General features: G+C 71.8%; 203 protein-coding genes, 1 other RNA gene, 2 pseudogenes and 1 riboswitch (1 of these 207 only partly in view). Of the genes and pseudogenes, 98 read left to right on the forward strand and 108 right to left on the reverse strand.

The features are described from left to right. Positions 1–121 precede the first annotated feature (121 nt). From ACGFRG_RS09195 to ACGFRG_RS09225, 7 genes are all read right to left on the reverse strand, one after another. The gene (locus tag ACGFRG_RS09195; protein ID WP_393262762.1) at positions 122–523 is read right to left on the reverse strand and encodes a transglycosylase SLT domain-containing protein; all 402 of its coding nucleotides are present in this window, start codon (positions 521–523) and stop codon (positions 122–124) included. Positions 524–857: 334 nt separating this feature from the next. Next, positions 858–1,718 (reverse strand): ECF transporter S component, encoded by an 861-nt coding sequence (locus tag ACGFRG_RS09200; protein WP_393262765.1) that lies wholly within the window; start codon positions 1,716–1,718, stop codon positions 858–860. 11 nt (positions 1,719–1,729) lie between these two features. Further along, positions 1,730–3,514, reverse strand: a complete 1,785-nt coding sequence (locus tag ACGFRG_RS09205) for an ABC transporter ATP-binding protein (protein WP_393262768.1) — start codon at positions 3,512–3,514, stop codon at positions 1,730–1,732. Further along, complete coding sequence (locus ACGFRG_RS09210; protein ID WP_393262771.1) at positions 3,511–4,920, reverse strand: energy-coupling factor transporter transmembrane protein EcfT; 1,410 nt, start codon at positions 4,918–4,920, stop codon at positions 3,511–3,513. The genes ACGFRG_RS09205 and ACGFRG_RS09210 overlap by 4 nt, the downstream gene beginning before the upstream one ends. A 14-nt stretch (positions 4,921–4,934) precedes the next feature. Then, entirely contained in the window at positions 4,935–5,603 is a 669-nt protein-coding gene (locus ACGFRG_RS09215) for an SCO2322 family protein (protein ID WP_393262774.1), read from the reverse strand. Further along, entirely contained in the window at positions 5,603–6,859 is a 1,257-nt protein-coding gene (locus ACGFRG_RS09220; RefSeq protein ID WP_393262777.1) for a prenyltransferase/squalene oxidase repeat-containing protein, read from the reverse strand. The genes ACGFRG_RS09215 and ACGFRG_RS09220 overlap by 1 nt, the downstream gene beginning before the upstream one ends. Positions 6,860–7,505: 646 nt before the next feature. Next, positions 7,506–8,546, reverse strand: a complete 1,041-nt coding sequence (locus tag ACGFRG_RS09225; protein WP_393262780.1) for an MBL fold metallo-hydrolase — start codon at positions 8,544–8,546, stop codon at positions 7,506–7,508. A gap of 219 nt (positions 8,547–8,765) precedes the next feature. Between ACGFRG_RS09225 and ACGFRG_RS09230 the strand changes: the two genes are divergently transcribed. The 6 genes and pseudogenes from ACGFRG_RS09230 to ACGFRG_RS09255 all read left to right on the forward strand — a co-directional run. After that, positions 8,766–10,229 (forward strand): aldehyde dehydrogenase, encoded by a 1,464-nt coding sequence (locus tag ACGFRG_RS09230; RefSeq protein WP_361425392.1) that lies wholly within the window; start codon positions 8,766–8,768, stop codon positions 10,227–10,229. Further along, positions 10,229–10,462 carry a ferredoxin gene (locus ACGFRG_RS09235; RefSeq protein WP_361425389.1) on the forward strand — a complete coding sequence of 78 codons (234 nt, stop codon included), beginning with the start codon at positions 10,229–10,231 and terminating at the stop codon, positions 10,460–10,462. Before ACGFRG_RS09230 ends, ACGFRG_RS09235 begins: the two co-directional genes overlap by 1 nt. Before the next feature lie 219 nt (positions 10,463–10,681). Further along, positions 10,682–13,306, forward strand: a complete 2,625-nt coding sequence (lanKC, locus tag ACGFRG_RS09240; RefSeq protein WP_393262783.1) for a class III lanthionine synthetase LanKC — start codon at positions 10,682–10,684, stop codon at positions 13,304–13,306. 42 nt (positions 13,307–13,348) lie between these two features. Next, positions 13,349–13,474: a SapB/AmfS family lanthipeptide gene (locus ACGFRG_RS09245; RefSeq protein WP_361425383.1), complete on the forward strand. Its 126-nt coding sequence runs from the start codon at positions 13,349–13,351 to the stop codon at positions 13,472–13,474. 165 nt (positions 13,475–13,639) lie between these two features. Beyond that, positions 13,640–15,418, forward strand: coding sequence for an ABC transporter ATP-binding protein (locus ACGFRG_RS09250; protein WP_393262786.1), 1,779 nt, complete (start codon positions 13,640–13,642; stop codon positions 15,416–15,418). Positions 15,419–16,097: 679 nt separating this feature from the next. Continuing rightward, positions 16,098–16,775: pseudogene (locus ACGFRG_RS09255) on the forward strand (ATP-binding cassette domain-containing protein); the annotation flags it as partial. A gap of 261 nt (positions 16,776–17,036) precedes the next feature. Here the strand turns inward: ACGFRG_RS09255 and ACGFRG_RS09260 are convergent. Both ACGFRG_RS09260 and ACGFRG_RS09265 read right to left on the reverse strand, forming a co-directional pair. Continuing rightward, the gene (locus ACGFRG_RS09260; protein ID WP_361425377.1) at positions 17,037–17,645 is read right to left on the reverse strand and encodes a response regulator transcription factor; all 609 of its coding nucleotides are present in this window, start codon (positions 17,643–17,645) and stop codon (positions 17,037–17,039) included. A 194-nt stretch (positions 17,646–17,839) separates the two neighbouring features. Beyond that, the gene (locus ACGFRG_RS09265) at positions 17,840–18,466 is read right to left on the reverse strand and encodes a TetR family transcriptional regulator (protein WP_361425374.1); all 627 of its coding nucleotides are present in this window, start codon (positions 18,464–18,466) and stop codon (positions 17,840–17,842) included. A gap of 293 nt (positions 18,467–18,759) precedes the next feature. Here ACGFRG_RS09265 and ACGFRG_RS09270 point away from each other — a divergent pair, with 293 nt between their 5' ends. From ACGFRG_RS09270 to ACGFRG_RS09280, 3 genes are all read left to right on the forward strand, one after another. Next, positions 18,760–20,085, forward strand: coding sequence for a glycosyltransferase family 4 protein (locus ACGFRG_RS09270; protein ID WP_393262789.1), 1,326 nt, complete (start codon positions 18,760–18,762; stop codon positions 20,083–20,085). A gap of 109 nt (positions 20,086–20,194) precedes the next feature. Beyond that, positions 20,195–20,938 (forward strand): class I SAM-dependent methyltransferase, encoded by a 744-nt coding sequence (locus ACGFRG_RS09275; protein WP_393262792.1) that lies wholly within the window; start codon positions 20,195–20,197, stop codon positions 20,936–20,938. Beyond that, positions 20,935–22,011: a prenyltransferase/squalene oxidase repeat-containing protein gene (locus ACGFRG_RS09280; protein WP_393262795.1), complete on the forward strand. Its 1,077-nt coding sequence runs from the start codon at positions 20,935–20,937 to the stop codon at positions 22,009–22,011. The genes ACGFRG_RS09275 and ACGFRG_RS09280 overlap by 4 nt, the downstream gene beginning before the upstream one ends. Positions 22,012–22,082: 71 nt before the next feature. Here the strand turns inward: ACGFRG_RS09280 and ACGFRG_RS09285 are convergent, their stop codons facing one another. Continuing rightward, on the reverse strand, positions 22,083–22,376 hold the full coding sequence (locus ACGFRG_RS09285) for a hypothetical protein (RefSeq protein ID WP_393263303.1): 294 nt from the start codon (positions 22,374–22,376) through the stop codon (positions 22,083–22,085). Positions 22,377–22,565: 189 nt separating this feature from the next. Here ACGFRG_RS09285 and ACGFRG_RS09290 point away from each other — a divergent pair, with 189 nt between their 5' ends. Beyond that, positions 22,566–23,102 carry a hypothetical protein gene (locus tag ACGFRG_RS09290; RefSeq protein WP_393262798.1) on the forward strand — a complete coding sequence of 179 codons (537 nt, stop codon included), beginning with the start codon at positions 22,566–22,568 and terminating at the stop codon, positions 23,100–23,102. A 189-nt stretch (positions 23,103–23,291) separates the two neighbouring features. Here the strand turns inward: ACGFRG_RS09290 and ACGFRG_RS09295 are convergent, their stop codons facing one another. The 4 genes from ACGFRG_RS09295 to ACGFRG_RS09310 form a co-directional block, all read right to left on the reverse strand. Beyond that, positions 23,292–24,302, reverse strand: coding sequence for an LLM class F420-dependent oxidoreductase (locus ACGFRG_RS09295; RefSeq protein WP_393262801.1), 1,011 nt, complete (start codon positions 24,300–24,302; stop codon positions 23,292–23,294). A gap of 97 nt (positions 24,303–24,399) precedes the next feature. Beyond that, the gene (locus ACGFRG_RS09300; RefSeq protein ID WP_361425467.1) at positions 24,400–25,242 is read right to left on the reverse strand and encodes a hypothetical protein; all 843 of its coding nucleotides are present in this window, start codon (positions 25,240–25,242) and stop codon (positions 24,400–24,402) included. A gap of 185 nt (positions 25,243–25,427) precedes the next feature. Continuing rightward, positions 25,428–26,411 (reverse strand): N-acetylmuramoyl-L-alanine amidase, encoded by a 984-nt coding sequence (locus tag ACGFRG_RS09305; protein ID WP_361425357.1) that lies wholly within the window; start codon positions 26,409–26,411, stop codon positions 25,428–25,430. Between the two features lie 101 nt (positions 26,412–26,512). Beyond that, on the reverse strand, positions 26,513–27,160 hold the full coding sequence (locus ACGFRG_RS09310) for a class I SAM-dependent methyltransferase (protein ID WP_393262805.1): 648 nt from the start codon (positions 27,158–27,160) through the stop codon (positions 26,513–26,515). Positions 27,161–27,371: 211 nt separating this feature from the next. Between ACGFRG_RS09310 and ACGFRG_RS09315 the strand changes: the two genes are divergently transcribed. From ACGFRG_RS09315 to ACGFRG_RS09325, 3 genes are all read left to right on the forward strand, one after another. After that, positions 27,372–29,594: an acyl-CoA dehydrogenase family protein gene (locus ACGFRG_RS09315; RefSeq protein ID WP_393262808.1), complete on the forward strand. Its 2,223-nt coding sequence runs from the start codon at positions 27,372–27,374 to the stop codon at positions 29,592–29,594. After that, on the forward strand, positions 29,591–30,775 hold the full coding sequence (locus tag ACGFRG_RS09320) for a beta-ketoacyl synthase N-terminal-like domain-containing protein (protein WP_393262810.1): 1,185 nt from the start codon (positions 29,591–29,593) through the stop codon (positions 30,773–30,775). Before ACGFRG_RS09315 ends, ACGFRG_RS09320 begins: the two co-directional genes overlap by 4 nt. Positions 30,776–30,944: 169 nt before the next feature. Then, positions 30,945–32,378 (forward strand): MFS transporter, encoded by a 1,434-nt coding sequence (locus ACGFRG_RS09325; RefSeq protein ID WP_361425345.1) that lies wholly within the window; start codon positions 30,945–30,947, stop codon positions 32,376–32,378. Positions 32,379–32,381: 3 nt separating this feature from the next. On the opposite strand, the gene ACGFRG_RS09330 is transcribed toward ACGFRG_RS09325, so the two are convergent. From ACGFRG_RS09330 to ACGFRG_RS09345, 4 genes are all read right to left on the reverse strand, one after another. Continuing rightward, positions 32,382–32,987: a response regulator gene (locus ACGFRG_RS09330; protein ID WP_393262813.1), complete on the reverse strand. Its 606-nt coding sequence runs from the start codon at positions 32,985–32,987 to the stop codon at positions 32,382–32,384. Positions 32,988–33,017: 30 nt separating this feature from the next. Then, complete coding sequence (locus ACGFRG_RS09335; protein ID WP_393262815.1) at positions 33,018–34,304, reverse strand: sensor histidine kinase; 1,287 nt, start codon at positions 34,302–34,304, stop codon at positions 33,018–33,020. Next, complete coding sequence (locus tag ACGFRG_RS09340) at positions 34,301–35,026, reverse strand: ABC transporter permease (RefSeq protein ID WP_361425330.1); 726 nt, start codon at positions 35,024–35,026, stop codon at positions 34,301–34,303. Before ACGFRG_RS09340 ends, ACGFRG_RS09335 begins: the two co-directional genes overlap by 4 nt. Before the next feature lie 74 nt (positions 35,027–35,100). After that, positions 35,101–36,039: an ABC transporter ATP-binding protein gene (locus ACGFRG_RS09345; RefSeq protein WP_393262818.1), complete on the reverse strand. Its 939-nt coding sequence runs from the start codon at positions 36,037–36,039 to the stop codon at positions 35,101–35,103. Positions 36,040–36,473: 434 nt separating this feature from the next. On the opposite strand from ACGFRG_RS09345, the gene ACGFRG_RS09350 reads away from it, so the two are divergent. Genes ACGFRG_RS09350 through ACGFRG_RS09360 form a run of 3 tightly spaced genes read left to right on the forward strand, consistent with a single transcriptional unit; the run spans position 36,474 to position 39,418 of the window. Next, positions 36,474–37,328, forward strand: a complete 855-nt coding sequence (locus ACGFRG_RS09350) for a MaoC/PaaZ C-terminal domain-containing protein (protein ID WP_361425325.1) — start codon at positions 36,474–36,476, stop codon at positions 37,326–37,328. 27 nt (positions 37,329–37,355) lie between these two features. Next, complete coding sequence (locus ACGFRG_RS09355; protein ID WP_361425322.1) at positions 37,356–38,432, forward strand: Zn-dependent alcohol dehydrogenase; 1,077 nt, start codon at positions 37,356–37,358, stop codon at positions 38,430–38,432. A gap of 23 nt (positions 38,433–38,455) precedes the next feature. After that, complete coding sequence (locus tag ACGFRG_RS09360; RefSeq protein WP_361425319.1) at positions 38,456–39,418, forward strand: 3-oxoacyl-ACP reductase; 963 nt, start codon at positions 38,456–38,458, stop codon at positions 39,416–39,418. 164 nt (positions 39,419–39,582) lie between these two features. On the opposite strand, the gene ACGFRG_RS09365 is transcribed toward ACGFRG_RS09360, so the two are convergent. Together ACGFRG_RS09365 and ACGFRG_RS09370 are read right to left on the reverse strand one after the other, a co-directional pair. Beyond that, positions 39,583–39,735, reverse strand: coding sequence for a hypothetical protein (locus ACGFRG_RS09365; RefSeq protein WP_361425316.1), 153 nt, complete (start codon positions 39,733–39,735; stop codon positions 39,583–39,585). Positions 39,736–39,816: 81 nt separating this feature from the next. After that, complete coding sequence (locus tag ACGFRG_RS09370; protein ID WP_393262822.1) at positions 39,817–40,926, reverse strand: hypothetical protein; 1,110 nt, start codon at positions 40,924–40,926, stop codon at positions 39,817–39,819. Between the two features lie 348 nt (positions 40,927–41,274). On the opposite strand from ACGFRG_RS09370, the gene ACGFRG_RS09375 reads away from it, so the two are divergent. Genes ACGFRG_RS09375 through ACGFRG_RS09385 form a run of 3 tightly spaced genes read left to right on the forward strand, consistent with a single transcriptional unit; the run spans position 41,275 to position 44,134 of the window. After that, positions 41,275–42,111, forward strand: a complete 837-nt coding sequence (locus ACGFRG_RS09375; RefSeq protein WP_361425310.1) for a Nif3-like dinuclear metal center hexameric protein — start codon at positions 41,275–41,277, stop codon at positions 42,109–42,111. Continuing rightward, a complete protein-coding gene (locus ACGFRG_RS09380) occupies positions 42,108–42,851 on the forward strand; it encodes a C4-type zinc ribbon domain-containing protein (RefSeq protein WP_361425458.1) in 744 nt (247 codons plus the stop codon). Before ACGFRG_RS09375 ends, ACGFRG_RS09380 begins: the two co-directional genes overlap by 4 nt. Further along, on the forward strand, positions 42,851–44,134 hold the full coding sequence (locus ACGFRG_RS09385) for a bifunctional RNase H/acid phosphatase (RefSeq protein WP_393262825.1): 1,284 nt from the start codon (positions 42,851–42,853) through the stop codon (positions 44,132–44,134). Before ACGFRG_RS09380 ends, ACGFRG_RS09385 begins: the two co-directional genes overlap by 1 nt. Before the next feature lie 48 nt (positions 44,135–44,182). On the opposite strand, the gene eda is transcribed toward ACGFRG_RS09385, so the two are convergent. Beyond that, positions 44,183–44,797, reverse strand: coding sequence for a bifunctional 4-hydroxy-2-oxoglutarate aldolase/2-dehydro-3-deoxy-phosphogluconate aldolase (eda, locus tag ACGFRG_RS09390; protein WP_393262827.1), 615 nt, complete (start codon positions 44,795–44,797; stop codon positions 44,183–44,185). Positions 44,798–44,870: 73 nt separating this feature from the next. Then, positions 44,871–45,671 carry a peroxide stress protein YaaA gene (gene yaaA, locus ACGFRG_RS09395; RefSeq protein WP_361425301.1) on the reverse strand — a complete coding sequence of 267 codons (801 nt, stop codon included), beginning with the start codon at positions 45,669–45,671 and terminating at the stop codon, positions 44,871–44,873. A gap of 375 nt (positions 45,672–46,046) precedes the next feature. On the opposite strand from yaaA, the gene ACGFRG_RS09400 reads away from it, so the two are divergent. The 3 genes from ACGFRG_RS09400 to ACGFRG_RS09410 all read left to right on the forward strand — a co-directional run bounded on the left by ACGFRG_RS09400 (position 46,047) and on the right by ACGFRG_RS09410 (position 48,472). Next, a complete protein-coding gene (locus ACGFRG_RS09400; protein ID WP_393262830.1) occupies positions 46,047–47,483 on the forward strand; it encodes an RNB domain-containing ribonuclease in 1,437 nt (478 codons plus the stop codon). A 91-nt stretch (positions 47,484–47,574) separates the two neighbouring features. Next, an RNA gene (rnpB, locus tag ACGFRG_RS09405) (RNase P RNA component class A) lies at positions 47,575–47,974 on the forward strand. 174 nt (positions 47,975–48,148) lie between these two features. Further along, positions 48,149–48,472 (forward strand): nuclear transport factor 2 family protein, encoded by a 324-nt coding sequence (locus tag ACGFRG_RS09410; RefSeq protein ID WP_361425295.1) that lies wholly within the window; start codon positions 48,149–48,151, stop codon positions 48,470–48,472. A gap of 7 nt (positions 48,473–48,479) precedes the next feature. Here ACGFRG_RS09410 and ACGFRG_RS09415 read toward each other — a convergent pair whose 3' ends face one another. Both ACGFRG_RS09415 and ACGFRG_RS09420 read right to left on the reverse strand, forming a co-directional pair. Continuing rightward, a complete protein-coding gene (locus ACGFRG_RS09415) occupies positions 48,480–49,337 on the reverse strand; it encodes a PhzF family phenazine biosynthesis protein (protein WP_393262833.1) in 858 nt (285 codons plus the stop codon). Positions 49,338–49,643: 306 nt separating this feature from the next. Next, complete coding sequence (locus tag ACGFRG_RS09420) at positions 49,644–50,408, reverse strand: SDR family oxidoreductase (RefSeq protein ID WP_361425289.1); 765 nt, start codon at positions 50,406–50,408, stop codon at positions 49,644–49,646. A gap of 179 nt (positions 50,409–50,587) precedes the next feature. Here ACGFRG_RS09420 and ACGFRG_RS09425 point away from each other — a divergent pair, with 179 nt between their 5' ends. Beyond that, on the forward strand, positions 50,588–51,880 hold the full coding sequence (locus tag ACGFRG_RS09425) for a multidrug effflux MFS transporter (protein WP_361425286.1): 1,293 nt from the start codon (positions 50,588–50,590) through the stop codon (positions 51,878–51,880). Between the two features lie 9 nt (positions 51,881–51,889). Continuing rightward, on the forward strand, positions 51,890–52,879 hold the full coding sequence (locus ACGFRG_RS09430) for a small ribosomal subunit Rsm22 family protein (protein ID WP_361425283.1): 990 nt from the start codon (positions 51,890–51,892) through the stop codon (positions 52,877–52,879). Positions 52,880–53,043: 164 nt separating this feature from the next. Here the strand turns inward: ACGFRG_RS09430 and ddaH are convergent, their stop codons facing one another. Further along, positions 53,044–53,886, reverse strand: a complete 843-nt coding sequence (gene ddaH, locus ACGFRG_RS09435; protein WP_361425280.1) for a dimethylargininase — start codon at positions 53,884–53,886, stop codon at positions 53,044–53,046. A gap of 214 nt (positions 53,887–54,100) precedes the next feature. On the opposite strand from ddaH, the gene ACGFRG_RS09440 reads away from it, so the two are divergent. Both ACGFRG_RS09440 and ACGFRG_RS09445 read left to right on the forward strand, forming a co-directional pair. Next, positions 54,101–54,811, forward strand: coding sequence for a TetR/AcrR family transcriptional regulator (locus ACGFRG_RS09440; protein WP_393262837.1), 711 nt, complete (start codon positions 54,101–54,103; stop codon positions 54,809–54,811). 93 nt (positions 54,812–54,904) lie between these two features. Beyond that, the gene (locus tag ACGFRG_RS09445) at positions 54,905–55,642 is read left to right on the forward strand and encodes a bifunctional DNA primase/polymerase (RefSeq protein ID WP_361425273.1); all 738 of its coding nucleotides are present in this window, start codon (positions 54,905–54,907) and stop codon (positions 55,640–55,642) included. A gap of 148 nt (positions 55,643–55,790) precedes the next feature. On the opposite strand, the gene ACGFRG_RS09450 is transcribed toward ACGFRG_RS09445, so the two are convergent. Genes ACGFRG_RS09450 through efeO form a run of 4 tightly spaced genes read right to left on the reverse strand, consistent with a single transcriptional unit; the run spans position 55,791 to position 60,128 of the window. Beyond that, the gene (locus ACGFRG_RS09450) at positions 55,791–56,762 is read right to left on the reverse strand and encodes a hypothetical protein (RefSeq protein WP_361425455.1); all 972 of its coding nucleotides are present in this window, start codon (positions 56,760–56,762) and stop codon (positions 55,791–55,793) included. After that, positions 56,650–57,639 carry an iron uptake transporter permease EfeU gene (gene efeU, locus ACGFRG_RS09455; RefSeq protein ID WP_361425270.1) on the reverse strand — a complete coding sequence of 330 codons (990 nt, stop codon included), beginning with the start codon at positions 57,637–57,639 and terminating at the stop codon, positions 56,650–56,652. Before efeU ends, ACGFRG_RS09450 begins: the two co-directional genes overlap by 113 nt. Before the next feature lie 25 nt (positions 57,640–57,664). Then, the gene (efeB, locus tag ACGFRG_RS09460) at positions 57,665–58,951 is read right to left on the reverse strand and encodes an iron uptake transporter deferrochelatase/peroxidase subunit (protein ID WP_393262841.1); all 1,287 of its coding nucleotides are present in this window, start codon (positions 58,949–58,951) and stop codon (positions 57,665–57,667) included. 34 nt (positions 58,952–58,985) lie between these two features. Further along, positions 58,986–60,128, reverse strand: a complete 1,143-nt coding sequence (gene efeO, locus ACGFRG_RS09465; RefSeq protein WP_393262843.1) for an iron uptake system protein EfeO — start codon at positions 60,126–60,128, stop codon at positions 58,986–58,988. A 218-nt stretch (positions 60,129–60,346) separates the two neighbouring features. Here efeO and ACGFRG_RS09470 point away from each other — a divergent pair, with 218 nt between their 5' ends. Further along, complete coding sequence (locus tag ACGFRG_RS09470; protein WP_361425261.1) at positions 60,347–61,015, forward strand: PhzF family phenazine biosynthesis protein; 669 nt, start codon at positions 60,347–60,349, stop codon at positions 61,013–61,015. 225 nt (positions 61,016–61,240) lie between these two features. Here ACGFRG_RS09470 and ACGFRG_RS09475 read toward each other — a convergent pair whose 3' ends face one another. Both ACGFRG_RS09475 and map read right to left on the reverse strand, forming a co-directional pair. Beyond that, entirely contained in the window at positions 61,241–61,891 is a 651-nt protein-coding gene (locus ACGFRG_RS09475) for a biliverdin-producing heme oxygenase (RefSeq protein ID WP_361425258.1), read from the reverse strand. A 161-nt stretch (positions 61,892–62,052) separates the two neighbouring features. Continuing rightward, entirely contained in the window at positions 62,053–62,910 is an 858-nt protein-coding gene (gene map, locus ACGFRG_RS09480; RefSeq protein ID WP_361425255.1) for a type I methionyl aminopeptidase, read from the reverse strand. A 65-nt stretch (positions 62,911–62,975) separates the two neighbouring features. Between map and ACGFRG_RS09485 the strand changes: the two genes are divergently transcribed. Next, the gene (locus tag ACGFRG_RS09485) at positions 62,976–63,203 is read left to right on the forward strand and encodes a hypothetical protein (RefSeq protein WP_393262847.1); all 228 of its coding nucleotides are present in this window, start codon (positions 62,976–62,978) and stop codon (positions 63,201–63,203) included. A 136-nt stretch (positions 63,204–63,339) separates the two neighbouring features. On the opposite strand, the gene ACGFRG_RS09490 is transcribed toward ACGFRG_RS09485, so the two are convergent. After that, the gene (locus tag ACGFRG_RS09490; protein ID WP_361425249.1) at positions 63,340–63,942 is read right to left on the reverse strand and encodes a hypothetical protein; all 603 of its coding nucleotides are present in this window, start codon (positions 63,940–63,942) and stop codon (positions 63,340–63,342) included. A gap of 95 nt (positions 63,943–64,037) precedes the next feature. Between ACGFRG_RS09490 and npdG the strand changes: the two genes are divergently transcribed. Further along, complete coding sequence (npdG, locus tag ACGFRG_RS09495) at positions 64,038–64,751, forward strand: NADPH-dependent F420 reductase (RefSeq protein WP_361425246.1); 714 nt, start codon at positions 64,038–64,040, stop codon at positions 64,749–64,751. A 122-nt stretch (positions 64,752–64,873) separates the two neighbouring features. After that, positions 64,874–65,056 (forward strand): hypothetical protein, encoded by a 183-nt coding sequence (locus ACGFRG_RS09500; protein WP_361425243.1) that lies wholly within the window; start codon positions 64,874–64,876, stop codon positions 65,054–65,056. Here ACGFRG_RS09500 and ACGFRG_RS09505 read toward each other — a convergent pair. Then, the gene (locus ACGFRG_RS09505; protein ID WP_361425240.1) at positions 65,046–65,849 is read right to left on the reverse strand and encodes a site-2 protease family protein; all 804 of its coding nucleotides are present in this window, start codon (positions 65,847–65,849) and stop codon (positions 65,046–65,048) included. The genes ACGFRG_RS09500 and ACGFRG_RS09505 overlap by 11 nt on opposite strands. Positions 65,850–66,062: 213 nt before the next feature. Between ACGFRG_RS09505 and ACGFRG_RS09510 the strand changes: the two genes are divergently transcribed. Continuing rightward, the gene (locus ACGFRG_RS09510; RefSeq protein WP_393262850.1) at positions 66,063–69,440 is read left to right on the forward strand and encodes a BTAD domain-containing putative transcriptional regulator; all 3,378 of its coding nucleotides are present in this window, start codon (positions 66,063–66,065) and stop codon (positions 69,438–69,440) included. Between the two features lie 55 nt (positions 69,441–69,495). Here the strand turns inward: ACGFRG_RS09510 and ACGFRG_RS09515 are convergent, their stop codons facing one another. The 3 genes from ACGFRG_RS09515 to panB all read right to left on the reverse strand — a co-directional run bounded on the left by ACGFRG_RS09515 (position 69,496) and on the right by panB (position 72,401). Beyond that, positions 69,496–70,356, reverse strand: a complete 861-nt coding sequence (locus tag ACGFRG_RS09515) for an ABC transporter permease (protein ID WP_361425234.1) — start codon at positions 70,354–70,356, stop codon at positions 69,496–69,498. Continuing rightward, positions 70,353–71,381, reverse strand: a complete 1,029-nt coding sequence (locus ACGFRG_RS09520) for an ATP-binding cassette domain-containing protein (RefSeq protein ID WP_361425231.1) — start codon at positions 71,379–71,381, stop codon at positions 70,353–70,355. The genes ACGFRG_RS09515 and ACGFRG_RS09520 overlap by 4 nt, the downstream gene beginning before the upstream one ends. 144 nt (positions 71,382–71,525) lie before the next feature. Then, entirely contained in the window at positions 71,526–72,401 is an 876-nt protein-coding gene (panB, locus tag ACGFRG_RS09525; protein WP_361425228.1) for a 3-methyl-2-oxobutanoate hydroxymethyltransferase, read from the reverse strand. 302 nt (positions 72,402–72,703) lie between these two features. Here panB and ACGFRG_RS09530 point away from each other — a divergent pair, with 302 nt between their 5' ends. Next, complete coding sequence (locus tag ACGFRG_RS09530) at positions 72,704–73,726, forward strand: endonuclease/exonuclease/phosphatase family protein (protein ID WP_361425452.1); 1,023 nt, start codon at positions 72,704–72,706, stop codon at positions 73,724–73,726. 72 nt (positions 73,727–73,798) lie between these two features. On the opposite strand, the gene ACGFRG_RS09535 is transcribed toward ACGFRG_RS09530, so the two are convergent. Beyond that, entirely contained in the window at positions 73,799–75,550 is a 1,752-nt protein-coding gene (locus tag ACGFRG_RS09535) for an NAD+ synthase (RefSeq protein ID WP_393262854.1), read from the reverse strand. Between the two features lie 103 nt (positions 75,551–75,653). Here ACGFRG_RS09535 and ACGFRG_RS09540 point away from each other — a divergent pair, with 103 nt between their 5' ends. Together ACGFRG_RS09540 and ACGFRG_RS09545 are read left to right on the forward strand one after the other, a co-directional pair. Continuing rightward, on the forward strand, positions 75,654–76,331 hold the full coding sequence (locus ACGFRG_RS09540) for a DUF998 domain-containing protein (RefSeq protein ID WP_393262857.1): 678 nt from the start codon (positions 75,654–75,656) through the stop codon (positions 76,329–76,331). Further along, positions 76,328–77,146 carry an alpha/beta fold hydrolase gene (locus tag ACGFRG_RS09545; protein WP_393262860.1) on the forward strand — a complete coding sequence of 273 codons (819 nt, stop codon included), beginning with the start codon at positions 76,328–76,330 and terminating at the stop codon, positions 77,144–77,146. The genes ACGFRG_RS09540 and ACGFRG_RS09545 overlap by 4 nt, the downstream gene beginning before the upstream one ends. A gap of 116 nt (positions 77,147–77,262) precedes the next feature. Here the strand turns inward: ACGFRG_RS09545 and ACGFRG_RS09550 are convergent, their stop codons facing one another. The 5 genes from ACGFRG_RS09550 to ACGFRG_RS09570 all read right to left on the reverse strand — a co-directional run bounded on the left by ACGFRG_RS09550 (position 77,263) and on the right by ACGFRG_RS09570 (position 83,229). Further along, positions 77,263–79,182, reverse strand: a complete 1,920-nt coding sequence (locus ACGFRG_RS09550; protein ID WP_361425216.1) for a S53 family peptidase — start codon at positions 79,180–79,182, stop codon at positions 77,263–77,265. 252 nt (positions 79,183–79,434) lie between these two features. Further along, a complete protein-coding gene (locus ACGFRG_RS09555; RefSeq protein ID WP_361425213.1) occupies positions 79,435–80,067 on the reverse strand; it encodes a DUF305 domain-containing protein in 633 nt (210 codons plus the stop codon). Beyond that, positions 80,064–80,723, reverse strand: a complete 660-nt coding sequence (locus ACGFRG_RS09560; protein WP_361425210.1) for a DUF3105 domain-containing protein — start codon at positions 80,721–80,723, stop codon at positions 80,064–80,066. The genes ACGFRG_RS09555 and ACGFRG_RS09560 overlap by 4 nt, the downstream gene beginning before the upstream one ends. Positions 80,724–80,787: 64 nt before the next feature. Then, a complete protein-coding gene (locus ACGFRG_RS09565) occupies positions 80,788–81,129 on the reverse strand; it encodes a hypothetical protein (RefSeq protein WP_361425208.1) in 342 nt (113 codons plus the stop codon). A gap of 111 nt (positions 81,130–81,240) precedes the next feature. Further along, positions 81,241–83,229 (reverse strand): amino acid transporter, encoded by a 1,989-nt coding sequence (locus ACGFRG_RS09570; protein ID WP_393262863.1) that lies wholly within the window; start codon positions 83,227–83,229, stop codon positions 81,241–81,243. Positions 83,230–83,468: 239 nt separating this feature from the next. Here ACGFRG_RS09570 and ACGFRG_RS09575 point away from each other — a divergent pair, with 239 nt between their 5' ends. Next, the gene (locus ACGFRG_RS09575) at positions 83,469–84,830 is read left to right on the forward strand and encodes a glutamine synthetase family protein (RefSeq protein WP_361425202.1); all 1,362 of its coding nucleotides are present in this window, start codon (positions 83,469–83,471) and stop codon (positions 84,828–84,830) included. A gap of 321 nt (positions 84,831–85,151) precedes the next feature. Here the strand turns inward: ACGFRG_RS09575 and ACGFRG_RS09580 are convergent, their stop codons facing one another. Continuing rightward, the gene (locus ACGFRG_RS09580) at positions 85,152–85,307 is read right to left on the reverse strand and encodes a hypothetical protein (protein ID WP_361425199.1); all 156 of its coding nucleotides are present in this window, start codon (positions 85,305–85,307) and stop codon (positions 85,152–85,154) included. 239 nt (positions 85,308–85,546) lie between these two features. On the opposite strand from ACGFRG_RS09580, the gene ACGFRG_RS09585 reads away from it, so the two are divergent. After that, a complete protein-coding gene (locus ACGFRG_RS09585) occupies positions 85,547–85,828 on the forward strand; it encodes a hypothetical protein (RefSeq protein WP_361425196.1) in 282 nt (93 codons plus the stop codon). 190 nt (positions 85,829–86,018) lie between these two features. Then, positions 86,019–86,174: pseudogene (locus tag ACGFRG_RS09590) on the forward strand (GntR family transcriptional regulator); the annotation flags it as partial. A gap of 171 nt (positions 86,175–86,345) precedes the next feature. Here ACGFRG_RS09590 and ACGFRG_RS09595 read toward each other — a convergent pair. Beyond that, positions 86,346–86,615, reverse strand: a complete 270-nt coding sequence (locus ACGFRG_RS09595) for a DUF3761 domain-containing protein (RefSeq protein WP_361425193.1) — start codon at positions 86,613–86,615, stop codon at positions 86,346–86,348. Between the two features lie 299 nt (positions 86,616–86,914). Here ACGFRG_RS09595 and ACGFRG_RS09600 point away from each other — a divergent pair, with 299 nt between their 5' ends. The 4 genes from ACGFRG_RS09600 (at position 86,915) to ACGFRG_RS09615 (ending at position 88,764) form a co-directional block, all read left to right on the forward strand. Continuing rightward, the gene (locus tag ACGFRG_RS09600; RefSeq protein ID WP_393262866.1) at positions 86,915–87,058 is read left to right on the forward strand and encodes a hypothetical protein; all 144 of its coding nucleotides are present in this window, start codon (positions 86,915–86,917) and stop codon (positions 87,056–87,058) included. Between the two features lie 152 nt (positions 87,059–87,210). After that, the gene (locus ACGFRG_RS09605; RefSeq protein WP_393262869.1) at positions 87,211–87,774 is read left to right on the forward strand and encodes a hypothetical protein; all 564 of its coding nucleotides are present in this window, start codon (positions 87,211–87,213) and stop codon (positions 87,772–87,774) included. 124 nt (positions 87,775–87,898) lie between these two features. Beyond that, positions 87,899–88,243, forward strand: a complete 345-nt coding sequence (locus ACGFRG_RS09610; RefSeq protein ID WP_188277832.1) for a VOC family protein — start codon at positions 87,899–87,901, stop codon at positions 88,241–88,243. Between the two features lie 161 nt (positions 88,244–88,404). After that, a complete protein-coding gene (locus ACGFRG_RS09615; protein ID WP_361425184.1) occupies positions 88,405–88,764 on the forward strand; it encodes an isomerase in 360 nt (119 codons plus the stop codon). Positions 88,765–88,773: 9 nt separating this feature from the next. On the opposite strand, the gene ACGFRG_RS09620 is transcribed toward ACGFRG_RS09615, so the two are convergent. From ACGFRG_RS09620 to ACGFRG_RS09650, 7 genes are all read right to left on the reverse strand, one after another. Then, positions 88,774–89,799 (reverse strand): TolB family protein, encoded by a 1,026-nt coding sequence (locus tag ACGFRG_RS09620; RefSeq protein ID WP_393262872.1) that lies wholly within the window; start codon positions 89,797–89,799, stop codon positions 88,774–88,776. Positions 89,800–89,854: 55 nt separating this feature from the next. Beyond that, a complete protein-coding gene (locus ACGFRG_RS09625; protein WP_393262874.1) occupies positions 89,855–91,123 on the reverse strand; it encodes an MFS transporter in 1,269 nt (422 codons plus the stop codon). A gap of 1 nt (position 91,124) precedes the next feature. Then, positions 91,125–92,015 (reverse strand): alkaline phosphatase family protein, encoded by an 891-nt coding sequence (locus ACGFRG_RS09630; protein ID WP_393262877.1) that lies wholly within the window; start codon positions 92,013–92,015, stop codon positions 91,125–91,127. Between the two features lie 239 nt (positions 92,016–92,254). Continuing rightward, a complete protein-coding gene (locus tag ACGFRG_RS09635; RefSeq protein WP_393263306.1) occupies positions 92,255–95,245 on the reverse strand; it encodes a bifunctional [glutamine synthetase] adenylyltransferase/[glutamine synthetase]-adenylyl-L-tyrosine phosphorylase in 2,991 nt (996 codons plus the stop codon). A gap of 98 nt (positions 95,246–95,343) precedes the next feature. Next, positions 95,344–96,243 (reverse strand): phosphatase PAP2 family protein, encoded by a 900-nt coding sequence (locus ACGFRG_RS09640; RefSeq protein ID WP_393263308.1) that lies wholly within the window; start codon positions 96,241–96,243, stop codon positions 95,344–95,346. Positions 96,244–96,415: 172 nt separating this feature from the next. Next, positions 96,416–97,438 (reverse strand): LacI family DNA-binding transcriptional regulator, encoded by a 1,023-nt coding sequence (locus tag ACGFRG_RS09645; RefSeq protein ID WP_361425169.1) that lies wholly within the window; start codon positions 97,436–97,438, stop codon positions 96,416–96,418. Between the two features lie 25 nt (positions 97,439–97,463). Then, the gene (locus ACGFRG_RS09650; RefSeq protein ID WP_393262880.1) at positions 97,464–99,095 is read right to left on the reverse strand and encodes a glycoside hydrolase family 13 protein; all 1,632 of its coding nucleotides are present in this window, start codon (positions 99,093–99,095) and stop codon (positions 97,464–97,466) included. Positions 99,096–99,409: 314 nt separating this feature from the next. On the opposite strand from ACGFRG_RS09650, the gene ACGFRG_RS09655 reads away from it, so the two are divergent. From ACGFRG_RS09655 to ACGFRG_RS09685, 7 genes are all read left to right on the forward strand, one after another. Then, positions 99,410–100,684 carry an extracellular solute-binding protein gene (locus ACGFRG_RS09655; protein ID WP_361425163.1) on the forward strand — a complete coding sequence of 425 codons (1,275 nt, stop codon included), beginning with the start codon at positions 99,410–99,412 and terminating at the stop codon, positions 100,682–100,684. Between the two features lie 59 nt (positions 100,685–100,743). Continuing rightward, positions 100,744–101,751 carry a sugar ABC transporter permease gene (locus ACGFRG_RS09660; RefSeq protein WP_361425160.1) on the forward strand — a complete coding sequence of 336 codons (1,008 nt, stop codon included), beginning with the start codon at positions 100,744–100,746 and terminating at the stop codon, positions 101,749–101,751. A 2-nt stretch (positions 101,752–101,753) separates the two neighbouring features. Continuing rightward, on the forward strand, positions 101,754–102,632 hold the full coding sequence (locus ACGFRG_RS09665) for a carbohydrate ABC transporter permease (protein ID WP_361425156.1): 879 nt from the start codon (positions 101,754–101,756) through the stop codon (positions 102,630–102,632). Positions 102,633–103,246: 614 nt separating this feature from the next. Continuing rightward, positions 103,247–104,896 (forward strand): glycoside hydrolase family 13 protein, encoded by a 1,650-nt coding sequence (locus tag ACGFRG_RS09670; RefSeq protein ID WP_393262884.1) that lies wholly within the window; start codon positions 103,247–103,249, stop codon positions 104,894–104,896. Beyond that, positions 104,884–105,918, forward strand: coding sequence for a LacI family DNA-binding transcriptional regulator (locus ACGFRG_RS09675; RefSeq protein WP_361425150.1), 1,035 nt, complete (start codon positions 104,884–104,886; stop codon positions 105,916–105,918). Before ACGFRG_RS09670 ends, ACGFRG_RS09675 begins: the two co-directional genes overlap by 13 nt. A 186-nt stretch (positions 105,919–106,104) precedes the next feature. Next, positions 106,105–108,099 (forward strand): NB-ARC domain-containing protein, encoded by a 1,995-nt coding sequence (locus ACGFRG_RS09680; protein WP_361425147.1) that lies wholly within the window; start codon positions 106,105–106,107, stop codon positions 108,097–108,099. Between the two features lie 131 nt (positions 108,100–108,230). Then, complete coding sequence (locus ACGFRG_RS09685; protein ID WP_393262887.1) at positions 108,231–109,820, forward strand: SpoIIE family protein phosphatase; 1,590 nt, start codon at positions 108,231–108,233, stop codon at positions 109,818–109,820. Between the two features lie 4 nt (positions 109,821–109,824). Here ACGFRG_RS09685 and ACGFRG_RS09690 read toward each other — a convergent pair whose 3' ends face one another. The 8 genes from ACGFRG_RS09690 to ACGFRG_RS09725 form a co-directional block, all read right to left on the reverse strand. Continuing rightward, positions 109,825–110,343: a GNAT family N-acetyltransferase gene (locus ACGFRG_RS09690; RefSeq protein ID WP_393262889.1), complete on the reverse strand. Its 519-nt coding sequence runs from the start codon at positions 110,341–110,343 to the stop codon at positions 109,825–109,827. Between the two features lie 31 nt (positions 110,344–110,374). After that, on the reverse strand, positions 110,375–111,085 hold the full coding sequence (locus ACGFRG_RS09695; RefSeq protein WP_361425139.1) for a TetR/AcrR family transcriptional regulator: 711 nt from the start codon (positions 111,083–111,085) through the stop codon (positions 110,375–110,377). 13 nt (positions 111,086–111,098) lie between these two features. Further along, positions 111,099–112,172, reverse strand: a complete 1,074-nt coding sequence (locus ACGFRG_RS09700; protein WP_361425136.1) for a PDR/VanB family oxidoreductase — start codon at positions 112,170–112,172, stop codon at positions 111,099–111,101. Between the two features lies 1 nt (position 112,173). Beyond that, positions 112,174–113,061 (reverse strand): metal-dependent hydrolase, encoded by an 888-nt coding sequence (locus ACGFRG_RS09705; protein WP_393262892.1) that lies wholly within the window; start codon positions 113,059–113,061, stop codon positions 112,174–112,176. Between the two features lie 97 nt (positions 113,062–113,158). Continuing rightward, complete coding sequence (locus ACGFRG_RS09710) at positions 113,159–115,066, reverse strand: hypothetical protein (RefSeq protein ID WP_393262895.1); 1,908 nt, start codon at positions 115,064–115,066, stop codon at positions 113,159–113,161. A gap of 59 nt (positions 115,067–115,125) precedes the next feature. Beyond that, on the reverse strand, positions 115,126–115,923 hold the full coding sequence (locus ACGFRG_RS09715; RefSeq protein ID WP_393262898.1) for a tyrosine-protein phosphatase: 798 nt from the start codon (positions 115,921–115,923) through the stop codon (positions 115,126–115,128). Between the two features lie 91 nt (positions 115,924–116,014). Next, positions 116,015–116,578, reverse strand: coding sequence for a rhomboid-like protein (locus ACGFRG_RS09720; RefSeq protein WP_361425125.1), 564 nt, complete (start codon positions 116,576–116,578; stop codon positions 116,015–116,017). Between the two features lie 14 nt (positions 116,579–116,592). Then, positions 116,593–119,721 (reverse strand): alpha-N-acetylglucosaminidase, encoded by a 3,129-nt coding sequence (locus tag ACGFRG_RS09725; protein WP_393262901.1) that lies wholly within the window; start codon positions 119,719–119,721, stop codon positions 116,593–116,595. Positions 119,722–119,873: 152 nt separating this feature from the next. On the opposite strand from ACGFRG_RS09725, the gene ACGFRG_RS09730 reads away from it, so the two are divergent. Then, positions 119,874–120,269, forward strand: coding sequence for a hypothetical protein (locus ACGFRG_RS09730; RefSeq protein ID WP_393262903.1), 396 nt, complete (start codon positions 119,874–119,876; stop codon positions 120,267–120,269). Between the two features lie 88 nt (positions 120,270–120,357). On the opposite strand, the gene ACGFRG_RS09735 is transcribed toward ACGFRG_RS09730, so the two are convergent. The 7 genes from ACGFRG_RS09735 to ACGFRG_RS09765 all read right to left on the reverse strand — a co-directional run bounded on the left by ACGFRG_RS09735 (position 120,358) and on the right by ACGFRG_RS09765 (position 128,194). After that, positions 120,358–121,899, reverse strand: coding sequence for a DUF1996 domain-containing protein (locus ACGFRG_RS09735; RefSeq protein WP_393262905.1), 1,542 nt, complete (start codon positions 121,897–121,899; stop codon positions 120,358–120,360). Between the two features lie 128 nt (positions 121,900–122,027). Next, on the reverse strand, positions 122,028–123,179 hold the full coding sequence (locus ACGFRG_RS09740; protein WP_393262907.1) for a methyltransferase: 1,152 nt from the start codon (positions 123,177–123,179) through the stop codon (positions 122,028–122,030). 223 nt (positions 123,180–123,402) lie between these two features. After that, the gene (locus ACGFRG_RS09745) at positions 123,403–124,050 is read right to left on the reverse strand and encodes a response regulator transcription factor (RefSeq protein WP_361425113.1); all 648 of its coding nucleotides are present in this window, start codon (positions 124,048–124,050) and stop codon (positions 123,403–123,405) included. After that, entirely contained in the window at positions 124,035–125,303 is a 1,269-nt protein-coding gene (locus ACGFRG_RS09750; protein WP_393262909.1) for a sensor histidine kinase, read from the reverse strand. Before ACGFRG_RS09750 ends, ACGFRG_RS09745 begins: the two co-directional genes overlap by 16 nt. A gap of 183 nt (positions 125,304–125,486) precedes the next feature. Further along, positions 125,487–126,065: a winged helix-turn-helix domain-containing protein gene (locus tag ACGFRG_RS09755; RefSeq protein WP_361425107.1), complete on the reverse strand. Its 579-nt coding sequence runs from the start codon at positions 126,063–126,065 to the stop codon at positions 125,487–125,489. Between the two features lie 432 nt (positions 126,066–126,497). Next, positions 126,498–127,526, reverse strand: a complete 1,029-nt coding sequence (glnII, locus tag ACGFRG_RS09760; RefSeq protein WP_361425104.1) for a glutamine synthetase — start codon at positions 127,524–127,526, stop codon at positions 126,498–126,500. A 194-nt stretch (positions 127,527–127,720) separates the two neighbouring features. Beyond that, on the reverse strand, positions 127,721–128,194 hold the full coding sequence (locus ACGFRG_RS09765) for a hypothetical protein (RefSeq protein WP_393262912.1): 474 nt from the start codon (positions 128,192–128,194) through the stop codon (positions 127,721–127,723). Positions 128,195–128,379: 185 nt separating this feature from the next. Between ACGFRG_RS09765 and ACGFRG_RS09770 the strand changes: the two genes are divergently transcribed. Beyond that, on the forward strand, positions 128,380–128,937 hold the full coding sequence (locus tag ACGFRG_RS09770; RefSeq protein ID WP_393262915.1) for a carboxymuconolactone decarboxylase family protein: 558 nt from the start codon (positions 128,380–128,382) through the stop codon (positions 128,935–128,937). 98 nt (positions 128,938–129,035) lie between these two features. On the opposite strand, the gene ACGFRG_RS09775 is transcribed toward ACGFRG_RS09770, so the two are convergent. Beyond that, a complete protein-coding gene (locus ACGFRG_RS09775) occupies positions 129,036–129,395 on the reverse strand; it encodes an arsenate reductase family protein (RefSeq protein WP_393262917.1) in 360 nt (119 codons plus the stop codon). 162 nt (positions 129,396–129,557) lie between these two features. On the opposite strand from ACGFRG_RS09775, the gene ACGFRG_RS09780 reads away from it, so the two are divergent. Further along, entirely contained in the window at positions 129,558–129,839 is a 282-nt protein-coding gene (locus ACGFRG_RS09780) for a hypothetical protein (protein ID WP_188277798.1), read from the forward strand. A 92-nt stretch (positions 129,840–129,931) separates the two neighbouring features. Here the strand turns inward: ACGFRG_RS09780 and ACGFRG_RS09785 are convergent, their stop codons facing one another. The 5 genes from ACGFRG_RS09785 to ACGFRG_RS09805 form a co-directional block, all read right to left on the reverse strand. Then, a complete protein-coding gene (locus ACGFRG_RS09785) occupies positions 129,932–130,243 on the reverse strand; it encodes a DUF6087 family protein (protein ID WP_361425091.1) in 312 nt (103 codons plus the stop codon). After that, entirely contained in the window at positions 130,203–131,459 is a 1,257-nt protein-coding gene (tgmC, locus tag ACGFRG_RS09790; protein ID WP_361425088.1) for an ATP-grasp peptide maturase system methyltransferase, read from the reverse strand. Before tgmC ends, ACGFRG_RS09785 begins: the two co-directional genes overlap by 41 nt. Beyond that, complete coding sequence (tgmB, locus tag ACGFRG_RS09795; RefSeq protein ID WP_361425085.1) at positions 131,449–132,408, reverse strand: ATP-grasp ribosomal peptide maturase; 960 nt, start codon at positions 132,406–132,408, stop codon at positions 131,449–131,451. The genes tgmC and tgmB overlap by 11 nt, the downstream gene beginning before the upstream one ends. Then, entirely contained in the window at positions 132,408–132,713 is a 306-nt protein-coding gene (tgmA, locus tag ACGFRG_RS09800) for a putative ATP-grasp-modified RiPP (RefSeq protein WP_393262921.1), read from the reverse strand. Before tgmA ends, tgmB begins: the two co-directional genes overlap by 1 nt. 126 nt (positions 132,714–132,839) lie before the next feature. Beyond that, on the reverse strand, positions 132,840–133,262 hold the full coding sequence (locus ACGFRG_RS09805) for an ATP-binding protein (RefSeq protein ID WP_361425079.1): 423 nt from the start codon (positions 133,260–133,262) through the stop codon (positions 132,840–132,842). Positions 133,263–133,507: 245 nt separating this feature from the next. On the opposite strand from ACGFRG_RS09805, the gene ACGFRG_RS09810 reads away from it, so the two are divergent. Further along, on the forward strand, positions 133,508–134,761 hold the full coding sequence (locus ACGFRG_RS09810; RefSeq protein WP_361425076.1) for a helix-turn-helix transcriptional regulator: 1,254 nt from the start codon (positions 133,508–133,510) through the stop codon (positions 134,759–134,761). Then, a complete protein-coding gene (locus tag ACGFRG_RS09815) occupies positions 134,746–135,318 on the forward strand; it encodes a GNAT family N-acetyltransferase (RefSeq protein ID WP_393262924.1) in 573 nt (190 codons plus the stop codon). The genes ACGFRG_RS09810 and ACGFRG_RS09815 overlap by 16 nt, the downstream gene beginning before the upstream one ends. Before the next feature lie 130 nt (positions 135,319–135,448). Here ACGFRG_RS09815 and ACGFRG_RS09820 read toward each other — a convergent pair whose 3' ends face one another. Together ACGFRG_RS09820 and glnA are read right to left on the reverse strand one after the other, a co-directional pair. Further along, positions 135,449–136,117, reverse strand: a complete 669-nt coding sequence (locus ACGFRG_RS09820) for a DUF4145 domain-containing protein (protein WP_393262926.1) — start codon at positions 136,115–136,117, stop codon at positions 135,449–135,451. Between the two features lie 149 nt (positions 136,118–136,266). Beyond that, the gene (gene glnA / locus ACGFRG_RS09825) at positions 136,267–137,676 is read right to left on the reverse strand and encodes a type I glutamate--ammonia ligase (RefSeq protein ID WP_361425070.1); all 1,410 of its coding nucleotides are present in this window, start codon (positions 137,674–137,676) and stop codon (positions 136,267–136,269) included. A 244-nt stretch (positions 137,677–137,920) separates the two neighbouring features. Between glnA and ACGFRG_RS09830 the strand changes: the two genes are divergently transcribed. After that, entirely contained in the window at positions 137,921–138,388 is a 468-nt protein-coding gene (locus ACGFRG_RS09830; RefSeq protein WP_361425067.1) for an RDD family protein, read from the forward strand. Positions 138,389–138,633: 245 nt separating this feature from the next. Here ACGFRG_RS09830 and ACGFRG_RS09835 read toward each other — a convergent pair whose 3' ends face one another. The 4 genes from ACGFRG_RS09835 to lipB form a co-directional block, all read right to left on the reverse strand. Beyond that, entirely contained in the window at positions 138,634–139,332 is a 699-nt protein-coding gene (locus ACGFRG_RS09835) for a DUF4191 domain-containing protein (protein ID WP_361425064.1), read from the reverse strand. Positions 139,333–139,351: 19 nt separating this feature from the next. Beyond that, on the reverse strand, positions 139,352–139,555 hold the full coding sequence (locus tag ACGFRG_RS09840; protein ID WP_188277794.1) for a hypothetical protein: 204 nt from the start codon (positions 139,553–139,555) through the stop codon (positions 139,352–139,354). Positions 139,556–139,869: 314 nt separating this feature from the next. After that, complete coding sequence (lipA, locus tag ACGFRG_RS09845; protein ID WP_361425060.1) at positions 139,870–140,835, reverse strand: lipoyl synthase; 966 nt, start codon at positions 140,833–140,835, stop codon at positions 139,870–139,872. 126 nt (positions 140,836–140,961) lie between these two features. Beyond that, positions 140,962–141,759, reverse strand: coding sequence for a lipoyl(octanoyl) transferase LipB (gene lipB, locus ACGFRG_RS09850; protein ID WP_361425057.1), 798 nt, complete (start codon positions 141,757–141,759; stop codon positions 140,962–140,964). 209 nt (positions 141,760–141,968) lie between these two features. Between lipB and ACGFRG_RS09855 the strand changes: the two genes are divergently transcribed. Further along, a complete protein-coding gene (locus ACGFRG_RS09855) occupies positions 141,969–143,438 on the forward strand; it encodes a regulator (RefSeq protein WP_361425054.1) in 1,470 nt (489 codons plus the stop codon). A 112-nt stretch (positions 143,439–143,550) separates the two neighbouring features. On the opposite strand, the gene ACGFRG_RS09860 is transcribed toward ACGFRG_RS09855, so the two are convergent. Then, positions 143,551–144,924 (reverse strand): NAD(P)/FAD-dependent oxidoreductase, encoded by a 1,374-nt coding sequence (locus ACGFRG_RS09860; protein ID WP_393262932.1) that lies wholly within the window; start codon positions 144,922–144,924, stop codon positions 143,551–143,553. Between the two features lie 193 nt (positions 144,925–145,117). Next, on the reverse strand, positions 145,118–146,017 hold the full coding sequence (locus tag ACGFRG_RS09865) for a TIGR01777 family oxidoreductase (RefSeq protein ID WP_361425048.1): 900 nt from the start codon (positions 146,015–146,017) through the stop codon (positions 145,118–145,120). Positions 146,018–146,060: 43 nt separating this feature from the next. Here ACGFRG_RS09865 and ACGFRG_RS09870 point away from each other — a divergent pair, with 43 nt between their 5' ends. Together ACGFRG_RS09870 and ACGFRG_RS09875 are read left to right on the forward strand one after the other, a co-directional pair. Further along, complete coding sequence (locus ACGFRG_RS09870) at positions 146,061–146,555, forward strand: GNAT family N-acetyltransferase (RefSeq protein WP_361425045.1); 495 nt, start codon at positions 146,061–146,063, stop codon at positions 146,553–146,555. Positions 146,556–146,616: 61 nt separating this feature from the next. Beyond that, complete coding sequence (locus ACGFRG_RS09875; protein WP_361425042.1) at positions 146,617–147,687, forward strand: PP2C family protein-serine/threonine phosphatase; 1,071 nt, start codon at positions 146,617–146,619, stop codon at positions 147,685–147,687. 43 nt (positions 147,688–147,730) lie between these two features. Here the strand turns inward: ACGFRG_RS09875 and ACGFRG_RS09880 are convergent, their stop codons facing one another. Beyond that, entirely contained in the window at positions 147,731–148,252 is a 522-nt protein-coding gene (locus ACGFRG_RS09880) for a DUF4240 domain-containing protein (protein ID WP_361425039.1), read from the reverse strand. Between the two features lie 122 nt (positions 148,253–148,374). Continuing rightward, positions 148,375–149,220 (reverse strand): winged helix-turn-helix domain-containing protein, encoded by an 846-nt coding sequence (locus tag ACGFRG_RS09885; RefSeq protein WP_361425036.1) that lies wholly within the window; start codon positions 149,218–149,220, stop codon positions 148,375–148,377. A 257-nt stretch (positions 149,221–149,477) separates the two neighbouring features. Here ACGFRG_RS09885 and ACGFRG_RS09890 point away from each other — a divergent pair, with 257 nt between their 5' ends. Further along, a complete protein-coding gene (locus ACGFRG_RS09890; RefSeq protein ID WP_393262936.1) occupies positions 149,478–149,699 on the forward strand; it encodes a hypothetical protein in 222 nt (73 codons plus the stop codon). A gap of 13 nt (positions 149,700–149,712) precedes the next feature. On the opposite strand, the gene ACGFRG_RS09895 is transcribed toward ACGFRG_RS09890, so the two are convergent. The 6 genes from ACGFRG_RS09895 to ACGFRG_RS09920 all read right to left on the reverse strand — a co-directional run bounded on the left by ACGFRG_RS09895 (position 149,713) and on the right by ACGFRG_RS09920 (position 160,027). Beyond that, positions 149,713–150,609 carry a GntR family transcriptional regulator gene (locus tag ACGFRG_RS09895; protein WP_361425030.1) on the reverse strand — a complete coding sequence of 299 codons (897 nt, stop codon included), beginning with the start codon at positions 150,607–150,609 and terminating at the stop codon, positions 149,713–149,715. 165 nt (positions 150,610–150,774) lie between these two features. Beyond that, positions 150,775–153,474: a pyruvate dehydrogenase (acetyl-transferring), homodimeric type gene (gene aceE / locus ACGFRG_RS09900; RefSeq protein ID WP_393262939.1), complete on the reverse strand. Its 2,700-nt coding sequence runs from the start codon at positions 153,472–153,474 to the stop codon at positions 150,775–150,777. A 757-nt stretch (positions 153,475–154,231) separates the two neighbouring features. After that, entirely contained in the window at positions 154,232–154,855 is a 624-nt protein-coding gene (locus tag ACGFRG_RS09905; protein WP_361425024.1) for a GntR family transcriptional regulator, read from the reverse strand. Positions 154,856–154,963: 108 nt separating this feature from the next. After that, entirely contained in the window at positions 154,964–156,727 is a 1,764-nt protein-coding gene (gene sucB, locus ACGFRG_RS09910) for a 2-oxoglutarate dehydrogenase, E2 component, dihydrolipoamide succinyltransferase (RefSeq protein WP_361425021.1), read from the reverse strand. 54 nt (positions 156,728–156,781) lie between these two features. After that, a complete protein-coding gene (gene lpdA / locus ACGFRG_RS09915) occupies positions 156,782–158,170 on the reverse strand; it encodes a dihydrolipoyl dehydrogenase (RefSeq protein WP_188274032.1) in 1,389 nt (462 codons plus the stop codon). Between the two features lie 345 nt (positions 158,171–158,515). Next, positions 158,516–160,027: a leucyl aminopeptidase gene (locus ACGFRG_RS09920; protein WP_361425017.1), complete on the reverse strand. Its 1,512-nt coding sequence runs from the start codon at positions 160,025–160,027 to the stop codon at positions 158,516–158,518. 298 nt (positions 160,028–160,325) lie between these two features. Here ACGFRG_RS09920 and ACGFRG_RS09925 point away from each other — a divergent pair, with 298 nt between their 5' ends. The 5 genes from ACGFRG_RS09925 to ACGFRG_RS09945 all read left to right on the forward strand — a co-directional run bounded on the left by ACGFRG_RS09925 (position 160,326) and on the right by ACGFRG_RS09945 (position 166,985). Next, on the forward strand, positions 160,326–162,353 hold the full coding sequence (locus ACGFRG_RS09925) for a hypothetical protein (RefSeq protein WP_393262944.1): 2,028 nt from the start codon (positions 160,326–160,328) through the stop codon (positions 162,351–162,353). 36 nt (positions 162,354–162,389) lie between these two features. Beyond that, positions 162,390–163,931 (forward strand): GT4 family glycosyltransferase PelF, encoded by a 1,542-nt coding sequence (gene pelF, locus ACGFRG_RS09930; protein ID WP_361425011.1) that lies wholly within the window; start codon positions 162,390–162,392, stop codon positions 163,929–163,931. Continuing rightward, positions 163,928–165,385 (forward strand): hypothetical protein, encoded by a 1,458-nt coding sequence (locus tag ACGFRG_RS09935; RefSeq protein ID WP_393262946.1) that lies wholly within the window; start codon positions 163,928–163,930, stop codon positions 165,383–165,385. The genes pelF and ACGFRG_RS09935 overlap by 4 nt, the downstream gene beginning before the upstream one ends. Positions 165,386–165,453: 68 nt before the next feature. Beyond that, positions 165,454–166,098, forward strand: coding sequence for a spherulation-specific family 4 protein (locus ACGFRG_RS09940; protein ID WP_393262948.1), 645 nt, complete (start codon positions 165,454–165,456; stop codon positions 166,096–166,098). Next, entirely contained in the window at positions 166,095–166,985 is an 891-nt protein-coding gene (locus tag ACGFRG_RS09945; RefSeq protein WP_393262950.1) for an endo alpha-1,4 polygalactosaminidase, read from the forward strand. The genes ACGFRG_RS09940 and ACGFRG_RS09945 overlap by 4 nt, the downstream gene beginning before the upstream one ends. A 124-nt stretch (positions 166,986–167,109) precedes the next feature. Here the strand turns inward: ACGFRG_RS09945 and ACGFRG_RS09950 are convergent, their stop codons facing one another. Continuing rightward, entirely contained in the window at positions 167,110–167,889 is a 780-nt protein-coding gene (locus ACGFRG_RS09950) for an adenosylcobinamide-GDP ribazoletransferase (RefSeq protein ID WP_393262952.1), read from the reverse strand. A gap of 114 nt (positions 167,890–168,003) precedes the next feature. On the opposite strand from ACGFRG_RS09950, the gene ACGFRG_RS09955 reads away from it, so the two are divergent. Beyond that, complete coding sequence (locus ACGFRG_RS09955) at positions 168,004–168,786, forward strand: hypothetical protein (protein ID WP_361427956.1); 783 nt, start codon at positions 168,004–168,006, stop codon at positions 168,784–168,786. Here ACGFRG_RS09955 and ACGFRG_RS09960 read toward each other — a convergent pair. The 4 genes from ACGFRG_RS09960 to ACGFRG_RS09975 all read right to left on the reverse strand — a co-directional run bounded on the left by ACGFRG_RS09960 (position 168,735) and on the right by ACGFRG_RS09975 (position 173,653). Continuing rightward, positions 168,735–169,472, reverse strand: a complete 738-nt coding sequence (locus tag ACGFRG_RS09960; RefSeq protein ID WP_393262954.1) for a hypothetical protein — start codon at positions 169,470–169,472, stop codon at positions 168,735–168,737. The genes ACGFRG_RS09955 and ACGFRG_RS09960 overlap by 52 nt on opposite strands. Further along, the gene (locus ACGFRG_RS09965) at positions 169,472–171,238 is read right to left on the reverse strand and encodes a phosphatidylglycerol lysyltransferase domain-containing protein (RefSeq protein ID WP_361427960.1); all 1,767 of its coding nucleotides are present in this window, start codon (positions 171,236–171,238) and stop codon (positions 169,472–169,474) included. Before ACGFRG_RS09965 ends, ACGFRG_RS09960 begins: the two co-directional genes overlap by 1 nt. 83 nt (positions 171,239–171,321) lie before the next feature. Further along, positions 171,322–172,395: a nicotinate-nucleotide--dimethylbenzimidazole phosphoribosyltransferase gene (gene cobT / locus ACGFRG_RS09970; RefSeq protein ID WP_361427962.1), complete on the reverse strand. Its 1,074-nt coding sequence runs from the start codon at positions 172,393–172,395 to the stop codon at positions 171,322–171,324. 73 nt (positions 172,396–172,468) lie between these two features. Beyond that, the gene (locus tag ACGFRG_RS09975; RefSeq protein ID WP_393262957.1) at positions 172,469–173,653 is read right to left on the reverse strand and encodes a bifunctional adenosylcobinamide kinase/adenosylcobinamide-phosphate guanylyltransferase; all 1,185 of its coding nucleotides are present in this window, start codon (positions 173,651–173,653) and stop codon (positions 172,469–172,471) included. A 79-nt stretch (positions 173,654–173,732) separates the two neighbouring features. Between ACGFRG_RS09975 and ACGFRG_RS09980 the strand changes: the two genes are divergently transcribed. After that, complete coding sequence (locus ACGFRG_RS09980) at positions 173,733–173,945, forward strand: hypothetical protein (protein WP_361427966.1); 213 nt, start codon at positions 173,733–173,735, stop codon at positions 173,943–173,945. 72 nt (positions 173,946–174,017) lie between these two features. On the opposite strand, the gene ACGFRG_RS09985 is transcribed toward ACGFRG_RS09980, so the two are convergent. From ACGFRG_RS09985 to ACGFRG_RS10000, 4 genes are all read right to left on the reverse strand, one after another. Continuing rightward, complete coding sequence (locus ACGFRG_RS09985; protein ID WP_393262960.1) at positions 174,018–175,109, reverse strand: S1C family serine protease; 1,092 nt, start codon at positions 175,107–175,109, stop codon at positions 174,018–174,020. 108 nt (positions 175,110–175,217) lie between these two features. Then, positions 175,218–177,008 carry an ABC transporter ATP-binding protein gene (locus ACGFRG_RS09990; protein ID WP_393262963.1) on the reverse strand — a complete coding sequence of 597 codons (1,791 nt, stop codon included), beginning with the start codon at positions 177,006–177,008 and terminating at the stop codon, positions 175,218–175,220. Between the two features lie 181 nt (positions 177,009–177,189). Further along, positions 177,190–177,897, reverse strand: coding sequence for a class I SAM-dependent methyltransferase (locus ACGFRG_RS09995; RefSeq protein WP_393262965.1), 708 nt, complete (start codon positions 177,895–177,897; stop codon positions 177,190–177,192). Positions 177,898–177,983: 86 nt separating this feature from the next. After that, positions 177,984–178,580 carry a DUF3043 domain-containing protein gene (locus ACGFRG_RS10000; RefSeq protein ID WP_361427971.1) on the reverse strand — a complete coding sequence of 199 codons (597 nt, stop codon included), beginning with the start codon at positions 178,578–178,580 and terminating at the stop codon, positions 177,984–177,986. A gap of 284 nt (positions 178,581–178,864) precedes the next feature. On the opposite strand from ACGFRG_RS10000, the gene ACGFRG_RS10005 reads away from it, so the two are divergent. The 4 genes from ACGFRG_RS10005 to ACGFRG_RS10020 all read left to right on the forward strand — a co-directional run bounded on the left by ACGFRG_RS10005 (position 178,865) and on the right by ACGFRG_RS10020 (position 181,984). Continuing rightward, positions 178,865–179,659, forward strand: coding sequence for a PspA/IM30 family protein (locus ACGFRG_RS10005; protein ID WP_361427973.1), 795 nt, complete (start codon positions 178,865–178,867; stop codon positions 179,657–179,659). A gap of 24 nt (positions 179,660–179,683) precedes the next feature. After that, the gene (locus ACGFRG_RS10010; RefSeq protein WP_361427975.1) at positions 179,684–179,962 is read left to right on the forward strand and encodes a hypothetical protein; all 279 of its coding nucleotides are present in this window, start codon (positions 179,684–179,686) and stop codon (positions 179,960–179,962) included. A 73-nt stretch (positions 179,963–180,035) separates the two neighbouring features. Beyond that, positions 180,036–181,298: a histidine kinase gene (locus tag ACGFRG_RS10015; protein WP_361428190.1), complete on the forward strand. Its 1,263-nt coding sequence runs from the start codon at positions 180,036–180,038 to the stop codon at positions 181,296–181,298. Continuing rightward, positions 181,295–181,984: a response regulator transcription factor gene (locus tag ACGFRG_RS10020; protein ID WP_361427978.1), complete on the forward strand. Its 690-nt coding sequence runs from the start codon at positions 181,295–181,297 to the stop codon at positions 181,982–181,984. Before ACGFRG_RS10015 ends, ACGFRG_RS10020 begins: the two co-directional genes overlap by 4 nt. A gap of 61 nt (positions 181,985–182,045) precedes the next feature. On the opposite strand, the gene nadA is transcribed toward ACGFRG_RS10020, so the two are convergent. Further along, entirely contained in the window at positions 182,046–183,242 is a 1,197-nt protein-coding gene (gene nadA, locus ACGFRG_RS10025; RefSeq protein WP_393262969.1) for a quinolinate synthase NadA, read from the reverse strand. A 255-nt stretch (positions 183,243–183,497) separates the two neighbouring features. On the opposite strand from nadA, the gene ACGFRG_RS10030 reads away from it, so the two are divergent. Continuing rightward, on the forward strand, positions 183,498–183,854 hold the full coding sequence (locus tag ACGFRG_RS10030; RefSeq protein ID WP_101387995.1) for an iron-sulfur cluster assembly accessory protein: 357 nt from the start codon (positions 183,498–183,500) through the stop codon (positions 183,852–183,854). Positions 183,855–183,984: 130 nt separating this feature from the next. Here ACGFRG_RS10030 and ACGFRG_RS10035 read toward each other — a convergent pair whose 3' ends face one another. Further along, positions 183,985–185,508 carry a hypothetical protein gene (locus ACGFRG_RS10035; protein ID WP_393262972.1) on the reverse strand — a complete coding sequence of 508 codons (1,524 nt, stop codon included), beginning with the start codon at positions 185,506–185,508 and terminating at the stop codon, positions 183,985–183,987. Between the two features lie 129 nt (positions 185,509–185,637). Next, complete coding sequence (locus ACGFRG_RS10040; protein WP_361427984.1) at positions 185,638–185,844, reverse strand: hypothetical protein; 207 nt, start codon at positions 185,842–185,844, stop codon at positions 185,638–185,640. 131 nt (positions 185,845–185,975) lie between these two features. Between ACGFRG_RS10040 and ACGFRG_RS10045 the strand changes: the two genes are divergently transcribed. Beyond that, complete coding sequence (locus ACGFRG_RS10045) at positions 185,976–186,950, forward strand: carbohydrate kinase family protein (protein WP_361427986.1); 975 nt, start codon at positions 185,976–185,978, stop codon at positions 186,948–186,950. A 47-nt stretch (positions 186,951–186,997) separates the two neighbouring features. On the opposite strand, the gene ACGFRG_RS10050 is transcribed toward ACGFRG_RS10045, so the two are convergent. Then, complete coding sequence (locus tag ACGFRG_RS10050; protein WP_393262975.1) at positions 186,998–188,380, reverse strand: cysteine desulfurase/sulfurtransferase TusA family protein; 1,383 nt, start codon at positions 188,378–188,380, stop codon at positions 186,998–187,000. Positions 188,381–188,817: 437 nt separating this feature from the next. Between ACGFRG_RS10050 and coxB the strand changes: the two genes are divergently transcribed. The 4 genes from coxB to ACGFRG_RS10070 all read left to right on the forward strand — a co-directional run bounded on the left by coxB (position 188,818) and on the right by ACGFRG_RS10070 (position 193,309). Then, complete coding sequence (coxB, locus tag ACGFRG_RS10055; RefSeq protein WP_361427990.1) at positions 188,818–189,789, forward strand: cytochrome c oxidase subunit II; 972 nt, start codon at positions 188,818–188,820, stop codon at positions 189,787–189,789. Beyond that, positions 189,786–191,522 carry a cytochrome c oxidase subunit I gene (gene ctaD / locus ACGFRG_RS10060; protein WP_361427992.1) on the forward strand — a complete coding sequence of 579 codons (1,737 nt, stop codon included), beginning with the start codon at positions 189,786–189,788 and terminating at the stop codon, positions 191,520–191,522. Before coxB ends, ctaD begins: the two co-directional genes overlap by 4 nt. Continuing rightward, positions 191,519–191,917, forward strand: coding sequence for a cytochrome c oxidase subunit 4 (locus tag ACGFRG_RS10065; RefSeq protein ID WP_361427994.1), 399 nt, complete (start codon positions 191,519–191,521; stop codon positions 191,915–191,917). The genes ctaD and ACGFRG_RS10065 overlap by 4 nt, the downstream gene beginning before the upstream one ends. A gap of 141 nt (positions 191,918–192,058) precedes the next feature. Then, positions 192,059–193,309: an Ig-like domain-containing protein gene (locus ACGFRG_RS10070; protein WP_361427996.1), complete on the forward strand. Its 1,251-nt coding sequence runs from the start codon at positions 192,059–192,061 to the stop codon at positions 193,307–193,309. Positions 193,310–193,331: 22 nt separating this feature from the next. On the opposite strand, the gene ACGFRG_RS10075 is transcribed toward ACGFRG_RS10070, so the two are convergent. Then, the gene (locus ACGFRG_RS10075) at positions 193,332–193,745 is read right to left on the reverse strand and encodes a hypothetical protein (RefSeq protein WP_393262979.1); all 414 of its coding nucleotides are present in this window, start codon (positions 193,743–193,745) and stop codon (positions 193,332–193,334) included. Between the two features lie 178 nt (positions 193,746–193,923). On the opposite strand from ACGFRG_RS10075, the gene ACGFRG_RS10080 reads away from it, so the two are divergent. The 6 genes from ACGFRG_RS10080 to ACGFRG_RS10105 all read left to right on the forward strand — a co-directional run bounded on the left by ACGFRG_RS10080 (position 193,924) and on the right by ACGFRG_RS10105 (position 201,141). Continuing rightward, a complete protein-coding gene (locus ACGFRG_RS10080) occupies positions 193,924–194,544 on the forward strand; it encodes a heme-copper oxidase subunit III (RefSeq protein WP_188274058.1) in 621 nt (206 codons plus the stop codon). A gap of 63 nt (positions 194,545–194,607) precedes the next feature. Further along, the gene (locus ACGFRG_RS10085) at positions 194,608–195,417 is read left to right on the forward strand and encodes a c-type cytochrome (RefSeq protein ID WP_361428000.1); all 810 of its coding nucleotides are present in this window, start codon (positions 194,608–194,610) and stop codon (positions 195,415–195,417) included. Next, the gene (locus ACGFRG_RS10090; RefSeq protein WP_361428002.1) at positions 195,414–196,463 is read left to right on the forward strand and encodes a Rieske 2Fe-2S domain-containing protein; all 1,050 of its coding nucleotides are present in this window, start codon (positions 195,414–195,416) and stop codon (positions 196,461–196,463) included. The genes ACGFRG_RS10085 and ACGFRG_RS10090 overlap by 4 nt, the downstream gene beginning before the upstream one ends. Then, positions 196,460–198,091 carry a cytochrome bc complex cytochrome b subunit gene (locus tag ACGFRG_RS10095; protein ID WP_361428004.1) on the forward strand — a complete coding sequence of 544 codons (1,632 nt, stop codon included), beginning with the start codon at positions 196,460–196,462 and terminating at the stop codon, positions 198,089–198,091. Before ACGFRG_RS10090 ends, ACGFRG_RS10095 begins: the two co-directional genes overlap by 4 nt. A 134-nt stretch (positions 198,092–198,225) precedes the next feature. Next, entirely contained in the window at positions 198,226–199,290 is a 1,065-nt protein-coding gene (gene trpD, locus ACGFRG_RS10100; RefSeq protein WP_361428006.1) for an anthranilate phosphoribosyltransferase, read from the forward strand. A gap of 112 nt (positions 199,291–199,402) precedes the next feature. After that, positions 199,403–199,520, forward strand: a riboswitch (SAM riboswitch). A 226-nt stretch (positions 199,521–199,746) separates the two neighbouring features. Continuing rightward, complete coding sequence (locus ACGFRG_RS10105) at positions 199,747–201,141, forward strand: aminotransferase class V-fold PLP-dependent enzyme (RefSeq protein WP_393262982.1); 1,395 nt, start codon at positions 199,747–199,749, stop codon at positions 201,139–201,141. A gap of 663 nt (positions 201,142–201,804) precedes the next feature. On the opposite strand, the gene ACGFRG_RS10110 is transcribed toward ACGFRG_RS10105, so the two are convergent. Both ACGFRG_RS10110 and ACGFRG_RS10115 read right to left on the reverse strand, forming a co-directional pair. Then, entirely contained in the window at positions 201,805–202,086 is a 282-nt protein-coding gene (locus tag ACGFRG_RS10110) for an Lrp/AsnC family transcriptional regulator (protein WP_114057247.1), read from the reverse strand. Then, positions 202,083–202,820 carry a rhomboid family intramembrane serine protease gene (locus ACGFRG_RS10115; protein WP_361428011.1) on the reverse strand — a complete coding sequence of 246 codons (738 nt, stop codon included), beginning with the start codon at positions 202,818–202,820 and terminating at the stop codon, positions 202,083–202,085. The genes ACGFRG_RS10110 and ACGFRG_RS10115 overlap by 4 nt, the downstream gene beginning before the upstream one ends. Before the next feature lie 166 nt (positions 202,821–202,986). On the opposite strand from ACGFRG_RS10115, the gene ACGFRG_RS10120 reads away from it, so the two are divergent. From ACGFRG_RS10120 to ACGFRG_RS10140, 5 genes are all read left to right on the forward strand, one after another. Next, on the forward strand, positions 202,987–203,232 hold the full coding sequence (locus ACGFRG_RS10120) for a hypothetical protein (RefSeq protein ID WP_361428013.1): 246 nt from the start codon (positions 202,987–202,989) through the stop codon (positions 203,230–203,232). Positions 203,233–203,275: 43 nt separating this feature from the next. Then, positions 203,276–204,637 (forward strand): NYN domain-containing protein, encoded by a 1,362-nt coding sequence (locus tag ACGFRG_RS10125; protein WP_393262986.1) that lies wholly within the window; start codon positions 203,276–203,278, stop codon positions 204,635–204,637. A 257-nt stretch (positions 204,638–204,894) separates the two neighbouring features. Beyond that, a complete protein-coding gene (locus tag ACGFRG_RS10130) occupies positions 204,895–205,923 on the forward strand; it encodes an NlpC/P60 family protein (RefSeq protein WP_361428015.1) in 1,029 nt (342 codons plus the stop codon). Between the two features lie 260 nt (positions 205,924–206,183). Further along, positions 206,184–207,197 carry an NlpC/P60 family protein gene (locus ACGFRG_RS10135; protein ID WP_393262989.1) on the forward strand — a complete coding sequence of 338 codons (1,014 nt, stop codon included), beginning with the start codon at positions 206,184–206,186 and terminating at the stop codon, positions 207,195–207,197. A gap of 17 nt (positions 207,198–207,214) precedes the next feature. Then, positions 207,215–208,444, forward strand: a complete 1,230-nt coding sequence (locus ACGFRG_RS10140; RefSeq protein ID WP_361428019.1) for a hypothetical protein — start codon at positions 207,215–207,217, stop codon at positions 208,442–208,444. Here the strand turns inward: ACGFRG_RS10140 and ACGFRG_RS10145 are convergent. Then, on the reverse strand, positions 208,420–209,670 hold the full coding sequence (locus ACGFRG_RS10145) for a glycosyltransferase 87 family protein (RefSeq protein WP_393262992.1): 1,251 nt from the start codon (positions 209,668–209,670) through the stop codon (positions 208,420–208,422). The two genes, ACGFRG_RS10140 and ACGFRG_RS10145, sit on opposite strands and share 25 nt — an antisense overlap. 111 nt (positions 209,671–209,781) lie before the next feature. Between ACGFRG_RS10145 and ACGFRG_RS10150 the strand changes: the two genes are divergently transcribed. Beyond that, positions 209,782–210,924 (forward strand): glycosyltransferase family 4 protein, encoded by a 1,143-nt coding sequence (locus tag ACGFRG_RS10150; RefSeq protein WP_361428023.1) that lies wholly within the window; start codon positions 209,782–209,784, stop codon positions 210,922–210,924. Between the two features lie 241 nt (positions 210,925–211,165). Next, positions 211,166–212,794 (forward strand): GMC oxidoreductase, encoded by a 1,629-nt coding sequence (locus ACGFRG_RS10155; protein WP_393262995.1) that lies wholly within the window; start codon positions 211,166–211,168, stop codon positions 212,792–212,794. 28 nt (positions 212,795–212,822) lie between these two features. Here ACGFRG_RS10155 and ACGFRG_RS10160 read toward each other — a convergent pair whose 3' ends face one another. Then, positions 212,823–214,619: an AMP-dependent synthetase/ligase gene (locus ACGFRG_RS10160; RefSeq protein ID WP_361428027.1), complete on the reverse strand. Its 1,797-nt coding sequence runs from the start codon at positions 214,617–214,619 to the stop codon at positions 212,823–212,825. Positions 214,620–214,891: 272 nt separating this feature from the next. On the opposite strand from ACGFRG_RS10160, the gene ACGFRG_RS10165 reads away from it, so the two are divergent. The 6 genes from ACGFRG_RS10165 to ACGFRG_RS10190 all read left to right on the forward strand — a co-directional run bounded on the left by ACGFRG_RS10165 (position 214,892) and on the right by ACGFRG_RS10190 (position 219,744). Next, positions 214,892–215,653: a metallophosphoesterase gene (locus tag ACGFRG_RS10165; RefSeq protein ID WP_361428029.1), complete on the forward strand. Its 762-nt coding sequence runs from the start codon at positions 214,892–214,894 to the stop codon at positions 215,651–215,653. A gap of 90 nt (positions 215,654–215,743) precedes the next feature. After that, complete coding sequence (locus ACGFRG_RS10170) at positions 215,744–216,205, forward strand: SRPBCC family protein (RefSeq protein ID WP_361428031.1); 462 nt, start codon at positions 215,744–215,746, stop codon at positions 216,203–216,205. Positions 216,206–216,207: 2 nt separating this feature from the next. Continuing rightward, a complete protein-coding gene (locus ACGFRG_RS10175; protein ID WP_361428033.1) occupies positions 216,208–217,395 on the forward strand; it encodes an ArsA-related P-loop ATPase in 1,188 nt (395 codons plus the stop codon). 67 nt (positions 217,396–217,462) lie between these two features. Continuing rightward, positions 217,463–217,900, forward strand: a complete 438-nt coding sequence (locus tag ACGFRG_RS10180; RefSeq protein WP_393263000.1) for a DUF5304 domain-containing protein — start codon at positions 217,463–217,465, stop codon at positions 217,898–217,900. A 66-nt stretch (positions 217,901–217,966) separates the two neighbouring features. Beyond that, entirely contained in the window at positions 217,967–218,908 is a 942-nt protein-coding gene (locus tag ACGFRG_RS10185; protein ID WP_361428037.1) for an ROK family glucokinase, read from the forward strand. Between the two features lie 89 nt (positions 218,909–218,997). Beyond that, positions 218,998–219,744 (forward strand): endonuclease/exonuclease/phosphatase family protein, encoded by a 747-nt coding sequence (locus ACGFRG_RS10190; RefSeq protein ID WP_361428039.1) that lies wholly within the window; start codon positions 218,998–219,000, stop codon positions 219,742–219,744. A gap of 3 nt (positions 219,745–219,747) precedes the next feature. Here ACGFRG_RS10190 and ACGFRG_RS10195 read toward each other — a convergent pair whose 3' ends face one another. Both ACGFRG_RS10195 and ACGFRG_RS10200 read right to left on the reverse strand, forming a co-directional pair. Then, positions 219,748–220,326, reverse strand: coding sequence for a hypothetical protein (locus ACGFRG_RS10195; protein WP_361428041.1), 579 nt, complete (start codon positions 220,324–220,326; stop codon positions 219,748–219,750). Next, positions 220,319–221,098 carry an alpha/beta fold hydrolase gene (locus ACGFRG_RS10200; RefSeq protein ID WP_361428043.1) on the reverse strand — a complete coding sequence of 260 codons (780 nt, stop codon included), beginning with the start codon at positions 221,096–221,098 and terminating at the stop codon, positions 220,319–220,321. Before ACGFRG_RS10200 ends, ACGFRG_RS10195 begins: the two co-directional genes overlap by 8 nt. 153 nt (positions 221,099–221,251) lie before the next feature. Between ACGFRG_RS10200 and ACGFRG_RS10205 the strand changes: the two genes are divergently transcribed. The 4 genes from ACGFRG_RS10205 to ACGFRG_RS10220 all read left to right on the forward strand — a co-directional run. Then, entirely contained in the window at positions 221,252–222,031 is a 780-nt protein-coding gene (locus ACGFRG_RS10205; RefSeq protein ID WP_361428045.1) for a 1-acyl-sn-glycerol-3-phosphate acyltransferase, read from the forward strand. A 149-nt stretch (positions 222,032–222,180) separates the two neighbouring features. Further along, entirely contained in the window at positions 222,181–223,398 is a 1,218-nt protein-coding gene (gene macS, locus ACGFRG_RS10210; RefSeq protein WP_393263006.1) for a MacS family sensor histidine kinase, read from the forward strand. Then, positions 223,395–224,075 carry a response regulator gene (locus ACGFRG_RS10215; protein WP_393263009.1) on the forward strand — a complete coding sequence of 227 codons (681 nt, stop codon included), beginning with the start codon at positions 223,395–223,397 and terminating at the stop codon, positions 224,073–224,075. Before macS ends, ACGFRG_RS10215 begins: the two co-directional genes overlap by 4 nt. Before the next feature lie 196 nt (positions 224,076–224,271). Continuing rightward, on the forward strand, positions 224,272–225,289 hold the 5' portion of the coding sequence (locus tag ACGFRG_RS10220; RefSeq protein ID WP_361428051.1) for a 6-phosphofructokinase. Its footprint extends 11 nt past the window's final position; only the first 1,018 of its 1,029 coding nucleotides appear in the window; it begins with the start codon at positions 224,272–224,274; the stop codon falls past the right edge of the window.

Below are 225,289 nucleotides of genomic sequence, written 5' to 3' on the forward strand. Positions count from 1 at the left end.
CGCAGTTCCCCGCGCCCCTTGGATGGGCCCTTCGGGCCCTCCTTTAGGGGCGCGGGGAACTGCGCGACCAGCCCCCACCGGCCCGCAGACGAACACGGCCACCCTCAAGCCTTGGCTCGGCTCAGTACCAGCTGTTCTGCTGCCAGAAGTTCCAGGCGGCGCACGGGCTGCCGTAGCGGGAGTTCATGTAGTCCAGGCCCCACGAGATCTGGGTCGCGGGGTTGGTCTGCCAGTCGGCGCCCTTGGTGGCCATCTTGGAGCCGGGCAGCGCCTGGACCAGGCCGTACGCACCGCTGGACGGGTTCGAGGCGTGGACGTTCCAGCCGGACTCGTGGTTCACGATGTTGCTGAAGCACTGGAACTGGGCCGCGCTCGGGATCATCTGCTTGGCCACGTCCTGGGCACCCGTCGGAGCGGCCTGGGCGGGAACGGCGGCCACCGCGACACCGGCGGCGGCGAGCAGTGTGGCAGCACCGGCGGCGATGGACTTCTTACGGGCGGCGAGACGAGCGGCGAACGACACAGAGCGACCTAACTTCGGGGACATGGGCGTCGCGGGCAGGCGGCAGCTCCTCAGAGCATGCGGATGCTCCTCGGGAGAAGCGGGGGTTCGTCCTGCCTGGGCTGCCGCGGCCCGGTGAAGGGCCAGGCGGTGCCCGGCGACTGGACCAGTTTTAGCGACCCGCGCACCCCGCCGCAACGACCCCTCTTACTAGTCGTCCTCGCACCGGGGGGCAGCACGGCCCGGGGAGGGCGAGGGGAGGACTTGCTGGTCAGGTGGGGTGTTTTGGGGCTTGTGTGGGGGGCGTAAAGAGTACTATTCCGGGTCGTATGTGACTAAGGTCCTGTGGGGGGCCTCACCCCGTGGGACCCCCCTCGGAACCCCTAAATGTGACCTGGGCCTCGAAGTTGGCGCGCCGGGTGGCCCTGCGCAGTGCCTTCAGCACGGTCGAGCCGAGTGCGAACGTGAGGACCGTCGTGAGCACCGCCCGGCCCAGGTCCCAGCCGAGCGAGGTGGTCGCGCAGTACGCCGCGAAGCGCAGCAGGTTCGCGGTGAGCGGGTCTCCGGGGTGGAAGGAGATTCCGGACGACATCCCGCCGATGTACGTCCAGCCCTGCAGGTTCATGACCGTGCCGTACGCGAACGACGCCACGAAGCCGTACGCGGCGAGCAGCGCCAGTTCCGCCCGGCCCCGGAGGCGGTGGCGCCCCGGCAGCAGGCCCGCGCCCATGGCGAACCAGCCCATCGCCAGCATCTGGAACGGCATCCAGGGGCCGACACCCCCGGTGAGCAGGGCGGACGCGAACATCGTCACCGCGCCGAGTACGAAACCGAAGCCCGGGCCGAGGACCCTGCCGCTCAGGACCATCAGGAAGAACATCGGCTCCAGGCCCGCCGTGCCCGCCCCCAGCGGGCGCAGCGCCGCGCCGACCGCCGCGAGGACGCCGAGCATCGCGACGGCCTTGGCGTCCATGCCGTTGTCCTCGTCCGCGATCGTGGCGACCACCACACCCACGAGGAGGGGCAGCAGCGCGGCGAAGAGCCAGGGGGCGTCCTGGGAGTGGGCGAGGCCGGAGTCCGCGTCGGCGAGCAGGGGCCAGCCGAAGGCGGCGATGCCTATGGCTGTGATGAGGGCGAGGGCCGTGGTTGCCCGGGGGCCGAGGCGTACTGCTGTGACCTGGCGGTCCTGGGCTCGCGAGTGGGGTGCGTCTGTCATGCTCGCGTCCGTCATGACAGTGCCCTTCTTACCTGCGACACCGTTAGCCACGGCTCCGGGGCCAGGATCTTCGCCACCTGGGGGGCGAAGGAAGGGGACGAGACCACTACGTCCGCCGTCGGGCCGTCCGCGACCACCTCGCCGTCGGCCAGGATCACCACCCGGTGGGCGATCTCGGCGGCCAGCTCCACGTCGTGGGTGGCCAGGATGATCGCGTGGCCCTCGGTCGCCAGCGTGCGCAGGACGTCGGCGAGGCGGGCCTTCGCCGCGTAGTCCAGGCCTCGGGTCGGCTCGTCGAGGAGGAGTAGCGGGGGGCGGCCCGTCAGGACGATCGCCAGCGCGAGCGCCAGGCGCTGGCCCTCGGAGAGGTCGCGGGGGTGGGTGTCGTCGGGGACGCCGGGGAGCAGGGCGGAGACCAGGTCGCGGCAGGTGCCGGGGGTTGCGGCGGCGTCCGCGTCGGCTGTCGCGCACTCGGCCGCGACCGTGTCCGCGTACAGCAGGTCGCGGGGTTCCTGGGGTACGAGGCCGACCTCGCGGATCAGGTCGCGCGGGGGTGTGCGGTGGGGGGTGTGGCCGTTCACCGTCACCGTGCCGGTGGTGGGCTCGATCATGCCGACGAGGGTGTTGAGGAGGGTGGATTTTCCTGCGCCGTTTCGGCCCATGAGGGCGACTGTTTCACCGGGGGTGACGGTGAGGTCTACGTGGCGTAGGGCCTCTATGCGGTCTCTGTGGACGCTGAGGCGGGTGACGGTGGTGGTGGGCGTGGCGCCCGGCGTTTGCTGTGTGCCTCGGCGCCGGAGGCGGCCCAGCGCGGCTCGGAGGCCGGTTTCCCGTGCGGGGCGGCTTTCCGGTGCGGGGCGGTCGGTGGGCACCCGGCCTTCGGCCGGGTTGGTGCTCCCACCCGCACCGCCCGTGCGAGGGGTTGCGACGGCGCGGGTCTCCCTGTGGGGCGCCTCCGCCGTCGGCGGCTGCGGGACGTGCGAGGAGAGAACGGCTCGGAGCTCTGCCGCCCTGCGGCGGGCGTCTCGGACCGAGAGAGGGATCGGGGTCCAGTTGGCCAGGTGGGCCAGGGCTACTACCGGTGGGTGGACCGGGGACGTGGTCATGATGTCGGCGGGGGTGCCCAGGAGTGGGGGCTCGCCTCGGGACGGGAGGAGGATCACCCGGTCCGCGTACTGGATCACGCGCTCCAGGCGGTGCTCGGCCATCAGGACCGTCGTGCCGAGGTCGTGGACGAGGCGCTGGAGTACGGACAGGACCTCCTCGGCCGCCGCCGGGTCCAGCGCCGACGTCGGCTCGTCCAGGACCAGGACCTTGGGGTGCGGGGTCAGGACCGAGCCGATCGCCACGCGCTGCTGCTGGCCGCCGGAGAGGGTGGCGATCGGGCGGTCGCGGAGGTCGGCGAGGCCGAGGATGTCGAGGGTTTCCTCGACGCGGCGGCGCATCACGTGGGGGGCGAGGCCCAGCGATTCCATGCCGTACGCGAGTTCGTCCTCGACCGTGTCGGTGACGAAGTGGGCGAGGGGGTCCTGGCCCACCGTGCCGACCACGTCGGCGAGTTCGCGGGGTCTGTGGGTACGGGTGTCGCGGCCGTCGACCGTGACGCGGCCGCTCAGGGTGCCGCCGGTGAAGTGGGGGACGAGGCCCGAGACCGTACCGAGGAGGGTCGACTTGCCGACGCCCGATGGGCCGACGAGGAGGACCAACTCGCCTTCGGGGACGGTGAGTCGCGCATTGTGGAGGGTGGGGGCCGAGGCGCCCTCGTACGTAACCGACACCCCTTCGAAAGTGATCATTTCGGCTCCGTGGATGGGGTGGTGGGAGGGGCGGGGGCCACCGCTGCGGGGAGCAGGCCCAGGAGGATCGACAGCGCCGGCCAGAGTGGGAGGGTGGGGGCGGTCAGGGGGATCACGCCGGGGTGCAGGGCCTCCGGTGCGTACGTACCCGCCCAGATCAGCAGTACCGCCACCGCCGCGCCGGAACCGGACACCAGCCAGGCGCGGACGCCCCAGCGGTCGGGGCGGTAGCGGGTGCGGACCGAGCGGCGGCCGCCCAGGCGCAAGCCCGCGAGGGCGGCGGCGAGGCCGGTGAGCAGGACGGGGAGGCCGTAGCCCGCGCCTTCGGAGGCGAGCAGTCCGTACGTACCGGCGCAGACGCCGAGGAGTCCGCCCAGGGTGAGGACGGTGGTGGCGCGGCGGACGGCGGGCGGGACGTGCGCGGTGCGGCCGTAGCCGCGGGCGTCCATGGAGGCGGCGACGGCGACCGAGCGTTCGAGGGCGCCCTCCAGGACCGGGAGGCCGATCTGGAGGATCGCCTTGACGCCGCCGGTGGGGCGGCCGCGCAGGCGGCGGGCGGTCCGCAGGCGTACGACGTCGGCGACCATGTTCGGCGCGAACGTCATCGCGACGACCACGGCCACGCCCGCCTCGTACAGGGCGCCCGGGAGGGACTTGAGGAGGCGGGCGGGGTTGGCGAGGGCGTTCGCGGCGCCGACGCAGATGAGGAGGGCGGCGAGCTTGGCGCCGTCGTAGAGGGCGAAGAGCATGCCCTCGGCGGTGACGCGCCCGCCGATGCGGATCCCCTTCGCCCAGTCGGGGAGGGGGGCCTCGGGGAGGGTGAGGAGGGTGTGGGTGCCGGGGATCGGGGAGCCGAGGGCGATGTTGAATACGAGACGGATCGCTACGACGGCGAGGCCGAGTTTGACGAAGGCGGTGTACGAGCGGGCCCAGGGGGCGTCGGTCTTGCGGGCGGCCACGACGTAGCCGGCGACGGTGACGATGAGGGCGAGGAGGAGGGGGTTGGTGGTCCTGGACGCGGCCGTCGCCAGGCCCAGCGCCCAGAGCCACCAGGCGGCGGGGTGCAGGGCGTTGGATCTGGTGGTGCGGGGTGCCCGTGGGGTGCGGGGTGTTCTGGGCGCCTGGGGTCGTGGCTCGGCCGCGGGCCGGTGAGCGGGCACCGGACCTCCGGCCGGGTCGGTGTTCCCACCCGCTCCGCCCGTGCGGGGGGTTGCGACGGTGCGGGTCTCCCCGTGGGGGGTGTTCGCCGTCGGCGGCTGCGGGGCGTGCGCGGGCACCCGGCCTCCGGCCGGGTCGGTCCTCCCACCCGCACCGCCCGTATCGGTGAGTGGGTCGGTGCGGGCTTCCTCGTGGGGGTCCCTCGCCGTCGGCGGCTGCGGGGCCTGTTCCGGGGTTTCCTCGGACATCTGTCGACGCCGTGTCATCGGTTGCGGCGGCGGGATTGCCAGATTGCTGCTGCCGCCAGGGTCAGGACTGCCGCCAGGCCCGCTATCAGGCCCATCGACGGGCCCGAGTCGGAGGAGTTCTTCGGCGCCGCGGCGGAGTCGTCCGTGGGCGTCGTGGCGGGCTTGCCCGATACCTGGTCGCCGCAGCCCGTCCTCGGGTAGCCCGCTATCGCGCACAGCAGCGCCGCGCTGTTGTAGCGGAGCGGCTTGGCCACCGCGGCCAGGGCGTCCGCCGTGGTCGCGTCCTCGGGGACGCGCGCGCACGCCGTACGCGCCGCCGGGGGCGTCTCGCCGCCCGGGGCGTCCTGCGGGGTGCCGAAGTCGAGGACCAGGGCGACGCGCTTCCTGCCCGGCTCGGCCGGGGTCGCCGCGCACACCGCGTCGAACGACGGCGCCGAACGCGGCTTCGACGCGTCCTTGGAGTCCGCGCTCACCGCGAAGCGGAAGCCCTCGACGTCGCCGTCCGAGGGGTGCGCGGTGGCCGGGCCCTGGGTGGCGTACGTCCAGGTCGAGCCCTGGCCGTCCCAGAACGACCAGTAGCGGTACCCGGTCGCCTGGGCCGACGCCGCCCCCACGCCGAGCGTCAGCGTGAGGGCGGCCGCGGCCACCGCGGTGAAGTGCCGTACGGGCCGTACGAACGGCATCACGGGCGCTGGTTCTTCTTGCGCGAGCTCACCAGGAAGCCCACGCCTACGCTCGCCACGAAGAACACGCCGACCATCCACCACACCGAGGTGCTGGAGCTGTTCGAGTCCTTCTTCTTCGTCGACGACTCCGCTGTCGGCTTCTGCTGTGCGGACTCGTCCGCCGCCGGGGTCGGGCCCGTCGCGTTCAGCTGCTTCACCAGGTCCGCGCCGCCGAAGTTCTTCGGGTCGGTGCCGGTGGCGTTGGCGGCGAGGACGAGCTGGGCGTACGCGGCCGGGCCGTTGTCCTTGGCCCAGGCGGCCGTGTTCTTCTCCAGCCACGCGAGGGACTGCTTGGCCTGGTCCGCCAGGCCGTCGGTGGCCAGGGCGACGACGGCGTCGGCGGTGTTGCCGTAGTCGGGCTGGCTCTCGGCGCCCGGCATCGCGGAGTTGAGGTGGCCCGTCTTGGCCATGGTCTTCGCGAGGTACGCGGCGCCGTTGTGCGCGGCCTGCTCCGGCGTCGACGCCTTCTCGCACGCCGTGCCCTTCGGGTCGGGGCGGCCGGCGGTGGCGGCGAGGCCCTTGCCGTGGGCGGCGGTGACGGCGGCGGCGCTGGCGTCACCGTTCGCGTACAGCTTTCCGGTCTTCAGGTCACCCTGGTACGCGAACGCGCCGCTGCCCGGCGAGCTGTCGCAGGGCAGCGCGAAGGTGAGGAGCGCGTCCAGCGGCGACTTGCCGCCCTTCGCGGACTTGACGTCGGCGGGCTTCTCACCGGCGGCGGCCAGCGCGCCGATGACCACCGAGGTGGAGTTGGCGTCGCTCTTGGCGCCGGGGTTGAAGGCCCAGCCGCCGTCGTCGTTCTGCACGCTCTTGAGCCAGGAGACGCCCTTCTTCACGGCGTCCTGCTGCCCGCCGAGCGAGACGAGGGCCTGGACGGCGGCCGAGGTGGCGTTGGTGTCGGCCATCGTCTTGGCGTCGCACGGCTTGGTGGCGTCGGGGCGGTACGAGGCGAACGCGCCGTTCTCGCACTGCTGGGCGGTGAGCCAGCTCACCGCCTGCGCGGCGGGCTTCACGCCGACCGTGCTCTGGGCGAGGAGAGCCAGCGACTGGCGCCAGACACCGTCGTACGTCGGGTCCTTGGTGCCGTACAGGCCCTGCGGGATCGTCACCGAGGCGGAGGGGGACGGCGCGACGCCGTCGGCGAAGGCGGTCGGGGCGGCCCCGCCGAGGACGGCGGTGGCGGCGGCGAGCGCTGCGGCGCAGCGGCGTGCGGTCATGGCGGGCGGTGCCTCTCCTGCGGGCCGGGCAGGCGCACGCGGGGCACGCGCTGGCTCCGGCTCCGTGTACCTCGACGGGGCCGGTCACTGGCGTGATTGCCGGTGACCCGAGCCGGCTCATGTCCGCCCGGGGCGGTCCGGCTGCCGCCGATTTCGCGGCGGTTCACGGATTGGGGTCTCCCCTGCTCCTTAAGAGCTTGGGGACGGGTCAGCGCCGGGTTTGCACCGGCTTTCCCCCGTACGGGCATGGACGACGGGCCCACTGTACCGGGGGCGCTTTTGTTGCGGCGATGCCGGTTGCCGCCTCCGGCAGGGAGCCCCCACCCCGCCCCTTCCCGGCTGCGACATTTTGCGGCTCCGCCGCGTGGCCTGGGCGGGCGGCCGGGTGGAGGGTGGGGGTGGCCTCCCGGGGGCTCCGCCCCCGGACCCCCGGGGGGGGCTGCGCCCCTGCACCCCCTCGGGGGCTCCGCCCCCGGACCCCCGGCGTCCGTTTTCGGCTGCGGGCCGTGCGGGGCTGGTCGCGCAGTTCCCCGCGCCCCTGAAGGGGCGCAGCCCCCCCCGGAGAGCACCCTCAACCCCCACCCCACCCCCGGAGGCCACGCGGCGGAGCCGCACATGTCACAGCGGGAAGGGATGGGGTGGGGGATCACACCGCCCTGTACGCCACCGGGTCCCCCGGTACCGGCTCCGCCAGGCCTCTCTTCATCAGGCGGCGGATGTGGGCCTCCGCCTCCGAGACCGCGATGTTGCGGGAGGCGTAGGGGATGTCGGGCCAGGGGCGGTTCCATTCCATTTGTTCTGCCAGTTGCCAGGGGGTTTGGGGGGTGGAGAGGAGGTGGAGCAGCGACTGGAGGCGGTGGTCGTGGTGGGTCAGGAGTTCCGTCACCCGGGTCGCCGCGTCCGTGAACGCGTGCTGGTGGGCCGGGAGTACCTCCGCCACCCCCAGGCGGCCCACCCGTTCCAGGGACGAGAGGTAGTCGCCCAGGGGGTCCGTCACCGTCGTGTCGTCGGGGTCCTCGTACAGGCCGATGTGCGGGGTGATGCCGGGCAGCAGGTGGTCACCGGAGAACAGGCGGCCGTGGCCCGGGCGGCGGTTTGTCGGGTGGCGTTCTTCCAAGTGCAGGCAGACGTGGCCGGGCGTATGGCCGGGAGTCCAGATCGCGCGCAGTCGGCGGCCGGGGAGCGGGAGCAGGTCGCCCGGGACTATCTCGCGGTCCGGCAGCGCCGCCCGCAGGCCCGGCAGGCTCCGCCCGCCCCCCTTCGCCCGCGCCTCCCGCAGCGGCGACGTGTGCTCGTCCGGCGCCCCTGCTGCCGTCAGCTTCTCTATCAAGCAGTCGAGCCACAGGGCCGGTTCGGACTCTCGGGTGCGGCGGACCACCGCCGTGTCCGCCGCGTGCATCGCCAGCCACGCCCCGGACGCCTCCCGCACGCGGGCCGACAGGCCGTGGTGGTCCGGGTGGTGGTGGGTCAGCACCACACCGACGATGTCCATCACATCCGTACCCAGGTGTGTCAGGCCCCTGGTGAGCTCGTTCCACGACCGCGGGTCGTCCCAGCCCGTGTCTATCAGGGCCGGGCCCTCGTCCGTCTCGATCACGTACACCAGCGTGTGGCCCAGCGGGTTGTCGGGGATCGGCACCCGGATGGAGTGGACGCCTCCGCCGTGGTCGGTCGTCGCCTCGCCCATCGGACACCTCCGCCGTCGGTCGCCGCCCCCGCACCGGGCGTTCACGTCACAGTAGAACGTGTTTCAGTCGGGTCTCAAGGGTCGTCCGGCGTCTTCCCGGCCCGTGGACTCCTCGTACTAGAACTGGTATCAGTTCTTGCGGATCCGCATATCTGAAATGTCGTCAGGAATGTCGTCGGGAAAGTCGTCGGGAATCCGGCCTGCGGGAGGCGTTGCGCCATGTCCGATCTCGTGGAACACGCACAGCTGTACATCGGTGGGGAGTTGGTCCAGCCGCACTCCACCGACACCATCGAAGTCATCTCGCCCCACACCGAACAGGTCATCGGCCGCGTGCCGCACGCGTCCCGGGCCGATGTCGACCGGGCCGTGGCCGTCGCGCGGCGGGCGTTCGACGAAGGGCCCTGGCCGCGGCTGCCGCTCGCCGAGCGCATCGAGGTCGTCACCCGTATCAAGGACGCGATCGCGGTACGGCACGAGGAGATCGCCCGGACCATCAGCGCGCAGAACGGGTCGCCGTACTCCTGGAGCGTGCTCGCGCAGGCGCTCGGGGCCATGATGGTCTGGGACTCGGCGATCACCGTGGCCCGCGACTTCCCGTACGAGGAGCGGCGGGCCGGGGTGCTCGGGCCGATCCTGGTGCGGCGCGAGCCGGTGGGTGTCGTGGCGGCCGTGGTGCCGTGGAACGTGCCGCAGTTCGTCGCCGCCGCCAAGCTCGCGCCCGCGCTGCTCGCCGGGTGCGCGGTGGTGCTCAAGCCGTCGCCCGAGTCGCCCCTTGACTCGTATCTGCTCGGCGAGATCGCCCGGGAGGCCGGGCTGCCCGAGGGCGTGCTCTCCATCCTGCCCGCCGACCGCGAGGTCAGCGAGTACCTGGTCGGGCACCCGGGGGTCGACAAGGTGTCGTTCACCGGGTCGGTCGCGGCCGGCAAGCGCGTCATGGAGGTCGCCGCGCGCAACCTCACCCGGGTCACGCTGGAACTCGGCGGCAAGTCCGCCGCCGTGGTCCTGCCCGACGCCGATCTGGCCGCGACCGTCGCCGGTGTGGTGCCGGCCGCGTGGATGAACAACGGGCAGGCGTGCGTGGCCCAGACCCGGATCCTGGCGCCCGCGAGCCGTTACGACGAGTTCGCCGACGCGTTCGCGGCCGCCGCGGGTCAGCTCGTCGTCGGCGACCCGCTCGACGCGGCGACCCAGGTCGGCCCGCTGGTCGCCAAACGCCAGCAGCAGCGCTCGCTCGACTACATCCGCATCGGACAGGAGGAGGGCGCCAAGATACTGGCCGGTGGCGGGCGTCCGGCCGGGCGGGACAAGGGCTGGTACGTCGAGCCCACGCTCTTCGGCGGTGTCGACAACTCCATGCGGATCGCCCGCGAGGAGATCTTCGGGCCGGTGATCTGTCTGCTCCCGTACGACGACGAGGCCGAGGCGCTGAGGATCGCCAACGACTCCCCGTACGGACTCAGCGGCAGTGTGTGGACCGGTGACGTCGAGCACGGCATCGACTTCGCCCGGCAGGTGCGCACCGGCACGTTCAACGTGAACACCTTCAGCCTCGACATGCTGGGGCCGTTCGGCGGCTACAAGGAGTCGGGGCTCGGGCGGGAGTTCGGGCCCGAGGGGTTCGGGGAGTACCTGGAGCACAAGATGGTCCACCTGCCCGCCGGATACGGCGGTGACGCGTGATGGGCGACCGCTGGCACGTCGAGGTCGACCGGAGCGTGTGCATCGGCTCCGGGATGTGCGTGAACACCGCGCCGGGATCCTTCGCGCTCGACACCGCCCGCCAGTCGCGGCCGCGGGCCGCGGAGACCGACGCCGACGAACGCGTGCTCGCCGCGGCGGAGGGGTGCCCGGTCGAGGCGATCGGCATCACCCTGCGCGATTCGGGCGAGCCCGTGTTCCCTCCGGAGGAGTGAGGGCTTCGCCGGCTGTGCGGTCGGCAGTCCCCTGGGTGCCCCGGAGGGGCGCGGGGAACTGCGCGATCAGCCACGCACGGCCCGCAGACGACCCCCCGTTCGAACCCCTGCGAACGCAGATTGACGCATGAGTACCGCACAGTGACCGCATGACACATGCGACTGTGCGGCCCCCGGCAGGCGTGGCACCTTCGTTGCCACGCCACCGAGGGGGAAGCAATGGACAAGCGGTACGAGGTCTTCTGCCTGGCCGACAGGTATTTCTACGAGACTCCGGACCGTTTGTCCTCCTCCGCGCTCGCCGGAACCGACGCGACCGTCACGCTCTTCGAGGCCGCCAAACGCCCGGTCCCCGAGGGGTGGCAGACCTCCCTCTCCGGGGACTGGCTCAACTTCAGCCCGGTGGACGCGGCCGGCGAGCCGCGCCCGGGCAGACCCCGGCAGGGCTGGAAGATCCATGTCTCGGCGTGTCTGGACAACGCCGAGAAGATGGCGGCCCAGGTGTGGGAGTACTGCGTCCCGCGGGCGATCCCGTTCAAGTTCGTCCCCGGCCGCCAGCCGCTGCACCTGCGCAACTCCAAGTACGCCGGACGCGGTTCGAGCGGCAAGTTCGCCACGATCTACCCGGCGGACCAGGGTGAGCTGGAGAGCATCCTGCACGAGCTGGGCGAGCTCTTGGAGGGCGAGCCCGGGCCGTACATCCTCACCGATCTGCGGTGGAACTCCGGCCCCCTGTACGTGCGTTACGGGGGATTCGCCAAGCGGCACTGCGTGGACGAGGACGGCGCGCTCGTCCCCGCGATCGAGAACGCCCAGGGCGTCCTGGTCCCCGACCGAAGGGACCCCGCCTTCCAGGTGCCCGAGTGGGTGGCGCTGCCCGCGTTCCTGCGCCCGCAGCTGGACGCCCGCAACGCCACGACGGTGAGTGATCTTCCGTACCGCATCGAGAAGGCGCTGCACTTCTCCAACGGCGGTGGTGTGTACGCCGGAACGGACACCCGGGACGGCAGCAAGGTCGTCCTGAAGGAAGCCCGGCCGCATGCGGGCCTCGCCGCCGACGGCAGTGACGCGGTGGCCCGCCTGGAGCGCGAGAAGGCCGCGCTGGAACGTATCTCCGGCCTCGGTGTCGCCCCCGAGGTGCGCGACTGGTTCGAACTCGGCGAACACCGCTTCCTCGTCATGGAGTTCCTTGAGGGGCGCACCCTCAACGCGTTCTTCGCCGAGCGGCACCCGCTGCTCGCCGTCGACCCGGACCCGGACGCGGTGGCCTCGTACACGAGTTGGGCGCTCGGGATCCACCGGGCGGTGGAGCGGGCCGTGGCGGCGGTGCACTCGCGCGGGCTCGTCTGCAACGACCTGCACATGTTCAACGTGATGGTCGGGCCGGACGAGGACGGCGAACCGACCGTGCGGCTGCTCGACTTCGAGGGCGCGGTGCCGCTGGCCGAGCACCGGGGGCAGACCATGGCCCACCCCGGGTTCGTGGCGCCCCGCGACCGCACCGGCTTCGAGGTCGACGCGTACGCGCTGGCCTGTCTGCGGCTCGCGCTCTTCGTGCCGATGACGACGCTGCTCGTGGTCGACCGGGAGAAGGCGGCGCATCTGGCCGAGGTCGCGGCCGGCCAGTTCCCCGGGGTGCCGAAAGGTTTCTTCGAGGAGGCGGTGCGGGTCATCCGGGGTGCCGATGCACCCGTGCGGAAGCCGTATCTGCCCGCCCGGCCCGACGAGTGGCCCGCCGGGCGCGAGTCCATGGTCCGCGCGATCCTCGCCTCCGCGACGCCCGAACGCGACGACCGGCTCTTCCCCGGCGACATCTCCCAGTTCGCCGACGGCGGCGGCCTCGGCGTCGCGCACGGCGCGGCCGGAGTGCTCTACGCGCTGGACGCCACCGGCGCCGGGCGCCACCACGACGGCGAGGACTGGCTCCTACGGCACACCGACCCGCCGCCCGCCGGAACCCCGCTCGGCTTCTACGACGGGCTCAGCGGCGTCGCGTACGTCCTGGACCGGCTCGGCCACACCGACCGCGCCCTCGACCTGGTCGACCGGGTGCTCGACGAGAAGTGGCAGCGGCTCTCGCCCACACTGCACGGAGGCCTGGCCGGGCTCGGGCTCGCCCTGGACTCGCTCGGCCGCACCACCGGCGAGAGCGATCTGCGCGACCGGGCCCTGGAAGCTGCCTGGACCATCGCCGGGCAGCCGGCGCCCGAGGCCGGAACGCGGGTGCGTGCCGGGCTGATGCACGGAGCCAGCGGCCCCGCGCTGCTCTTCCTGCGGCTGTACGAGCACACCCGCGAGCCCGCGCTGCTCGACCACGCCGCCGAGTTCCTGCGCCGCGACCTCGCCCGCTGCGTACCCGACCGGTCGGGCGCCCTCCAGGTCGACGAGGGCGTGCGCACCATGCCCTACCTCGGGTCGGGCGGCGTCGGCATCGCCATGGTGCTCGACGACTTCCTGGCGCACCGCGACGACGAGGAGTTCGCGCGGGCCAGGGCCGCGATCCTGCCCACCGCGCGGCAGCGCTACTACGCCCAGCCGGGGCTGTTCAACGGCCGCGCGGGCATGGTCCTGCACCTCGCCCGCACCCGCGCCCCGCGCGAGGACGTGGCCGCGCAGAGCGCCGCGCTCGCCTGGTACGCCGTGCCCTACCAGGGCCATCTCGCCTTTCCCGGCAACCAGATGATGCGGCTCTCGATGGACCTCGCGACCGGCACGGCGGGCTGTCTGCTCGCCGTCGGTTCGCTGCCCGGCGCCGCCTCGGCCCGCCGCCGGCCCGCCGGGCTGCCCTTCCTGCCGCCGCTTGCGGCGGCCCCCAAGACGGCCCCGCGAGGGGCCGGACGGTGAACCCGTCCCCACGGAAAGATCCCGACGAAAAAGGAGATGGCAATGACCCTTCTCGACCTGCAGAAGATGGACATCGAGGACAAGGGTGACCACGGCGGCCACGGCGGCGAGAGCAGCGTGAGCCTGCTTCTCTGTGACAGCACGGCCAGCGTCCTGCTCTGCCTCTGAGCACACCGGACACTGTGATCGATCCCTGTTCCAACGGTTCCATCCGATCGACCTGATCAACGCTGATCGATCCGGCTCCACCGATCGATCCTGATCACTGTGTGCGAAGCGGCCCCGGGCGGTTCTGCTCAACCGTCCGGGGTACGCGCGCTCCGGAGGGCACGCATGGCACAGCGCCCCAGGGCACCGAGGACCCCGCGCCCCTTCCTGCGCGAGACCGTCCGGCACGGCGCGGCCCCCGCCGCCCTCGTCCTGGTCCTGACCACCGCGCTCGCCGGTGCGGGCCTCGCCTTCCCGTGGGCACTCGGCCACAGCCTCGATCTGCTCCTCGGCGACGACCGCGCGGCCGCCGGACCCTGGCTCGCGCTGTGCGCGGCGCTCACCGGACTCACCGTCGTGCTCGGCGCCCTCGACGGCCTGGTCACCGCGACCGCCAACGCCCGCAGCACCGCGTGGATACGGGACCGGGTGCTGCGGCACGTACTCGCGGCCGGTCCGGACTCCGGGGCCGCCGAGGGCGACCTGGTGGCCCGGCTCGTCGGCAACGCGGCCCAGGCCGGGCCAGTGCCCGCCACCCTCGCGGCCACCTTCGGCGCCGCGCTCACCCCGGTCGGCGCCCTGGTGGCACTGGTGCTCACCGACTGGTGGACGGCGCTCGCGCTGCTCGTCGGGATGCCCGTACTCGCGCTGCTGCTCAAGGTGTTCATGCACACCTCCGGCGACACCAACGCCGCCTATCTGCGAGCCCAGGGCGAGATCGCCGGGCGGCTCACCGAAGCCGTCGAGGGCGCCCGTACGATCGCGGCCGCCGGGACCGCCGAGCGGGACGCGGCCCGGGTCCTGGCCCCGCTGCCCGAACTCTCCGCCCAGGGCCACCGCATGTGGCGCGTCACCGGCCGCTCCACCGCCCAGGCCGCCGCCCTGCTCCCGCTGCTCCAGCTCATCGTGCTCGCGGTCGCCGGGCTGCGGCTCGCCGACGGGGCGCTGACCGTCGGCGGGATGCTCGCGGCCTGGCGGTACGCGGTCCTCGCCACCGGCACCGGCGTCCTGGTCGGCCAGCTCAACACCCTGGTACGCGGCCGCACCGCCGCCGACCGGCTCGCCCAGGCGCTTGAGGCGCCGGTCATGACGTACGGGAGCCGTCAACTGCCCGAGGGTGAAGGGGCGTTGGAGCTTCGGAGCGTGTCCGCCGGACCGCTGCGCGATGTCGACCTGTACGTGCCCGGTGGGACGGTGGCCGCCGTGGTGGGGCGCTCCGGCAGCGGCAAGACGGCCCTCGCGGCGGTCGCGGGGCGGCTCGGGGACCCCGAGCGGGGGACGGTCCTGGTGGACGGGGTCCCGCTGCCCGAACTCTCCCGGGACGCGCTGCGCCGCGAGGTCGGCCACGCCTTCGCGCGCCCGGCGCTCCTTGGCGCGACCGTCGGCGGGACCATCGCGTTCGGGGTCGACGAACCCGGGCCGCAGGCCGTCCGGGCAGCCGCGCGGGCGGCCTGCGCCGACGACTTCGTCCGCAGGCTTCCGCTCGGCTACGACACGCCCTGCGAGCGGGCGCCGATGTCCGGCGGCGAGGCCCAACGCCTGGGGCTGGCAAGGGCGTTCGCGCACTGCGGGCGGCTGCTGATCCTGGACGACGCCACCTCCAGCCTGGACTCGGCGACCGAGCTGAAGGTGTCCCGCGCGCTCCTCGACGGCCTCGCCCCGGGCACCCGCCTGGTCGTCGCCCACCGGGTGAGCACGGCGGCCCGCGCCGATCTGGTGGTCTGGCTGGACGGCGGCACGGTCCGCGCGACGGCCCCGCACGAGGAGCTGTGGCGGCTCCCGGAGTACCGGGCGGTGTTCACGGAGGAGCCGGAAGGGTCGGAGGAGCCGGAGGATTCCGGTGGGCCGGGAGAGGCGGAGGGCTCGTACGCATCGGTCGAGCCAGAGGAGCCGGTCGATGGTTGAGCGGTTGCTCGCGCTCGCGCGCCCCCGCTGGCGGGTGCTGCTCCGGCTCGCGGCGTGGTCGGCGCTTGAGGCGGGGGAGACGTTCCTGCTGGGATACGCGCTGGCCCGCGCCCTCGACCGGGGCTTTCTCGCCGGGCACACCTCGGTCGGCATCGGCTGGCTGGCGCTCGCCGCGCTCGGCGTGGTCGCCGGGTCCTTCGGTACCGGCCGGGTGTATCTGGCCGTCGCCGCGCTGGTCGAACCCGTACGGGACGATCTCGTACGCACCGTGGTGCGCCGGGCGCTCAGGGCGCCGGACGGGGCGGCGGTGTCGCGGCTGACCCACCAGGTGGAGATCGCCCGCGACACGCTCGCGGGGCTGGTGATGGTGTCGCGGACCTTCGTGGTCACGGCGGTGGGCGCGCTGATCGGACTCTTCTCGCTGGCGCCGGTGCTGCTGCCGGTGGTGGCGCTGCCGCTGGCCGCCGGGCTCGCGCTGTTCCTGGCCACCCTGCGGCCGCTGGCCCGGCGCCAGGAGGAGTTCCTGGTCGCGGACGAGGCGCTGTCCGGCGAACTCGGCCTCGCGGTGGGCGGGTTGCGGGACATCACGGCGGCCGGGGCCGAGGACCGGGTGGCGCACGACGTACGGGCCCGGATCGACGCCGAGTACCGCGCGTCCCGCTCGCTGGCCCGCTGGGGCATGCTGCGGACGCTGGCGGCGGGGGTCGGGGGGCGCGTGACGGTGGTGCTGCTGCTCGCCACCGCGCCGTGGCTGCTCGACCACGGGGTCACCCCGGGCGCGTTCGTCGGCGCGCTCGCGTATCTCACCCAGTCCCTGATCCCGGCCCTCCAGTCCCTGACCCAGGGGCTCGGCACGTCCGGGGCGCGGTTGTTCGTGGTGCTGCGGAGGCTGCGGGCGGGGGGTGAGGCGGTCGGGTCCGGGAGCCCGGCACCCGCTGTGCGCCCCGGCCCCGGTGAGGCCGTGCGGCTGCGGGAGGTCACCTTCGCGTACGGGCCCGGCGCCGCCCCGGTCGTCGACCGCCTCGACCTCACCGTCCCGCTCGGCGGGCACCTCGCCGTCGTCGGGCCCAGCGGGATCGGCAAGTCCACCCTGGCCGAGCTCATGGCCGGGGTGCGGGCGGCGGACTCCGGCGAGGTCGCCCGGGAGGTCGCCCGGGTGCTCGTACCCCAGCAGGCGTACGTCTTCACCGACACGGTCCGCGCCAACCTCGCCCATCACTGCCCCGGCGAGCCGCCCGGTGACGCCACACTGCTCGGCTCCTGCACGGCCGTGGGCGCCCGCGCTCTGGTCGACCGGCTCGGCGGGCTCGACGCCACCGTCCGGCCGGGTGAACTCTCGGCGGGAGAGCGGCAGTTGATCGCGCTCGTCCGCGCCCACGCGGCCCCCGCCCCGCTGGTCCTGCTCGACGAGGCGACCTGCCATCTGGACCCGGCGGCCGAGGCGCGCGCCGAGCGGGCGTTCGCCCGGCGGCCCGGGACCACCCTGGTCGTGGTGGCGCACCGGATCGGTTCGGCGCGGCGGGCCCGGCAGGTGCTGGTACTCAACGGCGCCGCCGTCGAAGCCGGTACGCACGACGAACTGCTCCACCGGTCCGCCTTCTACCGGGAGTTGACCGGATCACACCCATCCCTCGCCCTGCGAGATGCGGATGGCGTCGACCCGGTTGCGCGCTCCGGTCTTACGGGTGATCGCCGCCATGTAGTTGCGCACGGTCCCGTTGGACAGATGGAGGCTGTGCGCGATGTCGGCGATCGAGGCGCCCTCGGCGGCGAGTGAGAGCACGCTCAGTTCACGTCTTGTCAGCGGCATTTCGGCCGCCCGCAGAAAGCCGCAGCCCAGCGAGTCGTCCACGAACCGCTGCCCGCCGGCGACCTGCCGTATCGCCGCGATCAGCCGCTCCGGGGTGGCGTCCTTGTCGACATAGCCGAGCGCGTGCGCCTCCACGGCCTGGCGCAGCGGCCCGGGCCGGTTGGCGCTGGCCAGGACCACCAGCCGGGTGCCGCCCAGGCCGTGGCCCCGGCTCTGTAACTCGCCCAGGGGCGCGATGCCGTACGAGTCGGAACAGTCCAGGTCCACGGCGCACACATCCGGCCGCAGGACGCGTGCGCGGGCGGGCGCCGAGCGCCACGGCGCGTGATGGACCTCCAGACCGGGTTCCCGGGCCAGGCGGTCGGCCAGAGCCGACCGCATCAGACAGGCATCGTGCACGAGAAGTACCCGGATCACGTTTCAGCCCCCTCCAGCTCCCCGCCTACCGGTTGCCTTCCTTCAGCACGCGAAACATTTCTATCGGCGTGGCGGGAGAGGGGAAGCCGGATTATCGGCCATGGGGTGGCACGGGGGCGCGCACGGCGCACAGCGCGGGCGCGGACCGGTACCACCTGGCATGCGTGCGCGCCGGGCGCAGGTTCGGAACCGATTCAGGCGGAGGACGTGTCGTCCGGCGCCGTCAGGTCGATCAGCCGGCACACCGTCTCGATATCGATCTTCACCTGGGCGATCGAGGCCCGCCCCGACAGCCAGGTGATCAGTGCCGAGTGCCAGGTGTGCTCGATCACCCGCACCGCCGAGAGCTGGCGCGGGGTCGGGTGGTCCAGACCCATCGCGTCCAGGATGATCGCGGTGGTCTGCCGGGACACCGTGTCCACCTCGGGGCTGACCGAGCGGTCGGCGAAGGTGAGCGCCCGGACCATCGCGTCCGCGAGGTGCGGCTCGCGCTGGAGCGCGCGGAACGCCCGCATCAGGGTCTGAGCGACCCGGTCCGCCGCCGAGTCGCCGGACGGCGGATGCTTGCGCAGCGTGGCGTGCAGCTGCTGGAGCTGGTCCTGCATGGTGGCGACCAGCAGATGGATCTTGGACGGGAAGTAGCGGTAGAGCGTGCCGAGCGCGACCCCCGCGGCCTCGGCCACCTCGCGCATCTGGACCGCGTCGAAGCCGCCCCGGCTGGCCAGCTGGGCGCTCGCGTGCAGGATGCGGCGGCGGCGGGCCTCCTGGCGCTCGGTCAGAGCGGGGGACGCCGGAATGGCCGCTTTTGCTTCCGCTGTCATCTGTCCCGTTCCGTCGTCGTTCCGTCGTCCGGTTCCCGGCGTCCCGATGTCCTGGACCCCGGTGTCCCGATGTCCGGAAATCCGGTGTCCCGTTTGCCGGTGGCACAGCATGGCAGGGGCTCCGGTGGTGGCGCGAATCACCTGATCCGGCCGTCACAGGCGGGCTACCTGCCGGTAGATTCAAAGCTTCCTGAGGCTCCTCGGAGTGATCAAGAAGGATCAAGTCTGGAACTTGTTCTAGATTAGCGTGAGCGGTTACGCTCCGGCGAAACGCAGCGATGAAGGGGCCGCGAGTGACCGCTGAGGCCATAGAGGCAAGCCCCCGCCCAGGGGAGTCGGCCCGTGCGGGCGAGCAGCCCCTGCGGATCGCGCTCCTGACGTACAAGGGCAATCCGTTCTGCGGCGGCCAGGGCGTCTATGTGCGCCACCTCTCCCGCGAACTCGCCCGGCTCGGGCACAGCGTCGAGGTCATCGGCGCCCAGCCGTACCCCGTCCTGGACGAGGGTGTGCCGCTGACCGAGCTCGCCAGCCTGGACCTGTACCGCTCACCGGACCCGTTCCGTACGCCCAAGAAGGACGAGTACCGGGACTGGGTCGACGCCCTTGAGGTCGCCACCATGTGGACCGGCGGGTTCCCCGAGCCGCTGACCTTCTCGCTGCGGGCCCGGCGCCATCTCGCCGCCCGCAAGGGCGAGTTCGACGTCGTCCACGACAACCAGACGCTCGGCTACGGCCTGCTCGGCGACCTCGGAGCGCCCCTGGTCACCACGATCCACCACCCCATCACCGTCGACCGGCAGCTGGAGCTGGACGCCGCCGAGGACTGGAAGCGGCGCTCCTCGGTGCGGCGCTGGTACGGGTTCACGAGGATGCAGAAGCGGGTCGCGCGGCGGCTGCCGTCCGTGCTCACCGTCTCCGGGTCCTCCCAGCGCGAGATCGTCGAGCACCTGGGGGTGCGCGAGGACCGCATCAGCGTCGTGCACATCGGCGCCGACACCGACCTGTGGTCGCCGGATCCGTCGGTGGCCGAGGTCCCCGGCCGGATCGTCACCACCTCCAGCGCGGACGTCCCGCTCAAGGGGCTCGTCTTCCTCGTCGAGGCGCTGGCCAAGGTGCGGGCCGAGCGGCCGGACGCGCATCTCGTCGTCGTCGGCAAGCGCGCCGAGGACGGGCCGGTCGCGCAGGCCATCGAGAAGTACGGACTCGGCGACGCGATCCGGTTCGTCAAGGGCATCACCGACGCCGAGCTCGTCGACCTCGTACGGTCCGCGCAGGTCAGCTGTGTGCCTTCGCTGTACGAGGGGTTCTCGCTGCCGGCCGCCGAGGCGATGGCGACGGGCACGCCGCTGCTCGCCACCACCGGAGGCGCGATCCCGGAGGTGGCCGGGCCGGACGGCGAGACCTGCCTCGCGGTGGCGCCGGGCGACCCGGAAGCGCTGGCCGCCGGGCTCGTACGGCTGCTCGGCGACCCGGAGCTGCGGGCGCGGCTCGGCACGGCCGGGCGCGAGCGGGTCCTCGACCGGTTCACCTGGGCCCGGGCGGCCCAGGGCACCGTGGAGCTCTATCGCTCCGCGATCGCCGCGCGGGGCCGCTCCGCGGCCGGAAAGCCCACCAGGTGACCCGGCACCGCCCGCAGACCCGCCCCCGCCCCGGCCCCCGCCGCTCCGCGCCCCAGACACCAGGCCGCTCCGCGGCCCCCGCAGATCTCCATCCGAAAGGGCAGACCCCGTGCTGACCGTCGACTTCTCCCGCTTCCCGCTCGCCCCGGGCGACCGCGTGCTCGACCTGGGCTGCGGGGCGGGACGCCATGCGTTCGAGTGCTACCGGCGCGGCGCGCAGGTCGTGGCCCTCGACCAGAACGGCGAGGAGATCCGCGAGGTCGCCAAGTGGTTCGCGGCGATGAAGGAGGCCGGGGAGGCGCCCGCGGGGGCGACCGCCACCGCGATGGAGGGTGACGCGCTCAACCTGCCGTTCCCCGACGAGTCCTTCGACGTCGTGATCATCTCCGAGGTCATGGAGCACATCCCGGACGACAAGGGCGTGCTGGCCGAGATGGTCCGGGTGCTCAAGCCGGGCGGCCGCATCGCGGTCACCGTGCCGCGCTACGGGCCGGAGAAGGTCTGCTGGGCGCTCTCCGACGCGTACCACGAGGTCGAGGGCGGCCACATCCGCATCTACAAGGCGGACGAGCTGCTCGGCAAGATGCAGGAAGCGGGCCTGAAGCCCTACGGCACGCACCACGCGCACGCGCTGCACTCGCCGTACTGGTGGCTCAAGTGCGCCTTCGGCGTCGACAACGACAAGGCGCTGCCGGTCCGCGCGTACCACAAGCTCCTGGTCTGGGACATCATGAAGAAGCCCCTGGTCACACGGCTCGCGGAGCAGGCGCTCAACCCGATCGTGGGCAAGAGCTTCGTGGCGTACGCGACCAAGCCGCACCTCGCGCCGCTGGACAAGGCCGCGGCCAAGTGACCTCACCGGAGCGGACCGAGCACCTGGTCCTGCCGGGCGTGCTCACCGCCGACCAGGCCCGGGCCACGGTGAACGGCATCCTCGCCGGGCAGCGCGAGGACGGCGCCATACCGTGGTTCCGCGGGCACCACCTCGACCCGTGGGACCACACCGAGGCCGCGATGGCGCTGGACGCGGCGGGCGAGCACGAGGCGGCGGCGCGCGCGTACGAGTGGCTGGCGCGGCACCAGAACGCCGACGGCTCCTGGTACGCGGCCTACGACGACGGCGACTTCGAGCGGATCACCGACCGGGGCCGCGAGACCAACTTCTCCGCGTACGTGGCCGTCGGCGTCTGGCACCACTACCTCGCCACCGGCGACGACACCTTCCTCGACCGGATGTGGCCGGTGGTGTACGCGGCCGTCGAGTTCGTGCTGCGGCTCCAGCAGCCCGGCGGGCAGATCGGCTGGAAGCGCGAGGAGGACGGTACGGCCGTCGATGACGCGCTGCTGACCGGCAGTTCGTCGATCCATCACGCGCTGCGGTGCGCGCTGGCCGTCGCCGAGCAGCGCGAGGAGCCGCAGCCGGACTGGGAGCTGGCCACCGGCGCGCTCGCGCACGCCGTGCGCAGCCACCCCGAGCGCTTCCTCGACAAGTCCCGCTACTCGATGGACTGGTACTACCCCGTCCTCGGCGGCGCGGTGAGCGGGCCCGAGGCGAAGGCCCGTATCGAGTCGATGTGGGACGACTTCGTGGTGCCCGGGCTCGGGGTCCGCTGCGTGCTGCCCAACCCGTGGGTCACCGGCGGCGAGAGCTGTGAACTCGCCCTGGCCCTGTGGGTGATGGGGGAGTCCGACCGGGCCCTGGAGATCCTGCAGTCCATCCAGCATCTGCGCGACGCGGAGTCGGGCATGTACTGGACGGGTTACGTCTTCGAGGGCGACCGGGCCGTGTGGCCGGAGGAGCTCACCACCTGGACGGCCGGTTCGCTGCTGCTCGCGGTGGCCGCGCTCGGCGGGGACGAGGCGACCACCGCGGTCTTCGGCGGCGAACGGCTGCCGCGGGGGCTGGCGCCGGACTGCTGCGGGTAGCTGTCCGGCGCGTTTGTCGGTCGGGCTGGTCGGTCGCGCTTTTCGGTCCGCGGGACCGGCTGCCGTCGCTGTCAGTAGCGGCGCAGCCGGTTGGCGATGGCGTGGCCGGCGAACAGGTACACCACGGCGGCCAGGCCGTAGCCCGCCACGACCCGTGCCCAGGCGTCGTGGAAGGTGAACAGGTCGTACGACCAGGCGGCCAGCCAGCGGGCCGTGTGCTGGGTGAAGGACACCAGGTCGTTGGCCCGGTTGGCGTCCAGCAGATACATCAGGATCCACAGGCCGATGACGAAGGCCATGACGTCCGCCACGGCGGTGACGACCCTGGCGGCCTCGTTCGTGCCGCTGCGATGACGAGGAGACATGGCGGACGAGTAGCCCGATCGCGGGGCGTGAAACCGATGGGTGAACCGGTGGGTGCGGCCGGTGGGCGAGACCCGTACGGAGTCGCCCGGGTGGCGCAGCGACGGGGGCCGGGTGAGGCTGCCACCGAGGCCGAACATCCCACCCGGAGGTCCATCGTGCCCAGTACGCTCCCGATCCGCCGCATAGTCGTGGCGGTCGTCCTGTCCTGCACCGTCTTGGTGTCGACGACCGCCTGTGGTGGCGAGACGAAGACCAACAACAGCCAGAGTCTTACGGCGGCGGAGAGCAGCGCGTCGCCGACCAGCTCCGCCGAGCGCCAGCGGCTCGCGAAGACCCGGTTCGTGGCGAACGCGGGGCTCGCGGCGGGCGCGGCCTATCAGTGGATCGTGAAGCCGTTCAAGGCGGGCAAGTTCAAGAAGGGGACGAAGGGGCGGACCGTGGCCCTCGTCAAGGCGGGCGTCGCGGGCGCGTTCACGTACAACCGGCTGAAGGCGGCGGTGCGGAACGCGGAGGGCGATCCGCTGCTGTCGAAGGCGCTCGCGCCGCTGTCGTCCGGCATCGAGTCGCTGAAGAACCTGCCGGCGAAGCTGCGGAAGGGGGATGCGACGGATGCGGATATCGGTTCGTTCGAGAACGTGATCGGCGGGGTCAAGGGCGCGGGGAAGTCTGCTGGCGCGCCGGTTACGGATCAGGTTCCGACTGCCAGTCAGCTGAACGGCGGGTAGTCCCCTTCGGGGCGCGGTTTGAACGTGCGGGTCCGTTGTGGCTGGTCGCTCCCCCAAGTTCTCGACTCCGCTCGAACAGGGGGGACCCCCATCGCGGCGGAGCCGCACATGTCACAGCCCCGCGCCCGTTTAGGTCGCCCGGTAACGCGGCTGCCTCGGCACAGCCCCGCGCCCCTGAAAGACCAGGCATCAGCCGTTCAGCTCTGCCAAAGCCCTCAGCGTCTTGTGGTCCGGTGACGTCACCAGCAGGTCCGTCACCGGGCCCTTGCGCCACAACTCCAGTCTCTCCGCTATCCGTTGGCGCGGGCCGACCAGGGAGATCTCGTCCGCGAACGCGTCGGGGACCGCCCGTATCGCCTCCTCGCGGTGGCCCTTCGCGAACAGGTGCTGGATTCGGTGGGCCGCTGCCTCGTAACCCATGCGGGACATCAGGTCCGCGTGGAAGTTGCGGGCCGCGTGGCCCATTCCGCCGATGTAGAAGCCGAGCATCGCCTTCACCGGCAGCAGGCCGTCGGAGACGTCGTCGCAGAGCTGGGCGCGGACCATCGGGGCCACCACGAAGCCCTCGCGCAGGTCGCCGAGTGACGCCTCGTACACGTCGAGGCGGGTCGGGGACCAGTACAGCGGGAGCCAGCCGTCCGCGATCCTGGTCGTCTGGGCGATGTTCTTGGGGCCCTCGGCGCCGAGCAGCAGCGGCAGGTCCGCCCGCAGCGGGTGCGTGATGGGTTTGAGGGGTTTGCCGAGGCCCGTGCCGTCGGGGCCCCGGTAGGGGTGCGGGTGGAAGCGGCCGTCCAGTTCCACCGGGCCGCCGCGCCGCAGCACTTGGCGGATGACGTCCACGTACTCCCGTGTCGCCGTCAGCGGGCTCGACGGGAACGGGCGGCCGTACCACCCCTCCACCACCTGCGGCCCCGAGAGGCCGAGGCCGAGCGACATGCGGCCGCCGGAGAGGTGGTCGAGGGTGAGCGCGTGCATCGCGGTCGCGGTCGGGGTGCGGGCCGCCATCTGCGCCACCGCCGTGCCCAGGCGGATACGGGAGGTGTGCGCGGCGATCCAGGTGAGGGGCGTGAACGCGTCCGAACCCCAGGCCTCGGCCGTCCAGACCGAGTCGTAGCCGAGCCGTTCCGCTTCCCGGGCCAGCTCCAGATGCGCCGCGTCGGGGCCGCGCCCCCAGTAGCCGAGTGCGAGTCCTAGCCGCATGCGACGCCCCCTGGGGTCAGTGGATCTGACGGGGCGTCAGGGTACGGCAACGGCCCCCCGCCCGGAAGGGTGAGGGGCCGTCGTGAGGTGCGGGGCGTCAGCCGCGCTGGATGCCGGTGGTGTCCTGGAGGACACCGCGGCGGCCGTCCTGCGTCTGCGCGACCAGGGCCGCGCCGCGCTGCTCGACCGCCAGGTACCAGGTGCCGGGGGCCAGTTCCGCGATCGGCGTCGGGGAGCCGTCCTCCGGGTACAGCGGACGGGCCACCGGGACCGCGAACCAGAACGGGGCGAAGTCCCCGGCCGGGGCGCCGGCCGCGGCGGGCTGCGGCTGGGCGGCGGCGGGCGCCGGGGTCTGGCCGCCCTGGCTGGGCGCGGCGGGCTGGCCCGCGGCGGGCTGGGCGCCGAACGGCTGCTGCTGGGCACCGGCCGGGTAGCCGTAGCCACCCGCGGGCTGCTGGGCACCGTAGGGCTGCGCGCCGTACGGCTGGGCGACGGCCGGGTTCGGGGCGCCCATCAGCGGGGCCTTGAGGGCCGCGACCAGCGGGCTGGCGACGGCGCCCGCGGCGAGCACGAGCGCCGCGATCAGGCCGAGGATCATGCCGGCGCCGGCGCTGTTCATGTCGACGATGGTCCAGAACGCGGTCCACGCCGAGAAGATCGCGAACGCGGTGCCGAACTGGGCCAGGTCGAGCCCGGCGATCTTCTTCGGCTGCGGCAGCGCGCGGGCCACGACGATGAGGGCCGCCCCGATGATGCCGGCCAGGAACATGCTCATCAGCAGGCCCAGCGCGTCCCAGGCGTTAGGTACGTTGACCTTGGAGCAGAACGAGCCGACGCACGAATTGTCGATCGAGTAGAGATCGAGGAACGAGGCGATGAACAGCACCACCGCTGCTCCGATCACCACGCCGTCGCCTCGCGTGAGGGAGCGGATGTTCACGTAATAGTCCTTTTGGGTCGTCTCGTCGGGGCGGTCATCGCTGCCGCCGGTGTACGTGCACACGGCGCGAAGCACGAGGGCGGTTCCCCGCCCGGGGGAGAATCTATCGTCTGACCGGGCGGGAAGTCCCCTCGGTAGTCAGACCGTGACCGACCCGCAGCCCGACGACCCGTCGGGGGCGTGCCCTACTTCGTCAGGAAACTGTCGATGCCGTCGGCGATGCCCTGGGCGGCCTTCTGCCGCCAGTCCCCACTCGTCAGAAGCTTGGCGTCGCCGGAATCCTGCATGTTCCCGCACTCGATGAACACCTTCGGCACGGTGGACAGATTGAGCCCGCCGAGGTCCTTGCGGACGTCCAACCCGGTGCCGTCGCCGATGTAGTTGGAAGCCGGCATGCCCGTGGCGTGGACGAACTTCCCCGCGATCCTCACACCCAGATCACGTGACGGGGCCACGATCGGGGCGGTGTTCGCCTTCCCCGCGTTCACGAGCGCAGGCAGGATCACATGGAAGCCGTGGTTGCCCTCGGCCGAGCCGTCGGCGTGCACCGAGACGACCGCGTCCGCCTTCGCCGCGTTGCCGATCGCCGCCCGCTCGTCCACGCACGGGCCCCACGCGTGGTCGCCGTCCTGGGTGTACTTGACGGTCGCGCCCAGCTTCTCCAGGATCGCCCGCAGCCGGTGCGACACATCGAGGGTGAACTCGGCCTCGGTGTAGTCCCCGCCGATGGTCTCGGTGCCGGTGGTGTCGCATTCCTTCTTGTTCGTCCCGATATCGACCTGACGGTTGATCTCGTTCGGGTGCTGGAAGTTCTTCGGGTTGTGCCCGGGGTCGATCACCACGACCTTCCCGGAGAGCGGGCCGACCGGCGGTGCCGACTGGGTGGACGGCGACGGGGCCGCGCCGGTGCCCGGCGGGGCCGCCGTCACGGTCACGGTCGGCGTCTTCGTGGCCGGTCGCTTGTCGTCGGTGGAGGTGTGCGCCGCCGACTGGCTCGGCAGCGGCAGCACCTTCGCGGGCTTGTCGTCGTGGCCGCCCGAGCCGCCCATGGCCTGCCACACCAGCCACCCGGCCAGAGCGGTCGGGACCAGTGCGGCGGTGGCGATGACGAGGTTGCCGCGCAGGCGTCGCCGGCGGCCGGGCGTGGGGGACTCGCTGTCGTACGACACGCTGCGATGCTAGCCCGGACGGCCATCGGTGGCGCTCACCCCGCGTACGGCGAAGGGGTGCATCGTGGAGTGCGCCGTGGCGCGTGCCGTGGGGTGCGGCGTCACACTCCGGCGCGCGTGCGGCGCAGGACGCGCAGCGAGTCCGTCGCCGAGACCTCGGTGAAGGCCCCGGACGCGAGGGCCCGCAGATAGACGCGGTACGGCGCCTGGCCGGTGAACTCGTCGACCGGGTCCGGGAAGACGTCGTGGATCACCAGCAGCCCGCCCTCGGCGACGTGCGGGGCCCACCCCTCGTAGTCCGCGTTCGCGTGCTCGTCGGTGTGCCCGCCGTCGATGAAGACGAGCCCGACCTCGCCGCCCCACACCCGCGCGACCTGCGGCGAACGTCCGACGACGGCCACGACGTGCTCCTCCAGGCCCGCTCTGTGCAGGGTGCGGCGGAAGGTGGGCAGCGTGTCCATCAGGCCGACCTCGGGGTCGACGGTCTCCGGGTCGTGGTACTCCCAACCGGGCTGCTGCTCCTCGCTGCCCCGGTGGTGGTCGACGGTGACGGCGACGGTCCCGGCGGCGCGGGCGGCGTCGGCCAGCAGGAGCGTGGAGCGCCCGCAGTAGGTGCCGACCTCAAGCAGCGGAAGCCCGAGCGCCGCCGCCTCCACCGCCGCGTCGTAGAGCGCCAGACCTTCCCGTACGGGCATGAAGCCCTTGGCGGCCTCGAAGGCGGCGAGGATCTCCGGCTTGGGTGTCGCCATGGCAGGGCTCCCGGGAGTCGTACGTGGGTGGTCACCACATGCGTGAGGTGTATGTGGCTGGGCGCCACATGCTAATCCCCGCGACGTACGCACCGGTCCGGTGCGATCCCCCTGATCCCCCTGATCCCGTCCCCATCTGACCTTCCGTCAGATTGGAACGTGTTCTAGTCTGTCGCCGTTCCATCGGCGGCCGGGCGGCGGGGGAGTGCGCATGGGCATCGGGATCACGCGGGAGCAGCGGGAACTGGCCGAGGCCGTGCGCGGCTGGCTGGCGCGGGCCGTGCCCGTCGAGGAGGTGCGCAAGCTGCTCGACGCACCGGCCGGGGCCGCGTCGCGGCCGCCCTACTGGGACGCGCTGGCCGAACAGGGCCTGCTCGGCGTCCATCTCGGCGAGCGGCACGGCGGCGGGGGCCTGGCGGAGCTCGCCGTGGTGTTGGAGGAGGCCGGGCGGGGCGCGCTGCCGGGGCCGTATCTGCCCGGGGTGCTCGCGGCGGCGGTCCTGGCGCGGGCCGGGTCCGGGCACGACGCGCTCACCGACGCGATCGCGACCGGCGCCACCACCGCCGCCGTGGCGCTCGGCGCCGGGACCCTGACCGCCGAGCCCGTCGCGGCGGGCTTACGGCTCGACGGGATCGCGCCGCCGGTCCTCGCCGGCGGGCAGGCGGATCTGCTGCTCCTGGCGGCAGCACGCGAGGAGAGCACGGTCTGGCTGGCCGTGGACGCGTCCGCGCTCGACATCCGGACCCACGACAGCGCCGACCCCACCCGCCCCACCGCCGAGGTGGCGGCGCGCGGCGTGGTGGTCCCCGCCGACCGGGTCCTCGCGGTGGACGACGATCTGGTGCGGGACCTGGCCGCCGTACTGTTCGCCGCCGAGGCGTGTGGCACGGCCGCCTGGGCGCTGGAGACGGCGGTCCGGCACGCCAAGGTGCGCGAACAGTTCGGGCGGCCGATCGGTCGGTTCCAGGCGGTCAAGCACCTGTGCGCCGACATGCTCGTCCGGCTCGAACAGTCCCGCGCGCTGGTGTGGGACGCGGCGCGGGCGGCGGACTCGGACAGGGCGGATTCGGACAGTGCGGATTCGGGCAGGGCGGGCTTGGGCCCGGGTGTACGAGGGCTGGTCGCCGCGCTCGCGGCCGCCACCGCCCTGGACACCGCGTTCTCCTGCGCCAAGGACTGCGTCCAGATCCTCGGCGGGATCGGCTTCACCTGGGAGCACGACGCCCACCTCCATCTGCGCCGGGCCCTGGTCGCGCGCCAGCTGCTCGGCGCCGGGGACGTCCACCGGCAGCGGGCCGTCCGGCTCGCCCGGGCCGGGGCGCGCCGGGCGCTGCGGACGGAGCTGCCCGAGCGGGCGCGGGCGTACCGCAAGGCGGCGCGGCGGGCGGCCGAGTCCGTACGCGGCCTCGACCCGGCGGCGGCCCGGCGCGCGCTGGCCCCCACCGGGTACGCGGCGCCGCATCTGCCCGCGCCGTACGGCCTGGGCGCGGATCCGGTCCACCAACTCGTCGTGCAGGAGGAGTTCGCGCGGGCCCGGGTCGTGGTGGCCGAGCTGGGGATCGGCACCTGGGTGGTGCCGTCGCTGCTCGCCCACGGCACGCCCGCGCAGCAGGAGCGCTATCTGCCGCCGACCCTGCGCGGCGACCTGCTCTGGTGCCAGCTGTTCTCGGAACCGGAGGCGGGATCCGACCTGGCCGCGCTGCGCACCCGGGCCGAGCGCACCGAGGAGGGCTGGCGGATCACCGGCCAGAAGGTGTGGACGAGCGCGGCGCAGTGGGCGGACCACGGCATCCTGCTGGCGCGAACCGACCCGGACGCGCCCAAGCACCAGGGCCTGACGTACTTCCTGGTCGACATGAAGAACACCCCGGGAATCGACGTCCGCCCGCTCCGTGAACTGACCGGCGACTCCCTCTTCAACGAGGTGTACTTCGACGGGGCGCTGCTGCCGCCCGACGCGGTCGTCGGCGAGGTGGGCGGCGGCTGGCGGGTCGCGCGCAACACGCTGGGCAACGAACGTGTCCACATGGCCGACCAGTTGACCTTCGGCACCGGTCTGGAGGCGCTGCTCGCGGCCGCCGGTGACCTGGACGGCTCGTACCGCGCCCGGATCGGCGCGCTGGCCGCCGAGGCGCACGCGCTCGCCTGTATCGGGCTGCGCACGACCATGCGGCAGGTGTCGGGCCTGGAGCCGGGGGCGGGCGCGAGCGTACGGAAGCTGGTGCAGACCGCGCACCAGCAGAAGGTGGCCGAGCTCGCCCTCGAACTCCTGGGCCCGGCGGGCGCGGTGGCCGAAGGCCAGGGGGAGCGGGCGGTCCACGGCTTCCTGATGTCCCGCTGTCTGACCATCGCGGGCGGCACCACCCAGGTCCAGCTGAACGTCGTGGCCGAGCGGATCCTCGGCCTGCCCCGGGATGGAGGAGCGGACGCGTGAAGAGCTTTGTGGCCGGTGTGGGCATGACGAAGTTCGAGAAGCCCGAGTCGCGCGAGTGGCAGTACTGGGACATGGCGCGGGAGGCGGGCACCAAGGCGCTCGCCGACGCGCGGATCTCGTACGGGCAGGTGGAGCAGGTACTGGCCGGGTACTGCTTCCAGCCGTCGACGGCGGGCCAACGGGCCGCGTACGAACTGGGGTTGACCGGCATCCCCGTACACAACGTCAACAACAACTGCGCGACCGGCGCCAGCGCGCTGATGCTGGCGCGGCAGCTGGTGGAGGGCGGGGTGAGCGAGTGCGTGCTGGCGCTGGGGTTCGAGAAGATGAAGCGGGGCGCGCTGGGCGGGGGCGCGGACGGCGACTTCTCCACCTCGCCGGTGGCGCGCCACTACGCGGTGATGGCGGCCGCCCACGGCTTCGCGATGAGCCCGCCCACCGCCCAGATCTTCGGCAACGCGGCGCGTGAGCACATGGAGCTGTACGGGACCACCGAGGCGCAGCTGGCGGCGGTCGGCGCGAAGAACCACCGGCATTCGGTGGGCAACCCCAACGCCCAGTTCCAGTGGGAGAGCTCGACGACGGAGGTGCTGGCCGCGCCGGTGGTTCACAGTCCACTGACCAAGTTCCAGTGCTCCCCGACGTCCGACGGCTCGGCGGCGGCCGTGGTCGTCTCCGAACGCTTCGCCGACGCGCACGGCCTGGCGGACCGGGCGGTGGAGATCGCCGCCCAGGCGATGACGACGGACACGGAGGAGTCGTTCGCGTCCGGGCGGTGCGTCGACGTGGTGGGGGTCGGGATGACGCGCTCGGCCGCGCGGGCGGTGTACGCGCAGGCGGGCCTCGGCATCGAGGACGTCGATGTGATCGAGCTGCACGACTGCTTCTCGATCAACGAGCTGCTGACGTACGAGGCGTTGGGGATGTGCGGGGAGGGGGAGTCGGGGAAGCTGATCGACTCCGGGGCGACGACGTACGGCGGCCGGTGGGTGGTCAACCCCTCGGGCGGCCTGATCTCCAAGGGCCATCCGCTGGGCGCGACGGGTCTGGCGCAGGTGGCGGAGGTGGTGTGGCAGCTGCGGGGGGAGGCGGGGGTGCGGCAGGTGCCGGGGGCGGGGGTCGGGCTTACGCACAACATCGGCCTGGGCGGGGCGGCGGTGCTGACGCTCCTACGGAGGTGAGCCCCCACCCCGCCCCTGAAGGGGCGCAGCCACAGAGCGGGGTGCAGGGGGCGCAGCCCCCGCCCGGGGTCCGGGGGCGTGGCCCCCGGGAAACCCTCCTCAACTCCCGCCCATCCCCGGAGGGTTAAAGGAAGGGGCGGGGTGGGGAAACAACCCCCCGGCTGCGAGCATGGCCCGCATGGTCCAAGCGCCCGCAGACACCGCGATACCCACCCGCACCCCCGCCGCGCGAACCTGGCTCGTACTCCTCGCCGCCTGCGCCGGGCAATTCCTCGTCGTCCTCGATGTGTCCGTCGTCAACGTCGCACTCCCCTCCATGCGGACCGGCCTGGGGATGACCCCGTCCGGGCTCCAATGGGTGGTCAACGCCTACTCCATCGCGTACGCCGGGTTCATGCTCCTCGGCGGCCGCGCCGGAGATCTGTTCGGGCGCAAGCGCATGTTCCTCGTCGGGCTCGGGCTGTTCACCGCCGCCAGCCTCGCCGGCGGGCTCGCACAGGAGGGGTGGCAACTGCTGCTCGCCCGGGGCGTGCAGGGCCTCGGCGCCGCCGTGCTCGCGCCGTCCACGCTCACCATCCTCACCGCCGCCGTCCCCGAAGGCGCCGCCCGCACCCGGGCGATAGGGACCTGGGCGGCGGTCGGCGCAGGCGGCGGCGCGGCGGGCGGGCTGGTCGGGGGCGTCCTGACCGACACCCTGTCCTGGCGCTGGGTGCTGCTCATCAACGTGCCCATCGGCGCCCTCGTCCTCACCGGCGCCGCCCTGTGGATCACCGAGAGCCGCGCGGGTGCCCACCACCGTCTCGACCTGCCCGGCGCGGTCCTGGTCACCGGCGGCCTCGCCGTGCTCGCGTACGGCATCGTCCAGACCGAACAGGCCGGCTGGACCGCGCCCGGGACGCTGGCCCCGCTCCTCGGCGGGCTCGCGCTGCTCGGCGCGTTCCTCGCCGTGGAGGCGCGCGCGGCGGCCCCGCTGATGCCGCTGCGGCTGCTGCGGATCAGAGCCGTCTCGTCCGCCAACGTCGTGATGTTCGCCTGCGGTTCGGCGACCTTCTGCACCTGGTACTTCATGACGCTGTACGCCCAGAACGTCCTCGGCTACACCCCGCTCGGCGCCGGACTCGCCCTGATTCCCAGCTCGTTGAGCATCGTCCTCGGCGCGAAGATCGCCCCCCGCCTGATGCCGGTGACGGGCACGCGCAACCTCACCGTCATCGCCCTGCTGATCGCCGCCGCCGGGTTCGGCTGGCAGTCCACGATGCAGGCGGACGACCCGTACTGGATGTCGATCCTGGTGCCCGGCATCCTGATGATGACGGGCGCCGGGCTCGCCACCACCCCGCTCGCCGCCCTCGCCACCTCCGGCGCCGCGCCCGGCGAGGCCGGACTGGTCTCCGGGCTCGTCAACACCTCCCGCACGATGGGCGGCGCGCTCGGCCTCGCCACCCTGTCGACGGCCGCCGCCGCCCGCACCGGCTCCTCGCTCACCCCCGACGCGCTCACCGACGGCTACGCGCTCGCCTTCCGCACCGGCGGGTTCGTGCTGATGGCCAGCATGGTGGTGGCGCTGGTGTGGCTGCCGAGGAGCACGGCCCGCAAGCCGTAGGTCCTAGAGCCAGCCCTGCTGCCGCGCCGCCCGCACCGCCTCCATGCGGTTGCGGGTCTGGGTCTTGCCGATCGCCGACGAGAGGTAGTTGCGCACCGTCGACTCCGACAGATGCAGCTTGCCCGCGATGTCGGCGACGGTCGCGCCGTCCACCGACGCGTTCAGGACGTCGACCTCGCGGGCGGTCAGCGGGTTGGCGCCCGCGCTGAGCGCGGCGGCGGCCAGCGCCGGGTCGATCACGGTCTCACCGCGCAGGGCCCGGCGGATCGCCTCGGCCAGGTCCTCCACCGGCCCGTCCTTGACGAGGAACCCGGCCGCGCCCGCCTCCATCGCCCGGCGCAGATATCCGGGCCGCCCGAACGTGGTGAGGATCAGCACCCGGCACTCCGGGCACTCCTCGCGCAGCAGGGCCGCCGCGTCCAGCCCGCTCAGGCCCGGGAGTTCGATGTCGAGGAGGGCGACGTCGGGACGGGAGGTGAGCGCCGCCTCCACGATCTTGTCCCCGGCCGCCACCTGGGCGACCACCTCCATGTCCTCCTCCAGACCGAGCAGCAGGGCGAGAGCGCCGCGCATCATGCCCTGGTCCTCCGCGAGCAGGACTCTGATCATGCCGTTCTCCCCATCGTCCCCGGGTGGCCGTCAGCCCCGTGCGGCCCCGTGCTCCGTCTCCAGCTCCGCTTCGAGCTCGGCGTCGAGCGGGTCGACCGGGAGTTCGGCGGCGACCTGGAAGCCGCCGCGGGGTCCGGGGCCCGCGTCGAGGGAGCCGCCGGCCGCCGCGAGGCGTTCGGTGAGACCCTTCAGGCCCGTACCGCCGATCAGTGGAGCGGTGGTGGCGGGCTGTTGGGATGGTACGCCGCGTCCGTTGTCCGTGATCTTCAGCCGTACGCGTTCGGGCGCGCCGTCGACCACGATCTCGCACCGGGTCGCCTCACTGTGCCGTACGACGTTGGTCACCGCCTCCCGCACCACCCAGCCGAGCAGCGCCTCGGTCTGCTTGGCCAGCGGCGGGCCCGACTGGCGTACGACGGGGGCGATGTCGGCCGCGATGAGCGCCGAGCGGGCCCGGTCGAGTTCGGTGCCGAGGCTCCCCTCGCGGTATCCGGTGACGGCCTCGCGGATCTCGGTGAGCGCCTGGCGGCCGACCGACTCGATGTCGGCGACCTGGCCGAGCGCCGCGTCCAGATCGCGGGGGGCGAGGCGGCGGGCCGCCTCCGACTTCACCACGATCACCGAAAGGGTGTGGCCGAGCAGGTCGTGCAGGTCGCGGGAGAAGCGGAGACGTTCCTTCTCCACCGCCGCGCGGGCCAGCTCCTGCCGGGTGTCGCGCAGTTCGCGCACGGTCTGGGAGAGCGAGAGGACCGCCGCCGTCACCATTCCGGACAGGAACGTCCCGTACGCGATGGTCACGTCGCCCCACGGGTCACCCGTGCGGATGCCGGAGATCGAGCTCACCGAGACGGTCAGCAGGACCATCACGACGCTGAGGCGCCGGTTGCGCAGCACCGCGCCGCAGGCGAGCGCGAGCAGCGGGAAGAAGAGCAGCCAGGTGCCGCCGTAGCCGAGGGCGAGGCCGTACGTGATGACGCCCATGGCGGCGAGGGCCGCGTAGGTCTGCCGGGTCTCGCGGCGTTCCTTGTCGAAGGCGCGGAAGACGACCGAGATGTAGAGGGAGTTGAAGGCGAGCAGGCCCGCGCCGCCGATCCACGGGTTCGGGGTCTCGCCGCTGACCAGGTTGGAGAACGAGCCGAGGCCCATCAGCAGCCAGGGCAGCATCGCGTACCCGTTGGCCGGGGGGCCCGCGAGATCGTCGTCCCGGCGGCACTCGCCCCTGCGACGCCTGGGCGCTCGCTCCGGCAGCTCCGGCAGTCTCGGCAGTCCCGGCAGGAGTTTCGCCACTGTCTTCTTCTCCCCGTTCATTTGGCTCATACCGTCCTTGCGGACCGTCGGTAGGAGAACACGGCGTACGAGCCGAACGCCAGCAGCCAGCCGCCGAGCACCGCGACCGTGACCGCGCCAGGCGCGGAGCCGTGCGAGACGGCCCAGCCGAGGTCGGCGAACCGGTGGGTCGGGGTGTACCGGGCGAGGGAGGCGAGCCAGCCGGGGAACGCGTCGACGGGGAACCACAGTCCGCCGATCACCGCGAGACCCACCAGACACGCAGGGTTGATCACGCCCACGGCCTGCGGGGTGAGCCGGTAGCCGTTGCCGAGCCCGAGGAAGGTGAAGGGCAGGGCGCCGATCCAGAGCAGCAGCGTGAGCGCCGCCCACTGCCACAGCGCCAGGTGTACGCCGTTGACGAACGCGCCCGCGGCGAACACCGCGGCGATCGCGGGCAGTACGGTCGCCGAGGCGCTGATCGCCCGGCCGGTCACCACCTTGGAGGGGGCGATCGGGGTGATCCGCAGCTGCCGCAGCCAGCCGAAGTGCTTGTCGGCCGCGACGCCCGCACCGCCGTTCAGGGAGGCGCCGAGCGCGCCGTACGCCGCCATCCCGACCATCGACGCGACCTTCCAGTCGGCCGAATCGCCGTCCCCCGAGCCGATGTTGGTGAAGAGCAGGTACATCAGCACGGGCATGCCGATACCGAAGACGACGAACGAGGTATCGCGGAAGGTCCGCCGCACTTCGAGCAGGATGTAGTCGAGCATGGGACGCTCTCGCTTTCAGGCTTTCAGGCTTTCGGGCTTTCGGGTGCTCAGCGGTCGGACGCGGTCAGACGCGGTCAGACGCGGAACAGGAGCGGAGGCAGGCGGCGCAGCGAGTCGGAGTCGAACTCGGAGGTCAGCGAGAGGAACGCGTCCTCCAGGCTCGCCGGGGCCACTTCGAGGTTGCGGATCGCGCCGAGGCGCGCCAGCTCCACGACTGTGGCGTCCGAGTCGTCCGTACGCAGCAGGGCGCGGTCGCCGCGGACCTCCACGCTGACCACGCCGGGCAGCGTCGGCAGATGCGCGCCGGACCCGCCCGCCAGGTCGAAGGAGACCAGGCTGCCGCCCGCCGCCCGCTTGATCCGCTCGCCGGGGCCGTCGGCGACGATCCGGCCCTGGTCGATGACCACGATCCGGTCGGCGTTGTCGTCCGCCTCCTCCAGATAGTGGGTGGAGAACAGCACGGTGTTGCCCCGGGCCGCGTACGCCCGCATCGACTCCCAGAACGCGCGGCGCGCCTCCACGTCGAGCGCGGCGGTCGGCTCGTCCAGGACCAGCAGCGCGGGCGACCCGGCGAGCGCCATCGCGAAGCGGACGCGCTGGGCCTGGCCGCCGGAGAGCCGGTCGACCCGGCGGTCCGCGAACTCGGTGAGCCCCGCCAGCGCCAGCGCCTCGTCGGCGGACATCGGCTCCGGGTAGGTCGAGGCGACGAACGTGACGAGCTCGCGGACGGTGACGCGGGGGATCGGTTGGCCCTCCTGGAGCATCGCGCCCACCAGGCCGGCGCGTACGGCCTCCTCGGGGGTGCGGCCGAAGAGCCGCACCTCGCCCGCGTCCGGCTCGTCGAGCCCCAGCAGCAGGCCGATCGTGGTCGACTTGCCGGCGCCGTTGCGGCCGAGCAGGGCGACGGTCTCGCCTCGGCGGATGTCGAGGTCCATGCCGTCGACTGCCCTGACTGTGCCGAATGCCTTCGCCACGTCGGTGAAGTGCGCCGCGGCGGGTGATGTCTGCGTCATGGTGATGACCGTACGAAGCGGGCCTCCCTGTCGGGCAGATGTTCTTGTACGGGGTTCGGTGGGACAAATGTCCCGGGTCGTTGGTTCGCTGCGGGCCGGTGGGGGCGGGTCCCTTCCGGGGGTGCGGTTTCGGCTGCGGGCCGGTGGGGGCTGGTCGCTCCCCCAAGTTCTCGACTCCGCTCGAACAGGGGGGACCCCCATCGCGGCGGAGCCGCACATGTCACAGCCCCGCGCCCCTAGTGGTGCGGGCATCTGGTATCTGACGGATCGTCAGTAGGGTTCCCAATCATCTGGTGCTGCGTTATACATGGGAGCCATCGAGCCCTAGAACGCGTTCTAGAACCGGCCTCGGGGCCGGTCCCGTACGGCCTCGGTGCGGCCGACGGTGCGGACGGCCGCGCCGAGGTCTTCCCACCTCCAAGGAGCAGCCCGGTATGCCCATCGACGCAGCGCAGGCGCTCGCCGCCGAGCCCCGGTCCACCGAGATCGCCTGGGACCACAAGGACGTCCAGCTCTACCACCTGGGCCTGGGGGCGGGTGTCCCGGCGACCGACCCCGACGAGCTGCGCTACACACTGGAGTCCCGGCTGCACGTGCTGCCCTCCTTCGCCACCGTCGCGGGCGCCGGTATGGGCGTGGTCGGCGGGCTCTCGGCGCCCGGCGTCGACGTCGACCTCGCGGCCGTCCTGCACGGCGGCCAGGGCATCACGCTGCACCGGCCGATCCCGGTACGCGGACGGGCCGTGTCCACCTCCAAGGTGGCCGCCGTGTACGACAAGGGCAAGGCCGCGATCCTGGTGCTGCGCACCGACGTCGCCGACGCGGACGGGCCGCTGTGGACCAGCGACGCCCAGATCTTCGTACGCGGCGAGGGCGGCTTCGGCGGCGACCGGGGCCCCTCCGCACGCGTCGAGCAGCCCGAGCGTGCGCCGGACCGGACCGTCGAGCGGGCCGTTCGCGAGGACCAGGCGCTGCTCTACCGGCTGTCCGGCGACTGGAACCCGCTCCACGCCGACCCCGACTTCGCCAAGCTCGCCGGGTTCGACCGGCCGATCCTGCACGGGCTGTGCACCTACGGCATCGCGCTGAAGGCCGTCGTCGACACGCTGCTCGACGGCGAGGTGGGCCGCGTCCGCTCGTACACCACCCGGTTCACCGGGGTCGTCTTCCCCGGCGAGACCCTGCGCGTACGGATGTGGCAGGGGCCGGGCCGGGTCCAGGTGTCGGTGACGGCCGTCGAGCGGGACGACGCGCCGGTGCTCTCCGACACGGTCGTCGAACACGTCTGAACTGCCTGATCAGAGGGGATCCGCAGCATGCGCGCAGCCGTACTGCACGAGATCGGCCAGGACAAACTCGATGTCCTCGACGACGTCGAGGCGGTGGGCTTCGGCCCGGGCAAGGTCAAGATCCGTATCCGGGCCACCGGCCTGTGCCACTCCGACATCTCGGCGATGAACGGGGTGCTGCCGCAGCCCGCGCCGTTCGTCCCCGGGCACGAGGGCTCGGGCGACATCCTCGACGTCGGCGACGGCGTCACCGGGCTCGCCCCGGGCGACCGCGTCCTGGTCTCCTGGCTGCCCGCGTGCGGCAGCTGCCCGTCCTGCAAGCGCGGCCAGACCCAGCTCTGCCTCGCCTCGCTGATGAACGCGGGCACCCCCAACTTCAAGCGCCCCGGCGGCGACGTGTTCGGCTTCGCGGGCACCGGGACCTTCACCGAGGAGGTCGTGGTCGACGCCGGGTGCGCGGTCCCGATCCCCGAGGACGTCCCGTACGAGATCGCCGCGCTCATCGGGTGCGGGGTGACCACCGGGCTCGGCGCGGCCATCAACACCGCGCGGGTGGCGGCCGGTTCGTCGGTCGCGGTCATCGGCTGCGGCGGGGTCGGCATCTCGGCGATCCAGGGGGCGAAGGTGCAGGGCGCGGCACAGATCGTCGCCGTCGACCCGGTGGCGTCCCGGCGCGAGGCGGCCCTCGCCTTCGGCGCCACCGAGGCTCTTTCGCCCAGCGAACTCGACGACGCCAAGGCGCGGATCACCGGTGGCGAGGGTTTCGACTACGTCTTCGAGGTCGTCGGCAAGTCCGCCACCGCCCGCACCGCCTACGACGCGACCCGGCGCGGCGGCACCCTGTGCGTGGTCGGCGCGGGCGCCATGGACGACTTCTTCCAGCTCAACATGTTCGAGCTGTTCTTCGACGAGAAGCGGATCCTGCCGTCGATGTACGGCGGCGGCGACGTGCTGCGCTCCTACGAGCGGGCCATCGCGCTGTGGCGGGCGGGCCGGATCGACCTGGAGCGCCTGATCACCCACCGGGTCCCGCTCGCCGCGATCAACGACGCGCTCGACCAGATGCGTACGGGCGAGGCCCTGCGCACCTGCATCACCCTGTGAACCCCCGAGAGGAGCCGACCGGCATGGCAGTACCGCCCCTTGACGGCCTGTCCGCGATCGTCACCGGCGCCGGGCGGGGCCTGGGCCGGGCCGAGGCGCTGGAACTCGCCCGGCTCGGCGCGTCCGTGGTCGTCAACGACTTCGGGCAGCCGGGCCGGGACGGCTCCGGCGAGGCGTCGGCCGCCCCCGCCGAGGAGGTCGCCGCCGAGATCCGCGCGGCGGGCGGCCGGGCCGTCGCCCACACGGGAGACGTGGCCGACCACCAACAGGCCCGCGAACTCGTCGAGTTGGCGATCGGCACCTACGGCAAACTGGACATCCTGGTCAACAACGCGGGCATCCTGCGGGACCGGATGATCTTCTCGATGAGCGAGTCCGAGTGGGACTCGGTGATCCACGTCCACCTCAAGGGCCACTTCAACACCACCCACTTCGCGGCCGCGCACTGGCGCGAGCGCTCCAAGGCGGCGGGCGGGCCGGTCTACGGCCGGATCGTCAACACCTCGTCGGAGGCGTTCCTCGCGGGGTCGGCCGGGCAGCCCAACTACGCCGCCGCGAAGGGCGGGATCGTGGGGCTCACCACCTCCACGGCCCTCGCGCTCGCCAAGTACGGGGTCACCGCCAACGCGATCTGCCCCCGGGCCCGCACCCGGATGACCGAGGACGTCTTCGCGGCCATTTCAGCGAATCCAGGCAGCGCGGAGCCGGGGGAGGGGCAGCTGGACCCGCTGGCGCCCGAGCACGTCGCGCCGCTCGTCGGCTATCTGGCGTCCCCGGCGGCCGCCCGGGTCAACGGCCAGCTGATGGTCGTGCACGGCGGCATGGTCGCGATCGTGGAACGCCCCAGGGTGGCGGCCAAGTTCGACACGGCGAAGGAGGCCTTCTCGTACGAGGAACTGGACGAGCTGATCTCCCCGTACTACGCCACCCGCCCCGAGGGCGAGACTTTCGCGGCGGCGGAGGTACTGGGACTGAAACGGGGCTGAGCCAAACGTACCGCTGAGGAGTTGGGGGCGCGGGGCAGTGTCATTGTGCGGCTCCGCCGCGTGGGCGTGACCGTCCCCCAAGCTCTCAACTTCGTTCGAGCAGGGGGGACCCCCATCGCACGGTCCGCAGCCGAACACCGCCCCCCGGCCCCCGTCAGCCTTCGTCAGCCGCGGTCGCTCCCGGCGGCATCCAGCCGCCGGTGGCGGCCATGCGCCTCGGTGGCCGACTCCTCGGTCGCCGCCGCCCCGCCCCGGTGCTTGCCGTGGCCGTCGTCGTCCGTCGTCGCGTCCGCGGACGCGGTCAGTGTCTCGGACATGTGGTGCTGTCACCCCGTTGTAGATCGCCTGTTGCGTTCGCCGTGGATTTTAACCAGCAGACCCCGCTCGTCGATCAAGGGCTACGCGCGGCCTGTCAACGGTGACTGCGCCAGCGGTACGGGCCGGGGGGCCTGCGGCTTCGGCGGTACGGGGGCGGGGCGCGGCAGGTCCGGCGGCGCCGCGACGCGGGTGACCGAGCACGGCGCCGCCTCGGTCGAGCACGGCAGCCGCAGCACCCCGTCCCGGGTCCACAGCCCCGAGCCCGCCAACCACCCCTCGGGTGCGGCCAGTTGGTGCAGCCGCCGCCCGGCCGGGCGCCACACCCCCAGCCAGGTACCGGCCGCCGCGTCGATCCGCAGCGCCACCGCACAGCTCTCCGGCATCAGCACCTGCCCGGGCTGCACGGCGAACGGCGTCACCGCCGCGTCCGGCAGCCGCAGGCACTCCGGGAAGCGCACCGGCAGGGTGGAGCCGAGCACGCCCCAGCCGAGCCGGTGGTGGCCCGGGGCGTCCGAGCGGAGCAGCAGCAGACCGGTGTCCGGGTCGGCGAGCAGCAGCCGGTCCTCGCTCTCCTCGGTGATCTGGAGCAGCGGGGTCACCTCGCCGCCGCGCTCGAGGTCCACCGCGACCGTCTTGGTCCGCCCGTCCAGCTCCCGGTCCAGGGCGAGCAGCCGCCCCGTACGGTCCAGCCAGACGCCGCCCGAGCAGCGGCCCTTCACGACGGCCACCCGCTCCGGGCCGAACGAGCCGCCCGCCACCAGCCACAGCGCGGTGCTGTCCGGGCCTACCGCGAGCGCGTACGCGCAGCTGCCGCCCGGGGACGGCGGCAGCAGCGCGAGGTGCTGCTCGGGCGTGTCGGGGGTGACCGCGCCGAGGGCGAGCTCGCCGGTGCCGGGGCCGGTCGGGTAGAGCAGGGCGAAGGCGTCGCGGTCGGCGACGCGGCGGTGGATGAGGACCCGCCCGTCCGCCATCGGCAGCACCGAGGCGTCGGGCTCCTCCGGCTGGTTGCCGGGCAGCGGCACCGCGTACGGCTCGGGCCCGTCCAGCGTCCACCGCTCCGGGAACCAGCGGTCCCCGGCGCCCTCTCCCCGTACGAGACGGGCCGCGTACGAGCCGTCCGCGGTGATCGTGAACTCCGTGTGCCGGACCGCGCCGTCGCCGGCAGCGGTCTCGATGGCCAAGGCAGTCATGAGATGGCTCACCTCCGGCCCAAGAAGCTAGTTTTCGCACTTCCAGCCGAACAACAGGAGACCACTGGCTTCACACCAAAGGATGGCCGTCGGGCGATTTCGCCGTGAGGCGGGCGGCGGGTGTGCAAGGGGAGGCGGGTACGGGGGCATGCGGGGGCATGCGGTTCCGCGTCCTTCAAGGGGCGCGGGGCTGTGACATTTGCGGCTCCGCCGCGATGGGGGTCCCCCCTGCTCCTTGAGAGCTTGGGGGAGCGACCGGCCACCCACGGTCCGCAGCCGAATATCCCCACGTCCAGCGGAGCGCTTGGCCATGGTGGGACGGGGGCGCGGCGCGGGTAACCTGTCCCCGTGCCCCGTCTGTCTGAAGTCATCGCCGCGCTCGACGCCCTCTGGCCGCCCGAGCGGGCCGAGGGATGGGACGCGGTCGGCACCGTCTGCGGTGACCCCGACACGGAGATCCGGCGCGTGCTGTTCGCCGTCGACCCCGTACAGGAGATCGCGGACGAGGCCGTGAAGCTCGGCGCCGACCTGATCGTCACCCATCACCCGCTCTATCTGCGCGGGACGACGACCGTCGCGGCCGGCCATTTCAAGGGCCGGGTCGTGCACACCCTGATCAAGAACGACATCGCCCTGCACGTCGCCCACACCAACGCCGACACCGCCGACCCGGGCGTCTCCGACGCCCTCGCGGGCGCCCTGGACCTCCGGGTCGTGGGCCCGCTCGTGCCCGACGCCGGCGACCCCTCGGGCCGTCGGGGCCTGGGCCGGATCTGCGAGCTCGACCACCCGATGACGCTTCGAGAGTTCGCCGCGCACGCCGCCGCCCGGCTGCCCGCCACCGCGCAGGGCGTCCGGGTCGCGGGCGACGTCGAGGCCCAGGTCAAGACGGTCGTGGTCAGCGGCGGCTCGGGCGACAGCCTCTTCGACGCCGTACGGGCGTCGGGAGCCGACGCCTTCCTGACGGCCGACCTGCGCCACCACCCGGTGTCGGAGGCGACCCAACACTCCCCGTTGGGCCTGGTCGACGCCGCCCACTGGGCCACCGAGTGGCCCTGGTGCGAGCAGGCCGCCGCCCAGCTCGACGAGATTTCCGACCGCCATGGCTGGGACCTGCGGGTCCACGTCTCGAAGGCGGTCACCGACCCCTGGTCATCCCACCACTCTTCTGGAGCCCCCAACTGAACGCCGCGCCCGCCGATCAGATCCGCCTCCTCGACGTACAGGCCCTCGACGTACGCCTGTCGCAGCTCGCCCACAAGCGGAAGTCGCTGCCCGAGCACGCCGAGATCGAGTCGCTCACCAAGGACCTGACGCAGCTGCGCGACCTGCTGGTCGCCGCGCAGACCGAGGAGAGCGACACCACCCGCGAGCAGACCAAGGCCGAGCAGGACGTCGACCAGGTCCGCCAGCGGGCCGCCCGCGACCAGCAGCGCCTGGACTCGGGCGCGGTCTCGTCCCCCAAGGACCTGGAGTCCCTCCAGCGCGAGATCGCCTCGCTGGCCAAGCGCCAGGGCGACCTGGAGGACGTGGTCCTGGAGGTCATGGAGCGCCGTGAGTCCGCCCAGGAGCGGGTCGCCGAGCTGACCGAGCGGGTCTCCTCCGTCCAGTCGAAGACCGACGACGCGATCACCCGCCGCGACGCCGCGACGCAGCAGATCGACGCCGAGGCCGCCGAGGTGGCCAAGGAGCGCGCGGTCGTCGCCGAGGTGATCCCCGCCGACCTGCTGAAGCTCTACGACAAGCTGCGCGAGAAGCAGGGCGGCGTCGGCGCGGCCCGGCTCTACCAGCGCAAGTGCGAGGGCTGCCGCCTGGAGCTCAACATCACGGAGGTCGCCGAGGTCAGGGCGGCGTCCCCGGACACCGTGCTGCGGTGCGAGAACTGCAGCCGCATCCTGGTCCGTACGTCGGAGTCGGGCCTGTAGTGCGGCAGTTCGTTGTCGAGGCCGACGGCGGCTCCCGGGGCAACCCGGGCCCCGCCGGATACGGCGCGGTGGTCCTCGACCCGGCGACGGGCGAGACGCTGGCCGAGGCGGCGGAGTACATCGGCGTCGCGACCAACAACGTCGCCGAGTACAAGGGCCTGATCGCCGGGCTCAAGGCGGCGAAGGCCCTGGACCCGGACGCGAAGGTGCGGGTCCGGATGGACTCCAAGCTGGTCGTCGAGCAGATGTCGGGCCGCTGGAAGATCAAGCACCCCGATATGAAGCCGCTCGCCGCCGAGGCCGGGCGGATCCTGCCGCCCGGGCAGGTCACGTACGAGTGGATCCCGCGCGAGCGGAACAAGCACGCGGACCGGCTCGCCAACGAGGCGATGGACGCGGGCAAGCGGGGCAGGCAGTGGGAGCCGTCGGCTTCCATGGCGGCCCTGAACGCGGGTTCCGCCGCCGCCCCGGACGCGGGCGCGGCCCGGGTCGTGGGGGACGCGGCGGCGGGTGCGGCGAAGGCGCGGGCGGCGCTGGCGTCGGCCGCTCCGGCCGCTCCGGCCGCTCCGGCCGCTCCGGCCGCTCCGGTCGCCACCGTGCCCGCTCCGGCCCGGAGTTCGGGCGCGGCCCCGGCCGCCGGGTGGAGCGCCCCCGACCTGGGCACGCCCACCACGTTCGTCCTGCTGCGGCACGGTGAGACGGCGCTGACCCCCGAGAAGCGGTTCTCCGGCAGCGGCGGGACCGACCCCGAGCTGTCGGCGGCAGGTCGCCGACAGGCCGAGCAGGTGGCCGCCGCGCTGGCGTCCCGGGGCACGATCCAGGCGATCGTGTCCTCTCCGCTGCGCCGCTGCCGCGAGACGGCGGCGGCGGTCGCCGCGCGCCTCGGCCTGGAGGTACGGGTCGAGGACGGTCTGCGCGAGACGGACTTCGGGGCGTGGGAGGGTCTGACCTTCGCCGAGGTCCGCGAGCGCCATCCCGACGACCTCGACGCCTGGCTCGCCTCACCGAAGGCCGCGCCCACGGGCGACGGCGAGAGCTTCGCGACGGTGGCGCGCCGGGTCTCCTCCGCCCGGGACCGGCTGCTGTCGGCGTACGAGGGCCGTACGGTGCTCCTGGTCACCCATGTCACCCCGGTCAAGACCCTGATCCGGCTCGCCCTTGGCGCTCCGCCGGAGTCGCTGTTCCGGATGGAACTGTCGGCGGCGTCGGTGTCGGCGGTGGCGTATTACGGGGACGGCAACGCGTCGGTGCGGCTGCTGAACGACACGTCGCATCTGCGCTGAGGCCGGCGCTGAGGCCGAGGCGCGGCCTGCGGGATCGGCCCCGAGGGGCTACCGCAGCCGCGCCGCCCGCCGGGCCAGGGTCTCGACCCGTCCCCAGTCCCGCGAGGCGATCGCGTCGGCGGGGAGCATCCACGTACCGCCGACGCACCCCACGTTCGCCAGGGCCAGATAGTCCGGGGCCGAGGCGAGCGAGATGCCGCCGGTGGGGCAGAACCGGGCGCCGGGGAGCGGCCCGGCGAGGGACTTGAGGTAGGCGGTGCCGCCCGCCGCCTCGGCCGGGAAGAACTTCATCTCCGCGACCCCGCGCTCCAGCAGCGCCACCACCTCCGAGGTGGTGGAGACCCCCGGCAGATACGGCACCCCGGACGCCGCCATCGCGTCCAGCAGGCCGTCCGTCCAGCCGGGGCTGACCAGGAAACGGGCCCCGGCGGCCACGGCGTCCGCGACCCCGGCGGCCGAGACGACGGTCCCCGCCCCGACCACGGCCCCCGGCACCTCCGCCGCGATCGCCCGGATCGCGTCCAGCGCGGCGGGCGTGCGCAGGGTGATCTCGATCGCCGGCAGCCCGCCCGCCACCAGTGCCCGCGCGAGCGGTACGGCGTCGGCGGCGTCGTCCAGGACGACCACGGGGACGACGGGGGCCAGGTCCAGGACGGAGGTCATACGGGCATCCTGCCGGGCGGGATCGCACCCTGCAACGACTGTTGCACCCTGTGCAACGGGGTTATTGCGGGGGCTAGTGGATCTGCTCCACAACCACATCCAACGCCCACGCCTTGCCCGCCTTGGCGGGGGCGGCGCACTCCACCACGTAGCCGAATCCGCGCAGGACCTCCACCAGCTCCGCCGGGTCCGCGGGCGCCGCACCGGCCAGCAGCAGGTCCCGTACGAGCCGCCCCTTCGTGGCCTTGTTGAAGTGGCTGACGACGGAGCGCTTCTCGACGCCGTCGACGATCTGGGAGTGCAGTACGCGTACGGTCGCGGTCCGCCCGGCCACCTCGCCCTTGGGCTTCCAGGCGGCGGCGTACGCGGCGGAGCGCAGGTCGAGGACGAGCCCGGTCCCGGCCGCCTCCGTCATCACCGGGTCCATGACACCGCGCCAGTACGTCCCGAGGGCGCCCAGGCCCGGCAGCTTCACGCCCATCGAGCAGCGGTAGGAGGGGATGCGGTCGCCGGTGTGCACGGCTCCCCAGAGCCCGGAGAAGACGAGCAGCGACTTGGCGGCGCGGCGCTTGGCGGCGGGGTCGAGGGTGGCGAGGCCGAGGGCGTCGTAGAGGACGCCGGTGTAGATCTCCCCGGCGGGCCGGGTGGCGGCGGTCCGCAGCCGGGCGTTCTTGGCGACCTCGCCGCGCAGTCCCTCGCTGAGTCCGAGTACGTCCTTGGCCTTGTCCTCGTCGGCGAGGCACAGCTCGACCAGCTCGTCGAGGACGGCGGCGCGGGCGTCGGCCAGGTCCGGCAGCGACAGCCCCTCGGCCTTGAGCGGCGCCCCGCGCCCTCCGTCGGCCTTGCCTTCGGAGGGCGGCAGCAGCACGAGCACGGGTTCTCCTTGGGTGTGTACGGGGGAGGGGGGTGCGGCCCCGCCGCCCAGATTACGGGGTGTGATTCCCCCACCCCGCCCGTCCCCTTAACCCTCCGGGGGTGGGTGGGTATGCGGGGCTCCGCCCCAGTACCCCGTTTTCGTCTGCGGATCGTGCTGGGTTGCTCGCGCCCACGCGGCGGAGCCGCAAATCGACACAGCCCCGCGCCCCTGAAGGAGGGCCCGAAGGGCCCATCTAAGGGGCGCGGGGAACTGCGCGACCAGCCCCCACCGGGCCGCAGACGAACGACCACCGCCGGAGGCTTTCGGGAAGGGGCGGGATGGGGAACATGCCCGCCGCAGGCGGTAAGTCACCGCTCGGCCTACGCTCGGCACATGCCCCGCCGTCATCTCCGTATGACCGGCGCAGCCGACCCGCTGCGGGCCGCGCTGCGCGACATCCGCGAAGGCCTCGGCGTGGACGAGGACTTCCCCCCGGACGTCCTCGCCGAGGCCGACCGCATGGCCAAAACCCCCCGCCTCCCCCTCCGCGACGCCACAGACGTCCCGTTCTTCACGGTCGACCCACCCACCTCGATGGACCTGGACCAGGCCATGCACCTGGCCCGCCGCCCCGACGGCGGCTTCCGCGTGCACTACGCGATCGCGGACGTCGCCGCGTTCGTCATCCCCGGCGGCGCCCTGGACACCGAGGCCCACCGTCGGGTGAACACGCTCTACTTCCCCGACGAGCGCGTCCCGCTGCACCCGCCCGTCCTGTCCGAGGGCGCGGCCAGTCTGCTGCCCGGCGAGACGCGGCCCGCCGTCCTGTGGACCATCGACCTCGACGCCGACGGGCGCCGCGGCGCGACCCACGTCGAACGCGCCCTCGTCCGCAGCCGCGCCAGGCTCGACTACGACGCGGTGCAGCGACGCATCGACGACCGCACCGCCGAGGAGCCGGTCGCGCTGCTCAGGGACGTCGGGCTGGTGCGCGAGCGGCAGGAGGTCGCCCGGGGCGGGATCTCCCTCAACGTCCCCGAGCAGGAGATCGTGGAGCGCGACGGCCAGTACGGCCTGGAGTACCGCGCGCCGCTGCCCGCCGAGGGCTGGAACGCCCAGATCTCCCTGCTCACCGGCATGGCCGCGGCCGACCTGATGCTGACGTACGGCACCGGCATCCTGCGTACGCTCCCGAGCGCCCCCGACGGCGCGGTGGCCCGGCTGCGGCGCTCGGCCCGGGCGCTGGGCGTCGACTGGCCGCACCACGTCCCGTACGCCCAGGTCGTCCGCTCCCTCGACCCGCGCGAACCGCACCACGCGGCCTTCCTCCAGGAGTGCACGGCGCTGCTGCGGGGCGCCGGGTACACGGTGTTCACCGGTGGCCGCGTCCCCGACCCGGCGGTCCACGCGGCCGTCGCCGACGAGTACACCCACTGCACGGCGCCGCTGCGCCGCCTCGTGGACCGCTACGCGAGCGAGATCTGCCTCGCCGCCGTGGCCGCCGCCGACGTCCCCGACTGGGTCCTCGCGGCACTGGACGCCCTGCCGAAGGAGATGGCGGAGGGCGCCCGCAAGGCCAACACGGTCGAGCGGGAATGCGTCGACCTCGTCGAGGCGGCCCTCCTCAAGGACCGCGTGGGCGAGGTCTTCGACGCGACGGTGGTGGACGTGAAGGACGGCGAACCGGCCACCGGCACCGTCCACTTGACCGACCCGGCGGTGGTGGCCCGGGTGGCGGGCACCGCGCCCCTGCCCCTGGGCGAGCGCCTGCGCGTCCGCCTCACCCAGGCCGACCCGGGAACGTCGAAGGTCCGGTTCGCCCCGGCGTGACGGGGCGACCCCCGAGACACGCACCGGCCCCGGACACGACGCGCACGATCGAGCGGTCCCGCCCGGCAGGTAGCATGGTCACCACGGCAGACGAGTCGGCCGGACGGCCGCGTGAGGATCCTCGGATCCTCCCGAGGAACGTCCGGGCTCCACAGGGCAGGGTGGTGGGTAACGCCCACCCGGGGTGACCCGCGGGACAGTGCCACAGAGAACAGACCGCCGGGGACCTCGGTCCCCGGTAAGGGTGAAACGGTGGTGTAAGAGACCACCAGCGCCTGGGGTGACTCAGGCGGCTAGGTAAACCCCACCCGGAGCAAGGTCAAGAGGGAGCACCCAGGTGCTTCTGCGCGGACGTTCGAGGGCTGCCCGCCCGAGTCCGCGGGTAGACCGCACGAGGCCGGCGGCAACGCCGGTCCTAGATGGATGGCCGTCTCCCCGGCCGCCGCGAGGCGACCGGGCGACAGAACCCGGCGTACAGGCCGACTCGTCTGCCACTCCACCACCCCACCCACCGGCGCCGCGCCGTCGTGGCGGGCCATGCCCGGTGGCGGGCCGGGCGGGGATGCGGTGAGCTGAGGGGGTGCCCCTCGCCCCGTGGAGAGGGGCGGATCCCCGTCACGTACGGACCCCCGTCACGAACGGGCCCGCGCCGAAGGAGAGCCCCCATGACCATCGCGCTGGACAAGCTCCACGACCCGGCCGTCCGGGCCTTCGTGAGCGCGCTCAACGCGGGCGACCGCGACGCCTTCGCGGCCGCCCTCAGCCCCGGCGCCACCATGTCCGACGACGGGTCGGACCGGGACGTCGCCGACTGGACCGAGCGGGAGGTCTTCTCCTCGGGCGGCCACATGGACATCGAGTCGCAGACGGCGGACGGCCGCTCGCTGGTCGCCAACTACCGCAACGACACCTGGGGCGAGATGCGGACGGCCTGGCGGTTCGACGTCGACGGCGGCCGGGTCAGCCGCTTCGAGACCGGCCAGGCGTAGCCGCGGGTCACACCGGGATACGGGCGCCCGCGCCGCCGACGTGCACGCGCGGGTCGCCCTTGCGGAGCGTCACCGTCAGGACACCGGGGCGGCCCAGGTCCTCGCCCTGGTGCAGGGTCAGCACCGACTCCTCGGGAACCAGGGCGAGTTCGCGCAGATACGCCCCGAAGGCGGCCGCCGCCGCGCCCGTCGCCGGGTCCTCGACGACCCCGCCGACCGGGAACGGGTTGCGGACGTGGAAGACCGTGTCCGAGGCGCGCCACACCAGTTGCACCGTGACGAGGTCGAGCCGCCGCATCAGCGCGGCGAGCCGTTCGAAGTCGTACGCGAGGTCCGCGAGGCGTTCGCGGGTGGCGGCGGCCAGCACCAGGTGCCGGGCGCCCGCGTACGCGACGCGCGGCGTCAGCGCCGGGTCGAGGTCGGCGGCGGGCCAGTCGAGCGCGGCCAGCGCCTCGGCGAGGTCGTCGGGCGCGATGTCCTCGGTGTGCGGCTCGACGCTGCTGAGGGTGGCGCGCAGGGTGCCGCCGTCCTCGGTGACGGTCACCGGGACCGTACCGGCCCGGGTCGCGAAGACCAGCTCGCCCGGGCCGACCCGCTCGCCCAGGGCCACAGCCGTCGCCACGGTGGCGTGCCCGCAGAAGGGGACCTCGGCCTTCGGGCTGAAGTACCGGATGGTGAACGCCCGCCCGGCCTCCCCGAGCCCCTCGGGCGGCGCGCTCAGGAACGCGGACTCGCTGTACCCCAGCTCGGCGGCGATCGCGAGCATGGCGTCGTGGTCGAGCCCACTCGCATCGAGAACGACCCCGGCGGGGTTGCCTCCGGCCGGATCGGAGGAGAAGGCGGTGTAGCGCAGTACGTTGGTCATGCCCCGCTCAACTCCGGGTGGGGGCAGGGCATTCCCGGTGCCCCTCCGCCGACGCTGTGGGCATGCGTGCCGCCAGGGCGGCACGGGTGGGCACAGCGGCAACCCCGTCCCGCCGGGCTGCGCAACCCCCACTCCGACCCGGCGGCACGCATGCCCACAGCGACGGCGGGGCTAAGGGGCGCGGGCTGTGACATTTGCGGCTCCGCCGCGATGGGGGTCCCCCCTGTTCGAGCGGAGTCGAGAACTTGGGGGAGCGACCAGCCACCCACGGCCCGCAGCCAAAGCACCACACCCCCAGCGAAGCGCTCAGCCCCGCCCGATGTAGGGCATAGCCGTAGCCATCACCGTCGCGAACTGCACATTCGCCTCCAGCGGCAGCGACGCCATATGCAGCACCGTCCGCGCCACATCCCCCGCGTCCATCACCGGCTCCACCGCCAGCGACCCGTTGGCCTGCGGCACCCCCGTGGTCATCCGGGCCGTCATGTCCGTCGCCGCGTTGCCGATGTCGATCTGGCCGACGGCGATCCGGTACGGGCGGCCGTCCAGGGACAGGGACTTGGTCAGGCCCGTCATGGCGTGCTTGGTCGCCGTGTACGCCACCGAGTGCGGGCGCGGCACATGCGCCGAGATCGACCCGTTGTTGATGATCCGGCCGCCCTGCGGCTCCTGCTCCTTCATCTGCCGGAACGCCGCCTGCGCGCACAGGAACGCGCCGTTGAGGTTGGTGTCGACGACGTGTCGCCACGCCTCGTACGCCAGGTCCTCCACCGCCACCCCGCCGGGCCCGAACGTGCCCGCGTTGTTGAAGAGCAGGTCGAGCCGCCCGAACCGGTCCCGTACGGCCGTGAACAGGGCCGCGACCTCGTCCGGGGACGTCACGTCGGTGCGGACCGCGAGGACGGACGCGTCCGGGCCGGCCAGCTCGGCGGTCTCGGTCAGGGTCTCGGTCCGGCGGCCCGCGAGCGCCACCGACCAGCCCGCCGCGGCCAGGGTGAGCGCCACGGAGCGGCCGATGCCCGAGCCGGCGCCGGTGACGACGGCGGTCTTGCGCGCTGCGGATGCGTTCATGGGCGCGAGCGTACGGGAGCGGTCCGCGCACCGGACCGTGTCGTCCGCGATGTGAGCGGGGCGGGGGCGCGGGCGCGACGAAGCCAGGCATCCGCCGAACACCACCGCGTACGCCGTGGTGTCGAGCACCCCCGCCCGGCTGAGAGCATGGGTACTTGAAACGGCAACTAGGAGACACCATGGCGGAGCCCGGGCAGGCGACCGAAGGACACATACCGGCACCCACGTCCGCTCCGAGCGCGGCGGGCGCCGCCGCCCGCCGTGCCTCTCTCCTCGTCACCCTCGTCCTCGGCGGGCTCACCGCGCTCCCGCCGCTCTCCATGGACATGTACCTGCCCGCCCTGCCGGAGGTCACCGGCGCGCTGCACGCGCCCGCCGCCACCGTCCAGCTCACCCTCACCGCGTGCCTGGCGGGCATGGCGCTCGGTCAGCTGGTGGTCGGGCCGATGAGCGACAAGTGGGGGCGCCGCAGGCCGCTGCTCATCGGCATGGTCGTGTACGTGCTGGCCACCGCCGTGTGCGCGTTCGCCCCGGACGCCGGGCTGCTCATCGCCTTCCGGTTGCTCCAGGGCCTGGCGGGCGCGGCGGGCATCGTCATCGCGCGGGCCGTGGTGCGCGATCTGTACGACGGCGTGGAGATGGCCCGGTTCTTCTCCACCCTGATGCTGATCTCCGGCGCCGCCCCCGTCGTCGCCCCGCTCATCGGTGGTCAGGTGCTGCGGCTGACCGACTGGCGCGGGGTGTTCGTGGTCCTGACCGTCGTCGGACTGCTGCTCACCCTCTTCGTAGGCAAGTTCCTCGGCGAGACGCTGCCGCCCGAGCGGCGGCACGAGGGCGGGGTCGGCGAGGCGCTGCGCACCATGGGCGGGCTGCTGCGCGACCGGGTCTTCACCGGCTACATGCTGGCCGGCGGCCTCGCCTTCGCCGCGCTTTTCGCGTACATCTCGGCCTCCCCGTTCGTGATCCAGGAGATCTACGGGGCCTCGCCGCAGACCTTCTCCCTCCTCTTCGGGCTCAACTCGGTCGGCCTGGTCGCCGCCGGGCAGATCAACGGCAAGCTGCTGGTCGGCCGGGTCAGCCTGGACAAGGTGCTCGGCTGCGCCCTGAGCGTGGTCGTGCTGGCGGCGCTGGCGCTGCTCGTGATGACGTCCGGGGTGTTCGGGAGGCCCGGGCTCGCGCCGGTCGCGGCCGGGCTGTTCGTGCTGATGTCGGCGATGGGCATGGCCACGCCCAACACCACCGCCCAGGCCCTGATGCGCACCCCGCACGCGGCGGGCTCCGCGTCCGCGCTGCTCGGTACCTCCTCGTTCCTGATCGGCGCGGTGGCGTCCCCGCTGGTCGGCATCGCGGGCGAGGCCACGGCGGTCCCGATGGCCGTGGTCCAACTCGCCTCGGGCGTCGCCGCGCTGCTCTGCTTCCTGCTGCTGTGCCGCCCCTGGCGGCGCGCCGCCGAGGCCGCGCCGCGACCGTAGAATCCCCAGGTGAACGAGAACGTGCCCGTCCCGGAAGCCCTGCGCTCCGCCCTCGCCGGACTGCTCGACGGACTGCCGCCGTCGCAGGCCGCGCGGGCCGTCGACCGGCTGATCGCCAACTACCGGGGTGCCACCCAGACCCACGCCCCGGTGCTGCGCGACCGCTCCGACGTGGCCGCGTACGCCGCGTACCGCATGCCCGCGACCTTCGAGGCCGTACGGTCCGCCCTCGCCGCCCTCCAGGACGCGGCCCCGGACTGGGCCCCGGCCACCCACACCGACATCGGCGGCGGCACGGGCGCGGCGAGCTGGGCGGTCGCCGAGGCGTGGGAGACCGCGACGACGGTCCTCGACTGGGCCGAGCCCGCGCTCGCGATCGGCCGCGAACTCGCCGAGTCCTCCCAGATCCCCGGGCTGCGCGCGGTCCGCTGGGAGCGGGCCCGGATCGGTACGGCGCTGAACCTGGCGGAGACCGACCTCATCACCGTCTCGTACGTCCTGAACGAGCTGACCGTCGAGGACCGCCAGGCCCTCGTGGACGCCGCGGCGCGCGCCGCGACCGGCGCCGTGGTCATCGTCGAGCCCGGCACCCCCGACGGCTACACCCGGATCATCGAGGCCCGGGACCGGCTGATCGCGGCCGGGTTCACCGTCGCCGCGCCCTGCCCGCACAGCGCCGCCTGCCCCATCGAGCCCGGCACGGACTGGTGCCACTTCTCGGCCCGGGTCAGCCGCTCGTCCCTGCACCGCCAGGTCAAGGGCGGATCGCTGGCGTACGAGGACGAGAAGTTCAGCTATGTGGCGGCGGTACGGGGGGCGGCCGAGCCCGCCGTGAACCGGGTCGTGCGGCGGCCCCAGATCCGCAAGGGGCAGGTGTTGCTGGACCTGTGCACGGTGGAGGAGGTCCTGCGGCGCGAGACGGTCACGAAGCGCCACGGTGTTCTGTACCGGGCCGCCCGGGACGCGGAGTGGGGCGACGCGTGGCCTCCGGCCGGGTAGACCGCGTATTTCGGCTGCGGGCCGGTGGGGGCTTGTCGCGCAGTTCCCCGCGCCCCTAAAGGAGGGCCCGAAGGGCCCATCAAGGGGCGCGGGGCTGTGACATTTGCGGCTCCGCCGCGTGGGCGCGAGCAACCCGAGACGGTCCGCAGCCGAACGCGAAGCGGCTAGCCGCGCAGCTCCTGCGTGCAGCACTTCACACTGCCGCCGCCCTTGAGCAGCTCACCCAGATCCATCCCCACGGGAACAAAGCCCCGCTCCCGCAGGGACGAGAACAACCCCACCGCGCCCTGCGGCAGCAGCACATGAAGACCGTCACTCACCGCGTTGAGCCCCAGCGCCCCCGCGTCCTCCTGCGAGGCGATCACCGCGTCCGGGAAGAGCCGCGCGAGGACGGCCCGGCTGCCGGGCGAGAACGCGCCGGGGTAGTACATGATCTCGTCGGCCGAGTCGTCGAGCACACACAGGGCCGTGTCCAGGTGGTAGTAGCGCGGGTCGACGAGATCGAGCCCGATCACCGGGCGCCCGAAGAACTCCTGGGCCTCGTCGTGCGAGAGCGGGCTGGACCGGAAGCCGCGCCCGGCCAGCAGATAGGACGCGGTGACGGCGAAGTCGCCCTCGCCCTCGTTGATGTGGGCCGGCTCGTGGATCTCGGTGAAGCCGTGCGTACGGAACCAGTCCAGATGGGCCTCGGCCTCCGCCTCCCGTTCCGGGTGGGCGAAGCGGGCGCCCAGGACCCGGCCGTCGATGACGGTGGCCCCGTTGGCGGCGAAGACCATGTCGGGCAGGTCGGGGCGGGGGTCGAGCAGCTCGACGGTGTGGCCGAGCGCCCGGTAGCGGTCGCGCAGGTCCTCCCACTGGGCCAGGGCCAGCGGCAGATCGACGGGCTTGGCGGGATCCATCCAGGGATTGATGGAGTACGTGACCTTGAAGTGTGCCGGTGGGCACATCAGATAGCGCCGGGGTCTGGCGACTCGGGGTGCGCGGAGGTCACGGGTCTCACTGAGCAATGAGGGCTCCTCACGGACGACTTCGGCCGCACGCGTCGCGGCCGCGGCGCGTGGTCAGCCCATGGTGCGTCGTCACGGGCGTTCGCGCAGTGATCCATCCGGGTGTTTTTCGCCGCGTAACGCGCTGTTGCCCCGCGCGCGCCCCTTGACATCCGGACGAAAGCCCCACGGTGGAGACGATACGTTTCGCCTCGATGGCGCTAGGATCCCCGCCATGGCGAACAAGGCGCAGGCGGGGACAGCGGCCACGGCGGGGGCGACGGCGGGGACCGGGACGGGGACGCGTACGGGAACCGGGACCGGGTCGGGGTCCGGAACCGGGTCCGGGACCGGCAAGGCGCCCGACTCCGCCCGCCGCAGCGAGCGCTCGCGGCGCGCGATCTACGACGCCGCGCTCTCCCTCGTGGGCGAGGCGGGATACGCCAGGACCACCATCGAGGGCATCGCCGCCCGCGCCGGGGTCGGCAAGCAGACCATCTACCGCTGGTGGCCCTCGAAGGCGGCGGTCCTCCTCGAAGCGTTCGTCGACCTCAGCCACCAGGCCGTCCAGGGCGAGGTGTCGCTGCCCGACACCGGGGACCTGGAGGCCGACCTCAAGCTGGTGCTGCGCGCCACCGTGGACGAGCTCAACGACACCGCGACCGAGGCGCCGTACCGCGCGCTCGCCGCCGAGGGCGTCGTCGACGCGGAACTGGGCGCCCAGTTCGTGCAGCAACTGCTCGAACCCCAGCTCCGGCTGTACGTCGACCGGCTGCGGGCGGCCCAGGACGCGGGCGAGGTACGGGCCGACGTCGACCCGCGCACGGCCCTGGAACTGCTGGTGGGGCCGCTTTCCCACCGCTGGCTGCTGCGTACCCTCCCGCTCACGCACGCCTACGCGGACACCGTCGTCGAATACGCCCTGCGCGGACTCGCCCCCCGCTGAGGCCCCGGGATGGGGGGTACGGCCTCGGCGCGGGCGCGATGGTGGGACCATGGGGGGAGGTTCTCGCGGGGCAACGGTGAGGTGAGGGGATAGATGGGCGCGGAGTACGGGCGTTCCGGCAGCTCGCAGAGCAAGCTGTCCCGCTGGCTGCGCAGGCGCCCCAAGGACGCCCCCGGCGCCGACGCGGACCGCCTGGCGCAGCTGTTGGCCGTCGCCGCCGCGAAGCTGCCGATCGCGCCCGCCGCGTATCCGGCCGGTTATCGATGTTCGTGCGAGCGGGTCGGCTGTCCGACTCCGGCGCGCCATCCGGTCTCGTTCGCCTGGCAGACCCAGTCGACCACCGACCGCGCCCAGATCGAGCGCTGGGCGCTCGGCCAGAGCGAGGCGAACTTCATCACCGCGACGGGCATGGTCCACGACGTGCTCGACGTACCTCTTGAGGCGGGCCGCGAGGCCCTGGAGCGGCTGCTCGCCGAGGGCATCGACGTCGGCCCGGTCGCCGAGTCAGGCGGCACCGGCGACCAGGCCCGGATGCTGTTCTTCACGGCGACGCGGGGGACGCCGGAGGACGAGGACGAGTGGTGGCCGTGCGAGCTGGACTGCCACCCCGAGACGATGGACGAACACCCCGGCCTGCGCTGGCACTGCCGCGGCAGCTACGTCCTGATCCCCCCGGCCCGCCTCCCCGGCGACCACGAGGTGACGTGGGTACGCGGCCCGGAGCATGAGCTGCCGGACCCGTTGACGCTCCTGGAAACACTGACGGACGCGTGCGGCCGCTACGCGGGAACCGGGGACGCCCACGCGGTGGCATGGCCTTTGGGACGCTGAGCGCGCCAAGTCTTTAATCATTTAGGGGCGCGGGGCTGTGACATTTGCGGCTCCGCCGCGATGGGGGTCCCCCTGCTCCTTGAGAGCTTGGGGGAGCGACCAGCCGAGGCCGGTCCGCAGTCAAACAACAAGCACCCGGAGCGAAGCGCTACTCGCCCTTGGCCGACGTCAACCCCTGCAAGCGGTTGATCACCACGACCGGACCCTGTCCCGCGGGGACACGCGCCGCCTCGTCCGAGACCCGCTCCTTCGTCAGGGCCGACCGCGCGTCGCCGGTCATCAGCGCGCGTACGTCCGGGCTGACGTTCAGGCGGACGCCCTTCGCCGCCGTCTGGCGTTCGTAGTGGCGGGTGGCGAAGAAGGCGAGGGCGCCGCCGTCGCGGGTGCGCAGGGCCAGCGGGGCGAAGTCGCCGCTGTCGAGCGGCTGGTCCACGTACTGCGTGGACATACCCGGCAGCGTCGCGTTCTTCTTGCGCAGCGTGCGCCACTCGCTGGTGTTCGGGCCGGGCGCGAAGTTCTCGGGACGGCCCGACTGCAGGTACGAGGCGTACTGCCCGCTCAGATCCTTCGGGGCCACCGCGAGCCCGGTGTCGTCCGGCCGTACCGGCTCGGCCCAGCCGTCCTTGTCCAGGGCGAAGACCGGTATCTCCTTGGGGCCCAGCACCAGCAGGTGGGCCACCTTCCAGACGTCCCGCGGCCCGCTGCGGACGAAGACGAGCAGCCAGCGCGTGTCGCCCGCGCCCGTGTCCTGGTCGCGGTTGGAGTCGGTGTCCGCGACGAACCACCGGGGCCAGCCGGCCTTCTTCGGTATCGCGTACTTCGCGTCCGTCAGCGCCAGCGGCACATGCTGCGGATTGCCGCCGGGGTTCGTCACCCGGCGGGCCTTGAGCCCGGCCTGGTTGATCGCCCCGAGCGGACCGGAGACCCGGCCCGCGTCGAGGGCCGGGTCATAGGCCTTGTCGGCCCTGTTGTACGCGTCCGTGAAGTCCCTGAGCGCCTGTGCGGCCTCAGCCCTGGTCGCCGACGGGACTACTTCCCGCTCGCCGTGCACCGTCACGCAGCCGCTCGCCGTCACCGTCAGCACGGTCACCGCCGCGAGCGCGGCCGTCAGCCGACTCACCCTGCTCATGGACTGCCTTCTGCCCCTCGCCCTTGACGTCCGCGGGCTTCTTGGCGCCCGAGGACTTCGCGAACCCTACCGGGGCGAAGAACACGGCGAGCGTGGGGATGAGGTACAGCGCCCACACCGTGACCTGGAGGACGGTCGGGTCGGGCTGGAAGTTCAGGACGCCCTTGAGGACCGTGCCGTACCAGCTGTCCGGCGGGATCGTGGAACTGATGTCGAACGCCAGGCTGTTGATGCCGGGGATGAAGTCGGCCTCCTGGAGGTCGTGCACGCCGTACGCGAGCACGCCCGCCGCCACGACGACCAGCATCGCGCCGGTCCAGGTGAAGAACTTCGCCAGGTTGATCTTGAGCGCGCCCCGGTAGAAGAGCCAGCCGAGGAAGACCGCGGTGCCGAGGCCCAGCAGCGCGCCGATCAGCGGGTCGGTGTTGCCGCTGTCGGAGCCGGCCGCGTGCACCGACGTCCAGACGAACAGCGAGGTCTCCAGGCCCTCCCGGCCGACCGCGAGGAACGCGGTGGCGACGAGCGCGCCGGTGCCGAGCCGCAGCGCCGCGTCCAGCTTGCCCTGGAGCTCGGACTTCAGGAACCGCGCGGTGCGCCGCATCCAGAAGACCATCCACGTCACCAGGCAGACGGCGACGACCGACAGCGAGCCGCCGAGCGCCTCCTGTGCCTTGAACGTCATCTCCTGCGAGCCGAACTCCAGGCCCGCGCCGAAGCCCAGCGCGACCAGGACGGCCACGGCGATGCCGATCCAGATGGGCCGCAGCGCCTCGCGGTGGCCGGTCTTGACCAGGTACGCGACGAGGATGCAGACGACCAGGCTGGCCTCAAGACCCTCGCGCAGGCCGATCAGATAATTGCCGAACATTCGTTTCCCCTCAGCCCTCGGCCGATCAGCTGAACAGTGCCCGGCCCCACCAGTCGCCCTTGTCGCGGACGCCCGGAGGGACGGCGAAAATCGCCGAACTCACATGCTGGATGTACTCGTTGAGCGCGTCGTTGCGCGCCAGGCTGCGCTGCACCGGCAGGAAGCCCTTGCGGACGTCGCGCTGGTACGCGAGGAAGAACAGACCGGCGTCCAGGCGGCCGAGGCCGTCCGTGCCGTCGGTGAAGGAGTAGCCGCGGCGCAGGATCGTCGCCCCGTCGTTGGAGTCGGGGTGCGCCAGGCGCACGTGCGCGGTCGGCTTCATCGCCTTCAGGAACGGCTCGTCGCGCTCCTTGGCCTTGCCGACCGGGGCGCCCTCGCCCTTGTCGCGCCCGAAGACGTCCTCCTGCTCCTGCAGACCCGTGCGGTCCCAGGCCTCGATGTGCATCCGGATGCGCCGGGCCACCAGGTAGGAGCCGCCCGTCATCCAGGGCGAGCCGTCCTTCTCGCCGACCCAGACGTGCTGGTCGAGGGCGGCGGCGTCGGTGCCGGAGACGTTCCGGGTGCCGTCCTTGAAGCCCATCATGTTGCGCGGCGTCTGCGCGTCGGGCGTCGTCGACGACGTCTTGCCGAAGCCCAGCTGCGACCAGCGCACCGCGGCCTTGCCCATGCCGATACGGGCCAGGTTGCGGATCGCGTGCACCGCGACCTGCGGGTCGTCCGCGCACGCCTGGACGCACAGGTCGCCGTCGCTGCGGGCCGGGTCGAGGTTGTCGTGCGGGAACTTCTCGATGTCGACCAGCGCCTCGGGCCGCTTGCCCTCCAGGCCGAAGCGGCCCTTGGCGAACAGGGAGGGGCCGAAGCCGATGGTCAGGGTGAGCCGGGACGGCTTGAGGCCCAGCGCCTCACCGGTGTCGTCCGGCGGCGCCTCCGCGAGCCCGCCGTACGCGCCCTCGCCGACCGTCTGGCCCGCGGTCATCCGGGCGGCGGCAGCCGTCCAGTCCTTGAGGAGCTGGATCAGCTCGCCGCGGTCCTTGGTGGTCACGTCGAACGCGGCGAAGTGCAGCCGGTCCTGGACGGCGGTGGCGATACCGGCCTGGTGGGCGCCGTAGAACGGCACGGCCGCGCCGCTGTCGGCGGCGGGCACCGCGTCGGAGCCGTCCCCGCGCACGACGGCGACGGCGCCGCCGGCGGCCGCGGCCCCCAGGGCCAGCCCCGCACCGCCCCAGCCCAGCAGTGAACGCCGGGACGGGGCCGCGGACTTGGCGTCCTGGGTGGCGTCGGTGGTGGTGCCCGCGTCAGTGGTGTCGCTCATGGCTGATTCCCCTCCTGTTCCTCTGCGTGCCGGATTACTTGGCGACGGCCGCGGCGAGCTTCGACAGCGGCTCGCCCAGCGCGTTCACGCCGTCGGAGAGCTGCTTGCGGTCGCTCTCGCCGACCTTGTCGTACGACGTGAAGTCGTAGGAGTTCTTGTCGGTGCGGTACTTGTCGAGCTGGGCCTCGATCGCCGCGAACTGCTTGTCCAGCTCGGCCGTCAGCTTCGGGTCGTTCTTGGCGGCGACCGGCTTGAGGAGCTCGTACGCCTGCTGCGCGCCCTCGACGTTCGCCTTGAAGTCGACCAGGTCGGTGTGGCTGTACCGCTCCTCCTCACCGGTGATCTTGTTACGGGCGACCTCGTCCAGGAGCTCCTTGGCGCCGTTGGCCATGGAGGTCGGCGTGATCTCGGCGGTGCCGACGCGCTTGTGCCAGTCGGCGATGTCCTTGTCGAGCTGGACGCCGAGCTTCTTCTCGTCGTCGCCGATCTTCCCGTCGGTCCACAGCGCCTTCTCCAGGCGGTGCCAGCCGGTCCACGTCTGGCCCTTCTCCAGGCCGTCCTCGCGGGTGTCGGTCTTCGGGTCGATGTCACCGAACGACTCGGCGACCGGCTCGGTGCGCTCCCAGCCGATCCGGGACGGGGCGTACGCCTTCTTCGCGCCCTCGACGTCACCGGCGGCGATGGCGTCGGTGAACGTCTTCAGCTTCGGCAGGGTCTCGTCCGCCTGCTGCTGCACGTACTTGCGGTACGCGGCGACCGCCGCGTCCAGCTTCGGGTCGCGCTTGGCGGTCTCGGCGCCGCCGGTGACGGTGATCTTCTGACGGATGCCGTCGCCCTTCATGCCGGGCTTGCAGGCGATCTCGTACGAGCCGGCCTTCACCTCGGCGGTGAGGTTCTGCTTCAGGCCCGGGCCGATGTTCTCGCGCTCGGCGACGATGCGGTCGTCCGGGAAGAGCAGATAGACCTCGGTGACCTTGGAGCCCTTGTTCTCGATCGCCAGCTGGACGTGCCCGGCCGCGAACTCGGTCTTCGAGACCTCGCACGCCTTGTCGGACGCGGTGACCTTGATGGCGCCGTCCGCGCCGGAGGAGTCGCTCTTCGAGGAGCAGCCCGTGACGGCGGCCAGAGCCGCGACGGTCGTGGCGGCGGTGACTACGGAGAGGCGGACGGCTCGCATGCGGGCTCCATGCTGGTTTCGGTCAGTGGGTGAGGCGGACCTAACTTAACCGAGGCTTACCTGACCGATACCCACCGGGTCCGTGATTCAGCTCTCACCACGTGCTCACTTGTAGCCATCGATAACAGGCCAATCACAGGACGGCCATGACGAGGTCAAGGGACGGTCAAGGGGTGCTCGGTCCGCGCGCGGGTTGTTGAATGCGGTTGAATGCGTACGTGAGGGAAACCGCCGTACTCATCGACGTACTCAGGGTCTTCTGCGGCCCCGACGGCCACCACGGGAACGCTCTCGGGGTGGTGCGCGAGGGATCCGTGCTGCCCGACGAGGCGGCGCGGCAGGCGCTGGCCAAGGAACTCGGCTTCAGCGAGACGGTGTTCGTCGACGACCCCGAGCGCGGCGCGGTCGACATCTACACGCCGGGCGTGCGGCTGCCGTTCGCGGGCCACCCGCTGGTCGGGGCGGCCTGGCTGCTCGACGTCGACGTGCTCGACCTGGCCGTCGGCGAGATCTTCGCGCGCCAGGACGGCGAGTTCACCTGGATCACCGCCCGCGCCGGGTGGGCCCCGCCGCGCACACTGCGCCAGTACGCCTCGGCCGCCGAGGTGGACGCGCTCGACGTGCCTGAGCCGGGGGAGTGGGTGTACGCCTGGGCCTGGGAGGACGAGGCGGCCGGCCGCGTCCGAGCCCGCGCGTTCCCGGGCCGCGGCGACGGCATAACCGAGGACGAGGCGACGGGCGCGGCGGCCCTGCTCCTCACGTCCCACCTGGGCCGGGCCCTGAACATCACCCAGGGCAAGGGCTCCCAACTCCTCACGGCCCCGGCCCCGGACGACCTGATAGAGCTGGGCGGCAGGGTGCGGCTGGAGCACACGATCACACGCTGAGGGTACGGTCCTTGGGGGCCCGCAGGGCCCTTCAAGGGGCGCGGGGCTGTGACATGTGCGGCTCCGCCGCGATGGGGGTCCCCCCTGTTCGAGCGGAGTCGAGAACTTGTGGGAGCGACCAGCCACAACGGCGCCGCACCTGACCGGGGGCCTCTGGGGGCGCGGGGAACTGCGCGAGCAACCTGGCGCGGTCCGCAGCCGAACACACCACGCCCCCGCGGAGCGTCACGCGCTGAGCGGGAACTCCTCACCCAGCTCCCAGAACACCGCACTGTTGAGTGCAAAGGCCCGCTTGCACTCATCAATCATCCGCTTCTTCTCCAGCTCGTCGACGTCCACCGCGTCCAGCGACTCCCGATACCCCCGCTTGAACGCCGCCGGGTTCGCGATCGACTCGAACACATAGAACCGCACGCCGTCCCCCTTGCGCGCGAACCCCCACGTCCGCTCCGCCCGGTCGCGGATGATCTGGCCACCGGACAGGTCGCCGAGGTACCGCGTGTAGTGGTGCGCCACGTACCCGGCGGGCCAGGTCACGGCACACTCGCGCACCCGGGCCGCGTAGGCCCGGGTGGAGGGGAGCGGGGCGGCGGATCGCCGCCAGCCCTCGCCCCGCAGATGCGTCAGATCCCGCTCCAGCGACTCCGTACGCATCAGCTCGGAGTGGATGAAGGGGCCCGCGACCGGGTCCCGGCGCAGCGCCCCCGCGCCCTCCTCCAGGGCCTGGTACACGAACCACAGCTGCTCGGTGTAGCGCGCGTACGCCTCCACGCCGAGCCGCCCGCCCAGCAGGTCGCTCATGAAGCGGGAGGTCTCGGCCTCGGTGTGCTGCTCGTGCGACGCCGTACGGATGAGGGTGGAGAAGGGCGTGTCCAAGGCGTGCCTCCGGAGACCGAGGGGTACGGGAACCAGCCCGATCCTTCTACTTAGGCTTACCTAAGTCAACTGGTTCCCGACATCCTGTCGGTAAAGGTGTACCCCTTTGAGCCGCCCGGACAACACGGATCAACCCGGGGCAACACGGGCCGGGCCCGGCGTCACGGCAGCGTGAGAATCTCCGCGCCCGTCTCGGTCACGACCAGTGTGTGCTCGAACTGGGCGGTCCGCTTGCGGTCCCGGGTGACGACCGTCCAGCCGTCCTCCCACATGTCGTACTCGTGCGTGCCGAGCGTGAGCATCGGCTCGATGGTGAACGTCATGCCCGGCTTGATCACGGTCGTGGCGTGCGGCGCGTCGTAGTGCGGCACGATCAGGCCGGAGTGGAAGGCGGTGCTGATGCCGTGCCCGGTGAAGTCCCGCACGACGCCGTAGCCGAACCGCTTCGCGTACGACTCGATGACCCGGCCGATGATGTTGATCTGGCGGCCCGGCTTGACGGCCTTGATGGCGCGGTTCAGCGACTCACGGGTCCGCTCGACCAGCAGCTTCGACTCCTCGTCGACGTCGCCGCAGAAGTACGTGGCGTTGTTGTCGCCGTGCACCCCGCCGATGTACGCGGTGACGTCCAGGTTCACGATGTCGCCGTCGTTCAGGACGGTCGAGTCCGGGATGCCGTGGCAGATGACCTCGTTGACCGAGCTGCACAGGGACTTCGGGAAGCCCCGGTAGCCGAGCGTCGAGGGGTACGCGCCGTGGTCGCACATGTACTCGTGCGCGACCCGGTCGAGCTCGTCGGTGGTCACGCCGGGCGCGATGAGCTTGGCGGCCTCCTCCATCGCCCGCGCGGCGATGCGGCCCGCGATCCGCATCAGCTCAATCGTTTCGGCGGTCTGCACCTCGGGGCCGGTGTACGGCGTGGGCATCGGCTTCCCGACGTACTCGGGACGCCGGATGTTCCCCGGGACGGAGCGGATGGGAGAGAGCTCCCCTGGTACGAGCAGCGACTGGCCAGACATACCGGCGAGTCTATCGAGCCCCCTTGGGGCAGCATGGTCCAGAAGGCCCGAGGAAGGAGCCTGTCATGGCCCTGTTCAAGAAGCGCACGGTCGGCAAGCCGGGCGAGTGGTACTACTGCCTCGTCCACCACAAGGTCGAGGAAGGCCCGGAATGCCCGGCCAAGGACCGCTTCGGTCCGTACGGGACCCGCGAGGAAGCGGAACACGCGATGCAGTCCGCCCAGGAACGCAACCTGGAGTGGGAGAACGACCCGAGATGGCACGACAAGTCGCCGGAACAGGGGGACGACTGAGCCCGGACCGGCCCGGCCCGTCCGCCTGGACTCCGCCTGCCCCGCCGTCCGTGTGGGCGCCCGGGCCCACGGTCCGCGGACGAAAGGGGGTTCGGGGCGCAGCCCCGGTCAGGTGAGGCCCGCACGCGCGAGGCCATCACCACCGCGCCGGCGGCGGCGACGTCAGCTGGTCCGCCAGGCGCGACAGCCGGTCGCGGAAGCGGCGGCGGCCGCGCTGCACCGGCAGGCCGTTCTCGCCCGCCGCCGCGCTCACCAGGTGCTGCACCATGTCGAGGTCCACCTCCCCGCCCGGCTCGACCGTCAGCGACTCGTGGACCAGGCCCCGCACCTCGCGGTCGCCCCCGTCGAGCGCCAGCACGGTCGCCCCGGCCCGCCGCGCGTCGTGCATCCGCTCCAGGAGACCCGGCGCGGGCCGGTCCGGCGCCACCACCAGCAGCGTCTCGCCCCGCCCGGCCGCCTCCAGCCTGCCCAGGCCCACCGACAGATGGGGTCCCCGGCCCGGCTCGACGTGGTGGCGGACCAGCGTCGGGGTCAGCTCCGCCACCCCGGACCAGGCGGCCTCGTCGGTGAGGTGGGCCGCCAGATGCCACGGCTCGTACTCCTCGGTGCCGACCAGCAGCAGCCCCCCGCCGTGCGGCACCACGGACGACCGCAGCACCCCGGCGAACCGGCGGGTGCCGCGCAGCCACTCCGTCCCGGCGAGGACTTCCCGTAACAGTGCGACGCGTACGGCATCCATGGCCCGGCATCCTGCCGCACCTCGCGCCCCGTTGGGGCTCATCGGCCGCACGGCCACCCGAACGGGCAACCAGGGGCGCGGCGTAAGGTCGCTCCATGACTTCCAGTGACAGCGCCGAGAACGCCCCGAAGCCCGCCGCCAAGGACCCGTGGGACCTGCCCGACGTCTCCGGTCTGGTCGTCGGCGTCCTCGGTGGCACCGGTGACCAGGGGCGCGGGCTCGCCTACCGGCTGGCCCGGGCCGGCCAGAAGGTGATCATCGGCTCGCGGGCCGCCGAGCGGGCCCGGGCCGCAGCCGACGAGCTGGGCCTCGGCGTCGAGGGCGCGGACAACGCCGAGTGCGCCCGGCGCAGCGACATCGTGATCGTCGCCGTGCCGTGGGACGGGCACGCCAAGACCCTTGAGGCGCTGCGCGAGGAGCTGGCGGGCAAGCTCGTCGTCGACTGCGTCAACCCGCTCGGCTTCGACAAGAAGGGCGCGTACGCCCTCAAGCCCGAGGAGGGCAGCGCCGCCGAGCAGGCCGCCGCCCTGCTGCCCGACTCGCGCGTCACCGCCGCCTTCCACCACCTCTCGGCCGTCCTGCTCCAGGACGCCTCGATCGAGGAGATCGACACCGATGTGATGGTGCTCGGCGAGAGCCGCGCCGACACCGACCTGGTCCAGGCGCTGGCCGCCCGGATCCCGGGGATGCGGGGGGTCTTCGCGGGCCGCCTGCGTAACGCCCACCAGGTGGAGTCGCTGGTCGCCAACCTGATCTCGGTCAACCGCCGCTACAAGGCGCACGCCGGCCTGCGCGTGACCGACATCTAGGACGGAAGCAACCGTCCGGGACCGGCGCAATAAGGACGTACGCGACCTACGTCCCGCACCGGTCGGGGCATGGGGGACACTGGACGGGCATCAGCGCCGTACCCGGACAGGAGCCGACCCCCATGCCCCGCCTCGCTCTGTACGCCCTCGCCGTCTGTGTCCTCGCGGTCGCCGCGGCCGTGGTCTCCTTCGTCGAGGGCAACTGGACCGGGATCGTCTGGATCCTGCTCGCCGGGCTCTCCTCCAACATGGCCTGGTACTACCTGCGCAAGGCCAAGGCGCAGCGCGCCGCCGTCAGCCGGTGAGCGACGGGATGTCGGACGTGTGCTCCCAGAAGCGGTAGAGGCGCTGGCCCCAGTACGTGTCGTACTCGCTGACGCCGAGGGCGCGCAGGACGCTGTGTATCGCGTCGAAGAACGCGTGGTTGACCGCGGGCAGCAGCCACAGGCAGGCGAAGACCGCGAGCAGCCCGAAGGGCGCGATCGCCTCGAACTGACGGCGCAGGCCCGGTGAGAGCCAGGGCTCGATCACCCCGTACCCGTCCAGGCCCGGGACCGGCAGGAAGTTCAGGATCGCGGCCGTCACCTGGAGCAGCGCCAGGAACGCCAGCGCCAGGCGGAACCCGGTCGGCACGCCGTCCAGCGCGTGCAGCCAGAACGGCGCCGTGCAGACCACGGCGAACAGCACATTGGTGAGCGGGCCCGCCGCCGAGACCAGGCTGTGCTTCCAGCGGCCCCGGATCCGGCCGCGCTCGATGAAGACCGCGCCGCCGGGCAGCCCGATACCGCCCATGATCACGAAGATGACCGGCAGCACGATCGACAGCATCGCGTGCGTGTACCTCAGCGGGTTCAGCGTCAGATAGCCCTTGGCACCGACCGAGATGTCGCCGCTGTGCAGCGCGGTGCGGGCGTGCGCGTACTCGTGCAGGCACAGCGAGACCACCCAGGCGGACGTCACGAACAGGAAGACGGCGAAGCCCGGCTTGTTCGCGAACCCCGTCCACACCGCCCATCCGCTGACCGCCATGACGGCGACGATCCCCAGGAAGACCGGGCTGATCCTCCGGTCGCTGCGGCGCGGGGTGACGGTGGCCATGTGCGGGGCTCCTGGGGTGGAGGTGCGATCGGACGGGCCCGACCGTACAGGTGATACCCGTCGAACGTGTGGCGATCCCGTACGAGTTCCGCCCCCGGTCACCGTCCGATACGGCCCCCGTCACCGTCCGATACGGCCCCTGGTCGCCTTGTGGGCGGCGGGTGTTGGAGGGCGGGGGCGTCGGGAGCCGGCGCGGTCACGGAGAATGGGCACGTGCGCTACCGGATTATCGGCACCACCCAGCTGCTCAACCCCGAAGGAACGGCGGTCGCCGTCGGCGGGGCGCGACTGCGCGCCCTGTTGACGGTGCTCGCCCTGCGCCCCGGCCGGACCGTGCCGGTCGCGCGGCTGGTGGACGAGGTGTGGAACGGCGAGCCGCCCGCCGACGCCGCCGGTGCGCTCCAGGCGCTGGTCGGCCGGCTGCGGCGGGTCGCCGGGCACACGGCGGTCGCCTCGGCCGAGAGCGGCTACCGCCTGGACGCCGAACCGGACGACATCGATCTGTACCGCTTCGAGCGGCTGGCCGGGGAGGGCGTGCGCGCCCTGGAGCAGGGCGACCCGACGAAGGCCATCGCCCTGCTCGACGACGCGCTGGCGCTGTGGGCCGGGCCGGTCCTCGACGATCTGCCCGACCGGGCGGCCGAGGCGGCCCGCTGGGAGGCCCGCCGCCTGGACGCCCGCCGGGCCGGGCTCACCGCCGCTCTCGCGCTCGGCCGGGCCGACGAGACGCTGCCCGAGCTGGCCGCGCTCTGCGCCGCGAACCCCCTGGACGAGCCGCTGCACGCCCTGCGCATCCGCGCCCTGCGCCTGGCGGGCCGCACGGCCGAGGCACTGGCCGCGTACGACGACGTCCGCCGCACCCTCGCCGACCGCCTGGGCGCCGACCCGGGCCCCGAACTGCGGGCGTTGCACGGGGAGTTGCTGCAAGCGCCGCCGGAGCCCGCCCCGCGCCCCGCCCTCCCCCGAGCTCTCAAGGAGCAGGGGGGACCCCCAGGCAACCTCCGGGCCCGGCTCACCTCCTTCGTCGGGCGCGAGGCGGACATCGAGACGATCCGGCGGGATCTGGGCGGGGCGCGGCTGGTGACGCTGCTCGGGCCCGGCGGAGCCGGCAAGACGCGGCTCTCCCAGGAGGCCGCCGAGGCCGTCGACGCGGCCGGGGACGGCTGGCCCGACGGGGTGTGGCTGGCGGAGCTCGCGCCGGTTTCCGACCCGGCGGCCGTGCCCGCCGCCGTCCTTACCGCCGTCGGCGCCCGCGAGACCGTGCTGCACGGCGCGGGCGCCGAGGAGCTGCGGGCCGCCGACCGCGCGGGCGCCGACCCGCTGGTGCACCTCGCCGGGTACTGCGAGCGCCGCCGGATGCTGCTGCTGCTCGACAACTGCGAGCACGTGGTCGGCGCGGCCGCCGAGCTCGTCGCGTATCTGCTGGCCCGCTGCCCCGGGCTGACCGTCCTCGCCACCAGCCGGGAACCGCTGGGCGTGCCGGGCGAGTTGGTGCGGCCGGTGGAACCGCTGCCCGGGCCCGTGGCGCTGCGGCTGCTCGCCGACCGGGGCGCCTCCGCGCGGCCCGGCTTCCGGATCGAGGACGACCCCGAGGCCGCCGCCGAGATCTGCCGCCGCCTGGACGGTCTGCCGCTCGCGGTGGAGCTCGCGGCGGCCCGGCTACGGATGTTGACACCCCGTCAGATCGCGGACCGGCTCGACGACCGGTTCCGCCTGCTGACCAGCGGCAGCCGGACCGTACTGCCGCGCCAGCAGACCCTGCGCGCGGTCGTCGACTGGTCCTGGGACCTCCTTGAGGAGTCCGAACGTACGGTCCTGCGCCGTCTGTCCGTCTTCGCGGGCGGCTGCGACCTGGCGGCGGCGGAGGAGGTCTGCGCGGACGCGGACGGTGGCGACGCCTGCGGTGACCCGGCCGTGCCCGCCGTCGACGTCGCCGTCCTGCTCGGCTCCCTCGTCGACAAGTCGCTCGTCGTGGCCGCGCCCGGGGACGACGGCGGCATGCGCTACCGGCTGCTCGAAACCGTCGGCGAGTACGCGGCCGAGCGGCTCGATGCCGCCGGGGACCGGAGCGCGGTCGAGCGCCGCCATCTGGTGCACTTCCGCGAGCTGGCCCGCGCCGCCGATCCCCGGCTGCGCGGCCGGGGCCAGCGCGCCGCCGTCGCGTTCTTCGAGCGGGAGTACGAGAACCTGCGCACCGCGCTGCGCCGGGCCGTCGCCCTCGCGGACGAGCAGGAGGCGCTGTGCCTGGTCCACGCGCTCACCACGTACTGGCATCTGCGCGACATGCGCGGCGAGGCGCGCCGCTGGGCGCACGCCGCCGCCGGGCTCGGCCCCGACCCGTTCGCGCCGCCCGCCGCCCCCGCGCCCCCGGTCTTCGCGCGCTGCACCGACAGCCCGCCGCCGATGGAGGACGAAGTGCTCCAGGAGGCCCGGCGCGGGGTGCGGCTGATCATGCTCGCCGACATGGACCACGACACCGACACCTGGACGACCCCCGAGGCCAAGGAGCGGCTGCGCGCCATCGCGAGCGTCTACCGGCCGGGGCTGCCGCAGACCTGCCGGATGCCCGGCATGCTCTGGTTCTTCACGATCGTGCTGACCGGCGACGCGGACGGGCTGAAGGACATGCTCAACGCGACGGTGGAGGCCAGTGCGGAGCTCGGGTACGAGTGGGACCTCGCCAACGCCCTCCAGATGCGGGCCAACGTCCTGGCCAACCGCGGCGAGTGGGCCGGCGACGCGGGCCGTGACGCCGACGCCGCCCTGGACATCTTCCGGCGCCTGGGCGACGACTGGGGCATGGCCGAGGCGCTGTCCGCGCGCGGCGAGGCACGCGAGCGACGCGGCGAGTACCCGGCGGCGGCCGTCGACTACGACGAGGCCGTGCGGTACGCGGAGCGCCTGGGCGCCCCGGGGCAGGTGTCGCTGCTCAAGGCGCGGCTCGCCGGGGTGCTCCTGGAGACGGGCGAGACCGAGCGCGGGGAGGCGATGCTGCGCGAGATCGTCGCCGCCGGCCGCCGGGCCGGGCACGAGGCGTTCCCCGCCGCCCGGCTGTTCCTGGCGATGTGGCTGGGCCGCAGCGGCCGGATCCCGGAGGCCCGCGAGCAGGTCGCGGTGATGCTGGACGAGTTCAGGTCGAGCAACCTCTCGCTCTTCGAGGGCTTCGTCATCGGGGTGCGGGCCTGGCTGAACAACGCCGAAGGGCTGTTCGCCGAGGGCCTGCGGGACGCTCGCGAAGCGTTGGGCAGGGCCCTGGACCCGCTGGCCCGGATGGTCGCGCCGCAGATGATCCCGGTGCATCTGCTCAGCTGCGCCTGGGCGTTGGCGGGGCCCGCCGAGCCCGGCACCGACGTCGACGTCGCGCTCGACGCGGCCCGGCTGATCGGCGCGCACGACGCCCTGCTGCCGCCCGTCCACGTCCCCACGGCCCTGGAGAAGGAGCAGCGGGCCGTCGTCGAGTCGGCGGTCCGCCCGCTCCTGGACGACGCCGCCTACGAGGCCGCGTACGCGGAAGGCGGCGGCCTCGATGTGGACGAGGCCGCCGCCCTCGCGCGACGCGAACGACGAGGGGGTCAGGACCCCCGTACCTGACACCCCGTCGGAATCAGGTGGACCGGAATCAGGCGCGCCTTCGCGGCCTCCGGTATCAGGTGCGCTTGCGGAACTTGGCGACCGCGAGCGGCGCCGTCACCGCGGTGATCGCCACCGACCAGGCCAGCGTCATCCACACCGAGTCGGCGACCGGGCCGCCGTTGACCAGGTTGCGGGCCGCGTCGGCGAGGTTGGAGAGCGGGTTGTAGTCGGTGAAGGACTGCAACCAGCCCGGCATGGTGGTCGGCTTGGCGAAGATCGACGAGCCGAACTGCAACGGCATCAGCACCAGCATGGCCACTCCCTGGACGGCCTGCGCCGTCTTCATGGTGAGACCCAGCAGAATGAAGATCCACATCAGCGAGGCGCCGAACACCAGCGACAGGCCGACCGCCGCGAGCAGTTCGAGCACCGAGGTGTGGATGGACAGGCCCAGGATGAAGCCCATGACCAGCAGAATCGTGGTGGCGACCATCATGCGGCCGATCTCGACCACGATCTTGGCGATGAGAACCGACGACCGGGCTATCGGCATGGTCCGGAACCGGTCCATGACGCCCTTCTTGAAGTCGTCGTTGATGCCGGTCCCCACCGCCATCGCGATGTTCAGGCCCTGCATCGCCATCAGGCCCGGGATCAGGTAGTTCACGTACTCGTGCTGGTTGCCCTTGCCGGAGACCGCGCCGCCGAAGACGTAGACGAACAGCAGCGTGAAGATGATCGGCATGAGCACGGCGTCGAACATCGACTCCGGGTCCTGCTTGATCTGGAGCGCGTTGCGGCGCGCCAGGGCGCCGATGTGGCGCAGATTGGCCCGCAGGCCGATCCGGGCGTCGGCGTCGGCGACGGGCGGACGGATGCCGGTGGGCGCCCGGCGGGAGGTCGCCTCGGCCTCGGTGGCGGTGGTGGTGCTCATGCCGCGACCTCCTCGATGGTGTGGTTGCTGTCGGATTCCTGCGAGTCGGAGGTCTTCTTGCCGGTGATGGCCAGGAACACCTCGTCCAGGCTGGGCAGATGGGTGCCGATGTGGGCGATGCCGAAGCCCCGGGCGCCCAACAGGCCGACCACGGCCGTCAGTTGCTCGTCGCTGAGGATCGGCACGTTCAGCAGGCCCTCGTCCGGGACCGCCTGGGTGCCGGCCACGCCGTCCAGACCGGCCTCGGCGATCGCCCGGGCCATCGCGCCCAGCTGGTCCGGGTCGGTGGGCCGGATCTGCAGGGTGCGGCCGCCGACCTTCGCCTTCAGCTCGTTGATACCGCCGTTGGCGATGACCTTGCCGCGGTCGATGACGGTCAGCTGGTTCGCCAGCTGCTCGGCCTCTTCCATGTACTGGGTGGTGAGCAGCACGGTCGCGCCCTCGGCCACCATCCGCTGGACCTCGTCCCACACCTCGTTGCGGGTGCGCGGGTCGAGGCCGGTGGTGGGCTCGTCGAGATAGAGCACGGCCGGGTTGCCGATCATCGAGGCCGCGAGGTCGAGGCGGCGGCGCATACCGCCGGAGTAGTTCATCGCGGCCTTGTTGGCGGCCTCGGTGAGCGAGAAGCGCTCAAGCAGCTCGTCGGCGCGGGCGCGGGCGTCCCTGCGGGACAGATCGAGCAGCCGCCCGATCATGTACAGGTTCTCCCGGCCGGACAGCTTCTCGTCGACCGAGGCGTACTGCCCGGTCAGGCCGATGGTGCGGCGCAGCTGGCGCGGCTGGCGCACCACGTCGTACCCGGCGACGGTGGCCGTGCCGGAGTCCGGCACGATCAGGGTGGACAGACAGCGGACGAGGGTGGTCTTGCCGGCGCCGTTGGGGCCGAGGACGCCGAGGACCGTGCCCTCGCGTACGTCCAGGTCCACGCCGTCCAGCGCCTTGGTGTCGCCGAAGTGCTTCACCAGCCCCCGCACCGTGACGGCGTTGGCGGCGCCGTCCTTGGGGTTCTTGTCGATTCGCGTCATGACCACAAAGGTGCCATCCGCCACCGACAATCCACCGACAGCCCACCTACAAGACCGACAGCCCGCCGACACGAGGCCGACGAGCTGCCGATCAACAGCCACGCATGGTCCGCAGCTGAACGATCACGTTCCAGTGGCTCACGTCTAGTGGAACGTGTGCTCCTCCGCAGGGAACTGAGCGCCGACAACCTCATCGGCAAAAGCCTTCGCCGCGTCGCCGAGCACGCCGCGCACATTGGCGTACTGCTTGGTGAAGCGCGGCACCTTCCCGCCGGTCAGCCCGACCATGTCGGTGTAGACGAGCACCTGCGCGTCGCACGACACGCCCGCGCCGATCCCGACGGTCGGGATGTGCAGCGAGCGGGTGATCTCGGCGGCCACCTCGGCCGGTACGAGTTCGAGCACCACCGCGAAGGCGCCCGCGTCCTGGGCCGCCTTGGCGTCCCGCAGCAGCTGGTGCGCGGCCTCCTCGGAGCGGCCCTGCACCCGGTAGCCCATCGCGTTCACGGACTGCGGGGTCAGGCCCAGGTGGGACATGACCGGGATGCCGGACTGCACGAGCAGTTCGGTCTGGGCCAGCGAGCGCTCGCCGCCCTCCAGCTTGACGGCCCCGACGCCGGCCTCCTTGATCAGGCGGGTGGCGCTGCGCAGTGCCTGCACCGGGCCCTCCTGGTAGGTGCCGAACGGCAGGTCCGCCACGACCAGGGCGCGCTTGCTGCCCCGTACGACCGCGGCGGAGAGGATGGCGATCTCGTCGAGCGTGACCGGCACGGTCGTCTCGTAGCCGAGGTGGCAGTTGCCCATCGAGTCGCCGACGAGGAGGACCGGGATCCCGGCCTCGTCGAAGACGGACGCGGTCATCGCGTCGTACGCGGTGAGCATGGGCCACTTCTCGCCGCGCGCCTTGGCGGCGGCGATGTCGTGGATGGACACGCGGCGCGTCGACTTGCCCCCGTACAGCGCCTTGCTGCTGTCGGAACGTTCCGCCTGATTCTGCGCAGCCTTGAGTTGTTGCGTCATCGCAACGGCTCCTGTTCGTCATCTCGAAGCGCCCTGACGGCGTCTCCGGACCACTTCCATGGTGGCATCCCGCCCCCGTCGACGGGAAGTGGGTGCCCCGGTCACATAAGTGCGTGAGCTTTAAACCACTGTGGCCAGCAAATATGCGCGTTTTGTCACAGCCGCCGTCACAGCCGTGACCTCTGGAACCCCCGGTCGCGCCTGGCCGTCATCGGCAGTACGACGACAGGGAAAGCCACCCGTCATCGCCTAGGGTCATCGGGGCGAGGGTGTGCGAGACGCAAGGCAGTGAGGGCAGCGGTATGACGCGGGCGTACATGACGGAGACGGGGAACGGCAGCGCGGAGGGTGAGCGCTCCGGATCCCGGGTCCGGCGCCTGCTGGACGGCTGGCGGGGCGACCCCGGCATCTGGCGGCGCGGCATCGTCCTGGCCGCGGTCGCGGTCCTGATCTCGCTGGTCATGCTGGTCCACGCGCAGATCCCCAACCGGATCGGCAACCTGGGCAGCCTCACCGAAACCTTCCTGCCGTGGCTCGGTCTTTTCGTCCCGGTCCTGCTCGGCCTCGCCCTGTGGCGCCGCTCGGCGACCGCCCTGATCGCGCTGGTGCTCCCCGCGACGGTCTGGCTGAATCTTTTCGGCGGGCTGCTCACCGACAAGGAGAGCAAGGGCGGCAACCTCGTCGTCGCCACCCACAACGTCAACGCCGACAACCCCGACCCGGCCGGCACCGCCCGCAAGCTCATCGCCTCCGGCGCCGAGGTGCTGGCCCTGGAGGAACTGCCGGGCGACAAGGTCCCTGCGTACGAGAAGGCGCTGGCCGGGGCGTTTCCGCACCACTCGGTCCAGGGCACGGTCGGCCTGTGGAGCAAGTACCCGCTGAGCCACGCCGAGCCGGTCGACATCAAGATGGGCTGGACGCGCGCCATGCGGGCCACCGTGAACGCGCCCGCCGGCCAGGTGAAGGTGTACGTGGCGCACATGCCCTCGGTACGGGTGAAGCTCAGCGCCGGGTTCACCGCGCGCCAGCGCGACGCCAGCGCGGACGCCCTGGGCGACGCGATCGCGGGCGACCCGCTGAAGAAGGTGGTCCTGCTCGGCGACCTCAACGGCACGATGAACGACCGCGCCCTGAACAACATCACCTCGCAGATGCGCTCCACCCAGGGCGCGGCGGGCAACGGCTTCGGCTTCACCTGGCCCGCGTCGTTCCCGATGGCCCGGATCGACCAGATCATGGTCAAGGGCGTCGAGCCGAAGTCGTCGTGGACGCTGGGCAGGACGGCGAGCGACCACCTGCCGATCGCGGCCCGGCTCAAGATCTGAGCGGTTCCCGCCGTACGCGGGGAGGGAGCCGGGGCGATGCCCCGGCCCCCTCCCTGTTGAAGAGCCCGTGGCTCAGACCGTCTCGCGCCACCGGTTGGTGATCGGCAGCCGTCGGTCCTTCCCGAACCCCTTCGCCGAGATCTTGGTGCCCGGCGGGTACTGGCGCCGCTTGTACTCGGCGGAGTCCACCAGGCGCAGGGTCTTCGCCACGACCTCCGGGTCGTAGCCCGCCGCCACGATCTCCTCGCGGCCCTGGTCGCGGTCGACGTACCGGGCCAGGATCGCGTCCAGGACCGGGTAGTCCGGCAGCGAGTCCGTGTCGACCTGGTCCGGGCGCAGCTCGGCGCTCGGCGGCTTGACGATCGAGTTCTCCGGGATCGGCGGCACCTCGCCGCGCGCCTCGGCGGCCTTGTTGCGCCAGTTGGCGAGCCGGAAGACGGTCGTCTTGTAGACGTCCTTGATCGGGCCGTACGCGCCCACCGAGTCGCCGTAGAGCGTCGAATACCCCACCGCCAGCTCGGACTTGTTGCCCGGCGCCATGACGATGTGCCCCTCCTGGTTGGAGATCGCCATCAGCATGGTGCCGCGCAGCCGCGACTGGAGGTTCTCCTCGGCGAGCCCGGTCAGACCCAGCGAGCCCATGTACGCGTCGAACATCGGCTCGATGGAGACGGTCCGGAAGTGCAGGCCCGCGCGCCGGGCCAGCTCGGCCGCGTCGGCCTTGGAGTGCTCGGAGGAGTACTTGGAGGGCATCGACACGCCGTACACGTTCTGCGCGCCGACCGCGTCGCAGGCGATCGCGGCGACCAGGGCCGAGTCGATGCCGCCGGACAGGCCGATCAGGACGGACCGGAAGCCGTTCTTGGCCACGTACGCGCGCAGCCCCACGACCAGCGCCGAGTAGACCTCCTCGTCGTCGTCGAGGCGGTCGCTGTAGCCCCCGGCGAGCTCCGGCTCGTACGCCGGGACGGGCTCCTGGGAGAGGATCACGTGGTCGATCCGCAAGCCGTCGTCGACCGTGCCCGACGGCACCGGACCTGCGGCCGGGAGCTCCAGGTCGAGCAGCACACAGCCCTCGGAGAACTGCGGGGCGCGGGCGACGACCTCGCCGTCGCGGTCGACCACGATCGAGTCGCCGTCGAAGACCAGCTCGTCCTGGCCGCCCACCATGGCGAGGTAGGCGGTGGTGCAGCCCGCCTCCTGGGCCCGCTTGCGGACCAGTTCGAGGCGGGTGTCGTCCTTGTTCTGCTCGTACGGGGAGGCGTTGATGGAGATCAGCAGCCCGGCCCCGGCGGAGCGGGCGGCCGGGACGCGGCCGCCGTCCTGCCACAGGTCCTCGCAGATCGCCAGCGCCACGTCGACGCCGTGGACCCGTACGACCGGCATGGTGTCGCCCGGCACGAAGTAGCGGAACTCGTCGAAGACGCCGTAGTTGGGCAGGTGGTGCTTGGCGTACGTCAAGGCCACCGCGCCCCGGTGCAGCACCGCGCCCGCGTTGCGCGGCGCGCCCGCGGGCTGGCCCAGGCGGTCCTGGGCGGACGTGGACCGGTCGAGGTAGCCGACGATCACCGGGAGCTCGCCCAGGCCCTCGGCGGCCAGCCGCGTCGCCAGCGAGTCCAGCGCGGCCCGGGACGCCTCCACGAAGGACGGGCGAAGCGCCAGGTCCTCGACGGGGTAGCCGGTCAGCATCATCTCCGGGAACGCGACGAGATGCGCCCCCTGCTCGGCGGAGTGCCGGGTCCAGTGCACGATCGCCTCGGCATTGCCGGTGAGGTCGCCGACGGTCGAGTCGATCTGATTCAGAGCGAGGCGTAGTTGAGGCACCCGGCCAGTGTAATCGTCAGAGCGACGCGATGTCGGGTGAACAAGCCGGGCGGCGCCGCGCTCCGCCGGTACGGGCCGCCCGGTAAGTACCATCACCAGCACTATGTCCCCCTCCGGTACCCCCGCCCGGCCCGCCGTCGTCCTGCTCACGCTCGGCGCGCTCGCGTACACCGCGTGGGTGCTCGAAGTGCTGCTCCACACCGGGCTCGACCCCGTCCAGACGTATGTGAGCGAGCTCGGCGCGGTCGACCAGCCGCTCGGCGGGCTCTTCAGGGCCACCGACCTCACCGCGGGCGTCCTGGTCCTCGCCGGGTCCGCGTGGGCGCTGTGGCGGTGCGAGCGGCGGCCCTGGACGGTGACCGGCTGGGCGGCCCTGGTGCTGTTCGGCGCGTCGACGGTGGCCGACTCGCGGCTCCCGCTCAGCTGCGCGCCGACCGTCGACCCCGAGTGCGCGGCCCGCGAGACGGCCGGTCTCGTCCCGGCCACGCACACCGCGCACGCCGTGAGCAGCAGCCTCGCGATGGCGGGCGCGCTCGTCGGCATCGTGGCGCTCACGGTCGCGGCCCGCCGCTACGGCCGCTGGGCCCCGCTCGCCCGCGTCGGCCCGGTCCTGGTCGTCCTCGAACTGACCGTCACGCTCTGGACGCTGGCCGCGATCGCCGCGTTCGAGGCCGGGCGCGGCACCTGGTCGCTGGGGGCCGGGCAGCGCGCGCAGGTGCTGCTGGTCGCGGTGTGGCTGGGGGTGCTCGCCCACGCCGTGGCGCGGGAGAATCGAGTATGACGATCGTATGGATCGACGGGGTCCCGCACCACGTGGTGGTGGAGGGCAGCGGTCCGCCCGTGGTGCTCAGCGCGGGCCTGGGCATGGCGTGGTTCGACTGGGACCCGGTGGCGGCGCTGCTCGCCCCGCACCGCACCGTCGTACGCTTCGACCGCCCCGGCCACGGCCTGTCCGGCCCCGCCTGCGCGCCGCCGACGGCCTCGGGGGAGGCGCACCGGATCGCGGCGGTCCTGGACGCGGTGGGGCAGGGCGGCCGGGCGACGGTGGTCGGCCACTCGATCGCGGGGTTCCACGCGGAGGCGTACGCACGGCTGTACCCGGACCGCACGGCCGCGCTCGTGCTGCTCGACTCCAGCGTGGAGGCGGACGCACGGGTGCCGCTCGCACCCCGGGCCCGGGTGGTGTCGGCGCGGGTCGCCGGGGCGGTGTTCGCGGGGGCGGGGATGCCGGCGGCGCTCGGCCCGCTGCTGCGGCGCGCCACGGTCCGCCTGTCCCGCACCGGCGGCCCCGACCCGGCCCCGCGCGCCCTGGTCGACCGCTGCTACCGCACCTCGCGGGTCTGGCGGGGCGTGATCCTGGAGAACGCCCGCTACCGCGCGGTGGCGGCCGAACTCCTCACCCTCCGCGACAAGTTCCCCCTCCCCGCCGGAGCCCCGGTCCGAGTCCTGGCAGGCGGCGCGGGCGGCCCCTCCTGGCTCCACCGCCAACGCGACCTGGCCACCCACTTGGAGGCGGACTTCCACGTGGCGGAGGGGGCGGGCCATTTGGTGATGCTGGACAACGCGGGGGCGGTGGCAGAGGCGATCCTGGGCTGAACAAAAAAGCCCCGCCCCGGGCCGAGATGACGGCCCGGGGCGGGTTTTCAGGGGCGCGGGGAACTGCGCGACCAGCCACGCACGGTCCGCAGCCGAACAACTCCCGCGCGGAGCGCTTAGCGGTGGTACCGCGAGGCGAACGACGCGACGTAGCCGGGGGCCGGGGTACCGACACCGGTCACGTCGTCGTACCCACGCGTGGCAGACAGCGAGCTGTCGTGCCCCAGGGTGCGCACAGACGTGAGCAGCCCCTTCGACGCGTCGACACCGTTCGCGAAGTCCACCCGGGCGACCGCGAGTTCACGCGACTTGCCCAGCGGGTGGTCGGTCACGTCGTGGAACAGCGGCGAGCCGTACCGCGCGTAGATCGACGGGTTCGCGAACCCGATCGGGAAGTTGCGGGCCTGCTGCGCCAGCGCCTGGACACCCGCGATGACCGGGGCGGCCAGCGACGTACCACCGATGCGGTACTCGTCGTACTTCACCGACTTGTCGGGGAAGGTCTGCGTCTGGCCGACCAGGAAGCCGGTGTTGGGGTCGGCCACGGCCGCGATGTCCGGGACCGTGCGCATCCGGTCCGCGCCGTTCGCCTTGGCGAGCGCGTCCGGCACGATGCCGTGCTGGTAGAACGGCTGCTTCACGGAGGAGCTGGTGCCGCCGCCCGCGCCGGAGGTGAACGCGCCCGGGAAGTTCGTCCAGCTCTTGCCGTCCGCCGACAGCGAGGACTTCAGGGTGCCCCAGCCGGTCTCGAACTGGTACTTGTCGCCCTTGCCGACCGCGAGCGAGGTGCCGCCGACGGCCGTCGCCCACGCCGAGTTGGCGGGGGTGCCGACCTGCTTCTTGCCGCTCTTGGCGGCTTCGTCGCCGTCGTCGCCGGAGGAGAAGTAGAAGCCGATGCCCTCGACCGCGCCGAGCTTGAACGTCTGGTCGTAGGCGGCCGCGATGTCCGGCGTCTCATTGGACTCGACGTCGCCCCACGAGTTGGAGACGATGTCGGCCAGGTGGCTGTCGACGACCTTGTTCAGCGCGTCGAGCAGGTCCGGGTCGTTGCAGGACGCGCCCGCCACGTAGACGATGTCCGCGTCCGGCGCGACCGCGTGCACGGCCTCGACGTCCAGCGACTCCTCGCCGTACCAGCCGGCCGCGTCGCACGCCTCGGTGCTGTTGAAGGCCGCGGGGCGGACCTCGCTGTACTGGTTGTGCTTGTACGACTTGTCGCCGTTGCGCAGCGCGTACTGCTGGGCGTCCTTCGCCATGGTCGGCGAGGCGAACGCGTCGGTGATCGCGACGGTCACGCCCTTGCCGGTGTAGCGGCCCGCGCCGTACGCCGCGCGCAGCTGCTTGCCCGTGTACCCGTGGACCGCGTACGGGATCTTGGTGCCGTACGCGTCCGGCAGGGTGGTCGCGGTCTTCGAGCCGTAGTACGTCGAGAACGGCCCGGAGTTCTTGAACGCGGGGCCGGGGCCCGGCAGCGTGTCCTGGTGGGTCGCCTTGTGCGGGGCGTTGTCCAGGCCGGTCACGGTGAGCACCGCGTCGGCCAGCGCGCCCGGCGCGGAGGCGGTCGTCACCGGGGCGCGGTAGGTCCGGCCGCCCTTGCTGAAGTTGTGCAGCTTGGTGCCGAACGCCTTCTCGGCCGCGGCGACGTCGCCGGAGACCGAGATGTAGTGCTCGTTGGCGCCCGTGACGGTGAGGCCGGCCGACTTCAGCCAGCTGGTGACCGCCGCGACCTGCGCCTTGGTCGCGCCGAAACGCTGCTGCGTCTGCGCGGGGCTCAGGTACTTGCCGTACGAGTCCGACTTCGGGTCGGACACGGCCGCGGCATACGCGGCGAGGCCCTTGGCGTCGCGGCCCGCGAGGTAGACGCGCGCGTTCACCTTGTTCGTGTTCGCCGTGGCGCCCTGGTCGGCGGCGCCGGTCGCCCATGCGGGCTTGGTGCCCGTCAGGGCGGCCCGCCCGGACGGCACCGGGTCCGCGGCGTGGGCGGACGGTATGCCGAAAGCGAGTGCGCCGGCGAACAGAGGCAGTGTCGCTGCCATGCTCACGACGCGCCGCTTGGTGCGGCTTGTTCTCATTTGACCCCCTGCTGAGGCTCTTCACCTGTGAGGCATGCGCACTTGATCTGCACATGCACAGCGTCACTCTGGTGAGGAACGGTTCATGCGGGGGGCATGTGAAACCCAAGAGAAACCCAAGTCCCGCCCAGGTGGCGGGACTTGGGTCGTTTTGATGGCCGAAAGCCGGACTGGGGCGGATTCCTTACGTAATCCGGGGCGACGCCGGGTACGTGGTCACGTACGCGGCTTGGCCCCCCGCGCCGTCAGCATGGTGGCCATCAGATCGATCTCCGAGCGCTGCGAGTCGACCATGCCCTGGGCGAGGTCGCGCTCCACCTTGGTGGCGCACTTCTCGGCGCACCCCTGGGCCATGTGGATACCGCCCTTGTGGTGCTCGGTCATCAGCTGGAGGTAGCGGATCTCGGCCTGCCTGCCGTCGGCCTTGCGCAGCTGGTCCAGCTCGGTGTTGGTGGCCATGCCGGGCATCAGCGCGCCGTCCGCGCCGGGCTCGGTGCCCATCCCCATCCACGCCATCGGCAGCTGGTCCGGCTCGGACTTCGACAGCTTCCACAGATCCAGCCAGCCGAGCAGCATGCCCCGCTGGTTGGCCTGGGTGTTGGCGATGTCGTAGGCGAGCCGGCGCACCTCCTCGTCCTGGGTGCGGTCGCGCACGATGAACGACATCTCCACCGCCTGCTGGTGGTGGACCGCCATGTCCCGCGCGAAGCCCGCGTCCGCCGAGGTGGCGACGGGCGTGCGGGGCGCGGCGGGGGAGTCGTCGCCGGTGGCGCTGGCGACCGTGGCCACCGTGGCGAACACCAGGGCCGCCACTACGGCGGCCAGGGACGCCCAGTAGGTGCGGTTCACTTCTGGTCCAGTCCGCCCGTGCACGCCGCGCCCGGCTCCGGGGTCTGCGGGCCCTGCACGTACTTGTTGAAGAACTGGTTGACCCGGGGGTCGTCCGCGCTGGTCACGGTGACCTGCTTGCCCCAGGCGCTGAGCATGATCGCCCCGGCCTGGTCCTGGAACGGGCTCATCAGCGAGTACGGCGTCTTGGACACCTTGTCGGAGAGCTTCTGCACCTCACCGGCCGGCGCCTTGTCGTTGTACGTCACCCAGACCGCGCCGTGCTCCAGCGAGTGCACCGCGTTCATGTCCGGGATCGGCTTCTTGTAGACCACGCCGCCGCAGTTCATCCAGACCGGGTTGTGGTCACCGCCGACCGGCGGCTTCATCGGGTACGACACCGTCTTGGTGACGTGGTTGCGGCCGAGCTTCTTCGGGTCCCAGTCCTTCTCGCCCGCGATGGTCGCCTTGGCGTCGGCGGCCTTCTCGGCCTGCTGCTGGTCCTTCTTGTCGGACTCCCGGTTGAGCAGATACACGCCGGCGCCCACGAGCCCGGCGACGATCGCCACCGACGCGGTGATCGCGACGATCTTGTTGCGGCGCTCGCGGGCCTGCTCGGCGCGGCGCATCTCGGCTATCCGCGCCTGGCGCGAGCGGTTCGATTCCTTGGTGGCCATGATGGCTCAAGTCCTTCTGGTGACGGGGGAGTTGGGGGGTGTGAGCGGAGTGGATCGGCTCCGCCTAGGTCCGTAGCACTTGAAGAACGTGGAGATCGGGGGCGCGCGGCCGGGCGCCGGAGCGCACCGGGGGCGCGGCGGGACGCATTGCCGCCGTCCGTACGGCGTGGGCGGCGCCCGGCGCCGGGGTGTCCAGCGGCGGCGCGGTGAGCACGGCCGGGTCGGCGTGCGGGAAGAGCCCGCAGTCGCCGCGGTCGTACGGGCAGCTGTACCGCGCCGGACCGGCGACCGTCCTGAGCGTGATGTGGTGCGCCGCCGGAACGGCGTCGGCGCTCGCCCGGCCGCCCGCGGTGAGACAGAGGAAGAGGGCGGCGAGAAGCGTCGCCATGGCGCTCAGCAGCGCCATGAGACTCGTGATCCGAAGGCGTCGCACTCCCCCCATAGGCGCAGATGGTAAGGGAGGGAGCGCGACGCGCGGCAGGGCGGGGTCGGCCAAGATCAGGCCAACCGGCCGGAATCAGCCGACGTGGACGCGGGGCCGGCGGGCGCGGTCCGACTCGGCCCGCCGCAGCACCTCACGGGTGACCGGCGCGACCTCGCCGTCGCCGAAGACCAGGAAGCGCAGCAGATGGCTGAGCGGATGGCCCTCGGTCCAGTTGAAGTACGCGTGCGGCACCTGCCCGGTGCGGTCGCGCAGGTTCAGCAGCACGGCCGCGATGGTGTTGGGCACCACGGCGCCCTCCACCCGCAGCCTGCGCACCCCGTGCTTCTCGTCGCCGTGCACGGTGAGCTCGGTGGTGAAGTCCGAGGAGTTGCGCACGAACACCTCAAGGAACAGCACCGGCCGCCCGTCCGGGATGTGCGTCTCCTCGCGCTGGCTGTACTCCTTGGCGCGGTACTCGGCCGTCGAGTGCTCCTGCGGCTCGTTGGCGATCAGCCGCAGCGGCCCGCTCGCGGCCGCCTCGTCGATGAACCGGGCCGCCGCCTCGTCGAAGGTGATCTCCTTGGCCCGCAGCTCGAACGCCCGGTGCACCCGGGAGGCGAACGACGACAGCAGGATCGCGACGATGAACAGCAGCGCGATCTTCAGTCCGTCGGGCCGCTCGATGACATTGGTGACCAGGGTGTACGCGAACACCGCGGTGATCGCGCCGAAGCCGAGGGCCGCGGCCCGCTTGCCCCGGTGCAGCACGGCCACGGTGGAGGCGAAGGACGCCGAGAGCATCAGGACCAGCACACCGGTCGCGTACGCGCCGCTCTGCGCGTCGACGTCGGCGTCGAACCACCAGGTGATGAAGAAGGCGATCGCCGTGAAGAGCAGCACCAGCGGGCGCACCGCGCGGGTCCACTCCGGGGCCATGCCGTAGCGGGGCAGATAGCGCGGCACCAGGTTGAGCAGTCCGGCCGTCGCGGAGGCGCCGGCGAACCAGAGGATGGCGATGGTCGAGATGTCGTAGACCGTGCCGAACGCCTCGCCGAGCTGCTGGTGGGCGAGGAAGGCGAGCGCCCGGCCGTTGGCGTCGCCGCCCGCCTTGAACTCCGCCTCCGGGATCAGGATCGTCGTGGCGAGGCTGGAGACGAGCAGGAAGCCGCTCATGACGATCGCGGCGGTGGTGAGCAGCTTGCGGGTGTCCCGGATGCGGCCGAGCGGCTTGGCGTACGTGTCGGAGGCGTCCCCGGTGATCTGCGGCATCACCGCGACGCCCGTCTCGAAGCCGGACATGCCGAGCGCGAGCTTGGGGAAGACCAGGAGCGCCACGCCGATCATCGCGAGCGGCGAGGAGTGCGCGGCGCTGGCGGCGTGCCACCAGTCGTCGATCACCACGGGCTCGGTGGCGATCTTCCCGACGGCGGTGGCGAGCACCACCAGGTTCAGCGTCAGATAGACGGCGACGAGTACCACGGCGACGCCGATGGCCTCCTTGAACCCCTTGAGGAAGACCGCGCCGAGCAACGCGACCAGGGCCAGCGTGATCCAGAGGTTGGAGCCGTGCAGCCAGCTCGGGGCGAAAGGATTCTCCACCACATGCGCCGAGGCGTCGGCCGCCGACAGCGTGATGGTGATCATGAAGTCGGTGGCCGCGAAGCCGAGCAGCACCAGGACGAAGATCTTCCCCGCCCACCACGGCAGCAGCCGCTCCAGCATGGCGATGGAGCCCTCGCCGTTCGGCGACTCCTTGGCCACCCGGCGGTACACCGGCAGCGCGCCGAGCAGCGTCAGGGCGATCAGGACGAGCGTGGCCATCGGCGAGAGCAGCCCGGCCGCGAGCGCCGCGATGCCCGGCTGGTAGCCGAGCGTCGAGAAGTAGTCGACACCGGTGAGGCACATGACGCGCCACCAGCTGTGGCCCTTGTGCTCCTCGGGCGGGGTGCCGTGCGGTCCCTGGTGGCGTGCGGACTGCTCGGAGAGCCCGTCCAGCAGCCAGCCCCGCCAGCGCGCGGCGGCAGGTGCCGGCGCGGGCGGTGTGGTGACGGTATCCGGGGGCTCCATCTGGGTGCCGGTCATCCTGCGGTCTCCATAGCGGTACGGAGGTCAGCCGTACCAAGTCGTTCTGCGGGCAACGAGGAGCGAGTATCCCTCACGCCCTCGCCGGGAACGGCACCTGGTGCGACTGTGGGCAGGTGACGTGCCGCAGGTCATATCGGGTGCGTAATGTGTCGGTAATCCCGGGCCTCGATACTGATGCTTCCCCCCTCATGCCCGGGCGGTGGTGCACAGACCGTCTGAACTGCAAGGATGTGGCTATGGACAAGCAGCAGGAGTTTGTGCTCCGCACTCTCGAAGAGCGTGACATCCGGTTTGTGCGTTTGTGGTTCACCGATGTGCTCGGCTTCCTGAAGTCGGTCGCGGTGGCTCCTGCCGAACTTGAACAGGCGTTCGACGAGGGCATCGGCTTCGACGGCTCGGCCATCGAGGGCTTCGCCCGGGTGTACGAGTCGGACATGATCGCCAAGCCGGACCCGGGCACCTTCCAGATCCTGCCGTGGCGCGCGGAGGCCCCGGGCACCGCGCGGATGTTCTGCGACATCCTGATGCCGGACGGCTCGCCGTCCTTCGCGGACCCGCGCTTCGTGCTCAAGCGGATCCTGGCCAAGACCTCGGACCTGGGATTCACCTTCTACACCCACCCCGAGATCGAGTTCTTCCTGCTGAAGGACAAGCCGCTGGACGGCACCCGCCCGGTGCCCGCCGACAACTCCGGCTACTTCGACCACACCCCGCAGAACGTCGGCATGGACTTCCGCCGCCAGGCGATCACCATGCTGGAGTCGATGGGCATCTCGGTCGAGTTCAGCCACCACGAGGGCGCGCCGGGCCAGCAGGAGATCGACCTGCGCTACGCGGACGCGCTCTCCACGGCGGACAACATCATGACGTTCCGCCTGGTCATGAAGCAGGTGGCGCTTGAGCAGGGCGTCCAGGCGACGTTCATGCCCAAGCCCTTCTCGGAGTTCCCCGGCTCCGGCATGCACACCCACCTCTCCCTCTTCGAGGGCGACCGCAACGCGTTCTACGAGTCGGGCGCCGAGTACCAGCTCTCCAAGGTCGGCCGCTCCTTCATCGCGGGCCTGCTCAAGCACGCGGCGGAGATCTCCGCGGTCACCAACCAGTGGGTCAACTCCTACAAGCGCATCTGGGGCGGCTCGGAGCGCACCGCGGGCGCGGGCGGCGAGGCCCCCTCGTACATCTGCTGGGGCCACAACAACCGCTCGGCCCTGATCCGGGTGCCGATGTACAAGCCCGGCAAGACCGGCTCCTCCCGCGTCGAGGTCCGCTCCCTGGACTCCGGCTGCAACCCCTACCTGGCGTACTCCCTGCTCCTCGCGTCCGGCCTCAAGGGCATCGAGGAGGGCTACGAACTCCCGGCGGGCGCGGACGACGACGTCTGGGCCCTCTCCGACTCCGAGCGCCGCGCGATGGGCATCGAGCCCCTGCCGCAGAACCTCGGCGAGGCGATCACGCTGATGGAACGCAGCGAACTGGTGGCCGAGACCCTCGGCGAGCACGTCTTCGACTTCTTCCTGCGCAACAAAAAGCAGGAGTGGGAGGAATACCGCTCCGAGGTCACCGCCTTCGAGCTGCGGAAGAACCTGCCGGTTCTGTAAGCGCGCGGGTCGGATCAGCTTGATCTTCTTGCCATCGGGGCCCAGGAGGCGGTAGCCGATGCCGCCTTCCTCGGCCCACTTCTCGGCGAGCGTTCCCAGGTTGTCGTAGCGGACAGGGCCGTCCACCTTGGGTGCCGATCTTCGGGGGACTCCCGGCTGATCGGCGGCCGGGAGCGGGAGCAGGGTGACGCCGGGGGCCTTTCGGCCGGGCAGCCCGCGGGCGCCGAAGGCGAGGTCCATCTCGACCCAGAGGGCCTGGCCGGCCTCTTCACCGATCGGGCGGGCGTCCCGGTCGCGGCCCTTCCACTGCTCGTTCGCGGGTTATACGGCCATCCCGTCCGTGCCCCAGTTCTTCTCCAACAGCTTCGCCTGCGGCGTCTTGTCCTTGACGAGGAGCTGCCAGGTGCCCTGCTGGTTATAGCGAATGATCAGGTCGAGTTTGATCCAGGTGTCCAACTCGCCGATCCGGTGAATCAAGCCGTTGTCATCGGGTCGGCCACGAACCTCTACGCGGTACCCAACAGCACCTCCTCAGCGTGGGTGTCATTCTCATTCTCAGGACCGCTGGTGCGCCGCCGAACTCGCTCCGGTGGCGACGGGAGGGCGCGAGGGCCATGCTGGACATCCACGACTAGGGCGATGATTGGTCAGTGAGACCAGAAATCTGAGCGGCGCAAGTCGCGGTCCTGGCCCGAAAGCTGGACTGGAGGTGCGTGATGGCCTTGTTTATCCGCACGCGTCAAATGGAACTCGGCGCGATCTTCGGCGATGTTGAGCAACTTAAAAACAACGTCCACATCGTGCTGGACAACCTCGGGTTCCAGAATGTCGTAAGCAACGACGAGGTTGCGGGCGATCTCCCCGGAATCCGCCTATCGGTCGTGCATCTTCCGATCGCGGACCGGAGTTTCTACCAACAAGTCATCGCTGCGGGTGACAGCAATGATGACACGCTGGCGAAGGTAAATGAGGTTGTGGATCAGATTGGCAGGTTGTAGTTCTGTGATCTGCTCCCGGGAGTCTCTACTCGGAGGAGCGAAATCTCCCTGCTGAGGATATCTTCTGCAACAGTGCCAACCTCGCTTGGGCTGCCGCTTGGAATCGGGGCAGTGAGCCTTTTTCATCCTGCCGTTGAGGTGCGGTGAAGGACGACGACGGCCCTGACGATGTCGGTGATGCGGTTCGTGCCGCCCGGTCGAATACGCGACCTCCTACCTCCCCCTCGACATCACACGCGGCACTCCCATCGCCGAACCCAACCCCGGCCCCGGCGGCATCTACGCCCGCCTGGAGGACAACGGCCACCGGCTCGACCGCTTCGACGAAGAGATCGGCGCCCGCATGCTCCCGAAGTAACTTGGGCGGGGGGGCGGTGCCTTGGGCTGCTGTGGCTCTCACCTTGGCTGATGGTCCGCAGACGTTCGCGGTTGTTCGCCGCTGTTCGTCTGCGTTCTCACGCAGTTAGACACGCACCCGCGCTTCGTGCCCGGCCCCTTGCGGCGCTTGCTCGGCGGCCTACTTGAACCAGTAGCGGACCCCATGGTGGTGGGAGCAAGTGCCCTGCGAGTGCCGTGAGTAGGACAGTGTGGCGTCCACGCACTTCGCGGTCTCGTACTTGTCCCCGGGCTTTTGGTGGTGCGTCCAGCCACACCGGCCCGTGGTGTGGGAGACGCAGTGATGGGCGATGTTGGTGGATGGCAGCGTCACCGCGAACGCGGTCGATGCGCTGAAGAAGACGCTGGCAACGGCGACAGCTATGGCTGAGACGGCAAGACGAGCACGCAAAGGGTCCCCCCTTTGAAATAGGACAAGTGCAGGGGGACTCTATACGGGTTTCAACCGCTTGGTGGCTCGTATGAGATTGTCGCGTACGTGGTGAGTCGCCGGGCCTGACTTGATGATCCGGCCGTGGTCGACCGCGGCCAGCCTCAACGGGTCCGTGTGAACCCCAGCCGACGACAGCCAGCCGTGACGGCGGCTGCGCTGACCGGCCTGGCGCGCGTGTGTTTGGCTGCACCCCGCACCGGCCTCAGCCACGCCATCCAGGTTCGTCGTCGGTCAGAGCAACCCGCGACGGTCGGCCCGTGACAATGGTGGGAGCCCTCGGCTTGGGTTGGCTGTATCCAGCGCACCGCCGCCTCAACCGAGTCCGCCGCTACCTGATCGACGGCCGCCCGGTCGAGGCCGCCGACGCCTTCGTCCTCGCCTACCAACTCCCCGCCACCTGAAAAACCTTGCTCCCCAAGGATTCGCCCATCGAGCTGATCCATCGCGACAGGCGTCATCGGTACCCTGCAGCTCGGAGCGGCCTGGCCATGGGCATGGTCAAGGGGCATGAGTCGATTCGTCGGCAGAGGCAAACGGGGACATCGGGGGATTCATGGACAGCACCATCACGGCCGCCACCATCGCGGCGACAGCTGCCGCTATCGGATGGCTGGTCAATCACATTCTTTCTGAACGGTCCGAGCGCAACAGGAACAGGCACAAGGCCAAGTTGTCGCACATCGAAAGACAACTCGAAGACCTTTACGGGCCGCTGTTCTTCCTGCTGCACGAGGGGACGGCATCGTTCAGGGATTTCAAGGAGACGGTCGGCCGCAACATCGGCATCATAGGTCCGTCGATGAGCCCTGAAGACCTCGACACCTGGCTCTTCTGGGTCGACAATGACCTGATGCCCAGGAACGCGGCGATTCAAGGTCTGCTGTCATCGAAAGCGCATCTCATTGATGCTCCGCGCATGCCCGCGTCGTATCTCGCCTTCATCGACCACCACAACTCCTGGCGTGTCAGCCACCTGCGCTGGAAGCAAGAGGGCGTCCCCTATCTGTGGCACTCAAGGACGAACTGGCCTCGTGAATTCGAGCGGGACGTCATAGCCACATACGAGAAACTGAAGCGACGCCAGGAGGAAATCTCCGGCATCATCGTGGGCAGCTGAGCTCGTCCGGCTCCCGCGGGGGCATTCGGGTGCTCCCGGCGGGCGGGTTCGGGCGGTGGGGTGTGTCATGGCAGGGGCGGGCGCGAAGCCGCCCCGTGACGCGCACTTCGAGGAGTACATCCCCATGACCCAAGGCCTCAAGACGATCATCTATCCCGTCAAGGACATCGCCGCCGCGAAGGCCCTGTTCAGCGGGCTTCTGGGCGCCGATCCCGTGATGGACGAGCCGTATTACGTGCAGTTCAACGCGGCCGGTCAGGAAGTGGGGCTCGACCCCAACGGGCACGGCAAGGGGATGACGGGGCCGGTTCCGTACTGGCACGTCGACGACATCGAGAAGAGCGTGAAGGCGCTGCTCGACGCGGGGGCCCAGCCGCTGCAGGACGTCCAGGACGTCGGCGGCGGGCGGCGGACCGCGTCCGTGAAGGACGCCGACGGCAACGTCATCGGACTGGTCCAGCCGTCCTGACGGCTGCCGCGCCCCTCGTACGGGCAGGAGGCCCGCCCCCGCGCCGGGGCGGGCCTCCCGGCGTCCGGGCGTTCGGACGGCCCAGGGATACTGCCTGGCGGGGCGGCCGGTCGCGGCCGCCGGGAGCCGGCCGGTTCCGCCGTGCGAGAAGAGGATTGAGCATGCCGTTCGTCACCGTCGAGTACTCCGACCGCCTCGCCGAGACCTTCGACCGCCGGGCCTTCGCGAACGAGGTGCACACCGCCGCGCCGGCCATCGTCGACGCCCCGGCCACGGCCTTCAAGTCCCGCTTCCGCCGTATCGAGGAGGCGTACTTCGGTGAGGGCGACGACGACCTCGACGTGGTCTTCATCCAGCTCTCGATCCTCACCGGCCGCACCCAGCAGGCCCGCGAGAAGCTGAGCGAGACGGTCCTGGACATCGCCCGCAAGCACGTGACGGCCCCGGCGGGCCGACGGCTCCATCTCGCGGTCGAGGTCCGGGAGATGGAGCGGGCGTCGTACCGGTTCCACAAGGACTAGGGATCGGCCTCAGCCCAGATACGCCGGGGCCAGCCCCGCCGTCAGGAGGCGGTGGGGCTGGCCCGTGCCGTCGGCCGGGAGGGTGTAGAGGTCCGCGCCGTAGTCGCCCGGCAGGGAGTACGTGACCGTCTTGTCGTCCTGCCAGACCAGCTGGTCGTCCACGCTGCGCGGCTCCGCCAGCGGCGTCTCGCGCATCGTCGCCAGGTCCAGGACGTACAGGCGCCAGGGCGCGTCCGACGGGAGGCCGGGGACGCGCTTCTTGAAGGCCAGGCGGGTGCCGTCGGGGGAGAGGGACGGGCACTCCAGGTTGGTGCGCGAGGTGGTGACCCGGCGGGTCTCCAGATCGCCGCTGATCAGGTACGTCTTGCCGGACGTCGCCATCGTCGCGTAGAAGTGGCGGTCGTCGGACGCGAAGGTGACGCCCCAGAAGTTGACGTCCGAGGCGTGGTACGTCCTGCCGTCGCGCTCGATCGTGAAGTCCTCCAGGGTCTTGGTGAGTTGACCCGTCCTCGTGTCCAGGATCGCCGTGCGGGTCGAGAAGTTGGTGCCCGCGTACGAGTCGCCGCCGACGAAGACCGTCCAGGCGGCCAGCCGGCCCGAGGGCGAGACGCGGGCCCGGGTCGGAATGCCCGGGATGTCGTAGTGCGCGCGCTCCTTGAGGCGCGCGTCCAGGATCACCGCGCGGTACGTCGTCTGCACCGCGCCCCGCTCGGCCCGCAGGCACACCCCGGTCCCGCCGGCCGCGTAGAAGCGCAGGCACTTCACCCCGGACGCGGTGCGCGGCCCCGACGGATCGCCTGCCGGGACCGTGGCGAGCTCGTCGCGGTGCGGGCCCCAGGCCATGTTGCGGAAGACGATCCGGCGCCCGGCGTCCTGGGCGAGCGACACCTGTCCGGCGTTCACCGGCGGGCCGTCCGCCTGCACCTGGTTCTTGCGGTCCGCCCGGCTCGACGCGTGCAGCACGGACGCGACGGCCACCCCCGCGAGGACGACCAGGGCCGTCGCGAGGATCAGCAGCTTGTTGCGCAGGGTCATGCGGGGGGCTCCTCGGCCGTGGTCGTACGGGCGGTCGCCGCCTCGGGGTGCGCTCTCACGCGGCCGCCTCCCGCGTCGAAGCCGCCGCATCCGTCGGCCGCAGCAGCATCGCCCCCGCCGCGCACGCGGTCAGGGCCAGCGCCGCCGTGGAGAGCGCGGTGCGGTCGCCCCACGCCGTCCACGCCGCCCCGAACGCGATCGAGCAGACGAAACGGGCCGACGCCTGGCCGGTCTGGATCAACGCGAGGCCGCTGGAACGGAGTTCGGCCGGTACCGCACCCGCCGCCGCGGCCATCAGGACGCCGTCGGTCGCCGCGTAGAACAGACCGTGCAGGGCGAGCACGACGTACGGCAGCGCCGCGCCCTGCCGGCCCGGCAGCAGCAGGCCGTACGCGCACAGCAGGGCCGCGTGGCCGCCGAGGAAGACCCGCCAGCGGCCCACCCGGTCGGCGAGCCGGCCCAGCGGGACCGCGAGCAGCAGGAACGCGGCCGCCGTGCCCAGCGGCAGCAGCGCGAACCAGCGGTCCGGCACGTCCAGGCGCCGCTGGAGCAGCAGATAGACGAACGAGTCGCTGACCGTGGCCAGGCCCAACAGCAGGGCGCAGAGGGTCAGTCGGCGTACGTCCCGCTCGGCGAGGAGCGCGAGCGCCGCCTTCAGGGACGGGCGCGGCGCGCCCGGCGCCCGCTCGGGGGCGGTGCGCGCGGGCACGAAGAGCAGCAGGACGAGGACGCCCACCGCTGCCACGCAGAAGCTCACGGTGAACACCGCGTCATAGCCGTCGACCGCCTGACGCAGGATCAGGAACGCCGCCAGCGGGCCGAGCAGCGCGCCCGCCGTGTCCATCGCGCGGTGCACACCGAACGCCCGCCCGCGCGCCTCCGGCGCCGACGCCAGCGAGATCAGCGCGTCGCGCGGGGCCGTGCGCAGCCCCTTGCCGGTCCGGTCGACCGCGAGCACCGCCCCGATCACCGGCAGCGAACCCGCCACGAGCAGCAGGGGTTTGCACACCGCCGACAGTCCGTAGCCGAGCACCGCGACCGACTTGTGGCGCCCGCCCCGGTCGGCCAGATGCCCGCCGACCAGGCGGACGAGCGCGCTGAAGCCGTTGTAGACGCCGTCCAGGAGGCCGAAGCCGAGCGGGGTCAGGCCCAGGCCCGTGACCAGGTAGAGCGGCAGGACGGCCGTGACCATCTCGGAGGAGACATCGGTGATCAGGCTGACCGCGCCGAGCGCGAGCACCGTGGGCGCCACGGCGGAGCGCCGCCCGGTGGTGAGCCGGGCGGCGGCCGCCGCAGGGGTGCTGCGGCTGTCTGCTACGTACACGTCAGGAAGCCCAGATGCCCGTGATGTCCGAGGCGTTGGCGGCCTGGCCGGCGTGCGTGGTGCCGTACATGTCCTCGATCGTGCGCAGGATGTTGTAGTGGTTGTACGTCGTCGAGGACGACGAGCCCGGCGTCACCGGCTGGCCGTACAGGACGGTCGGGATCCGGTTGCCCGCCAGCCGGTTGTCCTCGTCGAAGGTGACGACGAGCAGGCTGTTGTGGGTCTTGGCCCAGGTCGCGTACGCGCCCAGGTTGTTCTTCAGCCAGGTGTCACCGGTCGAGACCGAGCAGTCGTGCATGTCGCTGCACAGGTTGGGCGTCACGTACGAGACCGTCGGCAGCGTGCTGTAGTCCGTCGGGAACTGCGTGAACGTCTTCGCGCTCGACGTCGGGACGTTGGAGAAGCCGAACCACGGGTTGTGCTTCTGCGCGTACTTGCCGCTGGTGCACACGGTCGAGCCCTGGCTCGGCAGCGACTCGTTGTAGCTCGCCCAGGTCTTGCCCGCGGCCAGCACCTCGGACGCCAGGTTGGGCGCGGAGGAGAAGCCCGGGGTGACGCAGCTGTCGTCCGTGATGCCCTGCGTGGAGCCGGAGAACATCGCGTAGTAGTTGGGCTGGCTGGGGTGCGTCTCGGCGAACGTCTGCGAGAGGTTGGCGCCGCCGCTCTTCAGCGAGTTGATGTACGGGGCGCTGGAGCTTCCGATGACCTGGTTGTACGCGTGGTTCTCGAAGACCACGACGACCGTGTGGTCGGGGGTGGGGACGCTCGCCGCCGCGTGTGCGGAGGACGTACCGCCCAGCCCGGCCCACAGGCCGGCGGACGCGGCCACGAGGCCGACGGCTGAGAAGAGGGCGGTGCGGGTACGGCGGCGGGGTATGGACCAGCCGGACACGTCGGTACCTCCGGTGAGGGGGGAATGTGGGGGCGGTGCACCGAGAGGTTAGGGCGGGCTGTTGAAGACGGGAAGATCCGTGCGGGTGAAGGTAGTGGGAACGGTTGGGGTTGTTCGTTGTCCGCGCGCCGTCTTGGGCTGGTCGCGCAGTTCCCCGCGCCCCTAGGTAGTTAGGGGCGCGGGGAACTGCGCGAGCAACCCAGCACGGTCCGCAGCCGAAGCCGCCCCTGCCAAAAACCCTACGCCCCGTAGAACAACCGTTCCACCACCGCCCGCGCCCGCCGCGTAACCCGGCGGTAGTCGTCCAGCATGTCCCCGACATGGCCCGGCTCGTAGCCGAGGTAGCGGCCGACCGCCGCGAGCTCGCGGCCGTCGGACGGGAACGTGTCGCCCGCACGCCCCCGCACCAGCATCACCCCGTTGCGCACCCGCGTCGCCAGCACCCACGCCTCGTCCAGTATCTCCGCGTCCTCGGTCGCGATCAGGCCCGCCGCGTGCGCCGCCGACAGGGCGTCGCGGGTGCGGGTGGTGCGCAGGCCGGGCTCGGCCCTGCCGTGCTGCATCTGGAACAGCTGGACCGTCCACTCGACGTCCGAGAGCCCGCCCCGGCCGAGCTTGGTGTGCAGCGTCGGGTCGGCGCCGCGCGGCATGCGCTCCGACTCCATCCGGGCCTTGAGCCGCCGTATCTCCCGTACCGCGTCCTCGCCCAGGCCCTCGGCCGGGTAGCGCAGCGGGTCGATCAGCTCGATGAACCGGCGCCCCAGCTCCGCGTCGCCCGCCATCGGCTCGGCGCGCAGCAGCGCCTGGCTCTCCCACACCAGCGACCAGCGGCGGTAGTACGCGGCGTACGAGCCGAGCGTGCGTGCCATCGGGCCGCTCTTGCCCTCGGGGCGCAGATCGGCGTCTATCAGCAACGGCGGGTCGGCGGTGGGGAGTTGGAGCAGGCGGCGCATCTCGGTGATGACCCGGGTGGCGGTCTTCGACGCCTCCTGCTCGTCCACGAACTCGCGCGGCTCGTGGACGAACAGCACGTCCGCGTCCGAGCCGTAGCCCAGCTCGTGCCCGCCGAAGCGGCCCATGCCGATCACCGCGAACCGGGTCGGCAGGGTCTCGCCCCACTCCGCCCGCACGGCCGCCCGCAGCGCGCCCGCCAGCGTCGCCGCGTTCAGATCGGTGACCGCGTTGCCGACCCGGTCGACCAGCGCGCCCGGGTCCGGCTCGGCGGGGCTGTCCTCGGTGCCGTACGAGCCGATGAGGTCGGCGGCGGCTGTCCGGAACAGCTCTCTGCGCCGTACGCCACGGGCCGCGGCGACCGCGCCCTCGGCCGTCTCGGCGCGGCCCACGGCGGCCAGCACCTCCTGCTCCAGATGTTCGCGGCCGCGCGGCTTCAGGCCCTCCGGGTCGCCGAGCAGCGCCACCGCCTCGGGGGCGCGGAGCAGCAGGTCGGGGGCGAGACGGCCGGCCGAGAGCACCCGGGCCAGGTTCTCGGCGGCCGCGCCCTCGTCGCGCAGCAGCCGCAGGTACCACGGGGTCTTGCCGAGCGCGTCCGACACCTTGCGGAAGCCGAGCAGGCCCGCGTCCGGGTCGGCGGAGTCGGCGAACCAGCCGAGCAGCACGGGCAGCAGGGTGCGCTGGATGGCCGCCTTGCGCGTGACGCCCGAGGACAGCGCCTCCAGGTGCCGCAGCGCCGCCGCCGGGTCCGCGTAGCCCAGGGCCTCAAGGCGCTGGCCGGCCGCGCGCGGGCTGAGCCGGGTCTCGCCGGGCGCGAGCTGGGCGACGGCGTCCAGCAGCGGCCGGTAGAACAGCTTCTCGTGCAGCCGGCGCACCACGGCCGCGTGCTTCTTCCACTCCCGGTTGAGGGTGGTCACGGGCTCGGTGCGCAGCCCCAGCGAACGGCCCAGGCGCCGCAGATCTGCCTCGTCCTCGGGCACCAGATGCGTGCGGCGCAGCCGGTACAGCTGGATGCGGTGCTCCATCGCGCGCAGGAAGCGGTACGCCTCGTCGAGCTGGGCGGCGTCCGCGCGGCCCACATAGCCGCCGGCCGCGAGCGCGCCGAGCGCGTCCAGGGTGGTTCCGCTGTGCAAAGTCGCGTCGCTGCGCCCGTGCACCAGCTGGAGCAGCTGGACGGCGAACTCGACGTCCCGCAGCCCGCCGGGCCCCAGCTTCAGCTCGCGCTCGACCTGCGCGGCCGGGATGTTGTCGACGACCCGGCGGCGCATCCGCTGCACGTCGCTGACGAAATTGTCCCGCTCGGCGGCCTGCCACACCAGCGGGGAGACCGCCTCGATGTAGGCGAGGCCGAGCTCCGGGTCACCGGCCACCGGGCGGGCCTTGAGCAGTGCCTGGAACTCCCAGGTCTTCGCCCAGCGCTGGTAGTACGCGAGATGCGAGGAGAGCGTGCGTACCAGCGGCCCGTTGCGGCCCTCGGGGCGCAGATTGGCGTCCACGGGCCAGATGGTGCCCTCGACGGTGGTCTCCGAGCAGATCCGCATCAGATGCGAGGCGAGCCGGGTGGCGGCCTGGACCGCCTTGCGCTCGTCGGCGCCCTCGGCCGGTTCCCCGACGAAGATCACGTCTACGTCGGAGACGTAGTTCAGTTCATGGCCGCCGCACTTGCCCATCGCTATCACCGCGAGCCGGCACAGCTCCGCGTCGGCGGGGGCGGCGGTCCGGGCGATGGCGAGGGCCGCGCGCAGGGTGGCCGTGGCGAGGTCGGCGAGCTCGGCCGCCGTCTCGGCCATATCGGTGGTCCCGCACACATCACGGGCCGCTATGGCCAGCAGGCACCGCCGGTAGGCGATCCGCAGCGTCACCGGGTCGTCGGCCCCGGCCAGGCCCCGCTCGAACTCGGCGAGGCCCGGATGCAGGTCCGCCGCCTCATAGGTGACCAGGGCGTGCCAGTCGTGCGGATGCCGGGCCAGATGGTCGGCCAGCGCCTCGGAGGCCCCCAGGACCCCGAGCAGGCGGTCCCGCAGCGGCTTGGCGGTGATCAGGGTGTCGAGGAGCGTGCGCCGCTCGGCCGGATCCTGCGCCTCCACGATCCGTACGAGGCCCGCGAGCGCCAGATCGGGGTCGGCGGTGGCGCCCAGCGCGTCCAGGAGGACCGGATCGGTGCGCACCGAGGCGAGCTCCGGGGCGTCCAGGCGGCGCTCGGCCGCCGACGGGTCGGTGAAGCCGTACCGCAGCAGCCTGGTGAAGGTGCTGCTTCTGCGCCCCGGCACCGCCGTCATCCCGCCGCCTCCCACTGCCACCGTGCCCGGCTCCGCGCCGGATCAAGCTCAGGACGAGCCTATCCGCAGCGGGCCGGGAGGGACCTGGTGAGAACCGGTTACGCGCGTGAGGTGCCCGCCACCACGCGGCCGCGTGGCGCGTTCTGGACGCGCTGCGACAGGCGGTGCGGGAGCTTGCCGTACCAGGCGTACGAGATCAGGAAGCCGAACGAGAGGCACAGGACGCCGCCCACCGCGTCCAGCCAGAAGTGGTTGGCGGTGGAGACGATCACCAGCAGGGTCGCCGCGGGGTAGAGCAGGCCCAGGATCTTCGCCCAGGGAGCCTTCGCCAGTGCGAAGATCGTCAGGCCGCACCACAGGGACCAGCCGATGTGCATCGACGGCATCGCGGCGTACTGGTTCGACATGTTCTTCAGGTCGCCCGACGCCATCGAGCCCCAGGTCTGGTGGACCAGGACGGTGTCGATGAAGCTGCCGCCGTTCATCAGGCGGGGCGGCGCCAGCGGGTAGAAGTAGTAGCCGACGAGGGCGACGCCCGTGGTGGCGAAGAGGATCAGCCGGGACGCCGCGTAGCGCCCGGGGTGGTAGCGGAAGAGCCACACCAGGACGCCGATCGTCACCACGAAGTGGAGCGTGGCGTAGTAGTAGTTCATCCCTACGATGAGCCATGTCGCCGAGTTGACGGCGTGGTTGACGGACTGCTCCACCGCGATGCCGAGGTGGCGCTCGACCGACCAGATCCAGTCGGCGTTGTCGAGTGCCTGCGACTTTTGTTCGGGGACCGCGTTGCGGATCAGTGAGTACGTCCAGTAACTCACCGCGATCAAGAGGATTTCGAACCAGAGACGGGGTCTGCGCGGGGTGCGCAGGCGCCGTAGCAGCGAGGGGGCGGAGGCCGGGACCGGCGGCGACGGGTCGTCCGGGACGGATGGGGTGGACGCAGCCGACGGGCCGGTCGACGGGGTGTCCGCCGTACCTTCCTGTGTCTTCACGGTCATTTCACCCATAGCGAGAGAGTCTGCCAGACGGACATACCCCGTGCCGATCATCCTCCGGTCGGGTTCGGTCCGCATCCCTACTCCCCAGGGACGACGGACCGACCCTTACACCGAGTTTATTCCGGACGTTCTCAGAGGCCCAGTCGAGCCCTGCTCGACGGTGGGAAGAGCCCTACTTGGTGGTGGGACCGGAGGCCGTTGAACCGCGAACCACCAGCTCCGGCATGAACACGAACTCGCTGTGCGGAGCGGGGGTGCCGCCGATCTCCTCCAGGAGCGCGCGGACGGCCGCCTGCCCCATGGCCGTGACCGGCTTGCGGATCGTGGTCAGCGGTGGATCCGTGAACGCTATGAGGGGCGAGTCGTCGAACCCGACGACCGAGATGTCCCTCGGTACGTCGAGCCCGGACTGGCGGGCGGCGCGGATCGCGCCGAGCGCCATCATGTCGCTGGCGCAGACGATCGCGGTGCAGCCCTGCGCGATGAGCGCGGTGGTCGCCGCCTGGCCGCCCTCCAGGGTGTACAGCGAGTGCTGCACCAGCGACTCGGCGTCGGCGGGGGAGAGCCCGAGCCGGTCCTCCATCGCCGCCGTGAACCCCTCGATCTTGCGCAGGACGGGGACGAACCGCTTGGGCCCGACCGCAAGTCCGATCCGGGTGTGGCCGAGCGCGGCGAGATGCGTCACCGCCAGCCGCATCGCCGCCCGGTCGTCGGGCGAGATGAACGGCGCCTGCACCTTGGGCGAGAAGCCGTCGACCAGGACGTACGGGACGCCCTGGGCGCGCAGTTGCTCGTAGCGGTCCATGTCGGCCGTGGTGTCGGCGTGCAGACCGGAGACGAAGATGATGCCGGAGACACCCCGGTCGACCAGCATCTCGGTGAGCTCGTCCTCGGTGGAGCCGCCGGGGGTCTGGGTCGCGAGGACCGGGGTGTATCCCTGGCGGGTGAGCGACTGGCCGATGACCTGGGCGAGCGCCGGGAAGATCGGGTTCTCCAGCTCCGGCGTTATCAGACCGACCAGACCGGCGCTGCGGCGGCGCAGCCGCACCGGCCGTTCGTAGCCGAGGACGTCGAGCGCGGCCAGCACGGATTCGCGGGTGCCCGCGGCCACACCGGGCTTGCCGTTGAGCACGCGGCTGACTGTGGCTTCGCTGACCCCCGCCTGGGCTGCGATGTCGGCAAGCCGTGCGGTCACGGGGTTGGACTGTACCGGTCGCACGTCAGATTGCCCACCAGACGGCGGATTCGGCGGGGATCGTGACAATACCGCCGGTGAACTCCAGGGGAGCGGTGGCGATCAGCGGCCGTCCCGGGACGGCCAGTTCGGCCGCCTCGGCGCCGGTGTTGACCGTGCACACGAACCCGGTACGGGTGAACGCCAGCAGGTCCCCGGGCGTGTCCAGCCACTCCATCTCGCCGTCGCCGAGCCCCGGGAGCCGCCGGCGCAGGGCGAGCGCGGAGCGGTAGAGCTCCAGGGTGGAACGCGGGTCGCCGGTCTGCGCCTCGACGCTGAACCCGGCCCAGTCGGCGGGCTGGGGCAGCCAGCTGCCACCGCTGCCGAAGCCGTACGAGGACCCGTCCGCGGTCCACGGGATCGGCACCCGGCACCCGTCCCGGAACCCGTCCTGGCCCTCGGCCCGGAAGAAGGAGGGGTCCTGGCGCACCTCGTCGGGCAGGTCCGTCACCTCGGGCAGGCCCAGCTCCTCGCCCTGGTAGAGGTACGCGGACCCGGGCAGCGCCAGCATCAGCAGCGCCGCGGCCCGCGCTCGGCGCAGACCCTGCTCGCCGCCGCCGTACCGGGTCGGATGGCGCACCACGTCGTGGTTGGAGAGCACCCAGGTGGTGGGGGCGCCGACCGAGCGGGTCGCGGCGAGCGAGGCGTCGACGACCTCCCGCATCCGGGCCGCGTCCCAAGGGCAGTTCAGGAACTGGAAGTTGAACGCCTGGTGCAGCTCGTCCGGCCGTACGTACAGGGCCAGGCGCTCCGGTGAGGGGGCCCATGCCTCGGCGACCGCGATGCGCTGTCCGTCGTAGGAGTCGAGCAGGCGGCGCCAGGAGCGGTGGATCTCGTGGACGCCGTCCTGGTCGAAGAACGGCAGCTCCTGGGCGCCGATCAGCTTGGCCTGCTCGCGGGCGCCGATGTCGGGCAGCCCCTCGGCCTTGACCATGCCGTGGGCCACGTCGATCCGGAAGCCGTCGACGCCGAGGTCCAGCCAGAACCGCAGTACGGACTCGAACTCGGCCCGGACGTCCGGGTGTTCCCAGTTGAGGTCGGGCTGCTCGGGCGCGAACAGGTGCAGATACCAGTCCCCGTCCTCGGTACGGGTCCAGGCGGGGCCGCCGAAGACAGACTCCCAGTCGTTGGGCGGCGCGGCGGGGCCCTGGGCGGGCACGGCCGAGCGCTTGCCGGGGTGGAAGTGGTAGCGGTCGCGCTCGGGGCCGCCGGCGAGCGCCGCGCGGAACCAGCCGTGCTGGTCGGAGGTGTGGTTGGGGACGATGTCGACGATGACGCGCAGGCCGAGGCGGTGGGCCTCGCGGACCAGGTCGTCGGCGTCCTGGAGGGTGCCGAAGAGCGGGTCGACGGCCCGGTAGTCGGCCACGTCGTAGCCGCCGTCGGCCTGCGGGGAGGCGTAGAACGGGGTGAGCCAGACGGCGTCCGCGCCGAGCGCCGCGAGGTGCGGGAGGCGGGCCCGGATGCCGGGCAGGTCGCCGATGCCGTCGCCGTCACTGTCCGCGAAGGAGCGGACGTACACCTGGTAGATGACGGCGTCGCGCCACCAGCCGGGGGCGGGGGTGTCGGTGTCGGGGGTGCGGCCCGCGGTGGCGGGGGGCGTGGTCAGCTCCTGCGTCATAAACGGGTCCCTCTCCAGTGGCCTGAAACGGTGTCCTGCGCCTACGGGATCAACGCCGCTGCACCGCGAAGGTAACAGTTCTGCAAGGTCTTGCGGAAGTCTTGCAAGCCCGGTGCCGACCCCTCTGTCGTGCCCGTGGAGTGCCGTGAGCCGCCCTGACAAGGCGCGCGACGGCAACCGTGTGGACACGCGGATGTAACGATCGACCCGCCTTGCAGAAATTCTTCGCAAGGTCTTTCGGTCTTCTTTCATCCTTGTTACGTTCCTGGCGATCCCGGCGCCGTGATGGCGCGGCACCCGTTGAAGGAGTTCACATGCGACGTGGCATAGCGGCCACCGCGCTGGTCGCGACACTGGCGCTCGCGGCGACGGCTTGCGGCGGCAGTGACAGCAGTGACAGCGGTGACAAGAAGAGCTCGGGCGAGCTCTCCGGCACCGTGACCTGGTGGGACACCTCGAACGACACTGAGAAGGCGACGTTCCAGAAGATCGCCGAGGACTTCCACGCGCAGCACCCCAAGGTCACCGTCAAGTACGTCAACGTGCCGTACGGCGACGCGCAGAACAAGATCAAGAACGCCTTCGGCAGCGGCTCGGACGCGCCGGACGTCATCCGCGCCGACGTCGGCTGGGTCGCCGACTTCGCCTCCCTCGGCTACCTGGACAAGGTCCCGGACGCCAAGGCCAAGGAAGTGGACTCCGCGTTCCTCAAGCAGGCCGCCGCCAGCGGCAAGTACGACGGCACGATGTACGCCGTACCGCAGGTCATCGACACGCTCGGCCTCTTCTACAACAAGAAGATGCTCAAGGACGCCGGTGTCCAGCCGCCCAAGACGCTCGACGAGGTGAAGACCGCGGCCGCCGCGATCAAGGCCAAGACCGGCAAGACGGGTCTGTACCTGCGCGGCGACGACTCGTACTGGTTCCTGCCGTTCATCTACGGCGAGGGCGGCGACCTCGTCGACGCCAAGAACAAGAAGGTCACCGTCGACGGCCCGACCGGCGTCAAGGCGTTCAAGGCCGCCCGTGACCTGGTCACCTCCGGCGCCGCGATCACCAACGCCACCGACGGCTGGAACAACATGGAGACCGCCTTCAAGTCGGGCAACGTCGCCATGATGGTCAACGGCCCCTGGGCCGTCGCCGACGCCTACGCCGGCGACCAGTTCAAGGACAAGTCCAACCTCGGCATCGCCGCGGTCCCGGCCGGTTCCGCCGCCCAGGGCGCCCCGCAGGGCGGCCACGACCTCGCGGTCTACGCGGGCTCCAAGAACCTCGCGGCCTCGCACGCCTTCGTCGACTACCTGACCTCGCAGAACGTCCAGGTGCAGACCACCAAGGCGCTCAGCCTGCTGCCGACCCGGACCGCCGCGTACGACCAGCCGGACGTCAAGTCCAACGAGATGGTCCAGTTCTTCAAGCCGGCCGTCGACAAGGCCGTCGAGCGCGCCTGGATCCCGGAGAACGGCTCCCTCTTCGAGCCGCTGAAGCTCCAGTACACCAAGGCCGTCACCGGCGCCTCGTCGCCTGAGGACGCGGCCAAGGCGTCCGGCGACGCCTTCCGCAAGATCCTCAAGGGCTGGAAGTAACAGGCGAGTCGGCAGGTCCGGCAGGTACGGAGACGGTACGGAGATAGGTAGTCCCTGACATGACTGTCCACACCGACCGGTCGACGGCGAAGGCCGCGGGCGCGAGCGCCCGCGGCCGGGGCCGTGCGACCGGCGAGCGCCCGGGCCGGCTGCGGCGCGCGCTCTCGACGCACTGGTACGCCTGGACGATGGTCGCCCCCGTGGTGATCGTCCTCGGGGTGATCATCGGCTGGCCGCTCGGCCGGGGCGTCTACCTGTCGCTGACCGACGCCAACGAGCGCAACGTCGGCCGGACGATCGGCGCCAACCACATCGCGGCGACGTACAAGTTCGTCGGGTTCGACAACTATGCGAGCGTGCTGCAGGACCCCGTGTTCGTGCAGCGGCTCGTGTGGACCGTGGTGTGGACGGTGTGCTGCGTCTCCATCACGTTCCTGCTCGGCCTGGGCCTGGCGAACATGCTCAACCGGCAGTTCCGGGGCCGCGCGGCCTACCGGATGATGCTGATCCTGCCGTGGGCGGTGCCGGGCTTCGTCTCGGTGTTCGCCTGGCGGTTCCTGTTCAACCGGGACAACGGCCTGCTGAACAAGGTCCTCGACGGCGGCGGCATCTCGGCCGTCCCGTGGCTGGACGACCCGACGTGGGCCAAGGTCTCGGTGATCGCGGTCAACGTCTGGCTGGGCGTGCCCTTCATGATGGTGGCGCTCCTGGGCGGCCTCCAGTCGATCCCCGGCGAGCTGTACGAGGCGGCGGAGATGGACGGGGCCGGGCCCTGGAAGCGGTTCGTGCACATCACGGTGCCGGGTCTGCGGGGCGTGTCGTCCACGGTGATCCTGCTCTCCACGATCTGGACCTTCAACATGTTCCCGGTGATCTTCCTGCTCACCCGGGGCGGTCCAGGCGACTCCACCGAGATCCTGGTGACGCAGGCGTTCCGGCAGGCGTTCGTGGAGAGCCCGCGCGACTTCGCGGGGTCGGCGACGTGGGGCGTGCTGATCCTGGCGGTTCTGATGATCTTCGCGCTGGTGTACCGGCGGTCGCTGCGCAAGCAGGGTGAGGTGTGGTGACGATGAAGTCCGGACGTTCAGGACGTTCCGTACGTTCCGCACGCGACGGGGCGGTGCGCGGCAAGCGGTCGCCGCTGGCTTCCGTCGGCCTGCACGCGACGCTCGTCGTCGCCTCGATCATCGCGGTCTTCCCGGTGCTGTGGGTGCTGCTGACCTCGCTGAAGCCGGCGAAGTACGCGATGACCACGGACTTCTTCAAGGACACGACGCTCGACAACTACCGCTACCTGGTGGACAAGACGAGCTTCTTCACCTGGTTCGGGAACTCGGCGCTGATCGCCGGGGTGACGACGGTGCTCGGCGTGTTCATCTCCGCGACGACGGGGTACGCGGTGAGCCGCTTCAAGTTCCCCGGCATGCGGCCCCTGATGTGGACGCTGCTCATCACGCAGATGTTCCCGATGGCGATCCTGATCGTCCCCCTCTACAACCTGATGGGCCAACTGGGGCTGCTGAACCAGCCGGTGGGCCTGATCATCACGTATCTGACGATCGCCGTGCCGTTCTGCGCGTGGATGATGAAGGGGTTCTTCGACGGGATCCCGGTGGAGATCGACGAGTCGGGGCGGGTGGACGGGCTGAACCCGTTCGGCACGTTCTGGCGGCTGATCCTGCCGCTCGCGAAGCCGGGGCTCGCGGTGACGGCGTTCTACTCCTTCATCACGGCGTGGGGTGAGGTCGCGTACGCGTCGGCGTTCATGGTCGGGGACGAGCATCTGACGCTGGCGGGCGGGTTGCAGACGTTCGTCACCCAGTACACGGCGAACTGGGGGCCGATGACTGCGGCGTCGGTGCTGATCGCGATTCCGGCGGCGGTGTTCTTCCTGTTCGCGCAGAAGCATTTGGTGGCGGGGATGACGGCGGGGGCCACAAAGGGATGACCCCCACCCCGCCCGTTCCCTTAACTCTCCGAGGGTGGGTGGGGGGTCTCCCTGGGGCTGTGCCCCGGCCCCCCCCGGACGGGGGCTCCGCCCCCGCACCCCGCCACGGGGCTCCGCCCCGGGCCCCCACCAGACTCCCCGCCGGGGTTCCGCCCCGCTCCCCGGCGGGGCTTGCGCCCCGGAGGCGTCGTTTTCCGCCTGCGGGCCGGTGGGGGCTGGTCGCGCAGTTCCCCGCGCCCCTTGGGGGATGAGGGTCGCGGCACCGCGTACTCCAGCGGGGTGCAGGGGCCGCAGGCCCCGCCGGGGGGTCCGGGGGCGTAGCCCCCGGGTAACCGCCTCCGCCTACCACCCGGCCGCTCGCCCAGAGCTTTCGGGAAGGGGCGGGGTGGGGGAATCGCCCGCGCGGGGCCGCAGGTCCCGCTCGGGGTCCGGGGGTGTAGCCCCCAGGTAGCTGCCTCCGCCCATCAACCGGCCGCCCGCCCAGGCCACGCGGCGGAGCCGCACATGTCACAGCCGGGAAGGGGCGGGGTGGGGGCCGCCCGCCGCAGGTGTCGCCCCCCCGGACCCCCCGGCCCCCCCCGTACACCACCAACCACCACCGACCCAGGGAAACCATGACCCCGCACCTCACCGCATCCGCCCCCGCCGACACCCACACCACCTGGTGGCAGGACGCCGTGATCTACCAGGTCTATCCGCGCAGCTTCGCCGACGCCGACGGGGACGGCATGGGCGACCTCGAAGGCGTGCGGTCGCGGCTGCCGTATCTGCGCGACCTCGGCGTCGACGCCGTCTGGCTCTCCCCCTTCTACGCCTCCCCGCAGGCCGACGCCGGCTACGACGTCGCCGACTACCGCGCCATCGACCCGATGTTCGGCACCCTGCACGACGCCGACGCCCTCATCCGCGACGCGCACGCGCTCGGGCTGCGGATCATCGTGGACCTGGTGCCCAACCACTCCTCCGACCAGCACGAGTGGTTCAAGCGGGCGCTGAAGGAAGGGCCGGGATCGGCGCTGCGCGCGCGGTACCACTTCCGGCCGGGGCGCGGTGAGAACGGCGAACTGCCGCCCAATGACTGGGAGTCCATCTTCGGCGGTCCCGCCTGGACCCGTACGTCCGGTCCCGACGGCGAGTGGTACCTCCACCTCTTCGCCCCGGAGCAGCCCGACTTCAACTGGGAGCACCCCGCCGTCGCCGACGAGTTCCGCTCGATCCTGCGGTTCTGGCTGGACATGGGCGTGGACGGGTTCCGCGTCGACGTCGCCCACGGCCTGGTGAAGGCGGCGGGGCTGCCCGACATCGGCGGCGCCGACCAGCTCAAGCTGCTGGGCAACGATGTCATGCCGTTCTTCGACCAGGACGGCGTCCACGAGATCTACCGCTCCTGGCGCCGCATCCTCGCCGAGTACCCGGGCGAGCGCATCGCCGTCGCCGAGGCGTGGACGCCGTCGGCCGACCGCACGGCCCTGTACGTACGCCCGGACGAGCTCCACCAGGCGTTCAACTTCCAGTACCTTGGCGCCCCTTGGGACGCAGAGGCGCTGCGCGAGGTCATCGACGACTCTCTCGCCGCCATGCTGCCCGTCGGCGCTCCCGCCACCTGGGTGCTGTCCAACCATGACGTGACCCGGCACGCCACCCGGTTCGCCAACCCGAGCGGGCTCGGCACCCAGTTGCGTACGCCCGGTGACCGCGCGCTCGGGCTGCGCCGAGCCCGGGCCGCCACGCTTCTGATGCTGGCGCTGCCGGGATCCGCGTATATCTACCAGGGCGAGGAGCTGGGCCTCCCGGACGTCACCGATCTGCCCGACGAGGTGCGCCAGGACCCCTCCTTCTTCCGCGCGGAGGGGCAGGACGGGTTCCGGGACGGGTGCCGGGTGCCGATCCCGTGGACCGTCGACGGGTCCTCGTACGGCTTCGGGAGCGGTGGCAGCTGGCTGCCGCAGCCCGCCGACTGGGGGAAGCTGAGCGTCGAGGCGCAGGAGGGCGACTCCTCCTCCACCCTGGAGCTCTACCGCTCCGCCCTCGCCGTCCGCCGCACGCACCCCGGGCTCGGCCGGGGCACGGCCGTCCAGTGGCTGGAGGCGCCCGAGGGCGTGCTGGCCTTCGCCCGGGACGGGTTCGTCTGCACGGTCAATCTGACGGCCGACGCCGTACGGATGCCCGTGCGCGGCGACGTCCTGCTCGCCAGCGGTGAAGTCGTCCGGGACGGGAGCGAGTTCGAGCTTCCCGGTGACACCACGGTGTGGTGGACGATGTGACCGAGGCCGGTCCGCGCCTCGCCGACATCGCCGCCCAGGCGGCCGTCAGCGAGGCCACCGTCAGCCGGGTGCTCAACGGGCGCCCGGGTGTCGCCGACCCCACCCGCCAGCGGGTGCTCGCGGCGCTCGACGTGCTCGGCTGGGAGCGGCCCGCTCGGCTGCGCCGGCGCAGCGCCGGGCTGATCGGGTTGGTGACCCCGGAGCTCACCAACCCGATCTTCCCGGCCTTCGCGCAGGCCGTGGAGCAGGTGCTCGCCGGGCACGGCTACACCCCGGTGCTCTGCACCCAGCTGCCCGGCGGGGCGACCGAGGACGAGCTGGTCGAGCAGCTGGAGGAGCGCGGGGTCAACGGCATCGTGTTCCTCTCGGGGCTGCACGCCGACACCGCCACCGACCCCGCCCGCTATCTGGCGCTGGCCGAGCGCCAGGTGCCGTTCGTGCTGGTCAACGGGTACAACGACCGGATCCCCGCGCCCTTCGTCTCGCCCGACGACCACGCGGCGATGGCGATGGCCGTGCGCCATCTCGCGGACCTCGGCCACACCCGGATCGGTCTGGCGGCGGGCCCGCCGCGCTATGTGCCCTCGCGGCGCAAGGCCGAGGGATTCACGGCGGCGCTGGGGGAGCGCCTGGGGCTGCGCGGCGGGGAGGCCGCCGCATACATCCGGCACACGCTCTTCAGCGTCGAGGGCGGACAGGTGGCGGCGGGCGCGCTGCTCGACCAGGGCTGTACGGGGGTGGTCTGCGCCAGCGACATGATGGCGCTCGGGGTGATCCGCGCGGCCCGCGAGCGCGGGTTCGCGGTGCCCGGCGACGTGTCGGTGGTGGGCTTCGACGACTCCCAGCTGATCGCCTTCACCGACCCGCCGCTGACCACGGTCCGCCAGCCCGTCCAGGCGATGGCGACGGCCGCGGTCGGCGCGCTGCTTGAGGAGATCCACGGAAACCCGGTCCAGCGCACGGAGTTCGTCTTCCAGCCCGAGCTGGTGGTGCGCGGCTCCACCGCACGCGTACGGAAGTGAGCAGGCGGCTTGCATTGATGGCGGATCGGCGATCGTCATCAGCTGCTCGGTGACCGCTCCTGGTCTCTTTGTGGCCGTTTTCGGTTGAAGCGTGCGATGGGGGCGGGACCCGGTCATCCTCTGGTCCACACTGTGCCCGTGTTGGGGAATCTTCCAGCGGAGACCACGAGTTTTGTCGGCCGGTCGGTGGAACTGGCTACCCTGGACGGGCTTTTGCGCCGCAACCGGCTGGTCACGGTCACCGGACCGGGCGGTGTCGGCAAGTCCCGGCTCGCGCTGCGGGCCGCGCGCGAGCGCCTGGAGTACTGCCGCGACGGGGTGTGGTGGGTGGAACTGTCCCCGCTGTGCGATCCCGCGCTGCTCGCCGCCACCGTCGCCGACCGGCTGCCCGTCGCCGAACAGAGCACCCGCACCGCCGCCGAGGCGCTGTGCGGGTGGCTCGGCGACAAACAGCTCCTGCTGGTCCTGGACACCTGCGAGCACCTGGTCTCGGCCAGCGGCCACCTGATCGGCGAGCTCCTGCAGACCTCACCCGGGCTCACCGTCCTGGTCACCAGCCGGCAGCGGCTCGGCCGCCCGGAGGAACGTGTCTTCTCGCTGAGCCCGCTGCCGCCCGAGGGCGCGGCGCTCACCCTCTTCAAACAGCGCGCCGCCGAAGCGGTCCCGCACCTCTCGCCCGGCTCCTTCGACTCCCCGGCCCGCGCGGCGGCGGCCGTCGCCGTCTGCCGCAGACTCGACGGCATCCCGCTGGCCATCGAACTCGCGGGCGCCCGGCTGCGGTTGTGGACCGTGGAGCAGCTGGCCGAACGGCTCGACTCACGGTTCGAGGTCCTGGCCGACACCGGGGCCGCCCGGCTGCCGCGCCACCAGACCATGCGCACCACCATCGGCTGGAGCCACGAGCTGTGCGCGCCGCTCGAACGCCTGCTGTGGGCCCGGCTCTCCGTGTTCGCCGGAGGCTTCGACCTGGCGGCCGCCCGGGACGTCGCCGCGGGCGGTCCGCTGCGCCCCGACGACGTGGCCGCGGCGCTCACGGGCCTGGACGCCAAGTCCGTCGTACGCGCCAGGGCGCACTGCGGACGCTCCGGCTACCGGATGCTGGACACCATCCGCGAGTACGGCCGCCAGTGGCTGCGCGAGCTCGGCGAGGAGGACGAGGTCGCCCGTCGGCACGCCGAGCGCTGCCGCCGCCTCGCGCACGCGGCCGAGGCGGGCTGGATGGGCCCGGACCAGCTGGAGTGGTACGAACGGCTCACCGCCGAACACGCCGATCTGCGCACCGCGTTGGAGCATCTGCTCGCCACCGACCCGGCCGATGCACTCGACATGGCGGCCTCGCTCTGGTTCTTCTGGTTCTGCTGCGGGCACCTGCGCGAGGGCCGCGACCACCTGGAGCGCGCCCTGGCGCTTGCCCCCGAACCCGGCCCGGCCCGCGACCGGGCGCTGTGGGCGCTCGGCATGACCGCGTTCCTCCAGGGCGACATGGAGACCGCCCTGCGGCTCGGTCGGCGGTGCGCCGAGGCCGCCGCCGACACCGAGTCCCGGCTGCGCGCCGCCTATCTGCTCGGCGGGGCCATCCTGATGCCGGGCGACCCCGAGGGCGCGCTTGAGGTGTGCACCCCGGCCATCGACGCGGCCGACATCGACTTCTCGTCCGGCCTCGCCCTGTGCGTGCTCGCCCGGATCTACGCCCTCACCAATCTCGCCCGCTACCCCGAGGCCGCCGCCGAGGCGATCTGGCTGCGCGACCAGTGCGCCGCACGCGGCGAGCGCTGGATGCGGGCCTACGCCGACTACATGATCGCCGTCACCGCGCTGGCGCTCGGCCGGCCCGACGAGGCCGCCGAGCACGCGCGCGCGATGCTCGCCGGCAAGCGGCTGCTCCACGACAGCTTCGGCATCGCGCTCGGCCTCGACCTGCTCGCCTGCGCGCTGGCCGCCCAGGGCGAGGGCGAGGACGGCGCCCTGGTGCTCGGCATCGGCCAGGAGTGCTGGCGTACCGTCGGAAAAGCGCAGATGGGAGCGCCCCGGCTGACCGCCCTGCGCGAGGAGTGCGAGCGCCGGGCGCGGGCGACGCTCGGGGACCGCGCGTACGACAGCGCGTTCCGCCGGGGGATGAGCACCGGCCTCGACCAGGGACTCAGCTACGCCCTCAAGGGTGATTTCGCACAGGGGAGTTGACGTTCTTCCCCGGTGGCCGGTTCACGCGGCTACGGTGAGTGCGTACTCGCCCAACCGTCCGTACAAACGACCCGTACGACCGACCCGTCCGCACCACCGCCCACCGGGGCCCGCCCCACGGGGGACTCGCAGTGAACCCGTCACACGACACCACCGTGCTGGTCGTCGACGACATCGACGCCAACCGCTACGCCATGGGCGCGGTCCTGCGCCGGGCGGGCCACCGGGTGGTGCCGCTGGCCACCGCGTCGGCGACCCTGGTCGAGCTCGACCTGCGGGTCAGGAACGGCGCGCTGCCCGATGCGGCCCTGGTCGACGTGGGCCTGCCCGACATGGACGGCATCGAACTCTGCCGCCGCATCAAGGCGCACCCCGAGATCGCCCTGATGCCCGTGGTGCACTTCTCGGCCGCCGCCGGCACCCCGCGCGACCGCACCCGGGGCCTGGACGCGGGCGCCGAGGCGTATCTCGCGGTGCCCGTGGAGCCCGAGGAGATCCAGGCCGTGGTGCGGGCCGCGCTGCGCGGGGCCAGGTTCCGCCACGACGCCGACGCCCGCGCGGGCCGGCTCGCCCGGCTCGCCACCGCCACCGCCGAACTCCACGCGGCGAGCTGCCCGCAGGAGCTCGCCGACACGGCCGCCGCCGCGACCGCCGCCCTGGTGCGCTGCCCGGCCGCCGCCCTCGTCTTCGGCACCGACGGCACGCTGTACGCGGGCGGCCCGCCGCGCCGGCGGATCGGCACCGCCGCCGCGCTGTCCGTGCTGCTCCAGCGGTCCATGGCGGGCCGCGTCGGCGTGTGCTCGCTGCCCGCCCCCGACCCCCTGTGGCCGCCCGGCATCCTGTGGGCGGGCCCGGGGCGCGGCGAGGTGCGCCTGGTGCTGGCCCGCACCCGCGCCGACCAGCCGCCGGTCTGTCTGGCCGCCCCCGTGCGCGCCGCCGAGGACCAGGACACCCGGGCCCTGCTCGGCCACCTCGCCGAGGCCACCGCGCAGGCCGCCGAGTCGCTGCGCATCGCCGCCGAGGAACGGCACGTGGCGCTCACCCTCCAGCGCAGCTTCCTGCCGCAGCACCAGCCCCGGGTGCCCGGCGCGGACGTCGCCGTACGCTATGTGCCGGCCTCGCCCCGCGCCGAGATCGGCGGCGACTTCTACACCGCCTTGCCCACCCCCGACGGGCTGCTCGTCGGCGTCGGCGACGTCGTCGGCCACTCGCTCGACGCGGCCACCGTCATGGTCGAACTGCGCCACGCGCTACGGGCGTACGCGACCGACGAGCGCGACCCGGCCGTCCTCGCGCGCCGCCTCGACCGGATGCTCCAGCTCTACCACCCCGAGGCCACCGCCACCCTCTGCCTCGCGCTGATCGACCCGCTGCGCGGCATCGCCCGGATCGCCAACGCGGGCCATATACCGCCGCTGCGCATCCCCGCCCACGGCGAGGCGGCCTACCTCGACGTGCACGGCCCGCTGCTCGGGCTCGGCCTCGACCGCCCCGACGCGGCGCCCTGCCGACTGCGGCCGACCGACCTGCTGTTGATGGTGACGGACGGCCTGATCGAGACACGCGGCACCGACCTCGCCGACTCCATGGAGCGGCTGCGCCGCATCGCGGCCCTGGCCCCGCACGGCACGGCCGACCTCTGCGACACCCTCCTGAGCTCCTTCGGCAGCCGCGAGGACGATGTGGCGCTCCTTGCGCTACGGCTCACGGGAATGGCGTGACGGTTCAGCCGAGCCGCTTCTCCATCAGCACCACCGCGTAGTTGCTGCCGTCGCCCTCCTTGAACGGCTGCTCGCCCGCCACCGCGTACCCGGCCCGCTCGTAGTACGCCCGCAGCCCCGGGCTCGACGCCTTGAAGTCCAGGCGGGCCAGCGCGCGTCCGGCGGCCGCGATCCGCCGCTCGGCGTGAGCGAGCAGGGCCCGGCCGGTGCCCGCGGGCGCGACCTCGGGGTCCGTCATCAGCCGGTGCACATAGCCCGCCTCGGGCGGGCGCACCCCCCAGGCCGGCTCGTCGTGCCACCACAGCTCGTACGCCCCGGCCACCCGGCCGTCGAGCACGGCCAGCCAGACCTCGCCCTCCGCGATCCGCCGCCGGAAGTGCGCCGCGTCCTTGTCGCCGGGCCGCCACTGGTCGATCCCGCTGCCCCGCATCCGGTGCGCGGCCGCGTCGTACAGGCCGACCAGGACGGCGAGATCGCCCTCGTCGGCGAGCCGGAAGGAGAGCTTGTCGATCGGTGTCGTCATGGTGATCACGGTACGGGCAGGTGCGCGGCGATCAGCTGTCGGTGGCCGGTGCCAAGGCCGTGAGGCGGGCGAGCAGATCGCCGAACGGCCCGTCCGTGGGCTCGTCGGCGATGATCCGCAGCACCACCGCCGCCATCTCCGCGTCGTACGCGGCGCTCACCGCCGCCAGCGCCGCGAAGTCGTGCACCAGCTGCAACTCCAGCTCCGCGCGCGGGATCCGGCGGCCGTCCAGCCAGATCAGGGCGGTCGACTCGGCCAGCGAGACCCACGACCGTACGACCAACTCAAGGCGCGCGGGCGGGTCCTGGACGTCCAGATGGGCGAGGATCTGGAGGTAGGCCGCGTGCCGCACCTCGTCGATCATCGCGTTGGCGGAGGTCGAGCCGACCGCCGAGGCCGCCGGGCCGCCCCGCATCAGCGCGGAGAAGCCGGGCCCGTGCCCTTCGACGAAGTCGAAGAACCGTCCCATCACCCGCAGCAGCCGCGCCCCGAGCGGCCCTTCGCGCGGCTCCACGAACCGTCCGGCCAGATCGTCGGCGGCCCTGCGCAGCGCGGCCTCGTACAGACTCTGCTTGCCGGGGAAGTAGTGATAGACGAGCGGCCGCGATATCCCGGCGGCCGCCGCTATCTCGTCGATGGAGACGTCGTCGGGGGAGCGGTGGCTGAACAGCTCCAGCGCGACCCCGATCAGCTGCCGCCTGCGCTCTTCGACGCCCATCCTGCGCCGTACCCCGGTCGTCATGCGAACAGAGTACCTACAGGTCGAGGACGATTTTCGCTCCCCGGCAGCGAGATACGCAGATCAGCATCGAGTCCTCGCGCTCGGCGTCGGTCAGGAGCTCGTCCTGGTGGTCGATCTCCCCTTCCAGGACCCGCTGTTGACAGGTTCCGCAGAAGCCCTGCTCGCAGGAGTACGCGAGGTCCGGCAGCTCCGCGCGGACGGTGGCGAGCACGGAGGTGCCCGCCTCGACCGTGAGGGTGCGGCCCGTACGCCGCAGTTCGACCTCGAAGGTGCCCAGCTGCGCGGTGCTCGCGCCCGGCGTGAACCGCTCCAGATGCAGGGTGCGCCCCTCGGGCACGCGCGCGCCCACGGCGTCCATCAGCGGCTCGGGACCGCAGCAGTACACCGCCGCGCCCTCGTCCGTACCGGCCAGGAAGGCGCCCACATCGGGCAGTCCCGCCTCGTCCTCGGGCACCACCGTGACCCGCGAGCCCTCGGTGCCCAGCTTCTCGATCTCGTCCAGGAACGGCATGGTGGCGCGCGAGCGCCCGCCGTACAGCAGCCGCCACTCGCCCCCGGCCGCCGCGACCGCCCGCAGCATGGGCAGGATGGGCGTGATCCCGATCCCGCCCGCCACGAACGCGTACGAGGGCGCCTCGGCCAGCGCGAACCGGTTGCGCGGCCCGCGTACGACGAGTTCGGCGCCTTCGCGCAGCTGCTCGTGGACCTCGCGGGAGCCGCCCCGCCCGTCCTCGATCAGCCGGGTCGCGACCGTGTACGCGGCGCGGTCGGCGGGGTCGCCGCAGAGCGAGTACTGGCGGATCAGGCCGGACGGCAGCACCAGATCGAGGTGCGCGCCCGGTTCCCAGGCGGGCAGCGGGGTGCCCGTCGGCGCTTCGAGCCGCAGCAGCGCCACGCCCTCGGCGGGGGCGGTCCGTTCGGCGACGGTGAGCCGCATCGAGGGGGCGCGGCGGGTGCCCTGCCCCGAGATCGGCGCGTCGAGGGCGGGCAGCGGCCACAGCGGGGACGCGGCGATGCGGCGGCGCAGCGCCCGCCGGGTGAGCAGCGCGGCCCCCGCGAGAAGGACCACGGACCGGGTGCGGGGCATGTCAGCGACCACCGCCCGCGCCGGGCGAACTCGCCAGATAGGCCACGGCCTGCTCGGTGGAGCCTTCCTGCGAAGGGTGGTACGTACGGCTCAGATAGCGCGGGATCGAGCGCAGCATCGCGGTCGGCGCGGGCAGTGTGCCCTGGCGTCCGGCGCGTACGAAGTCCCGGAAGCTCGCCTTGCCGTCGAGCAGGGTCGGGTCGTTCGCCATGAAGAAGCGGGCGCCGCGCTGCCAGAGGAAGACGAGCGCGGTGAACGCGGTCGCCCAGGTCCGCGCCCGGCGCCGGTAGCCGCCGTCGACGTGCATGAACAGGTCGAACGCGACGGAGCGGTGCTCGACCTCCTCGGCGCCGTGCCAGCGCAGCAGATCCAGCATGGTCGGGTCGGCGCCGCGCCGGTCCAGGGCGTCGGCGTTGAGGATCCAGTCGCCCAGGAACGCCGTGTAGTGCTCGATCGCCGCGATGGTCGCGACCCGCTCCATCAGCCACCACTCGCGCGCCCGCCCCGGCGGCAGCGTCCGGTCCCCGAGCAGCTTCTCGAAGAGCCAGTCGACCTGCGCGGTGTACGGGGTGGGGTCCAGGCCGAGCGCCTTGAGATGGGGGAGCACGTCGTCGTGGGCCGCGGAGTGGGTGGCCTCCTGCCCGATGAACCCGATGACGTCCTCGCGCAGCCGCTCGTCGCGGATGTACGGCAGGACCTGCTTGTACACCTGCACGAACCAGCGCTCACCGGCCGGGAGCAGCAGATGCAGCACATTGATGGTGTGGCCGGTGAACGGGTCGCCGGGGACCCAGTGCAGGGGCGTCTTCTCCCACTCGAACGAGACGTTCCGGGCCTTGAGCTCTATGTGCTCCGAGACCACCGGAGCGGGCTGCGGCGTATTAGACATGGCGTCAATGTACTGACGGGTAGACGCCGCGCAACAGGGGTGTGCGAGGAGTTGTTCGTCCGTCCGTCGTTTCTCGCCGCCGTCCCTCAGCCGTTTCTCAGCGCAAGGCGTTGACCGTCGTGCCGTCCGCGAGGCGGCCGGTGAGCTGGGCCCGGGCGCCCTCCTGGGTGCGCACGGCGAGCAGATGGCCGTGCTCCTCGGCCTCGACGCCGCCGGTGACACCGACCCGGGCCAGGTCCTCGCTGCCCGCGGCCAGCACGTACCAGTGCCCGCCGTGGGACTTCCAGAGCACCCCGGCCAGCACATGCGGCTGGCGCGGCCCGCAGGCGGCCGTGTTCTCGGCGCGCGCGGCGACCGCGCCCGCCGTGCCGGGCCTGGGCGCGGGGGCCTGGAACTGGGCGAGCACCTGGCCGTCCGTGCCGGACCAGGTGTCGGCCCGGGTGCAGAGCCAGGCGGCCGTGCCACCGGTCTCGGGGAGCGTCTGCTTGGCGAACTGCCAGGAGTTCACGGTGCGCACGCCGTGCGAGCGGACCGTCGGCAGCAGACAGGCGGTCCTGGCCCAGGCCTCGCGCGCGGCGGCGCTGGTGATGTCCTTCGGCGCGTCCGGCGCTCCCCAGGTCAGCCGGGCGGGCGCCAGCTCGCCGAGGTCGGTGAGCAGCGCCGCCCCCGAGTCGTCGCGCAGCTGGAGCACGTCCCAGGAGGTGCAGTCGCGGGCCTGGGCGGGCGAGACGAGCGGGGCGGTCACGCCGTCCGCGTCGCGGTGCAGCGGGCGGGGCGCGGCCGACGGGTCGAGCAGGTCGCGCACGGCCGCCTCGCGCACCCAAGGGGCGGTCAGATAGCGGACGTTGCCGTCGGTGCGGCCCACCACCAGGGCCTCGGCGGACGCCGCGTCGGCGCCGTCCACGCGCGCGAAGTCGAGGGCCGCGCCGGACTGGCCGTCCAGCGGCTCCGCGTACCGGGCGATCCGCATGCCGTCGTAGAAGAGCACGATGCGGGCGCCGTCCACCCGCCCCGCGTACAGCAGTTGGGGCGCGCCCATCGGGGGCCCGGACGGCGTTCCCGGTGTCGCCGAGACGTGCACGGACTTCCCCGGCCGGGCCCAGACGGCGAGCGCCCGCCGCAGCAGCTCGCTGTCGCCGGTGAGCGCGCCCCGGGCGGGCCATACGGAGAAGTCGGTACGGGCCGAGGTCCGCCAGGCCGCGCTCCGCACCCGGACGACCTGGGCCGGGTCGAGGGCCGCCTCGGCGGCTGGATTGCGCGCGTACGAGGGCGCGGCGGCGCCGTCCGGGCCCCAGCCGTCCCCGGGCAGCCCGAGGAGCGCGCCGCAGACGACGACGGCGGCGGTGGCGACGAGGGCTGCGCGCGCGTGCTGGCGGCGGCGCATCAGGTCGGTGGGGCGGGCCTGGAGCGAGCAGGGGTCGAACTCGGCGGAGGCGAGCAGGGCGGCCGAGGCGTCCGGGGCGCCGGCCTCCGCGACGGCGGCGGCGGGGTCCTCGACCCCCACGGCGGCGAGCTCGCGGCGCAGCTCGGCGTCGCCGAGACCGTCGAGCCCGCGCAGCACGTACGCGGCCCGGCCGGGCCCGCTGAGCGCGGAGAGCCGCTGGTCAAGGGCGAGTTCATCGGCCCCGCCGGACCGGGGGAACAGCCGCAGCCCCCACACCTGCGGCAGCACCGGCGGCAACTGCGCCCGCTTGGGCCACGCCCGCCGCCGCAACGGCAGCCCGGCCTCCAACGCCTGCCGCACGACCTGCCGCCGCACGAACCCGTACCCCGGGTCCTCCCGCCGGGGCGCCGGAATGGGCCCCTCCCCGGCACCACGCCCCCGGGGCAGCGACCTCTGCACCAGCGCGTGCGCGGTCACCACGCGCCGGTTGCGCCCGAGGGAGGGCGGCAGCACGAGATAGGCGAGCCGGGTCAGCCGAGGATAGTGCTCGACCAGGGCCGCTTCGGCCTGCTCGATACCGATGGGGTTGGGGCGGTTGAGGATGTCCTGGGGCGGGGCCACGTTCAGCAAAACGAGCGAATGGTGAGATGGTCACCCGCCCGCCGCACGCCCGCTCCCCCTCACCCCACCACCCGCCCCCGGACCCGCTCCACCACCTCGTCCCCCACGCCCAACCCCTCCCGTACGTACTCCTCCATCGACCCGTACCGCAGCGACACCTCCTCCAGTGCCGCCGTCAGGTACTCCGGGACCACGCCGATCACCGCCAGGGCGATCTCCGGGTCGCCGCCCTGGGCGGTGAAGCCCTCGATCAGGGGCGCGAACGCCTGGCGGACCGCGCTGTTCACCGACAGGTACTCCCGCTCGATCGCCGATGCCTCCGCGTCCAGCAGCGAGAGGACGACCGTCGTGCCCCACCCCGTGCGGTCCTTGCCCGCCGTGCAGTGGAAGAGCAGCGGGCCGGCGTCCTCGGCGCCCAGTTCGAGCAGCAGCGTGCGGTACGCGGCGCGGGCGGAGGGCGAGGACACCAGGCCCCGGTAGGTCTCGGCGAACAGCTCCTGGGCCCGGCCCCGGCCCAGGCGCTGTTCGGCGGTGACGGGGTCGGCCAGGACGTGCCGCAGCTGCGCGGCCACCGCCGGTGCCCCGTCCGCGCTCACCGCGTCCGCCAGCGCGTCCGCGACGACGAGCCGCGCCCCGTCCGGCAGCCGGTCGGGCCGCTCTGCGCGCTCCGCGTTCGTACGGAGGTCGACCACCGTACGGATCCCGAGCGCCGCCACACCCGGGTCGCCGCCGGGGTCGTAGCGGTCGAGCGCCCCGGCCCGGAAGACCAGGCCGGACCGGACCGTACGGCCCCCGGCGAGCGGCGTGCCGCCCAGATCGCGGAGGTTGGCGACAGTGGTGGCGGGGATCGCGGTCATGGGCGAACGGGCTCCTGCATGGGACGGAACGACATGGGCTCGTCCATATGTGCCCCGGTTCAGTCAGAAATGTAACCCTGACTCCCAGCCCTTACCGTCGACCCACCCACGACACCCCCATCCCCAGACACAGCGCCACCATGTGCCCCGCGTCCGTGAACGTGCGCTCGCGGCGCAGCAGCGGGCGTGCGCCCAGCGCGAGGAGCGCGAGCCGGGCGCCTGTGCGCCATGGCCCGCGCGGCAGGGTGCCCGTCAGGGCGCCCGCCACCGCGTTGTAGCCGTAGCTCGTGCCGACGTCGAGCGCCGACCGGGTCGCCGGGGACGGGCGGGAGGCCACGAGACCCCCGTACACGAGCAGCGTCGCGCCGACGTGGCCGAGCAGGAACACCCCGGCCGTCCACCAGGCACCGCGCGCGTACTCGGCGTATCCGAGGACCGCGAGCAGCAGCAGGGCGTACGGGAGTTCCATCGGTTCCTCGACCACCAGCGCGCTCAGCCCGAGCGTTTGCCAGCGGCCCGCGCTCAGGTTGTCGACGTTGGTGGAGCAGGCGCGCAGCAGGTCCTCACGGGCGGGGGCGTCGAGCAGTTCCCGGGCGGCGTACGCGCCGAGCTGGACTCCGCCGACGTACACGGGTGCGAGCACAGGGGCATCCATGGCGACATCATCCGTCAACGCGGCACAGCGTCCCCCGCCGCCCCTGCCGACCACCCGCTGAACTCCGCCGTCCCGCGCACCCCGTCGGCCCCGTTCGCCGCCGTCATGAACAGGCCGGCGTCCTGGACGGCGGACGTCGCCGGGACGGTCGCGGTGGCCACGGTCCGCCAGGTCGCGCCGCCGTCGGTCGAGCAGGCGCCGGTGAACGACCCGGCCGCCGGGCCCCGGCTCAGCCGCAGCAGCACCGGCGCCCGCACGCCCGTCAGGCGCCGGTAGGTGTCGAGCAGTCCGTCGCCGTCCGCGTCGTACGAGAGCACCACGCCCTGCCCCGGCGTCACCGCCAGATTGACGAAACCGGCGGCCCCCTGCACGGCCAAACCATTGCGCGCGACGATTCCGCAGCGGGCCCAACTGCCCGTGTCCTCCTGGGAGTCGACGCGCACGGTCACCACCGTTCCCGCCACCATCGCCCCCGGCCGGTACGCCGCGCCGAACTGCGACACGCCCTTCCACAGGTCATGGCCGCCGCCGTTGATCGCGAGCCGGTCGCCGAGTTCACCGAAGACCGCGTCGTTGCTGGTGAACGTCCGCCACCGGCTGCTCAGCGGCGCGGCCAGGCAGAGGGCGGAGCGCTGGACGGCGGTCACCCGGTCCGCGCCGTCCGGCCCGTACCGCGTGCTCAGCTCGTACGGCATCGGCGCCAGCGGTACGGTCAGCGGCTCGGCGGGTGCGGTGACCCGCCAGCGCACCGCCCCCACGCCCGCCGCCGGGACCCGCCGCAGGAACGTGTCGCCCTCCGGCCGGGCGTCGAGGCCGGTCAGCGCGAAGTCGACGCGGCCCGTCGCCCGCAGTCCGTTGAGATTGCGGAAGACGGCCGTGACCGTACCCGTGGAGCCCGGGGTGAAGCTCACCGGGTCGGCGGCGACGGCGACGGTTCCCTGGTAGGGCGCGCCCGCCAGGGTGTCGTGCACGCGCCGGGCGGTGCGGTACGGGTCACCCGTCGCCCGCACCGGATACGCGGCCCGCTCCCGCGTCCACGCCTGTTCGCCCGGGTACCAGTCGAAGGTCCGGGGCGGCCGGTTCTCGGCCAGGGCGTCGCCGATCTCGTCCAAGTAGGCCCGCCACTGCGGAAGATGGAGATCCGCCAGCAGGCCCTGCCAGTCGCGGTCCGCGTAGTTGCTCAGGTCGTCGGCCGCCGAGCGGTCCGCCCAGGTGGTGATGAGCGTACGGGCCGTCCACTCCAGGCGCACCGCCTCATCGGCGCTCGTCGCGAACCGTTTCGCGTCCTCGATCCAGGGGCCGAGCAGGAACGCCCGATGGCAGCCGGACATCTCGTCGGCGAGCCGCATCAGCCTGAGCCAGAGCCTGCTCAGGGCGCGGAAGGCGGCCCGGTCCCGCTCCTCGTGGGCGAGCCGCAGCCGTGGCAGCAGCAGCCGGGAGCGGTTCGCGAGCGACTGGCGGGCCAGGTCGGTGAGGTCGTGGGCGTACGCGTCCGAGTCGCGCAACTCACGTCGTACGGCCAGCAGTTGGGCGAACGCGCGGTCGAACAGGGGCGGGTCGAAGGCCGTGACGGCGGCCGCGGTGAGGGACGGGCGGCGGGTGAAGAGCGAGTCGACGGGCCGGCCGTCGGCGGTCGTCAGCCGGTACGCGGTGGCGGCGAGCGCGGCGAACGCCTCGCGCGCGTGCCCGTCCTCGCCGCCGTACCGGAGGTCCGCGTACGAACGGAACCACGCCTCCCGGTCCACCGCCTCGGTCCGCCAGGCGAGCTCGCTGAACAGCTCGAAGGCGGCCGGATCGCGCTCGGCGGCCTCCGGCATGTACGCGGTACCGGCCAGCGCGCTGCCCGGCCGGTCGCGCCACTCGGTGAACTTGGCCGCCCAGTGATGGGTGTTGGCGCCGATCGTGGTGCGGCCGCCGAAGTTCGGGATGGTGCCGAACGCGTACGGCGTGCCGTTCCAGTCGCTCTCGCGGTCGGTGACCGTGGCGAGGTCCGAGAGGCCGTCGACGACCAGCACCCGGGACCGGTCCACGGCGTCCAGGACGGCCCGGCGCGGGTTGGTCTGCCAGCCGAGTATCACCCAGGTCGCGCCGGGCCGGGCGGTGTGCAGGGCCCGCTCGACGGCCCTGGCCGCGTCGGCGACCGGAACGTCGCCCGGGGTGCCGCCCTCGTGCAGCAGATCCATCTTGAAGTACCGCGCCTCGCCGAGCAGTTCGGCCTGGTGGCGGTAGAAGGCGGCGGCGACCCGGGGGAACGCCTCGGTGCGCGGATCGAGCCAGTCGGGCCGCCGCAACCCGTTCCAGCTGCCCTGCGGAACGACCCGGGCGCCGGGATGGCGATCCGCGAAGCCGTCCGGGACGGTCCCGAAGTAGCCGGGCAGCACCGGCCGCATCCCCAGCTCCCGCAGCCGCGCGGTGATCCGCGCGCCCAGCGCGGCGCGGCGCTCGATCAGCGCGGGCGAGGGCGGACCGCCGTACCCGCTCATGTTCTGGAGCAGCCACCACGGCTGGTGCGAGGGCGCGGGCAGCCACGCGCGCGCCTCGTCGTCCCGGTACCCGAAGTCGAGCAGCAGCCGGTGGTAGACGGCCTCTTGGCCGGGAGTCACCAGGACCTCGTTGCAGCCGTGCAGCGCCAGGACGTCGATCAGCCGCTCCCAGCGCGGCCAGTCGGCGTACGGGCCGGTGTAGCCGTCGTGGGTGTCGTTGCAGACGAACCGGTGCGGGACGGTGGCGGCGCGCACCACGGGCCGGGCGGGCGCGGGCAGCCTTCGGGGCAGGTCCAACTGGCTTCCCGCCCAGGTCAGATGGGCCTTGCAGGTGTACTTGAGGTACCAGTGCAGACCGGTGAGGGCGGTGGCCGGGCCGGTGGCGGCGATCTGGATACGTCCGGTGCCGCCCGTGACCCGGAAGCGGTCGGGGCCGTCGGCGGGCAGCGGGACGAGGGCGATCTGGTCGGCGTGGTGGGGGAGGAGACGGGTGAGGGCGGCGCGGGCGGGGCCGGGGGTGTCTTCGGTGGGGCTCGCGGCGTGTGCCGGGGCCCCGAGCGCCGACCCGGCCCCGATCGCGGCGGTCGTCCCCACTGCGGCGGTCGTCCCCATCGCGGCGGTGGTCCCCAGCAATGCGCGTCTCGAAAAGTCGGCTGTCATCGGCTCTGCGCTCCTCGCTCCTCGTGTTGTCGCGGTGACAACAGGCGCGTGCGCAGCGCACGGTAACCAAAAGGTGCGGGTGACCGGTAAATGAGTTCACCGATATGGCCGAATACCCACGGGCAAGGGGTGGTTGAGGGCACGATAAGAGAATGCGCAAACTCGTACGAGCGGCCCTGGCGGCGGCATTGATGACCTTGGCGGCGGGCTGCGGATCACACGGTGATGACGCGCCCGAGGCGACCAGCGGAACACTTGAGGAAATCGCGGCGAAAGCCATGTGCAAGCCGAAGATCTCCACGAATGCGACGGAGCTGCGGCAGGCCAACTGCACCACTTCGGACGGGCGCTACGTCCTGGCGACCTTCGCCACGGACCGGGGCCAGCGGGAGTGGATCAACGAGGCCAAGGACTACGGCGGCGCCTATCTGGTGGGCCGCAAATGGGTCGCCGTCGGCGACGAGACCGTGGTCAACGCGCTGCGCGGCCGGCTCGGTGGCAGTGTCGAGACCGGGACCAACCATTCCGGACACCACCACATGAGCTGACCGCGCAGCGGGTGCTCCCCCCGGGCCCACAAGCCCGGGGGGAGCTGTCAGGGGGAGCGGTACTGCCGGCGCGTGCGCGCCTTGTGGGTCAGGCGCAACTGCGCCCCGTATTGATGCAGTTCACCACCTTCCTCATCAGCGAGTCGCTGAAGACGTCGATGAAATCACCGTGATCGGTGACAGGCTTGTGGAGCTGCTCGGGGAACGAGTCGACGGCGAATCCGGGACCGGGCGGCACGGAATACACGATCCGCTGCTGCAATTGCGGGATCGCCTTGAATCCGGCCGGGCAGGCGCCGTTCTTGAGGGCGAAGGCGACATGCGTCCGGTGGTTCGCGCTGTCCGTGTTCTTTCCGTCCCAGCAGCTCTGGAATTTGAAGGTGCGGACCACGTTGCTGCCCTGCGGGCAGATCGGGTATTTGTCCTTGAGCTGGCGGTTCTCGAAACCGGTGCAGCTCCACGACGCGTTGGCATTGGCGTTACCGTTGGTGAACGCCTTCGCGTCACCGGTGATGATCCGCAGAAAACGCGGCATCGCGGTGACCTTGCTGACCGGACTTCCGGCGAGCTTGATGGTGACCTGGACCGGCGTCTGAATCTTGCCGACGTTCTGGTCCTTGCCGCCGCCGTCCGCGTTGGCGTCGTTCTCGTTCTGCCCGTTCTGCAGCCGCAGCACCGGCCAGTAATACGTGGACTTGTCGCCCTGATTACTGCAGCTGGTGCCGCCGTTGGCCAGATCGGTGTCGCTGGAGAAGGCGTCGGTGGCCTGATTGCCCACGTAGTCGTGCATATGGTGGGCGCCGTTGCTCACGCCGGGTGCGACGATGACGTTGTCGGGGTTGCGTTTGGCATTCTGGTTGACGCCGCAATTACTGGTGAACAGACCGGTCGAGCCGCCGCGCTGGGCGCGCGGGGTGCGCACATTGGGCTGGACGGACCGGATGTCGACGAAGTCGTTCTTCGAGGGCCCGTTCCCGAGCGAGCCCTGCCCCTGACCGCCGACGTTCTGCCCCTGGCCCTGCCCCTGCCCGCCGGTCTGGGCCTGACCCTGGCCTTGGCCCTGACCTGGGGTTTGGCCCTGCCACTGGCCCTGGCCCTGAGCCTGCTGCCCGTTGGCCGAGGCCGCGCCGCCGTTGTCGTCGGCGCGCAGGCTGCACGGCGCGAGCCCCTGGAGCCCCTGGGGCCGCTGTCCGCCGCCGCGCCCGATGGCGGCGCCGATCCGGTCGATGGCGGCCGCCCGGCTGTCCTTCAGCGGCGCCAGGACGGACCGGTCCGCCCAGCCCGGATCCCGGGCGACCTTGTCCTTGTTCGAGGCGAACTTCTCGTACGCGTCGGTGATCTGCGTATCAATGCCGGCCAGTTCGCGGTCGACTTGTGGCCGGGCCTGATCGGGTACGTCCGGCAGGCTGTTGGTCACATCCGGACAGCTGATGGTCGACATCTGCTGACCGATATTCAACTGCCCGGAATTCTGGCCCGATCCCGGCGGACCGGACTGGCCCTCATTGGCAGAGGCATACACATTGACCGCGACCAGCCCACCCCCGCCCAGGATCAGGGCGACCGAGGCAATCGCCATACGGCCGGCCAGTGTCGAGCGTTTTCGTGATGAGCCTGATGAGCGTCGCATGGAACTCCTTCGCTTGAAGCAGCGCGTCGTTCCATACGGATGTGGCTCATGGGGCGTTCAACGCCCCGGCTATTTCGTAGGTATCTCCAGGAACACCGGGGCGCACGGGCCGCCCCGGTGACCGACCGTCAGTGCTTGACCGCGCGCAGCACCACGAACTTCGGGTCGCTGGCGACGAGTTCACTGTTGCCGAAGAGCCGCTGGAGCTTGAGGTGGTAGCCCAGGTGCCGGTTGCCGACCACCCACAGCTCGCCGCCCTCGCGCAGCGCCTCGCGCGCGTCCGTGAACATCCGGGTCGACGTACGGTCGGTCGTCGCCTGATGGGTGTGGAACGGCGGGTTGTTGAGCACCAGATCGGCGCTGCCCGGCGGGAACCCGCTCAGCCCGTCGCCCAACCGGAACTCGGCGCTCCCCTCGCGGGCCGCGCCCGCGCAGAGCCGGAACGTCGCCCGCGCCGAGGCGATGGCCTGATGCGACTCGTCCGTGAACACCACGGTCGCCTCGGGGTTGGCGAGCGCCGCCGCCGTACCCACGATGCCGTTGCCGCAGCCGAGGTCGACGACCCGGTCCGGGCCCGTACGCGTGGGCATGTGCTGGAGCAGGAAGCGGGTGCCCATGTCGAGGCGGTCGCCGCAGAACACGCCCGCGTAGTTGGTGACGGCGAGCCCCGAGGCCGGGCCGATGCCCATCTCAAGGGAGTACGTCAGCGGCCACGGGTTCACCGGCCGGGCCAGCTCGGGATCCGGCTCGCAGAAGATCAGCCGGGCCTTCTTCTCGGCCAGCGACGTCTTGGTCGGGCCGAGCAGCTTTTCGAACAGCTTCAGGGTGGAGGTGTGGATGTCCTTCACCATGCCGGTGCCGACGACCACGGTGTCCGCGTGCACGGCCGGGGCGAGCCGGTGCAGCTGGTCCTCCAGGAGGGCCAGGCTCTTCGGCACCCGGACGAGCAGCACGTCCACCCGGGCGGGCGGCTCGTCGTGGGTCGAGAGCAGCGTGACGGCGTCGAGCGGCACCCCGGCCCGCGCGAGGTTCGCCCGGGTCGCTTCCTGGCCCAGGAACGACTCGCTGATCTGGACGACCGAGCCCGCCCCCCGCCCGGCGAGGACGGTGGTCAAGGCCCCCCACCGGTCACCCAGCGCGACCACGGCCCCCGAGAGATCGGTGCCCGTGTCCTCCAGATGCCGCAGCAGATACTCGTCGGCGGCGTCCCAGGCCCGCAGCTGGTCGCGCGGGTCCTCGGGAAATCGGGTCAGCTCGTACTCGCCCCAGGGCGTGATCATGCGGTTCATGGTCCCGCCAGGCTAACCCGCGCGGGGCGGGTGCCCACGCCATTCACACGTGGGCGGGCCCTTCGCGGCGGCCACATGCGGTCCGGGGCGACCTAGAGGGGCGCGGGGAACTGCGCGCCCAGCCACAGCCGACCCGCACCGAACCACCGTCCTATATAGGGGGCGCCCCTACGGTCCGCAGCCGAAAGAAAACCCCGCGCGGAGCGCAAACGGCTTATCCTCGCTCCAGATAGGCCAAAACAGCCAACACCCGCCGATTGTCATCGTCAGACACCGGCAACCCCAGCTTCGCGAAGATGTTGGACGTGTGCTTCGCGACGGCCCGCTCCGTCACCACCAGCTGCTGAGCGATCGCCGCATTGGACCGCCCCTGGGCGACCAGCTCCATGACCTCCCGCTCACGCGGAGTGAGCCCCCCGACGGGAGAGTCCCGCACCTGCCGGGACAGCAGCTGCGAGATCACCTGGGGGTCCATCGCGGTGCCCCCGCCCGCCACCCGCCGCACCGCGTCGACGAACTGCCCGGCGTCGAAGACCCGGTCCTTCAAGAGATACCCGACGCCACCGTTCCCGTCGGCCAGCAGCTCACGCGCGTACAGCTGCTCGACATGCTGCGACAGGACCAGCACCGGAAGCCCCGGCCGCGCCCGCCGCGCGGCGAGCGCGCACTGCAATCCCTCGTCGGTGTGCGTCGGCGGCAGCCGTACGTCGACGATCGCCACCTCCGGGTCCAACTCGGCCAGCGCACGCGACAGTTCGGGCCCGCTCTCGACCGCCGCGAGGATCTCGAAGTCGTACGCCTCAAGCAGCCGCACCAGACCGTCGCGGAGCAGGAACAGGTCTTCGGCTAGGACAACGCGCAAGGAATCTCCACGGTCACCATGGTGGGGCCGCCCACGGGACTGCTGACGGCCAGGACGCCGTCGAATGTACCCAGTCGGCGCTCCACCCCGCTCAGCCCGGACCCGGCGCCCACGCGCGCCCCGCCGCGCCCGTTGTCGGTGACCGACAGGCGCAACGCCCCGCCGCCGTACGAGAGGTCGATCCAGATCCGGTCGGCCTCGGCGTGCTTGACCGCGTTGGTGAGCAGCTCGCTGACCGCGAAGTACGCGGCCGACTCGACCGGTGCCTCGGCGCGCCCGGCCGGCAGCTCCACATCGACCTCCACCGCCAGCGGCATGCGCAGCGCGAGGGCGCGTACCGCGTCGCCCAGGCCGCGTTCGGCGAGGACCGGCGGGTGGATGCCCCGGACCAGGTCGCGCAGTTCGGTCAGCGCCTCGGCCGAGGACTCACGGGCCTTGGCGAGCAGCGCCTTGGCCTGCTCGGGGTCCTTCTCGATCAGCGCCTCGATCGTGCCGAGGCTCATGCCCATGGCGACCAGCCGGGCCTGCGCCCCGTCGTGCAGATCGCGCTCGATCCGGCGCAGTTCGGCGGCCGAGCTGTCCACCGCGTCGTGCCGCGTCTCGGTCAGGCGCTCCACCCGCAGGGCGAGCGCCTGCTCGCGGGTGGGGGAGAGCAGCGACTTGGCGATGGCGAAGTTGGCCCGTACCAGCTGCGGGTTCACGAAGAGACCGAGGACGGCGTACACGAAGCCGAGGACGGCCGCCAGATTGGCCGTCGACTGCGAGGTGATGTGGACGAAGGTGAACCACAGGCCGCCGCCCGCGTTGTCGATCGGCTTCCAGACGCCCGCCGCGAGCACCGTGCCCCACACGCTGTAGAGCAGCAGGCAGGGCGCCAGGAAGGCGACGACGGCGCCCGCCGTCATGTCGGCGAGCAGCCACTCCAGATCGCGCCAGGTCGCCGGGTCCTTCAGGAGCAGCCCGCACCGCTCGGCCGTGCCGAGCAGCCCCGCCCGCTGCTGGCGGGGAAGCGCGCGATAGGGCACCGCGATCTCCATCCCGAGCCATTCATGGGCCAGGGCGCGGCGCCGGTTGGCGTACACCCGTACCGCGTCGAGCGCGGCGGGGGTGGTGAGCACACCGATGCCGATCGGGATCAGGCCGATCGACACGACGGCCAGGGTGAACAGGAGGATCCCGACGGCCATGCCGCTCGTCGCCAGGCCGAACCCCCGGCCACCGGCGAGCAGTCCCGCCCGTATCTTCTTCACCATCGTCGTCGTCCCCCTTCGTGGGCCCCATGCGCTTGCGGACCCCAGTCTCGCCGTGCCGCACGGGTGCGGTCACGGGGCCGGTCCCCCCAGCCGGGGTGTACCTGGCAACACCCCCTGACATGAGAGCGCCCCCGGCGCGGGAGAAGCGTGCCGGGGGCGCCCGGTGCGGGGCCAACGGGCGGATCAGGGCGCGTACTTGTACCCGACCCGCCGGACCGTCTGGATCGCGTGCCGGTTCTCGGCGCCGAGCTTGCGGCGCAGCCGGGCGACATGGACGTCCACGGTCCGGCCGTCGCCGACGTGGCCGTACCCCCAGACCGTGGTCACCAGCTGGTCCCGGGTGTGCACCCGCTGCGGGTGCGCCACCAGATGGGCCAGCAGCTCGAACTCCAGATACGTGAGGTCAAGGATCCGCCCGTCGACCTCGGCGGTCCGGCGCACCGCGTCGATCCGTACGAGCTCGTCGCCGGTCACCGGCTCCGGCACCTGGACGAGCGGTTCGGGCGCGGCCGCGAGTGGCGGCTGCTGGTCGGCCGGGACGAGCACCAGATATCCGATCATCGGCGGCCGTCCGGGCAGGGCGGGCAGGGTGTGCTGGGGCGCGGGCAGCCAAGTGGCGCCGGGCGGAAGGAAGTCGACGACGGTGCCGGTGGCGGCCACCTCGTCACGGTCGACGGCACGGAGTCGATGGCGTCCCAGGGGTACGGGACCGGGGTGGGCGGCGGTCGCAGCGGAGGCGGAGAAAGTACGGGTGTTCGCCATGAGAGGTCAGCTCTTTCGCGCGGAGTCGTCAGGGACGTACGTCGTGCGCGCGGGCCGAAGGCCTTCGGAGAAGGGAGGCTTTAGAGGGCCGGCGCGTTCGTCGCGCGGCAACACACCCGGTCGAAGTCGTGGTCCTGACGGGACGGCCAGAACGGCTCAAGGTCGCTGCGACCTGTAGCGGGGTTCGGGAAGCTGGCCATGGGGCCATTCAACCAGATAGGTCTGGACCCGCCCAGCGCCTCCCACGTGCTGATACGGATCCTTGGCACGGGGTGGCCAAATCCCGCCGCCGGAAAGGCCGGAGGGGAGGCGGGAGGGAGCGCCGGAGCAAGCACCGGAGGGAACGCCGAAGGGAGCGCCGGAGGGCGCCCACCGCACGTACGCGGTGAACGCCCTCCGGAGAACCGTGGCCGAAACTCCGGCTCGCTCGGCTCAGACCTGTCCGGCCTTCTCAAGCCCGGTGCAGCAGGTCTCGACGATGAGCCGCGTGACGACGTACGGGTCGACGTTGGCGTTGGGGCGGCGGTCCTCGATGTAGCCCTTCTTGTCCACCTCGACCTGCCACGGGATGCGCACCGAGGCGCCGCGGTCGGAGACGCCGTACGAGTACTCGTTCCACGGGGCGGTCTCGTGCAGCCCGGTGAGGCGGTCGTCGATGCCCGCGCCGTAGTTCTTGACGTGGTCCATCGGCTTGGAGCCCTCGCCCAGCGCCTCGCACGCGGTGATGATCGCGTCGTAGCCCTCGCGCATGGCCTTGGTGGAGAAGTTGGTGTGGGCGCCCGCGCCGTTCCAGTCGCCCTTGACCGGCTTCGGGTCGAGGGTCGCCGAGACGTTGAACTCCTCGGCCGTGCGGTAGAGCAGCCAGCGCGCGATCCACAGCTGGTCGGAGACCTCCAGCGGGCCGACCGGGCCGACCTGGAACTCCCACTGGCCCGGCATGACCTCGGCGTTGATGCCGGAGATGCTCAGACCCGCGGCGAGGCAGTGGTCGAGGTGCTTCTCGACGATCTCGCGGCCGAAGATCTCGTCGGCGCCGACACCGCAGTAGTAGCCGCCCTGGGCGGCCGGGAAGCCGCCGACCGGGAAGCCGAGCGGACGGGTGCCGTCGAAGAAGGTGTACTCCTGCTCGATGCCGAAGATCGGCTCCTGGGCGGCGAACCGCTCGGCGAGCGGACGCAGCAGCGCGCGCGTGTTGGACGCGTGCGGCGTGCCGTCGATGTCCAGGACCTCGCACAGGACGAGTACGTCGTCGCCGCCCCGGATCGGGTCCGGACAGGAGAAGACCGGCTTGAGGACACGGTCGGAGGCGTGCCCCTGGGCCTGGTTGGTGGAGGACCCGTCGAAGCCCCACACGGGCAGCTCGGCGTCGGTGGGCGCACCCGCGATGATCTTGGTCTTGGAGCGGAGCTTGGCGGTCGGCTCGGTGCCGTCGATCCAGATGTACTCGGCCTTGAACGTCACGGAAGCCATCCTTTGCGGGAGCTGCGGGGTGCGGGGCCCGGCGCTGTGGCGGGTCCGGCGGTGCGGGGTCCCGGCGGTGTGGGGGGTCGCCGGTGCGGGCAGCTTCACATCTGCGCATTTCCCGTCCGTTGCCCGTTTGTGAACCCGGTGTTACTCGGGTTTGGCCACGGCCTGTTGTCTTCTTGTCTCTTCTGTCACTTGATGACCGCATTCGCTCCGGCGATGAGCACGCCGATCGCCGCGTCGGCGCCGCCGATGAGCGTGGCGGCCCGGCGCCGGTAGCCCACCCGCAGGGCGGCGAAGGTGCCCCAGCCGAACAGCAGGGCCGCGTTGAGGGCCAGCCCGGCGGTGGTGACGTCACTTTCGCGCCAGCCCAGGGGGCCGGAGGCGATGAGCAGCAGCACGGTCGGCATACACGCGATGATCACCGGCCACTCGTCGGACACGGCCACCGCGAGCCGCCGCCACCGGTGGCCGCCGCTGTCCTGCCGATGGCACGACATGTGATGCGCGTACGCGTGGGCGAGCGCGGCGGTGCCGGCGGTCACCAGGATCCAGGCGGCGTTGTAATACGGCGTGTACGGGGTGCCCTCGCTGTGCAGCGCCGCGAGCAGCGCGCTGCTGAGCACGGTCCCGTACACGCCGCCGAACAGCCAGTTCTTCTGCATGGGCTCCACGGTAGGAGCAGTTTTCACCCGGATCGTCCGCGTTGAGTACTGGTTGATCTGACCGAAAGGATGACAACCGGGGGAGAGGGGCGGGGCTCGGGGGCCCGCAGAATCGACCCTTGAATTGACCCACGTTTCCGCATCGGAAATGCACCTGTGGGCGGGTCGCATGCTCCCGTAGATTCATGATCATGACGACGACGCAGAACACGCAGACCATGACGACGACCACGACCGAGGCCATGACCGCGACGATCACCGGGGCCGTGGCCCGCGCGGCGGCCGAGACCCCGATCCGTATCGACTTCGCCAAGGCGAACCCGAAGGCGTTCAAGGCGATCATCGCCCTGAACGCGGCGGCCACCGAGCACCTCGACCCGGCCCTGGTGGAGCTGGTGCAGATCCGCGCCTCGCAGCTCAACAGCTGCGCGTACTGCCTTCACATGCACGTCAGCGACGCGCGCAAGGCGGGCGAGGACCCGGAGCGGCTGCACATGGTCGGCGTGTGGCGCGAGGCCCCGCACTTCTTCACGCCGCAGGAGCGCGCGGCCCTCGCCCTCACCGAGGCGGTCACGCTGATAGCCGACGGGGGTGTGGAGGACGAGGTGTTCGAGGAGGCGGCCGAGGAGTTCAGCGAGCAGGAGCTCGGCGGGCTGCTCGCGCTGATCTTCACGATCAACACGTGGAACCGGCTGAACGTGACCGCGCGCAAGGTCGCGGGCACGGACGAACGAGTCCGCTGACGGCCTCCGGGGCGGCTGGTGGGGGCGATTACCCGGAGGCGGCTGCCGGGAGGCGGTTACTGAGGGGGCGGCGACCGGGGGAGGCACCCGGGGGCCGACTACCGGGAGAGCGCGTCCCGCACGGCGTCGTCCGTGCGGGCGACCACCGCCGTACCGTCGTCCGCCGTGATGATCGGGCGCTGGATGAGCTTGGGGTGCGCGGCGAGCGCCGCGATCCAGCGCTCGCGCGCCCCCGCGTCACGCGCCCACTCCTTCACCCCGAGCTCCTTGGCCTCGGCCTCCTGCGTACGCGTGATGTCCCACGGTTCGAGCCCGAGCCGGTCGAGTACGGCGCGGATCTCGTCCTCGGACGGTACGTCGTCGAGATAGCGGCGGACGGTGTACGAGGCGCCCTCGGCGTCGAGCAGCTGGACGGCGCTGCGGCACTTGGAACAGGCGGGGTTGATCCAGATCTCCATGCCGGACAACGTACCGCCCCGAGGGTCCCGCCACCCCCTCCCAACCCACCTGGCCAGCGAGAACGCCGATCCCAACGGCCGTTCGGGCCAGGCCGATTGTCAGTGGTGGGCAGTAAAATTGAGGCAGTTCGTGAGGGTTCCCGACTGCCCAGGAGGATGCCCATGGCCGCTGCCGTACTCACTTCGCACACCCCGCAACAGCTGTCCCTGCTGTCCCTGAAAAAGGTGCCGCTGCCCGCCGGGCGTCCGCGTGTGTGGTACGAGACGCACAACAGGCGCCTCAAGGCGATGCGCCTGGCCATCGCCCTGCTCGACACCGGCGTGTACCAGCCCGAGCAGGCCCCCAACCGCAAGATACGCACGACGGCGGAGCTGATCGGAGTCCACCCCCCGTCCGACACGACGTGCCGGATGGTCCGGGCCCTGATCCGCTACGGCCGCTGACGCTGGGGCGGTGCCGCGCCTGTTGTTGGGGCGCGGCACCGTTTGCGATCATCAGCGGGTGGTGGCGGCGCCGTCGGCGTGTGCCCTGTCGCTCAGTGCCGGTCCGGCCTGGGCGACGGGGGTTTCCTGTGCTTGCCGCGGCCGGAGCCGAGCGGCTTCGGTACCGGTCCCGGAGTCGGAGGTTCGCCGACCTCCGGGTAGAGGACGGCCTTGGCTTCGGCCAGGCCGGCGACGAGGCCGTGGGGCTCCCACGTGTGCCCGTTCCACCGCTCGATGGCGCGTGGCGCGTCCGGGCTCAGGTGCGAGCCCTTCGGGCCGTCGCCGGAGACGACGGGCACGGCGCGAAGTCGACCGATCTTCGCGTCACGGCGCGCCGCCCAGTCCTTCAGCGGTTCGTCGTCCATCCTGCCGTTCCTTACCTCGGTGGGTGTCTCTGGAGGGTAGCGGCCACCGGGGGCCGCCTGGGCTTCCGAGCCAGACCACCTGCGCATCGCGGGAGACCGTCACGCCGAACGAGGAACGGCTCGGTGACCCGTACTCCTGCCACGTGGCAACCGCAGATTCCACGGCATCCCACAGTCGGCGTGGGCCCCCTTGGCGAACCTGCCAGCCGCTGTCCGAAGGAGCGAGAGCCGCGAACGAACCGGTGATGCTGTCCAGTACGAACGTGCTGATCGGACCGCCGTCCACTGGCAGGGAGAAGAACCGGGCATCCGGCACCGCGAGCTGCGCCATGAAGGCAGCACCGGAACCCGTGAGGACTTCCGGTCCGTACGTGGCCTTCCGCTTCATGCCGTCGTCAGGCCCTGGCACCGTACCGAGGTTTTCCGGCGCGTCCTGCTGGCGGGCGATCATGAAGCTCGGGTCGTCCTCGCTGAACCACCCGCTCGCGCTGCCTCCGGTGACGACGAGCTTGACGAGGCCGAGCGAGCGCATCCAGCCGCGCAAGGTGGTGAGGATGACACCGCCCGGCCGCACCTGCTCCACCCAGGCCGGGGGGATGTTGCGGAGGCCGCATGTGGCGATCAGCCGGTCGTACGGGGCCCTCTCCGGGTGGCCGGCGCGGCCGTCAGCCACCAGCAGGTGAGGGGTGTAGCCGCACTGGGCGAGGGCTTCGCGGGCTCGGCGGGCCACGCCCTCGTCCGTCTCGATGGAGGTCACCGGCTCACTGCCGAGCCGGTGGCACATCAGCGCCGTGGAGTAGCCGGTACCTGTGCCGACCTCCAGTACGGTCATACCGTCCTGCACGTCGAGATCTTCGAGCATCCGCAGGACGAGGCTCGGGAGCGTGGACGATGAGGTGGGGGCTGCGTTGCTGATCGGCTGCGGGTCGTTCCAGTCGATGTCCCGGCCGTCGAACTGGGTCATCCATGTCTCGTCGGTGTAGGCGAGCCGGAGCCATTCCTCGGGGCCGACGCTCTCCGGTGTGACCGGCTCATACGTGGTGACACCGGGGGCGTCGCTCTCGCGGTAGAAGCACGGGATGAACAGGTGGCGGGGCACGGCCTCCACGGCGGCTCGCCACTGGGGCGACCTCAGCTGGCCGTCCTTTTCCAGCTGTCCGGCGAGCTGTCGCCGGAGGCCGGCCGCAGCCTTCTCAATACCCGGCTCAGTGATCACGGGGCCCTCCTTCCAGAAGATCCGCGAGTGCGGCGGTCATGGGCAGACCTGTCGGTGGCTCCAGCCACGCCCACTGTCCGGAAGGGTTGCACTCCATGAAGATCCACTCCTCGGACTCGGCCAAAGCGAAGTCGAACGCCCCGAAGACGAGCCCGAAGTGCTTCAAGTAGGCGCGCATCGCCCTTTCTACTGCGGGCGGTGCGGTGACGGGCGCGTACGTATGGGTGCTGTAGTCGGTGCGCCAGTCGAGGAGACCGGAGTCGATCCGCACCGCGAAGGTCCGATCGCCGATGACCGTGACCCGAATGTCGGCGGCCTTGTCCACGCGGGCCTGGAAGAGATGCATGGTGCCGGCCACTGAGTCGTCGATCTCGTCGACCGCCACCTCCTCGACCGGGACCGTCTGGGCTTTGCCGTCGACCAGGTAGAGCGGGACCGACAGCGGCTTGAAGATGACGGATCCGTTCTCCTCGACGAAGGCTCGTGCGTCGTCCGGCACGTTCGTGATCAAGGTGGGCGGCAAGGCGAATCCGGCCGCCGCTGCGGCGGCGAGCCCTGCGGGCTTGTACTCGGCGTCGCCGATGCGGTTCGGGTGGTTGACGTACAGACAGTCGGGCAGGGAGGTCAAGATGCCGCCAAGCCCGTAGCGGGCCTGGGCCACGGCAAAGCGCGCGTCCTGCTTGTCGAGATGGGGGAACGCGAACCCGGAGGGACGCCGGTAGTACACCGAGCGCACCGATCCCAAATCGGCACGCCTGCTCGGGGTTTGCACGCTTCCGTGCCACGCGTCGGTCTCGCCGATGTAGGCCGAGCACGACAGGGTGGCCGGGAAGTCACCGGAGTCGAACCGCACGACCGGGACACCCCGGCCGTGCAGCTCGGCAATCACGAAGTCCGCGGTCGGGTCGTCGAGATTCGTGATGACCAGGACCGGACGTCCGTCCTTCATCACTGGTCGGTGTCGTTCCCCGTGTCGCTGTCGGGAGCGTCACCGCCTGCGCGATCCCCCTGCCCTGTGGTGCCCGTCGGGGGATTCGTGCCGGAGGAGGTGCCGTGCCCCGGGGCCAAGGCCGCTGCCCCGGAGGCATCGAGATACCGGGCGGTCTGCGTCGCCGGGTCCAGCGTCACCGTCGCGTAGTCGTGCCCCTCGAAGGGCGGGTACGGGGAGATGCGGCGCAGACCCCAAGGAGCGACGGTCCGGAGTCCCTGTGGAAGCGGACTGCCCGTGGGAAAGCGATCCATGTGGTTGAACATGAGTCTTCCTCTCTGTTCTGCCGGAAGTGCTGTCTTTCACGTGACTTGTTCTCCCGCCCGACATTCGGGGTGCGGGTCGTCGATCAACTCCTATGGGGGGCAAGAGCCGTAAGGTGAGATGCGGGGTCAGCATGTGAGTGGCATCCGGAGCTCGGCCCAGACGAGCTTGCCCCAGGGGTGCAGGTCGTAGCCCCAGCGCTGGCTCGCGGCCGCCACCAGGGCCAGGCCGCGGCCGTCCTCGGAGTCGTCGCCAGAGCGATTCATTTCCGGGGTGTCACGGCTTGTGTCGGCGACGCCGATCCGGATCACTCCGTCCGGCTTCTGCTGGACCCTGACACAGACCACTCGGCACCGAGTGTGGTTGATGGCGTTGGTGATCAGTTCCGAGACGACCAGTGTTGCGGCATCGGCCAACTCGCCTATTCCCCAGGCGTCCAGGGCGGCAGAGACGAGCAGGCGGGCGCGGCGTGCGGATTCCGGCTCGCACGGCATGGTCTCGCTGTAGCCCGGGTCGCCTGTAGTTGTAGGTCTGGCGGCGGTCGTGGTCACGGGTCATCCCTCCGGTGGCAGGCCGCCCGTCCCCGCGACGGGGGGACGCTGGGGCGGGCTCTCCTCCATGCGCCGGGGAAGCAGGAGCTTTCGCCTCTCCGACGGCTGGCAACGAGTCAACGACCAGTGGCCTCCGGGGGACAGGAAAGGTCCCGCCTTGACTGGCGACGCCGAACCGGAAGACTTTGCCTGCTCGTGATGCGAGGTCTGGCCCCCTGCGTGACCGCAGAGCTACGGTCGATGCCATGGCAGCGAACGCCATCCTCAAGAGCCGGATGGACGAACTCGGGCTCACCCAGGACGAATTGGCTGGTCGGATGAACGCTGCGCTGGCAGAGATCACCGGAAGGCCCGGCGACGTCTCGGCCCGCACGATCCGCAACCTGCTGAACGGCACATCCCGTCGCCCCATCGGGCGTACGTGCGTGGCTCTGGAGCGGGTGTTCGGCTGCCCTGTCGAGGACCTAGGGTTCAGCACACCACGCCCCACGCAACACCCGCAGGAGGATCCCGTGCGGCGTCGCACCTTCATCACTTCGGCCACTGGGACCGCAGCCGCCGCCGTTCCCTTGGTTGCCCAACGTCGCGCGGTCGGCATGTCGGACGTGGCTCGGGCCTCCGCCGGAATGAACGCACTTGTCGCAGCCGACGATCGCCTGGGCGGGCACGCGAAGCTGGAGAAGGAGGCCATCAGAGGCCGCAGCAGTGTGCTGGAGCTGCAGCAGCGAAACGCCGGCGAACGCGTCCGCCGAGCCCTCTACGCCCTCGCCGCCGAGTACACGACCGTCGCCGCCTGGTCCTGCATCGATGCCCGCAACCTCGATCAGGCGCAGCAGTACCTCAACGAATCCACCACGTACGCCGGTCTCTCCCAGGACGGCCCAACGGAAATGCGCGTGTGGGTCAATCTCTCGATGCTGGCCTACCAGCGCAGGAACTGGCCCGAAGCCCTGGCGGCGGCCCAAGCCGCACAAGCCTCCTCGGCGGCTCGCAAGGATCCGTTCTTCGACTCTCTGGGCCGGGTCCGGGTCGCTCTCGCCTACGCGACCCTCGGTGACGGTCGCGGCGCCTTGCGGGCTCTTGGATCCGCCCAGGACTCCTTCACCAAGGCGCCGGAGCTGGAGCGCCCCCGTTGGACGGCGTTCTACGGCAGGGCCGAACTCGACCACCTCGCCGCCGTGGTCCACAACAACACCGAACGCTTCGCCCACGCCGAAGCCATGGCGCACCGCGCGCTCGCCAGGATCCCGCCCGCCTTCCGCCGCAACAGGGCGCTGGCGACCGCCCAACTCGCCCTCGCGCAGCTCCACCAGGGAGACGCCGAACAGGCCACAGCCACCGCCGTCGAAGTCTTCACGATCATGGACGGCACTCCCCTCCCCGGCCGGATGCGGACTTTGATCGGCGACTTCCACCGGGACCTGTTCGTCCTGGCCCCGTCCACCGCCTACGCACGAGAGTGGGCGGACCGCATGCGAGTCGAATGGAGCCGAGCGTGATCGACCTGCGTCATTTCCAGCACGGAAATCTTCCCGGGGGCTTCAGGCAAGTGCTGATCGACGTGCACGCCGATGCTTACGCCGACCAGATGGACGACCCGTTCCATCAGCGCTTCCCATGGTTCGTCGACCACTGGACAGTGATGGAGGGCTTCTCCTGCGTCGTGGCCTACGACGCGGACGAGCCGGTCGGCTTCGCCTACGGCGCTCCGCTCGCGTCGGGCCGGGAGTGGTGGCGTTCCACCGACTACGAGCCGAACGGCGGCCGCACCGCCACGTACGCGGTATCCGAGGTCATGGTGCGCCCCCGGTGGCGCAAGCAGGGCATCGCCGATCGGCTGCACGAAGCGCTGCTGAAGGAGCGCACGGAGGACCTCGCCGTCCTCTTGGTCGACGTGACACACCCCAAGGTGCAAGCGCTGTACGAGTCATGGGGGTACGCCAGGGTCGGTGACCAACGGCCGTTCGCAGACTCCCCGCTGTACGCGGTCATGGTCAAGCACCTCCGGAAGCAGGACGCCGTCCCGGTCGGTGACACGTCAGCTGATCACTGCTGACCACAGTCCGCCAGCGTTCGGCGCAGGTGCAGATCCCGGCCGTGAAGTGGGCGTCGTAGCCTGACAGCCTCTGCTCCACGTTGACCCGCTCGGAGCCAGGGCAGCGGGCGGCCGTGGGCGATTTCACTGCTTACGGTGACGGCCGATGCTCTCCAGCGTCGGAGGTCACCCCAGCACGACGCTGTTGGAACTTCTCGTACTGGGCGGTTAGGACGTACATGTAGTCCAACAGCGCTTCTGGAAATGCCAGTGCATCCGCCGCATCCTCGCGGCTTACGGGCGTACCCGTGTAGTGCGCACCCTGGTTGCCCAGGAATCGCAACGCCTCGGCCCACTCGAGGAGCCGCCCTTCGATCTTGCCATCGTCACGAAGCTGCTTGAGCGACGCTGCGAGTGGCTGCCTCCTCGTGATGCCTTGTTCCTGGCATACGCCTTCAAGCGTGCGCCGAACCATCACAGCTGTGGCGGTGTACGCACGAGCTCTGAAGCAAGCTCGTGCCTCCTCATGCTCGCTACGGAGCTCTGCTGGGACGAAGAAGCTGAGTGGACGTCCAGCAACCGGCCATAGTCGTTCGGGAGGGGTCCACCCGTTTCCTGTCCCCTCCTGTCCGAGCAGCATGGCCGAGCCGCAGTCGTCACATCTAACGAGAGAGTGGAGGACTTCAGGGCCGCCACCCTCGATTTGGTACGGGTGCTCGACGTATGTGCCCTGAACATGAGCTAGAACGGGCTTATCGCAGTGTGGGCACTCGCTAAGCATTGGTGGGATCGGCGTTCCCCACGCCCCCGTGGCTGTCATGGCGTGAGGCTAGCGGGACACGGCAAGCATGGGAGCAGTTCAGGAAAGAAGAAAACCGCCGACCGTGCCCCACCTGGACGGTGGAAGACACGGCCGACGGCCCACAAGCGGCCCAGGTGAGCGCAAAGGCGCTCCGACCTGGGGTCCTACTAAATGTCGAAGTAAAGCTCGAACTCGTGCGGGTGCGGACGGAGCTGGATCGGGGCGATCTCCGCCGTGCGCTTGTAGTCGATCCACGTCTCGATCAGGTCGGACGTGAAGACGCCGCCCGCCTGGAGGTACTCGTTGTCGGCCTCCAGGGCCTCCAGTACCGCCGGGAGGGAGGTCGGGACCTGGGGGACGCCCGCGTGCTCCTCGGGGGCGAGCTCGTAGAGGTCCTTGTCGATCGGCTCGGCCGGCTCGATCTTGTTCTTGATGCCGTCGAGGCCCGCGAGCAGCAGCGCCGAGAAGGCGAGGTACGGGTTCGAGGACGGGTCGGGCGCGCGGAACTCGACGCGCTTGGCCTTCGGGTTCGAGCCCGTGATCGGGATGCGCATCGCGGCGGAGCGGTTGCGCTGCGAGTAGACCAGGTTGACCGGGGCCTCGAAGCCGGGGACCAGGCGGTGGTACGAGTTCACCGTCGGGTTGGTGAAGGCCAGCAGCGACGGGGCGTGCTTGAGGATGCCGCCGATGTAGTAGCGCGCGGTGTCCGACAGGCCCGCGTAGCCCTGCTCGTCGTAGAAGAGCGGCTCGCCGCCGGTCCACAGGGACTGGTGGACGTGCATGCCCGAGCCGTTGTCGCCGAAGATCGGCTTCGGCATGAAGGTCGCGGTCTTGCCGTTGCGCCAGGCGACGTTCTTCACGATGTACTTGAAGAGCATCAGGTCGTCGGCCGCGGCCAGCAGCGTGTTGAACTTGTAGTTGATCTCCGCCTGGCCGGCCGTGCCCACCTCGTGGTGCTGGCGCTCGACCTGGAGGCCGGACGCCTCCAGCTCCAGGGAGATCTCGGCGCGCAGGTCGGCGAAGTGGTCGACCGGCGGGGCCGGGAAGTAGCCGCCCTTGTAGCGGACCTTGTAGCCGCGGTTGTCGTTCTCCGCACCGGTGTTCCAGGCGCCGGCCTCGGAGTCGATGTGGTAGAAGCCCTGGTTCGCGGAGGTCTCGAAGCGCACCGAGTCGAAGACGTAGAACTCCGCCTCGGGGCCGAAGTACGCGGTGTCCGCGATGCCGGTCGACGCGAGGTAGGCCTCGGCCTTCTTGGCGATGTTGCGCGGGTCGCGGCTGTACTGCTCACCCGTGATCGGGTCGTGGATGAAGAAGTTGATGTTCAGCGTCTTGTCGCGACGGAAGGGGTCCAGACGGGCCGTCGACAGGTCCGCGCGCAGCGCCATGTCGGACTCGTGGATGGCCTGGAAGCCGCGGATCGAGGAGCCGTCGAACGCCAGCTCCTCGGCCGGGTCGAACGCCTTCGCGGGGATCGTGAAGTGCTGCATCACGCCCGGAAGGTCGCAGAAACGGACGTCTACGAACTTCACGTCCTCGTCCGCGATGAACTTCTTCGCGTCGTCGGCGTTCTGGAACATCCAACTCCTCCTACTCCCACCCGGGGGAGGGCGGGGTTGCAGCTCGGTCGTGCGGCCAGTGCGGTGGCACACGCTCGACCCGACCATAGGCAGACGGGATTTCTCAAGCGTGACCCGTTTGTTTCGCCCAAGTTAACCGGGGCCGGGGTAGGCGGCGCATCAAGACCCGTATAAATAGGATAAATCGGGTCCACTGTCCCATCCCGGGGGCCGCCCACGAAACACCGGCCGGTACCGTGGAGGGGTGGACAAGAGGCAAGCAATGGGATCGTGGCTCTCCGGGCCCAAGGCGGCGGCCGAGGAGATGGGCGTCGACTTCGGTTACCGGGGTGAGCAGCTCGGTCTGCCGGAGGAGGGGCCGGGCGCCATCGCCCCCCTGGGGCGGCGCTTCGGCGCCATCTTCATCGACTGGACGCTGTGCGCCCTGATCGCATACGGGCTCATCGCGCACCGCGACATCCACCTCACCAACAACTGGGCGCTCGTCGTCTTCCTGGTGCTGAGCGTCCTGACCGTCGGCACGGTCGGCTTCACGCCCGGCAAGCGCATCATGGGCCTGCGCCTGATCGCCGAGGGCGGCGGCCGCCTCGGCTTCCTCCGCTCCACCCTGCGCAGCGTCCTGCTCTGCCTCGCCCTCCCCGCACTGATCTGGGACCGAGACGGCCGCGGCCTCCACGACCGCCTGGCGAGAGCGATCCAGGTCAGGATCTAGACCCGCCATCTGAGCAACCCCCAGGGGACGGCTCCCCAAGGGGCGCCCCGCAGGGGCGCTTCCAAGGGGCGCGGGGAACTGCGCGACCAGCCCACCGCAACCCGCGCCCACCGCAACCCGCAGCCGAAATGCACACCCGCGGGAGCAACGCACGTCAGTGGCGTACGCGCACGTACGAGAAGGGGCGGTCCGACCACTCAGGTCCGGACCGCCCCTCTCGTACGTACACGTACAGGCAAAAAAACCTAGCGCGCCTTTCCGCCGCGCGGCATCCGCATCCCCTTGGGCATCGGCCCCTTGGGAAGCGGCATGTTGCTCATCAGATCGCCCATCGCGCGCAGCCGGTCGTTGGCCGCCGTCACCTGCGGGCCCGGCAGGACGCGCGGGAGCTTCAGCAGGGTGGTGCGGAGCTTCTTGAGCGGCACCTGGCCCTCGCCGTCGCCGACCATGACGTCGTGGACGGGCACGTCCACCACGATCCGGGCCATCTTCTTCTTCTCGGCCGCCAGCAGCGACTTCACCCGGTTCGGGTTGCCCTCGGCCACCAGCACGATGCCGGCCTTGCCGACCGCGCGGTGCACGACGTCCTGGCTGCGGTTCATCGCCACCGCCGGAGTCGTCGTCCAGCCGCGGCCGATGTTCTGGAGCACCGCGGCCGCGGCCCCCGGCTGGCCTTCCATCTGCCCGAAGGCAGCGCGCTCGGCACGGCGTCCAAAGACGATCGCCATGGCGAGGAAGGCCAGCAGGAAGCCGAGAATGCCCAGGTAGATGGGGTGACCGAGCCAGAAGCCGAACGCGAGGAAAGCACCGAAGGTGACGATTCCCACTGCCGCGACGACGAGACCGACCACCGGGTCAGCCTTGCGGGTCATCTTGTACGTCAGGGCGATCTGCTTGAGTCGCCCGGGGTTCGCAGTGTTGTCTGCGTTTTCCTTCCTCGCCATGAACCCGAGTTTACGTGCCCTAGGAGGGACGGGTAGCCACGGCCTCCAGTACGTGCAGGGCCTCGGTGCGGTCCTTGGCCCGGCGTCGGTCCTCAAGGACCGCCGTCCAGGCGTTGCGGCGGGCGGTGCGCTGGCCCGCGGCCATCAGGAAGGACTCCATGGCCCGCAGTGCGTCGGTCACGGACGGGAGCGCGGTGGCGCGTACGGTCGTCGCGGCCTGCATGGTGGCGGTTCCTCCCTAGTACGAGGGACAGGGGGCGTGCGCACATCGGGGTGTGCGCCGAGGGGCGTGCGCGGTGGAGCATGAGCGGTGCGTAAAGCCAGGGTCACTGATTGGTGTTACCAGGGCGTGTCCGAGCGGTCAAACACCTATGAAACCTTGACGCTCCTCGGTAAAACGCTGACGCGGCCCGCACACACCTCCTACCTGCGAAGGATGTACGAGCCGCGTCGAATCGGCCATTACCGGCCGGTAGGCGCTTGTGCGCGAATTCACACGCTGCCGCCGCCAGGCGTTCCGCTATGCGGTGCGGACTGTCACGCGAGCGGTGCCGCCGCGGTCTCCCCACGCCGCTCCATCGCCTGCTGGAACAGCCGTCCGGCGCGGTACGAGGAGCGGACCAGCGGCCCGGACATCACACCGGAGAAGCCGATCTCGTCGGCCTCCTCCTTGAGCTCCACGAACTCCTGCGGCTTGACCCAGCGCTCCACGGGGTGGTGGCGCACCGACGGGCGCAGGTACTGCGTGATGGTGATCAGCTCGCAGCCCGCGTCGTGCAGGTGCTGCAGCGCCTCGCTGACCTCCTCGCGGGTCTCGCCCATGCCGAGGATGAGGTTCGACTTGGTCACCAGGCCGTAGTCGCGGGCCTTGGTGATGACCTCAAGGGAGCGCTCGTAACGGAAGCCCGGGCGGATCCGCTTGAAGATCCGCGGCACCGTCTCGACGTTGTGCGCGAAGACCTCGGGGCGGGACGAGAAGACCTCGGCCAGCTGCTCGGGGACCGCGTTGAAGTCGGGCGCCAGGAGCTCCACCTTGGTGCGGCCCTCGGCGCGGCCCTCGGTCTGCGCGTGGATCTGGCGCACGGTCTCCGCGTACAGCCAGGCGCCGCCGTCGGCCAGGTCGTCGCGGGCGACGCCGGTGATCGTGGCGTAGTTCAGGTCCATCGTGACGACGGACTCGCCGACGCGGCGCGGCTCGTCGCGGTCCAGCGCCTCGGGCTTGCCGGTGTCGATCTGGCAGAAGTCACAGCGCCGCGTGCACTGGTCGCCGCCGATGAGGAACGTGGCCTCGCGGTCCTCCCAGCACTCGAAGATGTTGGGACAGCCCGCCTCCTGGCAGACCGTGTGCAGGCCCTCGCTCTTCACGAGGCTCTGGAGCTTGTTGTACTCGGGGCCCATCTTCGCCCGGGTCTTGATCCACTCGGGCTTGCGCTCGATGGGGGTCTGGCTGTTCCGGACCTCCAGGCGCAGCATCTTGCGTCCGTCGGGTGCGACTGCGGACACGACGTGCTCCCTATGACTTCGATTCTTCGGCGGACACCAGGGTACGCCCGTTATTTGCGTGGCATTACGTCTGGCCAACCCGTGGCCAGCGGGGCGCATTCCCGTTCCCGGTGCGCCCGGGGCGTACTAGGCGGTGGCGGGCTCGATCTCCCTGGGCGCCAGTTCCGCGTTCTCCAGGATGTCCTTGAGGTGCTTCTCGATCACCGGCAGGACCTCGGGGATCGTGATCTCGCGGCCCAGTTCGTACGAGAGCGATGTCACGCCCGCGTCGCGGATGCCGCACGGCACGATCTTGTCGAACCAGGTGTTGTCCGGGTTCACGTTCAGCGCGAAGCCGTGCATCGTCACGCCCTTGGCGACGCGGATGCCGATCGCCGCGAGCTTGCGGTCCTCGCGGCGCTGGCCCGCGTTGGAGGGCGCGTACTCCGGGCCGTTCAGCCGCGGGTCGAACTCCTCGTCGGTGAGCCGGGGGTCGAAGTCGAGGGCGAGACCGCCGAGCTTGGGGCGCTGCTCGACCGGGTCGCCGAGCACCCACACGCCGCTGCGGCCCTCGACCCGGGTGGTCTCCAGGCCGAACTCGGCGGCCGTACGGATCAGGGCCTCCTCCAGGCGGCGCACGTGCGCGACCACGTCCACCGGGCGCGGGAGCTTCTGGATCGGGTAGCCGACCAGCTGGCCCGGGCCGTGCCAGGTGATCTTGCCGCCGCGGTCGACGTCGACGACCGGGGTGCCGTCCAGGGGGCGCTCGCTGGGGTCCGTGCGCCGGCCCGCCGTGTACACCGGCGGGTGCTCAACGAGCAGACAGGTGTCCGGGAGCTCGTCCGCGAACCGGGCCGCGTGCACCCGCCGCTGCTCGTCCCACGCCTCCTGGTATTCGACCGCCTCGTCGCCGAAACCCAGTCGGACAAATCGCAGCTCGTTCACGTCCGGCTCCTCACCCAGTGCACTACATGCGCCCCAGCCACTGTACGACCGCGTTCGATGGCACCGGGAGCCGGGCAGAAACGGCACCTCCTCACACGATCGGATGAATGCGGGGCGTAGGTGGTGGTCAGGGCGGTATCGGCCGCTAAATTCCCCCCGTTCCATGAGGGCTGCCCGCTTGGCCCGGAAGGCAGGAGAACGCACAGCTGATGACGGAACGACCCGCGCAGCGCACCCCCAACCGCCAGCTCGCCGCGCTCATCGCGGAGGCCGGGTTCTCGAACGCGGGCCTGGCCCGCCGTGTGGACCAGCTCGGCCTTGAGCACGGCCTGGATCTGCGGTACGACAAGACGTCGGTGACGAGGTGGCTGCGCGGGCAGCAGCCACGCGGCACCACGCCGGCGCTGATCGCCGAGGTGTTCACCCGGCGCCTCGGGCGCCGACTATCGGCCCAGGACCTGGGGCTCGACGCCTGCGCCCCGGTCTACGCGGGCCTGGAGTTCGCCGCGACACCGGAGGAGGCCGTCGACATCGTCAGCGGTCTGTGGCGCAAGGACTCCGGCAGCCATATCGAGCTGCGCAAGATCGCGTTCACCCCGGCCGGTCTGGTCGTCCCGAGCCGGGACTGGCTGATCGGGCGGGCCGACGAGCGGGTCGGCCACGGCGACCCGTCCCCGCGCTTCGCGGGGGGCGAGGCGGCCGCCCCGGGCCCCCGCATCCCCAGCCAGGGGCGGCCCGGCGTGCCGCGCCAGCGGAGCTCCGACCGGGGCCCCGGACAGCGCGTGACCAGCGGCGACATCGCGGCCCTGCGATCCGTCGGCGAGCTCTTCCGCACCCTGGACCACGCCTACGGCGGCGGCCACGCGCGCCAGGCGCTGGTGCGCTACCTGGAGCACGAGGCCGAGCCGATGCTGCGCGGCTCGTACGGGGAGACCACCGGCCGCAGGCTCTTCGCGGCGGCCGCCGACCTGACCCGGCTCGCGGGCTGGACCTCGTACGACATCGCGGCGCACGGTCTGGCCCAGCGCTACTTCGTGCAGGCGCTGCGCCTGGCGCAGGCGGCGGGGGACCGGGCGTACGGGTCGTACGTGCTGGTCACGATGAGCCGACAGGCCGTCTACCTGGGCCACGGCCGGGAGGCGGTCCAGCTGGCGCGGGTCGCCCAGCAGGGCGTCGGCTCGTCGGCGCCGCCGGTGGTGCAGGCGATGCTCAACTCCGTGGAGGCGCGCGGGCACGGGGTGCTCGGCGAGATCCGGGCCTGCACGGCCTCGCTGGTGCGGGCGGAACGGGCGATGGAGACGGCCCGGCCGGGCGACGATGTGCCGCACTGGGCGCGGTTCTTCGACGAGGCGCAGCTGGCCGACGAGTTCGGGCACTGCCACCGGGATCTTCAGCAGTACCGGGCGGCCGCGCAGCACGCGGAGCGCTCATTGCAGCTGCGCGCGCCCGCGTACGCCCGCTCGCGGTTGTTCTGCCGGGTGGTACTCGCCTCTGCCCGGCTCGGGCTTGGCGAACTCGACCAGGCCTGCGCGCTTGCCGCGGAGGCTGCGCAGCAGGCGAGTGAGATGCGGTCGGTTCGGGCGACGGAGTATGTACGCGACTTCGAGCGCCGGCTTGAGCCGTACCGCGACGCGGCGGCCGTCCGAACGTATCGCGACCGGGTCGCGGCGCTCGGGTAGTGCGGGGCGCCCACGGGGTGGGGTGCGTTGTCGCTTGGCTGCGGGCCGGTGGGAACTGCGCGCGCAACCCAGCACGGTCCGCAGCCGGATACCTGGCCCGGCCAGCGCAGCGCTACGCCGCCGCCCCCATCGCCGGAACCTCTGGTTCCGCAGCGCGGCCCAGGTCGGAGAGGATCGCGTGGGCGGCGCGGCGGCCCGAGTACAGGGCGCCCTGGACCGTACTGGTGTCGCGGTGGTCGCCGCAGACGTACAGACCGGCCAGCACCCGGACCGGACGGCGTACGTCGTGGGGCGCGGGCATCGCCGGGACCGCCTCCGGGGTGTGGCGGACGGCCAGCAGCTCCCAGCCGTCCGTCGACGTCCCGTAGAGCTGGGCCAGATGGCGCAGGACCGCCGCCTCCAGGTCCGGCGGCGGGGTGCCCAGGACCGTGGAGCTGACCAGGGCGCGGCCGCGCGGCGCGCGCGCCGGGTCGACCTCGCTCATCACCGCCGTGTACGCCACCGGCCCGGCCCGGTCCGCGTCGAGCAGCAGCGCCGGGTCCGTCAGCGGCGGCTCGGGAGCCGTGTGGTGCAGCACGGTGATCGGGTGGAACGCGGGCACGCGCAGCCCGGGCAGCAGCTCGGCGGCGGCGCGCGCGTCGGTGGCGAGCAGCAGCGAACGGCAGCCGATGACGCCGTGGTCGGCGGTGCTCACGGAGGTCGTGGCGACCGAGGTGACCTTCACGTTCGTACGGACCGTGCCCGGCGGCAGCGCCGCCGCGAGGAGCTCGGGCAGCACGGACGCGCCCCCCGACGGCACGCACAGCCGCCCGCGCGCGAAGCCGCGCAGCGCGAGGTCGGCGCACCGGCTCGACGTGGTGAGGTCCGGGTCGCAGAGCAGCGCGGAAAGCAGCGGCCGCACGAAGCCGTCCAGGGTGCGGGTGGGCAGGCCGCGGGTCTTCAGGGCGGCCCCGATGGGCAGTTCGGGCCGGGTCAGCAGCCGCTCGACCGGGGTCGTGGCGAGCCGGGCCAGCGCGGCGCCGAGGCGGGCCTGGTCGAGCGCCCCGCCCAGCGGGGTCGGGGCGCCCCGCACGGCGCTTCTGGGCACCCCCCGGGCGGCTCCTCGCGCGGCTCCCCGGGCCGTACCCCGGGGGGCGCTCGCGAGGGCGCGCGCCGCAGCCAGTGCGCCCCGCGCGCTCCGGGGCACGCCGGCCCGGTAGTGCCGCCCGGCGCTGTGGACGAGCACTCCGGGCGAGAACGCGCTCAGGCCCAGGCCCTCCAGGCCGGGCGAGCGGGCCAGCTCCGGATACGAGGTGGAGAGCAGCTGGCCGATCCGGTCGAGGCGGAAGCCGTCCAGGTGCTCCGTGGACATCCGCCCGCCCACCTCCCCGGCGGCCTCCAGAACCATGACCGTCACTCCCGCGCCGGTCAGCTGATGGGCGGCTGACAGGCCCGCGAGGCCGGCTCCGACGATGACGACGTCCGCATGGTGCGCGGTGCTGAGCACGTGCCCCTCCCAGAGGTCGGCGCGGCTAGGTGGAGGCCTCATGCCCCCAACGGGCCAACGAAATGCAGGAGTTCGGGGAGAGAGTAGAAAGCGCGGTCGAATTGGCGCGTCGCGCACGGGGCATCGCACCGGAGCACATGGGCGCACACCGTCCGTTCGCGGCGACGGCGCCGGGTCCGGGAGTGCGCCGCCGCTACTTGCGCAGCGCCGCCCCGATCGCCTCGTCCACCGTCGGGAACGCGAAGCGGAAGCCGGAGTCCAACAGACGGCGGGGGAGCACACGTTGGCTGCCCAGGACGTCCTCGGCGAAGTCGCCCAGGACCAGGCGCAGGGCCACGGCCGGGACCGGGAAGAGGGCCGGGCGGTGCAGGACGCGGGACATCGCGGCCGTCGCCTCCCGGTTGGTGACCGGATCCGGGGCCGTCAGATTGACCGGGCCGGACAGCTGAGGGGTGTCGATCAGATGCCGCAGCGCCGCGATGTGGTCGTGCAGCGCGATGAACGACCAGTACTGGCGGCCGTCGCCCATCCGACCGCCGAGCCCCGCGCGGAAGATCGGGAACAGCTTGCCCCAGGCGCCGCCCTCACGGGCCACCACCAGGCCCGTCCGCGCGAACACCGTCCGGATGCCCGCCTCCTGGGCCGGGGCCGCCGCCTCCTCCCAGTCCACGCAGACACCCGCGAGGAAGCCCTCGCCGGGCGGCGCCGACTCGTCCACCGCACGCGTGCCCGTATCGCCGTAGTAGCCGACCGCCGTGCCGCACACCAGCACCTTCGGCGGCACGTCCAGCGAGGCCAGCGCCTCGGCGAGGGCGGCCGTGCCGAGCACCCGGCTGTCGCGGATCTCCTTCTTGTACGCGGCCGTCCAGCGCCGGTCACCGACCCCGGCACCGGCCAGGTGGACCACCGCCTCGCACCCGGCGAGCGCGCCCGCGGCCGTGTCGACGTACCGCCGCTTCGGGTCCCACTCGACCTCGTCGGGCCGCTGCGCCCGGCGGCGCACCAGGCGCACCACCTCGTGGCCGTCCGCCTCCAGTGAGCGTGCCAGCGCCGTTCCGATGAGCCCGGTCGAGCCGGTGATCGCGATCCGCATGCCGCATTCTCTCCTCGTCCGTCGCTCCTGGCACAGTGGCCCCATGGCCGAGCCCTTCATACGTGTCGCGCGCCCCGCCGACGAAACCGCTCTCGCCGAGCTCGACCGGGCCGCGTGGTCACCGCTGCACGCCGTGCGGCCCCGGCCCGAGCCGCCGTACGAGCCGTTCTTCGACGCCCGGCATCCGCCCGAGGACTACCTGGTGGCCGAGCTCGACGGGCGCGTGGCCGGATATCTGCGCCTGGGGCGACCCACCCCGCTCGTCTGCAACAGCCATGTCCGCCAGATCCAGGGTCTCGCCGTCGCGGACCGGGCGCGCGGGCGCGGGGTCGCCCGGGCGCTGCTGCGCGCCGCCGGCGCCGAGTCCCGCCGCCAGGGCGCGCACCGGCTCACCCTGCGGGTCCTGGGCCACAACCGCCCGGCCCGCGAGCTCTACGAGTCGGAGGGCTTCGTGGTCGAGGGAGTGCTGCCCGGCGAGTTCTTCCTGGACGGCGAGTACGTCGACGACGTGCTGATGGGGCGCTCGCTCGCGCGGTGACGTAGAAGGTGACGTAGAAAGGGAGGTAACGGCATAGATCGGGCGTCTGAGGAGCTTCGCCATGGCGGACGAGGGCGCGTCCGGACTGCTGCCGGTCGCGGCCCGGCCCCTGTGGCAGCGGGCGGTCCCGGTGGTGGTCCTCGCCGGGATCACGGCCGCCCAGCTCGGCACCCCCAACGGGGTGGAGCTCGGCTACTTCCTCGCGGCCGTGCCCCCGCTCGCCGCCTTCGCCTACGGCCCCGTCGGCACCGTCGTGCTGGCCGCCATCACCTTCGCCGGTGTCCTGCTGCCGCACACCCGCGACTGGTATCCGCACGGCGGCGACATCCTCACCCTCGCGGTCGTCGTGGTCTTCAGCATCGTCGTGGCGTGGGTGCGCCAGCGCCGCGAGCACCAGCTGGTGACGGTCCGCACGGTCGCCGAGGCAGCCCAGCTCGCGGTGCTCCCGCCGCTGCCGGACGCCGTCGGCCCGGTGCGCTGCGCCGGCCTCTACCAGCCCGCCCAGGGCGGCACCCTGGTGGGCGGCGACTTCTACGACGTGCGCGAGGGGCCGTACGGCGTACGGGCGGTGGTCGCCGACGTCCAGGGGCACGGGCTCGCGGCGGTCGGCACGGTGGCCGCGCTGCTCGGCGCCTTCCGTGAGGCCGTGCTCGACGAGCCCACGCTGCGGGCCGTCGCGGCCCGGCTCGACCGCCGCCTGGTCGTGGACGCCGGGTCCGAGGGGAGCGGCGAGCTGTTCGCCACCGCGCTGCTCCTGGAGTTCCCGCCGCACGGCGGTGTCGTCCGCCTGGTGAGCTGCGGCCATCCGCCGGCGCTGCTGCTGCGCGGCGCCACGGCCGACGAGCTGGCCGCCGAGCCCGCGCCACCGCTCGGCCTGGGCCTGGCGGACCTGGAACCCCCCGGGGAGACGAGCGTGGACCTCGCGCCGGGCGACCGGATCCTCGCGTACACCGACGGGGTGACCGAGGCCCGTGACGGGGCCGGGGTCTTCTATCCGCTCGCCGACCGGCTGACCGCGCTGGCCCCGCGCGACGGGCTCGTGGCGCTCACCGAGGCGGTACGCGACGACCTCGCGCGGTACGCCGGGCGCGCCAAGGACGATGTGGCCCTGCTGGCCCTCGCCCCGCGCTGACACCGGCCCCGCGCCGACACCGGCCCCGCGCCGACACCGGCGGCTACGGCGTGCCGAAACGTTCCCACAGGCCGGGGAACCGTTCCGCCAGCGCGCTGTCGTCCTCGAAGTCGATCGGGGTGCCCAGCGGCTCGGTGGGCTGCGGCGGCAGACCGAGGTCCGGCGCGACCACCCCGGTCAGCTGCTCGTACGCCTCGTCCGCCGCGTACCCCAGGTCCTCGCCGTCGCCGTCGATCTCCTCGTCGAATTCGTCGAGCAGGGAGGACAGCGCGTCCGGGTCGTGCAGCGCGCCCTCGAAGACCTCCCGGCCCTGGCCGATCAGCCAGCAGCGGAAGTAGTCGAACGCGTCGTCGCTGGCCCCGCCGAGCAGCACGGCGGCCGCGCCCCACAGATCCCAGGCGTAGGCGCGGTTGTAGCGGGCCTCGAAGTGCCGCGCGAAGTCGAGGACGGAATCCGGGTCGAGCTGCACCAGCCGCTCCACCAGCAGCTCGGCATGGTCCTCGGGGTCGCCCTCGGCGTCCTCGCGGGTGCTGTCGATCAGCTCCCAGAATTCCGTCTCGTCCATCACGGGATCCAGCATCGTGGCTCGTGCGGGCCCGCGCACGCGGAGCCGTACAAATCAGCCCTTCGGGCGGCTGAATTCGGATCACTCGCCCCAGCCGTCCCGGCCGGCCCGCCGATCACCCGTCAGTCGCCCAGCGGCAGGGGCTCGGCGATGTTCTCCCAGCGGGACTCGAACCACACCTTTATCTGCTCGAAGCGGGCCCGCTCCAGCGCGCTCGACCCGTTGGCGTCCAGCGGCGAGGGGAAGAGCGCGTCGCTGTGCAGCTCCAGTACGTCGATGGCGGCGCCGTCCGGGTTGTTGTGCATCCGGCTCTCGCGCAGCCGGTAGTAGCCGGTGATCATCTCGGCGTCGTTGATGAGGTACCGCTTCTCGCCGGGAATCGTCGGCAGCCCCCGGATCTCCACCGACACCCGCTCCACCAGCCGCTCCTCGGCCAGCAGGGTGAGCGAGTGCTCAAGCGCTCCCGCGTACGTACGGATCACATGGCGCAGCCGCAGCAGCGGCCGGATGTCGTCCGGGTCGCCGACCGCGCGCGGAAACGGGTGCCGGGTGGTCAGATCGGGCAGCAGCACCCGCACCCGGATCGAGTCGGGGCTGGGCCGGCGCCCCTGCCGGATCGCCTCGGCCTCGTTCTGCACGGCCCGCGACAGCTGCTCGGTGTCGAGCGACCAGACGTCGAGCGAGACCCGGCGGGCGGAGAAGGCCCGTTCGATGTAGTACGCCAATGGCTGGAGGTTGGCCATCTGATTGGCGACCCGGGCGGCCCGCCCCGGCACGCCCTCCTCGATCAGCCCCTCGTCGCGCAGCACCTGAAGCGCGCTCTGGACGGTGCCCCGCCCCACCCCGTACCGCCGCTGCAACTGCTGCTGTTTGGGCAGCAGGTCGCCCGGGGTCAGCCGGCCGTCGCGGATTTGGCGGCGCAGATCGTCGGCGACCGAGCGGTAGCGGGGGTGCTCGGGGATCTCCACCCCGCGAGGCTACAACTCCCGGTCGGCCGGGGACAGAGACCTGCGTCCACCGGTCAACTGCCGTACTTGACCGGATGGTTGATCGGTCGATGGCGGGCGGTGCCCGGGCGACCGGCCCAGGTTGACCGATGTGCAGCCACCCGGACGCCGATGGCCGCCAATGGCTCCGGGTAGGAGAAGGGAACAGATTCTCTTGGCCAATGGGCCGCCAATCGCATGGATTGCGGCCGGTCCGGGCCACGACCGGAGGAGGTGCCATGGGGGCGCAGACCCGAATGGAGATCTTTTACGAACTGCTGTCGCACGCCGGGCTGTTGACGTCGGCACTCGGCCCGACGGGGCTGGTCGGACTGGTGCTGGGGGTGCTGCTGGTGAGGGAATCGGGCGCACCGGAGAAGCCGAAGGCGCCGCGCTCGTCGGGGACGCTGCTGTGTGTGGCGGCGGTAGTGGTGGTAGTACTGCTGACGGCAACACGCTGAGCCGCTGTGCGGCTCACCTTCCGTCCAGCGGCCGCGCGATGGTGTCCCACAGCGAGTCGAACCAGAGCTGGGTCTGCTGGACGTACGCGCCGGTCACATGGTCGCCGTCGACCGCCGTGTGCCGGAAGAGCATGCCCTCCACGCCGAGCATGTCGTAGATCTCGATCGGGTCCCGGTCGAGGTCGACCGTGCGCGACTGCACCTGGTAGTGACCGGCCAGCACCTCCTCGCCGTTGAGGATGTACACCTTCTGGGTCGGGGTGATGGAGACCTTCCGCGCCTCGACCGACACATCCGGGATCAGGCCGCGCACCTTGAGCATCCGCAGCGAGTGCCGCAGCGAGCCGTAGATGTGCCCGGTCGCCTCGCGCAGCCGCTCGCGCGGGCGGCTGTTGTCCGGGTCGCCGACGACCGCCGGGAGCGCGAGCGGCGCCTCCGCGTCGGGCAGCAGCACCCGCACCGCCACCCGGCCCGGCCGCGGCCCCCCGGCGCCGACCGCGACCAGCGGCCCGGCCAGGGCGGATGCCAGCGTCTCGCCGTTCAGGCAGTACGCGTCGATGGTGACCTCGTCCCGCCGGAAGCACTGCGCGACGCGCTCGCCGAGGAAGACGCCGGCCGGGCGGGGCGAATGGCGGCGCGCCTCGGGCACGGTGGGCCCGGCGGCCGGGGGCCGCGAGACCGTCGGGGGAGTGCCCTGCTGGGCCCGCTTGATCAGGCCCTCCTGCTCCAGGAGGACGAGGGCGCCGCGCACCGCGCCGCGCGAGACCTCGTACCGCTCGCAGAGCTCGGCCTGAGTGGGGATCCGGGCGCCGACGCGCAGGCCGCCGCCCAGGATGTGCTCGCGCAGGCCGTCCGCGACCACGTCCCGCGGACGCCGCTGTCCGCCGGGTGAAGCGCTGTCTCCAGGCACGCCTCCACTCTACAACGGCCTGCCAATGAAGGAGAGTTGTCTGCCGAAGCCTGCCATTGGACGTACCGGGCAGGGCGGTTCACAGGACAGCGGGCGGACACACGAGTGCCCTCCCCCTTCCGACGGAATTCCGTACGGAAGGGGGAGGGCACTCGGGCGTCGGGCTTACAGCCCGTAGCGCTCGCGGGCTTCCTTCACGGCCGAGGCCTTGACCTCGCCGCGCCGGGCCAGCTGGGCCAGGGCCGCGACGACGATCGACTGGGCGTCGACGCCGAAGTGGCGGCGGGCGGCGTCACGGGTGTCGGAGAGGCCGAACCCGTCGGCGCCGAGCGAGGAGTAGTCCTGCTCGACCCACTGCGCGATCTGGTCCGGGACCTGGCGCATGTAGTCGCTGACCGCGAGGACCGGGCCCTCGGCACCGGCCAGCGCCTGGCGTACGTACGGCACGCGCTCCTCGCCGCGCAGGAGGGCGGCGTCCGCCTCCAGGGCGTCGCGGCGCAGCTCGGTCCAGGAGGTGGCGGACCACACGTCGGCGGCCACGCCCCACTCCTCGGCGAGCAGCTTCTGGGCCTCAAGGGTCCAGTGGATCGCGGTGCCGGAGCCGAGCAGCTGGATGCGCGGGGGGTTGGCGGCGGCCACGTTCAGCCCGGCCGACTCGGCCGTGTTGAAGCGGTAGAGGCCCTTGACGATGCCCTCGTCGATCCCGGCCGGCTTGGCGGGCTGCGGCATGGGCTCGTTGTAGACGGTGAGGTAGTAGAAGACGTTCTGGTCCTCGCCCGGGGCCGCCTCGCCGTACATCCGGCGCAGACCGTCCTTGACGATGGTGCCGATCTCGTACGCGAAGGCCGGGTCGTACGTCAGCGCCGCCGGGTTGGTCGCGGCGATGACGGGGGAGTGACCGTCGGCGTGCTGGAGGCCCTCACCGGTCAGGGTCGTACGACCGGCGGTGGCGCCCACCAGGAAGCCGCGGCCCAGCTGGTCGCCGAGCTGCCACATCTGGTCGGCGGTGCGCTGCCAGCCGAACATCGAGTAGAAGATGTAGAACGGGATCATCGCCTCGCCGTGCGTGGCGTACGCGCTGGAGGCGGCGATGAAGTCCGCCATCGAACCGGCCTCGGTGATCCCCTCGTTGAGGATCTGCCCGTCCTTGGCCTCGCGGTAGTACATCAGCTGGTCGCGGTCGACCGGCTCGTACGTCTGGCCCTTCGGCGAGTAGATGCCGAGCGACGGGAACAGCGACTCCATACCGAACGTACGGGCCTCGTCCGGGACGATCGGGACCCAGCGCTTGCCGGTCTCCTTGTCGCGGATGAGGTCCTTGACGAGCCGCACGAAGGCCATGGTGGTGGCCATGGACTGGCTGCCGGACCCCTTGTCGAAGGCGGCGAACGCCTTGTCGGCCGGGGCGGGCAGCGGGGCGAGCGCGTGGGTGCGGCGGGCCGGGGCCGGGCCGCCGAGGGCGGCGCGCCGCTCCTGGAGGTAGCGGACCTCGGGAGAGTCGGCGCCGGGGTGGCCGTAAGGAACGACGCCGTCAACGAACTGGGCGTCGGAGATGGGCAGGTCGAGCAGATCCCGCATGTTCTTGAACTCGTCGTTCGAGAGCTTCTTCATCTGGTGGTTCGCGTTCTTGGACGCGAAGCCCTCACCGAGGGTGAAGCCCTTGACGGTCTGCGCCAGGATGACGGTGGGCGCGCCCTTGAATTCGAGGGCGGCCTTGTAGGCGGCGTACACCTTGCGGGGCTCGTGACCACCGCGGGAGAGGTGGAAGCACTCAAGGATCTTGTCGTCGGAGAGCAGCTTCGCCATCTCGACGAGCGCGGCGTCCTTGCCGAAGAAGTCCTCGCGGATGTAGGCCGCGTCGCGGGTCTGGTACGTCTGGACCTGCGCGTCCGGGACCTCGCGCAGGCGGCGGACGAGGGCCCCGGTGGTGTCGAGCGCGAACAGCTCGTCCCAGGCGCCGCCCCACAGCGACTTCACGACGTTCCAGCCGGCGCCGCGGAACTGGGCCTCCAGCTCCTGCACGATCTTGAAGTTCGCGCGGACCGGGCCGTCGAGGCGCTGCAGGTTGCAGTTGATGACGAAGGTGAGGTTGTCGAGGCCCTCACGCGCGGCGAGCGCGAGTGCGGCGGTCGACTCGGGCTCGTCCATCTCGCCGTCACCGAGGAAGGCCCAGACGTGGGACGCCGAGACGTCCTTGATCTTCCGGTTGGTGAGGTAGCGGTTGAAGCGAGCCTGGTAAATGGCGGAGAGCGGCCCGAGACCCATCGAGACGGTCGGGAACTCCCACAGCCAGGGGAGGCGGCGGGGGTGCGGGTAGGAGGGCAGGCCGTTGCCGCCGGCTTCCTGGCGGAAGTTGTCGAGGTGGCTCTCGTCGAGCCGCCCGTCGAGGAAGGCGCGGGCGTAGATGCCGGGGGAGGCGTGGCCCTGGATGTACAGCTGGTCGCCGGAGCCGTCCCCCTCCTTGCCCTTGAAGAAGTGGTTGAAGCCGGTCTCGTACAGCCAGGCGGCCGAGGCGAAGGTGGCTATGTGACCGCCGACGCCGTGCTTGGCGCCGCGGGTGACCATGGCGGCGGCGTTCCACCGGTTCCACGCCGTGATCCGGCGCTCCATCTCCTCGTCGCCGTCGATGACGGGCTCGGCGGAGCTGGGGATGGTGTTGACGTAGTCCGTCTCCAGCAGCTTCGGCAGGGCCAGGCCCGCACCCTCGGCGTGCTGGAGCGTGCGGCGCATCAGATACGCGGCCCGGTGCGGGCCGGCGGCCTTGGCGACGGCATCGAGGGAGGCCGCCCACTCGGCGGTCTCCTCGGTGTCACGGTCCGGGAGCTGGTCGAGCTCGCTCGGAAACTTGGCTACGGGGTCGGTCATGATCGCCGCCTTCCGGACTGGAGGGGGGTGGAGAAAAAGGGGCCTTGTCTGGCAGGACAGGGCGGTGGACCGGGTAAGTCCGCCGTTGACTGTAAGCCGACGATCGATGATCGATCAAAGCGTTGAGCGAAAAACTTCTCGATATGGAGAAAGTCGGCACAGGGTGCCGTGGAAGTCGGCACGGGGTGCCTTGTTTTCGCAGGTGGGGTGGGGTACGGATGAGCGGGGATGCCGGACTATGAGCGGGGCGCATCCCCCCTCTCCCTGCACCGAACCGGGGCTTCGCCCCGGGCCCCCTCGGTTCGTCCGCGGCCCGGTGGGGGCTGGTCGCGCAGTTCCCCACGCCCCTAGGGGGTGGGCGGTGCGGGTTCGGTTTCGTCTGCGGGCCGTCGTCGGTTGCTCGCGCCCGCGCGGCGGAGCCGCAAATGTCACAGTCCCGCGCCCCTAGGAGGGCCCTCCGGGCCCATATGGGTTGCTCGTGTGGGTTACCCGCGCCTTCCAGGAGGGCCCGAAGGGCCCATTAAGGGGCGCGGGGAACTGCGCGACCAGCCCCCACCGGCCCGCAGGTGAACGCGAAGCGGGTGCGCCGGGGCCGCAGGGGCGCAGCCCTGTTCAGGGTCCGGGGCGGAGCCCCGTAGCGGGGTGCAGGGGCGCAGCCCCGCTCGGGGGCCGGGGGCGTAGCCCCCGGGAAAGCGCCTTCACCCCCACCCACCCCCGGAGGGTTCAGGGAAGGGGTGGGGTGGGGGACGAAGCCGGGCTATGCCCGAGGTGCGCAGCCCAGGACGTGGGACTTGACCAGGGTGCCGATGCGCGGGTCGTGGCGGCGGAACGCTTCCACCAGCTCCTGGTGCTCCTCCGCGTAGGACTTCTGTACCGTCCCCAGCCAGCGGATGGACAGGGCTGTGAAGACCTCGATGCCCAGGCCCTCCCACGTGTGGAGCAGCACACTGTTCCCCGCCGCCCGCACCAGCTCCCGATGGAACCCGACCGTGTGCCGCACCTGCGCCGTACCGTCCGCCGCGGCATCCGCCTCGTACAGCGCCGCCACATGCGGCTCAAGCGCCGAGCAGTCCGCGGCCAGCCGGTCCGCCGCCAGCTCGGCGGCGATCTGCTCAAGACCGGCCCGTACGGGGTAGCTCTCCTCCAGGTCCGCCGCCGTCAAGTTCCGTACGCGTACACCCTTGTTGGGGGCCGACTCGATCAGCCGCAGGGACTCCAGCTCCCGCAGCGCCTCCCGCACGGGCGTCTGGCTCACCTGGAGCTCCACCGCGATCCGGCGCTCCACGATCCGCTCACCCGGCTTCCAGCGGCCACTGACGATCCCCTCCACGATGTGCTCGCGGATCTGCTCGCGCAGCGAGTGGACGACGGGCGGGGTCATGACGGGCTCCTTCACGCGAGCGGTGACCTCTAGACAATACGGCGGCGCCCCCACCAGGAATCACTCCGGGCGGGGGCGCCTTCGTCACAGACCGTACGGCCGCGCGCCTTACAGGCCGAGCTCGACCTCGAACTCGCCGGCCTCAAGGATCGCCTTGACGGCCGTCAGGTAACGGGCCGCGTCGGCGCCGTCGACCAGGCGGTGGTCGTAGGAGAGCGACAGGTAGGTCATGTCGCGGACGCCGATGACCGTGCCCTCGGCGGTCTCGATGACCGCCGGGCGCTTGACCGTGGCGCCGATGCCCAGGATCGCGACCTGGTTCGGCGGCACGATGACCGTGTCGAACAGCGCACCGCGCGAGCCGGTGTTGCTGATCGTGAAGGTCGCACCGGACAGCTCGTCCGGGGTGATCTTGTTGGCGCGGACCTTGCCGGCCAGCTCGGCGGTCGCCTTCGAGATACCGGCGAGGTTGAGGTCGCCCGCACCCTTGATGACCGGCGTCATCAGACCCTTCTCGGAGTCGACGGCGATGCCGATGTTCTCCGAGTCGAAGTACGTGATGGTGCCCTCGTCCTCGTTGATCCGGGCGTTGACGACCGGGTGGGCCTTCAGCGCCTGGGCCGCGGCCTTCACGAAGAACGGCATCGGCGAGAGCTTGACGCCCTCACGCGCGGCGAAGGAGTCCTTCGCGGCCGCGCGCAGCTTCATCAGCTTGGTGATGTCGACCTCGACGACCGAGGTCAGCTGGGCCTGCGAGTGCAGCGCCTTCATCATGTTGTCGCCGATGACCTTGCGCATGCGGGTCATCTTGACCGTCTGGCCGCGCAGCGGGGACGCCTCCAGGGAGGGGGCGGCCTTCGCGGCGGGAGCGGCGGCGGCGACCGGCGCCGGGGCGGCGGCCTTGGCGGCCTCGGCCGCGGCGATGACGTCCTGCTTGCGGATACGGCCACCGACGCCGGTGCCCTTGACCGCGCCCAGGTCCACACCGGACTCGGAGGCGAGCTTGCGGACCAGCGGCGTGACGTACGCGCCGTCGTCACCGGAGGTGGCGACCGGAGCCGGAGCCGGGGTCACCGGAGCCGGAGCGGCCACCGGCGCGGGGGCCGGGGCAGCCGGAGCCGGGGCGGGCGCGGCCGGGGCGGCCGGAGCGGCCACGGGGGCCGGAGCCGGAGCCGGGGCGGCAACCGGGGCGGGCGCCGGAGCAGCGGCCGGGGCCGGAGCGGCCGGAGCCGGAGCGGCGGCGGGCGCGGCACCGGCGGCACCGATGACGGCCAGCTTGGCGCCGACCTCGGCGGTCTCGTCCTCGCCGACCACGATCTCCAGGAGCACACCGGCGACCGGGGCCGGGATCTCGGTGTCGACCTTGTCGGTGGAGACCTCAAGAAGCGGCTCGTCCTCGGCCACCTCCTCGCCGACCTGCTTCAGCCAGCGGGTGACGGTGCCCTCGGTGACGGACTCGCCCAGGGCGGGCAGCGTCACGTCGGTGCCGGCGGCGGAACCGGCCGGGGCGGCGGCCGGAGCCGGAGCCTCGGCGGCGGGCGCCGGGGCGGCGGGGGCCTCGGCGGCCGGAGCGGCCGGGGCGGGGGCCGCGACCGGCTCGGCGGCCGGAGCCGGGGCAGCGGCGGGCGCGCCCGTGCCGTCGTCGATGATCGCCAGCTCGGCGCCCACCTCGACGGTCTCGTCCTCGGCCACCTTGATGGAGGCCAGGATGCCGGAGGCGGGGGCCGGGATCTCGGTGTCGACCTTGTCGGTCGAGACCTCGAGCAACGGCTCGTCGGCCTCGACGCGCTCGCCCTCGGCCTTCAGCCAGCGGGTGACGGTGCCCTCGGTGACGCTCTCGCCGAGCGCCGGAAGGGTTACGGAAACCGACATGGTTTCAGTTTCTCCTTACAGATTTGCGGAAGTGGTCGTCGCGCCCGAGGGCAATTAGTCGTGGGAGTGCAGCGGCTTGCCGGCCAGCGCCAGGTGAGCCTCGCCCAGCGCCTCGTTCTGGGTCGGGTGCGCGTGGATGAGCTGCGCGACCTCGGCCGGCAGGGCCTCCCAGTTGTAGATCAGCTGGGCTTCGCCGACCTGCTCGCCCATACGGTCACCGACCATGTGGACGCCGACCACGGCACCGTCCTTGACCTGGACGAGCTTGATCTCGCCCGCGGTCTTCAGGATCTTGCTCTTGCCGTTGCCCGCCAGGTTGTACTTCAGAGCGACGACCTTGTCCGCACCGTAGATCTCCTTGGCCTTGGCCTCGGAGATGCCCACGGAGGCGACCTCGGGGTGGCAGTACGTCACGCGCGGCACGCCGTCGTAGTCGATCGGGACGGTCTTGAGACCGGCCAGACGCTCCGCCACCAGGATGCCCTCGGCGAAGCCGACGTGCGCGAGCTGGAGGGTCGGGACGAGGTCACCGACGGCCGAGATGGTCGGCACGTTGGTGCGCATGTACTCGTCGACCAGGACGTAGCCGCGGTCCATCGCGACGCCCTGCTCCTCGTAACCGAGGCCCTGCGAGACCGGGCCGCGGCCGATGGCGACGAGGAGGACCTCGGCCTCGAACTCCTTGCCGTCGGCCAGGGTGACCTTCACGCCGTTCTGGGTGTACTCGGCCTTCTGGAAGAAGGTGCCGAGGTTGAACTTGATGCCGCGCTTGCGGAACGCGCGCTCAAGAAGCTTCGAGGAGTTCTCGTCCTCGGCCGGGACGAGGTGCTTGAGGCCCTCGACGACGGTGACGTCGGTGCCGAAGGACTTCCACGCCGAGGCGAACTCGACGCCGATGACGCCGCCGCCCAGGATGATCGCGGACTGCGGGACGCGGTCCAGGGTCAGCGCGTGGTCCGAGGAGATGATGCGGTTGCCGTCGATCTCCAGGCCCGGCAGCGACTTCGGCACGGAGCCGGTCGCCAGGAGGACGTGGCGGCCCTGGACACGCTGGCCGTTGACGTCGACCGAGGTGGCGGAGGAGAGCTTGCCCTCGCCCTCGATGTACGTCACCTTGCGGGAGGCGACCAGGCCCTGGAGGCCCTTGTACAGGCCGGAGATCACGTCGTCCTTGTACTTGTGGACGGCGTTGATGTCGATGCCCTCGAAGGTGGCCTTGACACCGAACTGCTCGGCCTCGCGCGCCTGGTCCGCGATCTCACCGGCGTGCAGCAGGGCCTTCGTCGGGATGCAGCCGTTGTGCAGGCAGGTGCCGCCGAGCTTGTTCTTCTCGATCAGTGCGACGTCCAGGCCCAGCTGAGCTCCGCGCAGGGCCGCGGCGTAACCGCCACTGCCACCGCCGAGGATCACTAGGTCGAAAACGGTGCTGGCGTCGTTCGCCACGTCACGTCCTCCATGCATGTGCGCCGGTCGCCGGTCACCGCTGACCGGTCGGCGGCTAGTGTTCGGCCGCTGTCTTCGTCGGCCCTGTGGTGGGGGCCCTGTCCTGCCGAGAACCCATCTTCGCACTTGTTGCCGGAAGGCGGGACGCGGGGCCGGGCTGTGGGACGGCTGATCGCCGGTTGCGGGGGCGATCGCCGTGTACTCACGTGTCGATTTCGTCCAGAGCGCAATCCGGACGTCATCGGAGCATGGACACCGCAGGTGTCCGGGGGGTGAACACGAACGGCCTCGGACATATGCCCGAGGCCGTTCGTGTCATCGGGCGTCGGCCCAGGTCATACGGTGTCAGCCGAGCTCGCCGTCGGCGGTGCGCTCGGCCAGCCGGACCAGGGTGCGCACGGCGGAGCCGGTGCCGCCCTTGGGGGTGTAGCCGAAGGGGGCGCCCTCGTTGAAGGCCGGGCCCGCGATGTCCAGGTGGGCCCAGGTGATGCCCTCGCCCACGAACTCCTTCAGGAACAGGCCGGCCACCAGGCCGCCGCCCATCCGCTCGCCCATGTTGGCGATGTCGGCGGTCGGGGAGTCCATGCCCTTGCGCAGGTCGGCGGGGAGCGGCATCGGCCAGGACGGCTCGCCGGCCTCCTCGGCGGTCTCGTGGACCGCGGTGCGGAAGGCGTCGTCGTTGGCCATCACACCGAAGGTGCGGTTGCCGAGCGCGAGCACCATGGCGCCGGTCAGCGTCGCCACGTCGACGATCGCGTCCGGGTTCTCCTCCGAGGCCCGGGTCAGCGCGTCGGCCAGCACCAGACGGCCCTCGGCGTCGGTGTTCAGGACCTCGACGGTCTTGCCGCTGTACATGCGCAGCACGTCGCCCGGGCGGGTGGCGGTGCCGGACGGCATGTTCTCGGCGAGCGCCAGCCAGCCGGTGACGTTGACCCGCAGGCCGAGGCGGGCGGCCGTGACGACGGCGGCGAAGACGGCGGCGGCGCCGGCCATGTCGCACTTCATCGTCTCGTTGTGGCCGGCCGGCTTCAGCGAGATGCCGCCCGAGTCGTAGGTGATGCCCTTGCCGACGTAGGCGAGCGACTTGGCCGCCTCCGGGTGCGTGTACGCGATCTTGACCAGGCGGGGCGGGTTGGCCGAGCCGGTGCCGACGCCCAGGATGCCGCCGTAGCCGCCCTTGGTGAGCGCCTTCTCGTCGAGCACCTGGACCTTGACGCCGTGCTCCTTGCCCGCCGCCGTCGCGACTGCCGCGAAGGATTCGGGGTAGAGGTCGTTCGGCGGGGTGTTCACCAGGTCGCGGGCGCGGTTGATCTCCTCGGCCAGCATGATGGCGCGCTCGGCGGCCGCCTTGTGAGCCTTGTCACGCGGCTTGGCGCCGAGCAGGGCGATCTCGGCCAGCGGCGCCTTCGCGCCCTTCCCGTTCTCCTGGTACGCGGTGAAGGCGTACGCGCCGAGCAGTGCGCCCTCGGCGATCGCGGCGACGTCCTCGGCGGCCTCGACGGGCAGCGCGAACGCGGCCTTCTTGGTGCCGGTCAGCGCGCGGGCCGCGACACCGGCGGCGGTGCGCAGCACCTCGGCGCCGAACGCCTCGTCCTTCTCGGGAGCCGCGCCGAGCCCGACCGCCAGCACGACCGGCGCCTTCAGGCCGGACGGCGACGGCAGCTTGGTCGCCTCGCCCTCGGCACCCGAGGCACCCAGGGTCTCCAGGACGCCGGCGAGCTTGCCGCCGAACGCCTTGTCCACGGCCTCGGCGCCCGGGGCGACGACAGCGCCCTTGGCGCCCTTGGCGACGCCGACGACGATGGCGTCGGCGCGCAGCGTCGCGGCACCGGCAGTGCTGAGAGTCAGAGCAGTCACGGTGGTGAAGTCTCTCTTCCGTTGAGTTTCCGAGCCGAGGGATGGGTCGGCTGTGCCCCGGCGCATCGTAAATCGGCCGAGTTGGGCGCGGATACGAGCGTACGCGCGCAAGTGTGCTCCGATCACGGCGGCGGCAATTCACTCATCCGTGGTGTCTCCTCAATGTTCCCCCGCCAGACTGTGATCGCTCGGTCACACTCGGCCCGTTCGGGCAAGGGCGCACGGGGCTCCTTTGCATCATCTCCACAGGTCCTCCCCTGCGCGTACGCATGTGGAAGGGCCCCCATGAGGGGGGAACATGAACAAGGCATACGGCTCGAACGCGGGCAGAACGACGGTGGCGCTGCTCACCGCCGGGCTCCTGGCGGCGGGCATACCCGCGGCCTCGGCCGATGTGACGACGCCGCCGAGAATCGACCTGAAGGTGCTGGTCCTCGACGACGGCGGCAGCGCCGTCGACGCGCTGGTGTGGGAGCTCAACAGCATCGGGCTGCCGTACCAGACGGTGAAGCTGGGGGACTCGGGGCGCCCGAGCGTGGACGCGGCGTTCCTCGGTGACACGGTGGACGGCCGGCCGCGCGCCAAGTTCCAGGGCGTCATCGCGCCCAACGACATACCGTTCGGCTCCGCCGACAGCCCCGAGCAGACCGCGCTCGCGACGTACGAGAAGACCTTCGGCATCCGCCAGATCGACGCGTACACCTGGGCCCACCCCGAGGTCGGGCTCGACTACACCGACCAGAACGGCGGCTGGGCCGGCGTCCTGGACGGCGCCAGGACCCAGCTCACCGACGCCGGGAAGTCCGGCCCCTTCGGCTACCTCGACGGCCCGGTCCCCTTCGAGGACAACTCCCCGCTCGTCTCCGAGAGTTACGGCTACGCGGCCCATCCCCGGGACGGCTACACCAGCTATCTCACCGCGCCCACCGGCGGCTCGCTGCTCGGCTCCTACACGCACGACGGCCGCAGCGAACTCGTCGTCACCTTCGCCTACAACCAGTACCAGGAGCAGTTCAAGGTGCTGGCCCGGGGCATGGTGGAGTGGCTGACCCAGGGCGTACACCTCGGGCAGAGCCGCAACTACTTCGCGGTGCATGTCGACGACGTCCTCGCGCCGGACGCCCGCTGGGACACCGCGCTCCACTGCACACCCGGCGACTTCGACTGCGCCGGCGGGGCAGGCGCGACCAGCGACATCCGGATGACCGCGGCCGACGCGCAGTACGCGGCCCAGTGGGAGCAGTCCAGCGGCCTCACCCTCGACCTGCTCTACAACGGCGGTTCCGGCGACGAGTGGAAGGCCGAGCACGGCAACGCCGACCCCCTCGCCGCCCAGCTGCTCGCCGACAAGGCCAGGTTCCGGTGGGAGAACCACACCTACACCCATGAGTTCCTCGGCTGCGTCCAGGACACCACCACCGTGCCCTGGAGCTGCGCCAAGAACCCGGACGGCAGCACCCAGTGGGTGAGCCGCGGCGACATTTACGGCCAGATCATCAACAACTACAACTGGGGTGTGCAGAACGGCCTTCCGGTCGACCGCACCGAACTGGTCACCGGTGAGCACTCCGGCCTGAAGACCCTGCCGCAGCAGCCCCAGGACAACCCCGAACTCGCCGGCGCGCTCGCCGACGCCGGGGTCAGGTGGACCGGGAGCGACGACTCGCGCGAGCCGCAGCAGCGCCCGGTCGGCAACGCCCTCACGGTGCCGCGCTACCCGATGAACGTGTACTACAACGTGGGCAAGGCAGCCGAGATGACCGACGAGTACAACTGGATCTACACCTCGAAGGCGGACGGCGGCAGCGGGGTGTGCGAGAACAACCCGACGTCGACCTGCCTGCCCGCGCCGCTGGACACGGCCACCGGCTACCAGTCGTACATCGTGCCGCAGGAAGCCTCCACCGCCCTGCGCCATGTGCTGGCCAACGACCCGCGCCCGCACTACCTGCACCAGTCCAACCTCGCCGAGGAGCGGATCGCCTACCCGGTCCTCGACAAGGTGCTCGGCGACTACCGCGGCCTGTTCGCGGACAGCGCGCCCATCGTCAACCTGCGGCAGAAGGACATCGGCACCGAGCTCAGCCGCCAGTCCGCCTGGGCCCAGGCCCTCGCCGACGGCAAGGTCACCGCGTACCGCGTCGGGAACACCGTGACCGTCCAGACGCCGTCCGGCGTGATGGCCCCCGTCACCGCTCCCGAGGGCACGGTCAGGCAACAGCTTCTCGGCACCGCCGCGTTCGGCACGCCGTACGCCGGTCAGCGCTCCGCCTGGTCCGCACCCGACGTCTTCCAGACGGCGATCACGCTGAAGCTCCCGGCCTGACCGGCCGTCCGTCATCGCTGTCCAGGGGGGACACCAATGCCGAGCAGTGGCCGTCATGTCACCATGCTCACGGAAGGCACCTATCCGCACATCCACGGTGGTGTGAGCACATGGTGCGACCAACTCGTCCGGGGCATGCCGGAGGTGGACTTCAACGTCCTGGCCCTCACCGGCAGCGGACGTGAACCGGTCACCTGGGAGCTGCCGCCGAACGTGTACCGGCACACCGCGTTCCCGCTCTGGGGACCGGCACCGGCACGGCGGCCGCTCCTCGGCAAGGAACGGCGCCGCTTCACAGACGTCTACGAGCGGTTCCTGCTCTCGATGCTCGACCCGGAGTCCGGCTGCGACTTCACCCAGGGCCTGTACGCCCTGGCGCGGCTGGCCCGGGCCGGGCGGCTCTCCGCCGCGCTGCGCTCGGAGGCCGCGCTGCGCTCGCTCATGTGGATCTGGACGATGCCGCATCTGCAGATCGCCGCCGCGCGGCCCACCGTGCACGACGCCCTCACCGCCACCGATCTCCTGGAACACGCGCTGCGCCCGCTGGCCGCCCGGCTTCCGGAGGACTGCGTGGCGCACGCGGTCAGCAGCGGGCTCGCCACCCTGCCCGCGCTCGCCGCCCAGCACCTGGACGGTGTGCCCTTTCTCCTCACCGAACACGGGATCTATCTGCGCGAGCGCTACCTCGGCTACCGCACCGGCGAGCAGAGCTGGCCGGTGAAGTCGGTGATCCTGAGCTTCTACCGGGAGCTCAACTCGATGGGCTACCGCCAGGCCGACCTCATCACCCCGTGCAACCAGTACAACCGGCGCTGGGAGGAGCGCGGCGGTGCGCCGGCCGACCGGATCCGCACCGTCTACAACGGCGTGGACCCCAACCTCTTCCCGCACGCCGGGCCCGATCCGGCGGTGCCCACCCTCAGCTGGTGCGGCCGCGTCGACCCCATCAAGGACCTGGAGACGCTGATCCGGGCGTACGCCATGATCAGGGCCGAACTGCCGGAGGTGCGGCTGCGGTTGTTCGGCCCCGTCCCGGCGGGCAACGCCGACTACCGCACCAGACTGGAGAAGCTCGCCGCCGAACTCGGCGTGAGCGACGGCATCAGCTACGAGGGCCGCATCAGCGACGTCGCCAGCGCGTACGCGGCGGGGAGCGTGGTGATGCTCTCCAGCATCAGTGAGGGCTTCCCTTTCTCCATCATCGAGGCCATGTCCTGCGGCCGGGCCACGGTCTCCACGGACGTCGGCGGGGTGCGCGAGGCGGTCGGTGACGCCGGTCTCGTGGTCCCGCCGCGCGAGCCCGCGCTGATGGCCGAGGCCACGCTCACGCTGCTGCGCGACGACGCGTACCGGGCCGAACTGGGCGCGCGGGCCCGTACCCGGGTCGTCGACCGGTTCACGCTGCACCGGTCCGTGGACGGCTTCCGCCGGATCTATCTGGAGCTCGCCGGTGTCCCCGAGCCGCGGTTCGCGGACGAGCGGCGCCCCGGGACACCGCAGGAGGCCGCCGACGACTGGACGCTCCAGCTCACCGATCCCTGGTACCGGGAGCTGGCGTCGGACGGATCGGTCTGGTGAGCGGCTCGCTCTGGCTGGGCAGGGAGGGCCAGGACACCCTGCCCTACATCCCGCGCCAGCGCCCGCACACGGCCGCCGATCCCGTCGACGAACTCGTGGACCGGCTGGAGGACTTGATAGCGGCGGCCGTCCACCCCGACGAGGTGGCGGCCATCCTCGAATCCGACGGGATGACCGACGCGCACATAAGGACCACCTACGGCCGCCAGGACTCCTTCGCGCTCGCCGAGGACCTCTACGCGCGCGTGGAGCGCCGCTACCCGCGGGTCGCGGGCCCGGCCGCCGACCCCTGGCACGCGTCGCTGCCCGCCTGCCTGCTGCGCGGCCTGCTCTTCGCCCTGCCGGGCCTCGCGTACGTGCTGGGGGCGCCGCTGCTCGCGGGCCCGCCGAACGGGCTCGGCATGCCCTCGGGCACGGTCCCGCTGCTCGCCGGGGCGATCACCGGGTGGGTGTGGAACCAGGGCCTCTCGCACCGCGCCTACTCCTGGCTCGGCCTCGGCGACCGCCCGGCCGCGGCCAGGGCGCTGCGCACCGGGGCGCCGCTCGGGGCGGTGCTGAGCGGGCTCGTCGCGCTGGCGGTGGCCGGTCCGGGTGAGCTGCCCGCCGCCGCGTTCGCCGCCGGGCAGGCGGTGTATCTGGCGGCGGCGACCGTCCTGCTGGCGCTGGGGCGCGAACGCGATCTGCTGTGCGCGCTGGTGCCGTTGGCGGCGGGCGCGGCGCCGACCGTCTCGTACGACCTGCCCGACGCGCTGCGCACCGGGCTGCTCCTGCTCTCGCTCGCGGCGGCGGCGGGCTTCGCGGCCCGGGCCCTGGCCGAGGCGGGCGGCGACGGCGACTTCGACGCGGCGGCGGACGACCGGCCGGGGCCACGGCTCACCGCGTCGGTCCCGTACGCGCTGTTCGGGCTCGGCACCGCGATGCTGGTGCTGTACGCGGCGGTTGGCGACGTGCTCGCCGACGGCGCGGACTCGGCCGTCGCCGCGCCCTCGGCGGTCGCGCTGACGCTGAGCATGGGACCCGCCGAGTGGCTGCTGTACCGCTTCCGCAGCGAGAGCCTGGCCGGACTGCGGGAGAGCACCACGGCGTACGGCTTCCGCAAGGCCGTCGCCGCCACCGTCGCGGTGTGCCTCGGCGGCTATCTGGCCGTGCTGCTCGCGCTCACGCTCGCCGGAACGGCACTGTGGCCGGGCGCCCCCGAGCTCGGCGCGCTGCGGCTCGCCGGACTGCTCGCCACCGGCATGGTGCTGTGGACGGCGCTGCTGCTCCAGTCGTTCGGCGCGGTGCGCGGCGCGGCCGCCGTGTGCTGCACGGCGGGCGGGATCCAGGTCCTCGCGCTGCTGACCGGGGCGGGCCGTCCGAGCACGGTCGGGCCGGTGGTGGCGGCCGTCGCGGCCGCCCTGCTCGCCGTGCTCGTCGGCGTCCTGCTGGGAAGGGCGACGGCACATCGGCTATGACCGCTCACCCCGGCACCCGCCCGACGGACACCCCGGCCGCGCCAACGAGGACGGAGACCCCGTACGACATGCACCAGACGCACCGCGATCTGCTCGTACCGTTCTACGACCACCCCGCCGACCGGCCCGACGCCTGGGAGCGGCTGATCGCCGCCGCGCCCCGGCTGTACGGGGTGGTGCTCAACCCGGCCAGCGGCGCGGGCGAGGCGCCCGACCCGGCGTTCGCCGCGGCCGCGGCCCGGCTGGGCGCGGCGGGTGTGCCGGTCCTCGGCTACGCGGACACCGACTACGGCCGCCGCGCGCACGCCGACGTCGTACGGGACCTGCTGCGCCACCGCGACTGGTACGGCGCCGACGGCGCGTTCCTGGACCAGGCGGCCACCGACCCGGCGCTGCTCGCGCACTACCGGCGGCTCTCGGTCGCCGCGCGCGCGGCCGGGGCCGATACCCTGGTCCTCAACCACGGCGCCCATCCGGACCCCGGTTACGCCGACTTGGCCGACCTGCTCGTCACGTACGAGGGCACCTGGGCGACGTATCCGACCGTGGTGATCCCGCCGTGGACGCGGAGCCATCCGCCGGACCGGTTCTGCCATCTCGTCTACGCCGCCCCGCCCGGCGCGCGCCCGGCCACCCCGGTGCACTGCGCGGTACCGGGCGAGGCCCCGCACCCGTGGGGCACCCTTCCGCACCTCCTGGAGCCCGTCCGATGACACGCCCGAATCGCCTCGCCCTCGCGCTGCTGCTGCCGCTGCTCCTGGTGGTGGCGGGGTGCTCCTCCTCGTCCGACGACGGGTCCGGCCCGGACGAGAGCGACAACGCCCGGCCGGCTCCGTCCGGTTCGCAGGCCCCGTCCGCGTCCGGCGGCCCGACCCAGTCCGCGTCCCCCGAGGCCGACCACGGCCGCTGGCAGCCGAAGCCGGGGGTGGCCTGGCAGTGGCAGCTCACCGGCACGCTGGACCCGACGGTGAACGTCCCGGTGTACGACGTCGACGGCTTCAACATCTCCAAGGCGCAGGTCGACGATCTGCACCGGCGCGGGCGCAAGGTCATCTGCTACGTCTCCACCGGCGCCTGGGAGGACTTCCGTTCCGACGCCGACAGCTTCCCCAAGTCGGCCCTCGGCAAGGGCAACGGCTGGAAGGGCGAGCGCTGGCTCGACATCCGCCGCACCGACGTGCTGGGCCCGCTGATGGCCAAGCGGTTCGACATGTGCAAGCAGAAGGGGTTCGACGCGGTGGAGCCGGACAACATGGACGGTTACGCCAACGAGACCGGCTTCCCGCTCACGGCCGCGCAGCAGCTCGCGTACAACCGGTTCATCGCGCGGCTGGCCCATGACCGGGGGATGGCGGTCGGTCTGAAGAACGACCTCGATCAAATCCCGGACCTGGTAAGGGACTTCGACTTCGCGGTGAACGAGCAGTGCGCGGAGTTCGGTGAGTGCGAGCGGTTGGCGCCCTTCACCGGCGCGGGTAAGGCCGTGTTCCACGTCGAGTACGACCGTGAACCCCGGCAGTTCTGCGACCAGGCGCGGAAGCTTCAGCTCAGCTCGATGGAGAAGGAGAAGGAGCTGGGGACTTGGCGCAAGGCGTGCTGAGTTCTTCGAGTGCGGGTCCGTTGTGGCTGGTCGCGCAGTTCCCCGCGCCCCTAAAGGAGGGCCCGAAGGGCCCATCCAAGGGGCGCGGGGAACTGCGCGAGCAACCACACACGGTCCGCAGCCCCTAGAGCGGCCCCAGCGCCGACACGATCAGGGCCGTGGTTGTCGCCGTCTCCGCCAACGCGCCGAACACATCCCCGGTGACCCCGCCGAAGCGGCGTACGCAGTGGGACAGGAGCAGTTGGGCCGCGCCCAGCGCCGCCGCCATCGCCAGCGCCTGGTGCAGGGCCGCGCTGAGGCCCAGCGGTGCCCCGGCCGCCGCGCAGCCGGCCGCGACCAGAACCGCCACCCCCGCCGCCGCCCGCAAGGGCACCGCGCCAGCGACCGCCGCGCCCAGGCCGTCCGGGCGGGCCGGGGGTACGCCCGGGCGGCAGGCGAGGGTGAGGGTGAGGCGGGCCGTCACGGCCGCGACCGTCGCCGCCAGCGCGCCCCGGGGCCAGCTCGCCGCGTACAGCTCGGACAGGGCCGCCACCTGGCCGAGCAGGACGAAGACCAGGGTGAGGACGCCGAACGGGCCGATGTCCGACTGCTTCATGATCCGCAGCGCGTCCTCGGCGGGCTTGGCGCTGCCCAGGCCGTCGGCCACGTCCGCGAGGCCGTCCAGGTGCAGGCCCCGGGTGAGCGCGGCCGGGACGGCGGCGGTGGCGACGGCGGCGAGCAGCGGGCCCGAGTCCAGGAGCAGGAAGGCGCCCCCGGCGGCCGCCGCGCACAGGCCGACCACCAGACCGGCCAGCGGCGCCCAGAGCATCCCGGCCCGGGCCGCCGGGCGGTCCCAGCGGGTGACCCGGACCGGCAGCGCGGTGAGGGTGCCGAAGGCGAAACGTATGCCGTCCATGGGATTCATCGGCCGCAGGGTATCCCGAGCCGGACCCAGCCGACCGGGCCGAGCCGGGCCAGGTCGTGGGGCTGTCGTCGGACCTGCCGTCACTCCGTGCGCCCGGGCGGTAAATTGCCCGTAATGCGTACTACGGGAGCGGAAGCCGAAGGCATGGACTGGTTCAACCGGAACTTCGTCGAGCCGGGGAAGCTTCCGATGCTGCTCGCGCTGGGCTCGTTCGTGCTGACCTTCCTCGTCACGCGGACGATCACCCGGCTCATCCGGGCCGGCCGTGGCCCGTTCCGCAACATCAAGCCGGGCGGGCTGCACATCCACCATGTGGTGCCGGGGGTGATCCTGACCGTCCTCGGCGGGTTCGGCGCGGTCGGCAGCGGGCGGCACGGGGTCGGCGCCGGCGTCTTCGCGGTGGTCTTCGGGATCGGCGCGGGGCTCGTCCTCGACGAGTTCGCGCTGATCCTGCACCTGGACGACGTCTACTGGACCGAGCAGGGGCGCAAGAGCGTCGAGGTGGTCGTGCTGACGGCCGCGCTGGTGCTGCTCACGCTCGCCGGGTTCTCGCCGCTGGGGGTGAACGACGTCTCACCGCAGGAGCAGCACGACCGGGCGTCGTTCATCCTCACCCTCTGGGTCAACTTCTGTTTCGTGCTGATCGCGCTCTTCAAGGGGAAGTTCCGGATGGCGATCATGGGCACGCTGGTCCCGTTCGTGGCGCTCGTCGGCGCGATCCGGCTGGCCCGGCCCGGCTCCCCGTGGGCCCGCCGCTTCTACCGCAACCGGCCCCGGGCGCGGGCCCGGTCGGCGATGCGGGTCTACCGGCACGACCGGCGCTGGACGCGGCTGCGGCGCCGGCTTCACGACTTCATCGGGGGCGCCCCGGACAGGCTGCCGGTGCGCCGGCGCTGAGCGGCGCGGCTGCGGCGGCGCTTCTGGCGCACCGAGGTGATCCAGCAGAGCACCGCCACCGCGAGCAGCGCGGCGACGTGCTCCTTGCCCGCGAGATTGGCCTTGAGCACCACCTCGACCGCCATGGCCAGGGCCACCGCGCCGGCCGTCCAGTACGCCCGGTAGCGCCAGCACACGTACACCGCGAGCCCGACCACCGCGGCCGAGGGCCCGGTGTCGACCATCTGCGCGTCCGAGGCGGGCAGCCCCAGGATGCCGGGGCCGAGCGCGATGCCCACGCGCGCGTACATCGTCCCGGCCAGCGTCGCCACGTACGCGATAAGCAGGGTGGAGCGGCGGCCGATGCAGATCTCCGCGACCCCGAACACCAGGAGGAGCTGGGCGAGCGCGCCCCAGACCGGCAGGTCCAGGGCGGGCACGAAGAGCGAGAGCGGGGTGCGGAGCAGGGAGATCCACAGCGCGTCCTCGGCCTTCACCGAGCCGAGGATCTGCACCGGCCGAAAGCCCCAGGACTGGTTCTGCACCAGCTGGAAGAACGACGTCAGCGCGACCGCGCCGAGCGTCATGGGGACCGCCCGCCAGCGCTGGGTGCCCAGCGCGTAGCGGACGGCGAGGTAGAGCGGACCCCACTCCCGACGGACGAACCGACGTACTGGTCCGTTGCCCGGCAGGGAGCGGGGAACCATCACCTCTGGGACTCCAGGTGTTTGCGGTGCAGCCACTTGGGCAGCCCGGGGGCCTCCAGGAAGCCCTCCGCGCGCGCCGACGCGATCGCGATGCGCGGCAGGTCGGCGCTCTTCTCGAAGAGGGTGAACCGGGGCTCCCAGATCGGCCGGTACTTGGCGTTGGCGCGGTACAGCGACTCGATCTGCCACCAGCGGGAGAAGAAGCTGAGCAGCGAGCGCCACAGCCTCAGCACCGGTCCGGCGCCGAGCTTCGAGCCACGTTCGAAGACGGAGCGGAACATCGCGAAGTTCAGCGAGACCTGAGTGATCCCGATCTCCTTGGCGCGCTGGAGGAGCTCGATGACCATGAACTCCATCAGACCGTTCTCGGAGTCCCGGTCGCGGCGCATCAGGTCGAGCGAGAGTCCGTTCGGGCCCCACGGCACGAAGCTCAGGACGGCCCGCAGGGCGCCCTCGCCGTCGGTGCACTCCAGCATCACGCACTGGCCGTCCGCCGGGTCGCCGAGGCGGCCCAGGGCCATCGAGAAGCCGCGCTCGGTGGCGCCGTCGCGCCAGTCGTCGGCCTTGCGCAGCAGTTCACTCATCTCATCGGCAGGAATGTCCGCGTGACGGCGGATTCTCACCTCGTACCCGGCCCGCTTCACCCGGTTGTACGCCTGGCGCACGGTCCGCATGGCGCGGCCCTCCAGGGTGAACTCGGCGATCTCCACGATCGCCTCGTCGCCCATCTCCAGGGCGTCCAGGCCGTGCCGCGCGTAGACGGTGCCGGCCTCCTCGCTGGCGCCGGTCACCGCCGGGATCCAGCCGTGCTCGCGGGCCTCGGCCAGCCACGGCTCGATGGCGCCCGGCCAGGCCTCGGGGTCGCCGATCGGGTCGCCGGAGGCCAGCGAGACGCTGTTGATCACGCGATAGGTGACGGCGGCCTTGCCGGTGGGGGACCAGATGACGCTCTTCTCGCGGCGCAGCGCGAAGTAGCCGAGCGAGTCGCGCTCACCCTGCTTGTCCAGGAGCGCGCGCAGCTTCTCCTCGTCCTCGACGGTGATCGGGTCGACGGCCTTGCGGTTGCGGAAGGCCGCGTAGATCACGGCGATGAGCAGCAGCGTGGACAGGACGTTGATGGCCACGTCGACCCAGCCCGGGGTGGCGATGCCGGTGATGTCGGTGTCGTCCGGCGTCAGCGAGACCAGCCGCATCACGCCGTAGCGCCAGCGGCCCAGGAAGGTGGAGTGGTTCGCGCCGCTGTAGGTGTTGGTGACCGTGACGAGCAGCGTGGCCAGCAGCGAGGTGAGCAGCAGACCGCCGGCCGCGACGCCCGCCGCGAGCTTCGGGTTGGAGCGGTCGCCCTTCGCGTAGAACTCGCGCCGCCCAAGGAGCAGGGCGAGCACGAAGGCGCCGGTCAGGACCAGGGACACCCAGTTCTGCGCGTACTGCCGGATCTCCGGGAAGACCATGACGAACGCGAACAGCAGCAGGAACAGGCCGCTCAGCACGAGGTTGAGGATCCAGGCGGCGCGCTTGCGGCGGCGCATGGTGACGGCCAGGAAGAGGGTGAGCACGCCGGACGTGAATCCCGCTTCCAGCAGGTACGGCGTGAAATAATTGTCCGTGTTGTGACGCCGAAGGTCCTGGCCCAGTGAAACCCATACGGCGCTCAGGAAGTTGATGAATGTCACGGCGCGCAGATACCAGACGGCGAATGCCGCACTGCGACGCGACCGGACGGTGCTCCGGTTCAATCCCTCGGTGGTCAAGCGGACTTCTCCCATGAAACGCGATCATATGGGGCAATGGACAGCGCGCGTCATGGCGGTCGCGGATGCGGCCGGGGATCTCCCGGCCGCACCACGGCTCAGTCTTCGGCGCGGTCCCCCTCGGCCTCCGCGCGCTCGGGCAGCTCCGCTGCCAGGGCGGCGGCGGCCTGCACGAGGGGGAGAGCGAGCAGGGCCCCGGTTCCTTCACCCACGGTGACGCCCTGGTCGAGCAGAGGGTTGAGTGCCATCCGGTCCAGTGCCTTCGACTGGCCCGGCTCACCGCTCAGCTGACCGGCCAGCCACCAGTCCGGAGCCCGGAAGGCGGCCCGCTGAGCCACCAGCGCGCAGGCCGAGGAGACCACCCCGTCGAGGATGACCGGCATTCGGCGCACCGCGCACTGAAGCAGAAAACCGGTCGTCGCGGCAAGGTCGGCGCCGCCCACGGCCGCCAGCAGCTCCAGCTGGTCGCCCAGAACCGGCCGCGCCCGGCGCAGCGCGTCCCGGATCGCCGCGCACTTGCGCATCCACGCCAGATCGTCGATCCCGGCCCCGCCACGGCCCGTGACGACCGAGGCGTCGGTGCCGCAGAGCGCCGCGATCAGGGTGGCCGCGGCCGTGGTGCCGCCGACGCTGAGATCGCCGAGGACCACCAGGTCGGTGCCGGAGTCGGCCTCCTCGTCGGCGATCTTCACACCGAGCCGTACGGCCGCCTCGGCCTCCTCGACGGTCAGCGCGTCCTCGACGTCGATGCGCCCGCTGCCGCGCCGCACACGGTGGCGTACGACCTCCTCGGGCAGCAGCTCCGGGTCGCAGTCCAGACCCGCGTCCACGACCCGTACGGGGGCGCCCAGGCGGCGGGCGAGCACGGCGACGGGACCCGCTCCGTCCAGCACGGACCGGACCAGGGTGTGCGCGGAACCCGCCGGGCGGGCGGAGACGCCCAGCTCGGCGACGCCGTGGTCACCGGCGAAGAGGATCACGCGCGGATGCTCGATGGGTTTGACCGGAACTGCCCCCTGCGCGGCGGAAAGCCACTCACCCAGCTCGTCGAGCCGGCCGAGCGCGCCGGACGGCACGGTCAGCCGCTCCCGGCGTTCCTCGGCGTCACGCCGCACACCGCTGTCGGGGCGTTCGATCAGATCGGAGAAGTCGTCGAGATTCAGCCTGCTCATTCGCCGAACAGTACCGGCACAGGTGTCCCGTGTTTCCAGTGGTGCGGCCGGTACGGCGACTTTCGGGCCCGGCTCAGCCGCGCAGCGCGAGCGCCTGTCCCGCCACCACGAGCAGGACGTGCTCGCACTCCGCGCCCACCGCCGCGTTGAGCCTGCCGAGCTCGTCGCGGAACAGACGTCCCGCGCGGGTCGCGGGGACCACCCCGGAGCCCACCTCGTTGCTGACGAGGACCACGGTCCGGGAGGTCGCGCGCACCGCGGCCACCAGCTCCGCCACCCGCTCGCGCAGCGCGTCGGGGACCTTCGGCTCCTCCCAGGCCCCGGTCCGGTCCATCGCGTCGGTCAGCCACAGCGACAGGCAGTCCACGAGCAGCGGCGGCCCGTCCGCCGCGAGCAGCGGCACCAGGTCGCAGGTCTCCTCGGTACGCCAGGCGCCGGGCCGGCGCTCGCGGTGCAGCCCGACCCGCGCGGCCCACTCCGCGTCCCCGTCCCGGGTGCCGCCCGTCGCCACGTACACGACCTCGGGGAAGGACTCCAGACGGCGCTCGGCCTCCACCGACTTGCCCGAGCGCGCACCGCCCAACACCAGGGTGCGGCGCGGCAGATCGGGCACCGCGTGGTACTCACCGACGATCAGTGTCGCCCCGTCGGGCACCGCCCGCGCCCCGGCCGCGGCCAGCCGCCGGGCGAGCTCGCGCCCGGGCGGCACCTCGTGGCCGATGTGGACGGCGACCACGTCCGTGGTCGGCCCGACGGCCCCGGCCGCGCGCAGCCGGGCCAGCGCGTCGGGCCGCCCCACGACATCGCACAGGACCATGTCGTACGGGCGTGCCTCGGCCATTCCGGAGGGCGCGCCGCCCGGCGGCAGATAGAGCAGCCGCTCGCCCTCGGGCGAGGTCACCTCGTACCCCGTGCCCGGCGAGTCTATCGGCACCGCCCGCACCCGGTGGCCGCTGATCAGCGTCAGGACCCGGCCGTCCGGCACCCGCCCGGCCGACGGCAGCCCGGGCGGCAGCTCCACGGCGGGCCCGTCGTGCGGATGGGTGAGCAGCACCTGGCGTACGCCCGTGAGCGAGTGCCCGGCCCGGGCGGCGGCCAGCGCGGCCCCGGGGGTGAGGTCGAGCAGCAGGGCCGAGTCGACGAGCAGCGCGGTCGCGGCCCGCGCCTGGTCGCCGCGGGCCGAGGCGCACGCGGCGCAGGGGCAGTCGGGGCGCGGCAGCCCGTCGGGGGCTCCGGTGCCGAGGAGAGTCAGTTCCACGAGGACGATCCTCCCGCGTCACCGCACTCGGTGCGCGCCCGGCTACGCTGCGGGCAGCAACGTGACCCGGGAGGCGCACATGGCGTGGACGTGGCGATTCGAGAAGTCCGACGGGACGGAGGTCGAGCCGGCGGTGGCGCCGGAGGAGTTCACGACCCAGGGCGACGCGGAGTCCTGGATCGGCGAGGTCTGGAAGGACCTCCTTGAGGGCGGGGCCGACCAGGTGTTCCTGTTCGAGGACAGCACGCAGATCTACGGCCCCATGAGCCTGCACGCCGCCGCCGAGTCCTGAGCGGCGGACGGCCCCGACGGCGCCCGTGGACCGGACGACAGGTCCACGGGCGCCGTCGTGTTCAGGGGGGCGTCAGATCTCGCCGAGCGTGACCATGGCGGTCTTGCTGCCGCCGTCGCGCGTGTACGTCACCTGGACGGTCTGGCCGGGTTTGTCGGCGGCCAGCGCCTCCGACAGCGAGGTGATGGTCGTGATCTCCGTCTCGCCGATTTTGGTGATGATGTCACCGGCCTTCAGACCCGCCTTGTCGGCGGCCCCGCCCCGCTTCACGTCCACGATCGCGGCGCCCGCGGGCCGGTAGCCGGTGTCGACGACGGTACGTCCGGTGATGCCCAGGGCCGCCCGGCCCGAGTCGGTCACCTTGCCGCTCTTGATGATCTGGTCCGCGACCGTCTTCGCCATCGAGGCCGGGATCGCGAAGCCGATGCCCGGGGCCGCGCTGCCGCCCATGTCCGGGTCGACGGCCGCGAGCGTGGGGATGCCGATGACCTCGCTGTTCAGATTCACCAGCGCCCCGCCGCTGTTGCCCGGGTTGATCGCGGCCGAGGTCTGCACCATGTTGCCGATGGTGGCGCCCGGACCGCCGCCCGCGGCGCCCTCCGTCACCGTGCGACCGGTCGCCGAGACGATGCCCTGGGTGACGCTGCTGGACAGGCCCAGCGGCGAGCCCATGGCCAGCACGATCTGCCCCATCTCGACCTTCGTCGAGTCGCCGAACTTGGCGGCCTTCATCCCGCTGGGCACCGAGTCGAGCTTGATGACGGCGAGGTCCTGCTCGGGATAGGCCGCGACGAGCTTGGCGCCCACCGCGCCGCCGCCGGTCGCGGTGGACACCTTGAAGCTGCGCTCGCCGCCGACCACATGGGCGTTGGTGACGATGTGCCCCTGGTCGTCGTAGACGATGCCGGAGCCCAGGCTGTTGGCCGCGTCGATCTGGACGACCGACGGCAGTACGTCCTTGATCACCCGCTCGTAGTCGCTCTGCAGGCCGTTGCCGTCGGCCTTGCGCGCGGCCGGGGCGGCGGCCTGGCGGGCCTGCGGGGTGGAGTCGGCGGCCTTGGCCGGTGTCCCGGTGTCCGTACAGCCCGCGAGCAGCGTGGCGGTGGCGACGGCGGCGGCCACGGGCAGCAGGAGCCGGCGGCCGCGGTTCAGCAATCCATCCATGTCCGGAGTGTCCCTTCTGCTCGGTCGAGCAGCCTCCTGTGGAGGTCCGATCAGGCGTGCTGGTGCGGATGGGGCGCTGGAGGTCGGATCAGGCGCCATCAGGCCCGATCAGGCGCCGGTGGCCAGGAACTGTGTCGCCGCCAGCTCCCCGTAGAGCGGATCCCCGGCCACCAGCTCGGCATGCGTGCCCACCGCGCGCACCCTGCCCGCCTCCATGACCACGATCCGGTCCGCCAGCGTCACCGTCGACAGCCGGTGCGCCACCACCAGGACCGTGGTGTCACGGGCCGCTTCGGCCACCACGTCCCGCAGCGCCAGCTCGTTGACCGCGTCCAGCTGCGAGGTCGCCTCGTCCAGGAGCAGCAACCGGGGTCTGCGCAGCAGCGCCCGCGCGATCGCCACCCGCTGGCGCTCCCCGCCCGACAGCTTCGATCCCCGGTGCCCGACGACGGTCTCAAGCCCGTCCGGCAGCCGCTCCACGAGCGCGTCCAGCTTCGCCCGTACGAGCACGTCGGCGATCTCGGCGTCGGTGGCGTGCGGGGCCCCGAAGACCAGGTTCTCGCGCACGGTGCCGGCCAGCACGGGGGAGTCCTGCTCGACATAGCCGATGGCGCCGCGCAGTGCGGCCAGCGGCCACTCGCGCACGTCCCGCCCGTCGATCAGCACCCGGCCGCCGGTCGCCTCGTAGAACCGCTCGATCAGGCCGAACACGGTCGTCTTGCCCGCACCCGACGGCCCCACGAACGCGGTCATCCCGGCGCCCGGCACCTCGAACGAGACCCCGTGATGGACGTACGGAAGGTCGTCCCGGTAGCGGAAGGCCACCGCGTCGAAGACCACCGAGGCGGCCCCGGACCGGGGCGCGCCGGCCGCGCCGCGCGGCGCCGGGACCTCGGTCAGCGGCTCGGTCTCCAGCCGCTCCGCCTCCTCGATCCGGGCGATCGCGGCGGAACCCACCTGGTACTGCGTGGCCGCCTGCACGAGCTTCGAGACGGGGTCGATCAGATAGAACAGGAACAGCAGGAACGCGATGAGCGTGGACACCGGTATCGCGCCCGAGGCGACCCGCGCCCCGCCGATACCGAGCACCGCCAGGAACGACACCTGGACCGCGAGGCCGACCGAAGTCCCGGCCACCGACTGCCACTTGGCCGACCGCACCCCGTGCCGCCAGGCCTCCTCGGCGGCCGCGTCCACCACCGCGCTCTCGCGCGCCTCGGCGCCGGACGCCTTGACCGTACGGAAGGCGCCGAACGCCCGCTCCAGGACCGTGGAGATCCGCGCCACCGCCGCCTGCGACTGTGCCGTGGCCCGGGCGATCTTCGGCATCACCAGGGCCACCGCCGAGCCGATCAGCACGATCACGCCGAGCGTGACGCCGAGCAGCACGGCGTCCATGTACCCCATCATCGCGATCGTGGCGAGGAAGGTGAGCCCGCCGGTGGCGGCCGAGACCACGGACTGGGTGGTGACCGCCCGCAGCAGGGTGGTGTCCGAGGTCACCCGGGACATCAGATCGCCCGGCGGCAGCCGCTCCACCTCGGGGAGCCGCAGCCGCAGCAGCCGTCCGATCAGGGTGCGCCGGGCGGCGAGCACGACGGACTCGGCGGTGCGCTCCAGCACGTACGCCCCGAACGACTCGACCACCGTCCCGAGCACCACCAGCGCGGTGAGCAGCGCCAGCACCCCGCCGATCGGCTCGTCCCCGCCGAGCCGGTCCACCAGAGCCTTGGCGGCCAACGGCTGAGCGAGCCCGGTGGCGGCCCCGACGAGCGTCAACAGAGCCCCGAGCGCGACGGCCCCACGATGAGCCCGAAAATGCCGATACAAAGCCCGCCAGGTCTCCCGGGCGGGCAATTTGGGACTGGTGTCGGAAGAGGTCACACAGGGGTGACGCAAAAAACCCGAGCTTGCCTGACACCCCAGTACTTACTGGTCCAGTACTTACTGGTTGGGGCGCGCTACAGGGGCGCGGGGCTGTGTCATTGTGCGGCTCCGCCGCGATGGGGGTCCCCCCTGTTCGAGCGGAGTCGAGAACTTGGGGGAGCGACCAGCCCCCACCGGCCCGCACCCGAACGAACTACCCCCGCACGCCGCAAAGATGAAGAAGCGCAGCAACCCGCCGATACGGATCGACACGCCCCGCCTTGTCCTCGGCGGCGAGCAGCCGGTCCAGCTCATCCGCCGCCGGAAGCTGGACCTCGTTCGGCACGTTGTCGGTGAACACCCGCACCCCGTACCACGCATGCAACGGCGCAGCGATGCCATCCAGGGTCCGCGTGAGCGTGTCGAGCCGGTCGGCCCGCACGGACAGCCCGAGCCGATTCGTATACGCGTCCGTGTCGAACGCGGCCAGCGCCCCCGCCCAGTCCCCGGCCAGACCCGGCCGCATGGCCAGGGCGTCCGCGTTCCGCACGAGCAGCGACAGCAGCCCACCGGGGGCCAGCATCCGCGCGAGACCCGCCAGCATCGCGTCCGGCTCCTGGACGTACATCAGGACGCCGTGGCAGAGCACCACGTCGAACGAGCCGGGCAGGAAGTGCACACCCGTCTCGTGGCCGTCGCCCTCGATCAGGCGCACCCGCTCACGGATGCCCTCGGGCTCGGTCGACAGCGCCTCGCGCGCCGCCCGCAGCATCTCGGGGTCGGACTCCAGGCCGGTCACGGTGTGCCCGGCGCGGGCCAGGCGCAGGGCCTGGGTGCCCTGTCCCGTACCGACGTCGAGGACGCGCAGCCGCTGGCCGACCGGGAAGCGGGCGGCTATCTGCTCGTCCAGCTGACGGGCCACGAGCTCCTGGCGCACGGTGTTGCGCAGCCCGCCCAGGCCCTTCAGCCAGTGGCCGGAGGCGCCGCTGAAACCGGCGACCTCCGTGCTCAGGGTCGCTCTCCGCGCTTGACCTGCGGCTTCGGCAGACGCAGCCGGCGCATCTGGAGCGTACGCATCAGGCCGTACGCCACCGCGCCCTTGGTGGGCTCCTCCGGGAAGCGCGCACGCAGCTGCTTCTTGAGCCGGAACGCCAGACCGACCGAGTCGATGAGGATCAGCACGATCACACCGAGCCAGAGCAGCAGCGCGATGTTCTGCAGGCTGCCGATCCGGACCATCGAGAGGACCAGGATGATCACGGCGAGCGGCAGGAAGAACTCGGCGATGCACCACCGGGAGTCCACGAAGTCGCGCACGAACTTGCGCACGGGACCCCTGTCGCGGGCCGGCAGATAGCGCTGGTCGCCGTTGGCGAGCGCTTCGCGCTGCCTGGCGAGATCGGCACGGCGGGCCTCGCGCTGGCGCTTGGCGGCCTCCTTGCGGTCGGTCGGCACGGTCGACGCCCGACGGCGCTGGGTCTGGGCCTCGGCGCGCTTCGGCGTGGGCCGGCCCTTGGGGGCCTCGGGGTCGCGGGGCTGCTTGGAGAGGTCCGCCGTCACCTTGTCGGTGGGGGCCTTCTCTTCCTTGGAACGGCTACGGAACACAAAGCCCAAGGGTACGGGGTCGCGGGCGACGACCGCAGGCCGGTGGGGAACGATCCGGCAACGCCTTGCGTCTGTGGGGGTGTGCGCGCCAAGGTGTGCGGGAAGTGAGTGCGGGGTCCCTGACCGTCACCTACTCCTTGCGCCGGAGCGCCCGGGGACGCAGTCGTCCTTGGGGATGAGCGCATCCGTGTCCGAACAGTGCGGTAATGGATGCAGGGCCCGTACTGTGGGTTCTGTTGCAGCAGCTGGAGCTGGAGTCCGTCAGAAGGGGGCGCGCGAAGCCCATGAGCGGTGTCATGAAGCGTATGGGGATGATCTTCCGCGCGAAGGCGAACAAGGCCCTTGACCGGGCCGAGGACCCGCGCGAGACCCTCGATTACTCGTACCAGAAGCAGCTTGAGCTGCTTCAGAAGGTCCGCCGCGGCGTCGCCGACGTGGCGACCTCGCGCAAGCGGCTCGAACTGCAGCTGAACCAGCTCCAGAGCCAGTCGACCAAGCTGGAGGACCAGGGCCGCAAGGCGCTGGCGCTCGGCCGCGAGGACCTGGCGCGCGAGGCGCTGTCCCGCCGCGCGGCCCTCACCCAGCAGGTCTCCGACCTGGAGGTGCAGCACCAGACGCTGCAGGGCGAGGAGGAGAAGCTCACCCTTGCGGCCCAGCGACTCCAGGCCAAGGTCGACGCCTTCCGTACGAAGAAGGAGACGATCAAGGCGACCTACACGGCGGCCCAGGCGCAGACCCGGATCGCCGAGTCCTTCTCGGGCATCTCCGAGGAGATGAGCGACGTCGGCATGGCCATTCAGCGTGCCGAGGACAAGACCGCGCAGCTCCAGGCGAGGGCCGGCGCGATCGACGAGCTGCTGGCCTCCGGCGCCCTGAACGACCAGTCCGGCCTGCAGAAGGACGACCTCCAGGCCGAGCTGGACCGGATCTCCGGTGGTACGGATGTAGAGCTGGAGCTTCAGCGGATGAAGGCCGAGCTCACCGGCGGTACGTCGGCCAAGCCGGCCATCGAGGGCGGCAACGGCACGTCCACCCCGCAGGACCGCCAGCAGCAGACCCCCCGCTTCGACAAGCAGTAGGCCAAGGCCGAGGAGGAGTTCACCATGATCGTACGGATCATGGGGGAGGGGCAGTGGAAGCTGGCCGACGGCCACTTCGCCGAGCTGAACAAGCTCGACGACGAACTGCTCGAAGAGCTGGAGTCGGGTGACGAGGAAGGCTTCCGCCGCACCCTCGGCGCCCTCCTGGACGCGGTCCGCCGCCTTGGCGAACCGCTCCCGGACGACGCTCTGGAGCCCTCGGAGCTGATCCTGCCGGCCCACGACGCCAGCCTGGACGAAGTCAAGGACATGCTGAGCGACGACGGCCTGATTCCGGGCTGACCGGGGTACGGGGTCGGGGGCGCAGCCCCGACAGGGGAGTGCCCCGTACCGTGGACCCGTGACGCTCGCCCGAATGCACGAGTGGCTCAGAGCCCACCCCCTGGCAGGGGACGCGGGCCTGGCCACCGCCGTCCTCATCTGCATGATCGTCGGCTCCTTCGCCGACCCGCACGGCTCCAACGGCCCCGTCTTCGGCACCAGAACCCCCGGCGCCACCGCGCTCGTGCTGGTCACGCTGGGCGCCGCGGCCCTGGTCCTGCGCCGTCGCAACCCGCTGGCCGTGCTCGCCTGGACCAGCGCCGTCACCGTCGTCGACCTGCTCTCGGGCAACTCGCCCGCGCCCATCGCGATCAGCCCGGTCGTCGCCCTGTACACGGTCGCGGTGCACACCGACCGCGCCACCACGTACCGCGTCGGCACCGCCACCATGGCCGTTCTCACCGGCACCGCGATGTTCTTCGGGGACGCGCCCTGGTACGCCCAGGAGAACGTCGGCGTGCTCGCCTGGACGGCGCTGGCCGCGACCGCCGGTGACGCGGTGCGCAGCCGGCGGGCCATCGTCGAGTCGATCCGCGAGCGCGCCGAGCGGGCCGAGCGCACCCGGGAGGAGGAGGCCCGCCGCCGGGTCGCCGAGGAGCGGTTGCGCATCGCGCGCGATCTGCACGACGTCGTCGCCCATCACATCGCGCTGGTCAATGTGCAGGCCGGGGTCGCCGCGCACGTCATGGACAAGCGCCCCGACCAGGCCAAGGAAGCGCTCGCGCACGTACGCGAGGCCAGCCGCTCGGCGCTGAACGAACTGCGTGCCACCGTCGGCCTGTTGCGGCAGTCCGGCGACCCGGAGGCCCCCACCGAGCCGGCCCCCGGCCTCGCGCTCCTGGACGACCTGCTGGACGCGGTCCGCCGCGCCGGGCTCCCGGTCGAGCTCGCCCCCGTCGACGCGGCCGTCCGCGCCGGGCTCCCGGCGGCCGTCGACCTCGCCGCGTACCGGGTGATCCAGGAAGCGCTCACCAACGTACGCAAGCACGCGGGACCCGACGCGAAGGCCGAGGTCAGCGTGGTGCGGGTGGGGCCGAACGCCGAGGTGACCGTCATCGACAACGGCACCGGCACCGCCGACGGCGACGGCGGCGGGCACGGTCTGCTGGGGATGCGCGAGCGGGTCAGCGCGCTGGGCGGCACGCTCACCGCCGGACCCCGCTACGGCGGTGGCTTCCGGGTGCAGGCGATACTGCCGGTCAAGACGGCCGACACGGCCCGTACGGCGCGGACCCGCAAGGCGGCCGACGCCGTGCGGAGCGCCGCGGCCGAGGGGCCGTGGGAAGGCAGCGCATGACGATCAGGGTGGTACTCGCCGACGACCAGGCGCTGCTGCGCTCCGCGTTCCGTGTGCTGGTCGACTCCGAGCCCGGGATGCAGGTCGTCGGGGAGGCGTCGGACGGCGCCGAGGCGGTCGCGGTGGCCCGGTCCACCCGGGCGGACGTCGTCCTGATGGACATCCGGATGCCCGGCACGGACGGCCTCGCCGCCACCCGCATGATCAGCGCGGACCCCGAACTCGCCGATGTGCACGTGGTGATGCTCACCACGTTCGAGGTCGACGAGTACGTGGTGCAGTCGCTGCGCGCCGGGGCCTCGGGCTTCCTCGGCAAGGGCGCCGAGCCGGACGAGCTCCTGAACGCCATCCGCATCGCGGCGGCGGGCGAGGCCCTGCTCTCGCCCGCGGCCACCAAGGGCCTGATCACCACGTTCCTGGCGCAGGGCGGCACCTGGGACGGCTCGGGCGACCCGCCGGGCGCCCACGGCGAGCGCCTGTCCGCCCTGACCGTGCGTGAGCGCGAGGTCCTGACCCAGGTGGCGGCGGGCCTGTCCAACGACGAGATCGCCGAACGCCTGGTGGTCAGTCCCCTGACGGTGAAGACCCACGTCAACCGGGCGATGGCGAAGCTCGGCGCGCGCGACCGGGCCCAACTGGTCGTGATCGCCTACGAGTCGGGCCTGGTGCGCCCGAGGGCGGAGTAGCGCCGTACGTGTAAGGGCCGCTCCCCATGGGGAGCGGCCCTTACACGTACGCATGTGCTGTCTACGGAAGCGCCAGCATGCGCTCAAGCGCCAGCTTCGCGAAGCTCTCCGTCTCCGCGTCCACCTGGATCTGGTTGATGAGCTTGCCGTCCGCCAGGGACTCCAGCGCCCACACCAGGTGCGGCAGGTCGATCCGGTTCATGGTCGAGCAGAAGCAGACCGTCTTGTCGAGGAAGACGATCTCCTTGTCCTCGGCGGCGAATCGATTCGCCAGACGGCGGACCAGGTTCAGCTCGGTGCCGATGGCCCACTTCGAGCCGCGCGGGGCGGCCTCCAGGGCCTTGATGATGTACTCCGTCGAGCCGACGTAGTCGGCGGCGGCCACGACCTCGTGGCGGCACTCGGGGTGCACCAGGACGTTGACGCCCGGGATCCGCTCGCGCACGTCGTTCACCGAGTCCACCGAGAACCGGCCGTGCACCGAGCAGTGGCCGCGCCACAGGATCATCCTCGCGTCGCGCAGCTGCTCGACCGTGAGCCCGCCATTGGGCTTGTGCGGGTTGTAGAGCACGCAGTCGTCGAGCGACATCCCCATGTCGCGGACGGCGGTGTTGCGGCCCAGGTGCTGGTCCGGCAGGAAGAGCACCTTCTCGCCCTGCTCGAACGCCCACTCAAGGGCCTTCTTGGCGTTGGACGAGGTGCAGATCGTGCCGCCGTGCTTGCCCGTGAACGCCTTGATGTCGGCCGAGGAGTTCATGTACGAGACGGGCACGACCTGCTCGGCGATCCCGGCCTCGGTCAGCACGTCCCAGCACTCGGCGACCTGCTCGGCGGTGGCCATGTCGGCCATCGAGCAGCCCGCGGCCAGGTCCGGCAGCACGACCTTCTGGTCGTCGCCGGTCAGGATGTCCGCCGACTCGGCCATGAAGTGCACACCGCAGAAGACGATGTACTCCGCCTCCGGCTTCGCGGCGGCGTCCCGGGCCAGCTTGAAGGAGTCACCGGTGACGTCGGCGAACTGGATGACCTCGTCGCGCTGGTAGTGGTGGCCGAGCACGAAGACCTTGTCCCCGAGCTTCTCCTTGGCCGCGCGGGCGCGCGCCACCAGGTCGGGGTCGGAGGGGGACGGCAGGTCGCCGGGGCACTCCACACCGCGCTCGCTCTTGGCGTCGGCCTCCCGGCCGAGCAGCAGCAGAGCGAGCGGCGACGGCTGGACGTCGAGGTCCACACTGGTCTGGGCGGTGGTCACGTCACGCACCCTTTCTGTTCCGCAGACGAGTTTTCGTCTAAATGACGCTATCTATCATAACCGCTTCACGTCAGTTTGACGATGGCCATAGCGTCTATGTGACACATCCCCTTTCCGACGTTGTCCACAGGTCTTTTCCGGCCGGTCGCCGGGTATGCGAGCATGAAGGGGAGCCAAGACACACGCATGGCCCGGAATGAATCCGGGGCACCGCCGGTTTCACCGGTCGGCAAGCAGTCTCCGTACAACCCGGGAGAGAAGCAGATGTCCGTATCGGACGAGACCACCACTGTGAGCGACGGCATCCTCCTGTCGGACGCCGCTGCGGCCAAGGTCAAGGCCCTCCTTGACCAGGAAGGCCGGGAAGACCTGGCGCTGCGCGTCGCGGTCCAGCCCGGCGGCTGCTCCGGCCTGCGCTACCAGCTCTTCTTCGACGAGCGCTCGCTCGACGGCGATGTCGTCAAGGACTTCGGCGGCGTCAAGGTCGTCACCGACCGCATGAGCGCCCCGTACCTCGGCGGCGCCTCGATCGACTTCGTGGACACCATCGAGAAGCAGGGCTTCACGATCGACAACCCGAACGCGACGGGCTCCTGCGCCTGCGGCGATTCCTTCAGCTAAGCGGCGCGCCGGCCGCCCCAGCGGTGACCGGCCACGCGGCGCGAGATGGGCGGGGCCCCCGGATTTCTCCGGGGGCCCCGCCCATCCGCGTTCTCCACGGGGGCGCCAAGCCCCGTTCCTCACGGCGCGCTCAGTCCTTCGGCAGCGCCTGCCCGGTGTCCGCGTCCACGACCTGGCGCGCCCCGAGCGTCTGGTGCAGCGCCACCGTGACGCTCTCCTTCTTGGCGAGCATCACGCAGATCTTCTTGGCGTCGTGATGCGCCACGCCCACCCGTACCCGGACGTCCTTGCCGCTCTCGTCGGCCGTCGCCGCGTAGGTGTCGCACACCCCGCCCCAGAAGGTGACGGTCAGCGTCCTGCCGTCCTGGGCGATCGCGTACGAGACCAGCGCCTGATGCCCGGCCGGTGACGGGTGCCCGGACGGGGCGGGCACGCCGGTGCCGGTCCCGGACGGCGGTGCCGGCGGCTTGACCACGTACTGCGGGGCCACCGCCGCGGCCGTGATCGTGACCGGCTGCGCGGCGCCGGCCGGCTTCACCTGGAACAGCCACGACGGTACGAGCGTCTGCTGCCCGTCCACGTACTGCGCCGCGAGCCCGAACACCGCCTTGTCGATGGTCACCGTCGAGGGCGTCGCGTGCGTACACGGCTTGACGGGGCCCTGCGGGTCACTGGGGAGCTTGCGCTGCGGGTCGCTCGGCAGCTTGCCCTTGGTCGGCTCGCCCTGGCTCTGGTCCCCGAGCGGCACCGGCCCCGTGCAGTCCTTGCTCGCCGGGCGCCCGCCGCCCGACCCGTTGAGCTGCTTCAGCGTCTCCTCGGCGCTCAGTACGGGGTACGTGGCGCCCTTCTGCGGAGTCTTCAACTGGCCGCTGCCGCCGACCACTCGGCCGTCGGGGCCGACCTGTACGCCGGTCGTCCAGCCGTACGTGGGCAGCCCGCCGATCACCGGATCGGCGTTGACCACCCGGACCGCGCCCATCAGCTGGGTCGCGTTCAGCTTGGCGTCGTCCTCGCCCAGCGCCTTCAGCACGGGCGCGGCCGCCGCCTTCGCGGCCTGCTCGCTCACCGGCGGGCCGCCCGGGACGGCGTCGCCGGAGTCCGCGCCGGTGGTGTGCAGCGGACACATCATGCCCTTGGGGCAGTTGTCCGAGCCGCCGCTGCCGTAGCGATGGAACGTCCAGGAACCCGGGGCCTTCTGATTGACCGTCAGCACCGGTCCGGCGCCGTCCTTGACCACGCCCGTCTGCCAGACCCCGCCTTCCAGGTGCGGAGTGCCGTCCACCCCCAGCGCCTTCGCGAGCCGGGCCACCTCGGCCTCGTCCACCGTGCCGCCCGCCCGGTACACCGCCGCCTTGGCGGGGCCGTCCGGCAGCTTGCCCGCGGCGCGGTAGACCACCCCGTTGGGGTCGGGCTCGCCGGGGGCGATGCCCGGCCCGCCGCCGCTGCCGCTGTCGAGTGCCAGCGGTGGCGGGGTGGAGCCCGCGCCCGCCCCGGCCGCCTTGTCGTCGGCGGACGAACCGCCCGAGGCGGTGGACGCCCAGTACGCCCCGCCGCCGCCCGCGACCAGCACCGCGGCCGCGACCGAGGCGAGGACGAAGGGGGATCGTCGCGTCCGCCGCTGACGCGACTCTTCCTGCGTGTGCTCGCTGCTCACCGCATCGCTCCTGTCCAGTCGTATCCCGCATCCCCTTTACGGGGGACACGCCTTGGACGGAGCGGGGGAGCGCGCGGTTCCCTTCGCGCGCTGCCCGACTGACTCGGCCGCCTCGCGGGCTCGCCCGGCTCAGTCCCCGTACTCGGACATACCGGCGATCAGCCGGACCGAGTCCGACGGCACCGACACCCCGTGGATCAGGGACGGCGGCACCGGCGCGGTCGCGGCCGCCGCCGGGACCACCCAGTGCGGCGCCATCCGCGCGCAGTCGCCGCGCAGCTCCGCCAGGCCCGAATCGGCGGGCGGGACGTTCCCGGTGCGCTTCATGGTTTCCATATTCCGCACCGTACGCATCAGGAACCATGCGAAAAAAGACCTACTATTGGGTAGTTTCCGCACTTCAGGGGAGCCCGTGCGACCCGGTAGCGTTAACTGTCAACAGTCCTCCACGCAGGAGTGTCCTAGCCGTGCGTATCGCTGTCACCGGCTCCATCGCCACCGACCACCTCATGACCTTCCCCGGCCGATTCGCCGACCAGCTGGTCGCCGATCAGCTGCACACGGTCTCCCTCTCGTTCCTGGTCGACAACCTCGACGTACGCCGGGGAGGTGTCGGCCCGAACATCTGCTTCGGCATGGGCCAGCTCGGCGGCAACCCGATCCTGGTCGGCGCCGCGGGCTCCGACTTCGACGAGTACCGCGCCTGGCTGGACCGCCACGGGGTGGACACCAACTCGGTGCGGATCTCCGAGGTCCTGCACACCGCCCGGTTCGTCTGCACCACGGACTCCGACCACAACCAGATCGGCTCCTTCTACACGGGCGCGATGAGCGAGGCCCGTCAGATCGAGCTCCAGTCGGTGGCCGAGCGCGTGGGCGGCCTCGACCTCGTCCTCATCGGCGCCGACGACCCCGAGGCGATGCTGCGCCACACGGAGGAGTGCAAGGCCCGCGCGATCCCGTTCGCGGCCGACTTCTCCCAGCAGATCGCCCGGATGTCCGGCGACGACATCCGCACGCTGCTCGAAGGCGCGACCTACCTCTTCTCGAACGAGTACGAGAAGGGGCTCATCGAGTCCAAGACCGGCTGGAGCGACGCCGAGATCCTGGCCAAGGTCGACTACCGGGTCACCACGCTCGGCTCGCGCGGTGTCCGCATCGAGCAGGTCGGCCACGACCCGATCGAGGTCGGCTGCCCGGAGGAGGACGCGAAGGTCGACCCGACGGGCGTCGGCGACGCGTTCCGCGCGGGCTTCCTGTCCGGTCTGTCCTGGGGCGTCGGCCACGAGCGGGCCGCGCAGGTCGGCTGCATGCTGGCGACGCTGGTGATCGAGACGCTCGGCACCCAGGAGTACCAGCTGCGCCGCGCCCACTTCATGGACCGCTTCACCAAGGCGTATGGCGACGAGGCGGCGGCCGAGGTCCGCGCCCATCTGGCGTAGTCCCCCGTGCGGGGGTACGCCGTACCCCCGCACCACGGCACGGCCGCTCAGCTCATCCGCCGCACCACGTACGCCGCCCCGCGCTCCCGAGCCTCTTCCCCCACGTACTCCTGGCCGCGCATCTCGCACCAGGCCGGGATGTCGAGCCGGGCCGCCTCGTCGTCGGCCAGGACCGTGACGGTCCCGCCGACCGGCACATCATTGATCACCTTGGCCAGCTCGATCACCGGGATGGGGCAGCGCCGGCCGAGCGCGTCCACGGTCAGATCACCGGACGGGGTCGCGGGGGCGGGCGCCGCCACCGGCGCGCCCAGCTTCTCGCGTACGGACGCGACCACCTCCGGCAGCACCTCCAGGAACCGGTCCACGTCCGCCTCGGCCGTCCCGGCCGGCAGCGACACCCGTACGTTCCCCTCGCTCAGCACCCCCATCGCCCGCAGCACATGGCTCGGCGTCAGCGTGCTGCTGGTGCACGACGAACCGGAGGAAACGGAGAAATCCACCCGGTCCAGCTCATGCAGCAACGTCTCTCCGTCGACATAGAGACAGGAGAAGGTGACCAGATGCGGCAGCCGCCGCGCCGGGTCGCCGACCACCTCCACGTCCGGGACGAGCTCGGGCACCCGGGTGCGGATCCGGTCGACCAGGGCCCGCAGCCGTACCGACTCGGCCGCCGCCTCCGCCCGGACCGCCCGCAGTGACGCCGCGGCCGCCACGATCGCCGGGATGTTCTCGAAGCCGGGCGCCCGGCCCGACTCGCGCTCGTCCGCCGGGCCTTGCGGGGCGAACCGGACGCCCTTGCGGACCGCGAGGAGCCCGACCCCCGCCGGGCCGCCCCACTTGTGCGCGCTCGCGGCCAGCAGCGACCAGCCGTCCTCGACCGGGCCCCAGGCCAGCGACTGGGCCGCGTCCACCAGGAGCGGCACCCCGGCCGCCCGGCACGCCTCGGCCACCTCGGCCACCGGCTGGACAGTCCCCACCTCGTGGTTGGCGGACTGGAGGCAGGCGAGCGCGGTGTCGGGGCGCAGGGCGGCGGCGTACGCGGCGGGGGAGACCGCGCCGCTCCGGTCGACCGGGACCTCGGTCATCGACCCGCCGTCCGCCTCCAGGGCCGCCCCCGTGTGCAGGACGGAGGAGTGCTCGACCGCCGACACCACCAGATGGCGGCCGACGCGCCGGCGCCCGGCAAGGCTTCCGTAAATTCCGGAGTGCACCGCGCGTGTCCCCGAAGAGGTGAACACGAGCTCGTCCGGACGGCAGCCGACGGCCTCGGCGGCGGCCTCCCGGGCGGCGTCGAGCAGCAGCCGGGCCCGGCGCCCCTCGCGGTAGAGCCGGGCCGGATCGGCCCAGCCCTCGTCCAGGGCGGCCAGCAGGGCCTGGCGGGCCACGGGGTGCAGCGGGGCGGCGGAGGCGGCGTCGAAGTAGGGCACGCCTCACGCTAACGCGGGCGGGGTCCGGTGCGGTCGGTCGGCAGCGTCGTCGTTTGGCTGCGGGCCGTTTGTGGCTGGTCGCTCCCCCAAGTTCTCGACTCCGCTCGAACAGGGGGGACCCCCATCGCGGCGGAGCCGCAAATGTCACAGCCCCGCGCCCCGGGAGGTTGCACCGTGCCGCACGACGCAGGGCACGGCTTCGTAGTGGACCCCGTACAGAAAGACCCGTCAGATACCCGCCCGGAGGCCCGTATTCCACCCCTTCGGGGGCCCGGGCGGCGCGTTGGGCACCCTCCCCGCGCGACCCCAAATAGCGTCCAGTAGGGTTTGGTCCGCATAAACATCCAAACCCCTGCCCGCGGCCAGGGCGGCGACCGACCAGCGAGACGGACGGCCGTAGCCGGCCGGCGCGGGCGAGACTCTCGGGAAGGCGCTACGTGAGTCCCAACGGCTCCGACCGCTCGTCGCGGCGCCCGATGCGGCGGAAGCTGCTGCAGGTGCTGACCGCGGGCCTGGTCCTGGCTACCGCCTCCGGTTGCTCGTACAACTGGAAAGACTTCCCTCGCCTCGGTATGCCCACCCCGGTGACGGAAGAGGCTCCGCGGATCCTCTCCCTCTGGCAGGGTTCGTGGGCGGCAGCGCTCGCCACGGGCGTGCTGGTCTGGGGCCTGATCCTGTGGAGCGTCATCTTCCACAGGCGCAGCCGCACCAAGGTCGAGGTACCTCCGCAGACCCGGTACAACATGCCCATCGAGGCGCTGTACACGGTCGTCCCCCTCATCATCGTCTCGGTGCTCTTCTACTTCACCGCGCGTGATGAGTCGAAGCTCCTTGAGCTCACCCCGAAGCCGGCTCACACCGTCAACGTGGTCGGCTACCAGTGGAGCTGGGGCTTCAACTACGTCGAGGACGTGGACGGCAACCCGGCCACGGGCGACGCCGCGAAGTCCAAGGAGCTCTCCGCCATTCCGGAGCGCTTCACCAAGGACTTCCCGGCCGGCGCGGACGGCGTCTACGACGTCGGCATCCCCGGCACACGGAACCCGCAGACCGGAAACCCCGGGCCCACCCTGTGGCTGCCCAAGGGCGAGAAGGTCCGCTTCGTGCTGACGTCGCGTGACGTCATCCACTCCTTCTGGGTGGTCCCCTTCCTGATGAAGCAGGACGTCATCCCGGGGCACACCAACTCCTTCGAGGTGACCCCGACCCAGGAGGGCACCTTCCTCGGCAAGTGCGCCGAGCTGTGCGGTGTCGACCACTCCCGGATGCTCTTCAACGTGAAGGTCGTCTCCCCGGAGCGCTACCAGCAGCACCTCAAGGAGCTGGCGGCGAAGGGCCAGACCGGCTACGTGCCGGCGGGCATCGCTCAGACCGACCCCGCCAAGAACGCGGAGACGAACAAACTGTGAGCATCCTCAACGAATCTCAGGGTGCCGCGGCAGCAGACGACTCGTACGAGAACGAGCTGCCGGTCCGGCGCAAGAAGCCGGGAAGCGTCGTCGTGAAGTGGCTGACCACCACTGACCACAAGACGATCGGCACGATGTATCTGGTCACGTCGTTCGTGTTCTTCTGCATCGGCGGTGTGATGGCGCTCCTCATGCGCGCCGAACTCGCCCGTCCCGGCACGCAGATCATGTCGAACGAGCAGTTCAACCAGGCGTTCACGATGCACGGCACGATCATGCTGCTGATGTTCGCGACGCCGCTGTTCGCCGGATTCGCGAACTGGATCATGCCGCTGCAGATCGGCGCGCCCGACGTGGCGTTCCCGCGGCTGAACATGTTCGCCTACTGGCTCTACCTGTTCGGCTCGACCATCGCGGTCGGTGGCTTCCTCACCCCGCAGGGCGCGGCCGACTTCGGCTGGTTCGCCTACTCCCCGTTGTCGGACGCGGTCCGCTCGCCGGGCGTCGGCGCCGACATGTGGATCATGGGTCTGGCCTTCTCCGGCTTCGGCACGATCCTCGGCTCGGTCAACTTCATCACCACGATCATCTGCATGCGCGCTCCGGGCATGACGATGTTCCGTATGCCGATCTTCGTGTGGAACGTCCTGCTGACCGGTGTGCTGGTCCTGCTGGCCTTCCCGGTCCTCGCGGCCGCGCTGTTCGCCCTGGAGGCGGACCGCAAGTTCGGTGCCCATGTCTTCGACGCGGCCAACGGCGGCGCACTACTGTGGCAACACCTCTTCTGGTTCTTCGGCCATCCAGAGGTGTACATCATCGCCTTGCCCTTCTTCGGAATCATCTCCGAAGTCATTCCGGTGTTCTCCAGAAAGCCGATGTTCGGCTACATGGGCCTGGTCGGCGCGACGATCGCCATCGCCGGTCTGTCCGTGACCGTGTGGGCCCACCACATGTACGTCACGGGCGGCGTGCTCCTGCCGTTCTTCTCGTTCATGACGTTCCTCATCGCGGTACCGACCGGTGTGAAGTTCTTCAACTGGATCGGCACGATGTGGAAGGGCTCGCTGTCCTTCGAGACACCGATGCTCTGGGCCGTCGGCTTCCTGATCACCTTCACCTTCGGTGGTCTGACCGGCGTCATCCTGGCCTCGCCGCCGATGGACTTCCACGTCTCCGACTCGTACTTCGTCGTCGCGCACTTCCACTACGTCATCTTCGGCACCGTGGTCTTCGCGATGTTCTCCGGATTCCACTTCTGGTGGCCGAAGTTCACCGGCAAGATGCTGGACGAGCGGCTGGGCAAGATCACCTTCTGGACGCTGTTCGTGGGCTTCCACGGCACGTTCCTGGTGCAGCACTGGCTCGGTGCCGAGGGCATGCCGCGTCGTTACGCGGACTACCTCGCGGCCGACGGCTTCACCGCGCTGAACACGATCTCGACCATCAGCTCCTTCCTGCTCGGCCTGTCGATCCTGCCGTTCCTGTACAACGTCTGGAAGACCGCCAAGTACGGCAAGAAGATCGAGGTCGACGACCCGTGGGGCTACGGCCGTTCGCTCGAATGGGCGACGTCGTGCCCGCCGCCGCGGCACAACTTCCTCACCCTGCCGCGTATTCGCTCCGAATCCCCGGCGTTCGACCTGCACCACCCGGAGATCGCGGCTCTCGACCAGCTTGAGAACCACGGTCATGGGGACAAGGCCCTCGCCGGCGGCAAGGAGGCGGGCAAGTGAAGATCCAGGGCAAGATGTTCCTCTGGCTCTCCGTCTTCATCCTGATCATGGCCGTCGTGTACGGCGTGTGGTCGAAGGAGCCGGCCGGTGCGACCGCTCTCGTGATGGCCTTCGGCCTGAGCGTGATGATCGGCTTCTACTTGGCCTTCACGGCCAAGCGGGTCGACGCGGGCGCGCAGGACGACAAGGAGGCCGATGTCGCGGACGACGCCGGTGAGCTGGGATTCTTCTCCCCGCACAGCTGGCAGCCGCTCTCGCTGGCGGTGGGCGGCGCGCTCGCCTTCCTCGCCATCGCGATGGGCTGGTGGCTGCTGTACTTCTCGGCGCCGCTGATCGTGGTCGGCATCTACGGCTGGGTGTTCGAGTACTACCGCGGCGAGAACCAGAACCAGTAGGTGCGCCGCAGCACTTCCGAGGACCCCCACGGCTCACTCCGAGCCGTGGGGGTCCTCGCTTTTCTGCGCCGTCCGGGTGAGGGCGGCCCGTTTGCAGTCATACCGCGCGCTTAATATGACTATTTTTCATAACGTGTGGTCATGAGTCACGCACCGCGTACCCGTACCGTCCTTGGCTGCACCCTGCTGGTCGTGTCCCTCGGGGCGGGCGCCGGCGCGTGCGGCAGGTCCGACGGCAACCCGCTCTCGGCCAAGCCGTACGACGCGGCCGGCCAGGTCGTCTACAACGGCCCGGCGGGCAGCGCGAAGGCGGATCCGGAGCGCCCCCTGGAGATCTCCGCCCGGGGCAACGGCCGCCTCACGGACGTGACGGCCACGGACGCCCAGGGCCGCTATCTGGCGGGCGAACTGGACGGCGACGGCCACCGCTGGCACTCCACGGCCCCGCTGGTGGCAGGAACCCACTACACGGTGCTGGTCTCCACGGAGGACTCCGACGGCTCTCCGGGCCGCCGTACGCTGACGTTCGACACGGCCGCGCCCAAGGATGCCGTGAAGGTCGAATTCGGCCCGGACGCGGGCAAGTACGGCGTCGGGCAGCCCATCACGGCCGAGCTCAGCAAGCCGGTCAAGGACAAGGCGGCCCGCGCCATCGTCGAACGCGCGCTCAAGGTCGAGTCCACGCCCAAGGTGGAGGGCGCCTGGTACTGGGTCAACGACAAGATGCTCCACTACCGGCCCAAGGACTACTGGCCGACCGACGCGACGATCAGAGCCTCCTCGCGCCTGGAGGGCGTGAAAATCGCCAACAAGCTCTACGGCGGCCCCGCGCACCCCCTGAAGATCACCACGGGCGACCGGATCGAGGCCATCACGGACGCCTCGTCGCACTACATGACGGTCAAACGCAACGGAGAAGTGATCAACACCATCCCGATCACCACCGGCAAGCCGGGCTTTTCCACCCGTAACGGCGTCAAGGTGGTGCTCGGCAAGCAGTACTTCGTACGGATGCGCGGGGAGACCGTCGGCATCTCGGCGAGCAGCTCGGACGGGTACGACCTGCCCGTCTACTACGCCACCCGGGTCACCTGGAGCGGCGAGTACGTGCACGCCGCGCCCTGGTCGGTCGGCTCACAGGGCTCCGAGAACGTCAGCCACGGCTGTACGGGCATGTCCACCGGCAACGCGGCCTGGTTCTACGAGACCGTGACCGAGGGCGACATCGTCAAGGTGGTCAACAGCATCGGCGAGGACATGACGCCGTTCGACAACGGCTTCGGCGACTGGAACCTCGACTGGAACGAGTGGCACAAGGGCAGCGTGCTCCAGGCCGACCTGAAGGCCGGGCAGAGCAAGCTGAACTCCGCCCGGCTGCGGCCGCAGGTCTGAGGGCCCGGTGGGGGGCCGGGGATCAGCTACGGGCCACGGCGCCGTCGGTGCGCCGGGAGCGCAGCAGGGCGGCCAGTGCGGCCGGGAACTCGACCGGGTCGACCGGGAGGGTCACCGCGGCGTCCGCGCGGCTCCAGGTGGCCAGCCAGGCGTCCTGCGGGCGCCCCATGAGCAGCAGCACGGGCGGGCACTGGAAGATCTCGTCCTTGATCTGCCGGCAGATGCCCATGCCGCCGGCCGGGACGGCCTCCCCGTCCAGGACGCACACGTCGATGCCGCCGCGGTCCAGCTCCTTGAGGACCGCCTGTGGCGTCGCGCACTCCAGGAAGGTCACCGGGGGAACATCGGCGGCGGGCCTGCGTCCGGCGGCGAGCCGCACCTGCTCACGGGTGCTCGCGTCGTCGCTGTAGACAAGTACGGTGGCGCTCGAATGCATTGTTCCTCCGAATCGACGGCGGTACGGGCTCGGGAGCCGATGCGCGGATGCTACTCCGTCCGACACCCTGTCAACACCGGTTCGGCGAGCGCCCGGATGGGCCGTTCGAGCAGGACACGGGGCGCGGACACACCGAACGGCACCCCCCGGAGTGAGCGCGAGATAAGCGACCGACATAATGTCGGTCGTGGCGACAGCAACGACAGTAGAAACCGGGCACGCGCACCCGTCGGTCAATCGGCCGAACCTCACCAGCGTCGGAACCATCATCTGGCTGAGTTCCGAGCTGATGTTCTTCGCGGCCCTCTTCGCGATGTACTTCACCCTGCGATCGGTGACGGGTGCCGAGCACTGGAAGGAAATGGCGTCCTCGCTGAACCTTCCGTTCTCGGCGACGAACACCACGATCCTGGTGCTCTCCTCTCTCACCTGCCAGCTCGGCGTCTTCGCCGCCGAGCGGGGCGACGTGAAGAAGCTGCGCACCTGGTTCACGATCACGTTCGTGATGGGTGCGATCTTCATCGGAGGCCAGGTCTTCGAGTACACCGAGCTGGTGAAGAAGGACGGCCTCTCGCTGTCCTCGGACCCGTACGGCTCGGTGTTCTACCTGACCACCGGCTTCCACGGCATGCATGTGACGGGCGGTCTGATCGCCTTCCTGCTGGTCCTCGGCAGGACCTACGCGGCCAAGAGGTTCACCCACGAACAGGCAACCGCCGCCATCGTCGTGTCCTACTACTGGCACTTCGTCGATGTCGTCTGGATCGGCCTCTTCGCCACGATCTACCTGATCAAGTAATCGGGCCCGCAGGCCCGAACCCATCCCGCATCGACGCAGAAGATCCTGACACCGGGGTAATCCGTGAAAAAGCTCTCCGCACGACGACGCCATCCGCTGGCGGCGCTCGTCGTCCTACTCCTCGCGCTGGCGGCCACCGGGGGGCTGTACGCCGCGTTCGCGCCCGCGGACAAGGCGAAGGCCGACGAAACCGCCCAGTCCCTCGCCATCGACGAGGGCAAGAAGCTCTACTCCGTCGGCTGCGCCAGCTGCCACGGAACCGGCGGTCAGGGCACCTCTGACGGTCCCTCGCTGGTCGGCGTCGGCTCCGCCGCCGTGGACTTCCAGGTCGGCACCGGCCGTATGCCGGCGCAGCAGCCCGGCGCTCAGGTGCCGAAGAAGAAGGTCATCTACACGCAGGCCGAGATCGACCAGCTCGCCGCGTACGTCGCCTCCCTCGGCGCCGGTCCGATCAAGCCGACCGAGAAGCAGTACAGCCCGGACGGTGCGGACATCGCCAAGGGTGGCGAGCTGTTCCGTACCAACTGCGCCCAGTGCCACAACTTCTCCGGCAAGGGCGGTGCGCTGACGCACGGCAAGTTCGCCCCCAGCCTTGAGGGCGTGACACCCAAGCACCTCTACGAGGCCATGCAGACCGGCCCGCAGAACATGCCGTCGTTCCCCGACACGACGATGCCGCAGAAGCAGAAGCAGGACATCATCGCGTACCTGGACGCTGTGAACAGCGAGAAGACCGCCAGCCCCGGCGGCCTTGAGCTGGGTGGCCTCGGCCCGGTCAGCGAGGGCCTGTTCGCCTGGATCTTCGGTCTGGGTGCCCTCATCGCAGTTGCCATCTGGATCGCGGCCCACTCCGCTAAGGCCAAGAAGTCATGAGTAGCCAAGACAATTCCGAGAACCTGCCCAGCGAGCAGGACCCCGAGCACGGCTCGGTAGAGCGTGCCCGTGACCCGTTCGCGGACCCGGGGCTGCCGCCCCACCGCCCGCGCGTCCAGGACATCGACGAGGCGGCCGCCAGGCGCTCCGAGCGCGTGGTCGCCGGCCTCTTCACGCTGTCGATGATCGCGACCGTGGCCTTCATCGCGTCGTTCGTGATCTTCCCGATCGACAAGATCGTCTACATCTTCCCGATCGGTCACGTCAGCGCGCTGAACTTCTCCCTGGGTCTGACCCTGGGTGTCGCGCTGTTCTGCATCGGCGCCGGCGCGGTCCACTGGGCCCGCACGCTGATGTCGGACGAGGAGATGTCGGACGAGCGCCACGAGATCGCGGCGCCGCCGGAGGTCCGCGAGAAGGTCATGCAGGACTGGGCGGACGGCGTCCGCGAGTCCGGCTTCGGCCGCCGCAAGCTGATCCGCAACACCATGTACGGCGCGCTGGCCATGGTGCCGCTCGCCGGTGTGGTGCTCCTGCGCGACCTGGGCACGCTGCCCGAGGACAAGCTGCGCAAGACGATGTGGGCCAAGGGCAAGGCCCTCATCAACATGAACACCAACGAGCCGCTGCGTCCCGAGGACGTCGCGGTCGGCTCGCTGACCTTCGCCAAGCCCGAGGGCCTGGAGGAGGACCAGCACGACTTCCAGACCCAGATCGCCAAGGCGGCCCTGATGATCGTCCGGCTGCAGCCGGAGAACATCAAGGACAAGCGCGAGCTGGAGTGGTCGCACCAGGGCATCGTGGCGTTCTCCAAGATCTGCACCCACGTCGGTTGCCCGATCAGCCTGTACGAGCAGCAGACCCACCACGTGCTCTGCCCGTGCCACCAGTCCACCTTCGACCTCTCCGACGGGGCCCGCGTCATCTTCGGCCCGGCCGGTCACGCTCTGCCGCAGCTGCGGATCGGCGTGAACAGCGAGGGTTACCTCGAAGCGCTCGGCGACTTCGAAGAGCCCGTCGGTCCTGCCTTCTGGGAGCGCGGATGAGCACCACCACGACGACCGACGAGCGGCGCGAGCCCGGGAACGGCGAGAAGTTCGCCGACTGGGCCGACGGTCGGCTGGGGATCTACACCCTGGCCAAGACCAACATGCGCAAGATCTTCCCGGACCACTGGTCCTTCATGCTCGGCGAGATCTGCATGTACAGCTTCATCATCATCATCCTCACGGGTGTGTATCTGACGCTGTTCTTCCACCCGAGCATGAACGAGGTCGTCTACGACGGCTCCTACGTTCCGCTCCAGGGCGTGCAGATGTCCGAGGCGTTCAACTCGACCATGCACATCAGCTTCGAGGTGCGCGGTGGTCTGCTGATCCGGCAGATCCACCACTGGGCGGCGCTGATCTTCCTCGCGGCCATGTTCGTGCACATGATGCGTGTCTTCTTCACGGGCGCGTTCCGCAAGCCGCGCGAGGTCAACTGGCTCTTCGGCTTCCTGCTGTTCTTCTGCGGCATGTTCACCGGCTTCACCGGCTACTCCCTGCCGGACGACCTGCTCTCGGGCACCGGTGTCCGGTTCATGGAGGGCGCCGTCCTCGGCGTCCCGGTGGTCGGCACGTACCTGTCGTTCTTCATCTACGGCGGCGAGTTCCCCGGCGGCGACTTCGTGGCCCGGTTCTACTCGGTCCACATCCTGCTGCTGCCCGGCATCATGCTCGGCCTGATGGTCACGCACCTGATCCTGGTCTTCTACCACAAGCACACGCAGTTCGCGGGCCCCGGCCGTACCAACAAGAACGTCGTGGGCGCGCCGCTGCTGCCCGTCTACACGGCCAAGGCCGGTGGCTTCTTCTTCCTGATCTTCGGTGTCATCGCGGTCATCGCGGCGGTCGCCTCGATCAACCCGATCTGGGCCATCGGCCCGTACCGCCCGGACCAGGTGTCCACCGGCGCCCAGCCCGACTGGTACATGGGCTTCGCCGAAGGCCTGATCCGAGTGATGCCGGGCTGGGAGATCAACGCCTGGGGCCACACGCTGGTCCTCGGTGTGTTCATCCCGCTGGTGATCTTCCCGCTGGTGCTGTTCGCGATCGCGGCCTACCCGTTCATCGAGGCCTGGATCACCAAGGACAAGCGCGAGCACCACATCGCCGACCGCCCGCGCAACGCTCCGGTGCGCACCGGCATCGGCGTGGCCTGGATCACCGCGTACATGGTGATGCTGGTCGGTGGTGGCAACGACCTGTGGGCGACCAACTTCCACCTGTCGCTCAACGCCATCACCTGGTTCGTCCGGATCGCGTTCTTCGCCGGCCCGGTCGTCGCGTTCATCATCACCAAGCGGATCTGCCTGGGCCTGCAGCGCCGGGACGCCGAGAAGGTGCTGCACGGTCGCGAGACCGGCATCATCAAGCGGCTGCCGCACGGTGAGTTCATCGAGGTGCACGAGCCGCTCGACGCGGGCCAGCTGTACAAGCTCACCGCGCACGAGCAGACCCGTCCGCACGAGCTGCCCGCGGCCGTCGACGAGAACGGTGTGGCCCGCAAGGTCTCCCGTATGGAGAAGCTGCGCGTCAAGATCCACAAGGGGTACTTCGGCGAGCAGAGCCAGATCGCCAAGCCGACCTCCGAGGAGTTCGAGGAGATCACCAGCGGCCACGGCCACCACTGATCCCCTCTTAGCGACACCGCTGTACGCCACACAGCACAGGGCCCCGTCCAGGCGATGGACGGGGCCCTTCGCCGTTCCCCGGGCTGGATAGGGTGTTCCCATCCCATACCCGTAGATGGACCCAGGAGCGGACCATGAACGTTGTGACCCCGGTCGGCGGCGACAGCGTGGCGGCCTACTCCTGGCCGGGCGTACTGGACGCGCTGCTCAGCGGCACCGACCAGAGCGCGGACGCGACCGCCTGGGCGATGAACCGGATCATGCGCGGCGAGGCGAGCGACGCCCAGATCGCCGCCTTCATGGTGGCCCTGCGGGCCAAGGGCGAGACGGTCGCCGAGATCACCGGCATGGTCCGGGCGATGTACGAGCACGCCAATCTGATCGAGGTGCCCGGCCCGACGGTGGACATCGTCGGTACCGGCGGCGACGGCGCCAAGACCGTCAACATCTCCACCATGTCCGCGATCGTGGTGGCGGGCACCGGCGCGAAGGTCGTCAAGCACGGCAACCGGGCCGCGTCCTCGGCCAGCGGCGCCTCCGACGTCCTGGAGAAGCTCGGCGTCAATCTCAACCTCACCCCCCGGCGGGTGGTCGAGGTGGCCGAGCAGGCGGGCATCACCTTCTGCTTCGCGGTGACGTTCCACCCCGCGCTGCGGTACGTGGCCCAGGCCCGCCGGGAGCTCGGCATCCGCACGACCTTCAACTTCCTGGGCCCGCTGACCAACCCGGCCCGGGTGGGGGCCCAGGCCACCGGGGTCGCGGACGCGCGGGTGGCGCCGATCGTGGCCGGGGTGCTCGCCGAGCGCGGCTCCTCGGCGCTGGTGTTCCGCGGCGACGACGGCCTCGACGAGCTGACGACCACCGCGACCTCGCGGGTCTGGATCGTGCGGGACGGCGCCGTGCGCGAGGAGCCCTTCGACCCGAGGGACGTGGGCATCGACCTGGTGCCGGTCGAGGCGCTGCGCGGCGCGGACGCCTCGTACAACGCGGACGTGGCGCGGCGGCTGCTCGCCGGGGAGAGAGGGCCGGTGCGGGACGCGGTGCTGCTCAACTCGGCGGCCGCGCTGGTCGCCCTGGAGCCGGGCGAGGGCACTTTGGCGGAGCAGATCCGGGCCAAGATCGACAAGGCGGCCGAGGCGGTGGACTCGGGGGCGGCCCGCCGGGCCCTGGAGCGCTGGGTCGCGGCCAGCAACGCGTAGTCCGGACGAACAGACCCGAACACGGGGACCCGTACGAGTGTGACGCAGGGCGCAGTCCGGCATCCGGACCGCGCCTTGCGCGTACGCGGACGTATGGCAGGATGCTTTCCAAGGTCATGAGTGACAGCGACTACGGCCCCGGCCCGCTGTCCGGCAACCCTCCGTCCGTGGCGGGGTGCCCCGGGTGAAGACCAGGCCGTAGGCAGCGAGGTCTACGGCAAGCGCGGACCCCTGCGCACTCATTTCCTGAGTGGCGCGCCCCTGGGGTCCTGGTCCTCAAGGGAGCAGTCTCGTGAGCAAGCGAATGCGATAGGGCCTTCGGCCCCTCTTTCTGTACACCTCCGTACGCCCCTTTTTCGCGTACGTCGAGGTCAACCCCCGTACGCCGGACGGCTGTCGAGCCGTCGCGCGGGGCCTTCACAGTCAGTTCGCCTTGACCTGCCGGGAGATACCGCCATGTCCGCATACGCGTCCACGTCCACCGCCACGTCCACCGCCGCCTCCGCCTCCGAAGAGCCCTGCTGCGCCGCGCCGCTGCCGGTGCTCGGCCGCGATGTCACCGTCCCGCTGGTCACCGGCGGCGAGGTGACCTACGCCGCCCTCGACTACGCGGCGAGCGCGCCGGCCCTCCAGCGGGTGTGGGACGACGTCGCCGCGTACGCGCCGTATTACGGCAGCGTGCACCGGGGCGCGGGCTACCTCTCGCAGCTCTCCACCGACCTGTTCGAGAACAGCCGGGCGGCGGTCGCGGAGTTCCTCGACTGCCGCCCCACCGACCAGGTGGTCTTCACCCGCTCGACGACGGACTCCCTCAACCTCCTCGCCCAGGTGATCCCGGCCGACTGCCAGGTCTTCGTCTTCGAGACCGAGCACCACGCCTCGCTGCTGCCGTGGCGGGACGCGCGCGTGACCTACCTCAACGCGCCGCGTACGCCGCAGCAGGCGGTGGCCACGCTTGAGCGGGCGCTCGCGGACCGCGAGCCTTACGGCCCGGCGCTTGTCTGTGTGACGGGCGCTTCCAATGTGACCGGTGAGCTGTGGCCGGTACGGGAGTTGGCGGCGGCCGCGCATGCGCACGGCGCGCGGATCGTCCTGGACGCGGCGCAGCTCGCGCCCCATCACCCCGTCTCCGTACGGGAGTTGGACGTCGACTGGATCGCGTTCTCCGGTCACAAGCTGTACGCGCCGTTCGGCTCGGGCGTGCTCGCGGGGCGGGCCGACTGGCTCCAGGCGTCCGAGCCGTATCTGGCGGGCGGCGGCGCCTCGCGCCGGGTCGCCCGGCGCGGTGACGGCGGGGTCGACGTGGAGTGGCACACCACCGCCGCCCGGCACGAGGCCGGTTCACCGAACGTCATCGGTGTCTACGCCATCGCCTCCGCCTGCAAGGCGCTGACCGAGGCGGGGTTCGAGGGGCTGGTGGAGCGGGAGGAGCACCTGATCTCGAAGGTGCGCACGGGGCTCGCGGCGGTGCCGCAGGTGCGCGTCCTGTCGCTCTTCGGCGACGACGCGCCCCGGGTCGGCGTCATCTCGTTCGTGGTGGAGGGCTGGAACAGCTCGCACTTCGCGGCGGCGCTGTCGGCGGAGTACGGGATCGGGGTCCGGGACGGGCTGTTCTGCGCGCACCCGCTGGTGCGGACGCTGCTCGGCAGTGAGCCGCAGGATCCGGGCGAGTGCGGGGCGCCGGAGGCGGAGCCGGGTGAGCGCTCCCTGAACGCGATCCGGGTCAGCTTCGGCGCGGGCACGCCGGACGAGCATGTGGACCGGTTTGTGCGGGCGGTGGTGGAGTTGGTGCGGGACGGAGCGAAGTGGACGTACCGAACGGAGGAGGGCCGCTGCGTCCCGGCCGTGTGACGCTCCGGGGCTCGGCCCCGGGCCCCTCTTCGCGGCTGCGCCCCGAACCCCCGCTTCGTCTGCGGGCCGTGGGCGGGGGCTGCGCCCCCTGCACCCCGCGGTGCTGACGTTCGTCCGCGGATCGTGCTGGGTTGCGCGCAGTTCCCCGCGCCCCTGGGAGGTGGGGGTGCCCGGTCGTGTTTGCCCGCGGGCCGTGCTGGGTTGCTCGCGCAGTTCCCCGCGCCCCTTGGATGGGCCCTTCGGGCCCTCCTTCAGGGGCGCGGGGCTGTGACATTTGCGGCTCCGCCGCGGTGGGGGTCCCCCCTGTTCGAGCGGAGTCGAGAACTTGGGGGAGCGAGCAACTCAGCACGGTCCGCAGCCGAACGAAGCGGGGTGCAGGGGCGGAGCCCCGCTACCCACCCACCGTGCCGGGGCCCGGGGCGGAGCCCCGCTACCCACCCACCGTGCCGGGGCCCGGGGCGGAGCCCCGCGTACCCGCCCACCTTGCCGGGGTTCGGGGCGGAGCCCCGCTACCCACCCACCGTGCCGGGGTCCGGGGCGGAGCCCCGTAGCGGGGTGCAGGGGGCGCAGCCCCCGCCCGGGGGTCCGGGGGCGTAGCCCCCGGGAGAACCCCCCTCAACCCCCACCCACCCCCGGAGGGTTTAGGGAAGGGGCGGGGTGGGGCTAGGCGTCGAGGCCGATCGCGAACGCCGCCTCCAGGTCGTGCTGGGAGTACGTGCGGAACGCGACGTGCGTGTCCGTGGCCTCGACGCCGGGGATCTTGCTGATGCGGCCGGGGATGATGTCCGCGAGGTCGTCGTGGCGGGCCACGCGGACCAGGGCGATCAGGTCGTACGTGCCGGTCACCGAGTAGACCTCGGACACGTTCTCCAGCGCCGCGATCGACTCCGCGATCTCGGGGATCCGGTCCACGCTGGTCTTGATGAGCACGATCGCGGTGATCACGGCTGGTCTTCTCCCTCGGTGGCGGCCGACGCCGGTGGCGGCTTCGGTCGTTTCACTCTAGCCGTACCGCGATAGCGCCCCCAGGCGTAGAGAAAGCCCAGGCCGAAGCCGACCAGATGGGCCAGATACGCCACCCCGGGCCCGGCCGGCGCCGCCCGTACCGCGAGCCACTGGAGCACGAACCAGAAGACCAGCACGATCCAGGCGGGAAAGCGCAGCGGCAGGAAGAAGAGGAACGGGAAGAGGCTGGTCACCCGCGCCCGGGGGAAGAGGTACAAGAACGCGCCCAGTACGCCCGAGATCGCGCCGGACGCCCCCACCAGCGTCTGGTCGGACGTGGCGTGCGCCGCCGCGTAGGCCAGCAGGGCCAGATAGCCCACGCCCAGATAGAACAGCGCGAAGGCGATCTTGCCCATGCGTTCCTCGGCCATCGCGCCGAAGACGTAGAGGAAGAGCATGTTCCCCAGCAGATGCAGCCAGTTGCCGTGGACGAACAGCGCGGTGAGGGGGGTGAGGAGGGCGCCGGGGTCGCCGGTCGTGAGTTCGTTCGGGATGACACCCCAGCGGGCGAAATACGCGCTCTGCGCGGCGAGCAGCGCGTCCCCCGTCCCGTAGGAGGGATTCAGTCCGGAGACCGGGCTGACGACGAAGATCAGGCAGCACAGCGCGAGCACCGTGTAGGTGACCGCCGGGCCCCGCGCCACCGTCCCCCGCAGGGCACTCCACTTGATCATGACCAGAGCATGGCGTAACGGGAGCGAACGGTACAGACCGCCTCGCCGTGCCCCGGCACAGCCGGTAGGCCGTAGGGTTACGGGCAGTACATCCGCAGTTCGACGGCGCACCGCGAGATCCTGGACCATGGCCGATCATTGACAGCATGGAAGAAGGACGCACTCCATGACCACCGTTCCCCAGCCGACCGCCGACACCCGGTGGCGCTGCACGCTCTGCGGCAACCTCACCCGCTTCGACGTCACCCGCTCGTCGAAGGTCGTCGAGTACGTCCATCTGGACCTCGCCGGAGAGCCGAAGGTCGAGGAGCGCGAGGTGGTCAGTGAGACCATCGAGTCGGTGCGCTGCCGCTGGTGCAACGCGGTGGACCAGATCGAGCTCGTGGACAGGCCGGGTTCCGGCTCCCAGTGACGGGGCCCCGGTGAGCGACGGACGACAGTTGAGGTGACGGATTGTGGAGCATGCAAGCGGTGCCGAACCGGCCGGTGCTGCCGGTGACGGCCCCGCCGAAGTGCTCGACCGCCCGCTGCCCGAAGGGGTGCGGCGCCGGGTCGTCGCGCTGGTCTCGGACGCCTTCGGCGGGCTGACCGTCACCGAACTCCCGGCCCAGTTGCGGCAGTACGCCCGGTTCACCCCGATCCGGCGGGCCAAGTTCGCGGGCAACGCGATGGCGGCCGCGCTGGAGTCCGACCCGCTGTTCCGCCAGCGCATCGGGGAGCGCCTGAAGGAGGCGCAGCCGGAGCTGGCCGACGCCCTGGAGTCCGGCGCGCCGCCCGCGGCCGCCGACCCCGTGGACGTCGCGGCCGCCGCGTATGTGCTGCGCCCCACCGGCTGGGTCAAGCTCGTCGCCGCCGCGGGCGAGGAGGCGCAGCGCGCCGACGCCGAGCGCGCCGACGAGGAGGGCCGGCGCGAACTGGAGCGGCTGCGCGCGGAGCTGGCCGAGGCGCACGAGCGGGGCCGCGCCGAGCACGAGGAGCTGCGCGCCGACCTGGCCGCCGCCCGCAAGGAAGCCGAAACGCTCCAGCGCAAGCTGCGCAGCGCGCTCAGCGACGTCAAGCGCGGCGAGGCCGCCCTGCGCAAGGCCACCGGGGAGATCGACGGCATCAGAGCGGAGGCGGCGGCCCGGGTGGCCGCCGCCGAGAGCGAGTCGCGCCGGCTCAAGACCCGGCTCAGTGAGGCCGAGGCGTCCGTCGAGGCCGGCCGCCGCGCGGTGCGCGAGGGGCGCTCCATCGAGGACATGCGGCTGCGGCTGCTGCTGGACACCGTCCTGGACGCGGCCTCCGGGCTGCGGCGCGAACTGGCGCTGCCCCCGGCCTCGGTGCGCCCGGCGGACACCGTGGACGCGGTCGCCCCCGGCCAGATGACCCCGAAGGACATCGCGGCCCGGGCGCTCTCCGAGACCGACCCGGCGCTCCTGGACCAGCTGCTGGCGCTGCCGCAGGTGCACCTGGTGGTGGACGGCTACAACGTCACCAAGACCGGCTATCCGACGATGCCGTTGGAGAAGCAGCGGCTGCGGCTGCTCGGCGGTCTGTCGATGCTCGCCGCGCAGACCGGCGCCGAGATCACCTGTGTCTTCGACGGGGCCGAGCTCGCCGCCCCGGTGCTCCTGGCGCCGCCCAGAGGCGTACGGGTGCTCTTCTCCAAGCCCGGTGTGACCGCCGACGAGCTGATCCGTCAGCTGGTGCGGGCCGAGCCGTCGGGGCGTCCGGTGGTGGTCGTCTCGACCGACCGCGAGGTCGCGGACGGCGTCGCCAAGGCCGGTGCGCGGCCCGTCGCGTCCGTCATGCTCTTGAAGCGGCTTTCGCGCGTCTAGCAACTAGTGCGTTCAATGCCCGAATTCGGGTGATCGGTTCCCGGCGTTCTGTCAAGTGCTCATTACTACGCGTGGGATGACAGTAAAGAATCCTCCTTGCGACCGAGTTTTTCCCCATCGGGATTTGAACTGATCACAAGAAGGTCACTAGGGTCAGGGCTCGAACCTTCACGCGGTTGATCACTCGTCCGGGGTGACCGTGAAGGTCCCGCCGAGTCTGCGCTGTTCGGCGGCTGAGGAAGAAGGAGCTCGCCTTCGTGGCGTCCCACCGTCGACCCAAGCCCGCGAGCCGTACCCGTGTGACCGTGCTCACCGCGACCGCCGCCGCGGCCGTCGCTCTCACGTCCCAGGCCGCGCACGCGGACCCGAAGCCTTCGAAGAGCGAAGTGAAGGCCAAGGTCGACAAGCTCTACGACGAGGCCGAGCAGGCGACGGAGAAGTACAACGGCGCCAAGGAGAAGCAGGACCAGCTGGAGAAGCAGGTCGGCGCGCTCCAGGACAAGGTGGCCCGCGGCCAGGACGAGCTCAACAAGCTGCGCGACGGCCTGGGTTCGATGGCCTCGGCGCAGTACCGCTCGGGCGGTATCGACCCCTCGGTCCAGCTCTTCCTCTCCTCCAACCCGGACGACTTCCTGGACAAGGCGTCCTCCCTGGACCAGCTCAGCGCCAAGCAGACCGAGGCGCTGCAGAAGATCCAGTCGAAGCAGCGCAGCCTCGCGCAGGAGCGCAAGGAAGCCCAGGACAAGCTCAAGGACCTCGCGGACACCCGCAAGGAGCTCGGCGACAAGAAGGCCGAGACCCAGACGAAGCTCGCCGACGCGCAGAAGCTCCTCAACTCGCTGACCGCCGCCGAGAAGGCGTCGCTGGCGGCCGACGACGCGCGCGCCAACCGCACCGAGACCCGCAGCGCCGACCTCGGCAACGAGGTCCCCGCCTCGCAGCGCGGCGCCGCGGCCCTCTCGGCCGCCCAGTCCCAGCTCGGCAAGCCGTACGTCTACGGCGCCACCGGCACCGCCTCGTTCGACTGCTCCGGGCTCACCTCCTGGGCCTACCGCCAGGCGGGCGTGAACATACCCCGCACCTCGCAGGAGCAGGCGACCGCCGGCACCCAGATAGGCCGCAGCCAGCTCAAGCCCGGCGACCTGGTGCTCTTCTACGGCGACCTGCACCACGTCGGCCTCTACGCGGGCAACGGCCAGGTGCTGCACGCCCCGAAGCCGGGCGCGGTGGTGCGCTACGAGGCGATGGACAACATGCCGTTCCAGTTCGGCGTCCGCATCGGCTGACGCCCCGCATGACGCGTACGGCCCATAAGGGTCGACTGCCGACGGCGCCCGAACGGGCGAATTCCGGCAACTCACGCTGACGCCACGCCCCGCCGGTGACCTGTGTTCTCCGGTGGGGCGTCACTTTGCGTAGACGCAAGGGTCGTTGGCCGCCCGCAGCTGTCCGGCTACTGTCCGGCGTGCGGTGCCCCCGTGAACCTCCCACTCGTCCGCCCGCCCGGGCGGCAGGGGCCGCACCGCCGGAAGGAGTGCGGCTTCACGTGGCGTCCCATCGCCGTCCCACGCAGCCCGGCCTCGGCCAGAGCACCCGGGTCACCGTTCTGTCAGCGGCGGCGGCCACCGCGGCCGCGGCCTTCGCGGCACCGGCGAGCGCCGACCCGGCTGACTCCGGCAAGGCCCGGGTCGACCGCCTCTTCGCCCAGGCGGAGAAGGCGACCGAGGAGTACGACAAGGCGGACGAGCGCGCCGGTGAGCTGCGCCGGCAGGTCCGTGACGCACAGGACAGCGTCGCCCGGGGCCAGGAGCGGATCAACCGGATGCGGGGCGCGCTCGGCGCCATCGCCGGCGCCCAGTACCGCTCCGGGGGCCTGGACCCCTCGCTCGCGCTGCTGCTCTCCGAGAACCCGGACAGCTATCTCGACAAGGCCGCCGCCCTCGACCGGCTCAGCGAGCGCCAGAGCACGCAGCTGCGCGAACTCCAGCAGGAGATGCGGCGGATCGGCCAGCAGAGCACCGAGGCCACCCGCAAACTCGCCGAGCTGGAGCGCAGCCGTGTCGAGGTGGCCCGGCACAAGCGGACCGTCGAGTCCAAGCTCGCCGAGGCCCGCCGGGCGCTCAACGCGCTGCCGACCGCCGACCGCGCCGCCTTCGACCGCGCCTCGCGCGGCGGCGGCCGCACCCCGGACCTGGGCGGTGCGGTGCCCGCCTCCGGCCGGGCCGCGGCCGCCGTGCTCGCGGCCCGCCAGGCGCTCGGCCGGCCCTACATCTGGGGCGCCAACGGGCCGTCCGGGTTCGACTGCTCGGGCCTGATGCAGTGGTCGTACGCCCAGGCGGGCGTGGGCCTGCCGCGCACCTCGCAGGCGCAGCGGTACGCCGGACACCAGGTGCCGCTCTCCGAGGCGCGCCCCGGCGACCTCGTCGTCTATCGCGCGGACGCCAGCCATGTCGCGATGTACGTGGGCAACGGGCAGGTCATCCACGCCCCCTACCCGGGCGCGCCGGTGCGCTACGACCCGGTGGGCATGATGCCCGTCTCCTCGGTCACCCGCGTCTGACCCGTACGATCGGGGGGATGGCGATACGGCGGTTCAGCGGCGGGTGGCGGCGGCGCACGGCGGCTTGCGGGCTCGCGGCGCTGCTGCTCGCCTCCGCCTGCTCGGCCCCGGCCGCGGCCCCCGACACCACCGCCCGACAGATCCAGAGCACCCTCGACGGCCGCGCGGCCGCCGTCCTGCGCCACGACGAGCGCGGCTACCTCGACGCGGTGGACCCGGCCGCCGGGACGCTGCGGGACGCCCAGCGGGCCGAGTTCGGCAATCTGCGCCAGGTCCCGCTGAGCGCCTGGGCGTACCGGGTGACGGGCCTGAGCCACACCGGCGCGCGGGCCAGCGCCCGGGTGGAGCTGAGCTACCGCGTCGACGGGTACGACAGCGCGCCGGTGGTCTCGGCCCGGGTCGTGGAGCTCGGCGAGCGCGCCGGGCGCTGGTACGTCACCTCCGACCGGCCGGACGAGGGCGCCGCCCAGCCGCTGTGGCAGCAGGGCCCGGTCACCGTGCTGCGCGGCACGCACAGCCTGGTCCTCGGCGTCGGCCAGGACCGCGCGCTGCTCCAGGAGATCGCCCGGACCGAGGACCGGGCGGTGCCCGCCGTCTCGGCGGCCTGGCCCGGCAGGTGGGCGGGCAAGGTGGTCGTCCTGGTGCCCGCCTCGCTCGACTCGATGGCGGCGCTGCTCGGGGCGCCCGCCGCGTCGTACCGGGGGATCGCGGCGGTGACCACCGGCGAGGCGGGCGCGTCCGCGGCGGCCCCCGCGGACCGGGTGATCGTCAACCCCGAGGCGTACGGAGTCCTCGGCGACCTCGGCAAACAGGTCGTCCTCACCCACGAGACCACCCATGTCGCCACCCGCGCCCGCACCTCGCCCGCGACCCCGATGTGGCTCTCCGAGGGCTATGCCGACTGGGTGGGCTACCGGGGCACCGGGCGCACCGCCGCCCAGGCCGCGCCCGAACTCCAGCAGGCGGTGCGGCGCGGCGAGCTGCCCGACGAGCTGCCCCTGGACGCGGACTTCGGCTTCGAGGGCGGCGCCGACCGGCTGGCCCGCGCGTACGAGGGCGGCTGGCTGGCCTGCTCCCTGATCGCCCAGCGCTGGGGCGAGGACAGGCTCGCCGCGTTCTACGCGGAGGTGGGCGGGCAGAAGCACCGCGAGGGCGCCGTGGAGAAGGCGATGAACGACGAACTGGGCACCACGCCGAGGGAGTTCACCGCTCTGTGGCGCGCTTACGTACGCGACCGGCTGGCCTGAGCGGCCAGGGCGGAGAACACCCGGGCCACCCCGGCCGACGCGTCCCGGCCCGGGACCGTGGCGCGCCACAGCCGCCGGCACGCGCCGACCGACGCCACGACGAGCAGTCCGTTGCGTACGAGCAGGAGCAGCACCCCCAGCCAGTCGCTCGCCACCACATGCGAGAACAGCAGCGGGAATTCGAGCAGCGTCACCCCGGCCGCGGCCAGCACCAGCTTCGCCGGGCGGGTCATCGGGCTGTCCGGGAAGACCAGGCACACCGCCGCGAGCCCGACCAACCAGATCAGATACTGCGGGCTGATCACCCGGCTGGTGGTGGTGAAGAGCAGAACGGCGGTGAAGGCGGCGTCCGCGAGCGTGCCGGGTCCGCCCCCACGGGCCCGCAGCCGCCACAGCAGCAGCCAGCCGAACGCCACGGCGGTCAGCCCCATGGCCAGCGTGGAGACCAGCGGGACATACGGACCCAGGAACTCCACCGACCCGTAGTTGAGCTGCACGTGTCCCTGCCAGCCGACGTGGCGGGCGACATGGAAGACGAGCGAGCCCAGCGACTCGACCTCGGTGCCCCGCTCGCGCTGGAAGGTGAGGAACGCGAAGGCGCCGGGCGCGAGCGCGTGGCACAGCAGCAGGAACCCGACGGCCGTCACCGCCGCACTCGCCCAGGCCCGGCGGGGCGCCCGGGCCAGCAGCAGCACCGGCCAGACCTTGAGCAGCGCGCCGAACGCGGCGAGCGCGCCGAGCACCCGCGGCCGCCGCACCCCGGCGAGCAGCGCGGCCACCGCGACGGCCGTCACCATCAGGTCGTAGCGCGCGTACGCGGTCGGCCCGAGCAGCGCCACGCCCCAGACCCAGATCCACGAGCCCGTACGGGACTTCCCGGCCCGCCCGCTCGCGTACAACAGCAGTGCGAAGACCGCGCAGTCGGCGAGGGACGCCAGGACGAAGAAGGCGGACGGGTAGCCGAGGAACGGGACGGCGCCGGGCGCGAGGATGGCGAGGGCCGCGGCCGGCGGGTACTGCCAGGTGACGTCGTCGAGCGGATACGTGCCGGTGCGCAGCACCTCGTACCAGCCCTGGTAGATGACGTCGACGTCGCTGGTGACGTCCGGGCCCGGGACGACCAGGACCCGGAAGACGCACAGGAGCAGCAGACACCGGCTGACGGCGAACACCGCGATGATCGCGCCCGCGCCCTTCCCTCGTCCCACGCCGTTAGCTGAGGACATCCACACCTCGTCCGTCGTCCCTGCGGTCATTCCCGTGGCCGGAGCAGTCATGATGCCGGGCGGGGGCGTGCCCGAGCGATGAGGCGGGGCCGTTCGGTACTGTCGGCGGCGATGCACAAGACCCTGATCGTGACCAATGACTTCCCGCCGCGCCCCGGCGGCATCCAGGCGTTCCTGCACAACATGGCGCTGCGGCTCGACCCCGAGCGGCTCGTCGTCTACGCCTCGACCTGGAAGCGCAGCCGCGAGGGCGTCGAGGCGACCGCGGCCTTCGACGCCGAGCAGCCCTTCACCGTGGTGCGCGACAGCACCACGATGCTGCTGCCGACGCCCCGGGTGACCCGCCGCGCGGTGGGCCTGCTCAAGGAGCACGGCTGCTCCTCGGTGTGGTTCGGGGCGGCGGCGCCGCTCGGCCTGATGGGCCCCGCGCTGCGCCGGGCGGGCGCCGAACGCCTGGTCGCCACCACGCACGGGCACGAGGCGGGCTGGGCCCAACTGCCCGGCTCGCGCCAACTGCTGCGGCGGATCGGCGAGGGCACGGACACGATCACCTATCTGGGTGAGTACACCCGGTCCCGGATCGCGACGGCGCTCACCGAGCGGGCCGCCGACCGGATGGTCCAACTGCCGCCGGGCGTGGACGAGAAGACCTTCCACCCGGGCTCGGGCGGCGCCGAGGTCCGCGCCCGCCTCGGCCTGACCGACCGCCCGGTGGTCGTGTGCGTCTCCCGCCTGGTCCCCCGCAAGGGCCAGGACACCCTGATCCTCGCGATGCCCGCGATCCTCGCGCGCGTGCCGGACGCGGTGCTGCTGATCGTGGGCGGCGGCCCGTACGAGAAGGAGCTCCGCAAACTGGCCGAGGAGACCGGGGTCGCGCCCTCGGTCCGCTTCACCGGCTCCGTCCCGTGGGCCGAACTGCCCGCGCACTACGGCGCCGGCGACGTCTTCGCCATGCCCTGCCGTACGCGCCGGGGCGGCCTCGACGTGGAGGGCCTGGGCATCGTCTACCTGGAGGCCTCGGCGACCGGCCTGCCGGTGGTGGCGGGCGACTCGGGCGGCGCTCCCGACGCGGTCCTGGACGGCGAAACGGGCTGGGTGGTGCGGGGAGGCTCCCCGGAGGACGCGGCGGACCGCATCACCACCCTCCTCCAGGACCCGGACCTGCGCCGCCGCATGGGGGAGCGGGGCAGGGCCTGGGTGGAGGAGAAATGGCGCTGGGACCTACTGGCGGACAAGCTGCGCGAGCTGCTGTAGGGGGTGGGTCGTCCCGGCGCGGCCGGATGGTCGCCTGCGGTCCGTCGGGGCTCGCCCGCGCCCCTAGGAGGGCCCGAAGGGCCCATCAAGGGGCGCGGGGAACTGCGCGACCAGCCCCCCGCCGGGCCGCAGCCAAACGACAACGCGCCCCGGCCCACCACACTCCCACCCCTGACGGTCACTCAGATTTAAGACAACGTGAACGCTGGGCGGAAGCCCAAATTCCGCCCATGCTGCGCGCATGACACCAAATCTGACGCGCCGTCACCTACTGGGCCTCGGCGCCCTCCAGGCGGCCGCACTCCTCGGCCTCACCAAAATCACCCTCACCCCCGCCCACGCGGCAGAGCCCAAGCAGCCGCAAGACGCCACCTACACCCCCGCCCTGGTCATAGGCTCCGGCTACGGCGCATCCGTGGCCGCACTGAGACTCGCGCAGGCCGGCATCCAGACCCTTGTCCTGGAAATGGGCAGACTCTGGAACACCCCCGCCGCGGACGGCAAGATCTTCTGCTCGACCGCCGACCCGGACCAGCGATCGATGTGGTTCCGCACCCGCACAGAGGCCCCTCTCGCCACGTTCCTCTGGCTCGATGTCGTCAACAAGACGATCAGCCCGTACCCCGGCGTACTGGACCGGGTGAACTACGGCGACATGTCCGTCTACGTGGGCCGCGGCGTCGGCGGCGGCTCGCTCGTCAACGGCGGCATGGCCGTCACCCCCCGCCGCGACTACTTCGCCGAGGTCCTGCCCCAGGTCGACGCCGCCGAGATGTACGCCACGTACTTCCCGCGCGCCAACGCCATGCTCGGCGTGAACACGATCGACCCGGCCTGGTTCGAGTCCACCGAGTGGTACAAGTTCGCCCGCACCTCGCGCAAGGCGGCGCAGAACGCCGGCCTCAAGACCGTCTTCGTACCCAACGTCTACGACTTCGGGTACATGCAGCGCGAGGCCGCCGGTACCGCCACCAAGTCCGCGCTCGCGGGCGAGGTCATCTACGGCAACAACTACGGCAAGCGGTCGGTGGACAAGACCTACCTCGCCGCCGCCCTCGGCACCGGCAACGTCACCATCGAGACCCTGCACCACGCCCGCGCCATCCGCAGGCAGCCGGACGGCACGTACGTCGTCACCGCCGACCGGACCGATCCGAGCGGCAAGGTCGTCGAGACACGGGAGATCGGCTGCGGGAAGCTCTTCCTCGGCGCGGGCAGCCTCGGCACCACCGAACTGCTGCTGCGCGCCCGCGAGACGGGCACCCTGCCCGCCCTGGACCCCGCCGTCGGCACCGGCTGGGGCACCAACGGCAACATCATGACGGCCCGCGCCAACCACATGTGGGACACCGTCGGTGCCAACGAGGCCACGATGCCCGCGCTCGGCATCGACGACTGGGACAACACCGCCAACCCGGTCTTCGCCGAGATCGCCCCGCTCCCGATGGGGTTCGAGCACTGGGTGAGCCTGTATCTGGCGATCACCAAGAACCCGCAGCGCGGCACCTTCTCGTACGACCCGGCGACCGACTCGGCCAGGCTCGACTGGACCAGGGCGCAGAACCAGCCCGCGGTCGACGCGACGAAGAAGCTCTTCGACCGGATCAACCTCATGAACGCGACGATCTACCGGTACGACCTCTTCGGCAACAACACGCCGTTCGCCGACGGCTTCTGCTACCACCCGCTCGGCGGCTGCCCGTTGGGGCGGGTGACCGACGACTACGGGCGGGTGAAGGGGTATCCGGGCCTGTACGTCACCGATGGAGCCCTCATCCCCGGCTCCATCGGCGTCAACCCGTTCGTCACGATCACCGCGCTCGCCGAGCGCAACGTCCAGCGCGTCCTCGCGCAGGACACCGCGAAGTGATCACACCCGAGTGATCAGGCCCGACTGATCAGTGGGCGTAGATCGCCTCGATCTCGTCCGCGAAGTCCTTCGCCACGACATTGCGCTTGAGCTTCAGCGACGGGGTGATGTGCCCCGCCTCCTCCGTCAACTGGGAGGTGAGAATGCGGAATTTCCGCACCGATTCCGCCTTGGAGACCGCCGCGTTGCCGTCGTCCACCGCCCGCTGCACCTCCGCGAGCAGCTCCGCGTCCTCGCGCAGCGAGGCCGCCGTCGAGCCGGCCGGCTTGCCGTGGTCGGCGGCCCAGTGGGCCAGGAACTCCTCGTCGAGGGTGACCAGCGCGCCCACGAACGGCCGTCCGTCGCCGACCACCATGCACTCCGCGACCAGCGCGTGCGCGCGGATGCGGTCCTCGATCACCGCCGGGGCGACGTTCTTGCCGCCCGCCGTGACGATGATCTCCTTCTTGCGGCCGGTGATCGCGAGGTAGCCGTCCTCGTCGAGGGTGCCGATGTCGCCGGTGTGGAACCAGCCGTCGGCCAGCGCCTCGGCGCTCGCCGCCTCGTTGTTCCAGTACCCCGTGAACAGGTGCTCGCCGTGCAGCAGCACCTCTCCGTCGTCCGCGATGCGCACCACGGAGCCGGGCAGCGGCTGGCCGACCGTGCCGATCTTCTGCCGGTCCCAGGGGTTGAACGCGGTCGCGGCGCAGGACTCGGTGAGGCCGTAGCCCTCCAGGACCGTGAAGCCGATGCCCCGGTAGAAGTGGCCCAGGCGCTCGCCGAGCGGCGCGCCGCCGGAGATCGCGTACTCGCCCCGGCCGCCGAGCACCGCGCGCAGCTTGCTGAAGACGAGCCGGTCGAAGACCTTGTGCTTGATCTTGAGGCCGATCGAGGGGCCCTGCGGGGTGCCCAGCGCGCGGCTGTACGCGATGGCCGTGTGCGCGGCCTTGTCGAAGATCGGGCCCTTGCCGTCCGCCTGTGCCTTGGCCCGGGCCGAGTTGTAGACCTTCTCGAAGACGCGCGGCACACCGAGGATCAGCGTGGGCCGGAAGGAGGCCAGTTCATCGGTGAGGTTCTTGATGTCCGGTACGCAGCCGAGCTTGATCGGCGCCATCACGGACGCCACCTCGACCAGCCGGCCGAAGACGTGCGCGGTCGGCAGGAACAGCAGGACCGAGCACTCGCCGGTGCGGAAGAGCGGCTTGAGGCGCTCGACCACGTTGCCGCACTCCGCGAAGAAGGCGCGGTGGGTGAGCACACAGCCCTTGGGGCGGCCGGTGGTGCCGGAGGTGTAGACGATGGTCGCCGCGTCGTCCGCGTGCGCCGACGACATCCGCTGGTCGAGCACCTCGTCGGAGATCTCGGCGCCCTTGGCGGTGAGTTCGGCGACCGCGTCGGACTCGATCTGCCAGATGCCCTTCAGCCCGGTCAGCCCGGCCTGCACGGAGGTCACGGCCGCCAGGTGCGCCTCGGACTCGACGACGCACAGGGTGGCGCCGGAGTCGCCGAGGATCCACTGGATCTGCTCGGGCGAGCTCGTCTCGTACACGGGAACGGTGACCGCGCCCGCGCTCCAGACGGCGAAGTCGAACAGGACCCACTCGTAACGGGTCCGCGACAGCAGGGCCACCCGGTCGCCCGGCTCCACGCCGGCGGCGATCAGGCCCTTGGCCACGCCCCGGACCTCGGCCAGGAACTGGGTGGCGGTGACATCGGTCCATTGTCCCGCGACCTTGCGGCCCATGACCGCGACATCGGGATGCTGAGCGGCATTGCGGCGGATCAGATCCGTCAGGTTGCCGTCCGTGGGGACCTCGTACAGGGCCGGAAGGCTGAACTCGCGCAAGACTGCTGCTCCTCATCGGGCGCCGGTGCCACGGCTCTGTGTGACGCACCGGCTGCGGTCCAAGATCGGGCAGGTGCCCGGAGCAACTTGTTGGGGATCTGCTCCGAGCACGACTGGACTGCCCGGACGTTACCCATGGGTAGTGGGTTCCCGATAGGGGGTCCTGGCCAGATGTTCGCTGCGTCACACGGTTCGCACCGCTCCACGCACAGTAGTCCACTCCTTTCGCGACTCGGAAGTAACCGCAGGTCCGGCGGCCTAGGGTGGTCGGCATGCGAGTACATGTGGTCAGCGATGTGCACGGGAACACCGACGGACTGGCGAAGGCGGGGGACGGCGCGGACGCCCTCGTCTGCCTGGGTGACCTCGTCCTTTTCCTCGATTACGCCGATCACTCGCGCGGGATCTTCCCCGACCTCTTCGGCGTCGAGAACGCGGACCGCATCGTCGCCCTGCGCACCGCCCGCCGCTTCGAGGAGGCCCGTGAGCTGGGCCGCTCGCTCTGGGCGGGCCTCGACCGGGAGGCGGCGATCGAGTCGGCCGTCCGCCGTCAGTACGCCGAGATGTTCGCCGCCCTTCCCACCCCGACGTACGCCACCTACGGCAATGTCGACATACCGTCCCTGTGGCCGGAGTACGCGGGTCCCGGTACCACCGTCCTGGACGGCCAGCGGGTCGAGATCGGCGGCCGGGTCTTCGGCTTCGTCGGCGGCGGCCTGCGGACCCCGATGCGCACGCCGTTCGAGATCTCCGACGAGGAGTACGCGGCCAAGGTCGAAGCGCTCGGCGAGGTGGACGTGCTCTGCTCGCACATCCCGCCGGAGGTCCCCGAGCTCGTCTACGACACGGTCGCCCGCCGCTTCGAGCGCGGCTCGCGCGCGCTCCTCGAAGCCATCCGCCGCACCAGGCCCCGGTACTCCCTGTTCGGCCACGTCCACCAGCCGCTGGCCCGCCGGGTACGCGTCGGGCGCACCGAGTGCGTGAACGTCGGCCACTTCGCCGCCACCTCCAAGCCGTTCGCCCTTGAGTGGTGAGACGGCCTCCGGCATGAGGCCCGGCGGGCACGCGATAGCCTGCACAGCACCACCCCACACAGCGGCCCGCGCACTGGAGGAGCCACGACGATGGCGGAACACACCAGCTCGTCTATCACCATCGAGGCGGCACCGGCCGACGTGATGGGGGTGATCGCCGACTTCGCCCGGTACCCCGAGTGGACCGGAGAGGTGAAGGAGGCCGAGGTGCTGTCCAAGGACGCCGAGGGCCGCGCCGAGCAGGTCCGGCTCGTCCTCGACGCCGGCGCCATCAAGGACGACCACACCCTGAAGTACGCCTGGCACGGCACCGACCAGGTCAGCTGGAGCCTGGTCAAGTCCCAGATGCTGCGCACCCTCGACGGCTCGTACAGCCTCGCGGACGCCCCCGGCGGCCACACCGAGGTCACCTACCAGCTCACCGTCGACGTCAAGATCCCGATGCTCGGCATGATCAAGCGCAAGGCCGAGAAGGTCATCATCGACCGCGCGCTGGCCGGGCTGAAGAAGCGTGTCGAGAGCGGCGGCGCCGCCGGGGCCGAGCAGGCCTGATCGTGCGTACGGTCCTCGTCACCGGTCCCGGCGGCGCGGGCCGCACCACCGTCGCCGCCGCGACCGCGCTCGCGGCGGCCCGGCGCGGCGAGCGCGCCCTGCTGCTGCACACCGACCGCGACGACGGCCTCGCCCGGCTGCTCGGCGGCGACGACATCCAGGGCCTGGACGTCGTACGGATCGACGCGGGCGCCCACTTCCGCGCCGAACTCCTCGCGCTCCAGGACCGCGCCGCGACGGCGCTCGACCTGCTCGGCGCGGGCCGCCTGGACGGCGAGGAGCTGACCGAGCTGCCCGGCGCCGACCAGCTCGCCCTGCTCAAGGCGCTGCGCGAGTCGGCCACCGGCGACCACGACCTGGTCGTCGTCGACATGCCGCCCACCCACGCCTGCGTCGCGGCCCTCGCCCTGCCCGGGCAGCTGCGCCGCTATCTGCGCCGGCTCCTTCCGCCCGAGCGGCAGGCCGCGCGTTCGCTGCGCCCGGTCCTCGCCCAGCTGGCCGGCGTCCCGATGCCCGCGCGCTCGCTGTACGAGACGGCCGCCCGCTGGGACGCCGAGCTGGCCGCCGTGCAGGCCGTGGTGGACGACCCGGCGACGACCGTACGGCTGGTCGCCGAGCCGGGGCCCGCGGCCTCGGCCGCGCTGCGCACCGCCCGGCTCGGCCTCGCCCTGCACGGGCTGCGCCTGGACGCGGTGGTCGCCAACCGCGTCCTTCCCACCGGCTCGGCCGACCCCTTCCTCGCCGGGCTCTCCGGGCGCCAGCAGTGCGCGCTCAAGGAGCTGGCCGAGGAGTTCGACGCCGCAGCGGTCCACGAGGTCCCGCACCTGGGGCGCGAGCCGCAGGGCGCCGACGAGCTCGACGAACTGATCGGGCTTGTCGGGGGACCGACCGGCGAGAGCGGCCTGTGGCACGCGGACGACGGGGGACAGCGCGAGCCCTGGGCCGTCGAGGACCGCCTCGCCGACGACGGCGTCCTCGTCTGGGTGCTGCCGCTGCCCGGCGCGGCCAAGGACGCGCTCGGCCTGGTGCGCCGGGGCGATGAACTCCTGCTGGACGCCGGACCGTTCCGCCGGATCGTCGCCCTGCCGTCCGCGCTGCGCCGCTGCACCGTCTCCGGCGCGGCCCTCGCCGACGGCGTCCTGCGGATCCGGTTCACGCCGGACCCCGCCCTGTGGCCCCGCGCACACTGAACGCCGTACCCCCATTCGGGTAACGTCGAGAGAACACGACCCTTCTCCTCAGTAGCTGGAGTCCGCCATGAGCGAAGCCACCGAGCGTCCCGCCTCCGACGCGGATGCCTGGGCCGACGCGTGCGCCGAGGACCTCGCAGCCGAGAAGGCGCGCCGCCGCGCCGAGCACGGCCAGCCGCCCGGCTCGGCCGCCGAGGAGCTGCGCAAGCTGGTCGACGCCGTCGCCGACAAGGTCGCCGGTCTTTCGGGGATCCAGTCCTCGCTGCCCGGCATGGCCGCGCAGAGCGCCGTGCAGCAGCTGATCAGCCAGGCCAAGGCCGCGGTCGAGCCGGTCATCGAGCGCAACCCGGACGTCTTCGACCACCTGGCCGCGGCCGGCGGCGAACTGCTCGCCGCCTACCGCTCCGCCGTCGAGGGCCATGAGCGGCGCTGGGCCTCACAGCGGCCGAAGAAGGACGAGGACGGCGGCGGCCCGGGCCCGGCCGAGCACATCGACCTGGACTGACGATCCGGTGCCCGCCCTCGGGTACGGTTGGCCTCAGCGGGGCTCGACCGAAAACTGAGGGACTTAATGGGACTCACCATCGGCGTCGACATCGGCGGCACCAAGATCGCGGCGGGAGTGGTCGACGAGGAGGGCCACATCCTCGAAACGCACACCGTGCCCACGCCGCCGACCGCTGACGCCATCGTGGACGCGATCTGCGCCGCCGTCGAAGGGGCGGGCAAGGGGCACGAGATCGAGGCCGTCGGCATCGGTGCCGCCGGTTACGTCGACGACAAGCGCGCCACCGTCCTCTTCGCGCCCAACATCAACTGGCGCCACGAGCCGCTGAAGGACAAGGTCGAGCAGCGCGTCGGGATGCCCGTGGTCGTCGAGAACGACGCGAACGCGGCGGCCTGGGGCGAGTACAAGTTCGGCGCCGGCCAGGGCCACGAGGACGTCATCTGCATCACGCTCGGCACGGGCCTGGGCGGCGGCATCATCATCGGCAACAAGCTGCGCCGCGGCCGCTTCGGCGTGGCCGCCGAGTTCGGCCACATCCGGGTCGTGCCGGACGGCCTGCTGTGCGGCTGCGGCAGCCAGGGCTGCTGGGAGCAGTACGCCTCGGGGCGCGCGCTGGTGCGGTACGCCCGTCAGCGCGCCAACGCGACCCCCGAGAACGCCGAGATCCTGCTCGGCCTGGGCGACGGCACGATCGAGGGCATCGAGGGCAAGCACATCAGCGCCGCCGCCCGCCAGGGCGACCCGGTCGCGGTGGACTCCTTCCGCGAGCTGGCCCGCTGGGCGGGCGCGGGCCTGGCCGACCTGGCCTCGCTCTTCGACCCCTCCGCGTTCATCGTCGGCGGCGGTGTCTCGGACGAGGGCGAGCTGGTCCTCGACCCGATCCGCAAGTCGTTCCGGCGCTGGCTGATCGGCGGCCAGTGGCGTCCGCACGCACAGGTCCTGGCCGCGCAGCTGGGCAACAAGGCCGGTCTGGTGGGCGCGGCGGACCTGGCCCGCCAGGGCTGACCGCACGGCCCGTACGCACGCTCGTACGCATGTTCGGCGCCCGTCGCGTCCCCTGGGGAAGCGGCGGGCGCTGCCCTATGTTGTGGGCCATGCCGCTCACGGATCTTCCCGCGTCCCGTACGGAGAACGGCTCGGCCGTGCTCCGCGTCCTCAGCTACAACATCCGCTCGATGCGGGACGACAACGCGGCCCTGACCAGAGTCATCCGCGCCTGCGACCCCGATCTGGTGCTGATCCAGGAGGCGCCGCGGTTCTTCCGCTGGCGCAAGGCGGCCGCGCGCCTGGCGGCGGCCAGTGAACTGGTGGTCCTCAGCGGCGGCGCGACCGCCGCGGGCCCGCTGCTGCTGTGCTCGCTTCGGGCGACGGTGGAGCGCACCGAGGACGTCCTGCTCCCGCTCACCCCCGGGCTGCACCGCCGCGGCTTCGCGACGGCGGTGGTACGGGTCGGCGGCGCCCGCCTGGGCGTCCTGAGCTGCCATCTGAGCCTCCAGGCGGACGAGCGCGAGGCCCAGGCCCAGATGCTGCTCGACCGCCTCGCGGCGCTGGGCGTCGAGCACGCGGTCGCGGGCGGCGACCTCAACGACCGCCCGGACGGCCGCGCGTTCCGCCGCCTGTCGGCCGCGCTCCAGGACTGCTGGTCGGTACGCCCGTGGGGTACGGAGTACACCTCGACCCCGGCCGACCCCCACCAGCGCATCGACGCGATCTTCGCGACGCCGGGGATCGAGGTCCTGGGATGCGGAGTCCCGACGGGCCTGCCGGACGCGGACCTGCGCGCGGCGACCGACCACCTGCCGGTACTGGCGGCGCTGCGGGTCCCGACGAGCCAGGGGTGAGGGTCAGACCACCGCGCCCCGCCCAGGGTCGTCGTCGTCCTCGTCGTCGTGCTTCATCCGGGCGAACAGTGTGCCGAAGCCGCCGATGAAGCCGCCCACGCCCAGTGTCGTGAGCCACCAGGTGAACTCCCACTGGAAGACCGCCGCCAGCAGCATCAGCAGCGGCCCGCCGATCACCGCCAGCCAGGCGAACTTCGCCGTGACGTCCGCCTCCGGCAGCGGCGGCGGCTCCGGCGGGATGAAGTGGCCCTCGTCCGCGTCGTCGAGGTCGCCCTCGGACGGCTCCGCGACGCTGAAGTCGCGCGGGCCGCCGGTGCCGCCCACACCGGGTGCGAACACGATCGAGCTGCCCAGCGGCTTCGGCTCGGGCGGCACCGGCGGCTCCGGCGACTCGGGCTTGTCCGCCGCCGGACCCGGCGTCCCGTTCCGCTCGCCCTCCAGGACCGCCAGGTCCTCCACCGACTTGAACGGCTTCGTCCCCGGCGGGTCGGCCGGCTCCTCGCCGTACCCCGCCACGATCGCCGCCCACGCAGCCTCTTCGTCGATCGGCTGCGGTTCGCGGTCCGCGTCGTGCTCAGCCACCGGTTGTGCTCCCCTTCTTCCCGACGCTCGGAGCGAGGCGGCCGATGAACGCGTAACTCTCCTCGAAGATCCGCTCCGCGTCGTGGTCCAACGTCGCCACGTGGTAGCTCTGTTCCAGCAGGATCTCGGTGACGTCGGTGGAGGAGACCCGGGCGAGCACGCGGGCCGAGTCGGCGGGCGGCACCACATGGTCCTGCGGGCTGTGCAGCACGATCAACGGCTGGGTCACCTGCGGCAGTTCACGGTCCACCAGCTGGAAGAACTTTCGCAGCGAGTGCGCCGCGTGCAGCGGCACCCGGTCGTAGCCGACCTCCGCCGCGCCCTCCTTGGCGATGTCGCTGGCGATGCCCTTGGTGGACGGGACGAGGTGGCGGACCACCGGCAGGGCGTGGGCGGCCAGGCCGTGCACCTTGTTGCCCGGGTTGACGAGGACCAGGCCCGCGATGTCGTCGCCGTGCTTCGCCGCGAGCCGCAGCGCGAGCGCGCCGCCCATCGAGAGGCCGAAGACGAAGACCTGGGTGCAGCGCTCAAGGAGCTCGCGCAGCGCCCGGTCCACTTCCGCGTACCAGTCCTGCCAGCCGGTGAGCTGCATGTCCTGCCAGCGCGTGCCGTGTCCCGGCAGCAGCGGCAGCGAGACCGTCAGGCCGCGCTCGGCCAGATGGTCGGCCCATGGGCGCAGCGACTGCGGGGAACCGGTGAAGCCGTGGCAGAGGAGGACGCCGACCTCTCCGCCCTCGTGGCGGAACGGCTCGGCTCCAGGGAGGACGGGCACCGGGATCTCCTGTTCATGAGCAGGGGCGGGGGAGTTGTACTTCACGGTACGCGACCGGACTGACACCGACCAGAGCCGTCACCGGCCCGCGCGCGGGAGGGGGGCTCCGACACGGGTTAAGGTCTGTTCGACAGACAAAGGAAGGCATCCGAGTTGATCTACGGCGCTATGAAGTTCTCCATCGGCGGCTCGCTGAAGCTTGCCTTCAGGCCCTGGGTGGAGGGCCTTGAGAACATTCCCGCCGAGGGGCCGGCGATCCTCGCGAGCAACCACCTCTCGTTCTCGGACTCCTTCTTCCTGCCGGCGGTCCTCGACCGCAAGGTGACCTTCATCGCCAAGGCGGAGTACTTCACCTCGCCGGGTGTGAAGGGGAAGCTGACGGCCGCCTTCTTCAAGGGCGTCGGCCAGCTCCCGGTGGACCGCTCGGGCGCGCGCGGCGCGGGCGAGGCGGCCATCAAGAGCGGCATCGAGGTCCTGGAGCGCGGTGAGCTGTTCGGGATCTACCCGGAGGGCACCCGCTCGCCCGACGGCCGCCTCTACCGCGGCAAGCCCGGCGGCCTCGCGCGCGTGGCCCTCGCCACCGGCGCGCCGGTGATCCCGGTCGCGATGATCGACACGGAGAAGATCCAGCCGCCCGGGAAGGTGATGCCCAAGCTGATGCGCCCGGGCATCCGCATCGGCAAGCCGCTCGACTTCAGCCGCTACCACGGCATGGAGGGCGACCGCTTCATCCTGCGCTCGGTGACCGACGAGGTCATGTACGAGATCATGAAGCTCTCGGGCCAGGAGTACGTGGACATCTACGCGACCGCGGCCAAGCGCCAGATCGCGGACGAGGCGAAGCGCAAGGCCGACGAGGAGAAGGCCGCCGAGAAGGCGGAGCGCTCCCGCGAGGCCGAGCAGGCCAAGCGGGCGGAACGGCCGGGAGACTGACCGCTCCGCGGAAGTGCGGTCGATTCGGCTGCGGACCGTGCGTGGCTGGTCGCGCAGTTCCCCGCGCCCCTCAAGGCGCCCGGAACCGCATCGGACTGCCGCACGTCCGCTCAGTCGGCTGGGCCCGTTCGTCTCAGGGGTTGGGGAGCATGGCGAAGCGCGAGCGCGTCATCAGGATGTCGGTCGAGCTGCCGCTGTGGCGCGCGCTCACCGCGTACCGCGTACTGACGATGGTGTACGCGGTGCTGGTCTTCGTCTCGGAGTACCGGCACTACGAGCGCCCCTGGGTGGGCATCGCCTTCTTGTCGGTGCTCGCGGTGTGGACGCTGGCGACGCTGCCCCGGGTGGCGAACGCGGCGAGCTGCACCAAGCGGTTCCTGGGCGCCGACCTCACGATCGCGCTCACCGGCATCCTGATCACCCCGCTGGCCGACGCCGACGCCCGGACGGTGAACGGGCCGACCCTGCCGACCATATGGGCCGCGGGTTCCGTGCTCGCCTTCGCCATCAAGGGCGGCTGGCGCTGGGCCGCCTTCGCCTCGTCCCTGGTCGCCGCCGCCAACCTGGTCGAGCGCGGCGCACCCACCCGCGACACGCTCCACAACGTGCTGCTCGTCTGGGTCGCCTCGGTCGCCATCGGCTACGTGGTGGAGGTCGCCCGGGCGAGTGAGGCCACCCTCGCCCGCGCCCTGGAGATCGAGGCCGCCACCCGCGAGCGGGAGCGGCTGGCCAGGGACATCCACGACAGCGTCCTCCAGGTCCTCGCCATGGTGCAGCGCCGGGGCACGGCGCTCGGCGGCGAGGCGGCCGAGCTCGGCCGGATGGCCGGGGAGCAGGAGGTCGCGCTGCGCACCCTGGTCTCCAGCGGCCTGGTGCCCACCACGCGCGCGTCCGAGGACCCGGCGCTCGGCGCCCTGGTCCGCACGGTCGACGACGATGACGACGGACGGGCGGACCCCGAAGGGGCCGAGCTCGACCTGCGCGCGCTGCTCGCCCCGCACGCCGGATCGCGGGTCTCACTGGCGGAGCCCGGCGCTCCGGTGCTGCTCCCGCCCCCGGCGGCGCGCGAGCTGGCCGCCGCTGTCAGTGCCGCGTTGGACAATGTCCACAGACACGCGGGGGAGTCCGCCCAGGCCTGGATCCTGGTCGAGGACTGGGGGGACGAAGTGATCGTCACGGTACGGGACGACGGTCCCGGAATCCCGGCGGGCCGGCTCGCGCAGGCCGAGGGGGAGGGGCGCCTGGGCGTCGCCCTCTCGATCCGCGGCCGGCTGCGGGACCTGGGCGGCACCGCCGAGCTGATCTCGGTGCCGGGCCAGGGCACGGAAGTAGAGCTGAAGGTTCCACGGGGGAGGGCGAAGGTATGACGCAGTCGATCGAGCGGCAGAGCGTGAAGGTGATGGTGGTCGACGACCACCCGATGTGGCGCGACGCGGTCGCGCGCGACCTGGCGGCCGCCGGGTTCGACGTGGTGGCCACCGCCGGGGACGGCCCGCAGGCGGTCCGCCGGGCCCAGGCGGTCACGCCGGACGTGCTGGTCCTGGACCTGAACCTGCCCGGGATGCCGGGCGTCCAGGTCTGCAAGGAGCTGGTCGGCGCCAACCCGGCGCTCAGGGTCCTGGTCCTGTCCGCCTCCGGCGAGCACGCGGACGTCCTGGAGGCGGTGAAGTCCGGCGCGACCGGCTATCTGCTGAAGTCGGCGAGCACCGAGGAGCTGACGGACGCGGTGAGCCGCACGGCGGCCGGCGACCCGGTGTTCACCCCGGGCCTGGCCGGTCTGGTCCTCGGCGAGTACCGCCGGCTGGCCTCGGACCCGGCGCCCGCCGCCCCCGACGAGCCGAAGGCCCCGCAGCTCACCGAGCGCGAGACCGAGGTGCTGCGGCTGGTGGCGAAGGGGCTTTCGTACAAGCAGATCGCCGAGCGCCTGGTCATCTCGCACCGCACGGTCCAGAACCACGTCCAGAACACCCTGGGCAAGCTCCAGCTGCACAACCGCGTGGAGCTGGTCCGGTACGCGATAGAGCAGGGCCTGGACGAGGGCTGAGCGGTCGTTCGCCGGGTACGGGGGTGGGGCGCGGGCGTCCGCCCGTACAACGCTCGTACGGGTGAATGAAAGGCCGTCAACACCCCTTTGAATTCCCGGAATTGACGTTTCGTCCCATCCCGGAGTGACCTGGGTCACCATTAGCGTGGCCCGTATAGGTCTTTCCACGCGTCTGCCACGGCGAAGGGACAATTCCATGCGAGTCGGAGTACTGACCGGAGGCGGCGACTGCCCCGGGCTCAACGCCGTCATCCGGGCCGTCGTCCGCAAGGGCGTGCAGGAGTACGGATACGAGTTCACCGGGTTCAAGGACGGCTGGCGCGGCCCGCTGGAGGGCGACACCGTCAAGCTCGACATCCCCGCCGTGCGCGGCATCCTGCCCCGTGGCGGCACCGTTCTCGGCTCCTCGCGCACCAACCCCCTCAAGGCCGAGGACGGGGTGCGCCGCATCAAGGAGAACCTGGCCAAGCACGAGATCGACGCGATGATCGCGATCGGCGGCGAGGACACCCTGGGTGTGGCGACCCGGCTGAGCGACGAGTACGGGATCAAGTGCGTCGGCGTGCCGAAGACGATCGACAACGACCTCTCCGCGACCGACTACACCTTCGGCTTCGACACGGCGGTCGGCATCGCGACGGAGGCCATCGACCGCCTGCACACCACGGCCGAATCCCATATGCGGGTCCTGGTCGTCGAGGTGATGGGCCGCCACGCGGGCTGGATCGCGCTCCACTCGGGCCTGGCGGGCGGAGCCAACGTCATCCTCATCCCCGAGCAGCGCTTCGACGTCGACCAGGTCTGCGGCTGGATCACCTCCCGCTTCAAGGCGTCGTACGCGCCGATCGTGGTGGTCGCCGAGGGCGCGATGCCGCAGGACGGCGAGCTGGTCCTGAAGGACGGCACGCTGGACTCCTTCGGCCATGTGCGGCTCTCGGGCGTGGGGGAGTGGCTGGCCAAGGAGATCGAGAAGCGCACGGGCAAGGAGGCCCGCACCACGGTCCTGGGCCACGTCCAGCGCGGCGGCACTCCCAGCGCCTTCGACCGCTGGCTGGCCACCCGGTTCGGGCTGCACGCGATCGAGGCGGTACGGGACGGCGACTTCGGCAAGATGGTCGCGCTGCGAGGCACGGACATCGTCCGGGTGCCGATCGCGGAGGCGACGTCGCGGCTGAAGACGGTGGATCCGGCGCTGTATGCGGAGGTGGGGGTGT

The sequence above is a fragment of the Streptomyces sp. NPDC048696 genome, assembly GCF_043198895.1.
GTDB lineage: Bacteria > Actinomycetota > Actinomycetes > Streptomycetales > Streptomycetaceae > Streptomyces.

Excerpts from the sequence above, each read along its gene's own strand:
- ACGFRG_RS09200 (WP_393262765.1), bottom strand. The coding sequence starts at position 1,718 with ATGACAGACGCACCCCACTCGCGAGCCCAGGACCGCCAGGTCACAGCA.
- ACGFRG_RS09205 (WP_393262768.1), bottom strand. The coding sequence starts at position 3,514 with ATGATCACTTTCGAAGGGGTGTCGGTTACGTACGAGGGCGCCTCGGCC.
- ACGFRG_RS09210 (WP_393262771.1), bottom strand. The coding sequence starts at position 4,920 with ATGTCCGAGGAAACCCCGGAACAGGCCCCGCAGCCGCCGACGGCGAGG.
- ACGFRG_RS09215 (WP_393262774.1), bottom strand. The coding sequence starts at position 5,603 with ATGCCGTTCGTACGGCCCGTACGGCACTTCACCGCGGTGGCCGCGGCC.
- ACGFRG_RS09220 (WP_393262777.1), bottom strand. The coding sequence starts at position 6,859 with ATGACCGCACGCCGCTGCGCCGCAGCGCTCGCCGCCGCCACCGCCGTC.
- ACGFRG_RS09225 (WP_393262780.1), bottom strand. The coding sequence starts at position 8,546 with ATGGGCGAGGCGACGACCGACCACGGCGGAGGCGTCCACTCCATCCGG.
- ACGFRG_RS09230 (WP_361425392.1), top strand. The coding sequence starts at position 8,766 with ATGTCCGATCTCGTGGAACACGCACAGCTGTACATCGGTGGGGAGTTG.
- ACGFRG_RS09235 (WP_361425389.1), top strand. The coding sequence starts at position 10,229 with ATGGGCGACCGCTGGCACGTCGAGGTCGACCGGAGCGTGTGCATCGGC.
- lanKC (WP_393262783.1), top strand. The coding sequence starts at position 10,682 with ATGGACAAGCGGTACGAGGTCTTCTGCCTGGCCGACAGGTATTTCTAC.
- ACGFRG_RS09245 (WP_361425383.1), top strand. The coding sequence starts at position 13,349 with ATGACCCTTCTCGACCTGCAGAAGATGGACATCGAGGACAAGGGTGAC.
- ACGFRG_RS09250 (WP_393262786.1), top strand. The coding sequence starts at position 13,640 with ATGGCACAGCGCCCCAGGGCACCGAGGACCCCGCGCCCCTTCCTGCGC.
- ACGFRG_RS09265 (WP_361425374.1), bottom strand. The coding sequence starts at position 18,466 with ATGACAGCGGAAGCAAAAGCGGCCATTCCGGCGTCCCCCGCTCTGACC.
- ACGFRG_RS09285 (WP_393263303.1), bottom strand. The coding sequence starts at position 22,376 with ATGTCTCCTCGTCATCGCAGCGGCACGAACGAGGCCGCCAGGGTCGTC.
- ACGFRG_RS09295 (WP_393262801.1), bottom strand. The coding sequence starts at position 24,302 with ATGCGGCTAGGACTCGCACTCGGCTACTGGGGGCGCGGCCCCGACGCG.
- ACGFRG_RS09310 (WP_393262805.1), bottom strand. The coding sequence starts at position 27,160 with ATGGCGACACCCAAGCCGGAGATCCTCGCCGCCTTCGAGGCCGCCAAG.
- ACGFRG_RS09315 (WP_393262808.1), top strand. The coding sequence starts at position 27,372 with ATGGGCATCGGGATCACGCGGGAGCAGCGGGAACTGGCCGAGGCCGTG.
- ACGFRG_RS09325 (WP_361425345.1), top strand. The coding sequence starts at position 30,945 with ATGGCCCGCATGGTCCAAGCGCCCGCAGACACCGCGATACCCACCCGC.
- ACGFRG_RS09330 (WP_393262813.1), bottom strand. The coding sequence starts at position 32,987 with ATGATCAGAGTCCTGCTCGCGGAGGACCAGGGCATGATGCGCGGCGCT.
- ACGFRG_RS09335 (WP_393262815.1), bottom strand. The coding sequence starts at position 34,304 with ATGAGCCAAATGAACGGGGAGAAGAAGACAGTGGCGAAACTCCTGCCG.
- ACGFRG_RS09340 (WP_361425330.1), bottom strand. The coding sequence starts at position 35,026 with ATGCTCGACTACATCCTGCTCGAAGTGCGGCGGACCTTCCGCGATACC.
- ACGFRG_RS09345 (WP_393262818.1), bottom strand. The coding sequence starts at position 36,039 with ATGACGCAGACATCACCCGCCGCGGCGCACTTCACCGACGTGGCGAAG.
- ACGFRG_RS09350 (WP_361425325.1), top strand. The coding sequence starts at position 36,474 with ATGCCCATCGACGCAGCGCAGGCGCTCGCCGCCGAGCCCCGGTCCACC.
- ACGFRG_RS09355 (WP_361425322.1), top strand. The coding sequence starts at position 37,356 with ATGCGCGCAGCCGTACTGCACGAGATCGGCCAGGACAAACTCGATGTC.
- ACGFRG_RS09360 (WP_361425319.1), top strand. The coding sequence starts at position 38,456 with ATGGCAGTACCGCCCCTTGACGGCCTGTCCGCGATCGTCACCGGCGCC.
- ACGFRG_RS09365 (WP_361425316.1), bottom strand. The coding sequence starts at position 39,735 with ATGTCCGAGACACTGACCGCGTCCGCGGACGCGACGACGGACGACGAC.
- ACGFRG_RS09370 (WP_393262822.1), bottom strand. The coding sequence starts at position 40,926 with ATGACTGCCTTGGCCATCGAGACCGCTGCCGGCGACGGCGCGGTCCGG.
- eda (WP_393262827.1), bottom strand. The coding sequence starts at position 44,797 with ATGACCTCCGTCCTGGACCTGGCCCCCGTCGTCCCCGTGGTCGTCCTG.
- ACGFRG_RS09400 (WP_393262830.1), top strand. The coding sequence starts at position 46,047 with ATGCCCCGCCGTCATCTCCGTATGACCGGCGCAGCCGACCCGCTGCGG.
- ACGFRG_RS09410 (WP_361425295.1), top strand. The coding sequence starts at position 48,149 with ATGACCATCGCGCTGGACAAGCTCCACGACCCGGCCGTCCGGGCCTTC.
- ACGFRG_RS09415 (WP_393262833.1), bottom strand. The coding sequence starts at position 49,337 with ATGACCAACGTACTGCGCTACACCGCCTTCTCCTCCGATCCGGCCGGA.
- ACGFRG_RS09420 (WP_361425289.1), bottom strand. The coding sequence starts at position 50,408 with ATGAACGCATCCGCAGCGCGCAAGACCGCCGTCGTCACCGGCGCCGGC.
- ACGFRG_RS09425 (WP_361425286.1), top strand. The coding sequence starts at position 50,588 with ATGGCGGAGCCCGGGCAGGCGACCGAAGGACACATACCGGCACCCACG.
- ACGFRG_RS09440 (WP_393262837.1), top strand. The coding sequence starts at position 54,101 with ATGGCGAACAAGGCGCAGGCGGGGACAGCGGCCACGGCGGGGGCGACG.
- ACGFRG_RS09445 (WP_361425273.1), top strand. The coding sequence starts at position 54,905 with ATGGGCGCGGAGTACGGGCGTTCCGGCAGCTCGCAGAGCAAGCTGTCC.
- efeU (WP_361425270.1), bottom strand. The coding sequence starts at position 57,639 with ATGTTCGGCAATTATCTGATCGGCCTGCGCGAGGGTCTTGAGGCCAGC.
- efeB (WP_393262841.1), bottom strand. The coding sequence starts at position 58,951 with ATGAGCGACACCACTGACGCGGGCACCACCACCGACGCCACCCAGGAC.
- efeO (WP_393262843.1), bottom strand. The coding sequence starts at position 60,128 with ATGCGAGCCGTCCGCCTCTCCGTAGTCACCGCCGCCACGACCGTCGCG.
- map (WP_361425255.1), bottom strand. The coding sequence starts at position 62,910 with ATGTCTGGCCAGTCGCTGCTCGTACCAGGGGAGCTCTCTCCCATCCGC.
- ACGFRG_RS09485 (WP_393262847.1), top strand. The coding sequence starts at position 62,976 with ATGGCCCTGTTCAAGAAGCGCACGGTCGGCAAGCCGGGCGAGTGGTAC.
- ACGFRG_RS09490 (WP_361425249.1), bottom strand. The coding sequence starts at position 63,942 with ATGGATGCCGTACGCGTCGCACTGTTACGGGAAGTCCTCGCCGGGACG.
- npdG (WP_361425246.1), top strand. The coding sequence starts at position 64,038 with ATGACTTCCAGTGACAGCGCCGAGAACGCCCCGAAGCCCGCCGCCAAG.
- ACGFRG_RS09500 (WP_361425243.1), top strand. The coding sequence starts at position 64,874 with ATGCCCCGCCTCGCTCTGTACGCCCTCGCCGTCTGTGTCCTCGCGGTC.
- ACGFRG_RS09505 (WP_361425240.1), bottom strand. The coding sequence starts at position 65,849 with ATGGCCACCGTCACCCCGCGCCGCAGCGACCGGAGGATCAGCCCGGTC.
- ACGFRG_RS09515 (WP_361425234.1), bottom strand. The coding sequence starts at position 70,356 with ATGAGCACCACCACCGCCACCGAGGCCGAGGCGACCTCCCGCCGGGCG.
- ACGFRG_RS09520 (WP_361425231.1), bottom strand. The coding sequence starts at position 71,381 with ATGACGCGAATCGACAAGAACCCCAAGGACGGCGCCGCCAACGCCGTC.
- panB (WP_361425228.1), bottom strand. The coding sequence starts at position 72,401 with ATGACGCAACAACTCAAGGCTGCGCAGAATCAGGCGGAACGTTCCGAC.
- ACGFRG_RS09530 (WP_361425452.1), top strand. The coding sequence starts at position 72,704 with ATGACGCGGGCGTACATGACGGAGACGGGGAACGGCAGCGCGGAGGGT.
- ACGFRG_RS09540 (WP_393262857.1), top strand. The coding sequence starts at position 75,654 with ATGTCCCCCTCCGGTACCCCCGCCCGGCCCGCCGTCGTCCTGCTCACG.
- ACGFRG_RS09545 (WP_393262860.1), top strand. The coding sequence starts at position 76,328 with ATGACGATCGTATGGATCGACGGGGTCCCGCACCACGTGGTGGTGGAG.
- ACGFRG_RS09550 (WP_361425216.1), bottom strand. The coding sequence starts at position 79,182 with ATGGCAGCGACACTGCCTCTGTTCGCCGGCGCACTCGCTTTCGGCATA.
- ACGFRG_RS09560 (WP_361425210.1), bottom strand. The coding sequence starts at position 80,723 with ATGGCCACCAAGGAATCGAACCGCTCGCGCCAGGCGCGGATAGCCGAG.
- ACGFRG_RS09565 (WP_361425208.1), bottom strand. The coding sequence starts at position 81,129 with ATGGCGCTGCTGAGCGCCATGGCGACGCTTCTCGCCGCCCTCTTCCTC.
- ACGFRG_RS09570 (WP_393262863.1), bottom strand. The coding sequence starts at position 83,229 with ATGACCGGCACCCAGATGGAGCCCCCGGATACCGTCACCACACCGCCC.
- ACGFRG_RS09575 (WP_361425202.1), top strand. The coding sequence starts at position 83,469 with ATGGACAAGCAGCAGGAGTTTGTGCTCCGCACTCTCGAAGAGCGTGAC.
- ACGFRG_RS09585 (WP_361425196.1), top strand. The coding sequence starts at position 85,547 with ATGGCCTTGTTTATCCGCACGCGTCAAATGGAACTCGGCGCGATCTTC.
- ACGFRG_RS09605 (WP_393262869.1), top strand. The coding sequence starts at position 87,211 with ATGGACAGCACCATCACGGCCGCCACCATCGCGGCGACAGCTGCCGCT.
- ACGFRG_RS09610 (WP_188277832.1), top strand. The coding sequence starts at position 87,899 with ATGACCCAAGGCCTCAAGACGATCATCTATCCCGTCAAGGACATCGCC.
- ACGFRG_RS09615 (WP_361425184.1), top strand. The coding sequence starts at position 88,405 with ATGCCGTTCGTCACCGTCGAGTACTCCGACCGCCTCGCCGAGACCTTC.
- ACGFRG_RS09620 (WP_393262872.1), bottom strand. The coding sequence starts at position 89,799 with ATGACCCTGCGCAACAAGCTGCTGATCCTCGCGACGGCCCTGGTCGTC.
- ACGFRG_RS09635 (WP_393263306.1), bottom strand. The coding sequence starts at position 95,245 with ATGACGGCGGTGCCGGGGCGCAGAAGCAGCACCTTCACCAGGCTGCTG.
- ACGFRG_RS09640 (WP_393263308.1), bottom strand. The coding sequence starts at position 96,243 with ATGACCGTGAAGACACAGGAAGGTACGGCGGACACCCCGTCGACCGGC.
- ACGFRG_RS09650 (WP_393262880.1), bottom strand. The coding sequence starts at position 99,095 with ATGACGCAGGAGCTGACCACGCCCCCCGCCACCGCGGGCCGCACCCCC.
- ACGFRG_RS09655 (WP_361425163.1), top strand. The coding sequence starts at position 99,410 with ATGCGACGTGGCATAGCGGCCACCGCGCTGGTCGCGACACTGGCGCTC.
- ACGFRG_RS09660 (WP_361425160.1), top strand. The coding sequence starts at position 100,744 with ATGACTGTCCACACCGACCGGTCGACGGCGAAGGCCGCGGGCGCGAGC.
- ACGFRG_RS09665 (WP_361425156.1), top strand. The coding sequence starts at position 101,754 with ATGAAGTCCGGACGTTCAGGACGTTCCGTACGTTCCGCACGCGACGGG.
- ACGFRG_RS09670 (WP_393262884.1), top strand. The coding sequence starts at position 103,247 with ATGACCCCGCACCTCACCGCATCCGCCCCCGCCGACACCCACACCACC.
- ACGFRG_RS09690 (WP_393262889.1), bottom strand. The coding sequence starts at position 110,343 with ATGACGACACCGATCGACAAGCTCTCCTTCCGGCTCGCCGACGAGGGC.
- ACGFRG_RS09695 (WP_361425139.1), bottom strand. The coding sequence starts at position 111,085 with ATGACGACCGGGGTACGGCGCAGGATGGGCGTCGAAGAGCGCAGGCGG.
- ACGFRG_RS09700 (WP_361425136.1), bottom strand. The coding sequence starts at position 112,172 with ATGCCCCGCACCCGGTCCGTGGTCCTTCTCGCGGGGGCCGCGCTGCTC.
- ACGFRG_RS09705 (WP_393262892.1), bottom strand. The coding sequence starts at position 113,061 with ATGTCTAATACGCCGCAGCCCGCTCCGGTGGTCTCGGAGCACATAGAG.
- ACGFRG_RS09715 (WP_393262898.1), bottom strand. The coding sequence starts at position 115,923 with ATGACCGCGATCCCCGCCACCACTGTCGCCAACCTCCGCGATCTGGGC.
- ACGFRG_RS09720 (WP_361425125.1), bottom strand. The coding sequence starts at position 116,578 with ATGGATGCCCCTGTGCTCGCACCCGTGTACGTCGGCGGAGTCCAGCTC.
- ACGFRG_RS09725 (WP_393262901.1), bottom strand. The coding sequence starts at position 119,721 with ATGACAGCCGACTTTTCGAGACGCGCATTGCTGGGGACCACCGCCGCG.
- ACGFRG_RS09730 (WP_393262903.1), top strand. The coding sequence starts at position 119,874 with ATGCGCAAACTCGTACGAGCGGCCCTGGCGGCGGCATTGATGACCTTG.
- ACGFRG_RS09735 (WP_393262905.1), bottom strand. The coding sequence starts at position 121,899 with ATGCGACGCTCATCAGGCTCATCACGAAAACGCTCGACACTGGCCGGC.
- ACGFRG_RS09740 (WP_393262907.1), bottom strand. The coding sequence starts at position 123,179 with ATGATCACGCCCTGGGGCGAGTACGAGCTGACCCGATTTCCCGAGGAC.
- ACGFRG_RS09750 (WP_393262909.1), bottom strand. The coding sequence starts at position 125,303 with ATGGTGAAGAAGATACGGGCGGGACTGCTCGCCGGTGGCCGGGGGTTC.
- ACGFRG_RS09755 (WP_361425107.1), bottom strand. The coding sequence starts at position 126,065 with ATGGCGAACACCCGTACTTTCTCCGCCTCCGCTGCGACCGCCGCCCAC.
- ACGFRG_RS09765 (WP_393262912.1), bottom strand. The coding sequence starts at position 128,194 with ATGCAGAAGAACTGGCTGTTCGGCGGCGTGTACGGGACCGTGCTCAGC.
- ACGFRG_RS09770 (WP_393262915.1), top strand. The coding sequence starts at position 128,380 with ATGATCATGACGACGACGCAGAACACGCAGACCATGACGACGACCACG.
- ACGFRG_RS09775 (WP_393262917.1), bottom strand. The coding sequence starts at position 129,395 with ATGGAGATCTGGATCAACCCCGCCTGTTCCAAGTGCCGCAGCGCCGTC.
- ACGFRG_RS09780 (WP_188277798.1), top strand. The coding sequence starts at position 129,558 with ATGGCCGCTGCCGTACTCACTTCGCACACCCCGCAACAGCTGTCCCTG.
- ACGFRG_RS09785 (WP_361425091.1), bottom strand. The coding sequence starts at position 130,243 with ATGGACGACGAACCGCTGAAGGACTGGGCGGCGCGCCGTGACGCGAAG.
- tgmB (WP_361425085.1), bottom strand. The coding sequence starts at position 132,408 with ATGAAGGACGGACGTCCGGTCCTGGTCATCACGAATCTCGACGACCCG.
- tgmA (WP_393262921.1), bottom strand. The coding sequence starts at position 132,713 with ATGTTCAACCACATGGATCGCTTTCCCACGGGCAGTCCGCTTCCACAG.
- ACGFRG_RS09810 (WP_361425076.1), top strand. The coding sequence starts at position 133,508 with ATGGCAGCGAACGCCATCCTCAAGAGCCGGATGGACGAACTCGGGCTC.
- ACGFRG_RS09815 (WP_393262924.1), top strand. The coding sequence starts at position 134,746 with ATGGAGCCGAGCGTGATCGACCTGCGTCATTTCCAGCACGGAAATCTT.
- ACGFRG_RS09820 (WP_393262926.1), bottom strand. The coding sequence starts at position 136,117 with ATGACAGCCACGGGGGCGTGGGGAACGCCGATCCCACCAATGCTTAGC.
- glnA (WP_361425070.1), bottom strand. The coding sequence starts at position 137,676 with ATGTTCCAGAACGCCGACGACGCGAAGAAGTTCATCGCGGACGAGGAC.
- ACGFRG_RS09835 (WP_361425064.1), bottom strand. The coding sequence starts at position 139,332 with ATGGCGAGGAAGGAAAACGCAGACAACACTGCGAACCCCGGGCGACTC.
- ACGFRG_RS09840 (WP_188277794.1), bottom strand. The coding sequence starts at position 139,555 with ATGCAGGCCGCGACGACCGTACGCGCCACCGCGCTCCCGTCCGTGACC.
- ACGFRG_RS09855 (WP_361425054.1), top strand. The coding sequence starts at position 141,969 with ATGACGGAACGACCCGCGCAGCGCACCCCCAACCGCCAGCTCGCCGCG.
- ACGFRG_RS09865 (WP_361425048.1), bottom strand. The coding sequence starts at position 146,017 with ATGCGGATCGCGATCACCGGCTCGACCGGGCTCATCGGAACGGCGCTG.
- ACGFRG_RS09870 (WP_361425045.1), top strand. The coding sequence starts at position 146,061 with ATGGCCGAGCCCTTCATACGTGTCGCGCGCCCCGCCGACGAAACCGCT.
- ACGFRG_RS09875 (WP_361425042.1), top strand. The coding sequence starts at position 146,617 with ATGGCGGACGAGGGCGCGTCCGGACTGCTGCCGGTCGCGGCCCGGCCC.
- ACGFRG_RS09880 (WP_361425039.1), bottom strand. The coding sequence starts at position 148,252 with ATGGACGAGACGGAATTCTGGGAGCTGATCGACAGCACCCGCGAGGAC.
- ACGFRG_RS09890 (WP_393262936.1), top strand. The coding sequence starts at position 149,478 with ATGGGGGCGCAGACCCGAATGGAGATCTTTTACGAACTGCTGTCGCAC.
- aceE (WP_393262939.1), bottom strand. The coding sequence starts at position 153,474 with ATGACCGACCCCGTAGCCAAGTTTCCGAGCGAGCTCGACCAGCTCCCG.
- ACGFRG_RS09905 (WP_361425024.1), bottom strand. The coding sequence starts at position 154,855 with ATGACCCCGCCCGTCGTCCACTCGCTGCGCGAGCAGATCCGCGAGCAC.
- sucB (WP_361425021.1), bottom strand. The coding sequence starts at position 156,727 with ATGTCGGTTTCCGTAACCCTTCCGGCGCTCGGCGAGAGCGTCACCGAG.
- ACGFRG_RS09925 (WP_393262944.1), top strand. The coding sequence starts at position 160,326 with ATGAACAAGGCATACGGCTCGAACGCGGGCAGAACGACGGTGGCGCTG.
- pelF (WP_361425011.1), top strand. The coding sequence starts at position 162,390 with ATGCCGAGCAGTGGCCGTCATGTCACCATGCTCACGGAAGGCACCTAT.
- ACGFRG_RS09940 (WP_393262948.1), top strand. The coding sequence starts at position 165,454 with ATGCACCAGACGCACCGCGATCTGCTCGTACCGTTCTACGACCACCCC.
- ACGFRG_RS09945 (WP_393262950.1), top strand. The coding sequence starts at position 166,095 with ATGACACGCCCGAATCGCCTCGCCCTCGCGCTGCTGCTGCCGCTGCTC.
- ACGFRG_RS09950 (WP_393262952.1), bottom strand. The coding sequence starts at position 167,889 with ATGAATCCCATGGACGGCATACGTTTCGCCTTCGGCACCCTCACCGCG.
- ACGFRG_RS09955 (WP_361427956.1), top strand. The coding sequence starts at position 168,004 with ATGCGTACTACGGGAGCGGAAGCCGAAGGCATGGACTGGTTCAACCGG.
- ACGFRG_RS09960 (WP_393262954.1), bottom strand. The coding sequence starts at position 169,472 with ATGGTTCCCCGCTCCCTGCCGGGCAACGGACCAGTACGTCGGTTCGTC.
- ACGFRG_RS09965 (WP_361427960.1), bottom strand. The coding sequence starts at position 171,238 with ATGGGAGAAGTCCGCTTGACCACCGAGGGATTGAACCGGAGCACCGTC.
- cobT (WP_361427962.1), bottom strand. The coding sequence starts at position 172,395 with ATGAGCAGGCTGAATCTCGACGACTTCTCCGATCTGATCGAACGCCCC.
- ACGFRG_RS09980 (WP_361427966.1), top strand. The coding sequence starts at position 173,733 with ATGGCGTGGACGTGGCGATTCGAGAAGTCCGACGGGACGGAGGTCGAG.
- ACGFRG_RS09985 (WP_393262960.1), bottom strand. The coding sequence starts at position 175,109 with ATGGATGGATTGCTGAACCGCGGCCGCCGGCTCCTGCTGCCCGTGGCC.
- ACGFRG_RS10005 (WP_361427973.1), top strand. The coding sequence starts at position 178,865 with ATGAGCGGTGTCATGAAGCGTATGGGGATGATCTTCCGCGCGAAGGCG.
- ACGFRG_RS10010 (WP_361427975.1), top strand. The coding sequence starts at position 179,684 with ATGATCGTACGGATCATGGGGGAGGGGCAGTGGAAGCTGGCCGACGGC.
- ACGFRG_RS10015 (WP_361428190.1), top strand. The coding sequence starts at position 180,036 with ATGCACGAGTGGCTCAGAGCCCACCCCCTGGCAGGGGACGCGGGCCTG.
- ACGFRG_RS10020 (WP_361427978.1), top strand. The coding sequence starts at position 181,295 with ATGACGATCAGGGTGGTACTCGCCGACGACCAGGCGCTGCTGCGCTCC.
- ACGFRG_RS10030 (WP_101387995.1), top strand. The coding sequence starts at position 183,498 with ATGTCCGTATCGGACGAGACCACCACTGTGAGCGACGGCATCCTCCTG.
- ACGFRG_RS10040 (WP_361427984.1), bottom strand. The coding sequence starts at position 185,844 with ATGGAAACCATGAAGCGCACCGGGAACGTCCCGCCCGCCGATTCGGGC.
- ACGFRG_RS10070 (WP_361427996.1), top strand. The coding sequence starts at position 192,059 with ATGAGTCACGCACCGCGTACCCGTACCGTCCTTGGCTGCACCCTGCTG.
- ACGFRG_RS10075 (WP_393262979.1), bottom strand. The coding sequence starts at position 193,745 with ATGCATTCGAGCGCCACCGTACTTGTCTACAGCGACGACGCGAGCACC.
- ACGFRG_RS10080 (WP_188274058.1), top strand. The coding sequence starts at position 193,924 with ATGTCGGTCGTGGCGACAGCAACGACAGTAGAAACCGGGCACGCGCAC.
- ACGFRG_RS10090 (WP_361428002.1), top strand. The coding sequence starts at position 195,414 with ATGAGTAGCCAAGACAATTCCGAGAACCTGCCCAGCGAGCAGGACCCC.
- ACGFRG_RS10095 (WP_361428004.1), top strand. The coding sequence starts at position 196,460 with ATGAGCACCACCACGACGACCGACGAGCGGCGCGAGCCCGGGAACGGC.
- trpD (WP_361428006.1), top strand. The coding sequence starts at position 198,226 with ATGAACGTTGTGACCCCGGTCGGCGGCGACAGCGTGGCGGCCTACTCC.
- ACGFRG_RS10105 (WP_393262982.1), top strand. The coding sequence starts at position 199,747 with ATGTCCGCATACGCGTCCACGTCCACCGCCACGTCCACCGCCGCCTCC.
- ACGFRG_RS10115 (WP_361428011.1), bottom strand. The coding sequence starts at position 202,820 with ATGATCAAGTGGAGTGCCCTGCGGGGGACGGTGGCGCGGGGCCCGGCG.
- ACGFRG_RS10120 (WP_361428013.1), top strand. The coding sequence starts at position 202,987 with ATGACCACCGTTCCCCAGCCGACCGCCGACACCCGGTGGCGCTGCACG.
- ACGFRG_RS10140 (WP_361428019.1), top strand. The coding sequence starts at position 207,215 with ATGGCGATACGGCGGTTCAGCGGCGGGTGGCGGCGGCGCACGGCGGCT.
- ACGFRG_RS10145 (WP_393262992.1), bottom strand. The coding sequence starts at position 209,670 with ATGTCCTCAGCTAACGGCGTGGGACGAGGGAAGGGCGCGGGCGCGATC.
- ACGFRG_RS10150 (WP_361428023.1), top strand. The coding sequence starts at position 209,782 with ATGCACAAGACCCTGATCGTGACCAATGACTTCCCGCCGCGCCCCGGC.
- ACGFRG_RS10155 (WP_393262995.1), top strand. The coding sequence starts at position 211,166 with ATGACACCAAATCTGACGCGCCGTCACCTACTGGGCCTCGGCGCCCTC.
- ACGFRG_RS10165 (WP_361428029.1), top strand. The coding sequence starts at position 214,892 with ATGCGAGTACATGTGGTCAGCGATGTGCACGGGAACACCGACGGACTG.
- ACGFRG_RS10170 (WP_361428031.1), top strand. The coding sequence starts at position 215,744 with ATGGCGGAACACACCAGCTCGTCTATCACCATCGAGGCGGCACCGGCC.
- ACGFRG_RS10180 (WP_393263000.1), top strand. The coding sequence starts at position 217,463 with ATGAGCGAAGCCACCGAGCGTCCCGCCTCCGACGCGGATGCCTGGGCC.
- ACGFRG_RS10185 (WP_361428037.1), top strand. The coding sequence starts at position 217,967 with ATGGGACTCACCATCGGCGTCGACATCGGCGGCACCAAGATCGCGGCG.
- ACGFRG_RS10190 (WP_361428039.1), top strand. The coding sequence starts at position 218,998 with ATGCCGCTCACGGATCTTCCCGCGTCCCGTACGGAGAACGGCTCGGCC.
- macS (WP_393263006.1), top strand. The coding sequence starts at position 222,181 with ATGGCGAAGCGCGAGCGCGTCATCAGGATGTCGGTCGAGCTGCCGCTG.
- ACGFRG_RS10215 (WP_393263009.1), top strand. The coding sequence starts at position 223,395 with ATGACGCAGTCGATCGAGCGGCAGAGCGTGAAGGTGATGGTGGTCGAC.